Below are 175,033 nucleotides of genomic sequence, written 5' to 3'. Positions count from 1 at the left end.
CCGCAGAACCCTCAGGAATCATGATTATCCATCAGGATTCCTGAACGTGGTCGAGGCCAGCTTGGAGGCTGGGGAGACGCACCTAAGCGGCATGAAGATCAGTCTGGAAGATGCGGGTCTAGAGACGAAAGTTTAAAAGTTCGCCGAAATATTGAAGGTTTTCGCCGGAACTTGAGTATCCGATGCGCTCTCAGGGTATCTCGGGGCTCAGGTTCGCTGAACATGGCGGTCCGATGGCGAGGGAGGGCCGGCGCCCGAGCTGAATGTCTGGCACGGGCGCCCGCGGTTCGCTTCGGAATTATCGGGTGGCGGTCTCGGTGACTGACTGCTGAGCAGTCACCGCGTTGGGGAGCGCGGTGCGGCGGGTGCGGGCGGCGCGGAGGCCGTTGCCGATCACGATGACTTCGGCGACTTCGTGGACGAGGACGACGGCGGCGAGGCCGAGGGTGCCGGTGATCGCGAGCGGGAGCAGCACGATGATGATCAAGAGCGAGAGAACGATGTTCTGGTTGATGATCGTCCGTCCGCGTTTGGCGTGCTGCAGGGCTTGCGGGATGAGTCGCAGGTCGTGGCCGGTGAACGCGACGTCGGCGGACTCGATCGCGGCGTCGGAGCCGGTAGCGCCCATCGCGATCCCGACGGTCGCTCCGGCCAGGGCGGGGGCGTCGTTGATGCCGTCGCCGATCATCGCCGTCGGCCGTTCCGTCGCGAATGCCGCGACGAGGCGGGCTTTGTCCTCGGGGCGGAGCTCGGCGTGCACGTCGCTGATCCCGGCGTCGGCGGCGAGGGCGTGGGCGGTGCGGGTGTTGTCGCCGGTGAGCATCGACACCGCTACCCCTTGCCCGGCCAACGTTCGAATGACGTCGGGGACTTCGGGGCGGAGTTCGTCGCGCACCCCGATCGCGCCGATGAGCGTGTCGTCGCGGGTGACGAGGACGCAGGTCTGTCCCGCGGCCTCCATCGCCTCCACCTGAGTGGTGAGCGGGCCGGGGCTGATCCAGCGGGGGCTGCCGACCGTGACCCGGTGGTCGTTGATGGTGCCGGAGATGCCGTGCCCGGGCTCCTCGGTGACGTCGGTCGCAGCAGGGACGTAGGAGGCGGCGGCGGTGATCGCGGTCGCGAGCGGGTGCGTGGAGTGCTGCTCGATCGCCGCCGCGAGACTGAGCACCTCCGCTTCGCTTACCCCGTCAGTGGTGGCGATGGTGGTGATGGTGGGCTGGTTGCGGGTGAGGGTGCCGGTCTTGTCGACGGCGAGGTGGCGGATCGTGCCGAGGCGTTCGAACGCGGCCCCGCTTTTGATGATGACGCCGAACCGGCTCGCCGCGCCGATCGCGGACACCACCGTGACGGGCACTGCGATCGCCAGCGCGCACGGGCTGGCGGCGACCAAGACGACGAGGGCACGAGTGATCCACATCTCCGGGTCCCCGAGGAGGGAGCCGAGGACGCCGACGAGGATGGCGAGGATGATGACACCGGGCACCAGAGGTTTCGCGATGCGATCGGCGAGCCGGGCACGTGCGCCCTTCTCGGCCTGGGCTTGCTCGACGAGTTCCACGATCGTGGTCAGCGAGTTGTCCGTCCCGCCTGCCGTGGTACGCACGTCGAGGGAACCGGCGGTGTTGATCGCGCCGGCCGCGACGGGGTCGCCGGGGGCGACTTCGACGGGGATCGATTCCCCGGTGATCGCCGAAGTGTCCAGGCTCGACCTTCCCGCCTGGATGATGCCATCGGTCGCGACCCGCTCACCCGGTTTGACGACGAGGACCATCCCGGGCGTGAGGTCGGCCGCCGGGATCTCCACCGTGGTGCTGCCTTGCCGGATGGTCGCGGTGTCGGGGACGAGTTTCAGTAGGGCGCGCAGGCCGGAGCGGGCACGGTCCATCGCCTTGTCTTCGAGAGCTTCAGCGATGGAGTAGAGGAACGCGAGGGCCGCGGCTTCCTCGACGTAGCCGAGGATCACCGCGCCGATCGCGCTGATCGTCATCAGCAGCGCGATCCCGACCTTGCGGCGCACCACGAGACCGCGGACCGCACCCGGCACGAAGGTGGAGGCACCCAGCAGCAGACCCACCCAGAACACGACCAGCGCGGGCATGTCCTGCCCGGACCAGTCCAGGATCAGGCCGGTGAGGAACGCGGCACCGGAGACGATCGGGATCAGGATGCCCGAAGCCCGCCACCACGCACGCGCAGAATCCTCCATCTCCGCGCCCTCGGCGGTGGTGTTCGGGGCGTCGTGGGCGCAGCAGTCGTCGCTCACGACGCGTCCTCCCGGGTGTCGGCGGGGGTGTCGCAGCAGCCGGGCACCGAGCAGGCAGGGTCGATGCACGGCACGTGCTCGTCGACCGCGAGCGTCACGTCCACCAGCGCCGTCAGCGCGGCGGCGAGATGCGGGTCGGCGATCTCGTACCGGGTCTGCCGCCCCTCGGGTTCGGCGACCACGATCCCACACCCGCGCAGACACGCCAGATGGTTCGACACGTTCGTGCGCGTCAGATCGAGTTCCCGGGCGAGCTTCGCCGGATACCTCGGCCCATCCAACAACGCCAGCAGGATACGAGACCGGGTGGGATCGGCCATCGCCCGCCCGAGACGGTTCATCACGTCCACCCGAGAAACAAGAGTCAGCATGCACTGACCATACATCCGACAGTGACTATTCAGCAATGGGTGACCTATCATGGGTTGAGTGGTGAACCGAATTGGGATGGAGCGCGCGTGCGTATTGAAGTGCTGAGCATCGATGATTGTCCGAACTCCCGTATCGCCGCCGAGGAGACCGCAGCTGCGCTGGCGTCGCTGGGGCTCTCGGCGATCCCCGTGATCGAGCGTCGGGTGACGTCCCCCGCGGACGCGGCGAGGACCGCATTCGCCGGTTCGCCGACGGTGCTCATCGACGGCATCGACGTGATTCCGGGGACCACACCGACCGGCAGCCTCGCCTGCCGGATCTATCGCACCGCGGCTGGAACGGCCGGATACCCGAGCCAAGCGCAGATTATCGACGCGGTCCTCGCCCACTCAGACGCGCAGCAGTAGCCCCCCGTCCTCCCATCCATCCGCCGTATTCAAGGAGCCCTCCCGATGACTCTGCCCGCGCCTGTTTCCCCGACTGCGTCCTGGTGGTCACGCCTGAGCACATCGATGAAGGTGATGCTGATCTCGATCGTTGTGGTCGTCGCACTTGTCGCCGTCGCGATCGTCGTGGTGGTCGTGAATCGGCCGGAGCCGGTCGCGTTGCCCGCAGGTACCGGGGCGGCGCCGACGCTGTCGGAGGACGCGCACTATCTGGAGGAGGCAGGCGAGGATGCGCCGACGCTGGTGGAGTTCCTGGACTTCGAGTGCGAGGCGTGCGGGGCGTTCTACCCGTACATGGAAGACATCCGTGAGCAGTACGACGGGCAGATCAACTACGTCGTCCGGTACTTCCCCCTCCAGGGGCACTTCAACTCGATGAACGCGGCCCTCGCGGTCGAGGCCGCCGCCCAGCAGGGCGAGTTCGAGGGCATGTACCGGATGATGTTCGAGACGCAGACCGAGTGGGGCGAGGGGCAGACCTCGGAAGCGGAACGGTTCCGTGGTTACGCCGAAGATCTCGGTCTCGACATGACCGCCTACGACGAAGCCATCGCGGATCCGGCTACGCAGGAACGTATCGAGGAAGACTTCAACGCCGGGCTGGCGCTGGGTGTGTCGGGCACGCCGACCTTCTTCCTCGATGGCGAAGAGCTCGAACTCGCCGCGCCTGAGGATCTGCCCAACGCCTTGGACGCGGCCCTCGGCCAGTAGGATCGGTGGTCGGTGCCCTCAGCTTGGCGAGCGCACCGAAGGTCTGGCGAGAGGTCCTCGTCGCCAGTTCCGGCCGGTCGCGGTTACGGCGTTGCGGCGGTGAGCAGGCTGAACGTTCGTCAGCCACGGTGAAACCCCGGGGCGCGTCCAGAGGTCCCAGGCGCACCTGGGCGGCATGAGACGACACACCACCCCGCCCCTGTCTGAGTCTGTGCCGGTGCAGTTGCGCACCGTGATCCTCGACATCCATCCCGATGGGTCGATGAGCGTGACCATCGACGGTGCCCCGCACCTGCCACCTGAGGGCGCAGATCCGTGGTCGCGGGCGTCGTTCCCGCAGATCATCGACCACGCCAGCGACGACCGGGCGGTGCCGGTGCGGGTCGAGGTGCACGAGGCCGATGGCACCAGCTTCACCGAACTCCTGCCGGCCAGGCCGCCCCGCAGGCCCGTCGCCCCCGAGTCGGCGTCGAAGCGGAAGAAGGAGAAGCCGGCCCCTCCGGCGCTGGTCGAGGTCAGTGGCGACGGGTTCGTGCCCGGTGAGGACGTGGCCTGCTGCCTGATCGTCTCCCACACCGACGCCGCCCCGGATGGCACCACTCGCGCCCTGCTCGACCCGGCGCAGGTCACTGGTGCGGGTGAAGTGGTGCTCCTCGGGCGCATCTCCGGCACCGTCGTGACCCGGAGCCTGCGATGAGCGCCGCGCCGCAGGGACGGCAGACCGGCAGCTTCGGCGACGAGCTGACTAACGCGGCCATGGTCGCCCTGATCGGACTGTTCGGCCTCGCCCTCATCCTGCGCGCCGCCGGCAGCGTCGCCGCATTCCTCACCGGCACCGACCAGCCCGAGGCCGGTCCCGCCGCCGGGGTGGGAGTGCTGTTCCGGCCCGGCGACCCCGCCGCCGCGCTCGACGCGACGGGGCTCCACCCGTTCGCCTACTGGGCTGTCGCTGCGGTGATGCTCGCCGCGCTCGTCGCCGGGGGCTGCTGGGCGTGGATACGGCTGCGTCGGCATTCCCGCAAGGTCGCCACCGACCCGCACACCACCGCCGGAATCGCGACCCGCCATGAAGTGGCGAACACGGCCTCACCGTCGGCGCTGCTGAAGCGCGCCGGGAATCTGCGCCCCTCGGTAGAGAAGCCGGTGCCGGCGGACGTGGGGTACCGGATCGGCAGCAGTCGGGGCCGGGAGGTCTGGGCGTCGGTGGAGGACTCGATCCTGCTCATCGGCCCGCCTCGTTCCGGCAAGGGTCTGCACGTGGTGATCCCGGCGATCCTCGACGCCCCCGGCGCGGTCATCGCGACCAGTACCCGCCCCGACAACCTCACCGCCTGCCTGCGGGCGCGCAAACGCGTCGGCCCGGTCGCGGTGTTCGACCCGCAGCGCCTGGCCGAGGGGGTGCCGGCGGGGATGCGCTGGTCACCCATCCGTGGCTGTGCCGACCCTTTGACCGCGATGATCCGCGCCACCGGCCTGGCCTCGGCCACCGGATTGTCCGCGGGCGGGGTCGAGTCCGGCGGGTTCTGGGAAGGCAAAACAAGGACCGCGCTGCAAGCCCTGCTGCACGCCGCGGCCCTCGACCACCGTTCCCCGGAAGAGCTGTTCCGGTGGACGCTCGACCCTGCGGCGGCGGCGGAGGCGGTCGCGATCCTCACCAACAACCCGGGCGCGGCGACCGGGTGGGTGGACTCGCTGGAATCCATGATCGACGCCGACCCCCGCACCAGGGATTCGATCTGGCAGGGCGTCTCGCTCGCCCTCGGCCCCCTGGCCGATCCTCGGGTGCTCGATGCTGTCAGCCCCGGCCCCGGTGAGGACTTCGACCCCGAAACGTTCATCCGCGAGAAGGGCACTCTGTTCCTCCTCGCGACCGGTGCGGGTGCCGGGGCATCGGCGGCGCTGGTGGCGGCGCTGGTCGAAGACCTCGTGGAAACCGCCCGCCGGATCGCCGCACGCTCGCCGGGAGCCCGACTCGACCCGCCGGTGCTGCTCGCGCTCGATGAGATCGCCAACCTCGCGCCCCTGCCGTCGCTTCCGGTGCTGATGGCCGAAGGCGGCGGCACCGGCATCACCTGCCTGCCGGTCCTGCAATCCCTCGCCCAAGCCCGCGACAAGTGGTCGGAGAACCAGGCGAACGCGATCTGGGACGCCTCGATCGTGAAGATCATCCTCGGCGGCGCCTCCAACAGCAAAGACCTCCAAGACCTCTCCACTCTGATCGGCGAGCGGGATGAGTACACCGATGCGATCACGCTCGGCGACCACGGCACCAGGAGCAATCAACGCTCCGTGCGGCGGGTGGCGATCTTCCCGCCCGACCGGCTGCGGACCCTCCCGTTCGGCACTGCTGTCACCCTGCTGCGCGCCGCCCCGCCCATCGTCACCGACCTCCAGGCCTGGCCCGCCCGTGCCGACGCCGCCCAGTTGAAGGCGGACCGTGGCGAGATCGAGAACCTGCTGCACTGCCCCGCTGGTTCTCGGTAGCCCAGGGCGGCTGGGGTGCACCTGCCTGCCACAGCGGCCACCATCACAAAGGTGCTGCCTGAGCACAGGAGTCAGCCATGTCCATGCATACCCAGACCTCGGCCTCGGGGTTCATCGCCTCCGATCCGCAACTGAGCCAGACCGCCAAAGGTGACTCCCGGTTCTATGCCCGGTTCGGGCAGGAGCACTACCGTCGCGAGGCCGATGGGTCGTTCACGCAGTTGGAGACGACGTACCACAACATGGTGATGTTCGGCCGGTCGGCACAGCGCGCGCACGAGCGGTTCGCCAAGGGTGACAAGTTCATTGCTGAGGGCTACACCCGCACACCGGAGTACGAGCGCGACGGAGCAATGGTCGCCGGTGAAGAGGAGTTCATCGCCAAGCGGATCGGACACGACACCGCACGCACCCGCTACGAGGTCGACCGCACCCCGCGCCGCACCGCGGCCGAGCGTCCGGCCGCTGAGCGTCAAGCGCCCGGGTTAGAGCCGGCCGAACGTCAGCAGGCCCGTTCCGCGCCGGCGATGGGCATGTGAGGTAGGGGGCATCACCATGACTGATCAGACTCCCGCCGCACCCGGTCCCGACGAGGCCCAGCCCGATGACTTTCCCGATGACTTTCCCGACGACATCGACCTGGACGAAGACGACTACGACACCGAGAACGAGGATGAGCAGGATGTCGGCCCTCCGCATCCGGTGAACTGGTACCTGCTGCGCGCCGATGCGCTCGAAGAGGAGTGGTACGAACTCAACCGGTGGGTCGAGACGCTGCGCCGCACCTATGGGCTGCCCGCATCGGTGATCCCGCCGTTCTGGCACCGTCACGACGAACTGGTCTGGGAACTCTCCAGCCTGCATGTGCACTGGCTGTGCGCCTACCACCCCGAACAAGACGGGTCCGCCCCGTTCGGGTGGCACCGCGACTTCGCCGACGCCCGCCAGCGGCTGCGCGAATGGGTCGCCGCCTCCGGCACCCGTCTGGATCGCGACCGGCCCACCCGGCAGACCACCTGGCCCGGCGAAGACCCCGCCGACCCGGTCGAGGACGTGTTCGTCGCCGACCGCGACCGCGACTTCGTGGACTACGTCGCCGCACAGGTCGCCGAGCGCCGTGCCGCCGAGGACGCGTTCTTCGCCGGCGCCGACCCTGCCACCGGGGAGGTGCTCGGCTGATGGGCGCCTATGTGAAGAAGACCAACCGGCGCCGTTACGAGGACCGATCGTTCTCGGTGCGTCCCGTTCACCGCGATGCCCCGGACCTGCACAAGCTCTGCGAAGTGCTGATCCGCCTGACCATGCAGGAAACCGGACAGTCCCGCATCGCCCGGCGCGCCGCCGAACCGCCGGACACCTACCGCGCCGCCGCCGTGGCCGCACCCGGCGCCGACGGCCATCGCCCGGCCAGCGGCGAAACGGTAGAATGAGTCTGGCAAGCCTCGCGTGCAGCGTGGCGTGCTGTGGTCCCAAACCCCCACCCCGGATCGGGCGGGGCAAGCATTACGTGGTCGACCTGTCGGCCTAGTCCTAGAACCCCCGCAGCGGGGTTCCTCTCACGATCAGCACCCGCCGGACGGCCCCAATCCGTCTGTGCGCGAGGTCCGATCTATCGTGAGAGAAGGACCCCATGAACGCCACATCTCCGCGCACCGACCCGGTGCGCAGCCTCGTTGACCCACCCGCCGGCGGCGCCCTGGCCGTGTCCTACCTGCGCGTGTCCACCCGCGAACAGGCCGAACGCGGAGGAACCGACGAGGGGTTCTCCATCCCCGCGCAGCGGGAGGCGAACAATCGCAAGGCCGAACAGCTCGGAGCGGTCATCGTCGAGGAGTTCATCGACGCCGGAGCGTCCGCGAAGTCCGCCGACCGGCCCGACCTGATGCGGATGATCCAGTACGTAAAAGCCAACAAGGTCGCCTACTGCATCGTCCACAAGGTCGACCGGCTCGCCCGCAACCGCAGCGATGACGTCGCGATCCACCTGGCCCTCCAGCAGGCCGGGGTCATGCTCGTCTCGGCCACCGAGAACATCGATCAGACGCCCTCGGGGATGCTGCTGCACGGCATCATGTCCTCCATCGCGGAGTTCTACTCCCGCAACCTCGCCACCGAGGTCACCAAAGGCATGACCCAGAAAGCCATCGGCGGCGGCACCGTCGGCAAGGCCCCGATCGGGTACCTCAACATCCGCACCACCGACGAGCTCGGTCGCGAAGCGCGCACCGTCGAACTCGACCCTGAACGTGCCCCGATGATCCAGTGGGCGTTCAAGGCCTACGCCTCCGGCAACTGGACCGTCAGCCAGCTCCACGACGAGCTCACCTCCCGCGGGCTGACCAGCGTGCCCACCCCGAAACGGCCCGGCAAGCCGCTCGCGGTGTCCTCGGTGCACCGGATGCTGATCAACCCCTACTACAAGGGCGACGTGATCTACCGCGGCACCCGCTACGCCGGCAGCCACGAACCACTCGTACCGCCCGAGGTCTGGTACCAGGTGCAGTCGGTGCTGACCGCGCACAAGTCCGCCGCCGAAGCCACCCAGCTCCACGACCACTACCTGAAAGGCACCGTGTTCTGCGGTGCCTGCGGGTCACGGCTGATGGTCTCGAACGCGAAGAACCGTCACGGCAACGTCTACCCCTACTTCGTCTGCTCGGGCCGGCACTCCAAGCGCACCGACTGCACCCGCGGCGCGATCCTCATCGAGGACGTCGAGCACATGATCGAGCGGTACTACCAGCGCGTGCAGATCACGCCCGCGCACCGCGAAGCACTCGCCGGGATGCTGCACCACGAGTTCGACCGGCTCATGGCCGACGAGACCGACGAACTGGGCCAGCTCACCACCAACCGCGACCGGCTCCAAGGCGAGCAAGAACGACTCCTCCAAGCCCACTACGCCGACGCGATCCCGCTCTCCCTCCTCAAACGCGAACAGGACCGCATCCTCGGAGAGCTCGACCAGGTGACCCGCCGCATCGACGCCCACCACGGCGAGTACGCCGACGCCCGCGCCCACCTCGAAGACGCCCTCAACCTGCTGGCCAACTGCGCCGACATCTACGCCCGCTGCGACGACACCAACCGCCGCCTGTGCAACCAGGCCTTCTTCACCAAGGTCTACGTCGAGGAAGACGACGAGCTCCGAGTCGAGTACCAGCGCCCCTACGAGATGCTGCTCGACCCCGAGATCAACGGCAACGCCCTCAACTGGGCACAGGACAGCAAGAAGGCTCGAACCCTTGCCAACGATTCGTTGGGCAAGGGTTCGAGCCTTGTGCCTTGGGTGGATCTGGGGGGAATCGAACCCCCGACCTTCTCATTGCGAACGAGACGCGCTACCAACTGCGCCACAGACCCTGACAACCCGGTCAGTTTACCAGTGCGAGCGACTCACCGCGAATTCAGCCCCGAGCCGGGGTCAACCGGCCCTGCGACGGCTGCGCAGCACCGCGTCGAGATCGAGACTTCCCTCCGCGGTATCCCCCACCACGCCCATCTGCCGCAGACGCTCGCGGTCGGCCCCGCCCCGCGTCGCCGACGGAGCGCGCGGCGCGGCGCGGCGCGGCGCGGCGGGCGTCTCATCCGCGACCGGGGCGGGGGCGTCCGAGGCGGATGCCGCACCCGGACTCCCACCGTCCGCGGCGAGCAGCATGGACTGCGGCTGGTTCTGCCTGGCCGGTTCCGGGCGCCCGGCGCGGGCCTTGGCGAGGGCCCGCGCTCGCTCGATGCGCGCGGACGCGACCGCCTGTGCGGCGGCATGCGCCTCCGAGGAGCAATCCTCGCGCTCGGGGCCGGGATCGGGATCGGCGGCGGGCTCGGAGACGGCGGACGCCGGACCGGCCTCGACGACGCGCTCGGCCGGGATCTCGAGGATCCTCGCCCGGCCCGGCGCCATGAGCACCAGCGCGCCCGTCGCGGCGAGCAGAGCCGCTGCGGCGACCGCGAGCACGGCGGCCCCCTGGCCCGCGATCGCGAAGCCCGACCCCACGAGCACGCCTCCGAGCGCCACCGCCGCGACGAGCGCGGCGCACGCGCGCAGGCGGCGCACCACGGGCCGGTGCAGGCGGGCCGCACGGCGCATCGCGGCTTGCCGTCGCTTCATCTGCTGGGCGCGCATCTCGGCCCGCACTTGAGCGGCCCGGGCCTCGGCGAGCTCGGCCCGACGCTCCGCCTCCTGCTTGCGGCGAGCGCTGCGGAGCAGCTTCTCCTGCGCGAGCGCCTCCCGCGCGGTCGCCTCAACGCGCACCTCCGTCGGCACCTCGGCCGTCTCCGCGAGCACGCGCAGCGTGCGCTGCAGACGCAGCGCGTTCTGCTCCGCCGCTCTGAACTCGCGCCGCCGCGCCCAGGACGGCACCAGCACGGCGGCCCAGAGCAGCGCCGCCACGACGAAGATCACACCGCCACCCAATACGCCCGTCATGGCGTTCACCCTAGAGGCGGTCGCCCCGTTCCGGCGGGTGCCGCGCCGCACCGGGCGCTGAATGCAACGCATCGCGTTGCACGCCCACGTGCCGGGGACGCCCTGCGTTGCCGGTTCAGGCGCTCAGGGAAGAAGCCGGGACACGCCCCAACATGCCGTCGGGCGCCTCCTCGACGGTCACGGCGAAGCTGTCGTGGTCGCACCACCGGCCGTCGATGTGAATGTAGCGGGCGCGGCGACCCTCGAAGCGCAGCCCGAGCTTCTCCACCACTCGCAGCGATGCCCGGTTCTCCGGCCTGATGCAGATCTCCACGCGATGCAGGCGCAGCTCCTGGAAGCAGTAGTCGATCGCCAGGGCGACCGCGACGGGCGTGATTCCGCGGCCCGCGACGTGGGCGGAGATCCAGTAGCCGATCGACGCGGAGCGCAGCGCGCCCCAGGAGATGTCGGACACGGAGAGCTGCCCGACGGGTTCCCCGCCGTGCAGTATGACGAACGAGATGCCGACGCCGTCTCGCTGCTGCCTGCGCAGAGCGCGGATCAGAGGCCTGAGCGGCCCGGAGCCGGGCGCCGCTCCGTTCCCGCCCGGATGACTCGCCTCCCAGGGCTCGAGCCAGCTCCGGTTCTCGACGAGCAGGCGCCGCAGCGTCGCAGCGTCTCCGAGCCGGATCGGCCGGATCCCGGCCGCGCCCGATGATCTCGGTGCCGGATCCCGGATGGGATGGGGCAGCGGGCTCACCTAGGCCTCGCTGGGGCGCAGCCGCTCCGCGAAGTCGAGCACCCACTCGGTCAGCTCCGCTCCGAGCTCCTCGTGATCGACGCCGAGCAGCAGGTTGGCCTTGATCCACTCCGCGCGGTCGCCGGTGTCGTAGCGGCGACCCTTGAAAATGACCCCGTAGACGGGCCGATCCCCACGACCCGCGGCCAGCACGTTCAACGCGTCCGTGAGCTGGTACTCGCCGCCGCGGCCGGGCTCGAGCTCATCGATGATATCGAAGATCTCGGGTCGCAGCACGTAGCGTCCGATCACCGCGAGGTTCGAGGGCGCGTCTTTCGCGTCCGGCTTCTCGACGAGGGCCGTGATCCTCACGACGTCGTCCTCCTCCGTCGACTCGACCGCGGCGCAGCCGTAGAGGTGGATCTGCTCCGGCGGCACCTCCATCAGCGCGACCACGGTCGCCTGCCTGGCGTCGTGGACGTCCACCATGCGCGCGAGCAGCGGATCCCGGGCGTCGATCAGGTCGTCGCCGAGCAGCACCGCGAAGGAGTCGTCCCCCACATGCTGGCGCGCCCGCCCGACGGCGTGACCGAGGCCGAGCGGCTGCCCCTGGCGCAGGAAGTGCACCTCGGCCAGCTCGCTCGCCTCGTGGACCTTGCCCAGCTTGCCGTCGTCGCCCTTGCGCTGCAGCGTGTATTCCAGTTCCGGCACGTTGTCGAAATGGTTGATGAGGTTGTCCTTGTTGCGGCCCGTGATGATGAGCACGTCCCCGAGTCCGGCTCCCGCGGCCTCCTCCACGACGTACTGGATCGCGGGCTTGTCCACGATCGGCAGCATCTCCTTCGGCATCGCCTTGGTGGCGGGCAGGAATCGCGTTCCCAGACCGGCGGCGGGAATCACTGCCTTGGTGACGGTGCTGGTACCGGGGTGGTGCTTCGAACTCATAGGCCAAGCCTAAAGCACATTCCCGCCGACGCACGGATCTCCCCCGGTGCGACGCCGCCCCCGCCCGTTCTAGACTTCCGGTATGCCCGGCACGCAGGATCGGCGGAAGCGCCTCGTCCGCGCAGGCGTGCGCGCCGCGCGGTCCGAGATGACGGCGTCCGAGCGCTCGGCGGCGGGCACGGCGCTGACGGAGCGGCTGGCCGCGCTCGTCTCGCAGCGGGGCGCCCGGAGGATCGCCTGCTACCTCCCCCTTCCGACCGAGCCCGATACGCGCGGCTTCCTGCGCTGGGCCGGGGCGAAGGGGATCGAGGTGCTGCTGCCCTCCGCGCGCCCGGACGGCCTGCTCGACTGGATCGTGGACGGCGACGAGGGCACCGTCGCCGGCGCCTTCGGGATCCCGGAACCCGTCGGAGAGCATCTCAGCCCCCTGGCGGTCGGCGAGGTCGATCTCATGCTCATCCCGGCCTGCGCGGTCGACCTGCGCGGCGTGCGCCTCGGATGGGGGCGCGGCTACTTCGACAGGAGCCTGGCGTCGATGGCTCGCCGTCCGCCGGTCTTCGCGGTGGTCCACGAGAGCGAGCTCGTCGACGAGCTGCCGTTCGAGCCCCACGACGTGCCGGTGGACGGCGCGGTCACGCCGGCGCGAATCGTCGACTTCGCGGGGGCGGGGTTAGGATGATTCCTCGTGCCCACCTACGCCTATCGCTGCGCCGACTGCGCCCACGCCTTCGACATCTATCAGGAGTTCCAGGACGACGCCCTGACCGTCTGTCCGGAGTGCGGCGGGAGACTGCGCAAGGTGTTCGGATCGCTCGGCGTCACCTTCAAGGGCGCCGGTTTCTACCGCACCGATTCTCGCAGCGGCTCGTCCTCCGGAGGGGGTTCTGAGAAGACCTCGGGCTCCGACGGAGGCGGCTCGACACAGGCTTCCAAAACAAGTGAATAATCATACTCGGATTTCACGATCCGATCAATGACTGTTATCGTTCTGTGTCCGTATGTTGAAACAGAACGAATCACAGCTGTCGCACGACCGTGCCGGCATGGCAGAACTCCCCTGGCTCGGAGGGGCTGAGGCCCCCGCCGCGCCCCGTCCGGCGCCGCGTTCGTCCGGCTCGGAGAGCGGAACCCGACGACTCGCACGGCTCGGCGTCTCGAGCCTCGCCGCCCTCGCGCTGATCGGAGGGTTCGCCACGCCGGCGCCCGCGATCGCTTCGGAGCCCCGGTCCGCGAACAGCGCGCAGCAGGAGGCCTCCGGCGCGGATCAGGGAGCGTCCGATGCCGGATCCGAGGATCCGGCGGAGGGATCGGCGTCGCCCGACTCGACCGAGCCCGCGACCGACGCCGCGGAGCAGCAGGCCCTCGCCGAGAAGAAGAAGGCTCTCGAGAAGAGGAAAGCGCTCGCGAAGAAGAAGAAGGCGCTCGCGAAGAAGAAAGCGCTCGCCAAGAAGAAGGCCATCGCGAAGAAGAAAGCGCTCGCCAAGAAGAAGAAGGCGCTCGCGAAGAAGAAGGCCATCGCCAAGAAGAAGGCCATCGCCAAGAAGAAGCTCGCGAAGAAGAAGGCCAGGATCAAGGCCTCGAAGCGGAAGGCGCGCAAGGTCGTCCGTGCCGCGAAGGCGCAGATCGGCGTCTATCAGGACTGCACCGCGCTCGTCGAGCGCTCCCTGCGGGCGGCGGGGATCCGGCCCGGCGACCTGGGCACCCAGGTCGGCGAGTACACGAAGCTGGGCGCGCGGAAAGTCTGGGGCAACAAGTACCGCGCCGGCGACGTGCTGATCTGGCCGGGGCGGCACGTCGCGGTGTACGCCGGAGACGGCAAGGCGGTCCACGGCGGCTGGGCCGGCAGGACCGTCCTCAACAAGGCCGTGACCGGCGACGGGCGCCCGATCGCGGTCAGGTTCTTCAAGCGCAGCTAGTGCCCCCGAACGACCCCGTCCGCATCGCGACGCCGGCGAGCGCCTCGAGCACGCAGAGCGCGGCGAGCCGCACCGTTCTGCCGTCCGGGCTGTCGGCGCTCGCATCGATCTCGGCGAGGTCCAGGCCGCGGACGCGCGGATCCGCCGCCAGCAGCCGCGCGGCACGGCGCAGTTCGTGCGCCTGGATGCCGCCCGGGATCGAGGCCGGGCAGCCCGGCGCGACGGACCGGTCGCAGACGTCCACGTCGAGATCGACGTGGATCGGCCCGCCCCCTGCTCCGGCGACGGCGAGCGCCTCGGCCACCACCTCGGCCATCCTGCGCTCGTGCAGCTCGTCCCGGTGGACGACGGTGATACCCCAGTCCCGGGCGCGCTCGCGGTAGGCGCGGGAGTTCGCGAAGTCGGCGATCCCGATCTGGACGATGCGCCGGGGATCGAGACCGGCCTCGATCAGCCGCCGTACCGGGGAGCCGTTGCTCCGCCCGTCGCGCAGGTCGTGGTGCGCGTCGAGGGTGATCAGACCGGCGGAGGCGAGCCCCCCGTGCGCCTGCGCCACCCCCAACGCCGCCGGCACCGTGCAGGCGTTGTCTCCGCCGAGCGCGATCACGAGCCCGGCGCGCTCGGCGAGGGCCGCGATCGCCGCTGCCGCCGCTCGCTCTCCGTCGTCGCTGTCGGGATCGCGCAGGTCGCCCGCGTCCGCGACGGCGAGCGCCTCGTCCAGCACCGCATCCGTCTCGGCTCCGCGACCGCCCGGCGACGCCGGTTGCACGGCGTGGCCCGAATACCGTCTGAGCGCCGCTCGGATGGCCTGCGGAGTCTCGTGCGCGTTGGTGGGCGAGAGCGAGGTGCGGCTCGTCGGCACGCCGATCAGCGCCGCATCGAGCGGCCCCGCGTCCGCGGGAAGCGGCCAGGCGCCCGCGCGCGGCCAGAGCGGATCGTCTGTCAGCGCCGGCTCGGGCGCGCGCTCAGGCTCAGGCTCCTCAGCATGCACGTTCTTCACGAGCTCGCCCCTTCCTCTGCAATGGGTCAGTTATGGTCGTTCTGAACGCTGAGAACAGCATCTACTGACCCATTGTGGCGAGCAGACAGAGATCCACGAGCGCCCCGACCCCTCAATGGTCCGGGATACCGGACACTCCTGGCGGACCCGACGGTGACATCTCCCCCGCCCTGCGCTGAGATCGAGGCATGAGCACCGCTGACCGCACCGTCCTCCTCGGCGACGCGCCCCTGACCATCGCCGACGTCGTCGCCGTCGCGCGCGACGGCGCGCGCGTCGCACTCGGACCCGACGCGCTCGTGCGCCTCGCGCACAGCCGCCGCATGATCGAGGAGCTGGCGGGCGACGCCCGCCCCCACTACGGCGTCTCGACCGGGTTCGGCGCGCTCGCCAAGGTGCAGATCCCGTCGGAGAAGCGGCTGCAGCTGCAGCGCAGCCTGATCCGCTCGCACGCGGCGGGCTCGGGCCCCGAGGTGGAGCGGGAGGTCGTCCGCGCGCTCATGCTGCTGCGCCTGAACACCCTCGCGAGCGGTCGCACCGGCGTCCGTCCCGTGGTCGCCGAGACCTACGCCGCGGTGCTGAACGCGGGCATCACCCCCGTGGTGCACGAGTTCGGCTCCCTGGGCTGCTCGGGGGACCTCAGCCCCCTCGCGCACTGCGCGCTCGCACTGCTCGGCGAGGGCGGCGTCCGCGTCGCCTCGGATCCGCACGGGGCGCCGGTCGGCGCGGCGGATGCGCTGGCGGCGGCCGGCATCGAGCCGCTCGTGCTGGCCGAGAAGGAGGGGCTCGCGCTCATCAACGGCACCGACGGGATGCTCGGCATGCTCTGCCTGGCCCTGCACGACCTGTCGGCCCTTCTCACGGCCGCGGATCTCGCCGCCGCCGCGAGCGTGGAGGCGCTGACGGGCACCGACGCGGTCTTCGCGCCCGAGCTCCAAGCGCTGCGCCCGCACGAGGGGCAGTCCGCGTCCGCCGCGAACATCGCGCGGATCCTCGAGGATTCCGGTCTCATCACGCGCCCGCGGGAGGACGAGTTCACACGCGTGCAGGACGCGTACTCCCTGCGCTGCGCCCCGCAGGTGCACGGCGCCGCGCGCGACACGGCCGACCACGCGGAGCGCGTGGCGCGCATCGAACTGCGCTCGGCGATCGACAACCCGGTCGTGCTGCCCGACGGACGGGTCGAATCGAACGGCAACTTCCACGGCGCCCCGGTCGCCTACGTCCTCGACTTCCTCGCGATCGCGGTCGCCGACCTCGCCAGCATCTCGGAGCGCCGCGTCGACCGCTTCCTCGACGTCGCGCGCAACCACGGCCTGCCGCCGTTCCTCGCGGCCGACCCCGGTCTCGACTCCGGCCTGATGATCGCGCAGTACACGGCCGCGGGCATCGTCTCCGAGCTGAAGCGTCTCGCCGCGCCCGCCTCGGTCGATTCGATCCCCTCCTCGGCGATGCAGGAGGATCACGTCTCGATGGGCTGGCACGCCGGCCGGAAGCTGCGCCGCGCCCTCGACGGCCTCGGCAGGGTCATCGCGATCGAGCTGCTGGCCTCCACCCGTGCCCTCGACTTCCGCGCGGCGGCCGGGGCCGGCGACCCGGCGCCCGCCACCGCCGCCGTGCACCGGCTGTTCCGCACGCGGATCGCGCCGCCCGGCACCGACGCCTTCCTCTCCCCAGCGATCGAGGCGGCGCGCGAATTCGTCGTCTCGGGATCGGCGGTCGACGCCGCCGAGGCCGCCCTCGGCCGCCCGCTCGCCTGACCGAGACCGCGGGATCGGATCGCTCCGGGCCGCGATGGGCGCTGTGCGCGGCGATCCGCCGCAATCCCTGCACGGCGGCTTGCGGCGCGGAACACTAGGATTTCGAACCATGACCAGTCCGAAGGTGCCCGCGGCGGATCAGACCCTGCGCATCCTCAGTCTGCTGGCGGCCTCGCGCGGGCCGATGCCGGCGAACATGATCGCCGTGCAGCTCGGGCTGCCCCGCTCGACCGTCTACCACCTGCTCGCCGCGCTGCAGGAGCACGGCTTCGTGATGCACCTGCCCGAGGAGCGCCGCTACGGTCTCGGAATCGCCGCCGCCGAGCTGAGCTTCGCCTACGCACGCCAGGAGCCCCTCTCGAGGATCGGCCGGCCGCTGCTGGCCGCGCTGGTCGATCGGCTGCGCGTGAGCGCGCATCTCGCCGTGCCCCACGGCCGCGACGTGCTCTACGTGATCGAAGAGCGCGCACCCGGAGCGCCGAGCCTGGTAACCGAGGTGAACGTGCGCCTGCCCATGCAGCTGACCGCGAGCGGACGGGCGATCCTCGCCGCGCTCCCGCGGGCTCAGGCGCGGGCGCTGTTCCCCGACCGCGCGGCCTTCGTGCACCGCCACGATCGGGGAGCGGAGAGCGGGACGGCCGGAGCGGAGCCCGTCATCGACCGCTATTCGCGGCTGCGCTCGGTGCTCGACACCGTGACGACGCGAGGCTTCGCCGTCGAGCGGGGCTCGGTCACGCCCGGCTTCTCCTCGGTGGCCGTGCCGGTGCTCGACCACCGCTCCTGGCCGGTCGCCGCCGTCGCGGTGACGTTCGGCGACCGAGATGCGGACGACGAGGATCCGGCGAGCGACGGGGCGCCCGACGAACGGCTCCGAGCGCTCGCGGAGGCGGTGCGCGAAACGGCGGAGACGCTCTCCGCGCGGATCCACGGCAGACCCGCCGCCGTGTGAGCAGGCGCGCTATTCGGGGTGCCGCGCGATCCATTCGACCGCCTCGACGAGACGGTCGGCCTCCTCGAAGGTGTTGGTGAAGGCGAAGGACGGCCGCACCGTCGCCTCCAGACCGAGTCTGCGCAGGATCGGCTGCGCGCAGTGATGCCCGGCGCGCACGGCGATGCCGAACTCGTTCAGGCGCTGACCGACCCGGATCGTGTCATGGCCGTTCAGGACGAACGAGAGCACGCTGGCCTTGTGCTGCGCGGTCCCGACGAGACGCACCCCGGGCACGGCGGCCAGCCTCGGCGTCGCATGCTCCAGCAGCTCGTGCTCGTGCCCGGCGATGCGTTCGATCCCGATCGACTCCACGTAGCGCAGAGCCTCGCCCAGCCCCACCGCATCGGCGATGTTGCCGGTGCCCGCCTCGAACCTGTTCGGCGGGCCGTTGAAGATCGTCCGCTCCAGCGTGACGTCGGCGATCATGTTCCCGCCACCCTGCCACGGCGGCGTCTCCGCCAGCGCCTCCTCCGTGCCGTAGAGCACGCCGATCCCCGTCGGGCCGAAGATCTTGTGCCCCGAGAACACCAGGAAGTCCGCCCCCAGCTGCCGCACGTCGAGCGGCACGTGCGGGACCGACTGCGCAGCGTCGATCAGCACCCGGGCCCCGTGGCGGTGGCCCAGTTCGACGATCTCCCGCACCGGGTTCACCGTGCCGAGGGCGTTCGAGACGTGCGTGGCGGAGACGATCCGGGTGCGCGGTCCGAGCAGCGCCTCGAACGCCGCGAGATCGAGGGTGCCGGTGTCGTCGACGGGCGCCACCCTCAGCACGGCGCCCGTGCGCTTCGCGAGCTGCTGCCACGGCACGATGTTCGCGTGGTGCTCCAGGTGGGTGATGACGATCTCGTCGCCGGCACCGAGGTGAGCGCCGCCCCACGATTGCGCCACGAGGTTGATGGCCTCGGTGGTGCCGCGCAGGAAGACGATCTCCTCCGTCGACCCGGCTCCGATGAAACGGCGCACCGTCTCGCGCGCGTCCTCGTAGGCGCCCGTGGCGCGCGCGGCGAGCTCATGCGCGGCGCGGTGGATGTTCGAGTTCTCGTGCCGGTAGAAATGGGAGATGCGATCGATCACCTGGCGCGGCTTCTGGGTGGTCGCCGCGTTGTCGAGCCAGACGAGCCGGTGCCCGTTCACGCGCTCGCTCAGGATCGGGAAGTCGTCTCGGATCGACGCGACGTCGAACACCTCGCGCCGTTCTCCCGGTACCGGGGGCGCGACCGGCGGCGCGATGCCGGGTCCGGGCACATCGCCGAGCGCGAAGGGATCCGGCTCGGTCGGCTGCCAGCTCGGGTGCCCCGCACCGGCATCCAGCAGCAGCGCCGAGACGTCCGGCACGGGGAGCGCGCCGATGCCGAACGGTTCGCCGGGCCAGGCGGGCGGATCGAACGGCGCCGGACCGGTCCCGGAGACCGTCGCGGGATCTGGCCGCGGCACCGTGTCCGGCGGGCGCGGAACGGCCGCCGTGACGCCGCTGAGCTCGGCGTAGAGCCGGGTCGCGAGTGCGCTCAGGCGAGCGGCGTCGAGCGGAACCTCGGCGCCGGGGTCGAAGCCGCGCGCCCCGCCGGCGGTCTCCGGGCTACTGGTAGTCATGGTACTGATCGACCCGAACGCCCTGGAGCACGGCGAGCGCGTCGTCGGCGAGGACCGCGAGGGACGAGTACAGGGTGACGAGGTAGGACGCGATGGCCTGCTGGTTGATGCCGTTGAAGCGCACGGAGAGTCCGGGCGACTGCTCGCCCACCAGTCCGGGCTGGAAGAGCCCGACGACGCCCTGCCGCTTCTCGCCGGTGCGCACGAGGAGGATCGAGGTCTCGCCGTCCACGACCGGCACCTTGTCGGACGGGATGATCGGGATGCCGCGCCAGCTGATGAACTGCGAGCCGAACAGCGTCACGGTGACCGGCGGCACACCGCGCCGGGTCGCCTCGCGCCCGAACGCCGCGTAGGCGAGCGGGTGCAGGAGGAAGAAGCTGGGGGTCTTCCACACCTTCGTGATGAGGTTGTCGAGGTCGTCGGGGGTCGGTCCCTTGCCGAGCGGGGTGATGGTCTGGTTCGGCGTGGCCTGCGAGAGCAGTCCGTACTCCGGATGGCTGATCAGCTCCGCCTCCTGCCGTTCCTTGACCGACTCGATCGTGAGCCGCAGCTGCTGCGCGATCTGATCGTGGGGGCTCGAGTAGAGATCCGATACCCGGGTGTGCACCTCGAGGATGGTGGAGATCGCGCGCAGCGTGAGCTCGCGCGGGTTGGTCTCGTAGTCGACGAAGCTCTGGGGCACCGGCTCCTCGCCGGGCCTCCCCGACCGCGATGCTGACGCTCTCCGGGTTCAGGACCCGGTTCACCCGGTAGATGCCGGCCTCGACCGGAGCCCACTCGAGCAGGTGGAGCAGCCAGCGCGGGGTGATCGTCTCGAGCTGAGGCGGCGTCTTGGTCGCGTTGGAGAGCTGCCTCGCGGCGAGATCTCCCAGCGCCTGGGATTCGGTCTGGATCTTCGCCATGGTGGCTCCTTCGAGGGTCGGTTCTCGGCGTGGGGATCCCGGGCCGCTCCGTGCCGGGGCTCGCACCTCCACTGTGTCAGCGACGCGACCCGCCGACAAGCGCTGTTGCGCCAGATTGCGCGGGGTGTCGAAGTGTGTCGACGGCCCGCTCCGTCACGCCGCGACGAGCGCGCCGCCCGGGGGGCGGGAAGCCGTCCGCCGTGCCCGACTGGCGGTCACCAGGCCGAGCGTCGTGAGGGGCGCCGAGGACTCGGGGTCCGTGCCGAGCAGCACCGTGCCCGAGTAGTGGAGGCCGTGATCCGCGTCGACCGCCTCCCGGCGGGACCGGTCCTCGGCGTCCGCATACCGCTTCGCACCGGCGACCAGATAGCGGTACAGCTCGACCACGCGGGCGCTGTTCGCATCGCCGCTCTGACCCACCGGCCGGAAGCGCAGTGCCGACAGTTCGAAGGCGCCCGCCCGGGTGCTGCGCGCGACGACCCGGTACTCGGGATAGCCCAGGCTGCGCCCCGCGACGCTGTGCGCGATGGTGGCTCCGGCGCCCAGCCCCTTCACCACGTGGAAGCGACCGTCCCGCATGCGCCCCTGCCGGGCGGGGACGACCGCCGAGGAGGGGATCTCCCTCCAGGTCCCGCCGCCGTCCAGCGAGCACTGGAGCGCGAACGCGAGGGAGTCGTCGGGGCGCTCGGCGAGGTCGAAGGCGTAGGCGTCGATGGCGGGGTGCTCGGTGATCCGGACGTCGAGCAGCGCCGGCGACCCCGGCGACGGCATCGCGCGCCAGCTCCGCCCGGCGAGGGAGAGCGGGTCCGCGGTCAGGCTGCCGTTGCGGCCCCGTGCGGTGAGGCGGACCGGATTGGCCTCGGTCTCCTCGAGCAGTCGCCGGCCATCCGTGAAGTGCCAGATCGCGGCCTGCGTCGCGGCGATCGCCTCGTGCTCGGGGAGGTCGCCGCGGCCGATCTCATGACCCTTCGCCCGCAGCGCGGCGCTGAGCGTCGCGACGTCGACCGTGGGGTACGACCGCGTGAGGATCCAGATGATCTGCCGCTCGACGCCGCGGATGCCGGCGCTCGGCGCGCTGCTCCAGGCGCGCGGCCGGTAGTGCGCCGCGTGCGTGGGGCTGATGCCGTGCGGCTCGAGCGAGTACGCGTCGACGTCGGGGGTGAGCCGGATCAGGTCGACGAGCGCGCTCTCCCCGTCGGCGAACCTCGCCCGACCGACGGTCGGGGAGTAGGTGCCGCCGCGGAGTCTCGTGAGGCGCTCCGGCAGCGCATGGCCGTCGAGCCGGACGCTCGGCGCATGAGAGCGCCCCCGGGGGCGGTGCTTGGCGCGGGTCGTCGAGTGGGACGCCGGGGCACGGGCTGCGTCGTCGTTCGGGGTGCTCGCGGTCATTTCATCACGCTAGGTCGTCCGCCCCGCATGCGCGAGAAGATGGCGAAATGTGACTGCCAGACGCCCGCGCCGGAGCGTTCCGCCGCGCGAGTCCGCGGGCGCGGACCGCTCAGACCACGCGCGCGCCCGCCTTCCAGACGGCCGCCGTGAGCAGCATGCCCGGCCGATAGGCGAGATGGGTCGCGGAGGGCGCCTCGAGCATCTGCAGATCGGCTCGGGCGCCGGGCCTGACCGCCCCGAGTGCGGGCTGCTGCGCGCCCCGCGGATCCGTCCATCCGTCGCGGTCCGTCCCCAGGGCGACGGCACCGCCGAGCGTGGCCGCGCGCACCGCCTCGGCGACGGTGAGCCCCATCTGCAGCACCGCGGTGGCCACGCAGAAGCCCATCGAGCTCGTGTACGAGGTGCCGGGGTTGCAGTTCGATGCGATCGCCACCACCGCTCCGGCGTCGATCAGGCGTCGCGCGGGCGCGAGCGGCATGCGCGTGGAGAGGTCGCAGGCCGGCAGCACCGTGGCGACGGTGCCGCGGGCGCCGGAGCCGCGACCATGGGCGCTGTCGGCGACGGCACCCCGGGGGCCTGCATCCCAGGAGCGGGCGAGCGCCTCGACGTCGGCGTCGTCGAGGAAGCCGAGGTGGTCGACGCTCAGGGCGCCGTGCTCGACGGCGAGCCGCACGCCCGGTCCGTGGCCGAGCTGGTTGCCGTGCACGCGCGTCGCGAGGCCCCGCGCGGCGGCGGCCTCGAGCACGCGCCGCGAGGCCGCCTCGTCGAAGGCCCCGGTCTCGCAGAACACGTCGACCGCGCTCGCGTGCGGGGCGACGGCGTCGAGCATCGGGCCGGTGACGAGTTCGAGATAGGCGTCGGGATCCGTCCCCCCGGGCGTCACATGCGCACCGAGGAATGTGACGGCCTCGACGTGCCTCGCTGCGATCCGTGCCGAGCGCAGTTCGTCCGCGACGGTGAGCCCGTAGCCGGTCTTGGTCTCGATCGCGGTGGTGCCGCCGCGCACCGCCTCGGAGACGAGACGCGCCAGGTTGGCCTCGAGCTGCGCGTCGCTCGCCGCGCGCGTGGCCTCGACCGTCACGTTGATGCCGCCCGCAGCATACGCTTCTCCGGCCATGCGCGCCTCGAACTCGGCGGTCCGGTCTCCCCCGAACACCAGGTGGGTGTGCGAGTCCACCCAGCCGGGGAGGATCGCGCGCCCCGCGGCGTCGAACCGTTCGTCGGCCTCGGGCGCCGCCGAGCCCGAACCCACCCAGGCGATCCGGTCGCCCTCGATCACGACGGCGGCGTCGCGCAGCCGTCCGCCGTTCGCCTCGTCGTTCGTCGTGAGTTCGGCGATGCCGTCGATCAGCAGGCTCTTCATGTTCGTCTCCTCACGAATAGGCGGTCCCTGAGCTTGTCGAAGGGCGAGTCGAGTCCCACGACCGACCACCCGTCAACGGACCCCGCGCCCTTCGACAAGCTCAGGGTACGGGACGGGATCCGGGCACGGAACCGGCTCAGTCGCGGAGCACGGGCTCCATCGGCACCCGCACTCCGCGCTCCGCGGCGACGTCGGCGGCGCGCCGGTAGCCCGCGTCGACGTGCCGGATCACGCCCATGCCGGGGTCGTTCGTCAGCAGGCGCTGCAGCTTCTCGGCCGCGAGCGGGGTGCCGTCGGCGACCGAGACCTGCCCCGCGTGGATGGAGCGTCCGATACCGACGCCGCCGCCGTGATGCAGTGACACCCAGGTCGCCCCCGAGGATGCGGCGGTGAGCGCGTTCAGCAGCGGCCAGTCGGCGATGGCGTCCGAACCGTCGGCCATCGCCTCGGTCTCCCGGTAGGGGGAGGCGACCGAGCCGGAGTCGAGGTGGTCCCGCCCGATCACGAGCGGGGCCGAGATCCGGCCCGCGGCGACGAGCTCGTTGAAGCGCACCGCCGCCCGTGCCCGCTCGCCGTAGCCCAGCCAGCAGATGCGGGCGGGCAGGCCCTCGAACTCCACGCGGTCCTGCGCCGCGCGGATCCAGCGGCGCAGGTGCTCGTTCTCCGGGAACAGCTCGAGGATCGCCTCGTCGGTCACGCGGATGTCCTCGGGGTCGCCCGAGAGCGCCGCCCAGCGGAACGGGCCCAGCCCCTCGCAGAACAGCGGACGGATGTACGCCGGCACGAAGCCGGGGAACGCGAAGGCCCGATCGTAGCCGCCGAGCCGGGCCTCGTCGCGGATCGAGTTGCCGTAGTCGAAGACCTCGGCGCCGGCGTCCTGGAACTCCACCATCGCCCGCACCTGCGCGGCCATCGAGGCACGGGCGTCGCGCGTGAAGCCCTCGGGATCCGCGGCGGCGCGCTCCCGCCACTCCTCGACGGCGGTGCCGACCGGCAGATAGCTCAGCGGATCGTGCGCGGAGGTCTGGTCGGTCACGATGTCGACCGTGATCTCCCCCGCGCGGTGGCGGCGCAGGATCTCGGGGAACACCTCGGCGGCGTTGCCGACGAGTCCGACCGACCAGCCGCGCCGCTCGTCCTTCGCCCGCTGCACGGCGGCGAGCGCCCGGTCCAGATCCTCGGCCACCTCGTCGAGGTAGCGCTTGCCCACCCGCCGCCGGAGGCGGCTCTCGTCGACGTCGACGATCAGGCAGGCGCCGCCGTTCAGCGTGACCGCGAGCGGCTGCGCGCCCCCCATGCCGCCGCACCCGCCGGTCAGGGTGAGCGTTCCGGCCAGCGCCGCGGCATCCCCCGCCTCCGCGGCATCCCCGCCGCGCGCCGCGAGCTTCCGCCCGACCGCGGCGAAGGTCTCGAAGGTGCCCTGGAGGATGCCCTGGGTGCCGATGTAGATCCAGGATCCCGCGGTCATCTGCCCGTACATGATGAGGCCCTCCGCCTCGAGCCTGCGGAACTCGGGCCAGTTCGCCCAGTCGCCGACGAGGTTGGAGTTGGCGATCAGCACGCGCGGCGCCCACACGCTGGTGCGGAAGACGCCGACCGGTTTGCCCGACTGCACGAGCAGCGTCTCGTCCTCCTCGAGATCGCGCAGCGTCTCGACGATCGCGTCGTAGGCCGCCCAGTCCCGCGCCGCACGGCCGGTGCCGCCGTAGACGACGAGATCCTCGGGGTGCTCCGCGACCTCCGGATCGAGGTTGTTCATGAGCATGCGCAGCGGGGCCTCGGTCTGCCAGCTCTTCGCGGTGAGGTCGGTGCCGCGCGGGGCGCGGATACTCCGACCAGGCTCAGTGCGGGCGCTGCGTGCGCCGGGGAGTGCCATGGCGGGTCCTTTCGATGCGGGGTCGCGGATGCCTCCATCCCATCGCGCGCCCCGCGGTGCGGCAACGCCGCCGAGAGCGCCGCTGTCCGGGATCCCGGACTCCCCCGGTCGGCGATCCGGGGTTCCGCTCCCACTGGGACCGCGTTCGACGAGTGGGACCCTGTTCGACGGCGGAGACCGGACCCACTCGCCGAACCGCGTCCCGTCCGCCATGCGATCGGCCGCTTGGCGCTACGCTGAGCGGGTGAGTCCATCACCCCCCGTGCCGCATCGCCCGTCCGCGACCCTGAGCCGCCCCGAGGCGCTCCGCCTGCGCTGGGAGATCGGGATCGTGCTCGCCCTCTCCTACGGGGCCTCGGGCGTCTACGCCGTCGTCGCGATCGTCGACCGCGTCACCCGCGAGACCGCGCTCTCCGAGCAGACCGCGACCATCAACCGCTCGCTCAACGAACGCGCGGGCTTCGACCTGGTCTACCAGCTGCTCGGCATCGCCTTCGGGCTCGCCCCGGTGGCGCTGGTCGCCTATCTGCTCTGGCAGAGGAGCCGCCCGCACCTCGCGGGGCTCGGGCTGGGCGGTCGCCCGGGATCCGGAGGCGGGGGGTGGATCCGCGAGGCGGGCGGCGGTCTGCTGCTCGCCGCCGCGATCGGCATTCCGGGACTGGGCTTCTACGTGCTCGCCCGGGCGATCGGGATCAACACCACCGTCGTGCCGACCGCGCTGGACGCCGCCTGGTGGACGGTGCCCGTGCTGGTGCTGAGCGCGCTCCGCGCCGCACTCGGCGAGGAGCTGATCGTGGTCGCCTACCTCTTCGAGCGGCTGCGGCGGCTCGGCGTGGGCCCCGTCGCCACGATCGTCTCGAGCGCGCTGCTGCGCGGCAGCTACCACCTCTACCAGGGGTTCGGGGGCTTCATCGGCAACGTGGTGATGGGGCTCGTCTTCGGCTGGGCCTACCGCCGCTGGGGACGCTCGCTCCCGCTCATCGTCGCGCACTGGGTGCTCGACATCGTGAGTTTCGTCGGCTACCCGCTGGCCGTCGCCTGGTGGCCGGCGCTCTTCGCGCTCGCCGCCTGAACCGGCCCCTACTCGAAGGTCGGCACGGTCGCGGCGACGAGCCCCCACACCTCGTTGTAGAGTTCCGGCGCCTCGGCGCACGTCTCCGCGGGGCGATGCACCTCGATCTCTCCCTCTGCGTCCCTGGTGAGGCCGAAGCCCTCCCGCATCTCCGCGCAGGAATCGGGGAACTGCGGCAGCAGGGTGCCGCCGAGGAGGATGAGGGTCTCGTTGTCGGCGCCCTCGAAGCGGAACTGCGGCCATCCGAACTTCTCGGAGATCTGACCGTTCACGCCCCAGTCGGGGATCGGAAAGTTGCCGGTCTGGCCGACCTCGACCTCGGGGGCCTCGTCGGCGTCGTCGTCGGGTTCCGGCTCGGGTTCGGGCGTCGGATCCTCCGCCGGCGCCGTCGGGGTCACCGGCGGCGTGGTCGGAGCCGTCGTCGGGGCCGGGTCCGCCCCGTTCCCCCGGATCGCGAGAACGATGAGCACGGCGGCGACGAGCACCACCGCCGCGCCGACGCCGGTGACGATCCAGGGCATCAGGCGGGATCGTCTCCGCTCCTGCCCGGTCGCGGAGACGGGCTCGTAGTCGGTCGGCCGCGCGGGTTCGGCGGAGGGCCCGAAGCCGAGCGCCGCGGGCAGCTCCTGGGTCGACGGGGCGACGAACGGCGCCGCCTGCGCTGCGTCCGGCTGTCGGGGGAAGGGGGCCGTGGGCACGGCCGGCGCCTGTTCCGGCACCGGGGCCGCGGGCTGCGCGGTGCGCGGAGCCGACTGCCGTCGGGCCGCTCGGGCCGACGGCGGAGGGCCGGGAAGGATCAGCGGCGTGACCTCGGGCGATCCGGGATCGTGACCCGCGCCGATGACCTCCTCGAAGCTCGGCTGCGCGCCACCCTGATGCGCGGGCGGAGCGGCGACGGGCTGGCCGTACGGAGCCGGATTCGCACCGACCGCGGGCGCCGCCGGACCGGGTGCGGGATCCTGCGTCTCGTCCTCCTCGGGCTCGTCGCCCCCGATGGTCGCGGACTCGAGGAACTCGCGCAGCTCATCATCGTTCATCCTGACAGACTACATTCTCAGCGCTCGGAGGTCTCCTCGGCCGCCAGCTCACGCGCGAGCGCCGCGATGTGCGGCGCATCGGTGCCGCAGCAGCCGCCCAGCAGCCGCACGGACGGCAGCTGCCCGGTCAATGCGACCACGCGGCGGGCGAACTCGCCGGGAGGATCTCCCGGTCCGTCGTCGCCGCGCCGGGCCGCGTTCAATCGCAGGCCGATGATCCGGGCCAGGAGGTTCGCGGCTCGGCGGGCGTCCGAGCCCTCCGTCGCGGCGGTCCGCACCTCGACGGCGTGCGCGCAGTTGACCAGGAACCCGAGTGCGGCGCCGTCCGTCGCCTCATCGACGGCGGCGATGCCGTCGATGAGCTCCGTGCCGTCCGCCAGTCTGCCGTCCGCATCCACGGTGAAGGAGACCGCCGCGGGGAGGCCGTGCTCGACGGCGGCGCGGACGACCCCGATCCCCTCGGCGGCGTCCAGCGTCGTCACCGAGGTGATCCGGTCCGCCCCGGCCTCGGCGAGGGCCGAGATCTGCCGGCTGTGGTACGCCTGCCACGCGGCGGGGTCGGCCCGCTGCGCGGCGTCGAAGTCGTCGTAGCGCGGCCCGACGCAGCCATTGACGACGGAGTCGGAAACGATCCCGCGTTCGACGATCAGGTCCTGCAGCAGCCGAACCGCCTCCCGGTTGGCGCTCTCGACGCGACCGGGGGCGTAGCCGAGCCGGCGCACCCAGTCCGGGTTGGCTCGCCAGGTCGGCGTATCGAGGACGATCGGGCGCCTCTCGCGGGCCGCGATCTCCAGAAAGGGAAGGTAGTACTCGCGCAGGGCCAGCCGCCCCGGCGCGGTGTCGAGCAGCGCGAAGGCGGCGAACTCGGGCAGCTCCTGACCGAGCCGGTCGATGAGCGCCGTCTCGATGCCGCCGTCTGCCAGAGCGACGGGAGGCTGGACCTCAGGCCCCATCGCGCTCGGACCGGAACACGTGGACGAGGGCGTTCGCGTGCCCGTGGCCCATGCCGAGCTCCTTGAGATGGGCGACCTGCTCCATGTGCTTCTCTCCCGCGAGCGGTCGCAACTCGGCGATCCACTCGTCGATGGTCCGCCCGTACTTCGCCTCGATCGCGGGGAAATACGATCTCGGCCCCTTCACCGGCTCGGTCATGCCGCCTCCTCCGTCACCTGATCCTCGCGGTCGCCGTCGAGGTTCTCGAGGTCGTCTTGACCCCCGACTTCTTGCCGGTGACCTTGACTCGGATCCTCTTGTTCTTGTCCGCGGAGGTGAGACGGTACTTCGCCTTCGTCGCGCCCGCGATATTCTTGCCGTTCCGCAGCCATCGATAGCTGAACTTGGCGCCGCCGGGCTTCCAGGTCCCGCGCTTGGCCGTCAGGACCCTGCCCGTCTTCCTGACGCCCGAGATCTTCGGCCTGGACGTCTTCTTGAACTTCGCACGCGACCGCTCCCCCGGCACCCCTTTGGGGTACTTCCCGAACACCTGCGTGTAATACGGGACGCCGTCCTCGGAGTAGGCGAGCCCGACCCCGATATGCGTGAAATCCCCCAGCATGTTCTTGCGGTGACCCTCCGAGCCGTGCCAGGCGGAGACGACCGAGCGCGCGGAGGCATGACCGGCGGCGACGTTCTCGCCGTACTTCCGCCAGCCCTTGGGGATCTGCTTCGAGCCGTTCGGGTTGTGGTGCATCTTCTTCTTGCGGGCCTGCACCGCCGACCAGTTCTGCGCCACCGTCTGAACCTTCTTGCTGGCCTTCAGCGGTTTCAGCTTCGCGTCGGAGCGACGCTTGTTGGTGAGCTTCAGGATGTCGGCGCGCACCTGGGCGATATCCGCCTTCGAAGCGGATTTCCGGACGAGGGCGGCGGAGGCCGCACTGGCCGGAGCGGGGCCGTCGAACACCGCCGACGATCCACACGCCAGCACCAGCATCGTGGTGACGGCCAAGCCGAGCACTCGCTTCACCAGGTCTCCCCCTCCGCATCACCGAGCCCTGCACAAAGCCTCAACTTCAGCTACAGGTTACACGGTCGATGCGTACCAGGGAATAGTCAGAGATCACGCATTCTCGTAGGAGAATGCCCACATGACGCCGAAGCGGTCGAAGACCTGCCCGTAGAGATCGCCCCAGGGCGCGATCTCGAGCGGCATCCCCACGGTCCCTCCCCCGTCGAGCAGCCCCTGGAACAGCTCGCGCGCCTCGTCCGGGGTCTCGGCGGTGTAGAGCAGGGAGTACGCGGTGTCCCTGAGGGGGTACTCCTTGTCGTCAACGACATCGCTGCCGGCGATCTCGCCGGCGGGCAGTTTGAGCGTCGCGTGTGCCACGGCGTTCGGGTCCGGTTCGAAGGGCAGTCCCTCGAGCGGCATGTCCGAGTAGCGGACGATCTCGAGTTCCCCTCCGAGGACGGAATGCCAGTGCTCCAGCACCTCCGCGGTGTTGCCGGGGAACGCGAAGTAGGTGGCGAGTGTTGACGGCATGCGAGGCTCCTTCTGCGCTGAGGATTCGAGGCGTCGGCGGCGCTGCGACCACGACAGCTCCAGTATGACGCAGCGTCGTCGAGGGCGACAGCCCCGTTCGGGATCCCGGCCCCGGGTTCTCCTCAGTGCGCGAAGCCGGCGCCTCGCGCAGCCCGCGGCAGCGGCGCATCGAGCGAATCGAGGAAGGCGACCTCCTCCTCGATGACGCCGAGCAGCTGCCCCGCGAGGTCCCGGCTCAGTCCGGCGCGCACGACGATGCGCTGCACCACGAGATCGGTGATGCTCTCCGGCATCGGATACGCGGGAACGAGCCAGCCGCGCATGCGCAGTCGGTCGGCGAGGTCGTACAGCTCCCAGTTCCGCGTGTGCCCGGGCTTCAGCCTCCAGGCGAACACGGGGATGGTGTCTCCCCTGCTGATGAGCTCGAAGGGCCCCAGCCCTGCGATCGCCGAGGAGAGGAACTGCGCCACCTCGAGGGAGTTCCGCTGCACCAGGCCGTAGCCCTCGCGCCCCAGCCGCAGGAACTGGTAGTACTGCAGCAGGACCTGGGCCCCGGGCCGCGAGAAGTTCAGGGCCAGCGTCGGCATGTCGCCGCCGAGATAGCTGACGTGGAAGATCAGGCTCTCGGGGAGCGCCTCGCGGTCGCGCCAGACGACCCACCCCACGCCCGGATAGACGAGGCCGTACTTGTGGCCCGAGGTGCTGATGGAGTTCACCCGCGCCACGCCGAAATCCCACTCGAGCTCCGGCTGGCAGAACGGGGCCACCATGGCGCCGGAGGCGCCGTCGACATGGATCCTGATGTCGAGCCCGGTGCGCTGCTGGATCCCGTCCAGTTCCTCCGAGATCTGCTTCACCGGGTCGTACAGGCCGGTGTACGTCTGACCGAGGATCGCCACGACGCCGATGGTGTTCTCGTCGACGTACTGCTCGAGCCCGTGCCCGTCGAGCACCAGGCGATCGAGCGTCACCGGCACGTACCTCGGCTCGACATCCCAGTAGTTGCAGAACTTCTCCCAGACGACCTGCACGCCGGCGGACATCACCAGATTGGGCGTGCCGGTCGGCGCCCCCTCGGCCGAGCGCCTCTCCTGCCACAGCCGCTTGAGCGCGAGCCCGCCCAGCATGCACGCCTCGGACGACCCGATCGTGGAGGTGCCGATGGTGTTCCCCGGATCGGGGACGTGCCAGAGATCCGCGAGTATCCGCCAGCAGCGCTCCTCGATCTCGGCGGTAGCCGGATACTCGTCCTTGTCGATCATGTTCTTGTCGGCGGTCTCCGCGTAGAGGCGCTGCGCCTCGTCGTCCATCCACGTGGACACGAACGTCGCGAGGTTCAGCCGCGAGTTGCCGTCGAGCATCGCCTCGTCGTGGACGATCTGATACGCGGTGCTCGGCGACATCTGCCGCTCGGGCATCACGAACCTGGGGAGCTGACTGGCCTCGCCCGGCCGCACGAAGACCGGGTTGAGATCGATCTCGGCGGGCGGCTCGTTCTCCGCGCGCTGCGGGGAGGCTGGGGTCATGACGGTGCTCCTTGACTGGTGCGGGGACGGGCGGTGACGAGGATGCGCCCTGCCTAGCGAGCCTACGCGGCGGTCTCCGCGAGGACCACCCGCGGCGAGTCGGTCCCGTGCGACTCTTCCGGAGGCGTCGACCTCACGCGCGTGCGTGCAGGGCGCGGATCGCCGCCGCGGCGAACATGGCGGGCGTCGACCACTCGAGTTCGGCGGTCTCGGTGCGGATCCGCCGGACCACGGTCGCCTCGTAGAGACCGAGCTCCTCCGCCGACTTCGCGTCACGGCGAGAGCCGGGGACGAGCTCGAGCACGTCGATCTCCGCCGTCTCGAAGCTCAGCGGCCGCTCCCCGGCGCTCGCGCCTTCGAAGGTCAGGAGCTTCGGATCGATCCGCCACATGCCGGTGCGCCACTCACGGGTGGCGAAACCGGTCTGACGGCCCGAGAGCACCCGGACGCCGCAGGGGAAGACGCCCCTCCGCACCTCGCGCCTCCAGTCGCGGCGCTGCACGGTCCTGGTGATCGACCAGGTCGCCTGGCTGAAGAGGCACTCAAGCATGCAGATCTCGCAACGTCGCGCCCACCCGCGCGGCGTCTTCCTCCGCGAATCGATACCCGCTGACCTCGACCGCCCCGATCCCGTCGGGCGCGCCGTCGACCGGATAGCAGCGTCGCTCGATCGCGCCGCCGTTGCGGATCCGCGCCAGCTCGGCGTCGGCGTCGGCGTCGGCGTCGGGCAGACGATAGCCGAGCTCGCCTTCGAGGCGCCCGGTCGAGCGTTCCAGCGTCATGGGACCGGTGTCAGCGGGCCGGGAGTATCCCGGCCTCGTGCTCATGACGGGCGCCGGGCGACATCGGCCGGGCGAGAGGGATCTCCGCACGGAGAGTCGAAGGCTTCGGCGTGCGATGGAAGAGTGCCACGGCACAAGCCTACCCGCCCCGTCCGAGCAGGACCGTGCTCCCGGATTCGCCACCGGCCGGAGGCCGCCCCGCTCGCCACCGCCGGTGCTACACGTTGAAGCGCCACTCGCAGACGTCGCCGTCCTGCATCACGTAGTCCTTACCCTCCATGCGGGCCTTGCCCTTCGAGCGGGCCTCGGCGACCGACCCCGCCTCGACCAGATCGTCGAAGGAGATGATCTCGCCCTTGATGAAGCCCTTCTCGAAATCGGTGTGGATCACGCCGGCGGCCTGCGGCGCCGTCGCGCCGCGCGGAATCGTCCAGGCCCGCGCCTCCTTGGGCCCGGCCGTGAGATAGGTCTGCAGCCCGAGGGTCTCGAAGCCCACGCGCGCCAGCTGATCCAGGCCGCTCTCCTCCTGGCCGATCGAGGCCAGCAGCTCCGCGGCATCCTCGTCGTCGAGCTCCACGAGCTCGCTCTCGAGCTTCGCGTCGAGGAAGATCGCCTTGGCCGGCGCGACGAGCGCCGCCAGCTCGTCCAGGCGGGCAGGATCCTGCAGCACCCCCTCGTCCACGTTGAACACGTAGAGGAAGGGCTTCGCGGTCAGCAGCCCGAGCTCGCGGATCGGTTCGAGGTCGATCCCCGTCTGCGAGAGCGGCGTCCCCGCGTTCAGCGCGTCGACGGCGGCCCGTGCCGCATCGACCACGGCCGAGTCGATCTTCTTCGACTTCAGCTCCTTCTCATAGCGCACGAGCGCCTTCTCGAGCGTCTGCAGGTCGGCGAGGATGAGCTCGGTGTTGATCGTCTCCATGTCGCCCGCGGGGTTCACGGCCCCGTCGACGTGCACGACGTCGGGATCGCTGAAGCCGCGCACCACCTGCGCGATGGCATCGGCCTCGCGGATGTTGGCGAGGAACTGGTTGCCGAGCCCTTCGCCCTCGCTCGCGCCGCGCACGATGCCCGCGATGTCGACGAAGCTGACGGGGGCGGGCAGGATCCGCTCGCTGCCGAAGATCTGTGCCAGTCTCTCCAGGCGCGGGTCGGGCAGGTTCACCACGCCCACGTTCGGCTCGATGGTCGCGAACGGGTAGTTCGCCGCGAGCGCGTCGTTGCGGGTGAGCGCGTTGAAGAGGGTGGACTTGCCGACGTTGGGCAGACCTACGATTCCGATTGTTAGAGCCACGGGTGACGAGTCTACCGGGGTCGGTGTCCCTCCCGCGCGGTTGCGCCCGGGTCGCGGACGCGACGGGCCGCCCGCCGCGCGGCCGGGGGCGGGAGGCCGGCGCGATCGGTCTCTTCTTGCCCTTTGGGGGAGGCTGAAAGGGCGGTTCGGGTCCTTTCGCGGGGATCGGGGAGCGGAACGGAGGAGCGAGAGGGGGAGCGGGAGGGAACAGAGCGATGGTGTGGGAGGTCTGTGCCAGAGTAGAGGGATGCCCGTGGATTTCACCGCGATCGATTTCGAGACCGCCAACAGCAACGCCGCCTCGGCCTGCGCGGTGGGCCTGGTCCGGGTCCGCGACGGGCGCGCCGTCGCGCGCGCGAGCTGGCTGATCCGCCCGCCCGCCGAGCACGCCGAGTTCCTGCCCTTCAACATCAAGATCCACGGGATCACGCCGGAGATGGTGGAGGAGGCCGAGGACTGGGGCGGCCAGCTGGACGCCCTGCGCGACTTCATCGGCGACGACATCGCCGTCGCGCACAACGCCGGCTTCGACATGGGCGTGATCCGCGCCGCCTGCGCCGCCACGATCACGCCGACCCCGAAGCTGCGCTACCTGTGCAGCGTGCAGGTGTCGCGCAAGACCTACGACATCCCCTCGCACCGGCTGCCCCTCGCGGCCGAGGCCGCCGGCTTCGGCGCCTTCGCCCACCACGAGGCGCTCGCCGACGCCGAGGCCTGCGCCGCGATCGTCTCTGACGCCGCCCGCCGGCACGGGGCTGAGGATCTGCCCGCGCTCGCGAAGACGATCGGCCTCAGGATCCAGCAGCTGAAGGCGATCCCGCTCGAGCTGTAGGGCCCGTCGAGGCCCGGATCAGTACCAGCGGTTGGGGCGCTGGTCGGTGATGACCCTCCGGATGGTGCCCGAGTAGGAGCGCATCACGACGCTCTCGGTCCGCAGGAACGGACCGCGCCGCTGCACGCCGTCGAGGAAGTCGGCCGAGGTGATGCCGGTCGCGACGAAGTAGGTGTTGTCGCTCGCGACCAGGTCGTCCGCGTGGAGCACGCGATCGAGATCGTGCCCCGCGTCGAGGGCGCGCTCGCGCTCCTCGTCGTCCTTCGGCCAGAGCCGCCCCTGGATCACTCCGCCGAGCGCCTTCACCGCGCAGGCCGTGATGATGCCCTCCGGGGTGCCGCCGATCCCGACGCACAGGTCGATCCTCGAGTCCCACTGCGCGGCGTTGACGCCGCCGGCGACGTCGCCGTCCATGATGAGGCGGGTGCCCGCCCCCGCCTCGCGGATATCGGCGATCAGCTGCTCGTGGCGCGGCCGGTCGAGCACGGCGACGCGGATGTCGCTGACCTCGACGTCCTTCGCGCGGGCGAGCGCGCGGATGTTCTCGCCGATCGGCCGATCCATGTCGACGACGCCGACGCCCTCGGGACCGCAGACCAGCTTGTCCATGTAGAACACGGCGGAGGGATCGTACATGCTTCCGCGATCCGCGACCGCGATCACCGAGAGCGCGCCCATGCGCCCCTCCGCGGTCAGTCGCGTGCCGTCGATCGGGTCGACGGCCACGTCGCACTCGGCGCCCTCGCCGTTGCCCACCTCCTCGCCGTTGTAGAGCCACGGGGCGTCGTCCTTCTCGCCCTCGCCGATCACGACCGTGCCGCGCATGCTGACGGTGGAGAGGAAGCGGCGCATCGCGTCGACCGCGGCCCCGTCGGCGGCGTTCTTGTCGCCCCTCCCGACCCAGGGCGTCGCCCGGATCGCCGCCGCCTCGGTGGCGCGCACGAGCTCCATCGCGAGGTTCCGATCGGGCTGCCATTCGCCCAGCGTGGTCTGTTCGGTCATGCTGCGGTCTTTTCTGTCGTGCGGGGCTTCCCGCGCGCGGCGCGCGGCCCGTCACACCAGACTACCGCCCCGGGTCGCGGAACCTCAGCGCCCGCGGAGCCAATGCTCGTAGAATTGAAGCGCCCAGCCGACGCCCCCTCCCAAGGAGTTCCGATGCCTCTCGCCTCTCCCGAACAGTACGCCTCCATGCTCGACGCCGCCAAGTCCGGGGGTTTCGCCTTCCCCGCCATCAATGTCTCGAGCTCGCAGACGCTGAACGCGGCGCTGCAGGGGCTCGCCGAAGCCGGCAGCGACGGCATCGTCCAGGTGAGCTTCGGCGGCGCCGACTACTTCGCCGGTCAGGCGGTGAAGAATCGCGCCGGCGGGGCGATCGCCTTCGCCAAGTACGCCGAGGAGGTGGCGAAGGCCTACGACGTCACCGTCGCGCTGCACACCGATCATTGCCCGAAGGACCATCTCGAGACCTTCGTGCTGCCGTTGCTCGCCGCCAGCGAGGAGCGGGTCGCCTCCGGCGGGCGGCCCTACTTCCAGTCGCACATGTGGGACGGGTCGGCGATCCCGCTGGGGGAGAACCTCGAGATCGCCCGGGAGCTGCTCCCCCGGATGTCGCGGGCCGGGATCGTGCTCGAGGTCGAGATCGGCGTCGTCGGCGGCGAGGAGGACGGGATCACCCACGAGATCAACGACCAGCTCTACACGACGCTCGAGGATGCGGTGGCCACGGTCGAGGCCCTCGGACTGGGCGAGCAGGGCCGCTACCTCACCGCACTGACCTTCGGCAACGTCCACGGCGTCTACAAGCCGGGCGGGGTGACGCTGCGACCCGAACTGCTCGCGGAGATCCAGGAGGGGCTCGCCGCGAAATACGGCACCGGGGCGAAGCCGCTCGACCTGGTGTTCCACGGCGGCTCGGGATCCTCTGCCGAGGAGATCGCCGAGGCGGTGTCGAACGGCGTGATCAAGATGAACATCGACACGGACACCCAGTACGCCTTCACCCGCCCCGCTGCCGACTTCATCCTGAAGAACTACGACGGGGTGCTGAAGATCGACGGCGAGGTCGGCAACAAGAAGCAGTACGACCCGCGAGCGTGGGGCAAGGCCGCCGAGCGCGGCATGGCGGCCCGCGTGGTCGAGGCCGCCCAGCAGCTCGGCTCGGCGGGCCGATCGGTCAGCGCCTGATGCCGGACGAGAACGAGGAGCGACAGGCTCGCAGACCGGCACCGCAGTACGGCGAGTACGCTGCACCCGCGTCGGATCAGGGAACTCCCATTTCTGGGAGTTCCCCCGACGCGCCGAGCCCGTCCCGGGCTCGGGAGACGAACACCCCGGGAGGGGTGCCGCGGTACGGCGAGCTGGCGCCGACCGAGGACCAGGGAACCCCCGTCTCCGGGAGTTCGCCCGACGCGCCGGAGCCGTCGACGCAGCGACCAGCCGGCGCCCCCGGAGGCGCGCAGCCCGTCCCCGGAGTGCCGCACAACCTCGGCGCATCCGGCTCCCCGTCCGCGACCCGGAGCCCCGTCTCTCCCCCGTCCGACTCCCCGGCAACGCCGCCCGATCCGGCCCGACAGCCCTACGCGCCGGCCGAGGGCGCAGCTGCGCGGGTCTCCGGCGGGCGACGCGCCGACCGGATCATCACGATCCTCCTGCTGGTCTTCGCGACGTTCGGCGCGCTGTACTCGGCGTTCTCGCTGAACCAGCTGCCGAGCACGCTGACGCTGCTCGGCTCGGTGCTGGAGGTCGAGGGATTCACCGTGCCCTCCTCGGTGGGAACCCTCGGGACGGTGGGCGCCCTCGCGATCTTCGCGCTCTACGCGGTCACGCTCATCTCCTCGATCCAACGGCTGCGCGCGCGCAAGATCGCCTTCTGGGTGCCGCTCACGGCGGGGGTGATCGCGTTCGTCGTCACCTTCTCGCTCACCGCCGTCGCACTGAACCAGGCCCCGGAGCTGATCCAGGTGCTGACCGATCCCGATTCGACGGCGAAGCTGCTGGAGTACCTGAGTTCGCCGACCCCCTGACGGGACCGCGATGCGAGCCGGTCAGCCGGAGCCGCCGCCCGCCGCGCCGTCGGAGTTGCCTCCCAGCGAATCGGCGCTGCGTCGGACGAGCGTATCCCGTCCGGACCCGCGGATGGCGATGTGCAACCACTCCATGGTCGAGTCGAGCCGGCTCGCCTGCTCTGCGGCGTCCGAGAGTCCGCCGAGGAGCTCGGAGGGAACCTCGCGGTCGTACTTGTAGTAGATCCGGTGCTCGAGACTCGCCCAGAAGTCCATCGCGATCGTGCGCAGCTGCACCTCCACGATGGTCTGCACCGGTCCGCTGGAGAGGAACACCGGCACCTTCAGCAGCAGGTGCAGGCTCCGGTATCCGTTCGGCTTGGGCTTGGCGATGTAGTCCTTCACCTGGTGGACCGTGACGTCGCTGTGCGCGGTGAGCATCTCGAACACCCGGTAGACGTCCGAGACGAAGCCGCAGACCACGCGCACCCCGGCGATGTCGGTGATGGTCTCCTGCACCAGTTCGGTCTCGAGGGGGATCCCCCGGCGCCGCATCTTCTCGACGATGCTGTCCGGATCCTTGAGGCGGCTGGAGACGTGCTCGATCGGGTTGTACTCCCCGGTCTGGGTGAACTCCTCCTGCAGGATCTTGAGCTTGGTCATCACCTCGTCGATGGCGAACTTGTAGGGCATCAGGAAGCGCGCGAGCCCCTGCCGCACCTCGCGTCGCCCCTCGTTCTCGCTGAGGTCGATCTGGGACAGGTCGATCGGACCGGTGAGCGGCCGCACCGCGCTCGCTTCCGTCTCCCTGTGCGGTCGAACCCCGCCCGTCCCCGGCTCTCCCTGCGGCCGCGCCGCGCCGGCGGGGTCGACGCCTCCGGGCTGAGCGCCCGAGAGGGCCCGCCCATCGTCGGCGTCGAGCGATCGGGTCGTCGTTTCTGTCACGCCTCGACGTTACCCGATCGTGATGTGATTCGCTTGGGAATCGTCGTCCCGGGGCGGACGCGCCGCCCCGGGTGCGCGCTGCGCACGCCCGACGCCGCCGCTCAGCGCTTGGCCGTCGCGGTCTTCTTCTTCGCGGTCTTCTTGGGGGCTTCGAGCTTGAACGAGAAGCTGCCGTCCGTCACCACCGTGGGGGCGGTGAGGCTCCGGGATGTGGTCTTCGACCTTCCCCGGTTGCTCGCGGTGACGCGGGTGACGGCGATCTGGTCATTGCGCACGTTCGCGTCGAGCTCGGCGAGCAGCGTTGCGAAGGTGCCGCCGCTCGGCTCGTACGCGAAGACCTCGTAGAAATCATCGTCGTAGAAATCGGTCTCGCCGAGTGCATCCAGCATGATCGTCGAGGTTCGCTTTCCGTTCTTGGAGACGGCGACCTTGAACGGCACGTAGCTCGTCTGCTTCTGCGCATGAGGCGCCCTGGAGAGCACCGCGCGGAAGGCATAGCTCTTGCCTCGGACGACCTTCTTCGTGCTGCCCGCCTTGATGGCCTTCCACGAGCCCCCCTGCTTGACCTGCACGCCGGTGAGCCTCGCCGCACGGTACTCCGGCGAGAACTCGGTCGAGACGCGGACCCCGGTGATCGTGACCGTCTCGAAGGGGTTGGACTGGAGCGCCGCGACGTCTTCCGCGACATCCATTCCGAGCAACTCGGCGAACGATGTAAAGCTCGCGTATCGGTTCGCGTTGCTCAGCGTCTTCGCCGCGCCGTTCGCCCGCCGATAGTCGATGCTCCATTTGACGGTCGCCGAACCCACCGAGAAGTTGTCGAGCAGGCGCATCGCGTCCTGGCCCAGTTGCGCATAGGCGGCCGGGCCGATGAGCCACTTCTCCGAGACGTGGGTGACCGCCGTGCTGCGGTGCGTGCCGACGCGGCTCTGCGTCGTCACGCGAACGGTGTCGGCGTAGGCGCCGAGGGTGCCCCGGATGCCGGCCAGACGGTCCTGGGTGATCGTGCCCACGCGCTTGCCGATCTTGCCGACCTGCTTGTAGGAGGATCCGCCGTCCGGCACGATCATCGCCGCGGTGGCGCCGTGGAAGCTCGCCGTCAGCGTGCTGTCGTAGCTGTTCGGATGCCCGTAGGCGAACACCTGGTCGCCGCAGACGGCGGTGACGGTTCCCACCGTCGCCTGCCCGACGGCCCCGTAGGCGTACGACACCGCGATGTTGCCGCCAACGACGATCGGCAGATCGTCGCCGCTGTCCACGCCGCCGTCGATCGAGCGCGCGTCGGTCGCCACCCGCTGGAACCCGGCGAAGCGCTTCGAGAGCCGTGAGGACACCCGGTCGAGCTGCGTCGCGCTCGCGCCGAAGTTGATCTGGACGGGCTTGAGCCTCTTGGCCGTCTGACCCGGATCCCCGCCGACCGCACGCGCCACCGACTGCCGCTCGGCCCCGCTCAGCGGGAGGGCTCCGGGAAGCTCGCCGATCGACTTCATGTAGGCCGCGGGGGTGACCCCGGCGACATCATGGGTCTGACTGCTGAAGCCGTAGGCCACCGCGCCGAGCAGCGCGCCGTCCGCGTCGTAGACCGGGGACCCGGAGGCGCCCGCCCAGATGCCCGCCCGGTCGACCTCGGGGCCGCTCAGGCGCACGAGCAGGAGATCCAGCGGCCGGCCGTGCGCATCGAAGCCCAGCGCGCCGTCGATCTTGCCGATGTACTCTCCGCTCAGCGTCGTCGGCGTCGTGCCCTTGACCGTGGTGAGGGCGGTCACCGGCTCATCCTCCACGAGCTCGTCGACCGGCGAGATGGCGAGCTCCTGCCCGGGCACGTCGCAGAAGACATCGGCTGCGGCGGGTGCCGCGTGCGCGGCGGGCACCGCAGCGAGCACGGTCGCGATCAGCGCGGCCACCAGGCTCGCGCCCATGACTGCGGTGTGCGGCTTCACGGAGGGACGGGGCATGATGGGCTACCTTCTCGAGGGGGTTCGTCACGTGGAGAACCGACGAAGGCTCATCCTATCCTCATCGGATGACGCGCGGACGACGATACCGCGCCGGATCAGCGGATCCGTCCTCCGAGCGCCCGCGCGTCCTTCTTGCCGGAGGCGTCCTGCCGCAGCTCCTTCGGCAGCGAGAAGACCAGATCCTCCTCGGCGGTGACGGTGGCCCGCACATCGGCGTAGCCGGCGTCGGCGAGGTCGTCGAGGAGCTCCTGCACGAGCACCTCGGGCACGGAGGCGCCGCTGGTCACCCCGATCGTGCGCACGCCGTCGAGCCACTCCTGCTTCACCTCGCTGGAGAAGTCGACGCGATAGGCGGCCTTCGCCCCGTATTCGAGGGCGACCTCGACGAGCCGCACGGAGTTCGAGGAGTTGGAGGATCCCACCACCAGCACGAGATCCGCGTCCGGCGCGATCTTCTTGATCGCCACCTGGCGGTTCTGCGTCGCGTAGCAGATGTCGTCGCTCGGCGGATCCTGCAGCTTCGGGAAGCGCTCGCGCAGCCGCCGCACGGTCTCCATCGTCTCGTCGACCGAGAGCGTGGTCTGCGAGAGCCACACGAGCCGCTCGGGATCCTTCACCTCGAGATCGTCGACGTCGTCGGGCGAGTTGACAATCGTGATGTGCTCCGGAGCCTCGCCGCTGGTGCCCTCGACCTCCTCGTGGCCGGTGTGCCCGATGAGGAGGATCTCCATGTCCTGCTTGGCGAAGCGCACCGCCTCGCGGTGCACCTTGGTGACGAGCGGGCAGGTCGCGTCGATGGCGTGCAGGCCGCGATCCTCGGCCGCGCTGACGACGGCGGGAGAGACGCCGTGCGCCGAGAACACGACGTTGGCCCCGGGCGGCACCTCGTCGACCTCCTCGACGAAGATCGCGCCCATCTTCTCGAGCGTGCGGACCACATGCACGTTGTGCACGATCTGCTTGCGCACGTAGACCGGGGCTCCGTAGCGGTCGAGCGCCTTCTCGACGGCGACCACCGCGCGATCCACGCCGGCGCAGTAGCCGCGAGGGGCCGCGAGCAGCACCTGCTTGGCCCCGTCGACGGGCAGGTCCTTCAACCGCCCCGCCTCGCGCCGCACGCGCGGCATGGCCAGGCTCACCACCGGGGCGCCGATGGTGCGCTGATCCTGCACGGCTAGAGCCTGGGCACTCATGCGAGCGATTCTACCGTTCGTCGCCGAGAGAAGCCGGTGTGCGCGATCCCGCTTCAGGCTGAGACTGCGCCTCTGGCTGATCGATCGGCCTCCGAGGATCAGCCCGAAGGCCGATCTCAGCCCGAGCGCCGGCCTCCGCGCCGAGCCGACCGCGCGCCGGTAGGGTTGAGGCATGGCTGAGCGCACCGACCCCGCGACGCGGGACGCGCCATGGCCGGTCGGCGTGATGAGCGACAAGATCGCGGAGTGGGTCGACCGGCTGGGCCAGGTCTGGGTCGAGGGCGAGATCACCCAGTGGCAGCTGCGCGGCGGGCACGTCTACGGCAAGCTGAGGGATCTGGAGCGCGATGCCACGGTCAGCTTCACCGTGTGGCGATCCGTCGCGCAGCGGCTGAGCAGCGAGTTCGCCCAGGGAGACCGCGTCATCGCGCTCGTCAAACCCAACTTCTGGGTGAAGGGCGGCACCCTCACCGTGCAGGTGTTCGACCTCTCGCACGTCGGGCTCGGCGAGCTGCTGCAGCGCCTCGAGGAGCTGCGGCGACGGCTGGCCGGAGAGGGCCTGTTCGACGCCGGGCGGAAGCGCCGTCTGCCGTTCCTGCCCCAGCGCATCGGGCTGGTCACGGGCCGGGACAGCGACGCGGAGAAAGACGTGATCCGCAATGCGACGCTGCGCTGGCCGGGAGTGCGCTTCCGCGTGCACTACGCGGCGGTGCAGGGCGACCGCGCGGCGTCGGAGGTGACGGCGGGGATCGCCGCACTCGACGCGGACCCCGAGGTGGACGTGATCGTGATCGCGCGCGGGGGCGGGGACTTCCAGAACCTCCTGCCGTTCAGCGACGAGGCGCTGCTGCGCGCCGCCGCCGCGGCCGCGACCCCGATCGTGAGCGCGATCGGGCACGAGGCCGACCGACCGCTGCTCGACGAGGTCGCCGACCTGCGAGCCTCGACCCCGACGGACGCGGCGAAGCGCATCGTGCCCGACGTGGGAGAGGAACTGGCCGCCCTCGACGGCGCCCGCAGCCGGATGAGCGGACGGATCGGCCAGCTGCTCGCGCACGAGACGGAGCGCGTGGGGCAGCTCAGGGCCAGGCCGGCGATGTCGCGCCCCGAGCGCATCGTCGACGAGCGGGCCGAGGAGCTCGTGCGCTGGATCGCCCGCGGCACCGAGCTCGCCGAGCGCGCGGTGGCGGATCGCGAGCGGGAGCTCTCGCACGGCCGCGCCCGCCTCGGCGCGCTGTCGCCGCGCGCGACGCTCGAGCGCGGCTACGCGATCGCGCAGCTGCACGGCGCGGAGGCGGGGGCCGTGCTGCGCGATCCGGCTGACGCTCCGGCCGGTTCAGAGCTCCGCATCACCCTGGCAGGCGGGCGGATCGGAGCGGCCTCGACGGGCCCCGCCTGATCCCGCGAGGAACCCGGCGACCGCTGCGGAACCCGCGCGCGGCGCCCGCGGCCGTGGCATACTGCCTTTCATGGCCAGAGCACCGGGTTCCGCGAACGAGCCGTTCCGCAGCCGACAGGAGGGCGCCGGAGACGCGCCCTGGGTGCTCGACGAGATCGACGAGCAGCTGATCCTGCTGCTGGAGCGCGACGGGCGCATGAGCTATGCGGATCTGGCGGCCGAGGTGGGCCTGACCCCGGGGGGCGTGCGGGCGCGCGTGAAACGGCTGCAGGAGCGCGAGGTGGTCCGCGTGATCGGCGTGACGAGCCCGCACGCCGTGGGCCTGCGCAGCATCGCGAGCCTGCAGATCGAGGTCGAGGGCGACATCGACGCGGTGGCCGACCGCATCGCCGGTTTCGACGGGGTGCGCTACCTCGTGCTCGGCACGGGTCGTTTCAGCATCCTCGTCGAGGCATATGCGGAGGACTCGGCGGCGCTGTTCACGCTCATCAACCGGCACATCCGCGAGGTCCCGGGGGTGGCGCGCATCGAGACCTTCACCTACGAGTCGGTGCACACGCACCGCCCGGTGTTCCCGATCACGAACGCGCGCTGAGCCGGCGACCGGCCCCGGCCCGTCAGCCGACGATCATGCCGAGCGCCCGCGCCAGCGCCGCCGAGCGCTCGATCGTCTCGGTCTGCCACCCGGTGAGCGCCCGCGTCGGCGACTCCCCGACCGAGATGTTCACCGGATCCTCCACGCCGGTCTCGACGCCGCTCAGCGCCTCGAGCACCGCGAGCCCGCAGAAGGGCACGTGCACCGGGGAATAGCCGCCCTCGTGCGAGAACACGATCCGACCGCCGCAGGCCTCCTCGGCGATGGCGATCAGCCGCTCGGCGATCCCCTTGAACCCGCCGGAGGTGACGCTCATGCGGCCGAGCGGGTCGAAGGCCGAGGGATCGAAGCCGCTCGAGACCATGATGAGGTCGGGCCGGAAGGCGCGGATCGCGGGACCGGCGACCCGCTCCACCACCGACCAGTACGCGCCGTCGCCCGATCCAGCGGGCAGCGGGATGTTGATGTTGGTGCCGGCGCCGTCGTCCTCGCCCTGCTCCTCGACGAGCCCGCTGTCGACGGGGAAGAGGCGGTCCTGGTGCACGGACACGGTCAGCACCTCCGGATCCCGCCAGTAGATCTTCTGAGCGCCGTTGCCGTGGTGCACGTCGTAGTCGAACACGGCGACGCGACGCACCCGGCCCGAGGCCCGGAGCGCCTCTATCGCGACCGACACGTTGGAGAAGAGGCAGTAGCCGCGGCCCAGGTCGGGCTCGGCGTGGTGCCCCGGCGGGCGCACGAGCGCGTAGGCGTTGTCGACGCGGCCGTCGACCACGGCCTCGGCCGCCGCGAGGGTGCCGCCGGCCGCCAGCTTGGCGATCTCGTAGGATCCGCGCCCGAACGGGGAGAACCCGTCGCCCGCATCGCCTCCGGAGGCGTCGGACTGCCGCCGGATCCGTTCCACGTGCTCGGGCGTGTGCACACGGAGCAGGTCCGCCTCGCCCACCTCTCTGGCGGGGATCCTGATGAGGCTGTCGATGAGGCCCGACACCTCCACGAGGGCGGCCATGCGAGATTTCGACTCCGGGCTCTCGAAGTTCCGATACGGTTGCACGAATCCCCCGGACGGGAAGATGCCGGCGTGCGTCCCCGTGTCGTGCCAGGCGTAGCGCTCGTCCCACACATACCCTGTTCTGCGCGTCATTGCGGTGTTCCTCTCGCGATTTCTGTGGCGATACCAGCTCGGCTCGTGTCGATTCATGAGCGAATCACGCACGATTGGCGGTTTAGGTACAAGATAGCCCACTTCTATTTCTGAATCACAAATATTTTTCTTATTACACTGCCGAAACATAATTGAAATAAAAAAAGTGTTGACTATTAATGCACCCCTATGGTCGTATAGTTCACACTGCGCGGCAGTGAAGCCTGCACCCGGGGAATGCGCCCGAACAGATCACGTACACGCAGCGCGGTGTTCAACCGCATCCCGCTGACGAAGGAGTCCGACCAATGAAGCGCACAAGCCGAATCCTGAGTGCGGTGGCACTCGCCTCAGCCGCAGCCCTCTCCCTGAGCGCCTGCAGCTCCGACACCGGCGGCGGAGGGGACTCCGACGCGTCGAAGGGCGCCGTCGCGATGAGCTTCGCGGGCCTTGACATCCAGATCTGGAACGACATGCTGCCGTTCATGGAGGAGGTCGTGACCGAGGCGGGCTACGAGTTCGTCACCGACGATCCGAAGTGGGACGTGAACACCCAGGTCTCCGACTGGGAATCGTGGATCGTCCGCGGCGACATCAAGGCCATCATGGGCTACCCCGCCCAGTCCGACGCCATGGTGGCGGTGACGCAGCAGGCGAGCGACGCGGGGATCCCGGTGCTCGGCTACGGCAGCACCTGGGACGGCGTCACCGCGGCCGTGGTGCTGGACCACAAGGCCGACGGACTGAAGGCGGGCGAACGCGCCGCGGAGTGGATCGAGGAGCACTACGGCGACGAGCAGGTCGACGTGGGCTTCCTCGGCTACCCGGACACCGACCTCGGGCGGCTGCGCGGCGAGGGCATCAAGGAGGCCCTGGACGCCGCCGGTCTCGACCTCAACATCAACGAGCACAGCGTGCTCAATCTCGACGACGGCTACGCGGCCGTGCAGAACCAGCTCAACGCCTTCCCCGACACCAAGGTCTGGCTGGCGATCGCCAACGATCCCGCGCTCGGCGCCTACCAGGCCCTGATCGACTCCGGCGTCTCGCCCACCGACGAGGACCTGCTGCTGCTCAACCTCGATGCGACCGACGCGGAGCTCGAGATCATCGCCGAGGAGGGCTCGTTCTGGCGCTACGCCTTCATCCCGGTCACGCGCCAGATCGCTGAGGCGAACGCCGCGATGCTCGTCGACGCCGCGAACGGCGACCCGGTGGAGGACACCGTGATCCCGACGACCGAGGTGACCAGCGCCAACGCCGAGGACTTCCTGCTCGCCAACCAGTGAGCTCGCGGGCGTCGCGTCGCCCCGACGGGGATCCCGCCGGGGCGACGTCGCGCCCCTCGACACGACGACGGCGGGCCGACGCCCGCGACGGGGCTCGGAAGGAGCACGGGGACAGATGAACGATTCCGGCAAGCGCCTGGTGTTCGACGGGGTGACGGTCGACTTCGGTGCGACCCGCGCCCTCGACGGCATCGCCTTCGACGTGGCCCCCGGCGAGATCGTGGGCCTGCTCGGGCACAACGGCGCGGGCAAGAGCACGCTGTTCAACGTGACCACCGGGGTGATCGGCGCGACCGCCGGCGGGTTCTCCGTCGACGGGCACCGGATCGACGGCCGGCTCAGCCCGCGCGAGGCGGCGGCCCTCGGGATCGCGGTGATCCATCAGGAGCCGGCCCTCGCGCCGAACATGACGGTGCTCGACAACCTCTTCCTCGCTCGCGACGCCCCTCGCGGCGCGGCGCGTCTCGAGCGCGCCCGCGAGGCGCTGGCGACGGTCGGCGCGCAGTTGCCGCTCGACATGCCCGTCGAGGCGCTGGGGCTCGGCGAGCGGCAGCTCGTGGATCTCGCCCGGGGGCTCCTCTCCGGAGAGCTGAAGGTGCTCATGCTCGACGAGCCGACCGCGGCGCTGGGCAAGGCGGAGACCGAGGCGCTGCACGCGCTGATCCGGGACTTCGCGGCCCGCGGCGTATCGGTGCTCTACGTCTCGCACCGCCTGCCGGACATCCTCGAGGTGTGCACCCGGATCGTGGTGCTCCGCGGAGGACGCCTGGTCGTGGACGGAGCCGCCGCGGATTTCACCCCCGCGAAGCTCGCCGAGGCGCTGGTGCCGGATCTGCGGTCGCTGGATTTCAGCCACGTCGAGGCCGGCGCGCAGATCCTCGCCTTCGACACGCCGGGCGGCACCATCGCCGCCCGCGCGGGCGAGGTCGTCGGGCTGTTCGGCATGGCCGGCGGCGAGCAGTTCCAGATCGCCGCCCAGCTCGCCGGCGCCGCCGAGCATCCGCGCGAGTACGCGCTGCACGGCGACCGGGTGCGCTTCCGCTCGCCGGCGGCCGCGATCCGGAGGGGCGTGTTCTACGTGCCGCCGGATCGCGAGACCGAGGGGCTGGTGGCCTCGGAGACCGGGATCGACAACGTCATGCTGCCCTGGTATGCGCAGGGCGGCTCGCGCGGCTGGTGGGTCTCGGGAACCGCCGGAGCGGAGATCTACGATCGCGCGCGGACGGCCCTCGACATCCGCGGCCCGGCGGGCACCGCCGAGGTGTCGCAGTTCTCGGGCGGCAACCGGCAGAAGCACCTGCTCGCGCGCTGGTTGTACCCGGCCGAGCCGGAACTGCTGATCCTCTCGCAGCCGACCCAGGGCGTCGACGTCGGTGCGAAGCTCGACATCGTCGAGGCCGCCCGCGCCGCGGCGCACGCGGGCGCGGCCGTCCTGGTGGCCTCCAGCGAGTCCGACGAGATCGCGAGTCTGTGCGATCGCGCCTACACCGTGCTCGGCGACCGCCTGACGCCGCTGCCGCGGACCGAGACCTTCAACGAAGACCTGCTCGCCTCCCTGCTCGCGCTGGCCGGACCGTCCACCGCGCCGCCGAACGCCTGAGCCTCCCGAACCGGAAAGAACAGACATGAACGCCGAACGCCTCAAGATCTTCGTCGCGAAGAACGGGATCTTCCTCGCCCTGATCGTGCTCGTCGCGGTCTTCTCCATCCTGCGCCCCAACTTCTTCACCCTCGCGAACGGCCAGAGCATCCTGATGCAGGCGGCCGAACTCGGGATCATCGCGATCCCCGCCGCCTTCCTCATCATGTCGGGCACGATCGACCTCTCGGTCGGAGCCGTCGCCTCGGCGGCCGCGATCACGGGCGGCATGGCCATGAGCGCCACCGGCTCGACCTCGCTGGGCTTCCTCGTCGGGATCGCGACAGGAATCGCGGCCGGCGCGCTCAACGGATTCCTCGTGTCCTATCTCAGGCTCAACTCCTTCGTGGTGACCCTGGGCGCGCTCAGCGTCTGGGGAGGATTCGCGCTGCTGCTCTCGGAGGGCAGGACCATCCCGCGCTCGGAGCTGCCCGACGCCTTCCGCGCGATCGGAACGCTCAAGGTCGGACCCGTGCCGATCCAGATCGTGGCACTGATCGCGGTCATCCTGCTGGGATGGTACGTGCTGAACCGCACCAAGTTCGGCAAGGAGGTCCGCGCGATCGGAGGGAACGAGCGCGCCGCGAGACTGATGGGCATCGATGTGAAGCGGTCCCGGTTCCTGCTGTTCGTCGCATCGGGCGCGTTCGCGGCGTTCGCGGGCCTGCTCCTCTCCGCCAAGGTGCAATCGGCCAACCCGACGATCGGCTCGGGCCTCGAGCTCGAGGCCCTCACCGTCGTGCTGCTGGGCGGCGTCGCGTTCGAGGGCGGCGTCGGCCGCATCAGCGGCGTGGTCGCCGGCCTCCTGTTCTTCCGCGTGCTCCGAGCGGGACTGGTGTTCCTCCAGGCCTCCCCGTTCCTCCAGACCATACTCGTGGGCGCCACGCTCATCGTCGCCGTCGCGCTCGACAGCTCGATCCAGCGCATGATCCGCAGCTCCTGGGCCAAGCTCGGGCGCAAGGCGGTGACGACCGCCTCCCCCGCGGACGAGGGACCTCCGACGGCGCGCACCTGACCCGGAGCCGTACGCGCGCATCCGGGCCCCGCGACGCGACCCGAGTCGCTCAGAGGACGAGTAGTCCGAGGACAGCCGCGACGACCGAGAGCAGTCCGAGCACGAGCGGCGGGAGGAACGGCTCCTTCCGGCGCACGTGCACGACGACCGCGCCGATCATGAGGATCGCCTCGCCGATCGCCGCGATCGGCGCCAGTACCGGGGCGATCCCCGTGGCGAGCGGCAGGATCAGGCCGAGCGCTCCGAGGACCTCGAGCGCAGCGATGGTCTTGATGAAGCCCGCGGAGAAGTCGGCGGCCCACGGCATGCCGCCGTCGATCAGCGCGCTGCGCGGTTTGACGAGCTTGAGCCCGCCGGCGCCGAGGAAGGCGATGGCGAGGAGGACGGTGATGATCCAGAGGGCGATGAGCATGATGACGATCCTGACTTTCTCTCGTGGTGAAGCGGGGGCGGGGGCCGGGACCTCAGCAGTCCGAGGGCGCGGCGCGACCGCTCAGGTGCTCTCGCAGCGCCTGCGTCGCGACCCGCATCGCGTCCAGCTGTTCGGGCGTGAAGGCGTCGATGAAGACCTCCCGGACCACCCGGAGATGCGAGGCCGAGCTCTTGCGGAAGAGCCGGGCGCCGTCGTCGGTGAGCTGCACGGCGGCCCCGCGCGCGTCGCCGGCCACGCGTCGGCGCTCGATCAGACCGCGGCGCTCCATTCGGCCGAGCAGGTGCGAGAGCCGGCTGCGCTCCCAGCCGATGACCTTCGCGAGCTCCGACGAGCGCAGCCGGCGCTCGGGCGCTTCGCTGAGCGCGAGCAGCACTCCGTAGTCGCTGGGGGTGATCCCCGAGGTCGCCTGGAAGTCCGCCGCGAGAGCGTGCTTCACGGCGCCCGATGTCTCGATGTAATCGCGCCAGACGAGCAGTTCACCCCGGTCGGGTGAGCGGCGCCTGCCGGTTGATCCACTGCGTTTCGTCACGGGTCCCCCTCGGGAGACCAAGGTAGCGATCGATAGATGATATGTCAATCACCTGCGCGGCGGAGCGAGGCCGCCCCTCGCGGCGTCAGCGGCGGAGGCGCTGACGCCGCGAGGGGCGGCTCTAGCGGATCCGGAGCGTCACGGCCCGGGAGGAGCCGGAGCGGTACTGATCGTTCCCGGCGTAGCTCGCCGTCACCTTCCATCTGCCCTTCGCGAGGCCCTTCGGCAGCCGCACCGTCGCCTTGCCCGCCCTGAGCGACGCCGAAGCCGTGCGCGTGACCGTCACGCTGCGCTTCTTGCCCTTGACCTTCTTGGCGATCTTGCCGGTCGCCTTGAGCGTCACCCGACCGCTCGGCTGCGCGTACCCGCCCGCGGTCTTCACGGTCACGGTCGCACTCGACGGCCGCTTCTTGCCCGCCGAGTTGATCTTCACCGAGACACCCGGTTTGGCCTTCGCCTTGCGGGTCCAGTTCGCCGTGTAGGTGAGCGCACCGCGCGTGCCGCTCGGCACGGTGACCTTCACGGTCCGCTTCGACAGCCCGGTGCCCGTCCATCCGGCGAAGGTGTAGCCCGGGCGGGTCGGGTTCACCAGCGTGAACCCGTCGGATCTCACGGTGTAGCTCGTCGGGTTGCCCGTCGCCGTGCCGCCGCCGAGCCGGTAGACGATCGGGAATCCGACGGGGGTCCAGGTGGCGGCGTAGCTGCGCGCGCCCGTGGAGCCGGCGGCGATCTCGACCGACGCCGTCGGCTCGTCGAGCCCGGTGCCGGTCCATCCCGCGAAGGCGTAGCCCGTGCGGCGCGGCTTGCTCAGCGCGATGGCCTCGGACTCGATGGTGTAGCTCTTGGGATTGGCCGAGGTGAGATACCCGCCCCCGAGGTCGTACTCCAGCGGGTACTCGGTCAGCTTCCAGTGCGCCGTGTAGCTGCGATCGCCGCTGGATCCGGCCGGGATCGTCACGTCGGTGCTCGGCGACGACAGGCCCGTTCCCGTCCAGCCGACGAAGGTGTACCCCGAGCGCTTCGGGTTCGTCAGCGCGATGGCGTCGTCCTCGGCCGAGTAGGCCTCGGGGTTCGCCGCCCCCTCCACGGTCCCGCCCGCGAGGTCGTAGCCGATGCTGTGCGAGGCCACCCGTCGGATCACGCTGGTCTTCGACGCGGTGGCATGGCCCGCCGCGTCCGTGACGACCGCGTACCACTCCTGATCCACGTCGAGCTCGGGGGCGAACTCGACCTCGCCGCGCTCGTCGCCGACAAGCGGGACCGGATCCCCCAGCTTCTCGGGCTCACCCGAGGCGAACGTCACCCGCGAGGTGTCCAGCGTGCGGGTCTGCTCTCCGCCGAGGTCGAGCTCGATGACGTAGTTCTCGGAGTTCTCGCCGTGGTACCCCTCCTCGGCCGTGAGCGGGATCGGCTGGCTCCAGCGCCCCTCGGACGTGGTCTTCTGCAGCCAGGGGCTGTAGGTGTTCACGTGGATCAGGCCGTTCTCGGCATCGACGCTCAGGTTCTTCAGGTAGCCGTGGCCGCCCCAGGCCCGCGTCTGATAATCGGAGAGGATCCCGTAGGTGCGAACGCCGTGATCGTTGATCCGCGACGACACGAAGGTGCCCGACTGGTGCCCGCTCAGCACGAGCTTGACGTTCGGGTACGGATCGATGAGCTCGGTGTTGACCCGGGGGTTCGAGTACGGGTTCTGCACGTCGCGCGCCCACAGGTGGTGGTGGGTGGAGAGGATCACCGTGTGCTCCGGATGCGCCTCGATCACGCTCTTCGCCCACTTGATCCCGGGCGTATCGTCGTGCTCCGCCGACCAGAAGCCCACCTGCAGCCAGAGGATCTTCGCACCTGAGATCTCACCGGTGTAGTAGTAGTTGTCGATGTCGTTGCTGCCCCCGAACGTCCACGGCGATCCCTCGAGGCTGTTCTCGAATCGCTCCATCGGGAAGTACTTCGGCAGCAGCTGGCGCCCGTTGTAGCGCTCGTTGTAGTCGTGGTTCCCCCAGGAGATCGCGAAGGGGAGCTTCGCCTGCTCGAGGATCCGCGCGGAGGGCTCGGCGGATTTCCACTGCCACTCGTCCTCGTACTCCTCGCGGTTGACCCAGTCGCCGGCCTGGATGACCATCGCCGTCTTCTTCGCCTCGGCGTTGTCGCGGATGTACTCGAACTGCTCGGTCATCGTCCAGGGCGTGGCCTCGGTGTAGAGCTGCGTGTCGCCCACGTGGTTGAAGGACCAGTCGTAGTCGTCGGCGGAGGGCACCCGGTTGTCGAAGTCGACGCCCTGCGCCCACGGCTCCTCGGTGAGGCCGCGCCAGACCAGCACCGTGAGGGTGCGGTTCTCGTCGACGGCGCGGTCCGCCGCGCCGGCCCGCACGTCGAGGTTCACCGTTCCGCCTTCGGGGCTCGCGTCGGACTCCTTGAGCGCCCACTCGTTCGCGGCCGTGTCCCAGACCCAGGCCGACACGGTGCGCGTATCGGCGGTGCCCCGCCACGAGAAGTGCCACTCCCCCTGGGCGGCCTGCTCCTCCGTCAGGGCGATCCGGTAGATCTGATAGGGGTTCTCGTCCGCTCCGACCGTCTCGGGCGTGAGGTCCGAGGTGATGGTTCCGCTGGTCGGGGTGATCGCATCGGGCACGCGATCCTTCGTCGATCCCGCCCGAACCACCGCGTTCCCGGCGTCGAGCGCGACCGAGTCGTTCGCGTAGAACTGCGCGCGCACCCGTTCGGGAACGTCGGTCTGCGGCGTGACCTGCAGCTTGAGCGCCTGGTTCGCCGGCTTCTCGGCGCTCGTCAGCGGGACCGCCGGCGCCGTCGTGTCGGCGACCTGCAGCGTCAGCGTCTCCGGTTCGGAGACGAGGCCCTCGTCCGCCGTCGAGGTCGCGGTGAAGATCACCTCGACCTCCTCGCCGGTCTGCACCACGGGCACGTGCACGGCGAAGGTGCCCGAGTCGACCCGCTGCGAGAACACCGACTCGCCGTCGATCTTCGCTTCGAGCACCGAGCGCTTCGTCACCGCCCCGAACACCTCGACGTTGCCGGCCTCGACCGACGCGCCGTTCCCGGGCGCGCCGAGGGTGAGCAGCAGGCCGTCGTCCGCCTGCTTCTCGCGCTTGCCCGGGGTCACCGCGTCGCCGAAGTAGTTGTCGGCGCGGAAGGCGTCGAACTCCGGGATGAACTCGTTGCTCGCGATCCACACCTCGTCGACGACGCCCGAGAAGGGCGAGACGAGGCGGTTCGGATCCTCGGGATCCACCTCGCCGTCGCCGATGGTGAGCGGCACGCCGGGGAGGTTCGGGAAGATGCGCCCCTCGCCCATGGCGGAGTGCACCTCGACGCCGTCGAGGAACACCGCATAGGTCAGGCCGTCGAAGGTCATCGTCAGCAGGTGCGGCTCGCCGTCCTTCGCGAGGGGCGAGGTCGCACTGCCGTAGGGCGTCAGGGTGTCCACCAGGCCGTCGGCCTTGCGGATGCCGAGCCGCAGCGTCGGATCCTCGTCGCCGGGGGCCTTGCGCGCGACGAGCGAGGCCGTGCCGCTGCCGATGGCAGCGATGTCCTCGGGGGTCAGGCTGAGCACCGCGGAGAGCGTGAACTCACGGTTGTTCTTGCCGATGTTGCCGCCGTACTGCAGGCGCGAAGCCTCGAAGCGCACCGATCCTCCGCCCTCGAGGCCCGCCCCCGCGCCGGTGCTCGACACGAGTTCGGATCCGACGAGCGTGCCAGAGACCCGACCGGTCGAATCGACGAGAGCACCTCCCGGCTCGACGCTGTTCGCGAAGTGCTCGACCAGTTCGAACTGGTTGCTCCAGACGTCTCGGGGATCGTTCTCGGGCGCGCCCGAGCCCCCGAAATAGGCCCAGAGGAGTTGCGACGACCGCTTCTCGAGCTCTTCGAGCTTCGCCCACACGACCGACGTGCCGCCGGGCGCCCAGCTCTCGATCTCGAACGAGACCGGAACGCTGCGCGACGTGCTCAGCGAGAAGGTCTCCGCGGACACGTCGGGGGTGTCCTCGATGACGAGGCGCACGGGCACGTCGGTGAGGTCTCGGCGCTGGTCGTTGGTCACGGTGAGCGGCTGGCGCTCGCTCGCGCCGGGATCCGCCCAGGCGACCTTGGACCCGTCGGACGACGTCGTGCCGCGCAGTTCGCGCAGCGCGTCCTCGGCCTCCCGGAGTCGCTCGAGATTCGTCAGGTGCGCGCGCTGCACCTTGGTGAGCCGCTTCACGGCGGCGCGCGCAGCCGCGACGGCCGGTTCGTCGGAGAGGGCGACCCGTGAGGCCTCCGGGAGCTCGCCGATCTGACGCTGCACCGGCGTGATCTCCCGATCGATGCCGAAGCCCTCGGCGAAGGTGGCTTTGTCGTTGGCGCCCACCTCGTGCCGGTTGACGGTGAGCCGCCCGTCGCTCACCGCGACCTCGAGGAACGACTCGTGGGTGTTGCTGCTGAACCGCACGCCGCCGCCGAGCCGGTCGAAGAGATCGAGATAGTCCTCGTTGCCGAACGGAGCGTCGCCCTCGGCGATGCCCTGCAGCTGGCCGTAGTGCTTCGAGCCGGCGGTCCCCGGGGTGACGTAGACCGCGCCCTCCTGGTCGACCTTGTAGTCGACACGGATGCCCGAGACGACCTCGGTGATCACGTCGGAGTCCACGGTCTTCGCCTTCACCGGCGAATCGGGATCGGCTCGCAGCGCCTGGGTTCGCGTCCAGTAGTGGTCGTGGCCCTGCAGCACGAGGTCGATGTCGAGCTCGTCGATGAGCGGGACGAGGCGGTCGCGCATCGAGAGGATGTCGGGGTCCGCCGCGTGCGCGCCGGCGGTGTAGGGGCCCTTGTGCGTCGTGAGGATGATCCACTTCGCCCCGCGCTCGCGGGCCTGCTCGACGTCCCTCTCGATCCACGCCAGCTGCTCGTCGCTGATGGGCTCGTAGTCGAGGTCGCCCATGTCGTAGGCGTTGTGGCCGTCGCGCCCCTCGTTCGTGTTCAGCATCACGAAGTGCGCGTCGTTGTAGTCGTAGGAGTAGTAGACACCGGTCGAGGTGTCCTGGTCGCCGGCGGCGTCGAGCGTGAAGTGCTGGGTGAACTCGTCCTTGCCCGCATCGTGGTTGCCCGACACGGGCGCGACGGTGGTCGCGAGCAGGCTCTCCTGCGCGTAGCCGAAGAGCTCGATCCAGTCGTTCTCCTCCTCGCTCGTCTGCACGACGTCGCCGCCGTGGACGATGAACTCGGCGTCCGGCGCGGTCTTCAGCGCCTCGGAGATGGTGTTGGCCGACACCACGGCCTCGCTCGCACCGCCGCGCGCCTGGGTGTCGGTCACGTTGATGAAGGTGAAGTCGTCGCCCCCGTCGGCGGTCTCGAACGTGCCGGTCTCGCTCCACTTGCCGGTGAAGGCGTCGCCCACGCGATAGTGGTAGGTCAGCCCCGGGGTGAGACCGGTGGCGATCGCGCGATAGAACGCCTCGCCCTCGTTGCTGACCTCCGCCGTCGCGGTCACCGTCGCGGTCGCGTCCTCGGGGAAGCTCGGATCGGTGCTCACGATGGCGCCGGGCTCGACCATGTCGACGTTCTGGTACCAGGTGAACGCGCGACGGGTCTCGGGATCGCCGTGGAAGGTCGCGGTGATCCGGTTCGGCTTCTCCTCGGGGGCCACGTACTTGATCCGCGGGAGCTGAGCGACGGGATCCCACATCCAGGCGTCGACGAAGTCCCACCCCAGACCGGTGTACGTGGTCTTGTGGTGCTCGTCCAGGCCGTCGTCGTCGCCGACCACGACGTTGCCGGCCACCGCGACCGCCGAGCCGACGCGCTCGCCCACGACGGCCGCGCTCGCCGCCCCCCGGAGACTCGCGCTCCGGATCAGGTTGTTGCGGACCGCCGTCTCATCGGCCGCACGGCCGACCGCGCCCGCGGCGAGTCCGTCCACCTCGATCTCGACGTCGACGTCGTTGTCGCTGACGACGCCCCGCCCGCCGCTCTCCGCCACGAGCCCGGCGCCGCGCGCCGCACCCGGCGCGATGAGCGCCGCGTCGCGGAGCTGCGTCCGGGTGATGGTCGCCGGCTTGGCCGGCGTGCCCTCGGCGCGGATCGCGACGCCCGCCACGCTCCCGGTGCCCGCGACGGGGGCCAGCGAGACATCGGCGAGGGTGAGACCGCGCACCACTCCCCTGAGATCCCGGATGAACGCGAGGTCGTCGGAGGTCTCGCTCGGCGCGTACACGAGGTCGGAGACGACATGCCCGTTGCCGTCGATCACGCCGGAGAAGGCGTCGAAGCCGACGAACTCGGCGCCCGCGAGATCGATGTCCCCCGTCAACCGGTAGTTGGCGCCGCCGTAGGCGTCGGAGTTCGAGCTGATGGCCGCGCGCATCGCCTCGAGATCGGTGGGCGAGTCGATCTGGTACGGCGACGCCGCCGTGCCGGCACCGGGGATGCCCGCCCGCATGAAGGGGGCGATGCTCGCACGCGCGGGGACGGGATGCTGCATCGCCGGCTCCCAGCGCCACTTCCCCGAGCCCACGGCGAAGTCCCAGCCGATGCCCTCGTAGGTGGACTGCGTCTCCAGCTGCTCCCTGGTGGTCGGTGCGCCGTCGACGCCGTGGTTCCAGGTCAGCAGGGACGAGGAGACCAGCTCGAAGTCGCTGTCCCAGGCGAGGTCGTACGATCCCGTTCCGCGGGTGCGCACGGGCTGCTCGACGTGGCCCTCCGCGTTGAAGTTGCGGTTGTTGTTGGAGTTGGTGAGGTTGTCGGAGTGCCGGCAGTTCTGCCCCTGCGCGGTGATCCATCCGTAGTAGTAGGTGTTGTTCGAGGCGTTCTGGTAGAGCCACCCCGAATGCACCGCATTGCCCTTGACCGTGACCGTCGAGGTCGTGCACGTCGTCACGATGAACGCGGCCTGGCCGGCGGCGCCCTGCGCGCCCTGGGTGACGCGCGTGTTCAGCACGAGGTTGTTGAGGATCGAGGCCGTCCCGGTCGCCACGAACGCGACCGCGCCGACGTACTTGGTCGGCGCGTTCACGGTGACGCCGTTGAGGTAGTTGTTCCTCACCACCGTGGTGCCGGTCGCCCCGCGCACCAGGCCCGCCGCGTAGGAGTTGGTCGCCTCGCTGAGCGCGGTGAAGCTCGAGTCGATGAGGGAGTTGCCCTCGATCACCGCGTTGTTGGCCGTCTCGACCAGGATGGCGCCGTACAGGCGGCCCGGCGTCTCCAGTTCGGAGGTGTGGGTGACCTGCACCGAGCGGAGGGTGAGGTCCTTGACCGTCCCGCCGTTGACGCTCACGAAGAACCCGACGCGGGTGTCCGTCGCCGCCATCGCGAGATTGCTGACGGCGTGCCCGTTGCCGTCGAAGGTGCCCGAGAACGCGGCGAACGGGGTGAAGGTCCTGCCCCGGTAGTCGATGTCGGCGTCCAGGCGGTAGTGCAGCGAGCCGTAGGCGCCGGGCTCCGCGTTCACCGACTGCGCGGCGGCATCGAGATCCTCGGCCGAGTCGATCACGAGCGGATCGCCGGCGGAGCCGGTGCCGGGGAGCCCGGGGATGGTCGCCGCCGCCGCGGGACTCGCCGCCACCAGGATCGTGCCGAACAGGGCCGCCACGACGACCAGGGCGAGGCTGCGAGCACGTGTGAGCATCGGGATCACCTCTTCTTGACGCGAAGGGTGAGCGCCTTGGCCGCGCCCTTCTTGTAGACCGAGTTGCCGTGATAGGCGACGGTCAGCTTGTAGCTGCCCGTCCGGAGGCCGCGGGGAATCTTGACGGTGCCCCGACCCGCTGCGAGCTTGCCTCTGACGGTCTTGCTCACCCGGACCCACCTGGTCTTCTTGCCGACCTTCTTCTTCACCTTGCCCGTCACCTTGGCGCTCAGCGAGCCTGAGGCGGGAGTGTAGCCGGAGGCGGTGCGCACGGTGACGGAGACGGCCGAGTGGTTCCGCTGCGTCTTCGGCTTCTTGGCGTAGGAGACGGAGAGCGACGACACGGTCTTGGCCCGCTTCTTCCAGTTCGCGGCGAAGGCGAGGTCGCCCGTGGTGCCGGAGGGCACGGTCAGCGCGGTGCGCGTCACGCCGAGCCCCGACCAGCCGGCGAAGGTGTAGTCGAGGCGCGTGGGCTGCCGCAGGACGAACGGAGCCGACTCGACGGTGTAGCGGCTCGGGTTGCCCGCGGCGATCGTGCCGCCCCGCAGCTGGTAGCGGATCGAGTACTCGGTCGGGCTCCAGGTGGGCGCGTAGCTGCGATCTCCGATCGATCCGGCCGGGATGCCGACGGAGAGCGTCGGCTCGGTCAGATCGGTTCCGGTCCATCCCGTGAAGGTGTAGCCCGGGCGAACCGGGGCGGGCAGCGTGAAGGCCTCGGACTCGATCGAGTACGAGCCGCGGGGCTCCTCGGCGAAGTCCTCGTCGTCGGCCAGCTCGTAGATGAGGTCGTAGGACACGGGCGACCAGGTGGCGGTGAAGCTCCGCGCCCCGGTCGATCCGACCGGGACGGTCACCGTCCTCGTCGGCTCGGGGAGACCCGTGCCGGTCCATCCGGCGAAAGAGTATCCGGGGCGGCTCGGGTTCGTGAGCGCGAACGTCGAGGTCTCGACGGTGAAGGCGGGCGGGTTCGCGCCCTCGGCCGCGCCGCCCGCGAGATCGTAGTCGATCCCGTAGGCGACGGGCGTCCAGGTCGCCGCGTAGGCGCGGTTGCCGGTCGAGCCGGAGGCGACGGTCACCGCGTCGGAGGCGCCCGTGATCCCGGTGCCGGTCCACCCGGCGAAGGCGTATCCCGTGCGGGTCGGGTTCTTCAGCGAGAACGGCTCCGAGTCGACGGTATAGGAGCCCGGATTGCCGTCGGGCGCTGTCCCGCCGGCCAGATCGTAGGCGATCGTGAACTCGATCGCGGTCCAGGTCGCGGTGTAGGCGAGCGCCTCGCTCGGATACCGGGGCAGGGTCACCTCGGTCGCGGCGCCGGTGATCCCGGTGCCGGTCCACCCGGCGAAGACGTGGTGCTCGCGCGTGGGGGCGACCAGCCTGGTGGTGGCTCCGTAGCCGTGGGCGGCGGGGTTGGCGCCGCCGTCGACGCCTCCGGCGAGGTCGATGGAGACGGGCGCGCTCGGGAACACGGATGCCGCCGGCACGGGATGGGCCCGGGAGTCGTCCCAGGCCCAGGGCCCGGACTCCGCGTCGAAGCCCCAGGTGAGCGCCGCATAGGTCTCCTCGCTGCTCGCGGCGGGGAGCTCGGCGACCTGGGCGGCGGTGGGGATCCGGGCGCCCTTGGGCGTGATCGAGGTGGCGGCGCTCACGCGGTTGACCGTGGAGGCCGTGGATTCCAGCGACACCGGGATGATGTTCTCGACTGCGGCCGCGGTGTCGGAGCCGACCCCGCCCCGGATCACCGCGTTGCCCGACACGTCGACCCCGGTGCCGCCCTGCGCGTTGATCAGGCCGACGGTCGACCCGGCGCCCGCCGCGCGCGCGGAGACCGTCACGTCGACGAGGAGGTTGTTCACGACGGCGTTCCCCTGGTTGTTCAGGGGGTAGGCGCTGATGCCCGCGGCGTATTTCGCGCCGCGCACCGTGCTGTTCATGACGAGGTTGTCCGAGATCCTCGTGCCGTTGCTCGTGCTCGCGACGACGCCGGCGGCCTGGCCGTTGTTGGCGCCCGTCGCGAAGTCGAGCGTGACCGAACCGCCGAGGATCGTGTTCCGCTCGATCTTCGAGTTCGCCGCGCTGGCGGCGATGATCCCGGCGCGGCTGGTGCCCACCGTGTTGGTGATGTCGACGTCCGCGAGCGTCAGCCCCGTGACCTCGGCGCCCACGAGCTCGGCGAAGAAGCCCGCGCCGGGGTTGCCCTCGGCGACGATCTCGAGGTCGCTGACGGCGTGGCCGGCGCCGTCGAACACGCCGGAGAAGCGGGTGAATCCGGCGAAAGCGGCGCCGCCGTAGTCGAGATCCTCGGTCAGCCGGTAGCGCGCGGCCGCCGCGCCGCTCCCGGCGGCGTCGGCGTTGACGAACGCGGCCGCCGCGTCGAGGTCGGCGACCGAGTCGATGCGGTACGGCGACGCCGCGGTGCCTGCGCCCGCAAGGGGGGTCACGTTGATCGTCACCGTCACCGGGTTCGCCTCGTCGGCGCCGTCGGTCGCCGTGACCTTCGCCTCGTAGCTCCCGAGGACGGCGAAGTCGACGCCGCTCAGGTCGATGCCGAGCACCCCGCGGTCGGTGCTGGCGCCGATCGCGTCGAGCACCTCTGCCGGGGTGGGCGCGCTGCCCGCCCGGTACGAGACCGAGGTCTCGGCGACCGTGATGAACGGGAGCGCGGTGACGGTGATCTCGACGGGCACGGAGCTGGTGAAGCGCCCCTCGGTCACCAGCACAGCCGTCCGGTACACGCCCTCGGTATGGAAGTCGACGTCCGTCAGGTCGATCGTCGGGGTGCCGCGATCCGCCGATGCGCCCAGGGCGCTCAGGATCTGCGCCTCGCTCTGCACGTCGCCGAGGCCGATGGTCAGGCTCGTGAGCGCGGTGGTGATGCTCGGTGCGCTCTGCGGAACGGGGTGCCCGGCTTCGGCGTCCCAGCGCCAACCGTTCTCGAAATCCCAGCCCAGATCGGTATACGTCGACGCGGCGCCGAGCTCCTCGCGCGTCGCGTATTGCCCCAGGTCGCCCACCGTCCACTGGCCGGCGGTGTCGAGGGCGGACGAGCCCGACCAGAAGACGTCGAAGGGGTTCGGGTCGGGCGCCGAGGTGTGGCCGACCGGCGCGGCGGGATCGATGTTGTTGTCGGCATTGACCAGATTGCCCGAGGAGGTGCCACCGCTGCCGGATCGGACCCAGCCGTAGCTCGCGGGAGCGGACTGCGTGATCCTCCCGGAGATCACCACGTTCCCGGTCAGCGCTCCCGCGAACACCGTATGCCCGGCGATGAACGCCGCCCCTGCTCCCGAGCTGCCGTTCTGCGTGACCCGGGTGTCGACGATGAGAGTGTTCGACACGTCCGCCGCGGAGTTCTGCCAGCCGATCACGCCGCCGACCCGCTTGTCGCTGAACACCTCGACGTCCGAGATCAGATTGTCCGCGATCGTGTTGCCGGCTCCGACCGACTTGCCCACCAGGCCGCCGACCGCCGACGAGTTCTCGATGTTCGCCGGTGTCTTCACCTCCGCGGAGATCAACGCGGATCGCGTGATCGTCGCACCGGATATCCGCCCCGCGAACGCCCCCTGCTGGACGCGGGCGGACGTGCCCCCTGCGGTGACCGCGACGACGTTCCGCAGGGTCAGTCCGGTGATCGTCCCGGTGAGGATCTGCGCGAACCCGGTCTGGGTCGCGTTGGCATCCGACGAGTCCACCGCAGAGCCGGGCTTCAGGGTCAGGTTCTCGATCGCGTGGCCGTTCCCGTCGAACACCCCCGAGAATCTCGCGAAGGTGTCGAAGGTCGCGCCGCGGTAGTCGATGTCCGCGCCCAGGCGGTAATGGAGCGACCCGTACGCCTCGAAGCCGTCGTTGACGGCCGCCGCCGCCGCGTCGAGATGCTCCGCGGAGTCGATGACGAACGGATCCTCGCTCGAGCCGGTGCCGTCCAGGCCGTCGATGGTCGCCGCGTGGGCGACGGACGGAACGGTCGCGATGCCGGTCAGGGACAGCGCGGCCGCCGTGACGAGGACCGCCAGTCGGCGCGAGACGCGGGAGAGGGTTCGTGCGGGGCCGGAGTTCGGCGTGAGACTCAAGATGGCGCTTCTTTCCCGGTGTTCATGAGCGAGGGGCAAACGCCCACTAGCGTGACGATCGCAGATGGCCGCAATCTGTCCTGCGGGTGAACGGATCCCTCCTCCGGTGAACGGGATGTGAACGCCCGCCCGCCCGCGGGCGCCCTGCCGGCTCCCGCGCCAGCGGGTAGGATTGGGCGCATGGCAGAAACCGCTGCGATCGACACCGCGTCCCTCGGCTACGAGCAGGCGCGCGACGAGCTGATCGAGGTCGTGAACCGCTTGGAGCAGGGAGGCGCCACCCTCGAGGAGTCGCTGAAGCTCTGGGAGCGCGGCGAGGCCCTGGCGGCGCGCTGCGAGGAGTGGCTGCTCGGCGCGCGCAAACGGCTGGAGGCGGCCCGGGCCGGGACCGGGGCCGGGAGCGCGGACGGCACAGCCGAGCCCGCGGATCCGACGGCCGAGGGCGATCGCCCGGCATGACAGGCACGCAGAGACCGCCGGTCGTCGTCGCCGAGCTCGGCCGCCCGGAGACGCCCGCGGAGACCGCCGCGCGCAAGGCCGAGAACAGCCGTCTCTACCGGCAGCGCAAGACCGTCAACAACCTCGTCTTCTCGCTCATCGTCACCGTGGCGCTCTCGATCGTGATCGTGCTGGTCGTGCCGCGCGGTACGGACACCTGGAGCCGGCACGCCGTCGACGTCCCCGCGGCGGCATCCGCGGCGGCGGCGTCCGCCTCGCGCACGCTCGTCGCGCCCGAGGTGCCGGAGGGCTGGCTGGCCAAGCAGGCGGAGGTGCGCTCGGCTCCGAGCGGCGACATCCGCTACTGGTACATCGGCTACACCACGGCGAACGGCGCCTACGCCGCGGTGGTGCAGGCCTTCACCGAGACGGCGGCGCCGGTCGACGACACCTGGATCGCGCAGCAGCTCGAGGCCCAGACCCCGACCGGCGCGGAGCGGATCGGCGGTCTCGACTGGACCGTGTACGACCATCCGGAGCGCAACCCCGACGAGGCGAACATGATCTTCGGACTCGAGACCCGCGTCGGCGACGAGGCCGTGCTCGTCTACGGCACGGACGCCCCGGGCGAGCTCCGAGCGCTGGCCGCGGAAGTGTCCGACCGGCTGGACGCGTCCGCACCGGCCGGAGCGGACGAAGCAGAAGCAGAAGCAGAGGAGACCCCGTGAGCACAGGAACCCGCGTCACCCCGCAGCAGGCCTGGGACGCGTTCATCGCGGGCAACGAGCGGTTCGTCAGCGGCGACTCCCACCACCCCAACCAGGATGTCGGACGGCGCACGGAACTGGTCAACACCCAGACCCCCGACATCGCCCTCTTCGGATGCTCGGACTCGCGGCTCGCCGCGGAGATCATCTTCGACTGCGGCCTCGGGGATCTCTTCATCGCCCGGAACATGGGCCACGTGGTCGCCGAGTCGATCGTCGCGTCGATGGAGTACGCGGTGACCGCACTCGGCTCAGCGCTCATCGTCGTGCTCGCTCACGACTCCTGCGGCGCGGTCGCGGCGGCGATCGACCAGTCGGGCCGCGAGCCCTCACCCGTCACCGCCGCGGTGCAGAACACCCTGGCCCCGATCCAGCCCGCCGTGCAGCAGCTCTGGCACCGCCGGCACCACGACACGCCCTACGCCGACGCGGCCCTCATCGACGCGAACGCGGTGGGGAGGATCCACCTCGCCGCCACGGTGAACGAGCTGCTCCGAGGATCCCGCGCCATCAGCGACGCGGTCGATCGCGGGCGGCTCGGCGTCGTCGGCTGCCAGTACCGGCTCACCGAGGGTCGCGCGGTGCCGTACACGGCGGTCGGCCCGCTCGACATCGCGCTCACCGCGCTCGACTGAACCGCGACCGGATCCTGAACCACAACCCGGACCCCGAGCCTGTCGAAGGGGACGCAACGATCCCAGTCCCCTGCGACAGGCTCAGGGGGCGCCGCCATCACAGGAAGCAAGGAAGACAGTGACCGAAGAGATCGAATACCGCATCGAGCACGACACGATGGGCGAGGTGCGGGTGCCCAAGAACGCCCTCTACGCCGCGCAGACGCAGCGCGCCGTGGAGAACTTCCCCATCTCGGGCACCGGGCTCGAGCCCGCCCAGATCGTGGCCCTCGCGCGCATCAAGCGGGCCGCCGCGATCGCCAACAAGGAGCTGGGGATCCTCGAGGGCGGCATCGCCGATGCCATCGTCTCCGCCGCCGACGAGGTGATCGACGGCGCCCACCACGATCAGTTCCCCGTCGACACCTACCAGACCGGCTCCGGCACCTCGTCGAACATGAACACGAACGAGGTGCTCGCCACGCTCGCCTCGAAGCACCTCGGCGCGCCCGTGCATCCGAACGATCACGTCAACGCCTCGCAGTCGTCGAACGACGTGTTCCCCACCTCCGTGCACATCGCGGTGACGGGCGCGCTGCTCGAGCAGCTGATCCCGGCGCTCGGTCACCTGGCGGAGGCGTTCGAGGCGAAGGCCGAGCTGTGGAAGAGCGCGGTGAAGCCGGGACGCACCCACCTGATGGACGCGACGCCCGTCACCCTCGGTCAGGAGTTCGGCGGCTACGCCGCGCAGATCCGCTACGGCATCGAACGGATCGAGGCGGCCCTGCCGCGCGTCGCCGAGGTGCCCCAGGGCGGCACCGCGGTCGGCACCGGCATCAATACGCCGCTCGGCTTCCCCGAGAAGGTCATCGCCGAGATCGCGGCGTCGAGCGGGCTGCCCATCACCGAGGCGCGCAACCACTTCGAGGCGCAGGCCAATCGCGACGGGCTGGTCGAGGCCTCCGGCGCGCTGCGCACGATCGCGGTGTCGCTCACCAAGATCAACAACGACCTCCGGTGGATGGGCTCCGGCCCGAACACCGGGCTCGGCGAGCTGCACATCCCGGACCTGCAGCCCGGATCCTCGATCATGCCGGGCAAGGTCAACCCGGTCGTTCCCGAGGCCGTGCTGATGGTCGCCGCGCGCGTCATCGGCAACGACGCCACCATCGCCTGGGCCGGCGCCTCGGGCTCCTTCGAGCTCAACGTGCAGATCCCGGTGATCGGCACCGCACTGCTGGAGTCGATCCGCCTGCTCGCGAACGCCTCCCGCGTGCTCGCCGACAAGACGGTCGACGGCCTGCAGGCGAACCTCGAGCGCGCCGCCGCGCTCGCCGGCATGAGCCCCTCGACGGTCACCCCGCTCAACCGTCTGATCGGCTACGAGGCGGCCGCGAAGATCGCGAAGCACTCCGTGGCCAAGGGCATCACGGTGCGCGAGGCGGTCGTGGACCTCGGCTACGTGCAGCGCGGCGAGGTGAGCGAGGCCGACCTCGACCAGGCGCTCGACCTGCTCTCGATGACGCATCCCGGCGTGGCGAAGTAGGTGGCGCCGCCGACGACGCAGCCGCCGTCGGCCCCCGGAGGCGCCTCCGTCCCCGGTCCGAGCGACGCGCGCATGCCCCGCGGCGAGGTCGCCGCGGGGCTGCTCGCGCTCGTCCGCGTGTCGACCTGGCAGCTCGCGCGGCGCGCCGGCTGGGGGCGCCTCTTCGCCTGGGCCGATCGCCCCGCCCAGGCGCTCATCCCGACGCAGGGTCCGAGCGCGGCCTGGTGGCAGCAGCGCCGCCAGCTGATCCGCGACTTCCACTACCTCGCGCTCGGCGATTCGACCGCGCAGGGCATCGGGGCCTCCGCTCCCGGGCGCAGCTACGTCGGCCAGCTCGTCCACCGGATCGAGGCACGGCTCGGCGCCCCGATCCGCGTGACGAACCTCGCCGTCTCCGGCGCCACCTCGCAGCAGTGCGCGACGGAGCAGATCCCGCGCGCGGCGGGGGCGCTGCGAACCGCGCCGCAGCTCGTCACCGTCGCGATCGGCGCCAACGACATCGCGAACTGGGATCCGGTGCGCTTCCACCGCAGCCTCAGCAGCATCCTCGCCGCGCTTCCCGCGCACACGATCGTCGCCGAGCTGCCCTGCTTCCACCTGCCCTGGAACGATCGCAAGGTCCACGAGGCGAACCGGATCCTGCATCGCATCGCGGGCGCGCGGGGACTGAGCGTCGCCCCCCTCTACGCGGCGACGCGCGCGCGGAGCCTGCCCGGCATCCTCACGGAGTTCGCGGCGGACGCCTTCCACCCCAATGATCGCGGCTACGAGGTGTGGGCCGACGCCTTCTGGCCGTGGGTGTCACGGCGACTCGAGCCGCTGTCGGATTGATCCGTCCCGGCCGCCGAGCAGACCTGCCCGATCCGAGGGTCGCCGCGGGCCGTGTCGACGAACGGCCCGAGATCGTCGACACGGACGCGAGGGACGTCTGATCGTCACCGCCGCGTCATGCCCGGTGTTCAGATAGTCTCACCCCTATGCAGTCGCCGATCCTCGAATATCTGCGCCGGGTGCACGCCGACCTCGCCCGGCTGGAGGAGGGCGCGCCCTACTCCGCCGGTCGCACGGACGCCCTCGCCGCCCCCGACGACACGGACGCCGCCGGGGACTTCGGCATCGCCCTCGCCACCGTCGACGGCTACGTCTACGAGGTCGGGGCGACCGCGAAGGAGTTCTCGCTGCACTCCATCTCCAAGCCGCTGAGCTACGGGCTCGCCCTCACCGATCACGGCTTCGACGCGGTCGACGCCAAGGTCGACGTCGAGCCCTCGGGAGAGGCGTTCCACGAACTCTCCTTCGGCGGCGCCGGCGGCCGCCCGGCGAACGCCATGATCAACGCCGGGGCGCTCGCGGTGGCCTCCCTCCTCAAGGGCTCGGGCGGCCGCTCCGCGATCCGGCGCATCGAGGAGCACTACTCCCTCTTCGCCGGCCGGCCGCTCGGAAGCAACGGACGCGTGTTCCGCACCGAGCTCGCCAACAGCGACCGGAACCACGGCCTCGCCTATCTGCTGAGCTCGGCGGGCGTGATCGACGGCGACCCCACGCGAGCGCTGGAGACGTACCTCAGGCAGTGCGCGATCCAGGTGACCTGCCGCGACCTGGCGATGATGGCCGCGACCCTCGCCAACGGCGGCACCAATCCGGTGACCGGTGCCGAGGCGCTCGGACTCGACGCCGTGGAACGGGTGCTGTCGGTCATGATGACGTCCGGCATGTACGACGACGCGGGCGACTGGGTGGCGAGCGTCGGCATGCCGGCGAAATCCGGCGTGGGCGGCGGGATCATCGCCGTGCTCCCCGGCCAGGCCGGTCTCGCCGTCTACTCCCCGCCGCTCGACCGGCACGGGAACAGCGTGCGCGGGGTGGCCACCTGCCGGCGCATCTCGCGCGACATGGAGATGCACTTCGTGCGATCCGCCCGCGCGGGTCAGTCGGCGATCCGCTCCAGCGGAACGATCGACCGGGAGCCGTCGACCACCCGCCGGACCGAGGAGGCCGCCGCGGCGCTGGCCGAGCACGGCCACCGGGCCGCGGTCGTCCGCCTCACCGGCGACCTCTTCTTCGCCGGGACCGAATCGGTGGTCCGCGAGCTGAGCGGCCTGCCGCGCGAGGTCGAGTGGATCATCGTGGACGTGCGCGACGTCGACGAGATCAGCCGCCTCGCCACCATGATGCTGGCGGAGCTGCGGCGCGGCCTCGCCGAGCAGGGGCGCGCACTCGTGCTCGTCGACCCGGACGGCCGGCTCGACCCCGCCTTCGCCGACGGCGAGGTGCCCCGCTTCGCCACGAGGGACCGGGCCGTCGCCCACTGCGAGGATCTGCTCCTCGAACGGTACGGCGCGGCCGGGGCCCGACCGGACTCGGTGCCCGTGGTGGCGTCTCCCGCGCTGGCGCTGCTGGGCGACACCGACACGCGGCGCATCGCCGCGCTCATGGAGCGCCACTCCTTCGCGGACGGCGACGTGGTGCGCCGGGTCGGCCAGCGCTTCGGCGGCGTGTTCTTCATCCTCTCCGGCGCCGTCGGCATCACCGCGGTCGACGCCGACGGCACCCGGGTGCGGCTCAGCACGCTCACCGCGGGCATGACCTTCGGAGATCTGGCGCTCGGCGACGACGACCGCCAGGAGACCACCGCGAAGGCGGAGGGCCGGGTGGAGGTGATGGTGCTGCGAGCCGATGCGATCGAGGATCTCGAGCGGGACGATCCGGCACTGGCGGTGCAGCTCTGGCGCGCGCTCGCCCGCGACGCCTACTTCAGAATGGACCTCGACGCCCGTTCGGAGGCGGCCCGCATGCGACGCTGAGGCGGATCGCGAGCGGTCATCCTGCCGACGGTCGCGGGCGGATCGCGAGCGACCGGCCTGCGACGTCGAGCGCCCTCCGAGCGCCCCGCCGCCGCGCGCTCCGATGTGACGACCGGGCGGATTTCTCGTAGGCTGGACGGGTGCCTTGCGCCGAGACCACGCCCTGAAACCCGCCCCTCATGACGATTGGAGCACGCGATCGAGTTCATCGAGTTCCTCGTCAAACGCAGCGACGACATGCTCGAGATGGGTCTCGGGCATGCCGCGGTCGTCGGGATCTCGGTCGTACTCGCCTCCGTCATCGGCATCTCGCTCGGCTTCCTCACCTACCGGAGCGAGCGGGCCCGCGGCTTCGTCCTGGCGCTGACCGGCGCGATGCTGACCATCCCGTCGTTCGCCCTCTTCATCCTGCTGCTGGGCCCGCTCGGGCTGGGCGCGCAGCCGGTCATCGTCGCGCTGACGATGTACGGCCTGATGCCGATCGTGCGCAACACGGTGGCGGGGCTGAACAACGTCGATCCGGCGGTCATCGAGTCGGCCCGGGGCGTCGGCCTGAGCCGCTGGCAGCGGCTGCTCCGCATCGAGCTGCCGCTCGCCTGGCCGGTCATCATCACGGGCATCCGGGTGACCACGCTCACGCTGCTCGGCATCGCCGCGATCGGCGCCATCGTGAACGGGCCGGGCTACGGCGAGTTCATCTTCACCGGTCTGGCCCGGGTCGGCACGCCGGTCGCCGTCGACCTCGTGCTGGCGGGGACCCTGGGCGTCGTGATCCTCGCGATCCTCTTCGACGTCCTCTTCCACATCGTCCGCCGCCTGACCACTTCCAAGGGGATCCGATGACCGCAACCCAGGACCAGCCCGCCCCGGTCATGATCCGGCTGGAGGGCGTCACCAAGCGCTACCCCGGGCAGAGCCGTGATGCGGTGGAGCATCTCGACCTCGAGATCCGGCGGGGCGAGATCGTGGTGTTCGTGGGCCCGTCCGGCTGCGGCAAGACCACGACCATGAAGATGATCAACCGGATCATCGAGCCCACCTCGGGCCGGATCCTGCTCGACGGCGAGGACGTCACCCGGACGAACCCCGATCAGCTCCGGCGGCGCATCGGCTACGTGATCCAGCAGATCGGCCTCTTCCCGCATCTCACCATCGGCGAGAACATCGCGACGGTGCCCAAGCTGCTCGGCTGGAAGAGGGACCGCATCGCCGCGCGCGTCGACGAACTGCTGAGAGTCGTCGGCATGCCCCCCGAGGAGTACCGCGACCGCTACCCGAAGCAGCTCTCGGGCGGGCAGCAGCAGCGGATCGGGGTGGCCCGCGCCCTCGGCGCCGACCCGGACGTGCTGCTGATGGACGAGCCCTTCGGCGCGATCGACCCCATCACCCGGGACCGGCTGCAGAACCAGCTGCTGCGCCTGCAGGCCGAGCTGCACAAGACGATCGTCTTCGTCACCCACGACATCGACGAGGCGATCAAACTCGGCGACCGCATCGTGATCCTGCAGGAGGGATCTCGGATCGCCCAGTACGACACCCCGGAGCAGATCCTCACCGCGCCCGCGAACGACTTCGTGGTGGACTTCGTCGGCCGGGGGGCCTCGCTCAAGCGGCTGAACCTGACGCGCCTCTCCGAGATCCCGCTGCGGCAGTGGCCGACGATCCCGGTCGGGGAGACCCCCGCCCGGGCGCTCGAGCTCCTCCGCTCGGTCGAGGAGGGAGCGCTGCTCGTGCTCGACCCGGAGCGCCGCCCCCTGCGCTGGGTGATGGCCGACGATCTGCGCAGAGGCGGCGAGCGCGGACTCGCCGGCATCGGGGTCAGCGCCGCGGGCACGGTCGAGCCGCACGCCACCCTCGCCGATGCGCTGAACGAGCTCATCACGGCCCGGTACAGCGCCATCGCCGTCACCGACGGCGACGGGGTCTACCTGGGGGTCGCCGATTTCGATCAGATCCAGGAGGCGATCCACGATATGCGGGCCGCCGCGGTCAGCGAGTCGCGCGCCGGGCTGGTGAGCGGGGGATGAGCACCGTCGCGGCTCAGTCCGCCGCCGCCCCGGTGCGCGAGCCGCGCAGATCGTCCTGGGCCAGGTACCTCACCATGCCGCTGGTCCTCGCCGCGGTGTGCCTCGCGCTCTTCGTCGCCGTCTCGAATCAGACGCTCGACACCATCGAAGCGCGCGCCCTCGCGCCGGAACGGCTGAGCGGCGCCATCTGGCAGCACATCCAGCTGGCCGGCGTCTCCACCCTCTTCACGCTCGTCATCGCGGTGCCGCTCGGGATCCTGCTCAGCCGCCCGTTCTCGCGCGGCTTCCGGCCCTACCTGATCACCCTGCTGACCCTCGGGCAGGCGGTGCCCACGATCGCGATCCTCGTACTGCTCGCGGTCGCCTTCCTCTTCGTCGGCTTCGAAGCCGCGATCGTCGGCCTGGTCCTGTACGCGATCGTCCCCGTGCTGCTCAACACGATCGTCGGCCTCGAGCAGGTCGACGCCTCGGTGCTGGAGGCCGGCCGCGGCATGGGCATGTCCCGGCTCACCGTGCTCGGGCGGATCGAGCTGCCCCTCGCGGTGCCCGTGATCCTCGCCGGCATCCGCACCGCCCTCGTCATCAACGTCGGCACGGCGACCCTCGCCACGTACATCAACGCGGGCGGGCTCGGCGACATCATCGTGGCCGGGCTCTCCACGAACCGCGTCATCGTGCAGCTCGTCGGCGCGGTGCTCACCGCCGTGCTCGCGCTCGCCATCGACTACCTCGCCGGAATCGCCGAGGACCTGCTCCGCCCGCGCGGTCTCTAGCGCAGCGCCCCGCCATCCCCCTCAGCGGCGAGGACGCCGTCGGCCGGCACCCGCCCCGTCCAGATCCATCCGCCACCAGTAACACGAACAGGAGAACACGATGAAGACATCGCGCAAGACGACCGCCCTCGCCGCCGCGGGGGTCGGGCTCGCCCTCGCCCTCACCGCGTGCGGCGGAGGATCCGACGGGGACTCCACGAACGGCGCCGCGGGCGACGGGGAACTCGCCGGCACCACGATCACGGTGGGCTCCAAGGAGTTCACCGAGTCCCATGTGCTCGGACAGATCACCGCCCTCGCGCTCGAGAACGCGGGAGCGGAGATCGTGGATCAGACCGGCATCTCGGGCAGCGCCACCGTGCGCGAGGCGCTGGAGACCGGCGAGATCGATATCTACTGGGACTACACCGGCACGGCCTGGGTCAACTACCTCGGCAACACGACCGAGGATCTGCCCGAGGATCTGCACGCGGCGGTCGCCGAGGCGGACGCCGCCAACGGCATCGCCTGGCTGGAGCCCGCGAACTTCGAGAACGCCTACCGCATCGCGGTGAAGTCCGACTTCGCCGCGGAGCACGGTCTCGCGACGATGAGCGACGCGGCCGCCTACGGCGATGGCGCGGGGGCCGAGACCAGCCTCTGCGCCGCGAGCGAGTTCATCAACCGGGATGACGGCCTGCCCGGGCTCGAGGAGGCCTACGGCATCGACTTCTCCCCGCTCTCGGAGCTGGACCTGAACCTGATCTACACCCAGATCGGCGAGTCCTGCAACTTCGGCGAGGTGTTCTCGACCGATGCCCGGATCATCACGAACGATCTGACCGTGCTCGAGGACGATCAGAGCTTCTTCGTCGAGTACGCCGGGCTCGTCACGCTGCGCCAGGAGACGCTGGACGAGCACCCGATCATCGCCGAGATCCTCGCCCCGATCAGCACGGCCCTGACCAACGAGGTCGTCACCGCGCTGAACGGCCAGGTCGACAACGACGGCGAGGAGCCCCGCGACGTCGCCGAGGCGTGGCTGCAGGAGAACGGCTTCATCTCCTAGACGTGCATCGCCCCGTCGCCCCGAAGTGCCCCTTGCCCTCTTCCGAAGGGGCACTTCGGGGCGAATCGCTCTCACATCGGTTCCGGGGCGACCTCGTGCACCCTAAGCCTCGATGAAGCGGCCCACGTTCCGCGCGGCGTCGATGCCGGGCAGCGCGGCGGCGAATATGCGGTAGTAGGCGAGCTCCTCGCGCGTGCGCAGCGGCGGCGCGACGCGGGAGGATTCGCGCTGAAGATCCTCGGCCTCCACGAGCGCGCCGTAGTGCTCTCGCAGCACCGTGTTCATCCCGGTGCCCTGACCGAACTGCTCCTTGCGGCGCCAGAGCACGCCGTCCGGCAGCCAGCCGTCGAACGCGCGCCGAAGCAGCCACTTCGCCGGGCGGCCCTCCCGCAGCATCTTCCACTCCGGGGGAATGGCCATCGCCAGCTCGACGAAATCGAGATCGAGGAACGGCATGCGCGGCTCGACGCCGTGGGCCGCGGCCACGCGATCGACCCGCTGGAGACCGCCGATGTGCATGCCGGCGAGCGTCTCCACCAGTTCCCCGTGCAGCTCGTCGCCCGACTCGTGCAGGCCGAAATGCGTGTAGCCGGCGAACAGCTCGTCCGCTCCCTCCCCCGCCAGCACGACCTCGACGTGCTCGGCGGCGAGCTCGGCGACCAGGTGGTGCGGCACGGCGCTGTGCACCAGGGTCGGGTCGAACGACTCGAGCTCGGAGATCACGCGCGGCACCAGGGCGATCGCGTCCTCGGCCGTGTAGATCAGCTCGTGATGGTCCGTGCCGACGTGCTCCGCCACCTCCCGGGCGGCCAGCAGATCCCGGCTGCCCGCCATGCCGACCGCGAAGCTGGGCAGGCAGCTCCCCCGCTCACGCACGATCCGCGCCGCGATGGCGGTGACGATGCTGGAGTCCACACCGCCGGAGAGCAGCACTCCGGCCGGAGCCGCCACGTCGAGGCTCTGCGAGACCGCCCGGACGAGGGTCTCGCGCAGGGCGTCGAACACCCACTCGGGCGGATCCTCCCGGGGATCCCGGCTCGCCAGCAGCACGGGGCCGGAACCGGGCAGCGCCGGCCCCTCGACGAGCCCCGTCCCGGGGGTCCAGACGTGCCCCGGCGGGAACGGCTCGACGTCCGCCCGCCAGTCCTCGTCGAACGCCTTGAGCTCCGAGGCGAAGAGCACCGTCTCCCCGCGGCGCGCCCAGTACAGCGGGGCGATGCCGAGCACGTCGCGGGCGGCCGCGAAGCGCCCGTCGGAGCCCGCGATCACCAGCGCGAACGCGCCCCAGAGCTGTTCGAACGCTCCGGCCCCCTCGCGGACGAAGAGTCTCAGCGCCGCATCGAGGTCGGAGACGTCGCCGCGGGCGCCGCCGTCCGCCTCGAGGCCCAGCCGATCCCGGATGCGGCGATGATTGTAGATCTGGCCGTCGCCGGCCAGCCAGAGCTGTGCGTCGCCGTCGATCGTCCCGGTCATCGGCGACGCGTCGGGGGCGACGATCGCGAGCCGTTGCGTGCCGAGCCACCACCCGTCCCCTCGACGGACCTCCCCGCCGTCCGGTCCCCGGTGCCGCATGCGCTCCAGCATGCGCGCTCCCCGCTCGTCATCGAATGGTCCGTGTGCAGCGACGATCGCTGACATGTCCGATCAACCCCTTGCTCGTCGTGCGCCCGGCCGTTCCCGGTGCGCGCACTCAAGTGTCCCGCACCGGGAGTCGTTTTGCCGAGACCGGTGCGGGACACCGGCCTGGGAGCCGCCGGGATTCAGCCGGGGTCGGCGGCGAGCGATCCCCGCACGGTGCGGGCGAGCGCACGGGAGCTCGAGGGGTGGAAGAGGCCCGCCAGCACGTCGCGGTAGAGGCGGGCGAGCTCGCCGTCGGCGTCGTAGGCGGCGGCGCCGACCAGCCGCATCGCCGTATCGACCGTGCGGCGCGCCTCGTCGGTCACCCGGTTGCGGGCCGCGGCGAGCGCGAGGAACCAGTCCGCGCGCTCGCGCACGGCGTCGACGTCGCGTGCGAGCACGGCGAGGGCGTCGAGACTCGCCCGGTGGTCGAGCACCGCGTCGCTCAGGCGAGCGGCGACGTCGGGGTCGTCCAGCCGGATCCCCTCGCGGCCGTCGGGGGTCGGCGCGGAACGATTCGCGGCCTCGGTCGCGAGCTCCAGCGCGCGATCCGCGATCCCCGCGTAGACCGCCGCGGTCAGCAGCGAGAACGACGAGAAGATCGCCAGGATCAACGGATCGCTGCCGTCGTACGGAGCGATCCGCGCGGCCACGTCGTCCTCGGCGATCCGGACGCCGTCCAGTGCGGTGGTGAGGCTCTGGGTGGCGCGCATCCCGAGCGGGTTCCACGTGCCCGGGTGCGAGATGGCGCCCTCCGCGAGCACCCCGCCGTCGCGTCTGACGAAGCCGAAGACGAGGTGCGGATCCCCACCCCCGGAGCCGACGCCCGCCGCGCCCTCCGCACCTGCCGAAGGGCGCGGGGGATCCCAGCGGGCGTGCACGCCGAGGCGGGTCCACACCGGCGAGAGCGTCGTGAAGATCTTGGTGCCGCTGACGCGGTAGCCCGCCCCCTCCCCCAGGCGCTCGGCGGAGGATCCCGCGTCCATCAGGACGGCCTCGTTGCCGGCCTCCGAGATGCCGAAGGCGAACACCTCGCCCCGCACCGCGTCGCGCAGCACCCAGTCGAGGCGGTCATCGCCGCGGTCGTGGAGGAAGCGCGCCACCTGCACCCAGACGAGATGCATGTTGACGCCGAGCGCGGTGGCGGGGGCGTGCGCGGCGAGGCGTCGCTGCGCGGCGAGCAGCTGCTCGAGCGAGAGTCCCGCTCCCCCAAGGGAGACCGGGACGGGCGCGGCGAGATAGCCGCGCCCGCGCAGCTCCGCGAGATCCTCGTCGAAGAAGACGTTCTGCGCGTCGTACCGCGGCGCCCGCGCCCGGAACCCCCGCAGCATCGACTCGGGCAGCAGATCCTCGGGGGTGCGCGCGCTCATCTTCCCAAGCCTACGCGCGTTCTCGCCGCCCATCGGCCCGGATCCTCCGCCCGATGGACCCGAATCGCCCGTTCAGCAGCTCGGAACGGGCGATTCGGATCCACTCGCGTCCGCGACATCCCGCGCAGCGCGGAAGCGCCCGATCAGTCGAGCATGTCGGTGACGAGCGCGGCGATCTCGCTGCGCTCCGAGCGGGTCAGGGTGACGTGTCCGAACAGCCGGTTGCCCTTCAGCTTCTCGATCACGGCGGCGATGCCGTCGTGCCGCCCGACGCGCAGGTTGTCCCGCTGCGCCACGTCGTGCGTCAGCACCACCCGGGAGTTCTGCCCGATGCGGCTCAGCATCGTGAGCAGCACGTTGCGCTCCAGCGACTGCGCCTCGTCGACGATCACGAAGGCGTCGTGCAGCGAGCGCCCGCGGATGTGCGTGAGGGGCAGCACCTCGACGATGCCGCGCGCCTCGATCTCCTCGAGCACGTTGGGGGACACGATCGAGCCGAGGGTGTCGAACACCGCCTGCCCCCAGGGGTTCATCTTCTCGTTCTGGTCGCCCGGCAGGTAGCCGAGCTCCTGACCGCCGACCGCGTAGAGCGGGCGGAAGACCATCACCTTGCGATGCTGCTGCCGCTCCAGCACCGCCTCGAGCCCCGCGGCGAGGGCGAGCGCCGACTTGCCGGTTCCGGCCCGGCCGCCGAGCGACACGATCCCGACCGAGGGATCGAGCAGCAGGTCGATCGCGAGGCGCTGCTCGGCGCTGCGACCGTGCAGCCCGAACGCCTCGCGGTCGCCCCGCACGAGCCGCAGCGATTCGGGGCCGTCGATCCGGCCCAGCGCGGAGCCCCGCGGCGAGCCGAGGATCAGTCCCGTGCCGAGCGGGAGCGACGCGGCGGCCGCGACGCCGTCGAGACGTTCGTCCTCCCACAGGACCGCCATCTCGTCCTCGCCGAGATCGAGCTCGGCGACGCCCGAGTACGAGTCGTCGCTCGCGAGCTCCGCCCGGTACTCCTCCGCCCCGAGCCCGAGGGCTGCGGCCTTCACGCGCATCGGGAGATCCTTCGACACGACGGACACGTCGAGCCCCTCGGCGGCGAGGTTCTGCGCCACCGCGAGGATCCTGGTGTCGTTGTCGCCGAGCCGCATGCCGCTCGGCAGGATCTCGGCGCTGGAGTGATTGAGCTCGACGCGGAGCGTGCCGCCCTGCTCCCCCACCGGCACCGGGAAGTCGAGCCGCAGGTGCTGCTCGCGGAGGGAGTCGAGCAGGCGCAGCGCGCGGCGGGCGAAATAGCCGATCTCGGGATCGTGGCGCTTCTTCTCGAGCTCGGTGATGACGACGACGGGCAGCACCACGGCGTGCTCCGCGAAGCGGAAGATCGCACCGGGATCGCTCAGCAGCACGGAGGTGTCGAGCACATAGGTGCGCTCCTGCTGCGGCAGCGCATCGTGGCCGCCGGAGGACTCGCGCGCCGCGCGCTCCGTCTCGTCGATGATGCCGGTGGGAATGATGCCGGTGTCGGTCTGCGGTCGCTCGGCCACGGTGACTCCTCACTATCCGGGTGTTCCGGATCAGCGAAGCGGCCGTTTCCTGCGAGGGGCCTGGCCGCCTCGATCGAGCGCTTTGCCCGATGCCACACACGCTACGCCCAGAGCCGATCCGCTCGCAGTACGACACGCGATCGCGAGATGAACGTTTTGTTACGTCGTGAACCACCAGTTACCGCTCGGTAACGTCGCCGACCCGGAGCCGACGTGGATTCACCGCGGAACCGACGCGGACCCGGCCGTCGGGGGGTATCTTGCGTGTCGGGGCACCCCTTTTGGCGTGACACCAGCGTACCCCCCGAACCGCAGCGTACTTCCGCAGCGTACTTCGGCACGCAGAACCCACCGCCGCACAGCACCGCCGCACATGCCCCACGCGGCACAGCTCCCCATGCCCCTCACCGAACGCCTCATACGCCCGGGCACCCCCGACTCGTCCACAGAAACCGGGGTTCGGCCGTCGGCGCGTCGTGAAGCGCGAGACTTCTGTGTCATGGATGGAAAAGGGCGACTCGGCGAACTCCGATCCAAGCTGCAGCACCGGCACCAGCTCGCGGCGGTCGGCCGCGCCCCCGCCGAACTGCGCCGCGCCGTGAAACGTGGCGAGCTGCTGCGGATCCTGCGGGGGTGGTACGTTGCAGGATCGCAGTGGCACGCGCTCTCATTCGAGGATCAGCACCGGATCCGCGCGCTCGCGGTGCACGCCAATGCCATCGGCCGCCCGGTCTTCTCTCACCACACAGCCGCGACGCTGCAATCCCTCCCCCTGCTGCGCTTCGCGGGAGAGCGGGTGCACCTCATCGCGGCGAATACGCGCAGCACGCCCCGCCGCACCCGCAGCGACACGAAGGAAGAGGTGCTTCCGCCGACGCGCGTGTCGCGCCACCGGTCCCCGATCCTGAAGAGCGAGATCGCCGAGACGACCGGGCTGCGCCACACCGATCTCATTCGCACGGTCCTCGACGTCGCACGGAGCTCATCCTTCGACGCCGGCCTGGTGTGCGCAGACGCGGGAATGCGGACCCTCATCAACACGCGGAGGATCGGGATCGAGGAGGCTCGCCGGGTCATGCTGGCGCGTCTCGAGGAACTCCCCCGATCCGCAGGGAAGGATCGCGCGAGACGCGTCACCGCCTTCGCGAGCCCCCTGGTCGAATCCCCTCTCGAGACGCTCTGCAGGTTGCAGCTCGCCCGACTCGGCATCGCGGTCAGGGAGCAGGTGGAGGTCGTCGGCTCGAGAGGCACCAGCTACCGGGTTGATATCGAGTTGCTCGGACACCGCACCTTTCTCGAGGCGGACGGCCGCAACAAGTATCTCGATCCGAAGCTCCGTGACGGCCGCACAGCGGAGGAAGTCGTGCTCGCCGAGAAGAGACGCGAGGACGAGATTCGCGCCGTGACTCAGTTCCGCATGATCCGCTGCCGCTGGAACGACTCGACGACGAGTGGGGCAATGCTCGACTTCCTGCGGGGTGCCGGTATCGATCCGCCTCGCCCGGACGGATCGGCTCGGCCTGACCTCTACTGATCGCGGCTTCCGCGGTTCGCCCTCGGCTGACCGCCGACCCCTTCGATTCTGCCCATCCGACACCATCGAAAAGTACGAAGCGCGTCGCGGGGCACGCTATCGCGGTCACCCAAGATACGCCACGAGCAACAACGTACCCTCGGCGCAAGGGCGCGGCCATCGCATCCTAAGCATCGGGCGGTGGAGCCACCGCGTCGGCCGCACGAGCAAGGCGGTCGGTGGCCCGGACGAGCGCATCCACGATGCCGGGTTCGCTCGCGGCGTGCCCCGCATCGGGGACCATCCGGAACTCCGCCTCGGGCCAGGCCCGGTGCAGATCCCAGGCCGTGCGGGGCGGCGTGCAGGCGTCGTAGCGGCCCTGCACGATCACCCCGGGGATCCCCGTGAGCCGCGCGGTCGCGTCGCGGATCAGCTGCCCCTCCTCGAGCCAGCCGCCGTGGGTGAAGAAGTGGTTCTCGATCCTGGCGAAGGCGACGGCCGCGGGTCGATCGGCTCTGGCGGCCGCGATCGCGGCGGCGTCGGGGACGAGGCGGACGGTCGAGTTCTCCCACACCGTCCAGGCCACGCCGGCGGGCACGTGGACGGCCGGGTCCGGATCGAAGAGGCGGCGGTGGTAGGCGGCGACGAGATCGCCCCGCTCGGCCTCGGGGATCTGCGCCAGGTACTCCTCCCAGGCGTCGGGGAAGAGCTGCGACGCGCCCTCCTGGTAGAACCAGTCGATCTCGCTGCGGCGCAGGGTGAAGATGCCGCGCAGCACGAGCGAGCTCACCCGCTCCGGGTGGGCCTGCGCGTAGGCGAGGGCCAGGGTCGAACCCCAGGATCCGCCGAACACCTGCCACCGCTCGATGCCGAGGTGGGCCCTCAGCCGCTCGATGTCGGCGACGAGGTGCCAGGTCGTGTTGGCCGACAGATCCGCGTCGGGGGCGCCGGCGTGCGGGGTGCTGCGCCCGCAGCCGCGCTGGTCGAAGAGGATGGTCCGGTATCTCTCGGGATCGTGGTAGCGGCGGTGGTCGGGCGTGCAGCCCCCGCCCGGGCCGCCGTGGAGGAACACCGCGGGCGCGCCGTCGGGATCGCCGCAGGCCTCCCAGTAGAGCTCCTGCCCGTCGCCGACGTCCAGCCTGCCGTGCTCGTAGGGCTCCGTCGGCGGATACAGCGTGCGCGGCGAGTCGGTCATGCACTCACTGTAGTGCGCGGCGGCGCCGACCGCCCCGCGCCCGCCCCGCACGTCCGGCGGTGGGCGTTCACGGGCGGATCAGGACCTCGCGCGCTTGCGCAGCTCCTTCTCGTGCACCGGACGCGTGCCGTCCGCGATCTGCGACTCCACGTGCCGCTGCGCCTCCGCCTGGCGCTCGGCCTCGATGCCCGTGGCGATCTCGGCGCGCAGCAGCTCGGGCCCCAGATCGAAGGCCTCGACGAGGTCGAGCGCGTGCTCCCTGATCCGGCCGACGAGGCGATCGATGTAGGCGCTGACCGCCTCGACCCTCGCCCCGGAGAGCCGCCCGTGGACGAGATACCAGGCGGCGTGCTTCTCGAGCAGGCGCAGCCCGAAGAGATCGCGCAGCCACGTCATCACCGTCAGCGTGTCGCCGCTGAAGGCCGCGAGCTCGGCGGTGAAGGCCTCCCACTGCAGCAGCTCCCCGTGGGCGCGCGCCGCCTCGATGAGCTTGGCCTGCTGCGCGTTGAACGCCGCGGCCCCGGCCGCGGCCCGCTCCTCCTTGGGCAGATCCTTCGTCGCCTCGCGCAGCGCCAGCGCCACATCCGCGACCATGGCCTGCACCCGCTCCGTCAGGAGCGCGCGCTGGGCCTCCGGGTTGCGCACGCTGTCGACCGAGCGCGAGACCTGCCCCAGATCGGAGAGGCTCTGGCCGATCCGCCGCAGCCCGAAGCGGGTCACACGCTCGCTGAACTGCTCCGCGGCGGCCCTCGCGAGCGCCGCCCGATCGCCGCCTGAGAACTGGGCCGCGTAGTCGCCGAGCAGCCGCTTGCCGACGAGCTGCAGCAGCACGTTGTTGTCGCCCTCGAAGGTGACGTAGATGTCGAGGTCGGCGCGCCAGCCGGTGAGGCGGTTCTTCGCCATGAATCCGGCGCCGCCGCAGGCCTCGCGGGCCTCCTGCAGGGTGTCGAGCGCGGCCCAGGTCGAGAGCGGTTTGAGCGCCGCCGCGAGCGTCTCGAGATCCTCGCGGTTCTCGTCGGTGTCTCCCGCTCCCGAGAACACCTCGTCGAAGGTCTCGAGCAGGCGGTGGTCGGCGAACTGCATGGCATAGGTCTCGGCGAGGCGCGGCAGCAGCCGGCGCTGGTACTGGCCGTAGTCGAGCAGCACGGTGTCGCGCCCGTCGGGGCCGGGGAACTGCCGGCGCTCGCTGCCGTAGCAGATCGCGATGGCCAGCGCGCCCTTCATCGCGCCCACCGCCGCGCCGTCGAGCGACACCCGCCCCTGCACGAGCGTGCCGATCATGGTGAAGAACCGGCGCCCCGGGCTCTCGATGTGCGAGGAGTAGGCGCCGTCGGGCGCCACGTCGCCGTAGCGGTTGAGCAGGTTCTGGCGCGGGATGCGCACCCGCGTGAAGTGCAGGCGCCCGTTGTCGATGCCGTTCAGTCCGCCCTTGACCCCGTCGTCCTCGGCGCCGACGCCGGGCAGCAGCTCGCCCTCGGGGGTGCGGATCGGCACGAAGAACGCGTGCACGCCGTGGTTCACCCCGCGGGTGATGAGCTGCGCGAAGACGACCGCGGCCCGCCCGTGCAGCGCCGCATTGCCGAGGTAGTCCTTCCAGGCCCCGGCGAAGGGGGTGTGGATCTCGAACGCCTGCGCCTCGGGGTCGTAGGTGGCCGTGGTCCCGAGGGAGTCGACGTCGGAGCCGTGCCCGATCTCGGTCATCGCGAAGACGCCGGGGAGCTCGAGGCTGATGATGTCGGGCAGCCACCGCTCGTGGTGCTCGCGCGTGCCCAGGTGCAGGATCGCGGCGCCGAACAGCCCCCACTGCACGCCGCTCTTGATCTGCAGCGACGGATCGGCGTAGACGAGCTCCTGGAAGGCGGCGATGTTGCCGCCGTGATTGTCGCCGCCGCCGAGGCCCTTCGGGAAGGCGCGCTGGATCGCTCCCTCCTCGACGAGGCCGCCGAGCTGCTCCAGGACCCGGGCGCGGTGATCCTCCATCGACTGGCCGGGGATGCCCTGGAATCTCGGCTGGGCGGCGACCCGCCGCCCCTCGACTCGCTCGTCCTTCCACTTTCCGTAGAGGGCGTCCCGGACGGACGCGACATCGATCCGCGGTGCGGTGCTCATGGGTGCTCCTTCGCCAACGAGTACGGTTCATCGTCAAGCTACGACAGAGCCGGCGGGGCTGCAAGCGTCGCGTCGCCCCCCGCCAGCGGCGGACGATCCAGCGACGCGCCTCTTTGTGCGCGCTCCACAAGGGGCGCCCCGCACCGGCACGTCCGCACGTCCTGCCCCCGGTCGCGACCCGCGATGATCCGGCGGCCGTGGGGCGCTCGGCACCCGATTCGGCCCCACTGCCGCCGGATCAGTGGGACTCGGAGGCGGTCGGAGGGCGATCGGCACACGGTCGGCCCCGGGCCGCACGGGGTCGGCCGATCACAGCTCCAAGCCGTAGAGGTTGGGCTCGGGCACCAGGATCACGCCGAACTCCGCCTGCACCCGCTGCACGACGTAGCGGGCGAGCTGGGCCACGTCGTCGGCGCTCGCCGCGCCGCGGTTGGTGATCGCGAGGGTGTGCTTCGAGGAGATCGCCGCGCCGGAGCCGGGGATGCGGAACCCCTTCGGGATCCCGGCGCGCTCGATCAGCCAGGCCGCGGAGAGCTTCATCCGGCGCGGGGGCGCGGTATCCGGCAGGCGGAGCGGCACGCCCGCCGCGAGCTCCTCGAAGCTCGTGACGGCGGGCGCGGGATCGGCGCCCGCGACGGGGAAGCGCGGCGCGCTGCTGGGCAGCGTGCGGACGAACGACTCGGAGACGATCGGATTGGTGAAGAACGAGCCGGCGCTCCACGTGTCGTGGTCCTGCTCGTCGAGGACCATGCCCTTCGAGGCGCGCAGCCGCAGCACGGTGCGGCGCAGCTCGCGCAGCGCGACGCGCTCGCCGATCGTGATGCCCAGGGCGTCGGCGAGCTGGCCGTAGCGCACCGGCGCGGAGAGCGGGTTCGGATGCTCCGGATCCGACCGGAGCACGAGATCGATCGACAGCACCACGCCCGCGAGACCGGCCTTGAGACGCGAATGCCGGTATCCCAGGTCGAGCGCCTCGGCCGGGAGGCGCACCACCTCCCCGCTGGCCGCGTCCAGGAACTCGATCGAGTGCAGCACGTCGCTCAGCTCGGCCCCGTAGGCTCCGATGTTCTGCACCGGCGCGGCGCCGACCCGCCCCGGGATCCCCGCCAGCGACTCGATCCCGGACCAGCCGCGCTCCACGCACTCGGCGACGAGCGCGTCCCAGTCGTGGCCGGCCTGCACCCGGAGCCGGATCCTCGACGCCGGATCCGGATCGTCGCCCGGCCCGTCGACGCTCTCGTCGACCCGCTCGATCCCCTCGCTGCGCAGCAGCAGCACGGCTCCGGGGAAGCCCGCGTCGGAGACGACCGTGTTGGATCCGCCGCCCAGCAGCAGCCAGTCCTCGCCCTCGTCCCAGAGCACCCGGGCGAGCCGGACGATCTCCTGGCCGGTACGCGCCACCAGCACCCGTTCCGCCGGCCCGCCGACGCGCATCGTCGTCAGCTCGGCGAGCGTCGGGGCGGTGCCGGGGGCCTCGGCGCCGCCGGGCCGAGCGCCGCCGGACTCGGGCAGGATCACGCGAACGACACCGCCAGCTGCGCCTTTCCGAGCACCGTGGCGCCGTCGAAGACGACGGCGAGGTCGATGCGCGCGACGCGCAGCGCCTCGTCGAGCGCGCCGACGGTCGCCGTCACCCGGAGCAGAGCGCCGTTCCGGGCGTCGACGGGCACGGGTCGGGTGAAACGCGATTGGTGGTCGACCACGCGGCCGGCCGCGCCGAGCCAGTCCGTCACCGCCGAGGCCGCGACGCCCATCGTCAGCATGCCGTGGGCCAGCACCCCGGGGAGCCCCACCGACTGCGCGACGTCGTCGCGATAGTGGATGGGGTTGAAGTCGCCCGACGCGCCGGCATAGCGCACGAGCGCGTCACGGGTGAGGATCGTCTCCCGCTCGGCGACGACGTCGCCGACGGCGAGCTCCTCGAACCGCGGGCTCATGCCCCGGCCCCCGGTCGCTCGGCGTCCGGCCCGCCGGGCTCGGCGGCGCGCACCACGAGCGTCGAGATCGCCGTCACCACGTGCTCGCCCGCGGCGTCGACGATGTCGCTCGACGCCGTCACCATCGAGTTGCCCCCGAGCTGCTTCACCGACGCGATCGTCAGCGTCGCCGTGAGCTCGTCGCCCGCCACGATGGGGCGGGTGTAGGTGAAGCGCTGATCCCCGTGCACCACGCGGGAGAAGTCGACGGCGGCCTCCTCGTCCGCGAGGAGCTGCGCAAGCGTCGCCTCCTGAACGACCACCGGGAAGGTCGGCGGGGCGACCACATCCGCGTGCCCCGCTGCGCGCGCGGCCTCGGGGTCGTGGTGGACCGGCGCTTCGCTGAGCACCGCCCGGGCGAACTCGCGCACCTTCTCGCGCCCGACCAAATAGGGTTTCGCGGGCGGATAGACCTTGCCCTGCACGTCTGGATTGACCACGGTACCGAGTCTACCGAATGGGCTCGACCTGCCTACTTCCCGCCCAGGAGCCCGCCGAGCAGATCGCCGAGTCCCCCGCCGGAGGATCCCGAGCCGCCGCCGAGCAGGCCGCCCAGCACGCCGCCGAGGTCGCCGCCGGACGACTGCGCCGCGCCGCCGTTCGAACCGCCGCCCAGCAGGCCCCCGAGCAGATCGCCCAGCACGCCCCCGACGCCGGCCTCGCCGCCCGCCGAAGCGCTCCCCGAAGTGCTCGACGCCGCACCGCCGCCGACCCGGCCGGCGAGGAACTGGAGCACGAGGGGGGCGAGGATGGGCAGCAGCTTGGGGATGAGATCCGCGATCGCCGAGTTGCCCGACTGGGCCCCGAGCGCGTGGGCGACGCTGTCGCGCCGGTCTCCGAGCACGTGCGTCACGATCTTCGTGCCGTCCTCGGTGTCGATGCCCTTCAGCGTGGGCTTCGCCTCGCCCGCGCCGTGCTTCTCGAGCGCCTTCTCGAGCTTCTCGGCGCCCTCGGCCTCGCTCGCGTTGACCGCGAGGCCCCCGACCAGGCCCGGCAGCGTCTGGCGGACGGCCGCCTCGACCGTCGCCTCGTCGACGCCGAACCGTCCCGCGAGCTCGGCCACGGGGACCCGGCTCAGCAGATCGTCGAGCTGCGTGTTCTGGGACATGGGTGGCCTCCCGTGGAGTAGCGCGGAACCCGAGTGCCGGGGCACACCAACACTACCGCGGCGCGGGCGTCTCCGGCACTCCGGATGGCGCCCGATGACGGCGCGGGAAGCCGCCGCCCACCGGCTCGATGCGCACCACGGCGGCGCGACCCGACGCCCGACCCTGTGCGGAACGGCAACGGTTCGCCGAAAGGTTTGTCGAGGATGTCCAAAACTCCCCCGGTCCACTCCAATAAGCTGGAGACCATGTCGCGCATTCGTAAAGTGCTCATCGCCAACCGCGGTGAGATCGCCGTCCGCATCATCCGCGCCGCCAGGGACGGCGGCATCGCCTCGGTCGCGGTCTATGCGGATCAGGATCGCGATGCGCTGCACGCCCAGCTGGCCGACGAGGCCTACGCCCTGAACGGCAGCACCAGCGCCGAGACGTACCTGGTGATCGAGAAGATCCTCGGCGCGGCCCGCAGGTCCGGCGCCGACGCGGTGCACCCCGGCTACGGGTTCCTCGCCGAGAACGCGGACTTCGCCCGCGCGGTCCAGGACGCCGGCCTGGTGTGGATCGGACCCGATCCCGAGGCCATCGAGCGCCTCGGCGACAAGGTCAGCGCGCGGCACGTCGCCGAGAAGGTCGGGGCCCCGCTGGCCGCGGGCACGAGCGACCCGGTCCAGTCCGCCGACGAGGTGCTGGCCTTCGCGGACGAGCACGGGCTGCCCGTCGCCATCAAGGCGGCGTTCGGCGGCGGCGGGCGCGGGCTGAAGGTCGCCCGGGAACGGGACGAGATCCCCGAGCTGTTCGAATCGGCGACACGCGAGGCCGTGGCGGCCTTCGGCCGGGGCGAGTGCTTCGTGGAGAAGTACCTCGAGAAGCCGCGTCACGTGGAGACCCAGTGCCTGGCGGATCGTCACGGCAACGTGGTGGTCGTCTCGACCCGCGACTGCTCGCTGCAGCGCCGGCACCAGAAGCTCGTGGAGGAGGCGCCGGCGCCGTTCCTCAGCGAGGAGCAGAACCGCGCGCTCATCGAGTCGTCGAAGGCGATCCTGCGCGAGGTCGGCTACGTCGGAGCCGGCACCTGCGAGTTCCTGGTGGCCCGCGACGGCACCGTGTCGTTCCTCGAGGTGAACACCCGCCTGCAGGTCGAGCACCCGGTGTCCGAGGAGGTCACGGGCATCGACCTGGTGCGCGAGCAGTTCCGCATCGCGGAGGGCGGCGCGATCGACTACGGCGACCCGACGGCGCACGGCCACTCCTTCGAGTTCCGTCTCAACGGGGAGGATCCGGCGAACGGCTTCCTGCCCGCTCCCGGGCCGGTCAGCCTCTTCAAGCCCGCCTCGGGGCCCGGGGTCCGCGTGGACAGCGGGGTGACCTCCGGCGACGTGGTATCGGGCGCCTTCGACTCGATGCTCGGCAAGCTCATCGTGACCGGAGCCACCCGCGCCGAGGCGCTCGAACGCGCGCGACGGGCGCTCGACGAGTTCGAGGTGCAGGGCCTGCCCACGGTGCTGCCGTTCCACCGCAAGATCGTGCGGGATCCGGCGTTCACCGCCGAGGGCGGCGGGTTCGGCGTCTACACGCTGTGGATCGAGAACGAGTTCGACAACGATCTGGCGCCCTGGGAGGGGGAGGTCGGGGCGATCGCCCCGGAGCAGAAGCGGCAGACGGTGGTGGTCGAGGTGGCCGGGCGCCGCATCGAGGTCGCCATGCCCGCCTCGCTGATCCCGCTCTCGGATCAGGACGTGACGCGCGGTCCCGCGCCCCGCCGCGCCAAGAGCGCGTCGATCGCCGGGGCGTCCGGCGACGCGGTGTCGGCGCCGATGCAGGCGACCGTGGTCAAGGTCGCCGTCGAGGAAGGGCAGCGGGTCGAGGGCGGCGAACTGGTCGCGGTGCTGGAGGCGATGAAGATGGAGCAGTCGATCTACGCGCCCCACGACGGCGCCGTCACCGGGATCGACGCGCCGATCGGGCAGACCGTGCCCAGCGGTCACGTGCTCATGAGCGTCGTCGCCGACTAGGGCATGTCTCGTAGATCTTCGTCGTCGCGAGCAGAGCCCTGGCGGTGCGTATCGCGAGGCGGAGGAGGGAGGCGATGCCGGAAGCATCGTCGACTGACGACAACGCTGCAAGACGTGCCGCCAGGGCTCGCGCAGGAGACGCAGGATCTGCGAGACATGCCCTAGTCCTCCCTCCCCGACGCACGGGAGCACCGGAAGCGGAATAGGGCGAGACGGCAGACGGTTGCATCTCGCATGACCGATGTGCCGCTCTCGCTGCTCGACCTCGCGACCGTCGAGAGCGAGGGCCGCATCGGCGACGCGCTCGCACACTCGGTCGAACTGGCCCGCGCCGCGGAGGCCGGCGGATACCGGCGGGTCTGGTACGCCGAGCACCACAACATGCCGTCGATCGCCTCGAGCGCCACGGCGGTCCTGATCGCGCACGTCGCGGCGCGCACCGAGCGCATCCGTCTGGGAGCGGGCGGCATCATGCTGCCCAACCACTCGCCGCTCGTGATCGCGGAGCAGTTCGGCACCCTCGCCGAATTGCACCCCGGACGCATCGAGCTGGGCCTCGGCCGGGCGCCGGGCAGCGACGGCGCGACCTTCCGCGCACTGCGGCGCAGCCTCGCGGCGAGCGAGAACTTCCCGAACGACGTGATGGAGTTGCAGCGGCTGCTGGGCGACGAGCTGCCGCGCACCGCGGTCAACGCCTATCCCGGCCGCGGCACCCGGGTGCCGCTCGTCATCCTCGGCTCCAGCCTGTTCGGCGCGAGCCTCGCCGCGCAGCTCGGGCTGCCCTACGCCTTCGCCTCGCATTTCTCGCCGCAGGCGCTGACGGCCGCGGTCGCCCACTATCGCGCGAACTACGTGCCGAGCGCAGCGCATCCCGAACCCTACGTGTACGCGGGCGTCAACGTCGTGGCCGCCGAGAGCGACGCGCAGGCGGAGGACCTCTTCGCACGCACCGAGCTCGATCGGGTGCGCCGCTTCCTGTCGCGCGGACGGGATCGCGAGCTCACCGAGGAGGAGGCCGGCGCGCTCTTCGACGCACCCGCGGGACGAGAGATCCGCGGCATGCTGCGCCATACCGCGATCGGCGGCCCGGAGCGGGTGCGCGAGGAGCTCGCCGCCTTCGCGGCGCACGCCGACGCGGACGAGCTCGTGACCGTGCACCCGGCGCCGAGCCCGGCCGAGCGCCTGGCCTCCGTGCGCCTCGCCGCCCCGGCCTGACACCGGCGAGGCGCGCCGACCGGACGACGGCCGGGCCGGTCAGCCCCGTCCACTCACGACGACCGTGCCGGTCAGCCCCGCTCACTGACGACGACCGTGCCGGTCATCTCCGGGTGGATGGAGCAGTCGTAGGCCCACTCGCCCGGATCGTCGAACACGTGCACGTACTCCCCGCTCCGCATCAGCTCGCTGACGAAGCTGCCGTCTTCGGCGACGACGTCGTGATCGGCCTGCCCGCCGAACACCCAGCGCACCGCCTGACCCGCCTCGATCTCGACCGTGGAGGGCTCGAAGCGGTTGTCGATCACCTGGATGGTGACCACGGGATCGGCGCCCGTGTCCGACGGCACCGGATCCGGCTTCGCCGGCGCGCAGCCCGTCGCTCCCGCGAGCAGCGCCAGCGCCCCCAGCCCGGCCCAGGCGCGGAGCATCGCCCGCCGCTTCACAGCGCGCTCTGGTGCATCGCGCGGGCGGCGTCGGTGATCGCGCCCGTCAGGGAGGGGTAGACGGTGAACGCCGAGGCCACCTGATCGACGGTCAGCCGGTGCTCGACGGCGAGCGCGAGCGGGAAGATCAGCTCGCTCGCGCGATGGGCGACGATGACCCCGCCGATCACGGTGCGGGACGCCTCCCAGGCGAAGAGCTTCACGAAGCCCTCGGTGAGGCCGATCATCTTCGCCCTGGGGTTCGTGTTCAGCGGAATGGTGTGGGTGACCGCCTTCGCGACGTCGCTCGCCTCGGCCAGCGTGCGCGCGTTCCAGCCGACGGTCGCGATCTCGGGGTAGGTGAACACGTTGGCGGCGACGTTGCGCAGATCGATCGGGCGCACGAAGTCGCCGAGCGCGTGCATGATGGCGGTCCGCCCCTGCATCGAGGCCACCGAGGCGAGGGGGAAGAAGTCGGTGCAGTCCCCGGCGGCGTAGACCGACGGGAACGAGGTGCGGGCCACCTTGTTCACCTTGATGTGCCCGCTCTCGCTGAGCTCGATGCCCGCCTCCTCCAGGCCGAGACCCGCGGTGTTCGGGATCGAGCCGACCGCCATGAGGCAGTGGGAGCCCTCGACGGTGCCGCCGTCGGCGAGGGTCACCACGACGCCGTGCTCGGTGCGCTCGACGGCCTGGGCGCGCGACTTCGACATCACGTTCATGCCGATGCGCTTGAACTCGTCCTCGATCACGGTGGCGGCGTCCGGATCCTCGCCCGGCAGCACGCGCTCCCGGCTCGACACGAGGGTCACCTCGCTGCCCAGCGTGCGGTAGGCGTTCGCGAACTCGGCTCCGGTCACGCCGGAGCCCACGACGATCAGGTGCTCGGGCACGTCGCTCAGGTCGTAGACCTGCTTCCAGGTGAGGATGCGCTCGCCGTCGGGCTTCGCCGAGTCGAGCTCGCGCGGGCTCGCCCCCACCGCGATCACGACCGTGTCGGCCTCGATCCGATCGAAGTCGGTGCCGCCGGACTCGGACGTCGAGACGAGCACGGCATCCGGCCCGTCGAGCCGGCCCGAGCCGTGCACCATCCGCACGCCGGCCTCCTCGAGGTTGCGCCGCATGTCGACCGACTGCGCGCCGGCCATGGCGAGCAGCCGCGTGTTCACCGCCGCGAGGTTCACGGCGATCCTGGGCCGCACCGGCTTGCCGTCGGCGCCGGGCAGGAACGCCTGCACGCCGAGCTTGCCGGACTCGCGCACCGCCTGCGCCGCGCCCGCGGTGGCGATCAGGCTCTTCGAGGGCACCACGTCCGTCAGCACCGCCGAGCCGCCGATGCCGGCGCGCTCGACGATCGTCACATCGGCGCCGAGCTGGGCTCCCGCGAGGGCCGCCTCGTAGCCGCCCGGCCCGCCGCCCAGGACCACGATCCGATGCCTGCGCTCCTGAGTGCTGCCCATGGCTGCAAGTCTACGCGGTTCGCACGGGCGCCCGCGGCGTGCGCGCTTCGGGCTGAAGCTGCGCCTCCGGCGGAGATGTTCAGCCGAGAACGTCAGCCTGAACGGAGATCTCGGCCCTAACCGCTTCAGCAGCGAGCGGCGGGGCGGAATATGCGAGCGGGTAGGATCGTCGCAAACCGACTGTGCCCGCCCGCCGCTGGGCGCCACACCTGAAAGGATCGCGCCGATGAGCCTGTTCGATGAGGCGCTCGAAGCCGCGGGCGCGAGAAGCACCGGGGAGACGGCCGAGCCGATCGACGAAGCCCCCGCGGCGCCGACGCAGATCCCGCCGCTCCGTCGCGGGCCCGGGATGCCGTCGAGCACCTGGCGCCTGCGCAGCGACGCCTGGGAGTACCTGCGCTTCGCGGTGAAGCGCCTCGTGCACGGCAGCGAGGAGGACGGCGAGCTGAGCGCCGACCACGAGATCTGGCACGGCCTGCGCGCGCTCGAGACGATCGAGATGTACTGGGCCGGTTTCGGCCAGCGCTACGTCGCCGGCGTCGCCGATCTGCTGCGCCGGGGCGAGTTCGAGACGGCGCTGGACCGGATCGGGCGCGTCGTGGGGCGGCTCCGGACGAGCCAGCTCACCGACGAGCCCTCGGACGGCGCCGTCGAAGAGGGCGAACGGGGCGAGCTCGAGGAGGATCGGGATCCGCGGCCCCGCTTCGAGGTGCTGATCGTCGACGAGACGACGGCCGCGGACCGGGACGCCATACGCGCCGAGGCGCGCCGCCTCCGCAACCCCGCCGACGACTTCATCTACGACTACGTGATCGTGCCCTCCGCGGACGACGCGGTCGCGGCGGTGCTGACGAACCCGAACATCCTCGCCGTGGTCGTGCGCCCCGGCTTCATCGCCCGCACCAAGCAGCCGCTCAGCCGGGACCTGCTCGAGGCCATCGCCCTCGCCCACGGGGAGGCGGGGAGCCGGTCCTCGGCCGCGATCAGCGCCCTCCCCTCCGTCCGGCGCGTGCTCGCGCTGGCCGACACCCTCAACTCGGTCCGCCCCGAGATCGACCTCTATCTCATGGCGGGCGCGCACATCGAGGATCTGGCCGGTGCGCTGACCAAGCGGTTCCGCCGCGTCTTCCGCCGGGAGGATCACCTCGAGCTGCACCTCTCGCTGCTGCGCCGGATCTCCCACCTCTACGACACCCCGTTCTTCGGCGCGATCCAGGAGCACGCGCGCCGCCCGGTCGGGGTGTTCCACGCGCTGCCCGTCGCCCGCGGCGGCTCCGTGGTGGGCTCGAAGTGGATCGGCGACCTCGCCGAGTTCTACGGCCTCAACCTGCTGCTCGCGGAGACCAGCGCCACCTCCGGCGGCCTCGACTCGCTGCTCGCCCCGGTGCGCACGCTCAAGAAGGCGCAGGATCTGGCCGCCCGCGCCTTCGGCGCCAAGCACACGTTCTTCGTCACGAACGGCACCTCGACCGCGAACAAGATCGTGCACCAGGCCCTCGTCTCGCCGAACGACGTGGTGATGGTCGACCGCAACTGCCACAAGTCGCACCATCACGCCATCATGCTGACGGGCGCGCGCCCGGCCTACCTCGAGGCCTATCCGCTCAACGACTTCGCCTTCTACGGCGCCGTGCCGCTGAGCCGGATCAAGCAGCTGCTGCTGGACTACCGCGCCGCCGGCCGGCTCGACGAGGTGCGCATGATCACGCTCACCAACTGCACCTTCGACGGCATCGTCTACGACCCCGAACGGGTGATGGCGGAGTGCCTGGCGATCAAGCCGGATCTCGTGTTCCTGTGGGACGAGGCCTGGTTCGCGTTCGCCGCCTTCCACCCGGTCACCCGCCGACGCACCGCGATGGCCGCCGCGAAGCGGCTCGAGGAGCGCTTCAGGACCGCCGAGCACGAGGCCGCCTACGAGGAGCAGCGGCAGCGGCTCTTCGACGAGGACGGGACGCCGAAGGCCGATGAGGCGTGGCTGAGCGAGCGGCTCATCCCGTCGCCGCGCGCCCGGCTCCGCGTATACGCGACCCAGTCGACGCACAAGACGCTCACCTCGCTGCGCCAGGGCTCCATGATCCACGTCTACGACCAGGACTGGGTGCGGGAGGCCGAGGAGCCGTTCCAAGAGGCGTACATGACGCACACGACCACCTCGCCCAACTACCAGATCCTCAGCTCGCTCGATCTGGGCCGCCGTCAGGTGGAGCTCGAGGGCTACGAGCTCGTGCAGCGGCAGCTCGACCTCGCGACGAGCCTCTCGCAGGCGATCGCCCGGCATCCGCTGCTGCGCCGCACCTTCCGCGTGCTCACCGCGCACGACCTGATCCCCGCCGAGCTCCGCGAGGTCGGCCGGCCGATGCCGCTCCGAGACGGGCTCGCGACGATGTGGCGCGCCTGGACGCACGACGAGCTCGTGATCGATCCGAGCCGGATCACGATCGAGATCAGCCGCACCGGGGTCGACGGCGACACCTTCAAGCACGATCACCTGATGGATCGCTACGGCGTGCAGGTCAACAAGACGAGCCGCAACACGGTGCTGTTCATGACGAACATCGGCACCTCGCGGAGCGCGATCGCCTACCTCATCGAGGTGCTCGTGAAGCTCGCCGAGCGCTTCGAGGAGATCCAGGAGCAGCGCGACGCCGCCCTCCCGCAGCCGGTCGAGGTGCCGATGCCGCCCCTGCCCGACTTCAGCGCGTTCGCGCCGGAGTACGCGACCGACGCCGTGCTCCCCGACGGGGACCTCCGCGCCGCGTTCTTCCGAGCGCAGCGCCGCTCGGGGGTGGAGCACGTCTCCCCGACGGAGCTGCGGGAACGCGTGGACCGCGGGGAGCAGCCGGTCAGCGCGGGCTTCGTGACGCCCTACCCGCCCGGCTTCCCGGTCCTCGTGCCGGGGCAGGTGATCACTCGCGAGATCCTCGACTTCATGGCGGTGCTCGACACTCGCGAGATCCACGGCTACGACGCGGTGAAGGGCTACCGCGTCCTGCGGACCTGACCGCGAGTCCCCGGACCTCCGGTTCCGGACGCTGCCGCCCGCGGATCGGCCCGCCGAGGCCGCCGGCGCGGGAGCGGCGCACGGACGCCCCGCGTTCCTGACGATCCGCTGGGTATTCAGCCGATGATTATTAGGCCAGCCTAAAGTAGTACCGTGAGTGCCAGAAACCCGTTCCCCGACGACCCCCAGGAGTCCATGTCGCAGGAGCTCGTGTTCCTCGACCCCGAGCACCTCGACTGCGTGCTCGCCGGCGGCGACGCGGCCGACCTGCCCGGACTCCGCCTCTGGTGCGCCACCCTCCCTCCGGAGAGCTACGGCCGCATCTTCATCGAGGTGTTCTCCCCCATCCAGATCGAGCCGCTGAACCCCCCGCCGGGCATCGGGGTGACCTGGATCTGCCGGGAGCAGCTCCGCCCCAGCCCGCGACCGGGCATCGGCATCCCGCGCGGCCAGGCCCTCGCGGACGCGGTCGATGCGTGGCTCGACGAGTGGCTTCGGGCCGACCCGGCATCGGGCCGCCACTTCACCGTGTGGACGGGGGCGCGCACCAGTTCGATCATGCACAGCTTCTGGCGCCGCATCGAGTCGGAGCTCACCCGGATCTGGTCGGGCGAGCGCACGCCGCCGGCCGGGGCCTGAACGAGTCGGCACCGCGCGGGCCGTCGGCGGCTTCCGGCCATACCCGCGTCATGCCCGCGCAGAGCGGAGTTCGGAGGGGCAGGCCTTCGGGTCGTCCACGGATCACGGTGCGGTGCTCTCGCGAGTCATCCACAGACTTCCGCTCGCGCCCGCGAAGCGCCGGGATCGCGCAGTTTCCGCGGTCATCCCCTCCCCCGAACGAGAGCCACCCCGCCTCGTCGCCCCTCGCGCATGTCGCGGGCCGGGCGACGCCTACTCGAGGATCTTGCCCTCGGTCGAGATCTCCTCGATCAGCGCGGCGATCTCCTCCGGCACCGCGGGGATCGGCTGCGGCGCGACCCGCCCGGGACCGGACCAGACCATGTTCACCCGCAGGCTCTCGTCCTGCTCCGGGAAGTCGCTGCGGTTGTGCGCGCCGCGGGTCTCGGTGCGGGCCAGCGCCGACTCGAGGGTGGCCCGCGCGGCGATCAGCCCGGCCTTCAGGTTGAAGGCCCGGGTGAGGTCGAGATAGCTGGCGATGTCGGTGTGCACGCCGATGCGCTCCGCCCGCTCCTCGAGCGCGGCGAGCTTCTCGAGACCGAGCGTCAGGCCGGTCTCGCTGCGCACCACGCCCGCGTGGTCGGTGAGGATCTGGCGCAGCTCCTCGAAGAGGACGATCGCGTTCTCCGGGCCGTCCGCGCGGTCGAGGGCGGCGACCTCCTCCCGGGCCTCCTCGATCGCCGCACGGGAGCGCTCGGCGGGGGCGTACGCGCGCACGCGCGCGGCCCCGATCTCTCCGACGATCCGCCCGTAGACCAGCAGCTCGATCAGCGAGTTCCCGCCCAGCCGGTTCGCGCCGTGCAGTCCGGCCGAGGTCTCTCCGATGGCGTAGAGCCCGTCGACGCCGGTCGAGTGGTCCTCGGGCGAGACCCGCACGCCGCCCATGGTGTAGTGCGAGGTCGGGGCGATCTCGATCGGCTCCTGGGTGATGTCCTTGCCCTGCAGCTCCTGCACGATGTTGTAGATGCGCGGGAGGCGCTCGTGGATGATCTCGTCCGGCAGGTGCGAGACGTCGAGCCAGACGCCGCCCTTGTCGGTGCCGCGCCCCTCGGCGATCTCGGTGTACGAGGCGAGGGCGACCCGGTCGCGGGTCGACAGCTCCATCCGCTCCGGATCGTACTTCGCCATGTACCGCTCGCCGAGCGCGTTGCGGAGGATGCCGCCCTCTCCGCGAGCCGCCTCGGTGATGAGGGTGCCGGCCTCCTCGAGCGGCTCCAGGATGCCGCTCGGGTGGAACTGCACGAGCTCCGCGTCCTGGATCTCGGCCCCGGCGAGGTGGGCGAGCCGCAGCGCGTCGCCGGTGTTCTCGTCCTTGCGCGAGGAGGTGACCTTCCAGATCCGGTTGTGCCCGCCGGCGGCCAGCACCACCACGTCGGCGAACACCATGATCCGCTCGCCGGTGTCGACGTCGAAGCCGTAGACGCCGAAGGCGCGCCCGTCGCTCACCAGGATGCGGGTCACGTACACGGTGTCGCGGATCTCGATGCTCTGCTGCTGCGCCTGGTGCAGCAGGGCGCGATGGATCTCCAGGCCGGTGTAGTCGCCGAAGTACGAGGTGCGGCGCCACTTGTGGGCGCCGAAGAAGCGCTGGGAGATGCGGCCGTCCTCCTCGCGCGAGAAGCGGCAGCCGTAGTCGACGAGATCCTGGATGCCGCGCGCGGCGCCCCGCGCCACGACCTCCGCCGTGTGGGGGTGGCCGAGGAAGTAGCTCTCCTTGATGGTGTCGGCGGCGTGCTGCTGCCACGAATCCTCGGGATCCATCGTGCCGAGCGCCGCGTTGATGCCGCCCGCGGCGAGGATCGTGTGCGCGTCGTTCTTGCGGCGCTTGCCGAGCACGAGCACGTCGACGCCCTGCGCGTCGAACTCGATCGCCGCGCGCAGTCCGGCGCCGCCGGCGCCGATGACGACCGCCCCGGTGCTGAGCACGCGCTCGGGATAGGCGAACTCCTGCTTCAACCCCTCGTTGCCCAGCTTCTGGGTGTTCGGTGTGCTCTGCTGCGTCGGCATCTCGCCCCTCCTGAGGATCGCGGTCTCTGTGCGCTCGGGCTCGCGGGTCGGACCTGGTGTTCCGGGCCGCGCACCCGGGCCGCGTCCCAAGGTATTCGCCACCCGAGCATTACTCCAATGAATAGATCAAATGATCATGATGCGTGTAGGCTATCGAGCGATGAATCTCGAGCAGTTGCGCGGTTTCGCCGAGGTCGCGGCGGTCGGGCACTTCACCCGCGCCGCGGAACGGCTGCATCTTGCACAGCCGTCGCTCAGCCGGCAGATCCGCTCCCTCGAATCGGAGCTGGGCGTCGACCTCTTCCACCGGGCTCGCGGCAACGTCTCCCTCACCGCCGCCGGAGAGCGCCTGCTGCCGATCGCGCGTCGCATGCTCTCGGATGCCGAGACCGCCGCGGCCGAGATGGCGGAGCTCGCGGGGCTCACACGCGGTCGCATCCGGCTCGGCGCACCGCCGACGCTCTGCACCTCCCTGGTGGCGGAGGTGCTCGCGAAGTACCACGCCAGCTATCCGGGGATCGAGATCGAGGTGATGGAGCGCGGATCCCGGAGCCTCATCACCGCACTGCTCGAGGGCGTGCTGGATCTCGCGCTCATCGTCACCAGCGTCTCCTCCGGCGCGCGGGCCGTGCTGGAGCGCGAGCCGATCCTGAGCGAACGGCTCGTGGTGGTGTCGTCCGCGGAGCGGCCCGACCCGTTCGGCGGCGCCTCGTCGGTCACGCTTCGCGGGCTCGCCGAGGTGCCGCAGATGATGTTCCCCGAGAGCTACGATCTGCGCTCGGCGGTCGATGCGGCGTTCCGGGCCGAGGGGCTGACGCCGCTCGTGGCCGTGGAGGGCGCCGAGATGGACGCGGCACTCAGCTTCACGAAGCGGGGCATCGGCGTCGCCGTGGTGCCCGCCATGGTGGCCACCGAGCGCTCGCAGCTGCGGGCCACGCCCCTGCAGGATCTGACGCGCACGGTCAGCCTGGCGCGCCGCTCCGACATGGCGCCCACGCACGCGAGCGCGAGCCTGCAGGCCACCATCCGGGAGGTGGCCGACCTCCTCACGGCCCCCGGCGCCGCCCTCTCGCCGCTCGTCTCACGCGTGGGCTGACCCTCCGCCCGATCCGAGATCCGCCCCCGTTCGAGACCGGCTCCGCGCGAGCGCGGATCCGCTGAGCATCGCGCGCGGTGGCGGATCTGCGCTCGCCGGGCCGGGGCGAACTCAGTCGGCGGCGGAATGGACGATCCGGCCGTCGACGACGGTCAGCAGGATCGGCACCCCGGGCAGCTCGTCGGGCGTCGCGTCGACCGGGTCGGCGCCCCAGACCGTGAGGTCGCCCACGGCGCCCGGGGCCAGCACCCCGCGATCGTCGTGACCGCGCGCCTGCGCCGGCCAGAGCGTGTAGGCGAGCAGGGCCTCCTCGCCGGTGAGCCGCTGCTCGGGCTCGAAGACGTGGGCGTGCGGATCGCCGGGCGTGTGCCGGCCCCGCGCCCAGGCCATGCCCAGTCGCGGATCGACCTGCGCCACGGGCCAGTCCGAGCCCAGCACGAGCCTGACGCCCGCGTCGAGCACATCGCGCACCCGGTAGCCGGTGGCGGCGCGGTCCCCGAGCCGGGAGGCCCAGTTGTCGCTGAGATCCTCGGCCCGCCACTGCATGTGCAGCGGCTGCATGGAGGCCGTCACCCCGCTGCCGCGGAGCTGCTCCACGTCGGCGTCCGAGAGCACCTCGAGATGCTCGACGGAGTGGAAGGGCAGTCCGTCCCTCGGCGGCAGCCCGGCGTACACCTCGAGGACGCGGCTCACCGCGTAGTCGCCCACCGCGTGCGTCGCGATGAGCAGGCCCGCCTCGTGATAGGCCCGCACGACCTCGGCGTAGCGGCCCCAATCCGGCCAGAACGCGGCTCCCCCGTCGCCGCGGGCGTCGGGGCGGTGCAGCCAGGCGGTGCCGGTGTCGATGACGCCGTCGCTGAAGAGCTTGATCGCCCCGGTCTGCCAGAGGCGGCCCCGTCGGTCCCTCGTCTCGATGCGCCGCCGCACCGCCGCGTCGTCGTCGCCCACGGCGTGCCAGTGGTGCAGCGTGACGCGGTGATCGAGCTCTCCGCGCCGCTCCAGCTCGTCGAGCATCTCGACCGTGCGCTCGCGCCCGTCCATGATGGCGCCGCCGGTCAGCCCCGCCGCGGCGAGCCGGCGGAACATGTCTCGCAGGCCGTCGCGCTCCTCCTCGTGGGACGGAGCGGGCGCGGCGCCGAAGACCAGCTGGTAGGCGCTGGGTTCGCGCAGCTCGCCCGTCGGGAGTCCGTCCGCGTCGACGACGATCTCGCTGGCGTCGTCGAACGCCCGCGCGCCGCCGATGCCGGCCGCGGCGAGCGCGGGGCGGTTCGCGAGCCCCGTGTGCAGGTCGTAGCAGATGAGCGCGAGGGGCCGTTCGCCCACCGCGGCGTCGAAGAGGTCGCCGCGCAGGCCGCTGCGCTCGAACGGCTCGTACTCGAGGTTCCATCCGCGCAGCCAGGCGCCCTCCGGCAGACGGGCGTGCTCCGCGGCGAGCGCCGCCGCGATCTCCTCGATCGTCCCGAGCCCGCCGAGGTCGACGCCCGCCGTGACCTCGGCGGCCCAGTGCGGATGCGTGTGCGAGTCGAAGAGCCCCGGGGTCACGGTGGCGCCGCCGACGTCCCGCACCGGCACGGCTTCCGCCTCCGCCGCGGCGCGGATCTCCGCGTCGCTTCCGAGCGCCGCGATCCTCCCCCCGCGGATCAGGATCGCCGTGGCGTCCTCGAAGGCGGCGGCGCCCCGCAGCCTCGCCCCGGTGATCGCCAACCCGCCGCCGGCCGCCTCTGCGGCGAGCCCCGTCCCGCCGGTCATGAGCGTCCCGTGACGACGTCGGCGAGGTGGGCGATGGGCGAGGTGGTGGCCCTCCCCCGCAGCTCGGAGCGATCGGCGACGCCGTAGGCCGCGTAGAGCGCCTTCGTCGCGATCCAGCGCAGCGGCTCGGGCTCCCACTTGCGCACCCGGTGGTTCACCCAGGGCAGCGAGACGAGGTCGCTCCGCTCGCCGAGGATCAGGTCGGTGATGGTGCGCCCGGCCAGATTGGTGCTCGTCACCCCCGTGCCCACGTACCCGCCTCCCCAGGCGATGCCGGTCTCCCGGTCGAGGCCCACGGTGGCCGCCCAGTCGCGGGGCACGCCCAGCACCCCCGACCACACGTGGTCGATCGCCGCGCCCCGGGTCGCGGGGAAGAAGCGGTGCAGGATCTCGCTGAGGGTGTCGACCGTGACGAGCGGCGTCTCGCCGTCGAGATCGGTGCGGGATCCGTAGCGGTAGGGCACGCCGCGGCCTCCGATCGCGATGCGGTCGTCCGCGGTGCGCTGCGCGTACATGTAGACGTGGGCGAAGTCGCCGAGCGTCTCCCCATCGCTCCAGCGGAGCTCGTCCCACACCTCGGCGGCGAGCGGTTCGGTCGCGATGAGCGAGGAGTTCATGGGCAGCCAGAGCCGCCGGAGCCCGCTGAGCCCCGCGGTGAACCCCTCGGTCGCGCGCACGACGTATTCCGCGGAGACCGTGCCGCGGGCCGTGCGCGCCCGGTGCGGGGCGATCTCCTCGACACGGGTGCCCTCGTAGATCTCGACCCCCGATCGCTCCACCGCGTCTGCGAGCCCGGCCGCGAGCTTGGCGGGCTGGATCCGGGCGCAGTGCGGATGCCAGACGGCCGCCCGGGTGCCGGCGACGTTGATCTTCTCCGTGGCCTCGGCCGCTTCGAAGAGCTCGAGATCGGTGTGCCGCCACTGCTGCTCGGCGGCGGCGAAGTCGCGGATCCGCTGCTCCTGCGCCGGGGTGTAGGCGACGTTGAACTCGCCGCCCTTCTCGATGTCGGCGTCGATGCCCTCCGCCCGCGCCACGCGGATCACCTCGTCGACGGTGCGGTTCATCTCGGCTTGAAAGCGCTCCGCCGCATCCCGACCGTGCGTCTTGACGTACTGCTCGCGGCCTCCGGTGATGGCGTTGGTCAGCCATCCCCCGTTGCGGCCGGAGGCGCCGTAGCCCACGTGGCGCTGCTCGAGCACCACGACGCGGGCGTCGGGCCTGGCCCGCTTCAGGTAGTAGGCCGTCCACAGTCCCGTGTAGCCGGCGCCGACGATGGCGATATCGGCCTGAAGGTCGCCGGGCAGCTCGGGGCGCGGCTTCGCCGGGCCGATCTGCTCCCACCAGTGCGACACGTTGCCGTTGATCATCCCGAGTTCCTCCATCGAGCAGTTAGAGCAACGATATCGAATCCGGCGCGATCTGGCACGAACGCAACGGATTCCGTCATGGATTCTCGGCTATCTAGGAGATTCCGTCGCGAATCCCGGGTGAGTCAGCAAGCTCCCCGTCGACTCACATCCGCTTCATATGCGAACGCGCCAGAGTAGATCCCAGCAATGCCCCCGCACGCGACCGTAGGAGCCCGATATGCGCCGTCGTACGAAGATCACCATCGCCGTCTCGGCCGTCATCGTCGTCCTCGGCGCGATCGCCGCGATCGCCGGACCGGTGATCTACCGCGACTTCATCGCCGAACCGGCGGCCGAGGCGCCCACGCTCACGGCGGACGAATCGACCCTCGACCCGGGAACGGGCGCGGACGTCGACGCGGACGGCTTCAGCGGCTCATGGGTCGTCGCCGAGGGCTCCGAGGCCGGATACCGGGTCGACGAGGTGCTGAACGGCACCGATGTGACCGTCACCGGGCGCACCACCGAGGTGAGCGGCGACCTCGAGGTGGACGGGCTGACGCTCACCGAGGCCGTGCTGTCGGTCGACGTCGCCTCGATCTCGACCGACAGCGGATCGCGCGACGACTACTTCCGCGACCAGGCGCTGCGCACGGACACTCATCCGACGGCCTCGTTCGCGTTGACCGAGGCGGTGACCGCCGACGAGGCGCCGACCGCGGGGAGCACCTTCGAGTACGAGCTGACCGGGGATCTCACGCTCGCCGGCGAGACGCGCGCGGTCACCTTCACCGCCCAGGCCCGGACCGATGGCACGACCGCGGAGGTGGTGGGCCAGGTTCCGATCGTGTTCGCCGACTTCGGCGTCGCCGCGCCCGACCTCGGCTTCGTCTCGGTGGAGCCCGACGGGTACGTCGAGTTCGATCTCGTGCTCACCAGGGAGTGAACCGCGTACGCTGGTGTCATGTCTGTTTCCGAGTTGTCGGCGAGCACCCAGAACTATCTGAAGGCCGTCTGGACCCTGGCGGAATGGTCCGACGCCCCGGTCACCCCGACGCTCATCGCGGAACGGACGGAGCTGCGGCTCTCCTCGGTCTCGGACGCGGTGCGCAAGCTGACCGCGCAGGGGCTGCTCGAGCACTCGCCGTACGGAGCGGTGGAGCTGACCGAGGCCGGACGCGCCTACGCCGTGGCGATGGTGCGCCGGCATCGGCTCATCGAGTCCTTCCTGGTGAGCGTGCTGGGCTATAGCTGGGAGCAGGTGCACGACGAGGCGGAGCATCTCGAGCACGCCGTCTCCGACTTCATGGTCGACCGGATCGACGAGTACCTCGGCCACCCCGACCGGGATCCGCACGGCGATCCGATCCCGAAGGCCGACGGCACCGTCAGCCTGCCCGATGCGATCCAGCTCTCGGAGGTGCCGGCGGGTTCCACGGTGCTGGTCGAGCGGATCGCGGACGACGATCCCGCACTGCTCCAGTTCTTCAAGGATCGGGGCATCGCTCCGGGCTCGCGGCTCGCCGTCGAGGACGGCGCGCCGTTCTCGGATTCGGTGAACGTCAGGACCGACCCGGCGGCTCCCGAGATCGCGCTGGGCCGCAGCGCGACGCGCGCCCTCTACGTCTCGCGGGAAGACGCGGACGAGGGGCGACCGACCGCATAGGCACCCGCTCGCGCCGCGTCCTCGCCGCGGGCGTTCGGACCCGGCCGCTACAGGTCGGTCTCCGGGCCGTCGACCCCGGTCAGCTCGCCCGACTCGTCGAACTCGAAGGTCCAGTTCCAGGTCTCCGCGAGCGGCTTCCGAGACGCCGAGTCGCCGAAGTACCGCACCGTGAACGGGATATCGACCGAGACGCTGTGGGAGCCGTCGGCGCTGAACGTCCAGCTCTCGTTGATGCTCGGCGCGCCGTCGACCTCGGCCACCGTGTAGCGGGTCGCATCTCCGGCGCCGCTCCGCTGCGGGTGGAGCAGTTCCTCCGGCAGAGCCGTCCAGTCGGCGGGGTTCTCGATGTGCGGCGCGAGCTGGCGCTCGCGGGCCGCATCGGTCTCGCGGCTGTCGAACGTCACCCAGACCGCGGCCAGCCCCAGCCCCCGCTCGAGGAAGGCTTCCGGCGTGTCCAGGATGTCGAGGTACTCTCCCTCTTCGCTGCGCTCACGCCACACCTCCGGGCCGGTCTCCTCGACCGCGTGCACGTGCGCCTCGTCGTGGTCGTGCCCGTCGGAGCCGCTTCCCGCCTGGGCCCCCTGCTCGGTCCCGGACGCGACGACCGGCGATTCCTCGGGGTTCGTGGTGTTCGCCGTCGACCACCACAGCAGGGCTCCGGCGGTCGCCAGCACCGCGACGGCGACCGTCGCCCCGGCGATGATCCAGGTCTTCCTCGTCATCGGCGCGGCTTACCGATGTAGGTCTCGGGCTTCACGTCGCCCCAGTAGTTTCCGACGCTCTTCTTGATGAGGAAGTGGTTGTGCGGCGCCGAGGTGCAGCCGCTCATGCCCTCCGTCGCGATCTGCTGCCCCGCTTTGATCCTCGCACCCGCCTTGATGCCCAGTGCCTTGCTGGATCCCCGGGCGACGTGGTTCACGCTCGAATACCGCGTCTTGCCCTTGTACTTGTGCCGGATGATGACGGTCTGGTTCTCTCCCCGCCACCAGCCGGGGTTCACCACGCATACCCAGGGGACGCCGCCGCCGTCTCCGCCGACCTTCACCACGACCCCGGTGTAGGGCGAATAGATCGGCCCGCCCGCCGTCGAATTGATGTCGACGGAGTAGCCGTCGTGGTAGCCGTAGCCGTACTTCCGCGTGTCGGTCGGCCAGGCCCATCCGTTCTTGTTCCTCGGCCCGCGCAGTCCCTTGATCGACGCCGGCTCGCTCGTCACGGCCTTGTCGTAGAACCCGGTCCGCTTGCCCGTCACCTTGACGCGGATCAGCCGGCCGTTGTGGGCCTTCGTGAGCTTCAGCGACGACTTGGTCGCCTTCGGGATCCTCTTGCCCCCGCTGTACCACTGATAGGTGAACTTGGTGCCCGAGGTCCAGGAGCCGCGCTTCAGCTTGAGCGTGGCCCCGGCCCGCACGGTGCCGGTGATCCTGGGCTTCGTGCTGGCGAGGGTGCCCTTGATCGTGATCTTCGGGGTTCTCGCCGAGGTCTCCACACCGGGGGCGTACGCGGATTTCGACTGCGAGACGCGCACGCTGATGCGCTTGCCGAGATCGCTCGGCGTGAGCAGGTAGCTGGTCCCCGTCCGGCTGCTGACGATCTTCCCGTCGCGCAGCCAGTTGATCTTGAGCGCGGTGTTCAGGCTCGGCTTCGCCGTCGTGACCGTCAGCCGCTCGCCCACTTTCATCAGCCCGGAGATGCGCGGAGAGAGCTTGGGCAGGATGCCCTGGCTGACCAGCGGGGTGGGCGCGGAGGTGCCGACGATCTTGGCGCCCGACGACGACGTCTGCGTCACCTCGACCCTGAGTTCGCTGAGGAGGTCCGCGGATCTGATCGTGTACGCTTCTCGCATCGACGCCGCATCCTTGCGACGTTCGCCGTTGCGGAGCCAACGGAAGGTGGGCTCGTAGCCGGGCCTCGCCTCGAACTGCGCGGTGAGCACCTGCCCGACCCGGATCACTCCCGACACGACGGGCGCGCCCGAGGCGTCGGCGATCGTCGGCGCGAGCTGCGCCGTGTTCGCGGAGAGCACCACCCAGGGGCGCTCGGCTCCGTCCGCCGCGGCGCCGTCGAGCGACTCCGAGGGGACGTCCTCCTCACCGTCGCCGGCGCCGTCGCCGCCCTCGGAGACCTCGCCGTCCCCGGAGGTCTCGGGCTCCCCTGGCGTCGCGGCCGTCTCGGCCCCGTCTGCGGCCGCATCGCTCCCGTCGCCCGCATCGGTCACCCGCACCGCGATCTCGGGGTCCCCCGCCGGCACGGGCTCGTAGGTGTAGCTGCGGTCCGTGGCTCCGGCGATCTCCTCGCCGTCCCGCAGCCACTGGTACTCGAAGTCGGGCTCCCCGTCCACCGTGAGCTCGATCGTGCGGTCCGGCTGCGCGACGCCCAGGAGGGTGGGCTGCTCGCCCGGCGCGAATTCGCCTCCGCCCGAGAGCGCCTCGGAGCCGGCGCCCGGATCCTCGGATCCCTGCTCGGTGGCCTGCGAGGCTCCCCCGTGCAGCGGCACGGTGAGCGCGGACGCGAGCAGCGCGATCGCTGCGGCAGCGGTCAGTGAACGACGCCACGCGCCCTTCGGCGCGCGCAAGATCTTACCCCCGGTCTCATCCATAACTCTGTAGCTTAGCCTGAGAGTTATCTGGGTGTCGATCCCGTGTCGGCAAAAACTCCTTCCGGCAAGGAAATGATTACCCTCTGTTCACCCGGCCGCCGCCGAGAAACGGCGACACGCCGAGCACGATCGCGGCGGGTATCGGCCCGGCGCGGCCTACTTGCCCTGGTTCTTGAGCCGCGAGGCGGCGCGCGCCCGGGAGGTCGCGTCGAGCTCGACCTTGCGGATGCGCACGGCGTCCGGGGTCACCTCCACGCACTCGTCCTCGCGCGCGAACTCGAGGCACTCCTCCAGCGTCAGCTGGCGCGGCGGCGTCATCGACTCGAAGGAGTCGGCGGTCGCGGAGCGCATGTTCGTGAGCTTCTTCTCCTTGGTGACGTTCACGTCCATGTCCTCGTTGCGCGAGTTCTCGCCGATCACCATGCCCTCGTAGACCTCTTCGGTGGGCTGCACGAAGAACGTCATCCGCTCCTGCAGGTTGATGATCGCGAACGGGGTCGCCACGCCGGCGCGGTCGGCCACGATCGAGCCGTTGTTGCGGGTCACGATGGGGCCGGCCCACGCGTCGTAGCCGTGCGAGATCGCGTTGGCGATGCCCGTGCCACGGGTGATCGTCATGAACTCGCTGCGGAACCCGATGAGCCCGCGCGAGGGCACGATGAACTCCATGCGCACCCAGCCGGTGCCGTGATTCACCATGTTCTCCATGCGGCCCTTGCGCGCGGCGAGCAGCTGGGTGATCGCGCCGAGGTGCTCCTCCGGCGTGTCGATGGTGAGGTGCTCGTAGGGCTCGTGGGTCTTCCCGTCGACCTCCTTGGTCACCACCTGCGGTTTGCCGACGGTCAGCTCGAAGCCCTCCCGGCGCATGTTCTCGACGAGGATCGCGAGCGCCAGCTCACCCCGGCCCTGCACCTCCCAGGCGTCCGGCCTGCCGGTGTCGAGCACGCGCAGCGAGACGTTGCCGATCAGCTCGCGGTCGAGGCGGTCCTTGATCATCCGCGCCGTGAGCTTGTGCCCCTTCACCTTGCCGACGAGCGGCGAGGTGTTGGCGCCGATCGTCATCGAGATCGCCGGCTCGTCCACGGTGATGGTGGGCAGCGGGCGCACGTCCTCCGCATCGGCGATGGTCTCGCCGATGGTGATGTCCTCGATGCCGGCGATCGCGACGATGTCTCCGGGGCCCGCCTCCTCCGCGGGATAGCGCGTGAGCGCCTTGGTCAGCATCAGCTCGGTGATGCGCACGTTCTGCACGCTGCCGTCGTGCCGCACCCAGGCGACCGTCTGCCCCTTCTTGATCGTGCCGTGATGCACCCGGAGCAGGGCGATCCTGCCGAGGAACGGCGAGGAGTCGAGGTTCGTCACGTGGGCCTGCAGCGGGTGCTCGTCGTCGTGCTGCGGCGCGGGCACGCGCTCGATGATCGTCTCGAACAGCGGCTCGAGATCCGGGTTGTCGGGCAGCTCGCCGTCGCCGGGGCGGGCGTGGCTCGCGGCGCCGGCTCGGCCCGACAGGTAGACGGTCGGCACGTCGAGCACCGCGTCGACATCGATATCCGGGTGATCCTCCGAGAGGTCGCTGGCGAGCCCGAGCAGCAGATCCTGCGCCTCGCTCTCCACCTCCTCGATCCGCGCGTCGGGGCGGTCGGTCTTGTTCACAGCCAGGATCACCGGCAGGTGCGCCTCGAGCGCCTTGCGCAGCACGAAGCGGGTCTGCGGCAGCGGGCCCTCGGAGGCGTCGACCAGCAGCACGACGCCGTCGACCATCGAGAGCGCCCGCTCGACCTCGCCGCCGAAGTCGGCGTGTCCGGGCGTGTCGACGACGTTGATGACGATGGGACCGCCCGTCGCGTGCGCGCCCTCGTAGGTGATGGCCGTGTTCTTGGCCAGGATCGTGATGCCCTTCTCGCGTTCGAGATCGTTCGAGTCCATCACGCGGTCGTCGACGTCGGCGTGCGCGTCGAAGCTGTTGGTCTGACGCAGCATGGCGTCGACGAGGGTGGTCTTGCCGTGATCGACGTGGGCGACGATGGCGACGTTGCGGAGGTCTGCGCGGGTGGCGAGAGCCATAGGGTGGTTCCTAACGAGTGGAAAACAGGCAGCGTTCGATTCTACATGGCATGAAAAGGTCTGTCGGGCTACCCAGTCGAGCTACTAAACTTCCCCCTGGTCGGTAGGGAACCTGACCGCATTCATGCGGGGCTCGTGGGGCGCGTTCGTAAAGGAGCATCATGTCGTTCAGTCGTGTCGCAGAGATCGTCCGAAACTCAAGACTCGGAAGTATCGCAGTGGCCACCGCCCTGCTGCTCACGGCGAGTCTCGGGGTCGCCCCAGCCTACGCAGAAGAGCCTGCGGAGCAGACCGGAGCGCAAAATGCGCAGGCGCTCGCACCGGGGACGACCTTCACTCGCGTGCTCCAGCAAAGCGCCACTCTGAAGGGTCAGCTCTACTTCATCGCCGACGACGGGGCACGAGGGCTGGAACTCTGGCGCAGCAACGGCACCGCGGCCGGCACGGCGCTGGTGCAGGATCTGACGCCCGGGAGCGGCAGTTCCTTCTCCGCAAGCGAGACCGTGCAGATCGCCGCAACAGACGCCTGGCTCTACGTTCGGGCGAACGGGAAGCTCTACCGCACCAGCGGCACCTCGGGACTGACGCTCATCAACACCGGCGGGCATGCGCCGAGTTCGCTCGCCGCCGCCGGTTCAACGCTCTTCGTGCACCATTCCTCGGGTACCGTCGACACGCATCGCCTCTACCGCGTTGCCGATGCCTCCGCCCAGTACCAGCAGGTTCGAGCGATCAATCGGATCTCCGGTCTCACTACGGCCGGCTCGCACGCATACTTCTCCGCGAGCGAGACGGGCAACGACTTCGAACTCTGGCGCAGCGACGGCAGCGCCGCCGGTACCGTTCGCGTTGCCGACGCGATCCCGGGCACGGCTCAAGGAGTAGACCCGCACAGCATCACGGCGGTGGGCAACCGCGTCTACTTCACCGGTCGCACTGCGACGAGCCCGCTCAGTCAGCTCTGGACGAGCGACGGCACGGCCACGGGTACCCGCATGCTCACGAATTTCACCAATGCGCCACTCACGAGCGCCTTCATCAACAGCTCGTTCCAGGCGGTCGGCAACACCCTGTATTTCACCGCCACAACAGCGAAGCACGGGCATGAGCTCTACACTGCGGTCGGTACGAAGGTGTCGCTCGTGAAGGATCTCACCCCAGGCACGGCTTCCTCTCGGATCAGCCACCTCACCGCCTTCGGAAGCAGGCTCGCCTTCTACCTCGGGGATTCGGAGGGTCGGGGAAAGGCGAGTCAAGAGAAATCTCTCTGGGTGAGCAACGGCACGGCGAAGGGCACCGCGCGCTTCCATTCAGAATCACAAGGCTCGCTCCTCAACGGAGCCGTCGCCCAGGACCTGCCTATTGTCGTAGTCAACGGTCGGCTGCACTTCATGACCCGCGGCGACTACAGCAGTGGCATGTTTGTGCACGGCAAGGGCTACCGGCTCTGGCGTTCGCAGGGGACGGCGGCATCCACCTTTCAGGTCGCGGCACGCTCGTCGGTCCGAGCCCCGCTGTTCATCGGAGCCGCAGGCAGCCGGATCCTCTACATCGCCCCGAGCTCGACCGCGGCTGGTCTTAAGGGCACCGCCCAGTTCTACGACACGAGCACCAAGCCGGCGAGCATCAAGCGACTGAAGTCGCCGCGCATCGTCGGCACCGTGGCGGTGAGCAGCGCATTCAGCCGCTCCGTGAAGGCGCACCCCGGCAGGTGGAGTCGCGGGTCGGTGAGCTACCGTTGGTTGAAGAGCGGGAAAGAGAGCGGCACAGCCCGCTCGATCGCACTGTCACCCGCGGACGCCGGTAAGAAGCTCGTGCTCGAGGTGCGAGTGCGCAGCGTGGGTGCGCCGGATGTCGTGTTCCGCACGAAGGCGAAGCGCGTGCTGCGGACGTTCTCAACGCTCTCGAGTCCGTCGATCATCGGTACGGTGAAGGTCGGGCGCACGCTTACCGCGAGCAAGCCGAATCTCACCCCGCGACCGAGCAAGATCCGCTACCAGTGGTACGCGAACGGCAAGAAGATCAAGCGAGCCGACAAGCGCAGCTTCGTCGTCAAGGCCGCGCACCGCGGAAAGAAGATTTCGGTGCGAGCGACAGCGACAAAGAAGAACTATCTCGCCCACACCACGCGTTCGAAGACGAAGCGGGTGCGCTGACCCGGGCGAGGGGGTGCGCGGGCTGCCGGGCGCGGGGGTGCGCGGGGGATCTTGTCACATGAGCGGCTTCGGAGTGCGGTACGCTTGCCGACCGCACGACGAAGACGCTCCGGAGGGATGAGATCCCCCGCGCACCCCCGCGCCCGGCAACCCGCGCACCTTCACACCCCGCCCGGGCGCTTCGACAGGCTCAGCGACCGGGGCAGGCTCAACGACCGGGGGCAGGCGCTCAGCCCCAGTGGGGCGGGCGGTCCTGGCGCAGGCGGGCGTCGTTCTCCGCCTCCCCGCGCGGCTCCTCGGGCGGGTCGTGCGGCTCGGGATCCGACCCCGCGGGCGGGGGCAGCGTCGCGCGGCGCGGCCGACGCCGATCCTCTGCCCCGCTCCGAGTGCGCCCCGACTCCCCCGGATCATCCTCGATCCTCGCGCAATGGGTCATTTGCGGCCCTTATGCCCGGGGGAAAACGACCACGAGTGACCCATCGCGAGCATCGTCAGGTCAGAAGAGCGTGCCGGTCGGCTGCACCGCGGTGTCGACAGCGTCGGCGGCCGCAGCGTCGTCCGGATCGTCAGCCGAGTAGCCGAGGATGCCCGCGACCCGCAGGGCCACGCGCTCCGGATCCGCGAAGAGGTCGAAGCTGTGCACGCGATGGTAGTGCCAGCCGAGCCGGCGCAGCACCGAGGGCCGCAGGCGCAGCGCCTCGCGCAGGCTCTGCCCCGTGCCGCCGAGGTCGAGGTCGACCGCGATGGCGCGGGTGCCGAGCGACGCCGCCAGCGGGATGACCCCCCGGTAGTCGAGGGCGACCGTGAGACCCATGCGCTCGAGCCGGTCGGCGAGCTCGCCGAGCATCGGGTCACGCTCGGCCGGAAGCGAGTCCGGCTCTGGTGCCGGATGCTCGAGCGCCAGCAGCTCGGCCAGCTCGACCATGCCGTGCTTGATCCTCGCGGTATCGAGATCGGCCGGGCGGAAGCAGCTGACGATGGTCATGGCGCGGCGGGCGCGGGTCATCGCGGTCGCGATCAGCCGCTCCCCGCCGGGCCGCCCGAGCGTGCCGAAGTTCGAGAGCACACGCCCGTGCGGGGTGCGGCCGTAGCCGATGGAGAAGATCACCCGGTCCCGGCTCTGGGCCATCGCCTGCTCGAGCGTGAGCACCGCGAACGGCTCGGCGCGCTCGCCCAGCAGGAACTCCCGGTACTGGGGGAACTTCGAGAAGGCCTGCAGCACCGACTGGTAGGTGCGCACGGCGTGGCGCTCGCTGGCGGTGATGACCATGAGCGACTCGCGCGGGCGCTCGCTCGCGTGCTCGAGGACGAGCTGCACCACCCGCTCGACCTCGGCGTCGGTGCTCTCCACCGCGCCCGTGTGGGGGTCCGGCAGGCCCTGCCCGTTCGGGACGATCTCGAGCTTGATGCTCGAGTGGCCGAGGAAGGTGCCGGCCCACGGCAGCGACACGATCTCCCCGCCGTAGAAGCGGGTGTTCACCAGATGGGTGAGATCCTCGCCGCCGGCGCGATAGCTGCGGGTGAGCGCCAGCTCCGGCAGCACCTGCCCCAGCTGGGCGAACGCGGAACGGGCGTGGAGCACCTCGCGGTCGCTGTGGTGGGGCGGTTCGGCGCCGGGGGCGCGCACCGCGATCTCGAAGGGCGCGGGCGTCTGCGTCACGGCGTCGCCGAAGGCGACCACCTGCCGCGAGCGGCGGATGGCGCCCAGGTTCTCGGCGAGCGTCGTGGCTCCGGCGTCGAGGAGGATCGCGGTGTCGAAGCGCATGGCGTCCGGCAGCTGCGCCACCTCGTAGGGCGACATGACCCACACGGGGGCGAGCACGCCGAGCAGCGTCGGGGCGTCCTCCGCGAGACGCCGCAGCGAGACGCCGCCGCTCCGCAGGATGTCGCGCAGGGCGACGGCCTCCTGCCGCACGTCCGACACCGTCACGCGCCAGGCATCCGCGAGCTTCGCCGCGAGCTGGGATCCGCCGGCGCCGGCGTGCGCGTCGTCGACGAGACGGAAATCGGCTTCGAGGCGCTCCACGACGCCGGTGTTGGCGCTGAGCAGCGACTGATTGGTCTGCAGCATGCGTTCGAGCGCCGACTGCCACCACGCCTGCTCGAGTTCGGCGGCCACCGACTCCGCGGGCACGTGGCGCGCCGAGAGATCGTCCAGGAGCGGCTCGAGATGCGCGGCGCGCAGCCGCTCGACGATCGCCGTGCGCTCCTGGATGTTGTGCAGCACCTCGCTCTCCCGGGCGAGGTCGATGCTCCGCCTCGCGAGGGTCGCGAGCGGCAGCGAGCGGAGCTTCTGGGACTCGTGCTCGTGCCCGAGGATCCGGTCGAGCTCGTCCAGATCCTGGTAGGCGGCCTGGAACGCGGTAGCCACGTCGGCGATGCCGAGCGTCACCTGCGGGCGCGCCCCGGTCACCGTGGAGTAGCGCTGCCAGAGCAGCCGCTGCTGCTGGATCTGCACCAGCCGCGCGTACATGTCGCCCACGTGGACGCCGGGGCGCACGTACTCCCGGGCGAGCTTGCGCAGCCGCTTGCGGTTTCCGCTCGACATCTCCTCGCCGCCGCGCGGCGCGTGCGCCGCGATGACCTCGGTCAGGGAGCGGTCGTAGACCTCGGGCGTGAAGCGGTCGAGGGTCTCGCGGATGCCGAGCAGGAGCCGCAGGTAGACGCCCAGCTCGGCGATCGTCTCGTAGGGGCGCAGCGTGGTCTGCTCGATGGTCTCGTTGGCCATCGAGATCAGCCGCGGCAGCTGCGACTCGGCGAGGTCGACGGCGAGCGCGTAGGCGGATCGCGCGGCCTCGGTGGTGTTGAAGCTCACGCCGTACCAGGGCGAATCCTCGGGACCGTACTGGAACTGGCCGAGCCTGGCCGCCTCGGTGATGTCCTCGGCGATGCTGCTGCGATCGAGCGTCAACTGGCCGAGCGCCTGATCGTCGAGCCGCACGGCCGTGCGGGGCGGGTTCGGGAGCAGCGCCAGGCCGGTGAGCTCGCGCAGGGCCTGCAGCGGCGACACCCCGAAGCGGGGATCCTTCTCGTTCAGCGCGGTCCGGTAGTCGGTCAGCACGCCGCGGAGCCGCAGGAGCGCCTCGTCGACCTCGCGCATCGACTCGGCGGCCGCGGTCTCGTTGCGGCCGATGGCCTCCACGAGGTTGCGTCGCAGCAGGCGGGGGGTGACGGCCAGTCCGTTCAGGCCGACGCGGTTCAGCCGGTGGGCCACGCCGTCGAGGGTGGCGCGCCGCGGCGAGACGACGAGCACGCGCCGATCCGCTCGCGCGAGCGCGCCGATCGCGTTGACCGCAGTCTGGGTGCCGCCCGCTCCGGGCAGGGTGCGGACGACGATGGAGTGCCCGGCCTCGATCTGGGCGAGCACGTCGTCCTGCTCGGCATCGGCGTCGTACAGGCGATGGTCCGTCTCGGGCGAGCGCTCGTCGGGCGCGGGAGCCGTGACCGGGCGGTAGGCGCGGTCGAGCTGGGCGGCGGCCACCTCGCTGCCGCAGATCGCCGCGAGGATCGGGGAGTCCAGCGTGCGGGCGTCCGCCGCCATCCGCCGGGAGACGCCGGAGAACGAGGAGGCCACGAGCCGGGGCTCCACCACGAAGCCGGGCACGCCGACCACCATCTGCCGCAGGCGGTCGATCACCGGCTGGGGCTTGAACACCCCTTCGGACTGCGAGAGCTCGAGCAGCGAGGCGGCGTTGACGGCGATGCCGAACTGCTCGCGCAGCGTCGCCAGGAGCTCGGGGTTGACGCTGGGATGCTTCTTGAGCTTCAGCTCGAAATCCCGCCCGTACCGGCGGATCGCCAGGGGCCGCAGCAGCACGGGGGCGCAGAAGTCCTCGCCCTCGAAGGTCCACTTCGCGATGCCGACGCCGAGGTGCACGGTCTCGAGGCCGCGCACGGTGCGCATCTCGATGGCCTTGTCCGTGACGCGCGCCGCGGCCTGACGCGCTTGGCGCAGGGCGAGGTCGTCGCGGATGAGTGCCGAGAGCAGGATCTTCTGGCCCGTGATGAACTGCGGGAGCCCGGCCGGGTGCGCGTGCGAGAGATCGATGCGGTTCGCCGGATGGTCCTCGAAGTGGGTGAGCGGGCTGCGCCCGCCGATCGCGGCCAGCTCCGCGCGCCAGGTCTCGTGCTCGGCGGCGAAGGAGTCGACCGCGACCACGGCGCCGGTCGCCGCCTCGGGGGTTCCGGAGCCGTCGGGCCGGGGCTTCGGCGCCAGGGCCCCCTCGGTCGCGGGCGCGGCGGAATCGGCCGTCGAGGCCTCCGTTTCGCTCATAGCGCCCTGCTTCCGGCGTCGATCAACACTCCACACACCGCCACACTACGGAAGGACCGCGGAATATCGCGGAATCCGCGCGGTGTTTCGCTGCGGCGCTCAGCAGGATCCCAGCGGATCGCTCACCGGGATCTCACTTCGGCGGCTCGGCCTCCGCGGGGATGGGGGTGGCCACCTCGTGCGTGCCGCGGACCCTCGAGACCAGCGCCATCAGGTGGTAGACGGCGACCGCGGCGATCGTGCCGAGCGCGATGCCGTTGAACACGACGGTGCCGAGCTCGATCGTGAAGTCGGCGATGCCGACGATGAGGGCCACCGCGGCCGGGAACTGGTTGATGGGCTTCGAGAAGTCGACGCCGTTGTCGATCCAGATCTTCACGCCGATGAGGGCGATGAGCCCGTAGAGCGCCACCGTCACGCCGCCGAGCACGCCGGGCGGCACCGAGAAGATGATCGCGCCGACCTTCGGCGAGAAGCCGAGCAGGATCGCGATGACGCCGGCCACCCAGTAGGCGGCGGTGGAGTAGACGCGGGTGGCGGCCATGACGCCGATGTTCTCGCCGTAGGTCGTGGTGCCGGATCCTCCGCCGAAGCCGGCGAGCGTGGTCGCCAGACCGTCGGCGAGCAGGGCGCGCCCGGTGACCGGGTCGAGATCGCGCTTCACCATGAGCCCCACGCTCTTGATGTGCCCGACGTTCTCCGCCACGAGCACCAGCACGACGGGCAGGAACGCGGGCAGGATGCCCCAGAGGGAGGGATCGGCGAACGGGTTGCCGGGCAGGTGGAAGTCGGGCAGCCCGAACCAGGCGGCATCCGCGACCGCATCGAAGCCGACCAGGCCCAGGAGCGCGGCGACGACGTAGCCGACCACCATGCCGAGCACGATGGAGAGACGACCGATGAGCCCGCGGAACAGCACCGTGATGAGCAGGATCGCCGCGAGCGTGACCAGCGCCACCGCGGAGGAGAGCCCCTGGTCGACGCCCGGGTTGCTCGCCGGATCGCCGGTCCAGTTGTTGCGGACGGCGGGCGCGAGGTTGAAGCCGATGAGCGCGACGATCGCTCCCATCACGACGGGCGGCATGAGCGCGTTGATCCAGCCGGTGCCGAAACGGTGCACGATCAGGCCGACGATCGCCAGGAGCACGCCGATCGCGAGGATGCCGAACGATGCGCGGGCGAGATCCCCGCCGCCGGCGGTCGCGGCGAGCACCGGCGCGATGAACGCGAAGGAGGAGCCGAGATAGCTGGGCAGCCGATTGCCGGTGAGCACGAGGAAGAGCAGGGTGCCGAGACCGGAGAAGAACAGCGTGGCCGTGGGGCTGAAGCCCGTGATGAGCGGCACCAGGAAGGTCGCGCCGAACATCGCGACGACGTGCTGCGCGCCGAAGCCGATGGTCTTGGGCCAGCTGAGGCGCTCCTCGGGCAGGACGATCGCGTCCGGTCGGACGCTCCGGCCGTCGCCGTGCCGCTTCCAGCTCCAGGTCGTGGTCATGCGGTTCTCCTCTGAACTCCTCCGCGGCACTCGCGCGGGCGGCCCCCGGCGTGCACGCCGAATACGACTCTAGGGCATGTCCCGACAATCCTCGCCGTCGCGGGCCATGCCCCGGCGGCACGGCCGGGCGGGAGACGGCGGCTACTCCGCGGCGAGGTAGACCTTGCGGATGTGGTCCTCCACGGTCCAGCGCGTGCGGGTGCCCGCGGTGAGGCGCATCACATCGCCGGTCTTCACGTCGACGCTGCGGCCCTCGTCGAGCAGTTCGACCGTGGCCCCGCCGGAGATGACGACGAACAGTTCGTCGATCTCGGTGTCGACCACGGCGCCGTCGCGGAGCTCCCAGATGCCGACCTCGGCTCCGCCGATCGCGCCGAGGTCGATCGCCCCCTGCCGGGGGGAGCCGTGGTCGATCTCCGCGGCGGGCACGGGCTCCAGCGGCACGATCGCGCCGCGGCCGTGCACGACGCCGTTCTGTCCCCCGGGCAGCAGTTCGGTCATGAGTCGAACCCCGCCCGGCCGCTCGGAGCAACGCAGCGCGTTGCGCGGCCGCGGCGCGTGGCCCGGTGACGGGCCACGAGAACATCGCGGTCGACGGAGAGCATCATGAGTCGAACCCCAATCCCACGGCATCGAGCGTCTTCAGCAGCACGTTGCGCCTGCCGTTGTTGTGGTCGGCCTGGTCGAGCGACCAGCGGGTGAGGTTGATGCCGATCGAGGCCAGCGGCTCGGGCGGGAACGGCAGTGGGACGTCCCGCACCATCTCGAGCTCGGTGCGCTCCGTGGTGCGCCCCTCGAGACGGTCGACGATGACGTCGGCGGCGAAGTGGGTCGCCCCCACCCCGAGACCGGTGAACCCGGCCACGTACTGCACGCGTCCGCCGTGCGCCTGCCCCCAGAAGGCGCAGAATCTCGTCGAGGTGTCGATCACTCCCGCCCAGCGGTGCGTGAACTTCACGCCGGCCAGCTGCGGGAAGGTGGTGAAGAAGTGGCTCGCGAGCTTGCGGTGGCTCTCCGGTCGATCCTCGTATTCGCGCTTGATCCGTCCGCCCGGGAAATAGACGGCGTCGTAACCGCCCCAGAGGATCCGGTTGTCCTTGGTGAGCCGCGAGTAGTGGAACTGGTTGGCGCCGTCGGCCAGGCCCTCCCGCCCCGACCAGCCGATCGAGGCGAGCCGCTCGTCGCTCAGCGGTTCGGTCAGCAGCACGTAGTCGTAGACGGGCACGGTGTGGAAGGCGTACCGCTTCAGCAGCGAGGGGAACACGTTGGTGCACAGGGCGACCTTGTCGGCGCGCACGAGGATCCCCTCGGCGGTCTCGAGCTCGATCGCCTCGTCCGGCCGGCCGGCCAGGCGGGTGATCCTGGTCTCCTCGTGGAGTTCGACGCCGATCTCGGCCGCGTGCCGGGCCAGCTCGGCCGCGAGCTTCGCGGGATGCACATTGGCGTTCTCGCGCGGCGAGAACACCCCGCCGAGGAAGGTCGGCGAGTCGATCCGCGCCCGGACGGCATCGGCGTCGAGCACGACGTGATCCTCGTCGGCCGCGTCGATCCCCTCGAACTCGTCGAGCTGGTAGGGCTCGTTGGCGACCGACAGCTGCCCGGTGCGCTCGAAGTCGACGTCGAGCTCGTGCTCGGTCACGAAGCGCTCGATCGCGTCGAGGTTCTCGTGCCCGAGGCGCGCAAGCGCGTCGACCTCGTCGGGCCAGCGGGCCTCGGCGTTCGGTTCGCCGTGGGTGATGCTCGCCTCGCAGAAGCCGCCGTTGCGGCCCGACGCCGCCCAGCCCACGCGCTTGGCCTCGAGCAGCACGACCCGTCGCTCGGGGTGCTCGGTCTTGAGCTTGATCGCGGTCCAGAGCCCGGCGTAGCCGCCGCCCACCACCGCGTAGTCGGCGTTGAGGTCACCGCCCAGTCTCGGATAGCGGGCGGCGCGCTCCGCGACATCCTCGATCCAGAAGCAGGAGAGCCTCGTCTCGGCGAGCGACGCGTCGATGATCGCGTCCGCCGGTCGGTTCTTCTCAAAAACGGTGGGTTCCATGATCCCTATCACTCTCGGTTCGTCGTCGGCTGGGCTTCGGCGCCTATTTCGTCGGCGGCTTCGTGATGGCGCCGGTCGCGAGCCCGACGGCCAGCCCGGCCGGCAGCCAGAGCCAGAACTGCGTGAGCAGGCTGAGCCCCACCCCGACGACCGCGCCGATCGCGAGGCCCAGGAGCACCTGCTTCCTCCGCGCCTCGGGCGACGGCTCGGGGGTGCGACCCCCTCGGGTCTTCGCGTTCATGCCCCCAGCCTATCCCGGGAACCCGGCCGGGGCATGGGCGGATCCCAGGAGATCCCCGGGCACGAGCCCGCGGCCGAGCGGCCGCCGACCCGGGCAGCGGCGTTCCGGATGCGGACGTCCGGGGACTCCCGCGTCAGCGGACGGCCATCGTGCGCTGGATCTTCGAGGTGCCGCGCACCCGCGCCGCCCCGGCCGCGGCGAGCAGCGGCTCGATGCGGTCGAGGATCGCAGGATCCGCGCCGGGCATCACCTCGGCCTCCCACTCCCGCCAGGACTGTCGGCGCCCGCTGAGCTCGTTGGTCGCGCGGACCCGGTCATCGGCGAGCTCGACGAGCTCGGCGCCGGAGTCGCCCCCGACGCGCGCGACCGTCCGCTCGGTGTGCAGCAGCGCGATCCTGCGCAGTCGCTCGAACCCCTGCGCCCCGATGCGCTCGGCGATCTCGGCGCGCAGACCGGCAGGCGGCTGCTCGGAATACGGCCAGAGCAGTTCGCGCGCGCCGCCGTCGCCCTTCTCCTTGAGATGCCAGCCCTCGTCCTTTCCGCCGCGCCGCCGCCGCACGGCGACCCGCAGCCGGCCGAGCGACAGCTCCGGGGTGTCGAAGTATCCGGCCTCCAGCTCGTACCGCTCCTGCGCGCCGAGGACCATGCCGAGCGCTTCGAACGCCGCGGCGGAGGGCAGCTCCTCCGTCGACCCCACCTCGTACTTGCGCTCGATCTCGAAGGACTCGGTGGCGTCGCTGTGGCTCATCGCGTTCAGCATAGGGGTCGCACGGTCGAGGTGGCAACGACCGCGGGGCGCCGGGGCCTACACTGTCGCTCATGGACGAGGTCGAGGCTCGGGCCGGGCGCGCCTGCGCGGAGGCCCGGAGCCGGCTGCGCGATGCGGGCATCCCACCGGAGGCGCTGGCGGACTGGGTGCCGGAGGGCCGCCGTCTGCTCGTGCTGCGACGGCCGGCGGTGCTGCGCCCCCTCGGGGAGGTGTGGCGGCTGGGGGTGCTGCTGCTCGGCACCGAGCGCGGGCTGTACGCGGTCGGACGGATCACGCGGGCCGCGGAGCGCGGACGGGCGGGCTACCAGTCCGTCTCCCAGGAGGAGCGCCGCGAGATCGCGGGGGCCGCCCTGCGCGGCGGCTACGCTGCGGGCACCGCCGTCAACTTCGATGCGATGCCGCTCGATCTCGCCTCTCCGCCGCCGCCGGAAGCGGTCTCGCCGCTCGGCCGCTCGGGCGGCGAGCTCCGTGTGCGCTGGCGCGCCGGGGCTCCGCTCGAGAGCGCGCCGACCCTGGAGTCCTATCTCGCCGAGCGGGTGCAACTGCTGACCCGCCCGGTCTCTTAAGGGACTCTCATTTTTCTCCTACACGGCGCTCATCTTGAGTCATTAGCTTTGCAGATGCCCAGGAAATCGAAGGACCTGCAACCGAAGGAGCAGAACATGAAGACCCGCAGTATTCTCGCCGGAGCCGCAGCGGCGGCGCTCATCGCCACCGCGGTCCCCACCACGGCGTTCGCAGATGACAACGTGAACCGCACCGGCAACTACACGGTGCGCGCCGGCCAGACGATCGACGGCAATCTCACCGTGCGGAACGGCAACGTGGTCGTCTACGGCGAGGTCGACGGCAACGTCCGCCAGGTCGGCAAGGGCTCCGTCATCGTCAAGCGAGGCGGCGACGTCGACGGCAACATCACCGAGAGCGGCTCGGGCAGCGTGAAGATCTACGGCGACGTCGACGGCAACGCCACGGAGAACGGCAGCGGCAGCCTCGAGATCTGGGGCGACGTCGACGGCAACGCCACGGAGAAGGGGAAGGGATCCCTGATCATCCGCAAGGGCGCCGAGGTCGACGGCAACGTCCGCGAGGGCGGCTCCGGCCACCTGCGCGTGTACCGCGCCAAGGTCGACGGCAACGTCACCGAGCGGAGCAGCGGCAACCTCACCCTCTACCGCGGCGCCAAGATCGAGGGCAACGTGAGCGAGGGCGGCAAGGGCAAGATCATCCGCAAGCGCTGATCACCGCTCGGCCCGGGCGGACGGCTCGGGCCTCGGATCGGCGGCCTCGGCCGCTGCTCCGAGGCCCGGGCCGTTCCCGCGTCTCAGCAGTCTCGCCCGGGCGATCCGCACGCAGACGAACACGATGACGAACAGCGCGCCGTAGAACACGGCCATGCCGGCGGAGGTGGCGGCGTCGAGCGCGTAGGCGATCCAGAATCCCGCGACCGCGCCCGCGGCCGCGATTCCGGCGGTGAGCGCGATCATCACGGGAAGCCGCCTGCTGAGCAGATAGGCGGTCGCGCCCGGCACGACGACGAGCGCGATCACGAGGATCGCGCCCGCCGCATGGAACGCTGCGGTGACCGTCAGCGAGACGAGGAACATGAAGGCGGTGTTCAGCAGCCCGACGCGCAGCCCGGCCGTCGCGGCGAACCGGGCGTCGAACGTCGTGATCTTCAGCTTCGGATAGAACAGCGCGAGGAACGCGAGGTTCAGGACGAGCACGCCCAGCATGAGGTACAGGTAGGCGGGGCCCAGGGCGACCCCGTCGACCACGAGCTGCTCGAACGCGGCGAGATTGAGATCCCCGACCAGCACGGCGTGGGTGTCGAGGTGCACGTTCGCGAAGTTCAGGGTCACCAGGATCACGCCGACGCTGAACAGCGCCGGGAACACGAGGCCCTGCGGCGCATCCCCGGTGAGCAGGCCGGTGCGGGAGAGCCATTCGCTGCCCAGGACCACGAGCAGACCCGCGAGCGCCGCGCCGAGGATCAGCACCGGGGAGTCGAGATCGCGCGTGAAGAAGTAGCCGACGACGATCCCGGGCAGCACGGCGTGGCTGATCGCGTCGACCAGCATCGAGTTGCGGCGCAGCACGACGAAGGCGCCCGGGATCGCGCAGGCGAGCGCGGTGACGACCGCGAGGAGCGTGGTGCCGAGGACGAAGCTCATCGGGCGCCCTCCTCCCCGCCGTGCCCGCCGCCGCCTCCGATGAGCTCGCGCCTGAGCGCGGCCCGCGCCCGGCTCCGGGAGACGAGCCGCGTGATGATGCTGCGCCGCGGCGAGCACAGCAGCGAGACGAGGAAGATCGCGAAGAGCGTGAGGACGATCAGCGGTCCCGTGGGCACCCGTCCGAGCGCGATCGAGAGATAGGCTCCGATGCCGCTGCCGAGCGCGCCGAACGCCGCGGAGAGGAGCACCATGCCGGGGAGCGTCCGCACCCACTGGCGGGCCGCGGCGGGCGGGGTGACGACGAACGCGACCATCAGCACCAGCCCGACGGCCTTCACCCCGATCACCGTGGCGATCACGATGGTCGTGAACATGAGGGTGTCGATCGTGCGCGCCCGGAAGCCGAGGACCGTGGAGTGGTCCGGGTCGAAGGTGCGCAGCGCGAACTCCTTCCAGAACACGAGCATGATCAGGAGCGCGAGCGCCCCGACGACGATGCTGGTGGTGAGGTCGGCGACCGTGATGACCGAGGCGTTGCCGAAGAGGTAGTCCTGTATCCCTCCCTTGCCCGGGAAGGATCCGTTCGTGATGACGCGCATCAGCAGCATGCCGGCGCCGAAGAAGATCGTCAGGGAGACGGCCATGGCGGTGTCGATGCGGATCTTCGACGCACGCGCCACCCCGTTCGCGAAGAAGACCGCGAGCGTGCCGATCAGGACCGCGCCGATGATCAGACCGATCATGTTCCTTCCGTCCGTGCCGAGGACCACCGCGGCCGCGAGGAACGCGAGCAGGGTGCCGGGCAGGGCGGCGTGGGAGATGACGTCGCTGATGAGGGACTGCTTGCGCAGATAGGCGAAGCTGCCCAGCGCGCCGGCGACGAGCCCGATGACGGTCGTGCCGAAGAGCACCATGCGGTAGGTGTGGTTGTCGAGGAAGTCGATGGGGTTCATCGGGCGTCGGCGCTCAATCTCTGCTCCTGGGCATGGACCGGGCTCACGCGACGAACGGGAGGAAGTCGTCGTCCGCGGTGACCTCGTAGGCGGCGCGGATGCGGTCGGGGGTGAACGCCTCGTCCACGGGGCCGGAGGCCACGATGCGGCGGTTGAGCAGGGTGACGTGGTCGCAGTACTCCCGCACCGTCGCGAGGTCGTGGTGCACGAGGACCACCGTCCTGCCCTGCGCCCGGAGCTCGTGCAGCACGGTGACGATGGCCTGCTGGCTCCTCGCGTCGATCCCCTGGAAGGGCTCGTCCATGAAGTAGAGATCCGGCGCCTGCACGAGCGCGCGGGCGAGGAAGACGCGCTGCCGTTGCCCGCCCGAGAGTTCGCCGATCTGCCGCCGGGCGAGATCCGGGATCCCGGTCTGCTCGAGTGCGGCGAGGGCGCGAGCGCGCTCCGCTCGGCCGGGGCGGCGGATCCAGCCCAGGGAGCCGTAGGTCCCCATCGTGACGACGTCGAGCACCGTGGTCGGGAAATCCCAGTCGACGCTCGTCGACTGGGGCATGTACCCGACGCGCCGTCGCACGCTCGGGAGCGGCTGCCCGAAGAACTCGCTCGCGCCCGCGAGGGGCTTCACCAGCCCCAGCATCGCTTTGATCAGCGTCGACTTGCCGGCACCGTTCGGGCCGACGATGCCCATCACCACGCCCTCGGGGACCGCGAAGTCGACGCTGCGCAGGACGGGTTCGGAACGATACGCGACCGAGAGGTTCCGCGTGCGGCAGGCGTGCGGCGGCGGATCCGACGCACCCGGATCCGCCGCCGACACGAGGGGAGGAACCGTCATCGCGCGGCTCCGAGCGCTGCTGCGACGACTCGAGCGTTGTGCTCGAAGACGCCCAGGTAGGTGTCGACGCCGGGTTCGGCGCCGAGCGAGTCCGCGTAGAGCTCCTCATCGGAGATCTCGACCTGCCAGCCCAGGGAGCGGACGGCCTCCTTCAGGCTGGTGATGGCCTGCGGATTCGCCTGGTTGTCCTGGAAGATCACCGGCACCCGGTTGTCGGCGATCAACCCGGCGAGATCGGAGAGCTCCTCGGCGCTGAGCGCCGCCTCGGTGGAGACGAAGTCGGTCGCGTGGACGTCGAGGCCGAAGGTCGCGCCGAAGTAGTTGAACGCGTCGTGCCCGGTGATGAGGATCCGCGGCGCGGGTATGCTCTCGAGCACCGCCGTGGCGTCGGCGGCCGCTTCCGCGATGCCGTCCTGATAGGCGTCGGCGTTCTCGCGGTACTCCCCTTCGCCGGCCGGGTCGATCTCGGCGAGCTTGTCGGCGATCATGCCGACCGCGAGCGACCAGGCCTCGGGACTGTTCCAGATGTGCGGATCGTGCAGGGGGTTGCCCTGGTCGTCGGTCTCCGGCCAGTCGAGCAGGAGATCCTCGGGCAGCCGGTCCCCGACCGCGAGCTGCGCGTCTCCGAGGCTCTCGAGCTGGTCGATCATCTGCGCCTCGAGGTGGAGCCCGTTCCACAGCACGACGTCGGCGTCGAGCATCGCCTCGATGTCCTTCGTCGAGGGCTGATAGGTGTGCGGATCTCCGCCGGGACCCACCATCGTGGTGATCTCGGCCTCCGGGGCGAGGTTGGCCGCGGCATCCGCGAGGTAGCCGGTCGTCGCGTAGATCGCGAGAGGTGCGTCGCCGTTCCCCGCCGTCCCGCCGACCTCGCCCGTCTCCGCCGCGCAGCCCGCGAGGGAGCACGCGGCGAGCAGGGCGAGCCCGATCGCGACCGCGCGTCTGCCGATCCCCATGCGATTCTCCTGCCTTCCTCGCCTCGCCGCCGCTGCGGCGAGAGTTTCAACACATGAATATTATATGTTCGTCTAGACGTAGTTGCAAACCACTGACGATCGTACTCGCCATGCTGAGCGCGCGTGCGTCGCGACCCAGATTCTTCGACCGGCGCTTCGATAGAGTCGATCACCGTGACCCCCAAAGCGCTGTTTCGCTCCTTCGCCACGGCAGAGGCCGTCACCTGGGCCGGTCTGATCACGGCGCTCGTTCTCCGGGCCGCCGATGTGACCGATTCAGCGGTTCCTCTCGCCGGCGGCCTTCACGGGTTCGTGTTCCTGGCCTACTGCGTCGTCACCGTGTTCGTGTGGGTGAATCAGCGGTGGAGATGGCCCGTCGGAGCGATCGGGCTTCTTCTCGCGGTCATCCCGTTCGCGACGGTGCCATTCGAGATCGTCCTCGCGCGGAGGCGGCTGCTCGAGGGCCGTTGGCGTCTCAGGCCCGGTGGAGAGAATCCCGAAGGGTTCCCGGAAGCCGTGCAGGCGTGGGTGCTGCGTCGGCCGCGAACCGCGGTGCTGCTGCTGGTCGCGCTGGTCGCCGTCGTGTTCCTCGTGCTGCTGTGGCTCGGCCCGCCCGTCCAGAAGTCGTAGCGCGGTGCGGTCGCACCGGCATCCGCCCACCCGACCGACGTCACCGCGGGTAACATCCTGGCCCGCCGCAGGCTCGGCGCGTACGTTGGGGGCATCGCGGTGATCCGGGGAGGCCCGGCCACCGGCTGCAAACCGGTAGGGCAGCAGGTTCGATCCCTGCCACCGCGTCGATGATCGAGCGCCCTACGGGCGGCGGCCCCGCTGCGTGGTCTTGTAGGGCTCACCGTCCCGGTCGTAGGTGATCCACTCGCCGACCGGCTCGCCCGCCTCGAAATGTCCCGAGCGCTTCAGCGTGCCGTCGACCCGATACCATTCCCAGTAGCCCTCGGGTTCGCCGTCGAGGATCTTCCCCTTGGACCAGCGGGTGGCGCCGTTCGCATGGTACTTGATCGTGTAGCCGCCGATGATCTCGGTCTTCTTCTCGGGCATGGATCCACTCTTCGCGGAACTCGCTCGAGTGTCAAGAGCCTCCGCGCTCGACCCGGGGGGCGTGTGACGCACGAGCTGACGCATCGCCGATGGGAGTGCTCCTGATGCTGCGGATCAGATGCGCGGCACGGATCCTGTGTTTGTGCTGCGGATCCGCGAGCACCCACCACGCCGACACGCTCTTCGGCGGCGAGAAGACGAACTCGAACCCCGCCACCGACTGCGGCACCGGATTCTCAGTCTCTTCCTGACGGATCCGGTCTCCGAGTTGCTGGAACTCCTCACGGCTCAGATCACGGTTCACCGGATCCGCGGCCGCGGCCTGGATGCGTGCCCTGATGCGTTCCTCGAGCGGGGTGGGCGTGTTGAATCTCCGTCCGAGCGTCGCCCCGGTGATCGGATGCACCCCCTCACCGAACAGTGCGACCAGGTGCCCCTCTGCGACGTCGGCTCCCTCGGGGAGGCCGAGATCCGTGAGACCGGTCCCGACCCAGACACCTGGCGGGGTGCCTCCAGCCATGTAGTACGCCGCCTTGCCCTCGGCCCGATCGAGAGTGTGCTCGTCAGCGACCGTCTCCAGCAGGTAGCCCCAGGCGTTCCGGTTCGCGCCGATCAGCGCCACCGTCAGCACCGCGCGTCGTCCCCCGGCTCGGGACGATCTTGTGCGGCTGGCGTGCACGAGCCAATTTCTCCGGACACTACTCCATACGTGGAGCAGCTAACCCTCGACGTACTCTCGGACCCCGTAGCTCGGTGCCTTGCGCGCAGGCAACGCGCCCCGACGACCGCCCTGCTCGTGCTGATCTGGTCCGTACTTGTGGGCGCCAGTCCGGAGGCCTGGGCCCATGCGGGCCCGAGCTTGGCGGAGGCGGCGACGGCTGCCATACGGACCGCCTGGTACCTGCGGCACCGGAGCGTGCTGCGCGCGTCCGGCAGGCGGCACGCAGTATCGTCGCCGCCGGGTCGCCTCCGTCAGCTGGCGCAGCCGGATGGGCGAGGCCGCGCGACTGCCGGAGCCTCGCTTCGAACTGATGCTACACATGGCATCGCGTAGGCCGACGTGGCAGTAGTCGGAGCGGTAGGCGTCGAGCTCACGCGCGAGATCAAATACATCATTGAGGTCCTCTCATAACAGCCGCTCCTACTTCGGCGCCCCGAATCCGCGTCCTCGTGACCGCTCTTGTCCCTGGTCAGAGCATTATGGGTCTCGGGGTGCAGCCCAATGAATGCTTCGCACATGAAAGATCAGAAGGGGCCGCCGCCGGGTCTCGTCATTTAATCTATGGATCACACTCCCTCCAGCCATAAGTTGGATTCAGCACGTCCAAGGTCAAAGGTCGAAACCCGTGCAATCAGTTCGTTATCCTTTTAGCACGGTGGAATCGAGCCGACTGCTAACCGCGCCAATCCGGGTAAACATGCTTCGTTCAGGGAAGATGCCATACTTCACTCTGCCCGCGTGGATCCCCTTGGCGGTGTTGTTTCGGAACCAAGGTCCACCACTGTTTCCACCCTTGGTGATGTAGTCAAAAGTCACGGCAATACCGCAATAGGTTCTTTCACCGTCGTAGACGAAGCATCGATTGATAACTTGAACCCACGAGCAGTCCTTCTTCTTCGTGGCTCGCCCGTAATTGCATACCGGGTCGTCTACGGCCGGGTTGGATGTACCCACAACCGTTCGAATGTCATCTCCTGAGTCTGCCCGGAACCTTGCGCTTGTAGTGTGTCCACTGTTGGTGCGGTAGAACTTCAAGTCATACTGTCCGTTACTATCGGTCTCTCCGCGTGCAACGAAGGAAATGACTCCTGACAGCCCCCGGTAGTAAATAGTGTTAGGCCTACAGTGATTTGCCGTAACGATGCCCCTCACCCCGTTCCGCACTGCCGAGAATCCCGTAGTGCAATGCACGCCTCCATTTACAAGCTTCGTAAGTATTTGACCTCCCCACACATCAACTTCCGGCTGCACTCGCTCAATCGTGTAAGGATCTGACACGAAGCTAATTGTTGTGGGAAGCTCGTCCATGCTCAGAACGTCTAGATTTCTCCCAAGGGCTCGTTCCTCAAGCATCAAGCGTTCAGCACCATTGTCCTCGCTTGCATCCTTTGCGGCGTACGTGACGATGATGCTCTGTGCGTCATCTCCGATTATTGAGTTTGCCTCGACCGCCGTTCCTGCGGTTTTCACTACTGCTTCGACAGCTTTTCCGGACAGTGATTCGAGTTCTTCAAAGCTCAGCCGAGCTCCAAAGCGCACCTCGACGTCAAAGGGCAATTGCTGCAGTTTGGAAATGATCTCGTCGTTTGGGGATCCGGTGAGCGTCACCGTGGGCGGGGATTGCTTGTCCGGCCATGCTGAAGTGACGTATTTTTCTGGGAACTCATCCCAGATATAGTCGATCACGCTCGAGAAAGCCTCGTGTCGCTTGGCAATAGGGACATACTCCTCTGAAGAAAGACCTGCTTTTCCCGCAAGTGCAACTATGTCGGACCGGTCTGACTCTTCAAGTTCCTCTAGTTTAGGAATGTGGAGCTTCCCTATTCCCTTAACCGTCAACTTTGATAGCTTGGGAACGGTGTTTCCGATGGTGAAAGACGTGCCTTGCCAAGGCTTAGGTTCCTCACTGTAGGCTGGTCCTCCCGCATAAGGAAGTGTGATCATCGCCAGTACTGCGATAAAGCCTATAGAAGTCTTCTTTTTTCACGATGGATCTCTCCAGTCCTTTGTGCCTAGGCGATGACGAAACGGCCGGGCTGTTCGCACTGGGGTGGCACGGTTGCATCCCGCGGCAGCTTCTCTGAATAACTTCCTGTAAGCCGGATCTTGTCGCCGTCGCGGTAGCTAACGCCCTCGTAAACCAGAGAATCTCCACTCCAGCGCACAGCGTCTACTTCGAAGATCGGGAGCACCTTCTTTCCCGATTCATCCTTGAGATACACGCAGAGATCTTCGACAAGGAGAGTTCCGTTGTTTGCCATATCCGGTCTAGCAATCTGAGGCGGATGCGTCGCGAACTCTACTTGAGCAGACGCAGTAGGCTCATCCGTTTGCGCCTCTACGCTCGCACTGCACCCAGTGGCGCTGCCGAGAACAAAAAGGGCAAGGGCTCCGTACAACGTGGCGGGCTGAATCTTCATTTGCCTAGCTCCTAAGCACTAGCCCTAGCCTGATAATTACCAGTGAGCCAAATGATAACGCGAGTCCATGCGGAAGGCCAGGGACCACCGTGAATGAGACATGAACTTCAGACCACGTTGGTGTCACGGAACGCGGGACGCGGGAAACCCCGAATGCCAGTGGTGCAAGGAGAAACTCCAGCGAAATGGAATGGAGCTGGAGAACATAGTGGCGGCGGGAAGCCGGCGGAACTGAGAGACCGAAGTGCGACGCAGGGGCGGTGTCGGTTGGGATGGCTGAGTGCTGGAGTGGAGGCCGTGAAATTGGTAGCGGTCGAGCTCTCTCGTTCTTCCCCGCTGTGCGCCCGGCACTCGATCGTGAGGCATGACGACTCCCCCTCCCTCCTCTTCTCTGGCCCGGTGTCCGTTCTGCGCGTACGTGAACCTTCTCACCGAGGGTGATCCAGCGTCCCTGTGCCAGAACTGCGGGCTGGATCTCTCCCGTCTCACCGAGCACGGGGCCGACACGCCGCACCCCGTGCCGGCCGACGGTGCTGCGGCGGTGTCGGTGGGGCTCTGTCGGCGGGACTGGTGGCGACATTCGCGACGGTCAGCATGATGTCGTCTGCGATGCCGGAGAAGACGGAGGCGGCTGCACAGCAGGTGACGCTCGAGCTGTGGCAAGCCTCGATCCGCCTCGCGTCGAGCAACGGTTTGCCCCATGTTTGCCCTACGCCGACATCTTCATGACCTTGATGCGAAAGAAAACATGGGTCATAAATGGCATCTGACCAGGGATTCTTTGAGTCAACAGCTTGTGCCCTGGAGAGGAATCGAACCCGCCCGACCGCTCAAAGCAACGCATCGCGTTGCGCGGTCACGGCGCGTGGCTTGCTCGCAAGCCACGTTCAAGGTTCATCGAATCGCCTCGACAGGGCACGAGCGAAACGAGTATTCATGGTGCTGCGCACCATTCGACAGACTTCAACCGCCCCGGTCGAGCAAGCAAGCTTGCTTTCCGCTCGGCTCAACAGCTTGTGCCCTGGAGAGGAATCGAACCTCCGACACCTTCTTTAGGAGAGAAGTGCTCTATCCACTGAGCTACCAGGGCGGACACAAGGATTCTAGCGAACCGCGCATGAGAAAGGCGCCGCCGCAGGCGACGCCTTCACTCGGGACGAATCGGTTCAGCCGAAGCGGACGACCGCGGAGGGCTGGCCGTCGATGAACGCGCTGGCGATCACCGTCTGGTTTCCGCCGAAGCCTCCGTGAACGGCCTGGCCGTTGCCGATGTAGACGGCCACGTGACGACCGGCCCAGATCAGGATGTCTCCGGGTGCGTAGGATCCGCTGGTGACGACCGTCCCGCCGAGTGCGGTGTACTCGTGCACCTGGGTGCCGAGGTCGCCGGCGGGGATCCCGACGGCGCGCAGCGACTTCTCCACCAGCGCGGTGCAGTCCTGGAACACTCCCAGCTGGGCGCGCGCGGCATCGACGATGCCCTGCGCTCCCTTTCCGGCGGGGATGTCCTCGCCGGGCTCTGCAGTGCCGCTCTCGTCGGCGGCGGTGTCGCCGGCCTCGTCGGCCTCCTGAGCTGCGGCCTCGGCCTCGGCCTCGAGTTCCGCGGCCTCCTCAGCCTCCTGCTCGCGCTCGGCGATCACCTCGTCGACCTCGACGGGGGCGACGTCCGAGTGCAGCTCGAGCTCCTCGGCCTGGGTGGTGAGCAGCGTCTGCGGAACGCCCCGGGCGAAGCCATCGGGCAGTCCCTCCGTCTCGGGGGTCGCGTAGGCGGGGAGCGCGAACACGCCGACCATGCCGAAGCTCACCGCACCCGCTGCCGCCATGCGGGCGACGCGGCGGATCGCAGTCCTCTTCGACGAGCGCGCCGCGGGCCGAACGACCTCAGTTCCGGTGGTCCGAGCTGTGCCGGGATGCTGAATCACGAGTACCTCATGCCTTACGTCTTCGCCCCACCCGAGGTGAGACGGCCCTCCGAGCCAAAAACCGTGACCAGCCTAACCGAAGATCACGGAATTGTCACACCGGTCTCGACGCAATTCCGCGCATGCCCGGAGATCCGCATGATTCCGCGCTCGAAGGAGAATCGAATAGTTCGATATCGAGCAGAACTCTCAAGTCTGAATTGAGAGTTTCTCGCCGCGACGACGGTCCACAGCCCCCTACACCACGCCCTGGTCGAGCATCGCGCGGGCGACCGTGACGAACCCCGCGGCGTTGGCGCCGAGCACGTAGTCGCCCGGGCGGCCATAGCGCTCCGAGGCGTCGTAGCTCGCGGCGTGCACGTCGCGCATGATCCGCTGCAGCCGCTCCTCGCTCTGCGCGAAGTCCCAGCGATCCCGCGAGGCGTTCTGACTCATCTCGAGCGCGGAGGTGGCCACGCCGCCCGCGTTCGCGGCCTTGCCCGGCGCGAAGAGCACACCCGACTGCTGCAGCAGCGCCACCGCTTCCGGCGTGGTCGGCATGTTCGCCCCCTCGGCCACCGCGCGCACGCCCCCGTCGAGCAGCGAGCGCGCGCCCTCGAGGCCGAGCTCGTTCTGCGTCGCGCAGGGGAACGCGAGATCGCCCGGGACCTCCCACACCGCTCCGCCCGCGACGTACCTCGATCCGGGCCGGCGCTCGGCGTACTCGGAGATCCGCCCCCGCTCGACCTCCTTGATCTGTTTCAGGAGCTCGACGTCGATGCCCTGCTCGTCCACCACGTATCCCGACGAATCCGACGCGGTGATCGCACGGCCGCCCGACTGGCTCACCTTCTCGATCACGTAGATCGCCACGTTGCCCGAGCCCGAGACGATCGCGCGACGGCCCTCGAGCCCGTCGCCGGTGCGCGCGAGCATCTCCTGAGCGAAGAAGACCGCGCCGTAGCCCGTCGCCTGGGTCCGCACCTCAGCGCCGCCCCACCCGGTGCCCTTGCCGGTGAGCACACCGGATTCATGCCCGTTGGTGAGCCGGCGGTACTGACCGAACAGATAGCCGATCTCCCGGCCGCCCACGCCGATGTCGCCGGCGGGGACGTCGGTCTGCGAGCCGATATAGCGGTAGAGCTCGGTCATGTAGCTCTGGCAGAAGCGCATCACCTCGTGATCGCTCCTGCCGCGCGGATCGAAGTCGGCGCCGCCCTTGCCGCCTCCGATGCGCTGACCGGTCAACGCGTTCTTGAAGATCTGCTCGAAGCCGAGGAACTTCACCACCGAGAGGTTGACGCTGGGATGGAACCGCAGGCCGCCTTTGAACGGCCCGAGCGCCGAATTGAACTGCACGCGATAGCCCCGGTTCACGCGCACCCGGTTCTCGTCGTCGACCCACGGGACTCGGAACATCACCAGCCGCTCCGGCTCCACGAGGCGATCGAGCACGTCCCCCTCGATGAACTCCGGATGCTCGGCGAGCACCGGGGTGAGGGTGTCGAGCACCTCGTGCACCGCCTGGAGGAACTCCGTCTCATTGGGATTGCGCCGCTCGACGATCTCGGAGATGGCGCGCACGTGCGCTTCTGGGGTGACGGTCGACACTCTCGACTCCTCGGGTTATCGGCTCCGCCGACGTCGGCTCGTCGCCGAGCGGTCGTGCGGGCCGAGCTTACAGGTTGACAAAGATGTGCGAGGCCGTTTCGGCGGAGAGATCGATCGTCAGCGGATCCTCTCCCTCTCGCTCCACCTCAACCCGAATATAGTCGTCGAGCTCGGAGAACCGCGCCCGCGCCCCGGGGCGGATGCCCGCCTCGTCCAGCTGCTTCAACAGCTCCGGCTCGACCTGCACCGGCTCGGCGAGACGGCGGATGCGCGCGGTGACGGGCTCGAAGCTCTCCGCGAGCAGATTCCTGACGCTCACCACGCCGGCCTGGAACGCCGTGGTCGGGCCCGCTCCGAGCTCTTCGAGGCCCGGGATCGGATTGCCGTAGGGGGACTCGGTCGGGCGGCCCAGAATGTCGATCAGCTTGCGCTCGACCTGCTCGCTCATGACGTGCTCCCAGCGACAGGCCTCCTCGTGCACGTACTCCCACTCGAGCCCGATGACGTCCGCGAGGAGACGCTCGGCGAGCCGGTGCTTGCGCATCACCTGCACGGCCTTCGTGCGACCGGCCTCGGTCAGCTCGAGATGGCGGTCGTCGGTCACCACGACCAGGCCGTCGCGCTCCATCCTGCCCACGGTCTGCGACACCGTCGGGCCGGAATGGCTCAGGCGCTCCGAGATGCGCGCACGCAGGGGAACGATGCCCTCCTCCTCGAGTTCGAGGATCGTACGAAGGTACATCTCGGTTGTGTCAATGAGATCTGCCATTGCAACCTTCCCTGCCGATACCGGATATCAGTCTACAGCCTCGCGCCCCTTCGTCCCCTCTCGGCGGAGCCGGATGACGGAACACGACGACCCGACCCGCGCGCCGGACGGTCGGGAACGGGATGGGCGGGATGGGATCGAGCGGATGGAAGCGAATAGAATCGTGAGCATGGCCGACATCACCATCCCCGCTGACCTGCTGCCCGCCGACGGACGCTTCGGCTGCGGGCCGTCGAAGGTCCGAGACGAACAGCTCGACTTCCTCGCCTCCCTTCAGCCGGGGCGATCGGGCGGATCCGGCGCGCGCGGCGGGGTGCTCGGCACCTCGCACCGGCAGGCTCCCGTCAGGAACCTCGTCGGCAGCGTCCGCTCGGGCCTCTCCGCCCTGTTCGGCGCGCCCGACGGCTACGAGATCCTGCTCGCGGGCGGCGGCGCGACCTCGTTCTGGGACGCGGCCGTGCACGGGCTGATCGAGCGCCGCAGCCAGCATCTCGCCTTCGGAGAGTTCGGGGCGAAGTTCGGCAAGGCGGCCGCGCGGGCGCCCTGGCTCGAGGACCCGGACATCCGCGAGGCCGCGGCCGGATCCCGGAGCGAGGCCGAGGCCGCAACGGGCGTCGACGTCTACGCCTACCCCCACAACGAGACCTCCACCGGCGTGATGAGCGAGGTGAGGAGAGTGCGCGGCGACACCGGCGCGCTCACGGTCGTGGACGCGACGAGCGGGGCCGGGGGGCTCGACTTCGACCCGGCGGAGACCGACGTCTACTACTTCTCCCCGCAGAAGAACCTCGCGAGCGACGGCGGCCTGTGGTTCGCCCTCGTGTCGCCGGCCGCGATCGAGCGGATCGAGCGGATCGCCGCGTCGGGCCGCTACATCCCCGACACGCTGAGCCTCGCCGGGGCGGTCGAGAACTCCCGCAAGGATCAGACCCTGAACACGCCCGCGCTGGCGACCCTGGCGCTGATGGACGAGCAGGTGCGCTGGATCAACGAGAACGGCGGGCTGGCCTGGGCCTCGGCGCGCACAGCCGAGAGCGCGTCGGTGCTGTACGACTGGGCCGAACGCACCTCCGCCGCCACGCCGTTCGTCGCGGAGCGGAGCCACCGCTCGAACGTCGTGGTGACGATCGACTTCGACGACTCGGTCGACGCCTCGGCGGTGTCGGCGGCGCTGCGAGCCAACGGCGTGGTGGACACCGAGCCGTACCGCAAGCTCGGCCGCAACCAGCTGCGGGTCGCCACCTTCACCGCCATCGAGCCCGACGACGTCAGAGCGCTCACGAACTGCCTGGACTACGTGCTCGAGCGGGTCTGATGACCGGGGTCCGCCGGACCCCGGATCACTCCTCCTCGGACGACTCCCCGTCCTCCTCCAGGAGGTCGTCGTCATCGTCGTCGTTCAGGTCGTGCTCGTCGATATCGGCGAAGCCGTCCTCATCGACGTCGTCGTCGGCAGTGTCGTCGTCATCATCATCGTCGTCGTCGTCGATATCGACCCCGTCGATCTCGTCGTCGAAGTCGCTGAAGTCGTTCTCGAGCAGATCGTCCTCCGGATCGACCTCGTCCTCGTCGGCCAGCTCGGCCGCCGCCTCCTCGGCCGCGACGGCCTCCTCGGCCGCCTGCTTCGCCTGCGCCTCCCGGTACTGCGACAGTCGAACCGACCAGGGCACCCACTCCGGCGCGACGACGGCGCCCGCGCCCGGCAGCAGCTCCACCTCGAGCACGGTGATCGGCGCATCCTCGTCGACGCGCGCCACAGTCGCGGCCCAGCGCCAACCGGGGTACCCGGGCAGCCGGCACTCGAAGAACAGCGTCAGCACGCGGGCCTCGTTCACCTCGTGACCCTCGTCGCCGCCGATCGTCTCCGGGGCGGTCACCTCGGCCAGGGCGGCACGGGCCTGATCCCGCGCGCCCAGCAGCGCCGGATCCGGTTCCGGGATCGCCTCGCCGGCCTCGACCGCGGGCGCGTCAGACGTCGAAGTCATCGGCGACCCTGCGCAGCATCGTCGCGACCTGGCGCGACTGCGCCCGCTCCGGGAAGTGGCCCTGCTTCAGACGCTCGCCCAGGCCGTCGAGCAGCCCGACGAGATCCTCGACGATGACCGCCATCTCGTCGGCGGACTTCCGGTCCCGCTTGACGGCCCGGGGCGTCTCGATCACGCGGACCGAGAGCGCCTGGGGACCGCGCTTGCCCTCCGCCACGCCGTACTCGAGCCGGGTTCCCTGACGCACCTCGGCCCCCTGGGGCAGCACGGAGGCGTGCAGGAACACTTCCTGCCCGTCATCCCCGTGGATGAACCCGAAGCCCTTGTCTTCGTTGTAGAACCTGACCTTGCCGCTCGGCATTCCCTGCGCCCTCCTGTCGCCCGTTCCGCCAGTCTATCGCTTCGCCGCACGCGCAGATCCCAGGCCCGGCAGCAACGGTGTAAAATGGGCGGGATGCCATCCGACGCCCCCAAGTTCTCGACCTTCGAGCGAGTCCTGGCCTACGCCTCCATCTCGATCATCGCGCTCGCGGTGATCTCCTACCTCACCACGCTGATCGTGGGGCTCGCCGCGGGCAGGGAGGCCCTCGCCTCGGGGTTGTGGGCGATCGTGACCTGGATCGCCTTCTACGGCCTGCCGATCGGCTTCGTACTGCTCATCGTGCTGCTCATCATCAGCTTCAGCCGACGCGGGGGCCGCCGAAGCGAGCGCGAATAGCGGGCGGGCGGTTCGGTGAACGGAGCACTCGCCCTGGCGGCGTCGATCGCGGCGATGGATCGCGCCGAACTCGGCGAGCTGCTCGCCGCGCGCGACGTCCAGGCGCCGCAGGAGATACGGGATCCGCTCGCGCTGGCGATCGAGCTGCTCCGCGGCGACTCGGTGGCCGCAGCCGTGCGCACCACGGATCGGTCGGGTCTCGAGGCGCTGCTGCTCGTGCAGGAGGGTCCCCCCGGAGAGGCGTCCGGCCCCGCCGCGGCGGACCCCGCGGCGCTCTCCCGCGTCAGACGCCTGGGCCTGGTCGGCCTCGACACCGGCCGCGACGAGCCCGTCGCGCTTCCCGAGGTGTCGGAGATCCTGTCCGACTCGGATCTGAGCGCACTGCGCCGGGAGCGGGGCCGCGGAATCGACCGCGACGGCCACGAGCCCGAGGGGCGCCCGCAGGACGCCTCGTGGTTCGGCGCCGCGCTGACCGCGGTGGGGCAGGCGTCCGGGCTGCTGCGCGCCCTCTCCTCCCGTTCGGCGAGGCTCAGCCGCCGGGGCGCCCTGACGGTGAGCGCCGGCCGCGACCTCGCCCAGAGCATCCACGACGAAGCCGCTCCGGTCGGCCTCCTGGTGGATCTGCTCCGCGCGCTCGGACTGGTCGCCCCGTTCCCCGGCTACCAGTCCGCGGACTATCTCGGCACCACCGCAGCTGCGGCCGGCTGGCTGGATCTGCCGCATCCGGAACGCTGGTCGGCCCTCGCCGCAGCGCTCCTCGACGAGCTTCCTCCCGAGCTCTCCCGCACGCTCGGTCTTCTGGCCGCCGAGCGACGTCCGGCGGGTCACGGCTCCGCCGAGCCGCCACTCGGTCTCGGAGGCATCGATCTCGGTGCGGTCGTCCGCGACCTGCTGCCCGAGGAGTTCCCGCTGCTCCCGGAGGCCTCGCTCCGACGGGCCGAGGCGTGGGCGGACGCGGCGGAACTGCTCGGCATCGCCGTCGGCGGGGTGCTCGCTCCCCCGGCGACGCCCCTGCTCGCCGGAGACGTCGAGGGGGCGCTGAGGATCGCCTCGCGCGACTTCCCGGATCCGGCGACGGGGCTCTATCTGCAGCCGGACCTCAGCATCATCGTGCCGGGGCCGCTCGCGCCCGCGGACGAGCGCTGGCTCCACACGATCGCCGACACCGAGCAGCTCGGGGTGGCCATGACGCTGCGCTTGAGCGCGCCCTCGCTCACCAGATCGCTGCGCGCGGGCGAGCGGGTCGACGCGCTGCGCGCCAGGCTCGAGCGGCTGTCGCTCACCGGGATCCCGCAGCCGCTGGACTATCTGCTCGGCGACCTCGCTCGGAAGCAGCTCGCGGGCACCCTGCAGGCCGCGCAGGATCACCGCTTCGGGCATCCGCCCGCGGCGGATCCCATCGTCCGCATCGCAGCGACCGCGGAGGCGGTGGATGCCGGCGCCGCGGCGGAGAGCGCCGACGACGGCACGCACGGCCGCGCTCCCAGTCCGGAGATCGACGCGCTGATCGAGCGCCTGCTCGCCGCCGCCGAGGGGACCGGCGACCTCTCTCGACGGCTCGAGCTGGCGATCCGGGATCGCAGCCCGGTCCGCGTGACGGCGTCGGCCGGGCCGGACGAGCGGACCTTCCTCCTGCTGCCCGTCGCGCTCACCGGCAGCCGCCTGCGCGCGACGGACCAGCAGGCAGGCGTGCAGCGCACCCTGCCCCTCAGCGCGATCGTGGCGGTCGAGGCCGCGTAGCGTTCGCGAGGTCTCGACTCGCGTAGACTGGAGAGCTATGACTCTCGGGCCTCTCATCGTGCAGAGCGATCACACCGTGCTGCTCGAGGTAGCGCATCCGGATGCGGAGGATGCGCGCCACGAGCTCGCCGTCTTCGCGGAGCTCGAGCGCGCGCCGGAGCACATCCACACCTACCGGATCACGCGGCTCGGGCTGTGGAACGCCCGCGCGGCGGGGCACACGGCGGACGAGATCGTGGCGACGCTGGACCGGCACGCCAAGTTCCCCGTCCCGACGCAGGTGTCCGGCGAGATCGCGGAGACGATGCGCCGGTACGGCCGTCTCACCATCGAGCGCGCGGACCCGGATCCTCGGAGCGACGCATCGCATCGCGCGCCTGACGCCTCGAGCCAGCCCGCGGGCTCGGAGGCACCGCCCACCGGTCCGAGCCGCCTCGTGCTCCGCTCCGAGGATCCGGCGATCCTCCGAGAGGTGTCCGCCGCCAAGAAGGTCGCCCCGCTGCTCGGCGGCCGGCTCGACGAGCAGCGCATCGAGGTGCTGCCGTGGGCGCGCGGGCAGCTCAAGCAGGAGCTGGTGGCGCGCGGCTGGCCCGCCGAGGACCTCGCGGGCTACACGCCGGGCGAGCCCTACGACATCGAACTCGACGAGAGCGGCTGGCAGCTGCGGGACTACCAGCGCCGCGCCGTCGACGCGTTCGAGACCGGCGGCTCCGGCGTGGTGGTGCTCCCGTGCGGCGCGGGCAAGACGCTCGTGGGCGCCGGCGCGATGGCCGCGGTGGGGGCGAAGACGCTGATCCTCGTGACGAACACGGTCTCCGCGCGGCAGTGGAGGAACGAGCTCCTGCGGCGCACCACGCTGAGCGAGGACGAGATCGGCGAGTACTCCGGGCAGAGCAAGGAGATCCGGCCGGTCACGATCGCCACCTACCAGATCCTGACCAGCCGGCGGAAGGGCGAGTACGCGCACCTCTCGCTGCTCAGCGCACAGGACTGGGGCCTCATCGTCTACGACGAGGTGCACCTGCTGCCGGCGCCGGTGTTCAAGCTCACGGCGGATCTGCAGGCCAGGCGCAGGATCGGCCTGACCGCCACCCTCGTGCGCGAGGACGGCCGGGAGGGCGACGTGTTCAGCCTGATCGGGCCCAAGCGCTACGACGCGCCCTGGAAGGACATCGAGGCGCAGGGCTTCATCGCCCCCGCGGCCTGCTTCGAGGTGCGGGTGGATCTGCCGGAGAGCGAGCGCTACGAGTACTCGATCGCCTCGGACCAGGATCGCTACCGCCTCGCCTCCAGCGCCTCCACCAAGCAGACCCTCGCCCGGCGCATCGTCGAGCGGCATCCCGGCGAGAGCGTGCTCGTGATCGGCCAGTACATCGACCAGCTCGAGTCCATGGCGGAGGCGCTGAACGCACCGCTCATCACCGGCCAGACCCCGGTCGACGAGCGCGAGCGCCTCTTCCAGGCCTTCCGCGACGGCGAGGAGCCCCTGCTGGTCGTGTCGAAGGTGGCGAACTTCTCCGTGGATCTCCCGGACGCCTCGGTGGCGATCCAGATCTCCGGCTCCTTCGGCTCCAGGCAGGAGGAGGCGCAGCGCCTCGGCCGGCTCCTGCGGCCGAAGGCGGGCGGAGCCTCCGCCTCCTTCTACACCCTCGTGACCCGCGACACCGTGGATCAGGACTTCGCGCAGAACCGGCAGCGGTTCCTGGCCGAGCAGGGCTACAGCTACACGATCCTCGACGCCGACCAGCTCTGACCAGTCATCAGGCTTCCAGCCAACTCATAGCAAACGGTCAGATACTGGTTGCATGAACACGCAGCCCAAGGGTCCCCGTATTCTCATCGTCGACGACGAGCCGAGCATCCGCGAACTGCTCAGCACCAGCCTGCGCTTCGCCGGATTCGGCGTGCGCGCCGTGTCCAACGGCGCTCAGACCATCTCCGCCGTCCTCGAGGAGGAGCCGGATCTCATCATCCTCGACGTCATGCTGCCCGACATGAACGGCTTCAGCGTGACCAAGCGCCTGCGCTCGGCCGGCTACACGGCCCCGATCCTCTTCCTCACCGCGAAGGACGACGTCGAGGACAAGGTGCAGGGCCTCACCGTCGGCGGCGACGACTACGTCACGAAGCCGTTCAGCCTCGACGAGATCATCGCCAGGATCAAGGCGATCCTCCGCCGCACCACGCAGGAGAACGAGGACGCCGTGATCGCGGTGGGCCCCATCGTGCTCGACCAGGACACGCACGAGGTGACCGTCTCCGACGCGCAGGTCGAGCTGAGCCCGACCGAGTTCAAGCTGCTCCGCTACCTCATGCAGAACGCGAACCGCGTGCTCTCGAAGTCCCAGATCCTCGACCACGTGTGGGAGTACGACTTCAACGGCGACGCGGGCATCGTCGAGTCCTACATCTCATATCTGCGCCGCAAGCTCGATCCGCTGACCGAGGAGTCGCTGATCCAGACCAAGCGCGGTTTCGGCTACATGCTCAAGACAGACGCGAAGTAGCCCATGGCTGACCCGGCCGACGTGAGCGACCAGACCGAGGCGCCCGCGCCGAAGCAGAAGCTCGCGGATCGCTGGGCCGATGTCTCGCTGCGCACCAAGATCACCGGGGTGACGGTGTTCATCCTCTCGCTCGGGCTGATCGTCGCGGGCGTCGGCACGCAGGCGTTCCTGAGGCCGCAGCTGATCGGGGTGCAGGACGCCGAGTTGCGGCAGCTCTTCTCCAATCCGGCCGATGCGCTGGGGCCGGAGGCGGACACGAACGGCCTGACCGCCGCCGACGTGCAGAACGCGCCGAAGCGCTACTACGTGGCGGTGCTCGATCTGACGGGGGCGGTGCTGCACGACAACGATCGCGGCGATCAGAACGCGGCTCCGCTGCCCGAGGTGCCCGAGCTCACGCCGGAATGGGCGCGGCACAACTCCAACGCCCCCTTCGCGCTCACCGCCTCGGACGGCGTGGAGTGGCGGGCGGTGGCGATCCCCGTGGTGTCCGGAGCGGGCGGCGCGCCCGGGGGCATCCTCCTCATCGCGTCGTCGACGGCCGAGACCAACAGCCTGATGGCGCGCTTCACCCTGGTCTTCGCCGGCTTCAGCCTCGCGGTGCTGCTGCTCGGCGCGGCGCTGACCCGGATCCTCGTCACGAACACCTTCGTCCCGTTGGCCGAGGTGGAGCGCACCGCGCTCGAGATCTCCCGCGGCGACTTCTCGAAGCGCATCATGATCTCGGGGCCGAACACCGAGGTCGGGCACCTCGGCGAATCGCTCAACGTGATGCTCGACCACATCGACGCCTCCTTCGACGAACGCGTGCGCGCGCTCGAGCAGATGCGCCGCTTCATCGGCGATGCCGGGCACGAGCTGCGCACCCCGCTCGTCTCCGTGCGAGGGTATGCGGAGCTCTACCGGATGGGCGCGCTGCAGGACGACGAGCAGGTGTCGCTGGCGATGGGCCGCATCGAGAAGGAGGCGATCCGCATGACCTCGCTGGTCGAGGATCTGCTGTCGCTCGCGCGCCTCGACGAGCGCCGGCCGCTCGAGCGCACGCCTCTGCCGCTGAACCAGCTCGCGGCGGATGCCGCGCTCGACACGGTCGCGCAGGATCCCGACCGCGAGGTGCGGGTGGCCGAGGATCCGGCCTCCCCCGTCGTCGTCGGCGACGAGCACAAGGTGCGCCAGGTGATGACCAACCTCATCGGCAACGCGCTCCGCTACAGCCCGGCGGGCACGCCGCTGGAGATCGTCGTCTCGTCGGACGCGGCCGAGGGCCTCGCCCGCTTCGAGATCATCGACCACGGCGAGGGGATCCCGGAGCAGTTCCGGTCGAAGATCTTCGACCGCTTCTGGCGGGCCGACAACTCGCGCAACCGCGAGACCGGCGGCTCCGGGCTGGGGCTCTCGATCGTGCAGTCGATCGTGCGCGCCCACGACGGCAGGGTGAGCGCGCACGAGACCCCCGGCGGGGGCGCCACCTTCCGCGTCGAATTGCCGCTCGCGCCGGCCGAGTATCTCGCCGCGGACTGAGTGCAGCTCCGCGGACTGAATGCAGCTCCGCACGACCGATGCTTCGGAGTGCCTCACGAAAGGGATGCTGCCTTACGAAAGGGACGGCGTTTCCCACGCGAGCAACGTCCCTCTCGTAAGGCAGCATCCCTCTCGTGAGAAGCGTGACGGACACGAGGAGCGTGACACACGCGAAAGCGGGGCCGCACCCGAAGGTGCGACCCCGCTCCAAGGTTCGGACCCGTAGGCCCGGAGACCGAGCGCCCGGCAAGGCCGGGCGGGCAGGACTCAGAAGTCCATGCCACCGGTCGGATCGGCCGGGGCCGGAGCGGCGGGCTCGGGCTTGTCGGCGACGACGGCCTCGGTGGTGAGGAACAGGCCCGCGATGGAGCCGGCGTTCTGCAGCGCCGAACGGGTCACCTTGGCGGGATCCAGGATGCCCTGGGCAGCCAGGTCGCCGTACTCGCCGGTCGCGGCGTTGAGGCCGTGACCGAGGGGCAGGCCGGCCACGCGATCGGCGACCACGCCCGGCTCGAGGCCGGCGTTGAGCGCGATCTGGCGCAGCGGGGCCTCGATGGCGGCCTCGACGATCTTGGCGCCGACGGCCTCGTCGCCCGACAGCTCGAGCTTCGCGAAGACGTCCTTGCCGGCCTGGATGAGCGCGACGCCGCCGCCCGGCAGCACGCCCTCCTCGACGGCCGCCTTGGCGTTGCGGACCGCGTCCTCGATGCGGTGCTTGCGCTCCTTGAGCTCGACCTCGGTGGCCGCGCCCGCCTTGATGACGGCCACGCCGCCCGCGAGCTTCGCGAGGCGCTCCTGCAGCTTCTCGCGATCGTAGTCGCTGTCGGTGTTGTCGATCTCGCGGCGGATCTGGGTCACGCGGCCCTGGATCTGCTCCTCCTCGCCACCGCCCTGGACGATGGTGGTCTCGTCCTTGGTGATGATCACCTTGCGCGCGGTGCCGAGCAGGTCGAGGGTGGCGTTCTCGAGCTTGAGGCCGACCTCCTCGCTGATGACGGTGCCGCCGGTGAGGATCGCGATGTCCTGCAGCATGGCCTTGCGGCGGTCGCCGAAGCCGGGAGCCTTGACGGCGGCCGACTTGAAGATGCCGCGGATCTTGTTGAGCACCAGCGTCGCGAGCGCCTCGCCCTCGACGTCCTCAGCGATGATGAGCAGCTGCTTGCCCGACTGGATCACCGGGTCGACGACCGGGAGCAGATCCTTGATGTTCGAGACCTTGCTGTTGACGAGGAGGATGTAGGGATCCTCGAAGACCGCCTCCTGGCGGTCCGTGTCGGTGACGAAGTAGGCCGACAGGTAGCCCTTGTCGAAGCGCATGCCCTCGGTCAGCTCGAGCTCGGTGCCGAAGGTGTTCGACTCCTCGACGGTGACGACGCCCTCCTTGCCGACCTTGTCGATCGCCTCGGCGATCAGCTGGCCGATCTGCTCGTCGGCGGCGGAGATCGAAGCGGTGGCGGCGATCTCGTCGGTGGTCTCGATCTCCTTGGCGTTGGCGAGCAGCTGCTCGGACACCGCGGCCACGGCCTTCTCGATGCCCTTCTTGATCGCGATCGGGTCGGTGCCCGCCGCGACGTTGCGCAGGCCCTCGCGCACGAGCGCCTGGGCGAGCACGGTCGCGGTGGTGGTGCCGTCGCCCGCGACGTCGTCGGTCTTCTTCGCGACCTCCTTGACGAGCTCCGCGCCGATCTTCTCGAAGGGATCCTCGAGCTCGATCTCCTTGGCGATCGAGACGCCGTCGTTGGTGATCGTGGGGGCGCCCCACTTCTTCTCGAGCACGACGTTGCGGCCGCGCGGACCCAGGGTCACCTTCACGGCATCGGCAAGGGTGTTCAGACCCCGCTCAAGGCCGCGGCGTGCTTCCTCGTCAAACGCAATGATCTTTGCCATGTGTTCGCCCTCCTGGACGTGTTCCGGTGGCGCCGGGGAGCGGCGCCAGAGCATGAGTTCTTAGCACTCAGGTGTACCGACTGCTAAATCAATCTTGGCACTCACGCCCGGGGAGTGCAAGCAGAGCGCCGCGGGTCTGTGCTCGCGTTCAGCGAACGCCCGGCTCACCCCTGGGCATCCGCGGGCGCGGCCTCGCCCTCGTCGACCTCGTCCCTGCCCGGCCCCGCGTAGTCCGCCCCGAGGAGCACCACCAGCCGCACGCCGTACTCGTCGTAGTCGCTGCTCCTGACGGGCGACATCCCGCCGAGCTCGGCCGAGAGCCCGAGCGCGGCGGCCTCGTCCTCGGCGGCGGAGTAGAACACCGCGGAGATCTCGACGTCGTCGCTCGCCGCGATGCCCGCGAACGCGATCTCGCCCCACTCGTTGTCGGTGATCTGCCGCCCCACGGCGTTCTCCAGATCCGACACCTTCGTGCCGTTCAGGATGGCGACCGAGGCCTCGGGATCGAGCTCCGGCTCGGTCCGCTGAACGCCGGACCCGCTGCCGTTCCCGCCCTCGAGCATCCCCGTGGCGCCGGAGCCGAAGCTGTGCAGCGCGAAGATGCCGGCGCCGCCGAGCAGGACCACCCCGAGCACGACCGCCACCGCGTACCACCAGAAGCGGCGCCGCCTGGCGACCAGCCGGTGTGCTCCAGCGCGGCCGCTCCGCGGGACGCGATCGAAGCGATCCTCCGTCGCCTCGGCGCGAGCACGCGCGGTCGCGTCGTCACCGTGTTTCCGAGCCAAGCCCCGCTCCTCCCGCACCTCCGGCGTCGATCGCCCCACACACGCGAAGAGCCGCATGCTGATCCATAAGAATACACTCGGTGCTCCGCGAGTCCTGTGGTTGCCCTGAGCGAGTCCTCCTCGGCGCTGCGCGCTTCGGCCGGCCGCGAGTCGCGGCCGGCTCCCGACGGCGCGACGCGTCGCGTCGCTCAGAGCGAGTCGGGAGCATACACCGCACGTGCGAGGCCGTCGATCACGTCGGGGATGCGGGTGCCTCCCGCGAACAGCAGCGAGTCGTCGACGTCGACGATCCGGCGGTGCTCCCCGGCGGCGGTCAGGGCGATGCTCGGCTGCGCCTGGAGCAGCCCGTCGACCCCTCCGGCGCTCTCGAGCCCCTTGGTCATCACCAGGATGACGTCGGGATCCATCGCGATCAGCGCCTCCTCGGTCATCGGCTTCTCGCCCTCCCAGCCGATCTCCTCCGCCACGTCGATCGCGCCGATCGAGCGGATGAGGCTGTCCACCCCGCTGCCCTCGCCGAACAGGTAGAAGATGCCGGCCGTTCCCCTGACGTACAGGAACGCGACGCGGGGCAGCTTCGACCGGTCCTCGGGGAGCAGCCCCGCGATCTCGGCCTCCTTGTCGGCGATGGCGCCCTTGAGCGTCTCGATCACCCCCGGTGCGGCGTCGGGGATGCCGAGCGCGTCGGCGACCTGCTGCGCGGCGACGTAGCTGCTCTCGGGGTCGACCGCCCGATCGACCGTCACCACGGGGATGCCCGCGTCCCGCAGCTGCAGCACCACATCCGTGGGGCCGACGCTGCCGTCGGTGATGATGAGGGAGGGGTCGAGCGCGAGCACGCCCTCCGCGTCGATCGAGTGCCCGTCCCGTGTGACGACCGGGATGTCCTCGGCACCCGGGAAGTTCGTCGAGACGTCGCGCCCGACGATGCTCTCCGCGAGCCCGAAGGTGTGGACCAGTTCGCCGACGGATCCGCTGAGGGACAGCGGCACCACGCGCGACACGTCGGTGACGGTGATCTCCGTGTCGCCGGAACCGTCCTTCGACACGACCGTCGCCGGGAGCTCCGCCGCGGGCGGATCCTCGAGCGGAGGGATGCTCGGCCCGCCGATCACCGCCGTGGTCGGGCCCTCGTAGGCCGTCGGATCCGCGAGGGGCGTGAGCTCGGCGAGCGGCGGCAGATCGAGGGTCTCGACGGAGCCGGGCGCGTCGCCGTGGCCGCCCGCGGTGCAGGCGGCCAGGCCTGCCCCCAGCAGCGCCGCCAGTGCCAGCGCGAGAGTGCTTCGTCTCCAAGTGCTCATCCCGCCAAGCCTAACCCAACCAAGATAAGATGATCTGCGGGTCCGCACGGGCCCGGTGCGCGCCCCGGAGGCATCCCCGGCTGCGCGCGCTTCCGAACGCTGCCAGAGGCGCCATGACCCCTTCCACCCCCGCCGCCGCGGCGCAGCGCACGGCACTGCGCCAAGCCGCCCTGCAGACCGCGCTCATCGCCGCGCTCGCGCTGGCGCTCGTCGTCTCCGTGATCGTCTCGGCCGGCACCGGGCAGCTGGGCGTGGCACCGCAGGAGGTGCTCGGATCCCTGCTCCACCGCATCGGGATCGACTGGCTGCCCCTGCCGAGCCACCCGACGGGGGACGCCACGCTCTGGGCGATCCGCTTCCCCCGCGTCGCCATGGCCGTCCTGGTGGGAGCCGGCCTCGCCGTGGCCGGACTGCTCATGCAGGCGATCTTCGGCAACCCCCTCGCCGAGCCCGGCGTGATCGGCATCTCATCGGGCGCCGCGGTCGGCGCCGGCCTCGCGATCGTGTTCGGCCTGACCGTGTTCGGCGAGTGGACCACGGCCGTGCTCGCCTTCGCCGCGGGCCTCGGCGCGACGCTGCTCGTCTACGCGATGAGCCGCGCGGACGGGCGCACCGAGGTGGTCACCCTGGTCCTCACCGGCATCGCCGTCAACGCGATCGCCGGAGCCGCCATCGCCTTCCTGACCTTCATCGGCGACACCCAGTCCCGGGAGCAGATCGTGTTCTGGCAGCTGGGCAGCCTGGCGGGCAGCCGATGGACCCAGGTGGCGATCGTCGCACCGGTCGTCGCCGTCGGCCTCATCGCCGCCTATCTGTCCGCGCGCAAGCTCGACCTGCTCTCGCTGGGCGAGCGCAACGCGAGGCACCTCGGCGTCGACGTCGAGGCGCTCCGGATCGGCATGATCTTCATCGTCGCCCTGCTCACCGGCGCCGCCGTCGCGTTCGCGGGCATCATCGCCTTCGTCGGCCTCGTGATCCCGCACCTGATGCGGATGATCCTCGGCCCCGCGCATCTGCCCCTCGTCACCGCGTCGGCGCTGGGCGGCGCCCTCCTGCTCACGCTCGCGGACCTGGCCGCGCGCACGATCGTCCCGAACGCCGACATGCCGATCGGCATGCTCACGGCGCTGGTGGGCGGGCCGTTCTTCTTCTGGCTGCTGCGCCGCACCCGGAAGCGCGCCGGAGGGTGGGGGTGACCGTGGCGCGGCACGCAGCATTGCCGAGCCGCGCTGCGGCGGGAGAGATCGTGTGCGCGGCCGAGGACGTCGGGCTGGATCGCGGGGGCCGCGCCCTGCTCGACGCCGTGTCGCTCGAGCTGCGCGCGGGCGAGGTGCTCGCGCTGCTCGGGCCGAACGGCGCGGGCAAGTCGACGCTCCTCAGCCTCTTCTCCGGCGATACTCCCCCGGATCGCGGCACCGTGACCTTCGCGGGGCGCGAGATCTCGGAGTGGTCGCTGGCCGACCTCTCGCGCAGGCGGGGGGTGCTCCTGCAGGACAACCAGCTGCTCTTCCCGTTCACGGTGCACCAGGTCGTCGAGATGGGACGCGCGCCGTGGCGCCGCACTCCGCTCGAGGACGAGGACAACGAGGCGATCTCCGCCTCCCTCGACGCGGCCGACATCGCCCGGCTCGGCAGCCGGCGCGTGCCGTCGCTCTCGGGCGGCGAGCGGGCGCGCGTCGCGTTCGCGCGCGTGATCGCCGGCCGCACCGGTGTGCTCATGCTCGACGAGCCCACCGCGGCTCTCGACCTGGGTCACCAGGAGGCCGTGCTCTCCCTGGCCCGCGAGCGGGCCAGGGCCGGCGACGCCGTGCTCGTGGTGCTGCACGACCTCAACCTCGCCGGAGCGTACGCCGACCGCATCGCCCTGCTGCGGGCCGGGCGGCTCGTGGCGTGCGACGCTCCGGAGCGGGTGCTGACGGCCGAGCTCATCGGCGAGGTCTACGGCACCGAGGTGGAGGTGATCCCGCACCCGCGGACGGGCGCGCGCATCGTCCTGCCGGTGCGGGGCTGAGGTGCCCGGCGCACGCGGCCGGAGCATCGGGCTCGGGGCGCGGCGGTCGGCCGCGACCGTGCGCGCTCAGCGCTCGCGGATCGGTTTCTCCTGGCTCTTCTCCGCGCCGCGCTTCCCGCGGCCGCCGATCAGCAGCCCGAGCGTGAGGCCGATCACGAGCAGGGCGGCGCCGCCCACGATGATCGGCAGCCACGGCACCTGCGCGGCCGCCGGCTCGACGGCGGTCGGATCCTCCGCGGCGGGATCCGAGGGGGACTCCGTCGTCGGCTCGGCTGTCGTAGCCGCGTCGCCGCAGCCGTCGAAGCTCAGCTCGAGCGTGAGGGGGTCCAGCGACTCCCCCGCGTCGTAGAAGCCGGCGAAGGCCTTCGCCCCGCTGTTGGTCAGTGCGACCGGCAGCGCTTGCAGCTCGAGGGCGCCGTTCTGCGGCGCCGAAGATCCCGAGACCTCCACTTCGCCGACCCATTCCTGCTCGGCGTCGACCGCGAGCTCGCCCGCGACATCGGTGCTGCGCGCGTCGAGCAGCAGCGCGGCGGCCCCCTCGCCCTCGAACTCGATCGTCGGGTTCGCCAGGGTGAGGTCGAGCACGCCGTCGTGCCCGGTGAAGTGCACCGATCCGGTGAACGAGACCGTTCCGATACCGGTCTCGGGATCGAGCTCTCCGCTGGGATCGCTCCACAGGAAGTTCGGCGTCTCGTAGTCGGCGCCGTCGTCCGTCTCCCAGGAGCCGTTCGCGATGCTGCCCGAGATGTAGGACCGGAAGCTCTCCTTGATCCCCCAGGTGAGCGTGCCGCCGGAGACGACGCAGGCGGCGCCGTTCTCGGCGGGCAGCGTCGAGGAGCCGCCCGGGAGCGCGGCCGCGGCGGCGGACGGGACGAGCAGCGCGGCCGCGGTCGCGAGGGCGCCGAGGCTCACCGCGGCGCGGCGGCGGATGGGGAACGTCACAACGGGCCTCCTTGCGGACCGGGTCGGCGGGTGTCGGGTCGCACTCAGGACTGCTCTCGCCGCTGCCGGACGACGAGGAGGCTGGTGCAGGCCGCGATGAGGACGAGCGCCCCCGCCGCGGTCCACCACTCCCAGAGCGCCGGGCCGCTTGCGAGCTGCAGGGTCGGGCCGGCGGTGCGGAGCTGATCGGAGTCGATCGCGATGCTCGGCTCGGCGCTCACGGCCGCTGCTCTCCGCTCTCCCTCGGGCTCCAGGATCTCGATGACGGCGCCGGCGTTGACGCTGCCCTGCAGGGTGATCGTGTGGGTGCCGATGGCGTCCTCCGGGAGCGTGCCGGTCCAGCGGACGACGCCGTTCTCGTCGGCGCTGGCCTCGTCGTCGAGGAGGACCGGCTGCGAGTAGAGCACGACGAGCACGCCCTCGTCGTTCGGCTCGAAGCCGGCGGCCTCGATCTCGATGCGCCCGCCGGCCCGCAGCTTGTCGGCGGCGGTGAGCACGGTGACCCCGGTGAACGACGGCGGCGAGGGCGCCGGGATCCGCTTGAGCATCGCGGCCTTGCCGACCGCGGTTCTGCCGTAGCTGACGGCGCTCTCCGCGCCGACGGTGAAGGTGAGGGGGTCGACGCCCACCGTTCCGCCGCCGCCGGATCCGCCACCGCTGATGCTGCCGCGCACCGGTACGTCGCTCCACGTGACAGCGCCGCCCGGCCCGGTGGTCTTGGAGGCCGCCGCGAGGTCGAGCGTGAAGGTGCGGCCGCCCGCGGTGATGGTCCCCGAGCTCGCGCTGTCGACCGCGATCACCGGGTTGGCGAAGCTCTCGCTCATCAGGCCGCGGTGTCCGGAGAAGGTCACCACGCCCGAGTAGCGCACCGTGCCGGTCTCGGTCCGGAAATTCCAGTTGCCCCCCGTCGCCTGAGGAAAAACGAAGGCGCCGCCGCTGCGGCCGACGCCGCTGGTCTCGACGGATCCCTTCGCGATGCTTCCCGTGGCGTAGGCGGCGAACTCCGAGGAGACCCCCCAGATCAGCGAGCCTGCGGCGCGCCCGGAGCCGGAGCCCTCGGTCGCGACCGGCCGCTCGGCCTTCGATTTCGAGGGGGACTTCGGCTTCTTGACGGGGGGCACCTCGACGGGCTTCGCGCTGGCAGAGTCGGCGCCGATCGTGAAGGCGAGCCGGTCGAGCTCGTAGTCCTGCCCCACATACCCCTGGAAGTAGGTCTCCGCGCCCTCCTGGGTGAGGCGCACCACCGCGCCCGTGTAGCGGATCGAACCGTCCGCGTTGACCTTTCGGTCGGCGCCCTGCGCCCTCAGGTCGATCGTGGCGATGGTCATGGTCCTGGTTCCGTACGGCACCCGCAGCTCCGCCGACGACGCGCTCTTCACGTTCACGGTGGGGTTCGCGAGGTCGAGATCGAGCGCCCCGGAGTGCCCCCAGAAGTTCACCTTCCCCGCGTAGGAGACGGACCCCGTCCGGCTGGCGGAATCCCAGGTGTTCTTGGTCTGCGGGAACCGGTATCCCGCGCCGGTCTCGGTCGCGGGCTTCGTGACGGTGATCTTCCCGTTCGCGATGGGACCTTTCACGTAGGCGCGGAACGACTCGCGGACCCCCCAGTCGAAGCTGCCGACGGTGGTCGGGCTCCCGGGCTCGGCGGGTGGCGCCGTGGCGAAGGCCACGGGCGCGAACTGATCGAACTGCCCCGATCCCTCGCCCTGGAAGGCGTCGGAGAGGCGCACGAACACGCCGCATCGCGCTTCGCTGCTCTCGGAGAGGCAGTCCCGGGAGCCGAACGAGGTCGGCGGGGTCAGCGAGACCTCGAAGCTCCACACGCCGTCCGCGACGGTGCCGGTCGCGGGCCGGTCGTCGACCGGGGCGTGGCTCAGCGTCTGCTGCACCGTGCTGTCGCACTGGTCGGCCGCGGGGCGCTCGTCGCCGGGATCCGCGCACCACAGCAGCAGCACGGAGGTGTCGCCCTCCACGCCGCCCGCAGTGGAGCGCTCGGGGAACGCGCCCGTAACGGTGAGGGAGGCGCCCGGCTCGACGCCGGTCGTCGGACTCACCGAGATGCCGAACGTCGCGGCGGTCTCCGCCCGAGCGAGCGCCGTGCCCGGCGCGCCCGCGTCCTGCCGCGGGGCGCCCGACTCCGGCGGAGCAGCGGGAGCCGCCGCCTCGTCCGCGCTCGGATCGGCCGGGCTCTCGGCTTCTTCCACGTCCACGGATCCGGCCCGCTGACCGGATGCGGCCTCGTCGGCCCCCCGCTGCGGCTCCGACGCGCCGCTTCCGGTGGTCGCAGACTCGAGCGGCGCCTCGGCGACGCCCGTCGCGTCTGCGGAGTCCGCCTCTTCGGCGTGCGCGAGCGGCCCAGAGAGCAGCACTCCGCTCAGGACCAGCGACGCCGAGAGCAGCGTCGCGAGGATCCTCCGCGGTCTCCTGCGTACGCCCATCACGGGTCACTCTCCCCGAACTCTCCCGGGCCGCACTTCCGGCCCATCGTCAGGCCATGGTGAGGTCGGCCTTACTCTTGATTCATCACCAGTTTTTCTGAGATTCCGCGCCGATGCAAGTCATCACAGCGCTTGCGCAGGCGCGGAGCGCGCGAGACGGGCGGAGGGCCTTCCGGCCGACCGCCCGCCTCGGTGCTCGCGGAATCACCCGCTCGTCGTCACTACCTGACGACTCGCAGCGTGCGCGTTGCGCTGGTCTTCGCGACGGTGTTCGCGGTCGAGACGAGCTTGACCTTGATCTTGTGCGTGCCCCGCTTCAGCTTCGGCAGCTTCACCGTGGCCTTGCCCGCGCTGCTGAGCTTCTGCGTCTTGATCCGCTTCTTCCCGTCGAACACCTGCACGGTGTACTTCGCGGCCTTCGCCTTCAACGAGCCGGGGATGGTCGCGGTGACGCGGACGCGCGCGTTCTGCTTCGTCTTCACCTTCGACTTCACCAGCTTCGCGGAGACCTTCGGCGTGGCCTTCGTCACGCGCAGCGTCGCGGAGCCCGAGGAGTTCGCGAAGCGCGCGGCGTTGCTGGTGTAGGCGACCGTCGCCTTGTGCGACCCGGCCCGCACCGCCGCGTTCAGGCGGATGGTGGCCTTGCCGTTCGACAGGTTCGCCTGGTAGCTCTGCCCCGCCACCCGCAGGCGCACAGCACCGGTCGGCTGTTCGGCCGAGCCGGTCGCGGCGACCGTCACCGTCGCGCTGTTCGCCGCGTTGTACTTGGCGGACGACTTCGAGAGCTTCACCGCGGTCGTGGTGGCGGCCGCGACGGGCTCGGCGAAGACGGCATCCCACTGCGCCTCGGAGACGTCGAGCGTGCGCACGCCGTACAAGGTGTTGGCGCTCGGCAGGGCATGCGCCTTCCAGCTCACGACCTCGTACTGCTTGGTGCGGTCCAGCTTCGCCTTCGCGACGACCAGCGTGGAGGTCGCGGCCCGATCCGTGAAGCGGTTCGGCGTGATGTAGTCGACCTGCAGGCCGTGGTTGGTGAGCGAGAGCTCGTCGACCGTACCCGCCTCGATCACGGAGACGTAGGCTCCGGTGTCGGAGATGACGTCAGCGAGATCCGCCTTGACGCTGAGCCCGTCGCTCGTGGCGTCGACCACCGACGCGGTCAGCTGGGGAGAGGTGGTGTCGAGCTCGAACGAGAACGGACTCGGCTTGCGGTCATCGGCTCCGGTGTTGGTGACCGTGGTGGCGTAGGTCCAGGCCGCAACGGCCGGATCCGCGCTGGAGTCACCGGCGAGGAACGCCAGGAAGTCCTCGTGCCACAGACCCGCCAGCCCGGTCCAACTGGCCGACCCCTCGGCCAGCACCGGGGCGACCTCGTTGCCCTGGAGCTGGACGACGTCGACCCGCGCCGGTCCCCGCGTCGGCGCCTGGGCCGGGTCGAAGACCGAGGGGGGAACCGAGGTGCCGTAGGCCACGGAGGCCGAGACCACGCCGTTGCCGTTCGCGTCGAGTTCGACCTCGAGGTCTTCGAAGGTCAGCCAGCCGCCGCCGGTTGTGGCGTGGTTGACGCTCTTCCCCTCGAACGAGAGCTTCGCGTTCCCGTCGGGCGTCAGCGTTCCGGAGCCCGCTGCCCACGTGCTGATACGACTGGTCGCATCGAACGCGGCAGGCGCCGTGTAGTTCGCCGGCGACGGGTTCGGGCGGCCCGGGTTGGCCGAATTCAGATAGGTCGAGAGACCCCAGCTCGCCGAGCCGTCGGTGGCGGTCCGGATCGTGGACGGCTCATCGGCCAGCGCCGCGGTCGGCGCGATCGCCGCGCCGCTCACGGCGAGCAGGGCGGCGGTGATGGTCGCGAGCCACGCCGAAGACGTCCTCCGCGCACTCTTCTGTGCAGTCATATACGAGAGCACTCCTTGTTCGTTGTTTCCAGGGGAACTGCGGGGCGGTCCCGGCAGATCGGTTTTCATCCGAGGTAGTTTAGGCCAGACTCACCTCATTTACTTCCTATCATTCTCGTGAACTTCAGCTGATCGCGCAAGTCTCCGCGGCCCTCGCGCCCTCCGCCGAGGCGCCCCGCACAGCGCTCGAACACACCCCGCGCACCGCTGAATTACACTGAAGGGCACGCGAAAGGACACGACACCATGACCGATCCCACGGACCCGAGCACTCCCGGAGCCCTGCGGGCCGTGCGAGCCCGGCGATCCCACTCCAGGGTCACCGAGGACGCCCCCGAGCGCTCCGAGCTCGAAGGCCTCGTGTCGGCGCTCGCGAGCGTGGCGGATCACAGCGGGCTGCGCCCGTGGCGCATCATCGAGTGGCGCGGCGACGAGCGGCGACGGCTCGGCCGGGCGCTCGCCAAGGCCGGCGGCATGAGCCGGGAGAAGGGCATCGCCAAGGCCACCCGGGCGCCGCTGGTGCTGGCGATCGTCGTGAGCCCGCGCCCGAGCAAGAAGGTGCCGGTGTGGGAGCAGGAGGCCGTCGCCTCCGGGGCGGCGCACCTCCTGAGCCTGCTGCTGGACGAAGCGGGATGGGGCGTGATCTGGCGCACCGGCTCACCGGCGCGCTCGAAGGCGGCGCGGCGGGCCCACCGGCTCGACAAGCACGAGTATCTGCTCGGCTGGCTGTACGTCGGAGGGATCCCGGAGCGCAGCCGCAAGCCGAAGCCCCGCAAGCCCCTCGACCTCGCCCGGCATCTTTCCACCCCCTGACCCGCCGCTCTCTGAAGATCCTCGCGCGCGCCCATCCCGACTCGCGCCCATCCCGACTCGCGCATCCTCCCCCGCTCCTCTCTCGGCCTTGTCCTCGCGCGCGCCCCTTCCCTTCCCTCTCGTCGCGCACCTTTCCCCTTCTCGCGCGCGCCCTCTCCTTCCCTCTCCCTTGCCCTTCCCTCTCCCCTGAACGTCCCCTCTCGCGCGCCCCTTCCCTTCCCTCTCGCCCCTCCCCCTCTCCTTCGCCCTTCCCTCTCGCCCCTCCGCGCCCGTTCCCCTCCCCCCCCCCCCGGGCGCCCGCGCTCTCCCCGCCCGTGGACCCGAAGTGCCCTTTCGTCTGCCGGGAAAGGGCACTTCGGGTCCACTCGACGGAGCCGGAGAGAGGAGAGCGAGGAGAGCGAGTGGAAGCGGCAGGCGCGTTGATGACAGGCGTCGCGAGCAGCTCTCCGGTGCAGGGGGCGGACACGCCTCTGGTTCAGGGGGCGGGCAGCAGCTCGGGGCGCAGGGGCGCATCCGGCGTTCGGACCCCCAGCGCCTCCGCCACGCGTCGCACCGTCTCAAGGGGGCGGAGGAACAGATCCTCGGCGTGAACACGGAGGACCCGGTAGCCGCGCTCCCGCACTCGATCCAGCCGCCGCACGTCCTTCAGGTACTGGGCGCGGGAGCTTCGATGCTGTTCGCCGTCGTACTCGACGACGAGCTTCGCCTCCCGGCACGCCAGATCGAAGCGGCCGATCCTCCCCTCCCCGTCGAACAGCTCGACCTGCAAGTCGAAGCGCTCGGCCAGGCCGTGTGCCTCGAGCAGGAGCCTCAAGAGGGTCTCCATCCGGGATTCCGAACCCGTGCGCGCGAACTGCAGCGCCCTCCTGAGCCGCCTCGATCCCGGCAGCCCGCCCGCGGCGGCACGCGGCGGCTCGACCGGAAGAAGCGGGGTCCTCGCCCCGGAACCCAGCATGAGATGATCGAGCGCAACGACGAGTTCCACGACGTTCAGCGAGGCCGCGGCCTGGCGCAGCGCGAGTTCCGCGGGAACGACGGGAAGCCCCGCAGGAGAGCCCCGCGGCTCGAAATCCCTGCGTGACACATGGCCGCGTACCCCGGCCGCGCGCCGCGCACGCGCAGGCCAGGGTGCCGTCACATGAACCGGCTGCGGAGCCGCATCCCCTCCTGCGGAACGCTCGACCAGGGGGCGAAGCGGGCAACCGAGCAGGATCAGGGCCGTCTCATGGCTGAACGCCTCGCCACGCCGAAGGAGCACCGCGAACGACTCCGCGGATCGCCGCACCGCATCGGCATAGGAGGCGTAGGACGAGTGCGGGCCCTGCTCGACACGAGCCACGGGGCGGCGCACTCCCCGGAAGGGCCGGTCGAAGCGTTCGTGTCGCAGCGCCTTCACGCCCAAGCCGGCCTGCAAGCCCTCCGCATAGCGGAACGGCATTCCGCGCAGTGCGTGCGGGACGGGTTCGCGGGGTCTGGGCATGCTTCAAGCATGGTCCTCCCCCACCCGCGCCTCGCGCTCGAAACAGAATCTGCGGATAAGTCGGACGCACGGATCACTAGCGCTGAGCTGTGAGGGGCGAGTGCCGGGCAGTTCCGCCGCTTTCGAGCCGCGATCGGACGCAAACTGCCCTTTGAGAGGACGGGAAAGGGCAACATGCGACCACACGCGGTGGGGTTCCGGGCACGGAGAGGAAGGAGAAGGAGGAGAAGAACGGGGAGCGGGAAGAGAGGAGAGAGGAGAGAGGAGAGAGGAGAGAGGAGAGGGGAGAGAGGAGAGAGGAGAGAGGAGAGAGGATTAGGGAGGGAAGAAGGGGAGAAGGGGAGAGGGAAGAAGAAAGTAAAGGATGGGGAGGGGAAAGTTAAAAAAGAAGAAAGGAGAGAGAAAAGGAACGGAAGAGCAGAAGGAAAGGAGAGGAGGGGAGGGGAGGAGGGGAGGAAGAAGGAGAAGAGGGTAAGGAGGGAGAGGGGAAGGGAAGGAGAAAGGAATGAGAAGAAAGGAGTGAGAAGAAAGGAGTGAGGAGTGAGGAGTGAGGAGAAAGCGCGGGAGCGCGGGAGCGCGGGAGCGCGGGAGCGCCCGGTCGCGGCAAGGCGGACAAGACGCACGAGAGACGAACAAACGCAGGAGGCGGACAAGACGCACGAGACGCACGAGACGGGCAAGATACACGAGGCGAGCAAACGCACGAGACGAGCGGCATGCACGAGACGGGAAGGTGCGCAAGGGGTGGGAGCGCGACCCCGAACGCGGTATCGTTGGTGAGATGAGCGACGGCTACGAGTTCCGACTCGGCGACAACGAGTGGCGCGAGCGACTGAGCCCCGAGGAGTATGCGATCCTCCGCGAGGCCGCGACCGAGCGCCCCGGCACCGGCGAGCTCCTCGACGAGTGGGGCGACGGCCTCTACCGCTGCCGGGCTTGCGGCAACGAGCTCTTCCGCAGCGGCACCAAGTTCGAATCCCACTGCGGCTGGCCGAGCTTCTACGAGAGCGTGCGCCCCGACGCCGTGGAGCTGCTCGAGGACACGACCCTCGGCATGCAGCGCACGGAGGTGCGCTGCGCGCGCTGCGGATCGCACCTGGGCCACGTGTTCCCGGACGGTTTCGGCACCCCGACCGGCGACCGCTACTGCATGAACTCGCTCGCGCTCTCCTTCGACGAGGATCCGCCCGAGAAGTAGCGGAACACGCGCCCGGGATCCCGGTCGGAGCCGTTACCCCCTCCGCCGCGACGGGAGCGCCGCGATCGTCACCGCCAGCAGCGCGATGGCGGCCCCCGCCAGCAGCCACGGAGTGAGTCCGTCCGCCAGGGGCAGTGCGGCCTCGAACGCGACGGCGGCGAGGAGTTGCCCGGCGACATTCGACATGCTGAGCAGCAGCACCCCGGCGGCGCGCACCAGCATCGCCGCGATGCCGATGAAGATCACGCCGGTCGCGCCGCCGATGTAGAGCAGCGGATCGCTCGGCCAGGTCTCGGGCCAGCCGCCCACGGCGACCGACACGGACGCAGCGACGACCAGGATCGCCGTGCCGACGACGAAGTTGACGAAGGTGGAGGTGACCGCGCTCTGCGCCGCGGCGCGCACCAGCCCGTTGACCGCCGACTGCCAGGCGACCAGCGCGCCGGAGATCAGAGGCAGCAGCATGAGCCACAGCTGAGACCCATGGCCCTCGTCGCCTCCGCCGAAGTCGCTCAGCACCGACAGCGCCACCGCGACGATGGCGAGCACCGTGCCGATGACGCGCTGCGGCGTGGGATCGACCCTCCCGCCCGGGCCGAGCCCGAGACGGTCCATGACCAGTCCGCCGAACACCTGCCCGGCGACGATGCCCACCGTGAACAGCGCGAGGCCGATGACCGACGCGACCAGCCCCTGGCCGAGCACGAAGAAGGCGCCGCACGCGCCGCCGGTCAGCGCCCACCAGGGCAGGCGGCGCGAGCCCAGCTCGGCACGCAGCCTGCGGAACCCGTCCTTGGCGTCGCGGGAGAGGATCACGATGAGCACGAGGATCGCCAGTCCCGAGGAGAAGGAGACCGCGGCCGTGAGATAGCCGTCGCCGAGTTCCTGGCTCAGCCCGCCGTTCACACGGGACTGCACGGCGACGAGCATCCCCGCGAAACCGCTGCCCAGCAGGGCGGCCCACACGGGGGGCGCATATTTCGGGGTCACCAGACAACCTTAGACGACGCGACGCGGCGCGGCGCGGGGACAGCGACCGCGTCGGACGGGCCGCAGCCGATGATCGTGGGAGAATCGAACCGTGGGAGAGTTCGGTTTCTCGTTCGTGGGCACGGCGTTCCTGCTCGCGGCGCTCGTGCCGAATCTGCTGTGGGCGCGCTTCGGGGTCGCGAGCGACTACGATCCCTCCGGCGAGAACCGTGTCCTGCGCGTCATCGAGCGCACCGGCCAAGTGCTGCTCACGGCATCGCTCGTGCTCTTCTCCGACACCGGACTGCGCGCCTGGACGCCCTGGTCGTGGTGGCTCGTGGCGGCGATCGCCGCGATGCTGCTCTACGAGGCGGCATGGATCCGGTACTTCGCCGGACCGCGACGCAACGCCGACTTCTACCGTCCGCTTCTCGGCATCCCGGTCCCGCTGGCTCTGCTGCCGATGCTCGGATGCCTGCTGCTGGGCGTCTACGGTCTGCTGCTGCCGCTCATCGTCTCGGCGATCGTCGCCGGGATCGGCCACGTCGGGATCCATCTCCAGCACGCTCTCCGCGCGCGGTGAGCCGGTGGAGCCGCCTATCGGACTCGAACCGATCACCTGCGCTTTACAAGGGCGCTGCTCTACCAGATGAGCTAAGGCGGCGAGGGACGACCGGCCCTCGTGCGCCGGTCGCCCGTCGAGACTAGTCGGTTTCGGCCGCAGTGTCCTCCTCGGTCTCCGCCGGCGTCTCCTCGGAGCTGCCGCCGTTGCCCTCGATATCGTCCCGGACCTTCAGGATGTACTGCTCGAGGTCGCCGTCGCGAGTGGCATCCCACTGCTTCCCGTTCACCGTCACGGTGGGGGTGCTGACGAGGCGCTGCGGCTCGCCCTCGGGCTGCAGCTCGGTCGAGCTCCGCGGCATCAGCATCCGCTCGCCCTCGGCGAGGCTCAGCACGCCGTTCTCGCTGACCTGCTTGTAGTTCGCCGAGATGAATCCGCCGAAGCGCTGATCCTTCACGCACTGGCGCAGCTCGTCCGTCGCCGTCGCCCCCGCGACCTCGGCCTGCTCGATGAGCTGCTCGTCGGTCAGCCCCGTGCTGCTCTCGGTCGGCTGCACCTCGGCGCTCAGCAGCTGATTGTGCAGCGTGAACGCGTAGTCCGGCTGCTGCTCGACCACGCAGCTCACCAGGTTCGCCGCTCGCGTCGAGTATTTCGACGCCGCATCGAGGAAGTTGATCGGGTAGACCGTGAGCGTGATGTCGCCGCTGCCGATGTAGTTCTGGAACACCTCGCCGTACTGCTGCTCGAACGCGCCGCACGCCGGGCACATGTAGTCCACGTAGATCGTCACGTCGATCGGCAGCTGCGACCAGTCCACGTCGCGCGGCTGGCGCTCCTCGCCCTCGGCGAGCGCCGGGGTCGGCTCGACCTTCAGGTCCGTGCCGAACGTCACACCGCCCGAGACCATGTTCTCCGGCCCGGGACCGGCCGGCTTGAGGGTCTGCATGAGCACCAGACCGACGACGGCGAGGATGGCCAGAACGCCGAGCACCACACCGCCCTGCAGCAGCACCCGATTGCGCTTCTCCCGCTTCTTCTCGGCCTCGCGGGCCACCCGCGCCTGCTCGCGCGCCTGGTCGCGGCGCTGCTGCTTCGTCAGTTTCTCTTCTGCCATTCCTGTCTCCTCATTCGGCAAACGATGGGCGCGCTCGGTCGATGCCGGCGGCACGCCGGGTCACCGCCTGCGCTGCGGTCACTTCTTCTTCGCTCGCCGCTGAGCGCGGTTCTGCGGGGCCTGCTCCTCGGCCTCGCCGTCGTCCTCGACCTGCTGGCCGAAGGCCCCGCGGCGCGGCGCGGCGCCGGGGCGCCCGCCCTTCACCGCCGCTGCGGCCTTCCGCGCGGGGGACTTCCCGCGCCCCTGGCCGGGTCCGCGCACGTCCTCGCCTCCCGACTCGTCGGGGGCGGTGTAGCTCAGCTTCGACTGGTCGAGGGGTGCTTCCTCCCCGAGCCCGCCGCCTTCGAGGTGCACGTGATCCTGCGGCCCGTCGGACGGCCGGACCTGGACTTCGAGGTTGTAGAGCATCCCGAGGGATTCCTCCTTGATCTGCCCCATCGTGGACTGGAACAGCGTGAAGCCCTCGCGCTGGTACTCGATGAGCGGATCGCGCTGCGCCATCGCGCGCAGCCCGATGCCCTCCTTGAGATAGTCCATCTCGTAGAGGTGGTCGCGCCAGCGGCGGTCGATGGCGGCGAGCACCACGCGGCGCTCGAGCTCGCGCATCGCCTCGCTTCCGAGGGTCTCCTCGCGCTTCGCGTACGCCACCTCGGCGTCGGACAGGATCTCGCGCCGCAGGAAGTCGCGGTTCACGGCCTTGGCGCCGGTCTCGGCCACCACCTCGTCGACGGTGATGTCGATCGGGTAGATCTGCTTCAGATCGTTCCACAGCGCGTCGAGATCCCACTCGTCGCCGCCGCCGTGCGAATCGAGGATCGCGTCGATCACCTGCACGCGGAAGGCGTCGATCCGGGATTCGATGTCTTCGCCGTCGAGGATCTGCGCGCGGTCGGCATAGATCGCCTTGCGCTGACGATCGAGCACGTCGTCGTACTTCAGCACGTTCTTGCGGATCTCGCTGTTGCGCTGCTCGACCTGGCTCTGGGCGCTCTGGATCGCGCGGGTGACGACCTTCGACTCGATCGCCATGTCGTCGGGGAAGCTGCTGCGATTCATGAGCGCCGCGGCGGCGCCGGCGTTGAAGAGCCGCATGAGGTCGTCCGTGAGCGAGAGGTAGAAGCGGCTCTCGCCGGGATCGCCCTGACGCCCGGAACGACCGCGCAACTGGTTGTCGATGCGGCGGGACTCGTGACGCTCCGTGCCGAGCACGTAGAGACCGCCGGCCGCGATGACCTTCTCGGCCTCCTCGTCGACGGCCTCCTTGACGGAGGCGAACACCTCGTCCCAGGCGGCCTCGTAGGCGTCGGGATCCTCCTCCGTGGAGAGGCCCCGCGCCGTCATCTCCTGCACGGCGAGGAACTCCGTGTTGCCGCCGAGCATGATGTCGGTGCCGCGACCGGCCATGTTGGTCGCGACCGTGACGGCGCCGAGACGTCCGGCCTGCGCGATGATCGCGGCCTCTCGCGCGTGGTTCTTCGCGTTCAGCACCTCGTGCCGCACCCCGGCCTTCGCGAGCAGCCGGGAGAGGTACTCGCTCTTCTCGACGCTCGTGGTGCCGACCAGCACCGGCTGGCCCGACTCGTGGCGCCCGGCGATGTCCTCGACCACCTGCGCGAACTTCGCCTCCTCGTTCTTGTAGACGAGATCCGGCTGATCCTTGCGGACCATCGGCTTGTTGGTGGGGATGGGGACCACGCCGAGCTTGTAGGTCGACATGAACTCGCCGGCCTCGGTCTCGGCCGTGCCGGTCATGCCGCTGAGCTTCTGGTAGAGGCGGAAGTAGTTCTGCAGGGTCACCGTGGCGAGCATCTGGTTCTCGGCCTTGACCTGCACCCCCTCCTTGGCCTCGATGGCCTGGTGGATGCCCTCGTTGTAGCGCCGGCCGGCGAGGATGCGGCCGGTGTGCTCGTCGACGATCAGCACCTCGCCGTTCAGCACGACGTAGTCCTTGTCGCGCGTGAAGAGCGCCCTGGCCTTGATCGAGTTGTTCAGGAACGAGATCAGCGGCGTGTTGACCGATTCGTAGAGGTTCGTGATGCCGAGGTAGTCCTCGACCTTCTCGATGCCCGGCTCGAGCACGCCGACCGTGCGCTTCTTCTCGTCGACCTCGTAGTCGACGCCCGGCTCGAGCTTCTTCGCGATGCGGGCGAACTCGGCGAACCAGCGGTTGGCCTCCCCGGAGGACGGTCCGGAGATGATGAGCGGCGTGCGGGCCTCGTCGATGAGGATCGAGTCGACCTCGTCGATGATGGCGAAGAAGTGCTCGCGCTGCACGCGCTCCGCCGCGGTGCCGGCCATGTTGTCGCGCAGGTAGTCGAAGCCGAACTCGTTGTTCGTGCCGTAGGTGATGTCGGCGGCGTACTCCCGGCGGCGCTCCGAGGGATCCTGCCCGGCCAGGATGCAGCCGGTGGTCATCCCGAGCGCGCGGAAGACGCGCCCCATCAGCTCGCTCTGGTAGCCGGCGAGGTAGTCGTTGACGGTGACGATGTGCACGCCCTTGCCCGCGAGAGCGTTGAGGTAGGCCGGCATCGTCGCGACGAGGGTCTTGCCCTCACCGGTCTTCATCTCGGAGATGTTGCCGAGGTGCAGATTCGCACCGCCCATCACCTGCACGTCGAAGGGGCGCAGACCGATGGTCCGCTTGGCCGCCTCGCGCACCGCGGCGAACGCCTCGGGCAGCAGATCGTCGAGGGTCTCGCCGTTCTCGAGGCGCCGGCGGAACTCGGCGGTCTCGTCGCGCAGCTCCTCGTCGCTCAGCCCCTCGAACGAGGGTTCGAGGTCGCCGACCGTCTTGGCCAGTCGGTGGAGCTTCTTCAGGGTGCGACCTTCGCCTACGCGAAGGACTCGTTCGAGGACTGTCGCCACGTCGTCTCTCCTGTGCGGTGGGGCGGCTTGCGCGCATCGTGCACGCCTCACCGCCGTTGCCAACTTGTGACAACGCTTCAGCTTAGCAAGGCACCACCGAGTCTGCTGTGGGAATGCTGCAGGATCGGCGCCGCCCGGGCAGACTCACACGTCGTTCCCACCGCGGGGGCGACCTCGCGGCGCGGGACGGTAGTGTGCTGAGGGTGCAAGATGACCCCCAGCAGGGCCGGGCGCTCGTGATCCTGCCCACCTACGACGAGCGGAAGACGCTGGCAGAGGTCGTCGAGCGGTTGCGGCGGAGCGCGCCGGGCGCGGATGTGCTGATCGTCGACGACGCCAGCCCTGACGGGACCGGCGAGGTCGCAGAGGAGCTCGCCGCGGCCGATCCTCGCGTCTCCGTTCTGCACCGGCCGGCGAAGCTCGGCCTGGGCACCGCCTACCTCGCCGGCTTCGAGCGGGCGATCGCCGGCGACTACCGCTGGGCGGTCGAGATGGACGCGGACGGGTCGCATCTGCCCGAGGAACTGCCGCGGCTGCTCGCCGCCGCCCGCGCGGGAGCCGGACTGGTGCTCGGAGCGCGCTGGGTGCCGGGCGGGCGGATCGTCGGCTGGCCGTGGCACCGCCGTGCGATCTCGCGCGCCGGCACCGGGGTGGCGCGGCTGGCCCTGCGGTCGGGGCTGCGGGACATCACGAGCGGCTTCCGAGTGCTCGACACGCGATGGATCGCGCGACTCGACCTCGAGCAGATCGTCGCGGAGGGGTACGGGTTCCAGATCGAGACGGCGTGGGCGCTGGAGCGCCGCGGCGCCCGGATCGCGGAGGTTCCGATCACCTTCGTCGAGCGCCGCGCCGGACGTTCCAAGATGAGCGTCGGCATCGTGGTCGAGGCGCTCCGCCTCGTGCTGCTCTGGGGGTGGCGCCTCCGCTTCGCCCCGGGGCGCCTGCCCGATGCCTGAGCGACGACCCGGGCGAGGCCACGGGCGGGTCGCCGGGCCCGCTCACCGGCTCTTCTTCGCCGCCGCCTTGGCCGCCCGCTTGGTCTCTCGCACGAGGGCGAGGGTCTCGGGCGACACGATGTCCGCGACACTGCGGTGAGCGCCCTCCTCGCCGTAGGGCGCCGAGGCCTCGCGCCACCCCTCGCCGGCGAATCCGCGCTGCTTGCCGAGCAGCGCCAGGAAGATCCTCGCCTTCTGCTCGCCGAAGCCGGGCAGCGCCTTCAGTCGTTTCAGGACCTCCGGTCCGCTCGGCTCGTCGCGGGTCCACAGCGCCGCGGCGTCGCCGCCCCAGTCGTCGACCAGCGCTCGCGCGAGCGTCTGCACGCGGCCCGCCATCGAACCGGGGAAGCGGTGCACCGCCGGGCTCTGCGTGAAGAGTTCGGCGAAGGCCTCGGGATCCGCATCCGCGATCCCCTGCGCGTCGAAGGCGCCGAGGCGCTGCTTGATCTTGAGCGGCCCCTGGAAGGCGACCTCCATCGCGACCTGCTGATCGAGCAGCATGCCGACCAGCAGTGCCAGCGGATCCTCCGAGAGGAGCGCATCGGCTTCGGGGACGTCGGTGAGGTGCAGTGCCATGCCCTCAGTCTGCCAGCCCGGGCCGAGCACCACCACCCGCGGCGCCCGGCCCGCGATGCCCGCTCCGCGGTGCGCACCCGCTGGGTCACCCGGCGGGTCACCCGCAGTGCGCACCCGGCGGGTCACCCGCACTGCGCACCCGGCGGGTCACCCGGCGGCGCTCACTGCTCGTTGAGCGAGATCACCCCGTAGTTCCAGCCGCGCCGGCGGTAGACCACGCTGGGCCGCGCCGACTCGGTCTCCACGAAGAGGAAGAAGTCGTGCCCCACGAGCTCCATCTGATCCACCGCCTCCTCAACCGTCAGGCGCTCGGCCGGGAACTCCTTCGCGCGGATGACGACGGGGCTGTACTGCTCGTCGGTCTGCTCCGCGTCCGACGCCGGCGCGCCGCCGTTGGCCACGGCCTCGATGGTCTCGAGCGGCGCGGGAGTCAGATCCACGCTGCCGAAATCGTCGGCCACGGCCTCGGCGAGCGAGGTGCGGTCACCGCGCCGACGATCCTTGCGCCGATCCTTCAGCCGCCTGATGCGCTCGAGCACCCGCCCGTAGGCGATGTCGAACGCCGTGTACTTGTCCGAGCCCTCGGATTCGGCACGGATCACCGGGCCGGGACCGACGACGGTGATCTCGACGCGGTCACCGTGCTGAGGGCTGCGGTCCGTCAGGCGGGAGACCTTCACCTCGAACGACTGCGCCTTCGGAAGCAGCCCAGCCACCTTCTCCGTCTTCGAGTCCACGTAGTTCTCGAAGCGATCCGTCACATCTACTCCGCGACCGCGAATGCTGACGTCCATGGTGACCTCCCTGAGGTTTCAGCGGGTGACTTCGATGCCGACCTTCACGCCTTGCCCGAACTTTACCGTTTCAGCGCGGTCGCCTCCACCCGGACCGCCTGTGTTTCCGATCGGCGCGCCGACGACCGCGGAGCTTCCGCCTCGATCCCCGGCCAGCACCGCGCCGCACAGCGCCGCGATCCCCACGAGGCGCCCGCCCGCGGCCTCGAGCGCTCGCCCGCAGGCGGCGGCACTCGCCCCGGTCGTGATGATGTCGTCCACCAGCACCACATCCCTGCCGCGCAGCGACGGACGTGCGCCCCGTCGCACACCGACCAGTTCGGCATTGACCCGTCGGGCATCGGCGCCGAGACCCGCCTGCGCGACCCTCCCCGGGAGCGTGCGGAGCGCGCGCGGCATCAGCTCGGGCGCCGGGCGCTCGAGGCCGGCGAGCGCGGCTCGCACGACGAGCTCGACGTGGCGGTACCCGAGCTCGCGCACGCGGGCCGGGCGGGAGGGCACCGCCACCAGGAGCACGGGCCCGATCTCCTCGATCAGCGGGCGGAGCCTGGCACCGAGCAGGCGCGCGAACCCCGAGCGGCCACCGTACTTGTACTCGCGCAGGACGGCACCCAGCACACCCCCGTAGCCGCCGGCGACGCGCACGGGTACGGGCACCGGCGCGGCAGCCCGCATCTCGTGGCGGAGGACCGGGCGATCCGGGGCGAGGAGATCCGCGCGGCAGGCATCGCACAGATCCCGATCCGGCGCTCCGCAGGAGACGCATCGGGTCGGCCAGAGCAGAGCGAGCAGGTCGAGGCCGAACTGCCGCCCGAGTTCGCGGAGGCCCGTCGGCTGAGTCTTGAGATCGGTCATGCGCCCATCCTGTCGCAGCGTTTGCACGATGGATCCCCGACCCGGGAATCTGTGAATAACTCGTGGTCGATCACCAGATCGCGCGGAGTGTGAGGGGCGAATGAGCGGCGGACGCGACCCCGGGGACCTCGAGATCGAGGGCCCGGGCGACCGGCCCCGCGAATCTACGGCTTTGGCCTCGAAGTGCCCTTTCACGGGAACGGAAAGGGCACTTCGGGTCCACGCGCAGATGAGGCGGGGAGGGGAAAGGAGAAGCAGGGGCAGAGAAGCGGGAAGGGAACGGAAGGGAACGGAAGGAAAGGAAAGGAAAGGAAAGGAAAGGAAAGGAAAGGAAAGGAAAGGAAAGGAAAGGAAAGGAAAGGAAGGGGTCCCGGGATCCTCAGCCGACCCGCGCGATCAGCTCGACGCCCTCGCTCTGTCGCTGCCAGCCCGCGCCCTGAGGGGCGAACATCCACCCGTCCGCGTCGAGCACGCGCATCAGCGCCCGCCCGCCCCCTCCGCTCACCGAGACGGCGCCGGGCACGGCGCCCGCGTCGGTCGCGAACTGGCCGAGCGGGGCCAGCGTGATCTTGCCGCTCTCGCCGATCCGGGTGAGCGACACCAGGCGGAACTCGTCGACCCAGTCGAGGTCGGTCGGCGATCCCTCCACCCACGCCACGGGCACGAGCGCCTCGACGAGGTCGACCGGATTCCCCTCGGCATCCCGCACGATCCCCACCGTCTGCACGGCGCTCCGCTCGTCCCCGTCCTCGATGAGCAGCGCCAGACGGTGCCCGCCGGGCGACACCGTCGCGGCGGCGACGCGCCCGCTCACGCGCGGCAGGGTGAGGAACGAGGCGGTCCCGCCCGGCTTCGACACCAGGATCCTCCCGGGGTCCGAGTCGGCGTAGCTCCAGACGTAGCCCGAGGGGTCGAGGCTCGGCTTCAGCGCCCGCGCCCGCAGGTCGATCTCCACGAACGAGCTCTCCGACAGCCAGCCGACCGCGCGCGAGCGACCTGTGCCGCTGACGACCGCGGCGGTGCGGCGTTCGTCGTCGAGCGTCACGGCGGTCGGATCGAGGTCGGCGATCTTCTCGCCGATGTCGGGCAGCGGCACGACCTCGTCCGAGTCGAGCGTGCCGAACACCCCGTCCCGCAGCACCGTGGTGAGCATGCTCTCCGAGCCGCGGGCCTCGGTCTCGGTCGCGACGGCGGCCTCGTCCACGACGGTTCCGTTCACGGAGAGCTCGAAGCGCGTCAGCCCGGGCACGGAGGAGAGGCTGGCCGAGAGCTGTCTCACGAGGAGCTCCATCGTCGCCGCGTCCGCGCCCAGCAGCTCCGGCGTGAGGTCGATCTGAGCCACACCGGCGCTGATGGGCACCGACGTGGAGACGAGGGCGGTGCCGCTCGGGAAGGCGGTCCGGAGGAACTCGGTGTCCGGTTCGACCGGTCCCTCCAGCAGCTCGCCGACGATCTGGGTGCTGAGCGTGGCCCGGTTGAGGAACCAGCGCGTCTCGGGGACGAGCCGGTCGTCGGCGCTGAGGAAGTAGAGCTGACGCGGCGTCCAGAGGGTCGAGAAGCTGTTGCGGTCGAGGATGATGCCGTTCGGCGCGGACGCGATGCGCCACTCGCCGCCGATCTGCTCGAACTCGAACGGCAGGGTGATGGCGGCGCCCGAGCTGACCGGCGTCAGCGCGCCGTCGGCGTCGACGGTCGCGATGCTGGTGAGCGACAGCTCGCCGTTGTCCTCGCCGACCGGGCGATAGGTCTGGGTGCCCTCGTCCACGAACACCCCGGAGGTCGGATCCCACGTCGGGGCGTAGCCGGGGGTGAGGAACTCGCGGGCGATCGCGTAGTCGTCGCTGCTCGACATCGCCGCCCGCACGAATCCGCGCACGATCTCGTCCTGGCCGGCGCCCTGCATCGGCCCGCCCGGCTTGAACTGCACGGGCTGCTCGGCCTGGTCGAGGTTGGCGAGCCCCTCCTGCACCGGTCCCGAGCCCGGGATCGACTGGCAGGCGGCGAGTCCCAGCGCGATCAGTGCCGCGGCGGCGGCCCGCAGCCCGCGGCGGATCTTCGACGTGCTCATCTCTTCCTCTCCCCCGACCAGCGCGACGCGGTCCGCCTCAGCCATCCGGCGGCGGTCCCGGCCGCACCGCCCTCGGGATCGACATCGCCGGGGACGAGCGGGATCGGCGAGACGAACGATTCTCCGCCGCCCCAGGGCAGCGTGAGCCTGAAGTGCGAGCCCTCCCCGATCTTCGACCACACCTCGATGAGGCCGCCGTGCACGGCCGCGTCCTCGCGGGCGATCGCGAGGCCCAGGCCGGTGCCGCCGAGCGTGCGCTTGCGCGAGGGATCCCCGCGCCAGAATCGATCGAACGCGTGAGCGATCCCGGCAGCGTCCATGCCCACCCCCCAGTCCCGCACGCCGATCGCGACCGCCCCGGCGTTGGAGTCGACGGTCACCTCGATCGGCCGGCCCTCGCCGTGCTCGATCGCGTTACCGACCAGGTTCGACACGATGCGGCGGATGCGGCGCGGATCGACGTCGACCGAGGAGTACCCGCCGAGCACCCGCACCTCGATGTCGCTCTCGGAGAGCGGCCGCAGCCCGGCCACCACCTCCTCCGTGAGCGACACCAGATTGGTCGGCTCCGTCTCGATGGTGACGCGTCCGGCGTCGTAGCGCGAGATCTCGAGCAGATCCCCCAGCAGCGACTCGAAGCGGTCGATCTGCGTGCCGAGGACCTCGACCGCGCGCAGTCCCGCGGCGTCGTCGCTTTTCGCCTGACTCCGGATCACCTCGCTCGCGAGGCGGATCGTGGTGAGCGGGGTGCGCAGTTCGTGGGAGACGTCGGAGACGAAGCGCTTCTGCATCTCGGAGAGATGGTCGAGCTCGTCGATGCGCGCCTGCAGCGTGTCGGCCATGTCGTTGAAGTTCTCGGAGAGCTCGTCGAAGTGCTCGTCGTTCTGCAGCGGCATGCGCGCGTCGCTCTCGCCCGCGGCGAGCCGTCGGCTGGCATCCGCGGCGGCGCGGATGGGACGGAAGACGATCCTCGAGATGGTCCACACGAGCACGCCGATCAGCAGCATGAGGAAGAGCGCCGTGATCCCGAGCGTGCGCGACATGAAGCCGAGCGTCTGCTCCGTCTCCGCGAGGCTGTAGCCGATGAAGAGATCGTAGATCCCCGCTCCCGCGGGCAGGGTGAGGGTCGAGGCCACCAGGATGCCGGGGCTCTGGCTGCCGTCGTCGGCGACGAGCGTCACCGCCTGCCAGTGCTGGGGCGCCTCGCCCCGGACCACCGCGGCGGAGAGCTCCGGGCTGACGGTCTCGGCCAGCGACGGCGAGGTCGTGAAGTCCTCCAGCGCGTCGGGCGCGGGATCCTGCCCCGCCTGCCGCCGCACGTAGATCAGCTGGCTCGACGAGGTGTCCTGGAGCACCCGCTGCACCGACGCCGAGAGCGCCAGCATCGCGGCCCGGTCGGTGGCGTCGGAGGCGTCGATCTGCCCCTGCGCGGCGAGCGTGGCGCGCGCCGAGTCCTGCAGCACCTGATCCCGGCGCGACGAGTACAGGTCGTCTCCGACGCTGGTGAGCACGAACGCCCCCGAGACGAGGATCATGAACCCGGTCACGAGACCGGTCACGGCCATCGTCCGCAGCCGGAGCGAGCGCCGCCATCGCGCCCGGACGGGGCCGAGCAGCGGATCGGTCAACCGGAACCAGCGGAGCCGCAGACGGCGCAGCGCCAGGCTCAGCGCCGAGCGTCCTCCCCTATCGGCCACGACGGGGCGGCTATTCCGCTTCGCTCGCGGAGGTGCTCCCCGCCCGGTAACCGACCCCGCGCACCGTCGTGACGATCGCGGGGTGGTCCGGATCGCGCTCGATCTTGGCGCGCAGCCGCTGGACGTGCACGTTCACGAGCCGGGTGTCGGCCTTGTACTGGTATCCCCACACCTTCTCCAGCAGCACCTCGCGGGTGAAGACCTGCTGCGGCTTGCGGGCGAGGATCACGAGCAGCTCGAACTCGAGCGGGGTGAGCGAGATCGCCTGATCGTCGCGTCGCACCTCGTGCGCCGAGACGTCGATCTCGAGGTCCCCCACCCGCAGCGTCTCACCGGCCTCCTGCTGCGGCTCGCGCAGCCGGGCCCGAACCCGCGCGATGAGCTCGGCCGGGTTGAACGGCTTCATGACGTAGTCGTCGGCGCCCGCCTCCAGACCGCGCACCACGTCGACGGTGTCGGTGCGCGCGGTGAGCATGATGATGGGCGTGCCGGACTCGCTCCTGATCCGGGCGCACACCTCGATGCCGTCGAGGCCGGGGAGCATGAGATCGAGGAGCACCAGGTCGGGACGGATCTCGCGGAACTTCTCGACGGCCTCGAGGCCGTCCGCGGAGTGCTCGGCCAGGAAGCCCTCGCTCTGCAGCACCATACCGAGCATCTCGGCCAACGCCCTGTCGTCGTCCACGACCAGTATCCGTGCGCTCATGCTCCCATTATGACCCCGTTCCCCGGTCTCCGCCCGTTACTTGTTCGTTACTTGCTCGTTACCCGCGGCGGATTCCGTCGTCCGCCGGGGCGGGCGGGGCGGTGGAACGGGCGGGGGTCGCCCGGCGAGTGGACCCGAAGTGCCCTTTCGCGGGGTGTCAAAGGGCACTTCGGGTCCAATCGACGGGGCGAAAGGGGCGGGCGGGGCGGATGGGGGCGGGGGCGAGGCGGGATGGGGGCGGCGGTCGGGGCTGGGTGGAGGCGGGGCGGGATGAGGAGCGGGACGAGGCGGGATTGGGGGCGAGGCGCGGGGAGGGTGAGGAGCAGGACGGGCGTGAAACCGGGCGAAACACGCGGTTCAGGGTGGCGACACCGCGAGCGGAAGAACATATCCTGTCCTCAGACAGCCGTTCGATACGCGCGGTGAGACGAAAGGATCCGCTCATGTCCGAAACCCAGCAGACCCCCACCACCGGTGCGCGCCTCATCGCCGAGGCGGTCGGCACCTTCATCCTCGTCTTCGGCGGGGTCGGCACCGCGGTCTTCGCCGCGGGCTTCCCCGGCGATCCGGGCAGCCCGGTGAACGTCGGCTTCCTGGGCGTGGCGCTCGCGTTCGGCCTGACTGTGGTGGTCGGCGCGTACGCCTTCGGACCGATCTCGGGCGGACACTTCAACCCCGCGGTGACGCTCGGCCTCGCCGCGGCCGGGCGGTTCGCCTGGAAGGACACCGCGGGCTACATCATCGCGCAGATCGTGGGCGGCGCCCTCGGCGCGGCGCTCATCTTCGGCATCGCGGTCGGCCAGCCGGGCGGCTACGTGGGCACGCTCGGCGCCAACGGCTACGACGAGGCCTCCCCCGGCGGCTACAACCTGCTCTCGGTGGCGCTCATCGAGGTGGCGCTCACCGCGGTGTTCCTGTTCGTCATCATCGGCGTGACCTCCAAGCGCGCCGCAGCGGGCTTCGCCCCGCTGGCCATCGGCCTCACGCTGGCGCTGATCCACCTCATCTCCATCCCGGTGTCGAACACCTCGGTCAACCCGGCCCGTTCGATCGCGAGCGCGATCTTCGGCGGCGGCGAGGCGCTCGTCCAGCTGTGGGCGTTCCTGGTCTTCCCCATCGTCGGCGCACTACTCGCGGGCTGGCTGTTCAAGCCGCTGTTCGATCGCACGCGCGCGCTGGAGGTGTAGGGCAGAGCCCGACGGGCCCTGCCGCGCTGCCGTTTCCGGGTGCCGGCCCGGCCTCGGAAACGGCAGCGCCCGGCAATACGACCCGCTCAGTAGTGGTCGAAGTAGCCCGGCAGCAGATCCCAGGGTTCGCGGCCGAGGTATTCGCAGACGGCGCGATAGACGCAGTGCCCGACGAAGAGGCGTCGATGCTCGGCGTCGTCGACGTGCAGGCCCCTCGCCCGCTGGATCGGCATGCGGAAGAGCAGGATGCTCCGACTGGCCCGGTCGATGGCGTAGAACAACGGTTGTCCGCTCTCGCCGATCGCGAGCGGCACCGAGGAGAAACCGATGCGCACGCCGTGCAATTCTTCGGGGAGATGCTGCTGCAGCAGGGTCAGCGCACCTCGCGCGTCGAACTCGAAGCCGGTGATCCGATTCTCCGGGTTCGGCAGGCTCGGCCCCGAGAGGGACGAGCGGATCGGACGGCGCCCGTGGCGCCTCGCCGCCACGCCCTGCCGATCCCGTCGTGCCGCTCGCTTCGCCATGACGCTCAGCCTACCTCCTGTGCCCCGCCGCACCGTCGGGTGCCGCTGATCCGTTGGGCGCCGTCGTCCTGCCGTGCGTCGTCGCTCCGTGGCGACTTCGAGGCCGCGCCTCCGCTTCGCGCGCACATTCGCCCCTCACAATTCTGCACCGCAACGGAGCTTCTCCGATTTCTCCACAGTTCTGCGCTTGGGACCCCGTCGACGGCCGAGCGCTGCTGAAGTAGAGGGGTAGGCAATCCGTCACCCGCCTGGAAGAATGGAGGTCATGTACATGAGCCCCGAGATGATCGCGATCGTGGTGTCGGGGGCCACGCTCTTCGTCACGCTTCTCGGAGTCGTCATCGCCGGTTTCGCCCTGCTGCGCGCACCGATCAACGAGTTGCGCGGCGAGATGAGCGGGCTGCGCGGCGAGATGAGCGGGTTGCGCGGTGAGATGCTCGGACTGCATGGCGAGATGAGCGGCGAAGTCGGAGGGCTGCGCGCAGAGCTGAAGAGCGAGATGGGTGGACTGCGCGCAGAGCTGAAGAATGAGATGGGCGAGCTGCGCGCGGAGCTCAAGGGCGAGATGGGCGAGCTGCGAACAGAGCTCAAGGGCGAGATGGGCGAACTGCGAACAGAGCTCAAGGGCGAGATGGGCGAACTGCGAACAGAGCTCAAGGGCGAGATGGGCGAACTGCGAACAGAACTCAAAGGCGAAATGGGAGAGCTGCGCCACGAGCTGAAGGAGGTGCGCGGCGAGGTGAACGAGCTTGCGGTCTCGGTCGCACGTCTCGAGGGTCCACACTACCGACTGCTCACCGATCGCTCCTCCTGACCCTGCCGCGGGCACGGAGCAGCCCGGCATTCAGCGCGGATACACGGTCAGCGCGGTGGTCCGCTCGGCTGCGGCGAGCACCGGGTAGGCGGCGAGATCCGAGCGGGAGGCGACGCGTACCGTGGCGAAGACGGGGACCGTGCTGCTCAGCCGCGCATCCGCCGGGGCGCGCACCACCATGGCGCCTCCCGCGGGCACGACGTAGTCGCTCGGGTCGGTCTTCGCCCCCGAGACCCTCACCTCGGCCTCGCTCGACCCGGGGTTGGCGATCACCAGGCTCCCGCCGTCGACGACCGCGACGGCGTGCTCGGTCTCCTCCGGCAGTTCGGGCGCGGGCGCGTACCAGGCGTAGTCATGCTCGCCGCCGGCATCGGCCGACGCGAGCACACCGCCGACGATGGGCGCATCGGCCTCGATCACGATGGCGTGCGCCTCCTCGGGCCAGTGACGCACGATCAGCTCCGCGACCGCCGCGCCGTCGAACTCGAGGGTTCCGAGGTCCTCGGAGCCGCCGGTGCCGAGGAGCGCGCGCACGCGAGCGGTCTTCGCCTCGCCGGAGGCTGAGAGCGCGCGCACGACCACCGGGAACGCATCGAGCTCACCGGCGTCGCCGGGCCCGTGCTCGTGCTCGCTGAGATTCACGATGCCCGGCACCACGAGGGTGTTCTGCGCCTCGGCCTGGCGGGTGACCGTATCGACCGCGAACGAGCTGAGCCCGTCGACCTGGCCGACCCCGAGCGACGCCGTCACCGCCGCACCGGTGCTCACGACGCGCACGGCGAGTCGTTCCCGGCCGGGCGCGTAGCCGTTCAGCGAGACGACGCGCTCGCCGCGGGCGGGCACCAGCACGCCACTGGTCTGCGCCGCATCGAGCTCCCCCTCTTCGTCATAGACGGTGAGCTCCACGGTGGCCGGGACATCGTAGGGGTTGCCGAGGTTCAGCGTGGTCGACACCCCCACGCTCGTGGCCCCGCCCACGAGCCACTGCTCGTTGAGGGGCTCGGCGCAGGCCAGGGCGGTGAGCCCGCGGAGATTGTCGCTCGACACGTCCTGCCGCTGCGCCGCGGCGAAGGTCTCGTCCGCCGCGGCGCGGAACACCTGCGGCGCGCTGCCGCCCGGTTCCTCGCGCTCGAGCTCGAACTGCTCGTCTGCCGACCCGGCCTGCACCACGGCGGCGGTCCCGACCGGGAGCGCCGTGCCGGAGCGCTCCGGGTCCGCGCCGAGCTCCGCGAAAGATCCCGCGCAGACGCGTATCTGCTCGGCGTTCTGGCGGGTGTCGACCTGGATCGCGACGGGGTCGCGTTCGACGGCCGGAAGCTCGACCGCGCCCAGGAACAGCGCCATCGCGGCAGCGGCCGCGATGATCAGCACACCCGTCGCCGCGCGCAGCCCACCGACGAGCACCCGGTTCGCTCCCCCGCTCATCGCGGACCCCCCTCACGCGGCGCACCGCTTCCGTCCGACACGTCTCCCGAGGCGTCGTCCGCTGCGTCGAGCGGCTCCGCCTCGTCTCGGGTCCCCTGCTCGTCCCTGGCCGCGGACTCGTCGGCGGGCGCGGCGGGCTCCGCGGCCGCCACCACCGGCACCTCCGCGGTGTCCGGCACCGGATCGCCGTGCCCGTCCGGGTCGAGCGGATCATCGCCCTCCCGGACCTGCGCAGGTTCACCGGACTCGGCACGATCATCGAACCCGGCAGCATCATGGGGGTCGGAAGAATCCGCAGGATCATCGAGCGCCGCAGAATCCGCGGAATCGTCGAGCGCCGCGGGCCCGGCGACCCCGGCAGCACCGTCGACCCCGGCAGCGGTGCCGGCAAGGACCGTGCCGGCGCCACCAGCGGGCCCGTCGGCACCAGCGGGCCCGGCGCCACCAGCGGGCTCGTCGGCATCAGCGGATTCGCCGGTGGACTCCGCATGACTCACCGCAGCGGACTCCGCACGACCCAGCGCACCGCCCTCCGCGTCCGGCGCCGCGCCCGGATCCGCGCCCGCGACGCCCGACTCGGTCTCCTCGAGCACGGGCGTCCTGCTGCCGCGGCGCCGGCGCTCGGGCCGCTCGACCACCTCCCCGGTGGGCAGGGCGAGCAGGAGCATCCCGAACAGCACCGCGAGCTGCACCCACCAGACGGTGTAGCCGCTGAAGGTGGTGCCCTCGACGGGAGCGGAGGCGTTCCCTTCGGCAGCCGGATCCACGGGCTCGGAGGCGACCCCGTCTGCCTCCGAGCCGGCGGGCTCGGAGGCGTCCCCCTCGTCGGCGGCTTCGTCGGGGGCGCCCTCCGCGTCCACGCGCCAGAGCAGCCCGTGCTCGGTCTGGCCGGCGCCCGAGAGCGCCGCGTTCTGGTCGAACACGGCCTGGAGCTCCGCGCGCTCCGCGTCGGATCCGCCTCCGCCCAGCAGCACGAAGCCGATGCCGTGCCCGGCGAGCTCGTCCGCCGCGACGGAGGATGCGCCGGTGCTCGCGAGAGCCGCGACCAGTTCGGCGACCCACGCGTCCTGCGCGGTGGCCTCGGCGGTGCGGTCGGCGGTGCGCACCTGGTCGAGGCGCCATCCGCTTCCGGTGACCAGGCGGGCGCGGACCGCGCTGTCGCTCTCGGCCGTGAGGACGAGGGTGCGGAGCGCCGGGTCGGAGGCGCCGGCCGCCTGCACGATGGCGGGCATCTGGGCGTCGCCCGGCACGAGGCCGGTCTGTCCGGAGAGCAGGCGCGCGCCGAGCGGCGCCACCGCGACGAGCGCCAGGGTGAGCGCGACGGCGACGAGCGGCGTCGCGGCGCGCGCCAGCACGGTGCAGCCGACGGCGGCGAGCCCGAGCACCCCGATCCAGTAGAGGGCGAGCCCGGAGCCGGTCCACAGGGCCACCGTCTCCGGTCCTTCGCTGAGCAGCCTCAGTTGCGCGGATCCGAGGGCCGTGGCGAGCCCCAGCCCGCCGAGGAGCGCGTTCAGCACGGTGACGAGCACCCGGCCGGTGAGGAGGCCGAGCGCCGCGAGCAGCACGATCGGCAGCAGCAGCACGCCCACGAGCAGCGTCGCGGGGGCGCCGCCGAGGCCGAGGCCGTCGAAGATGCCCGCCCAGCCCTCGAGCCCGAACTCGGGGAAGCCGAGGAGCAGCTGCCACACGCTGCCGGGCCGGAACACGGGAGTGATGCCCGGGTCGAGCAGCAGGTCGAGGGGCGAGCCGCCGATGGCCTGGACGATCTTCGGCGCGAAGAGGATCAGCGGCGCGATGGCGGTGGTGAGGACGCGCGCGATGCCGTGCAGGGAGCTGACGAGGCCCGCGAGCAGCAGGACGAGTGCGGCCGGGATGAGCACGGGCGCGCTGGCGAGGGCGACCGCGGCGAGGAGCGAGGCGGTGCCGGCCCAGCTCCACGATTCGCGGCAGCGGGAGGCCGCGAGCAGCAGCCACGGCAGCGTCACCGCGAGCACGAGCGTGGTCACGCGCCCCGCGCCGAGCGAGCCGAGGAGCACGGGGCTGACGGCCCAGCCCAGGCCGACGAGGGCGCGCCCGGCCTTGCTCTCGGTGAGCTGCGCCCCCCAGATCCAGCCGCCGAGCGCGGAGAGCGGGATCGCGGCGATGAAGAGCAGCACGATCGCGTGCGAGGGGTTCCAGAAGGTGAGCGTGCCAAGCACGGCCAGCACCCAGGTGAAGGGGTCGGCGGGCACGCCGCCCTGGGCGCGGGTGTGCTGCCAGAGTTCGCCGAGGGGGCTCAGGGGGGCGAGTCCGCCGCCGCTGAGGCTGGTCTGCGCGAAGGCCCACCAGCAGAGGATCGCTGCGAGCACCGCTGCGGCGACGAGCACGGCGAGCCCGCCTGAGGAGATGAAGTGGAGTTCGTGGAACCGCCGCCCCTGGGCGGCGAGGATCGCCTCGCGGTCGATCATGCGGGCGGTGCGCACCGATTTCGGGTCGACGCGCAGCGGCCGCACGGCGGACCAGCCGGCCCGGTTGACGGCTTTTATCCTGCGGCGCGAGGCGATGATCCTGGCCGGGGTGAAGAACACGCCCAGCGCGGCGGCGAACTCGCCCACCATGCGGCCGGGATGCTCGCGGATCAGCGCCCAGAGCACGCGGGCGACGCCGAGCAGCGGCAGTCCGAGCCACATGGGGAGCGCGAGGATGGCGGGCGCGTAGGCGATGCGTCGGCGCAGGTCGGCGGCGCGCCCCTGGCGGTGGGCGGTGCGCATGACCGCGCGGGAGCGGTCGATGCGCGGCCCGGCGATGCCGCTCTGGGCGAAGCGGATCCGGGATCCGGGGGCCACGACCACGCGGTATCCGGCGAGACGGGCGCGCACGGAGAGATCCAGTCCGTCGTCGAAGACGGGCAGCGCGGGGTCGAACCCGCCGAGCTCGTCCCAGACGTCGCGACGCACGAGCATGCCGACCGGGCCGACGCCGAGGACGTCCTGCAGGTGGTCGTACTGCTGCTGGTCGAGCTCCTGGCGGCGGAGCAGCCACCGCTCGCCGCTGCGGGTCAGGCTCTGGCCGAGCTCGATGATGTGCTCGGGCCGGTCCCAGTCGACGAGCTTGGGGCCCGCGACCGCGACCGAGGGCGCGCGCTGCACGGTGGCGAGGATCCGCTGCAGGGCCTCGGGCTCGGGGGCGGCGTCCTCGCTGAGCAGCCAGAGCCATTCGTGCTCGGGGGCGACGTCGCCGCGGCCGCTTTCGCCGCCGTCGGCCTCGACGCGGTCGCCGTCGTGCTCGGCCTCGAGGCCCGGGATCGCCGCGACGCCGAGGCGGACCGCTGCGCCGAAGGGGAGGGCGCCGTTGGTGGTGACGACGCGCTGCGCCCCGCCCCGCACCAGCTGCTGGGCGGTCGGGTCGCTCCCTCCGGTGACGACGGCGATGATGCGGTCGGCCGGTCGGGTCTGCCGGCTCAGCGCCTCGATCGTCTGTTCCAGCCAGTCGCCGCCCTCGCGGGCGACGACGACGGCGGTGACTATGGTGCTGCGCATAACGTGGCCAGCCTAGATCGCGCGCCCGTCGCAGCGGGGAGCCTCGCCGGGCGGGAACTGGGAAACCTCCCTGAGCGCGGATCGCCGACGCCCGGCGCGGCCCGGGTCCGGCCGCGGAGGCGTGCCCGGGTGCGGAGTCCGGTCAGATCGCTTCGCGGCGCAGCTTGCGGCGCTCGCGCTCGGAGAGCCCGCCCCAGATGCCGAAGCGCTCGTCGTTGGCGAGGGCGTATTCGAGGCACTCGCTGCGCACCTCGCAGCCCTCGCAGACGCGCTTGGCCTCGCGCGTGCTGCCGCCCTTCTCGGGGAAGAACGCCTCGGGGTCGGTCTGCGCGCAGAGCGCGTCGGCCTGCCAGGCGAGCGCTTCGCTCTCGTCGGGACGGACCCCGGGCACGCCGAGGAAGACGGGGTCGACATACCAGTTGCCGGGAACCTGCGGTTCAGGGAGTTGCTGCGTCATGGGAGATGCACTCCTCCTGGTCTCTCGGCGATCTGAGCTGCGGTGACGACGCTCCTGCGTCTGCACACAATTACACCGTTGTGATTCGCACAAGTCAAGCTGAAGATTCTAAAGCCTCAAGAGCGGCTTGAGGTTTCACGACACGCCGGGGGCGTTCAGGCTCCCTCGTACGGGGCTCCGACCGTGGCGAGGAAGGCCTCGCCGCGACCGCTCAGCTCGATCACCTCGCCCGCGGAGACGTAGAGCGACTGCCCGCGCCCGACGCTGGCCACCTCGTCGAGCTCGGCCGCGGGACGCTCCACGCGGACGCGGCCGGCGGTGACGATCAGCACCAGCGGATGCGCGGCGTCGACCTCGACGAGGGCGGCGGCGTCCGCCGGGCCCGCGGCGTCCGATGCGGGCTCCGGGAAGCCGCCCTCGGCCTCCCCCGGCTCGCAGAGGCGCGCGCGTAACAAGCGGAAATCCGCGACCCCGGGCTCCCAGGCGAGCAGGCCGGGGGCCGCCCGGCGGGCGGGCATCCGCGGCTCGGCGAGCTCGTCGGGGTCGAGGATCCGCAGCAGTTCGGCGACGTCCACGTGCTTCTCGGTGAGGCCGGCGCGCAGCACGTTGTCGGACGCGGCCATCACCTCGACCGCGACGCCTGCGAGGTAGGCGTGCAGCTGCCGCGCCTCGAGATAGATCGCCTCCCCCGGCCGGAGGTGCACGAGGTGCAGCAGCAGCGACACGAGCGCGCCGGGATCGTCGGGGTGCGTCGCGCGGAGCTCGCGCAGGCAGGCGAGACGGCGCTCCGGAACGCCGTCGGCCGCGGCGGCCGCAGCGTGCTCGCCGGCGGCGCTGCCGAGGGCGCGGACCGCGGCGAGCGCCTCGGCTCCCCCGCCGAGCGCCCAGGCGAGGAAGCTCCGGCGCGCCTCGGGTTCGTCCTCGGGGCGGGCGGCGGAGCAGCGGTCCGCGGCACGGCGCAGCGCGTCACGATCCGGCCCCGCCACCGCGCCGCCGAGCGCGAGCAGCTCGGCCCGCGCCTCGGCGAGGGGGCGGAAGCCGCTCAGCGCCGACACCTCGCTCAGCGCGACCAGCAGTTCGGGCTTGTGGTTGGGGTCGCCGTAGTTGCGCTCGCGCGCGCCGCGCGGGATCCCGGCCGCCTCCTCCGCCGCGAAGCCGGCCCGCGCCTGCGCGAGATCCGGGTGCACCTGCAGCGAGAGCGGCGCCCCGATGGCCAGCACTTTGAGCAGGAAGGGCAGCTGCCCGCCGTCCACCCCGTATCTCTCGGGATCGCTCTCGATCAGTTCGATCAGCGTGAGGCCCGCCGCCGCGGCCTTGGCGACGGTCGCCGGCCCGCCGGGGTGGGCGCCGAGCCAGAGCTCGGCCTGCGGCTCCCCGGTCGGTCGCGTGCCGAGCAGCTCGGGCAGCGCCTCGCGGGATCCCCAGGCGTAGGCCCGCGGCGTGTTCTCGATGAAGATGAGCAAAAGCGTGTCTCCTGATGGTCACCCGCTACCATACCGACTATGGCCGAGAGCAGAACCCGACTGGCCGTCAGCGCGTGGGCGACGATCGTGTTCGCCCTCGTC

The 175,033-nt window shown here is 70.6% G+C and carries 145 protein-coding genes, 4 tRNA genes and 2 pseudogenes (1 of these 151 only partly in view); 61 read left to right on the top strand and 90 right to left on the bottom strand.

Annotated features, from left to right (window positions below):
- Positions 1-298: 298 nt before the first annotated feature.
- Positions 299-2,206: a heavy metal translocating P-type ATPase gene (locus J4H92_RS02200; RefSeq protein WP_208095484.1), complete on the bottom strand. Its 1,908-nt coding sequence runs from the start codon at positions 2,204-2,206 to the stop codon at positions 299-301.
- 53 nt (positions 2,207-2,259) lie between these two features.
- Positions 2,260-2,634, bottom strand: coding sequence for a Cd(II)/Pb(II)-sensing metalloregulatory transcriptional regulator CmtR (gene cmtR, locus J4H92_RS02195; RefSeq protein ID WP_208095439.1), 375 nt, complete (start codon positions 2,632-2,634; stop codon positions 2,260-2,262).
- Between the two features lie 87 nt (positions 2,635-2,721).
- Here cmtR and J4H92_RS02190 point away from each other — a divergent pair, with 87 nt between their 5' ends.
- From J4H92_RS02190 to J4H92_RS02155, 8 genes and pseudogenes are all read left to right on the top strand, one after another.
- Positions 2,722-3,042, top strand: a complete 321-nt coding sequence (locus J4H92_RS02190) for a thioredoxin family protein (RefSeq protein WP_208095437.1) — start codon at positions 2,722-2,724, stop codon at positions 3,040-3,042.
- Between the two features lie 45 nt (positions 3,043-3,087).
- The gene (locus tag J4H92_RS02185; RefSeq protein WP_208095436.1) at positions 3,088-3,792 is read left to right on the top strand and encodes a DsbA family protein; all 705 of its coding nucleotides are present in this window, start codon (positions 3,088-3,090) and stop codon (positions 3,790-3,792) included.
- A 217-nt stretch (positions 3,793-4,009) separates the two neighbouring features.
- The gene (locus J4H92_RS02180; protein ID WP_341782971.1) at positions 4,010-4,489 is read left to right on the top strand and encodes a hypothetical protein; all 480 of its coding nucleotides are present in this window, start codon (positions 4,010-4,012) and stop codon (positions 4,487-4,489) included.
- On the top strand, positions 4,486-6,276 hold the full coding sequence (locus J4H92_RS02175) for a type IV secretory system conjugative DNA transfer family protein (RefSeq protein ID WP_208095433.1): 1,791 nt from the start codon (positions 4,486-4,488) through the stop codon (positions 6,274-6,276). Before J4H92_RS02180 ends, J4H92_RS02175 begins: the two co-directional genes overlap by 4 nt.
- Before the next feature lie 77 nt (positions 6,277-6,353).
- A complete protein-coding gene (locus J4H92_RS02170) occupies positions 6,354-6,815 on the top strand; it encodes a single-stranded DNA-binding protein (protein ID WP_208095431.1) in 462 nt (153 codons plus the stop codon).
- Between the two features lie 16 nt (positions 6,816-6,831).
- Positions 6,832-7,455, top strand: a complete 624-nt coding sequence (locus J4H92_RS02165) for a hypothetical protein (RefSeq protein WP_208095429.1) — start codon at positions 6,832-6,834, stop codon at positions 7,453-7,455.
- Positions 7,455-7,706: a hypothetical protein gene (locus J4H92_RS02160; protein ID WP_208095427.1), complete on the top strand. Its 252-nt coding sequence runs from the start codon at positions 7,455-7,457 to the stop codon at positions 7,704-7,706. The genes J4H92_RS02165 and J4H92_RS02160 overlap by 1 nt, the downstream gene beginning before the upstream one ends.
- Before the next feature lie 200 nt (positions 7,707-7,906).
- Positions 7,907-8,956 (top strand): annotated as a pseudogene (locus tag J4H92_RS02155) (recombinase family protein); the annotation flags it as partial.
- Here the strand turns inward: J4H92_RS02155 and J4H92_RS15230 are convergent.
- The 5 genes from J4H92_RS15230 to J4H92_RS02135 all read right to left on the bottom strand — a co-directional run bounded on the left by J4H92_RS15230 (position 8,870) and on the right by J4H92_RS02135 (position 12,365).
- Positions 8,870-9,298: a hypothetical protein gene (locus tag J4H92_RS15230; protein WP_243751881.1), complete on the bottom strand. Its 429-nt coding sequence runs from the start codon at positions 9,296-9,298 to the stop codon at positions 8,870-8,872. The pseudogene J4H92_RS02155 and the gene J4H92_RS15230 overlap by 87 nt on opposite strands.
- A 268-nt stretch (positions 9,299-9,566) precedes the next feature.
- Positions 9,567-9,639: transfer RNA gene (locus J4H92_RS02150), tRNA-Ala, on the bottom strand.
- A 61-nt stretch (positions 9,640-9,700) separates the two neighbouring features.
- Positions 9,701-10,702: a hypothetical protein gene (locus J4H92_RS02145; RefSeq protein WP_208095425.1), complete on the bottom strand. Its 1,002-nt coding sequence runs from the start codon at positions 10,700-10,702 to the stop codon at positions 9,701-9,703.
- A gap of 115 nt (positions 10,703-10,817) precedes the next feature.
- Positions 10,818-11,441 (bottom strand): GNAT family N-acetyltransferase, encoded by a 624-nt coding sequence (locus J4H92_RS02140; protein ID WP_424960856.1) that lies wholly within the window; start codon positions 11,439-11,441, stop codon positions 10,818-10,820.
- A complete protein-coding gene (locus J4H92_RS02135; protein WP_208095423.1) occupies positions 11,442-12,365 on the bottom strand; it encodes a UTP--glucose-1-phosphate uridylyltransferase in 924 nt (307 codons plus the stop codon).
- A gap of 82 nt (positions 12,366-12,447) precedes the next feature.
- On the opposite strand from J4H92_RS02135, the gene J4H92_RS02130 reads away from it, so the two are divergent.
- The 3 genes from J4H92_RS02130 (at position 12,448) to J4H92_RS02120 (ending at position 14,281) form a co-directional block, all read left to right on the top strand.
- A complete protein-coding gene (locus J4H92_RS02130; protein WP_208095421.1) occupies positions 12,448-13,044 on the top strand; it encodes a 5-formyltetrahydrofolate cyclo-ligase in 597 nt (198 codons plus the stop codon).
- 6 nt (positions 13,045-13,050) lie between these two features.
- Positions 13,051-13,311, top strand: coding sequence for an FmdB family zinc ribbon protein (locus J4H92_RS02125; protein WP_208095419.1), 261 nt, complete (start codon positions 13,051-13,053; stop codon positions 13,309-13,311).
- 97 nt (positions 13,312-13,408) lie between these two features.
- Positions 13,409-14,281: an NlpC/P60 family protein gene (locus tag J4H92_RS02120; RefSeq protein ID WP_208095417.1), complete on the top strand. Its 873-nt coding sequence runs from the start codon at positions 13,409-13,411 to the stop codon at positions 14,279-14,281.
- Here the strand turns inward: J4H92_RS02120 and J4H92_RS02115 are convergent.
- Entirely contained in the window at positions 14,268-15,281 is a 1,014-nt protein-coding gene (locus tag J4H92_RS02115) for an arginase family protein (protein ID WP_424960855.1), read from the bottom strand. The genes J4H92_RS02120 and J4H92_RS02115 overlap by 14 nt on opposite strands.
- Positions 15,282-15,469: 188 nt before the next feature.
- Here J4H92_RS02115 and hutH point away from each other — a divergent pair, with 188 nt between their 5' ends.
- Together hutH and J4H92_RS02105 are read left to right on the top strand one after the other, a co-directional pair.
- On the top strand, positions 15,470-17,041 hold the full coding sequence (gene hutH, locus J4H92_RS02110) for a histidine ammonia-lyase (protein WP_208095415.1): 1,572 nt from the start codon (positions 15,470-15,472) through the stop codon (positions 17,039-17,041).
- Between the two features lie 109 nt (positions 17,042-17,150).
- Complete coding sequence (locus J4H92_RS02105) at positions 17,151-17,990, top strand: IclR family transcriptional regulator (protein ID WP_208095413.1); 840 nt, start codon at positions 17,151-17,153, stop codon at positions 17,988-17,990.
- 9 nt (positions 17,991-17,999) lie between these two features.
- Here the strand turns inward: J4H92_RS02105 and J4H92_RS02100 are convergent, their stop codons facing one another.
- From J4H92_RS02100 to J4H92_RS02080, 5 genes and pseudogenes are all read right to left on the bottom strand, one after another.
- Complete coding sequence (locus J4H92_RS02100; protein WP_208095411.1) at positions 18,000-19,622, bottom strand: family 2A encapsulin nanocompartment cargo protein cysteine desulfurase; 1,623 nt, start codon at positions 19,620-19,622, stop codon at positions 18,000-18,002.
- Positions 19,609-20,322: pseudogene (locus J4H92_RS02095) on the bottom strand (family 2A encapsulin nanocompartment shell protein); the annotation flags it as partial. The gene J4H92_RS02100 and the pseudogene J4H92_RS02095, both read right to left, overlap by 14 nt.
- Before the next feature lie 358 nt (positions 20,323-20,680).
- Complete coding sequence (locus tag J4H92_RS02090; RefSeq protein ID WP_208095409.1) at positions 20,681-21,916, bottom strand: thioester domain-containing protein; 1,236 nt, start codon at positions 21,914-21,916, stop codon at positions 20,681-20,683.
- A 109-nt stretch (positions 21,917-22,025) separates the two neighbouring features.
- Positions 22,026-23,279: an amidohydrolase family protein gene (locus tag J4H92_RS02085; protein ID WP_208095407.1), complete on the bottom strand. Its 1,254-nt coding sequence runs from the start codon at positions 23,277-23,279 to the stop codon at positions 22,026-22,028.
- A 136-nt stretch (positions 23,280-23,415) separates the two neighbouring features.
- The gene (locus J4H92_RS02080; RefSeq protein ID WP_208095405.1) at positions 23,416-25,155 is read right to left on the bottom strand and encodes a urocanate hydratase; all 1,740 of its coding nucleotides are present in this window, start codon (positions 25,153-25,155) and stop codon (positions 23,416-23,418) included.
- 244 nt (positions 25,156-25,399) lie between these two features.
- On the opposite strand from J4H92_RS02080, the gene J4H92_RS02075 reads away from it, so the two are divergent.
- The gene (locus J4H92_RS02075) at positions 25,400-26,227 is read left to right on the top strand and encodes a CPBP family intramembrane glutamic endopeptidase (protein ID WP_341782970.1); all 828 of its coding nucleotides are present in this window, start codon (positions 25,400-25,402) and stop codon (positions 26,225-26,227) included.
- 8 nt (positions 26,228-26,235) lie between these two features.
- Here J4H92_RS02075 and J4H92_RS02070 read toward each other — a convergent pair whose 3' ends face one another.
- The 9 genes from J4H92_RS02070 to ychF all read right to left on the bottom strand — a co-directional run bounded on the left by J4H92_RS02070 (position 26,236) and on the right by ychF (position 33,339).
- Positions 26,236-27,264 (bottom strand): hypothetical protein, encoded by a 1,029-nt coding sequence (locus tag J4H92_RS02070; protein ID WP_208095402.1) that lies wholly within the window; start codon positions 27,262-27,264, stop codon positions 26,236-26,238.
- A 17-nt stretch (positions 27,265-27,281) separates the two neighbouring features.
- Positions 27,282-28,217 carry a homocysteine S-methyltransferase family protein gene (locus J4H92_RS02065; RefSeq protein WP_208095400.1) on the bottom strand — a complete coding sequence of 312 codons (936 nt, stop codon included), beginning with the start codon at positions 28,215-28,217 and terminating at the stop codon, positions 27,282-27,284.
- Positions 28,207-28,416 carry a DUF4287 domain-containing protein gene (locus tag J4H92_RS02060; RefSeq protein ID WP_208095398.1) on the bottom strand — a complete coding sequence of 70 codons (210 nt, stop codon included), beginning with the start codon at positions 28,414-28,416 and terminating at the stop codon, positions 28,207-28,209. The genes J4H92_RS02065 and J4H92_RS02060 overlap by 11 nt, the downstream gene beginning before the upstream one ends.
- A 13-nt stretch (positions 28,417-28,429) precedes the next feature.
- On the bottom strand, positions 28,430-29,227 hold the full coding sequence (locus J4H92_RS02055; RefSeq protein ID WP_208095396.1) for a CAP domain-containing protein: 798 nt from the start codon (positions 29,225-29,227) through the stop codon (positions 28,430-28,432).
- Positions 29,228-29,320: 93 nt separating this feature from the next.
- Positions 29,321-29,740: a VOC family protein gene (locus J4H92_RS02050; RefSeq protein ID WP_208095394.1), complete on the bottom strand. Its 420-nt coding sequence runs from the start codon at positions 29,738-29,740 to the stop codon at positions 29,321-29,323.
- Positions 29,741-29,862: 122 nt separating this feature from the next.
- Positions 29,863-31,266, bottom strand: a complete 1,404-nt coding sequence (gene gad, locus J4H92_RS02045) for a glutamate decarboxylase (protein WP_208095392.1) — start codon at positions 31,264-31,266, stop codon at positions 29,863-29,865.
- A 133-nt stretch (positions 31,267-31,399) separates the two neighbouring features.
- Positions 31,400-31,816: a hypothetical protein gene (locus J4H92_RS02040; RefSeq protein WP_208095391.1), complete on the bottom strand. Its 417-nt coding sequence runs from the start codon at positions 31,814-31,816 to the stop codon at positions 31,400-31,402.
- A complete protein-coding gene (locus J4H92_RS02035; protein ID WP_208095389.1) occupies positions 31,809-32,048 on the bottom strand; it encodes a hypothetical protein in 240 nt (79 codons plus the stop codon). The genes J4H92_RS02040 and J4H92_RS02035 overlap by 8 nt, the downstream gene beginning before the upstream one ends.
- 217 nt (positions 32,049-32,265) lie before the next feature.
- Positions 32,266-33,339, bottom strand: a complete 1,074-nt coding sequence (ychF, locus tag J4H92_RS02030) for a redox-regulated ATPase YchF (protein ID WP_208095387.1) — start codon at positions 33,337-33,339, stop codon at positions 32,266-32,268.
- Between the two features lie 247 nt (positions 33,340-33,586).
- Here ychF and J4H92_RS02025 point away from each other — a divergent pair, with 247 nt between their 5' ends.
- Entirely contained in the window at positions 33,587-34,171 is a 585-nt protein-coding gene (locus J4H92_RS02025; RefSeq protein ID WP_208095385.1) for an exonuclease domain-containing protein, read from the top strand.
- Between the two features lie 18 nt (positions 34,172-34,189).
- Here the strand turns inward: J4H92_RS02025 and glpX are convergent, their stop codons facing one another.
- Positions 34,190-35,173 carry a class II fructose-bisphosphatase gene (gene glpX / locus J4H92_RS02020; protein WP_208095383.1) on the bottom strand — a complete coding sequence of 328 codons (984 nt, stop codon included), beginning with the start codon at positions 35,171-35,173 and terminating at the stop codon, positions 34,190-34,192.
- A 153-nt stretch (positions 35,174-35,326) separates the two neighbouring features.
- On the opposite strand from glpX, the gene fbaA reads away from it, so the two are divergent.
- Together fbaA and J4H92_RS02010 are read left to right on the top strand one after the other, a co-directional pair.
- Positions 35,327-36,355 (top strand): class II fructose-bisphosphate aldolase, encoded by a 1,029-nt coding sequence (fbaA, locus tag J4H92_RS02015; RefSeq protein ID WP_208095381.1) that lies wholly within the window; start codon positions 35,327-35,329, stop codon positions 36,353-36,355.
- A 155-nt stretch (positions 36,356-36,510) separates the two neighbouring features.
- Positions 36,511-37,194, top strand: coding sequence for a DUF6264 family protein (locus J4H92_RS02010; protein WP_208095379.1), 684 nt, complete (start codon positions 36,511-36,513; stop codon positions 37,192-37,194).
- A gap of 21 nt (positions 37,195-37,215) precedes the next feature.
- Here the strand turns inward: J4H92_RS02010 and J4H92_RS02005 are convergent, their stop codons facing one another.
- The 3 genes from J4H92_RS02005 to J4H92_RS01995 all read right to left on the bottom strand — a co-directional run bounded on the left by J4H92_RS02005 (position 37,216) and on the right by J4H92_RS01995 (position 41,269).
- Complete coding sequence (locus J4H92_RS02005) at positions 37,216-38,118, bottom strand: GTP pyrophosphokinase (RefSeq protein ID WP_341782969.1); 903 nt, start codon at positions 38,116-38,118, stop codon at positions 37,216-37,218.
- A 101-nt stretch (positions 38,119-38,219) separates the two neighbouring features.
- Positions 38,220-40,073 carry a hypothetical protein gene (locus J4H92_RS02000; protein WP_243751879.1) on the bottom strand — a complete coding sequence of 618 codons (1,854 nt, stop codon included), beginning with the start codon at positions 40,071-40,073 and terminating at the stop codon, positions 38,220-38,222.
- Positions 40,074-40,171: 98 nt separating this feature from the next.
- Positions 40,172-41,269: a 4-hydroxy-3-methylbut-2-enyl diphosphate reductase gene (locus J4H92_RS01995; protein ID WP_424960854.1), complete on the bottom strand. Its 1,098-nt coding sequence runs from the start codon at positions 41,267-41,269 to the stop codon at positions 40,172-40,174.
- 172 nt (positions 41,270-41,441) lie between these two features.
- Between J4H92_RS01995 and xseA the strand changes: the two genes are divergently transcribed.
- Positions 41,442-42,668, top strand: coding sequence for an exodeoxyribonuclease VII large subunit (gene xseA, locus J4H92_RS01990; RefSeq protein ID WP_208095377.1), 1,227 nt, complete (start codon positions 41,442-41,444; stop codon positions 42,666-42,668).
- A gap of 70 nt (positions 42,669-42,738) precedes the next feature.
- Positions 42,739-43,263 carry an Lrp/AsnC family transcriptional regulator gene (locus J4H92_RS01985; RefSeq protein WP_208095375.1) on the top strand — a complete coding sequence of 175 codons (525 nt, stop codon included), beginning with the start codon at positions 42,739-42,741 and terminating at the stop codon, positions 43,261-43,263.
- 22 nt (positions 43,264-43,285) lie between these two features.
- On the opposite strand, the gene J4H92_RS01980 is transcribed toward J4H92_RS01985, so the two are convergent.
- Complete coding sequence (locus J4H92_RS01980) at positions 43,286-44,407, bottom strand: class II histone deacetylase (RefSeq protein ID WP_208095373.1); 1,122 nt, start codon at positions 44,405-44,407, stop codon at positions 43,286-43,288.
- Between the two features lie 338 nt (positions 44,408-44,745).
- Here J4H92_RS01980 and J4H92_RS01975 point away from each other — a divergent pair, with 338 nt between their 5' ends.
- From J4H92_RS01975 to J4H92_RS01965, 3 genes are all read left to right on the top strand, one after another.
- Positions 44,746-45,696 (top strand): sugar ABC transporter substrate-binding protein, encoded by a 951-nt coding sequence (locus tag J4H92_RS01975; protein ID WP_341782968.1) that lies wholly within the window; start codon positions 44,746-44,748, stop codon positions 45,694-45,696.
- 115 nt (positions 45,697-45,811) lie between these two features.
- Complete coding sequence (locus J4H92_RS01970; protein WP_208095369.1) at positions 45,812-47,296, top strand: ATP-binding cassette domain-containing protein; 1,485 nt, start codon at positions 45,812-45,814, stop codon at positions 47,294-47,296.
- 25 nt (positions 47,297-47,321) lie between these two features.
- On the top strand, positions 47,322-48,350 hold the full coding sequence (locus J4H92_RS01965; RefSeq protein ID WP_208095368.1) for an ABC transporter permease: 1,029 nt from the start codon (positions 47,322-47,324) through the stop codon (positions 48,348-48,350).
- Positions 48,351-48,399: 49 nt separating this feature from the next.
- On the opposite strand, the gene J4H92_RS01960 is transcribed toward J4H92_RS01965, so the two are convergent.
- The 4 genes from J4H92_RS01960 to J4H92_RS01945 all read right to left on the bottom strand — a co-directional run bounded on the left by J4H92_RS01960 (position 48,400) and on the right by J4H92_RS01945 (position 60,994).
- The gene (locus J4H92_RS01960) at positions 48,400-48,762 is read right to left on the bottom strand and encodes a DoxX family protein (protein WP_208095366.1); all 363 of its coding nucleotides are present in this window, start codon (positions 48,760-48,762) and stop codon (positions 48,400-48,402) included.
- 52 nt (positions 48,763-48,814) lie between these two features.
- Positions 48,815-49,312, bottom strand: coding sequence for a MarR family transcriptional regulator (locus tag J4H92_RS01955; protein ID WP_208095363.1), 498 nt, complete (start codon positions 49,310-49,312; stop codon positions 48,815-48,817).
- Between the two features lie 121 nt (positions 49,313-49,433).
- Positions 49,434-56,924, bottom strand: a complete 7,491-nt coding sequence (locus J4H92_RS01950; RefSeq protein WP_208095361.1) for a metallophosphoesterase — start codon at positions 56,922-56,924, stop codon at positions 49,434-49,436.
- A 5-nt stretch (positions 56,925-56,929) separates the two neighbouring features.
- The gene (locus tag J4H92_RS01945) at positions 56,930-60,994 is read right to left on the bottom strand and encodes an InlB B-repeat-containing protein (RefSeq protein ID WP_208095359.1); all 4,065 of its coding nucleotides are present in this window, start codon (positions 60,992-60,994) and stop codon (positions 56,930-56,932) included.
- Between the two features lie 180 nt (positions 60,995-61,174).
- On the opposite strand from J4H92_RS01945, the gene J4H92_RS01940 reads away from it, so the two are divergent.
- From J4H92_RS01940 to J4H92_RS01895, 10 genes are all read left to right on the top strand, one after another.
- Positions 61,175-61,453 (top strand): exodeoxyribonuclease VII small subunit, encoded by a 279-nt coding sequence (locus J4H92_RS01940; RefSeq protein ID WP_208095358.1) that lies wholly within the window; start codon positions 61,175-61,177, stop codon positions 61,451-61,453.
- Positions 61,450-62,160, top strand: coding sequence for a DUF4245 family protein (locus J4H92_RS01935; RefSeq protein ID WP_208095356.1), 711 nt, complete (start codon positions 61,450-61,452; stop codon positions 62,158-62,160). Before J4H92_RS01940 ends, J4H92_RS01935 begins: the two co-directional genes overlap by 4 nt.
- Positions 62,157-62,834: a carbonic anhydrase gene (locus tag J4H92_RS01930; protein ID WP_208095354.1), complete on the top strand. Its 678-nt coding sequence runs from the start codon at positions 62,157-62,159 to the stop codon at positions 62,832-62,834. The genes J4H92_RS01935 and J4H92_RS01930 overlap by 4 nt, the downstream gene beginning before the upstream one ends.
- Positions 62,835-62,952: 118 nt before the next feature.
- Positions 62,953-64,359, top strand: a complete 1,407-nt coding sequence (locus J4H92_RS01925; protein WP_208095352.1) for an aspartate ammonia-lyase — start codon at positions 62,953-62,955, stop codon at positions 64,357-64,359.
- A gap of 72 nt (positions 64,360-64,431) precedes the next feature.
- On the top strand, positions 64,432-65,190 hold the full coding sequence (locus J4H92_RS01920) for an SGNH/GDSL hydrolase family protein (protein WP_208095350.1): 759 nt from the start codon (positions 64,432-64,434) through the stop codon (positions 65,188-65,190).
- A 146-nt stretch (positions 65,191-65,336) separates the two neighbouring features.
- Entirely contained in the window at positions 65,337-67,163 is a 1,827-nt protein-coding gene (gene glsA / locus J4H92_RS01915) for a glutaminase A (protein WP_208095348.1), read from the top strand.
- A 186-nt stretch (positions 67,164-67,349) separates the two neighbouring features.
- The gene (locus J4H92_RS01910; protein WP_243751878.1) at positions 67,350-68,006 is read left to right on the top strand and encodes an ABC transporter permease; all 657 of its coding nucleotides are present in this window, start codon (positions 67,350-67,352) and stop codon (positions 68,004-68,006) included.
- A complete protein-coding gene (locus J4H92_RS01905; protein ID WP_208095346.1) occupies positions 68,003-69,190 on the top strand; it encodes an ABC transporter ATP-binding protein in 1,188 nt (395 codons plus the stop codon). The genes J4H92_RS01910 and J4H92_RS01905 overlap by 4 nt, the downstream gene beginning before the upstream one ends.
- Positions 69,187-69,963: an ABC transporter permease gene (locus J4H92_RS01900; RefSeq protein WP_208095345.1), complete on the top strand. Its 777-nt coding sequence runs from the start codon at positions 69,187-69,189 to the stop codon at positions 69,961-69,963. The genes J4H92_RS01905 and J4H92_RS01900 overlap by 4 nt, the downstream gene beginning before the upstream one ends.
- 100 nt (positions 69,964-70,063) lie before the next feature.
- Positions 70,064-71,011 carry a glycine betaine ABC transporter substrate-binding protein gene (locus J4H92_RS01895; RefSeq protein ID WP_208095342.1) on the top strand — a complete coding sequence of 316 codons (948 nt, stop codon included), beginning with the start codon at positions 70,064-70,066 and terminating at the stop codon, positions 71,009-71,011.
- Between the two features lie 102 nt (positions 71,012-71,113).
- Here J4H92_RS01895 and J4H92_RS01890 read toward each other — a convergent pair whose 3' ends face one another.
- The 3 genes from J4H92_RS01890 to J4H92_RS01880 all read right to left on the bottom strand — a co-directional run bounded on the left by J4H92_RS01890 (position 71,114) and on the right by J4H92_RS01880 (position 75,485).
- Complete coding sequence (locus J4H92_RS01890) at positions 71,114-72,595, bottom strand: asparagine synthase-related protein (protein ID WP_243751877.1); 1,482 nt, start codon at positions 72,593-72,595, stop codon at positions 71,114-71,116.
- 176 nt (positions 72,596-72,771) lie between these two features.
- Positions 72,772-73,998, bottom strand: coding sequence for an acyl-CoA dehydrogenase family protein (locus J4H92_RS01885; protein WP_208095338.1), 1,227 nt, complete (start codon positions 73,996-73,998; stop codon positions 72,772-72,774).
- A gap of 143 nt (positions 73,999-74,141) precedes the next feature.
- Positions 74,142-75,485, bottom strand: a complete 1,344-nt coding sequence (locus J4H92_RS01880; RefSeq protein ID WP_208095470.1) for an RNA 5'-3' helicase PhoH2 — start codon at positions 75,483-75,485, stop codon at positions 74,142-74,144.
- 544 nt (positions 75,486-76,029) lie between these two features.
- Here J4H92_RS01880 and J4H92_RS01875 point away from each other — a divergent pair.
- Complete coding sequence (locus tag J4H92_RS01875) at positions 76,030-77,064, top strand: hypothetical protein (RefSeq protein WP_208095336.1); 1,035 nt, start codon at positions 76,030-76,032, stop codon at positions 77,062-77,064.
- 166 nt (positions 77,065-77,230) lie between these two features.
- Here the strand turns inward: J4H92_RS01875 and pip are convergent, their stop codons facing one another.
- From pip to J4H92_RS01845, 6 genes are all read right to left on the bottom strand, one after another.
- A complete protein-coding gene (gene pip / locus J4H92_RS01870; protein ID WP_208095335.1) occupies positions 77,231-78,238 on the bottom strand; it encodes a prolyl aminopeptidase in 1,008 nt (335 codons plus the stop codon).
- A 78-nt stretch (positions 78,239-78,316) separates the two neighbouring features.
- Entirely contained in the window at positions 78,317-80,347 is a 2,031-nt protein-coding gene (locus J4H92_RS01865; RefSeq protein ID WP_208095333.1) for an acyl-CoA dehydrogenase family protein, read from the bottom strand.
- A gap of 309 nt (positions 80,348-80,656) precedes the next feature.
- Positions 80,657-81,781 (bottom strand): UDP-N-acetylmuramate dehydrogenase, encoded by a 1,125-nt coding sequence (locus tag J4H92_RS01860; RefSeq protein ID WP_208095469.1) that lies wholly within the window; start codon positions 81,779-81,781, stop codon positions 80,657-80,659.
- 80 nt (positions 81,782-81,861) lie between these two features.
- Positions 81,862-82,284 (bottom strand): MaoC/PaaZ C-terminal domain-containing protein, encoded by a 423-nt coding sequence (locus J4H92_RS01855; protein WP_208095331.1) that lies wholly within the window; start codon positions 82,282-82,284, stop codon positions 81,862-81,864.
- Positions 82,281-82,763, bottom strand: coding sequence for an FAS1-like dehydratase domain-containing protein (locus J4H92_RS01850; protein ID WP_208095330.1), 483 nt, complete (start codon positions 82,761-82,763; stop codon positions 82,281-82,283). The genes J4H92_RS01855 and J4H92_RS01850 overlap by 4 nt, the downstream gene beginning before the upstream one ends.
- A gap of 32 nt (positions 82,764-82,795) precedes the next feature.
- Complete coding sequence (locus tag J4H92_RS01845) at positions 82,796-83,431, bottom strand: DUF937 domain-containing protein (RefSeq protein ID WP_208095328.1); 636 nt, start codon at positions 83,429-83,431, stop codon at positions 82,796-82,798.
- 246 nt (positions 83,432-83,677) lie between these two features.
- Between J4H92_RS01845 and J4H92_RS01840 the strand changes: the two genes are divergently transcribed.
- Positions 83,678-85,441 (top strand): acetyl/propionyl/methylcrotonyl-CoA carboxylase subunit alpha, encoded by a 1,764-nt coding sequence (locus J4H92_RS01840; RefSeq protein ID WP_208095326.1) that lies wholly within the window; start codon positions 83,678-83,680, stop codon positions 85,439-85,441.
- 234 nt (positions 85,442-85,675) lie between these two features.
- Positions 85,676-86,656 carry an LLM class flavin-dependent oxidoreductase gene (locus tag J4H92_RS01835; RefSeq protein ID WP_208095324.1) on the top strand — a complete coding sequence of 327 codons (981 nt, stop codon included), beginning with the start codon at positions 85,676-85,678 and terminating at the stop codon, positions 86,654-86,656.
- 71 nt (positions 86,657-86,727) lie between these two features.
- Here the strand turns inward: J4H92_RS01835 and J4H92_RS01830 are convergent, their stop codons facing one another.
- Both J4H92_RS01830 and J4H92_RS01825 read right to left on the bottom strand, forming a co-directional pair.
- The gene (locus J4H92_RS01830) at positions 86,728-87,087 is read right to left on the bottom strand and encodes a cupredoxin domain-containing protein (RefSeq protein ID WP_208095322.1); all 360 of its coding nucleotides are present in this window, start codon (positions 87,085-87,087) and stop codon (positions 86,728-86,730) included.
- Positions 87,088-87,098: 11 nt separating this feature from the next.
- Positions 87,099-88,541 carry an NAD(P)H-quinone dehydrogenase gene (locus J4H92_RS01825; RefSeq protein ID WP_208095321.1) on the bottom strand — a complete coding sequence of 481 codons (1,443 nt, stop codon included), beginning with the start codon at positions 88,539-88,541 and terminating at the stop codon, positions 87,099-87,101.
- 349 nt (positions 88,542-88,890) lie between these two features.
- Here J4H92_RS01825 and J4H92_RS01820 point away from each other — a divergent pair, with 349 nt between their 5' ends.
- Together J4H92_RS01820 and J4H92_RS01815 are read left to right on the top strand one after the other, a co-directional pair.
- Entirely contained in the window at positions 88,891-91,545 is a 2,655-nt protein-coding gene (locus J4H92_RS01820) for an aminotransferase class I/II-fold pyridoxal phosphate-dependent enzyme (protein WP_243751907.1), read from the top strand.
- Positions 91,546-91,698: 153 nt separating this feature from the next.
- Positions 91,699-92,184 carry an SIP domain-containing protein gene (locus J4H92_RS01815; RefSeq protein ID WP_341782967.1) on the top strand — a complete coding sequence of 162 codons (486 nt, stop codon included), beginning with the start codon at positions 91,699-91,701 and terminating at the stop codon, positions 92,182-92,184.
- Positions 92,185-92,436: 252 nt separating this feature from the next.
- Here J4H92_RS01815 and J4H92_RS01810 read toward each other — a convergent pair whose 3' ends face one another.
- Positions 92,437-94,230: an L-aspartate oxidase gene (locus J4H92_RS01810; RefSeq protein WP_208095318.1), complete on the bottom strand. Its 1,794-nt coding sequence runs from the start codon at positions 94,228-94,230 to the stop codon at positions 92,437-92,439.
- A 160-nt stretch (positions 94,231-94,390) separates the two neighbouring features.
- Between J4H92_RS01810 and J4H92_RS01805 the strand changes: the two genes are divergently transcribed.
- Entirely contained in the window at positions 94,391-95,326 is a 936-nt protein-coding gene (locus J4H92_RS01805) for a LysR substrate-binding domain-containing protein (protein ID WP_208095317.1), read from the top strand.
- Between the two features lie 111 nt (positions 95,327-95,437).
- Here J4H92_RS01805 and J4H92_RS01800 read toward each other — a convergent pair whose 3' ends face one another.
- Both J4H92_RS01800 and J4H92_RS01795 read right to left on the bottom strand, forming a co-directional pair.
- On the bottom strand, positions 95,438-97,075 hold the full coding sequence (locus J4H92_RS01800) for an amidohydrolase (RefSeq protein ID WP_208095316.1): 1,638 nt from the start codon (positions 97,073-97,075) through the stop codon (positions 95,438-95,440).
- Positions 97,072-98,442, bottom strand: a complete 1,371-nt coding sequence (locus J4H92_RS01795) for an NAD(P)/FAD-dependent oxidoreductase (RefSeq protein ID WP_208095315.1) — start codon at positions 98,440-98,442, stop codon at positions 97,072-97,074. The genes J4H92_RS01800 and J4H92_RS01795 overlap by 4 nt, the downstream gene beginning before the upstream one ends.
- 220 nt (positions 98,443-98,662) lie before the next feature.
- On the opposite strand from J4H92_RS01795, the gene J4H92_RS01790 reads away from it, so the two are divergent.
- Both J4H92_RS01790 and J4H92_RS01785 read left to right on the top strand, forming a co-directional pair.
- Positions 98,663-99,370, top strand: coding sequence for a YceI family protein (locus J4H92_RS01790; RefSeq protein ID WP_208095314.1), 708 nt, complete (start codon positions 98,663-98,665; stop codon positions 99,368-99,370).
- Positions 99,371-99,388: 18 nt separating this feature from the next.
- Positions 99,389-100,090: a metal-dependent transcriptional regulator gene (locus J4H92_RS01785; RefSeq protein ID WP_208095313.1), complete on the top strand. Its 702-nt coding sequence runs from the start codon at positions 99,389-99,391 to the stop codon at positions 100,088-100,090.
- Positions 100,091-100,137: 47 nt separating this feature from the next.
- Here J4H92_RS01785 and J4H92_RS01780 read toward each other — a convergent pair whose 3' ends face one another.
- The 3 genes from J4H92_RS01780 to typA all read right to left on the bottom strand — a co-directional run bounded on the left by J4H92_RS01780 (position 100,138) and on the right by typA (position 104,753).
- Positions 100,138-100,812 carry a hypothetical protein gene (locus tag J4H92_RS01780; RefSeq protein ID WP_208095312.1) on the bottom strand — a complete coding sequence of 225 codons (675 nt, stop codon included), beginning with the start codon at positions 100,810-100,812 and terminating at the stop codon, positions 100,138-100,140.
- Entirely contained in the window at positions 100,809-102,689 is a 1,881-nt protein-coding gene (locus J4H92_RS01775) for a M23 family metallopeptidase (RefSeq protein WP_208095311.1), read from the bottom strand. Before J4H92_RS01775 ends, J4H92_RS01780 begins: the two co-directional genes overlap by 4 nt.
- 156 nt (positions 102,690-102,845) lie before the next feature.
- Positions 102,846-104,753: a translational GTPase TypA gene (gene typA, locus J4H92_RS01770; protein ID WP_208095310.1), complete on the bottom strand. Its 1,908-nt coding sequence runs from the start codon at positions 104,751-104,753 to the stop codon at positions 102,846-102,848.
- Positions 104,754-104,971: 218 nt separating this feature from the next.
- Between typA and J4H92_RS01765 the strand changes: the two genes are divergently transcribed.
- Complete coding sequence (locus tag J4H92_RS01765; RefSeq protein ID WP_208095309.1) at positions 104,972-106,909, top strand: hypothetical protein; 1,938 nt, start codon at positions 104,972-104,974, stop codon at positions 106,907-106,909.
- Positions 106,910-107,405: 496 nt separating this feature from the next.
- Here J4H92_RS01765 and J4H92_RS01760 read toward each other — a convergent pair whose 3' ends face one another.
- The 6 genes from J4H92_RS01760 to J4H92_RS01735 all read right to left on the bottom strand — a co-directional run bounded on the left by J4H92_RS01760 (position 107,406) and on the right by J4H92_RS01735 (position 115,701).
- Positions 107,406-111,182, bottom strand: coding sequence for an AAA family ATPase (locus J4H92_RS01760; RefSeq protein WP_243751875.1), 3,777 nt, complete (start codon positions 111,180-111,182; stop codon positions 107,406-107,408).
- 133 nt (positions 111,183-111,315) lie between these two features.
- On the bottom strand, positions 111,316-112,677 hold the full coding sequence (locus J4H92_RS01755; RefSeq protein WP_208095308.1) for a uracil-xanthine permease family protein: 1,362 nt from the start codon (positions 112,675-112,677) through the stop codon (positions 111,316-111,318).
- A 141-nt stretch (positions 112,678-112,818) separates the two neighbouring features.
- Positions 112,819-113,178, bottom strand: a complete 360-nt coding sequence (locus J4H92_RS01750) for a cupin domain-containing protein (protein ID WP_208095307.1) — start codon at positions 113,176-113,178, stop codon at positions 112,819-112,821.
- 103 nt (positions 113,179-113,281) lie between these two features.
- Positions 113,282-114,712 carry an NAD(P)/FAD-dependent oxidoreductase gene (locus tag J4H92_RS01745; RefSeq protein ID WP_208095306.1) on the bottom strand — a complete coding sequence of 477 codons (1,431 nt, stop codon included), beginning with the start codon at positions 114,710-114,712 and terminating at the stop codon, positions 113,282-113,284.
- Between the two features lie 43 nt (positions 114,713-114,755).
- A complete protein-coding gene (locus J4H92_RS01740) occupies positions 114,756-114,953 on the bottom strand; it encodes an HPP family protein (protein WP_208095305.1) in 198 nt (65 codons plus the stop codon).
- A 133-nt stretch (positions 114,954-115,086) separates the two neighbouring features.
- Positions 115,087-115,701 (bottom strand): CYTH domain-containing protein, encoded by a 615-nt coding sequence (locus J4H92_RS01735; protein WP_208095304.1) that lies wholly within the window; start codon positions 115,699-115,701, stop codon positions 115,087-115,089.
- Positions 115,702-115,772: 71 nt separating this feature from the next.
- Here J4H92_RS01735 and J4H92_RS01730 point away from each other — a divergent pair, with 71 nt between their 5' ends.
- Together J4H92_RS01730 and J4H92_RS01725 are read left to right on the top strand one after the other, a co-directional pair.
- Positions 115,773-116,288 (top strand): hypothetical protein, encoded by a 516-nt coding sequence (locus J4H92_RS01730; RefSeq protein ID WP_208095303.1) that lies wholly within the window; start codon positions 115,773-115,775, stop codon positions 116,286-116,288.
- 96 nt (positions 116,289-116,384) lie between these two features.
- The gene (locus J4H92_RS01725) at positions 116,385-116,963 is read left to right on the top strand and encodes a bactofilin family protein (RefSeq protein ID WP_208095302.1); all 579 of its coding nucleotides are present in this window, start codon (positions 116,385-116,387) and stop codon (positions 116,961-116,963) included.
- Here J4H92_RS01725 and J4H92_RS01720 read toward each other — a convergent pair whose 3' ends face one another.
- From J4H92_RS01720 to J4H92_RS01705, 4 genes are read right to left on the bottom strand one after another with little or no spacing between them, the layout of a single operon-like run.
- On the bottom strand, positions 116,964-117,896 hold the full coding sequence (locus J4H92_RS01720; protein ID WP_208095301.1) for a metal ABC transporter permease: 933 nt from the start codon (positions 117,894-117,896) through the stop codon (positions 116,964-116,966).
- Entirely contained in the window at positions 117,893-118,849 is a 957-nt protein-coding gene (locus tag J4H92_RS01715; protein ID WP_208095300.1) for a metal ABC transporter permease, read from the bottom strand. Before J4H92_RS01715 ends, J4H92_RS01720 begins: the two co-directional genes overlap by 4 nt.
- A gap of 43 nt (positions 118,850-118,892) precedes the next feature.
- Positions 118,893-119,684: a metal ABC transporter ATP-binding protein gene (locus J4H92_RS01710; protein WP_208095299.1), complete on the bottom strand. Its 792-nt coding sequence runs from the start codon at positions 119,682-119,684 to the stop codon at positions 118,893-118,895.
- Positions 119,681-120,640: a metal ABC transporter substrate-binding protein gene (locus tag J4H92_RS01705; protein ID WP_208095298.1), complete on the bottom strand. Its 960-nt coding sequence runs from the start codon at positions 120,638-120,640 to the stop codon at positions 119,681-119,683. The genes J4H92_RS01710 and J4H92_RS01705 overlap by 4 nt, the downstream gene beginning before the upstream one ends.
- A 174-nt stretch (positions 120,641-120,814) precedes the next feature.
- On the opposite strand from J4H92_RS01705, the gene J4H92_RS01700 reads away from it, so the two are divergent.
- Entirely contained in the window at positions 120,815-121,270 is a 456-nt protein-coding gene (locus J4H92_RS01700) for a DUF3817 domain-containing protein (RefSeq protein ID WP_208095297.1), read from the top strand.
- A 95-nt stretch (positions 121,271-121,365) separates the two neighbouring features.
- Positions 121,366-121,438, top strand: a tRNA-Cys gene (locus J4H92_RS01695).
- Positions 121,439-121,453: 15 nt separating this feature from the next.
- Here the strand turns inward: J4H92_RS01695 and J4H92_RS01690 are convergent.
- The 8 genes from J4H92_RS01690 to J4H92_RS01655 form a co-directional block, all read right to left on the bottom strand.
- The gene (locus J4H92_RS01690; protein ID WP_208095296.1) at positions 121,454-121,699 is read right to left on the bottom strand and encodes a toxin-antitoxin system YwqK family antitoxin; all 246 of its coding nucleotides are present in this window, start codon (positions 121,697-121,699) and stop codon (positions 121,454-121,456) included.
- A 31-nt stretch (positions 121,700-121,730) separates the two neighbouring features.
- Complete coding sequence (locus J4H92_RS01685) at positions 121,731-122,378, bottom strand: relaxase domain-containing protein (protein WP_208095295.1); 648 nt, start codon at positions 122,376-122,378, stop codon at positions 121,731-121,733.
- Positions 122,379-123,059: 681 nt separating this feature from the next.
- Positions 123,060-124,364 (bottom strand): S1 family peptidase, encoded by a 1,305-nt coding sequence (locus J4H92_RS01680; RefSeq protein ID WP_208095294.1) that lies wholly within the window; start codon positions 124,362-124,364, stop codon positions 123,060-123,062.
- A 68-nt stretch (positions 124,365-124,432) separates the two neighbouring features.
- Entirely contained in the window at positions 124,433-124,840 is a 408-nt protein-coding gene (locus J4H92_RS01675; RefSeq protein WP_208095293.1) for a hypothetical protein, read from the bottom strand.
- 1,017 nt (positions 124,841-125,857) lie between these two features.
- Positions 125,858-125,930: transfer RNA gene (locus tag J4H92_RS01670), tRNA-Arg, on the bottom strand.
- A gap of 76 nt (positions 125,931-126,006) precedes the next feature.
- Positions 126,007-126,663, bottom strand: coding sequence for an NlpC/P60 family protein (locus J4H92_RS01665; protein ID WP_208095292.1), 657 nt, complete (start codon positions 126,661-126,663; stop codon positions 126,007-126,009).
- A 336-nt stretch (positions 126,664-126,999) separates the two neighbouring features.
- A complete protein-coding gene (gene gdhA / locus J4H92_RS01660) occupies positions 127,000-128,352 on the bottom strand; it encodes an NADP-specific glutamate dehydrogenase (RefSeq protein WP_208095291.1) in 1,353 nt (450 codons plus the stop codon).
- Between the two features lie 67 nt (positions 128,353-128,419).
- A complete protein-coding gene (locus tag J4H92_RS01655; RefSeq protein ID WP_208095290.1) occupies positions 128,420-129,121 on the bottom strand; it encodes an iron-dependent transcriptional repressor DtxR in 702 nt (233 codons plus the stop codon).
- Between the two features lie 169 nt (positions 129,122-129,290).
- On the opposite strand from J4H92_RS01655, the gene serC reads away from it, so the two are divergent.
- On the top strand, positions 129,291-130,436 hold the full coding sequence (gene serC, locus J4H92_RS01650) for a phosphoserine transaminase (RefSeq protein ID WP_208095289.1): 1,146 nt from the start codon (positions 129,291-129,293) through the stop codon (positions 130,434-130,436).
- A 25-nt stretch (positions 130,437-130,461) separates the two neighbouring features.
- Here serC and J4H92_RS01645 read toward each other — a convergent pair whose 3' ends face one another.
- Positions 130,462-131,106 carry a DUF3027 domain-containing protein gene (locus J4H92_RS01645; RefSeq protein WP_208095288.1) on the bottom strand — a complete coding sequence of 215 codons (645 nt, stop codon included), beginning with the start codon at positions 131,104-131,106 and terminating at the stop codon, positions 130,462-130,464.
- Positions 131,090-131,467 (bottom strand): cold-shock protein, encoded by a 378-nt coding sequence (locus tag J4H92_RS01640; protein WP_208095287.1) that lies wholly within the window; start codon positions 131,465-131,467, stop codon positions 131,090-131,092. Before J4H92_RS01640 ends, J4H92_RS01645 begins: the two co-directional genes overlap by 17 nt.
- Before the next feature lie 93 nt (positions 131,468-131,560).
- Between J4H92_RS01640 and J4H92_RS01635 the strand changes: the two genes are divergently transcribed.
- From J4H92_RS01635 to J4H92_RS01615, 5 genes are read left to right on the top strand one after another with little or no spacing between them, the layout of a single operon-like run.
- A complete protein-coding gene (locus J4H92_RS01635; protein ID WP_208095286.1) occupies positions 131,561-131,824 on the top strand; it encodes a hypothetical protein in 264 nt (87 codons plus the stop codon).
- Positions 131,825-131,839: 15 nt separating this feature from the next.
- Entirely contained in the window at positions 131,840-133,564 is a 1,725-nt protein-coding gene (locus tag J4H92_RS01630) for a helicase-associated domain-containing protein (protein ID WP_208095285.1), read from the top strand.
- 37 nt (positions 133,565-133,601) lie between these two features.
- A complete protein-coding gene (locus J4H92_RS01625) occupies positions 133,602-135,317 on the top strand; it encodes a DNA repair helicase XPB (protein WP_208095284.1) in 1,716 nt (571 codons plus the stop codon).
- A gap of 52 nt (positions 135,318-135,369) precedes the next feature.
- Entirely contained in the window at positions 135,370-136,071 is a 702-nt protein-coding gene (locus J4H92_RS01620; protein WP_208095283.1) for a response regulator transcription factor, read from the top strand.
- A gap of 3 nt (positions 136,072-136,074) precedes the next feature.
- Positions 136,075-137,592 (top strand): sensor histidine kinase, encoded by a 1,518-nt coding sequence (locus J4H92_RS01615; protein ID WP_208095282.1) that lies wholly within the window; start codon positions 136,075-136,077, stop codon positions 137,590-137,592.
- Positions 137,593-137,859: 267 nt separating this feature from the next.
- On the opposite strand, the gene groL is transcribed toward J4H92_RS01615, so the two are convergent.
- The 3 genes from groL to J4H92_RS01600 all read right to left on the bottom strand — a co-directional run bounded on the left by groL (position 137,860) and on the right by J4H92_RS01600 (position 141,565).
- Entirely contained in the window at positions 137,860-139,479 is a 1,620-nt protein-coding gene (gene groL, locus J4H92_RS01610; protein WP_208095281.1) for a chaperonin GroEL, read from the bottom strand.
- 164 nt (positions 139,480-139,643) lie between these two features.
- Entirely contained in the window at positions 139,644-140,264 is a 621-nt protein-coding gene (locus J4H92_RS01605; protein ID WP_208095280.1) for a LytR C-terminal domain-containing protein, read from the bottom strand.
- A gap of 188 nt (positions 140,265-140,452) precedes the next feature.
- Complete coding sequence (locus J4H92_RS01600) at positions 140,453-141,565, bottom strand: heme/hemin ABC transporter substrate-binding protein (RefSeq protein WP_208095279.1); 1,113 nt, start codon at positions 141,563-141,565, stop codon at positions 140,453-140,455.
- Between the two features lie 113 nt (positions 141,566-141,678).
- Between J4H92_RS01600 and J4H92_RS01595 the strand changes: the two genes are divergently transcribed.
- Complete coding sequence (locus tag J4H92_RS01595) at positions 141,679-142,761, top strand: FecCD family ABC transporter permease (RefSeq protein WP_208095278.1); 1,083 nt, start codon at positions 141,679-141,681, stop codon at positions 142,759-142,761.
- Between the two features lie 2 nt (positions 142,762-142,763).
- Complete coding sequence (locus J4H92_RS01590; protein WP_341782966.1) at positions 142,764-143,576, top strand: heme ABC transporter ATP-binding protein; 813 nt, start codon at positions 142,764-142,766, stop codon at positions 143,574-143,576.
- 66 nt (positions 143,577-143,642) lie between these two features.
- Here J4H92_RS01590 and J4H92_RS01585 read toward each other — a convergent pair whose 3' ends face one another.
- The 3 genes from J4H92_RS01585 to J4H92_RS01575 all read right to left on the bottom strand — a co-directional run bounded on the left by J4H92_RS01585 (position 143,643) and on the right by J4H92_RS01575 (position 148,851).
- Positions 143,643-144,518 carry an HtaA domain-containing protein gene (locus J4H92_RS01585; RefSeq protein WP_208095276.1) on the bottom strand — a complete coding sequence of 292 codons (876 nt, stop codon included), beginning with the start codon at positions 144,516-144,518 and terminating at the stop codon, positions 143,643-143,645.
- A 44-nt stretch (positions 144,519-144,562) separates the two neighbouring features.
- Positions 144,563-146,956, bottom strand: a complete 2,394-nt coding sequence (locus J4H92_RS01580; RefSeq protein WP_208095275.1) for an HtaA domain-containing protein — start codon at positions 146,954-146,956, stop codon at positions 144,563-144,565.
- Between the two features lie 221 nt (positions 146,957-147,177).
- Positions 147,178-148,851 (bottom strand): Ig-like domain repeat protein, encoded by a 1,674-nt coding sequence (locus J4H92_RS01575; protein WP_208095274.1) that lies wholly within the window; start codon positions 148,849-148,851, stop codon positions 147,178-147,180.
- A gap of 246 nt (positions 148,852-149,097) precedes the next feature.
- On the opposite strand from J4H92_RS01575, the gene J4H92_RS01570 reads away from it, so the two are divergent.
- Positions 149,098-149,664, top strand: a complete 567-nt coding sequence (locus J4H92_RS01570) for a nitroreductase family protein (protein WP_208095273.1) — start codon at positions 149,098-149,100, stop codon at positions 149,662-149,664.
- 475 nt (positions 149,665-150,139) lie between these two features.
- Here the strand turns inward: J4H92_RS01570 and J4H92_RS01565 are convergent, their stop codons facing one another.
- On the bottom strand, positions 150,140-151,144 hold the full coding sequence (locus J4H92_RS01565) for an endonuclease domain-containing protein (protein WP_208095272.1): 1,005 nt from the start codon (positions 151,142-151,144) through the stop codon (positions 150,140-150,142).
- A 174-nt stretch (positions 151,145-151,318) separates the two neighbouring features.
- Here J4H92_RS01565 and J4H92_RS01560 point away from each other — a divergent pair, with 174 nt between their 5' ends.
- The gene (locus J4H92_RS01560) at positions 151,319-151,681 is read left to right on the top strand and encodes a hypothetical protein (protein WP_208095271.1); all 363 of its coding nucleotides are present in this window, start codon (positions 151,319-151,321) and stop codon (positions 151,679-151,681) included.
- 244 nt (positions 151,682-151,925) lie between these two features.
- Entirely contained in the window at positions 151,926-152,342 is a 417-nt protein-coding gene (gene msrB, locus J4H92_RS01555) for a peptide-methionine (R)-S-oxide reductase MsrB (RefSeq protein WP_208095270.1), read from the top strand.
- A gap of 33 nt (positions 152,343-152,375) precedes the next feature.
- Here the strand turns inward: msrB and J4H92_RS01550 are convergent, their stop codons facing one another.
- Complete coding sequence (locus tag J4H92_RS01550; RefSeq protein ID WP_341782965.1) at positions 152,376-153,332, bottom strand: DMT family transporter; 957 nt, start codon at positions 153,330-153,332, stop codon at positions 152,376-152,378.
- A 91-nt stretch (positions 153,333-153,423) separates the two neighbouring features.
- Between J4H92_RS01550 and J4H92_RS01545 the strand changes: the two genes are divergently transcribed.
- A complete protein-coding gene (locus J4H92_RS01545; protein ID WP_208095269.1) occupies positions 153,424-153,894 on the top strand; it encodes a hypothetical protein in 471 nt (156 codons plus the stop codon).
- A 5-nt stretch (positions 153,895-153,899) separates the two neighbouring features.
- On the opposite strand, the gene J4H92_RS01540 is transcribed toward J4H92_RS01545, so the two are convergent.
- From J4H92_RS01540 to secA, 3 genes are all read right to left on the bottom strand, one after another.
- Positions 153,900-153,975 (bottom strand) — tRNA-Thr (locus J4H92_RS01540).
- Positions 153,976-154,015: 40 nt separating this feature from the next.
- Positions 154,016-154,987, bottom strand: coding sequence for a DsbA family protein (locus J4H92_RS01535; RefSeq protein WP_208095268.1), 972 nt, complete (start codon positions 154,985-154,987; stop codon positions 154,016-154,018).
- Between the two features lie 78 nt (positions 154,988-155,065).
- A complete protein-coding gene (secA, locus tag J4H92_RS01530; protein WP_208095267.1) occupies positions 155,066-157,852 on the bottom strand; it encodes a preprotein translocase subunit SecA in 2,787 nt (928 codons plus the stop codon).
- A gap of 203 nt (positions 157,853-158,055) precedes the next feature.
- Between secA and J4H92_RS01525 the strand changes: the two genes are divergently transcribed.
- Positions 158,056-158,808, top strand: a complete 753-nt coding sequence (locus tag J4H92_RS01525) for a polyprenol monophosphomannose synthase (RefSeq protein ID WP_341782964.1) — start codon at positions 158,056-158,058, stop codon at positions 158,806-158,808.
- Between the two features lie 42 nt (positions 158,809-158,850).
- Here J4H92_RS01525 and J4H92_RS01520 read toward each other — a convergent pair whose 3' ends face one another.
- The 6 genes from J4H92_RS01520 to mtrA form a co-directional block, all read right to left on the bottom strand.
- Positions 158,851-159,423: an HhH-GPD-type base excision DNA repair protein gene (locus J4H92_RS01520; RefSeq protein ID WP_208095265.1), complete on the bottom strand. Its 573-nt coding sequence runs from the start codon at positions 159,421-159,423 to the stop codon at positions 158,851-158,853.
- 161 nt (positions 159,424-159,584) lie between these two features.
- Positions 159,585-160,217 carry a ribosome hibernation-promoting factor, HPF/YfiA family gene (hpf, locus tag J4H92_RS01515; protein ID WP_208095264.1) on the bottom strand — a complete coding sequence of 211 codons (633 nt, stop codon included), beginning with the start codon at positions 160,215-160,217 and terminating at the stop codon, positions 159,585-159,587.
- 18 nt (positions 160,218-160,235) lie between these two features.
- Positions 160,236-161,072, bottom strand: a complete 837-nt coding sequence (locus J4H92_RS01510) for a ComF family protein (RefSeq protein WP_208095263.1) — start codon at positions 161,070-161,072, stop codon at positions 160,236-160,238.
- 379 nt (positions 161,073-161,451) lie between these two features.
- Positions 161,452-163,140 (bottom strand): LpqB family beta-propeller domain-containing protein, encoded by a 1,689-nt coding sequence (locus J4H92_RS01505; RefSeq protein ID WP_208095262.1) that lies wholly within the window; start codon positions 163,138-163,140, stop codon positions 161,452-161,454.
- Positions 163,137-164,837 carry an MtrAB system histidine kinase MtrB gene (gene mtrB, locus J4H92_RS01500; protein WP_208095261.1) on the bottom strand — a complete coding sequence of 567 codons (1,701 nt, stop codon included), beginning with the start codon at positions 164,835-164,837 and terminating at the stop codon, positions 163,137-163,139. The genes J4H92_RS01505 and mtrB overlap by 4 nt, the downstream gene beginning before the upstream one ends.
- Before the next feature lie 10 nt (positions 164,838-164,847).
- Positions 164,848-165,543, bottom strand: a complete 696-nt coding sequence (mtrA, locus tag J4H92_RS01495) for an MtrAB system response regulator MtrA (RefSeq protein ID WP_208095260.1) — start codon at positions 165,541-165,543, stop codon at positions 164,848-164,850.
- 443 nt (positions 165,544-165,986) lie between these two features.
- Between mtrA and aqpZ the strand changes: the two genes are divergently transcribed.
- Entirely contained in the window at positions 165,987-166,730 is a 744-nt protein-coding gene (aqpZ, locus tag J4H92_RS01490; RefSeq protein ID WP_208095259.1) for an aquaporin Z, read from the top strand.
- Between the two features lie 86 nt (positions 166,731-166,816).
- Here the strand turns inward: aqpZ and J4H92_RS01485 are convergent, their stop codons facing one another.
- Complete coding sequence (locus J4H92_RS01485) at positions 166,817-167,254, bottom strand: hypothetical protein (RefSeq protein WP_243751874.1); 438 nt, start codon at positions 167,252-167,254, stop codon at positions 166,817-166,819.
- 265 nt (positions 167,255-167,519) lie between these two features.
- Here J4H92_RS01485 and J4H92_RS01480 point away from each other — a divergent pair, with 265 nt between their 5' ends.
- Complete coding sequence (locus J4H92_RS01480) at positions 167,520-168,068, top strand: DUF1640 domain-containing protein (protein WP_208095258.1); 549 nt, start codon at positions 167,520-167,522, stop codon at positions 168,066-168,068.
- Positions 168,069-168,098: 30 nt separating this feature from the next.
- Here the strand turns inward: J4H92_RS01480 and J4H92_RS01475 are convergent, their stop codons facing one another.
- The 4 genes from J4H92_RS01475 to manA all read right to left on the bottom strand — a co-directional run bounded on the left by J4H92_RS01475 (position 168,099) and on the right by manA (position 174,931).
- Positions 168,099-169,493: a DUF5719 family protein gene (locus J4H92_RS01475; RefSeq protein WP_208095257.1), complete on the bottom strand. Its 1,395-nt coding sequence runs from the start codon at positions 169,491-169,493 to the stop codon at positions 168,099-168,101.
- Complete coding sequence (locus J4H92_RS01470) at positions 169,490-173,011, bottom strand: glycosyltransferase family 2 protein (protein WP_208095256.1); 3,522 nt, start codon at positions 173,009-173,011, stop codon at positions 169,490-169,492. Before J4H92_RS01470 ends, J4H92_RS01475 begins: the two co-directional genes overlap by 4 nt.
- Before the next feature lie 142 nt (positions 173,012-173,153).
- Positions 173,154-173,468, bottom strand: a complete 315-nt coding sequence (locus J4H92_RS01465) for a WhiB family transcriptional regulator (RefSeq protein WP_208095255.1) — start codon at positions 173,466-173,468, stop codon at positions 173,154-173,156.
- Between the two features lie 155 nt (positions 173,469-173,623).
- The gene (manA, locus tag J4H92_RS01460) at positions 173,624-174,931 is read right to left on the bottom strand and encodes a mannose-6-phosphate isomerase, class I (RefSeq protein WP_208095254.1); all 1,308 of its coding nucleotides are present in this window, start codon (positions 174,929-174,931) and stop codon (positions 173,624-173,626) included.
- Between the two features lie 39 nt (positions 174,932-174,970).
- Between manA and J4H92_RS01455 the strand changes: the two genes are divergently transcribed.
- Positions 174,971-175,033, top strand: partial view of an O-antigen ligase family protein gene (locus tag J4H92_RS01455; protein WP_208095253.1) — the 5' portion only. Its footprint extends 1,200 nt past the window's final position; the window shows 63 of its 1,263 coding nt (coding positions 1-63); it begins with the start codon at positions 174,971-174,973; the stop codon falls past the right edge of the window.

The organism is Leucobacter weissii, from assembly GCF_017565745.1.
GTDB classification, from domain to species: Bacteria; Actinomycetota; Actinomycetes; order Actinomycetales; family Microbacteriaceae; genus Leucobacter; species Leucobacter weissii.
The sequence above is the reverse complement of the archived record's forward strand: the minus strand, read 5'-3'. Positions and strand labels throughout refer to the sequence as shown.

Excerpts from the sequence above, each read along its gene's own strand:
- J4H92_RS01855 (WP_208095331.1), bottom strand. The coding sequence starts at position 82,284 with ATGAGCCCGCGGTTCGAGGAGCTCGCCGTCGGCGACGTCGTCGCCGAG.
- J4H92_RS01895 (WP_208095342.1), top strand. The coding sequence starts at position 70,064 with ATGAAGACATCGCGCAAGACGACCGCCCTCGCCGCCGCGGGGGTCGGG.
- J4H92_RS01510 (WP_208095263.1), bottom strand. The coding sequence starts at position 161,072 with ATGACCGATCTCAAGACTCAGCCGACGGGCCTCCGCGAACTCGGGCGG.
- J4H92_RS01720 (WP_208095301.1), bottom strand. The coding sequence starts at position 117,896 with ATGAGCTTCGTCCTCGGCACCACGCTCCTCGCGGTCGTCACCGCGCTC.
- J4H92_RS01980 (WP_208095373.1), bottom strand. The coding sequence starts at position 44,407 with ATGACGCGCAGAACAGGGTATGTGTGGGACGAGCGCTACGCCTGGCAC.
- J4H92_RS02170 (WP_208095431.1), top strand. The coding sequence starts at position 6,354 with ATGTCCATGCATACCCAGACCTCGGCCTCGGGGTTCATCGCCTCCGAT.
- J4H92_RS01600 (WP_208095279.1), bottom strand. The coding sequence starts at position 141,565 with ATGAGCACTTGGAGACGAAGCACTCTCGCGCTGGCACTGGCGGCGCTG.
- J4H92_RS01865 (WP_208095333.1), bottom strand. The coding sequence starts at position 80,347 with ATGAGCACCGCACCGCGGATCGATGTCGCGTCCGTCCGGGACGCCCTC.
- J4H92_RS01690 (WP_208095296.1), bottom strand. The coding sequence starts at position 121,699 with ATGCCCGAGAAGAAGACCGAGATCATCGGCGGCTACACGATCAAGTAC.
- J4H92_RS01985 (WP_208095375.1), top strand. The coding sequence starts at position 42,739 with ATGGCCAGAGCACCGGGTTCCGCGAACGAGCCGTTCCGCAGCCGACAG.
- J4H92_RS01860 (WP_208095469.1), bottom strand. The coding sequence starts at position 81,781 with ATGCGCGTCGGCGGGCCGGCGGAACGGGTGCTGGTGGCGCGTACCGGC.
- J4H92_RS02085 (WP_208095407.1), bottom strand. The coding sequence starts at position 23,279 with ATGAAGAGCCTGCTGATCGACGGCATCGCCGAACTCACGACGAACGAC.
- J4H92_RS01960 (WP_208095366.1), bottom strand. The coding sequence starts at position 48,762 with ATGCTCATCGCCCTCTGGATCATCACCGTCCTCCTCGCCATCGCCTTC.
- J4H92_RS01735 (WP_208095304.1), bottom strand. The coding sequence starts at position 115,701 with ATGAGCCACAGCGACGCCACCGAGTCCTTCGAGATCGAGCGCAAGTAC.
- mtrA (WP_208095260.1), bottom strand. The coding sequence starts at position 165,543 with ATGAGCGCACGGATACTGGTCGTGGACGACGACAGGGCGTTGGCCGAG.
- J4H92_RS02165 (WP_208095429.1), top strand. The coding sequence starts at position 6,832 with ATGACTGATCAGACTCCCGCCGCACCCGGTCCCGACGAGGCCCAGCCC.
- J4H92_RS01705 (WP_208095298.1), bottom strand. The coding sequence starts at position 120,640 with ATGGGGATCGGCAGACGCGCGGTCGCGATCGGGCTCGCCCTGCTCGCC.
- serC (WP_208095289.1), top strand. The coding sequence starts at position 129,291 with ATGGCCGACATCACCATCCCCGCTGACCTGCTGCCCGCCGACGGACGC.
- J4H92_RS01950 (WP_208095361.1), bottom strand. The coding sequence starts at position 56,924 with ATGCTCACACGTGCTCGCAGCCTCGCCCTGGTCGTCGTGGCGGCCCTG.
- J4H92_RS01655 (WP_208095290.1), bottom strand. The coding sequence starts at position 129,121 with ATGGCAGATCTCATTGACACAACCGAGATGTACCTTCGTACGATCCTC.
- J4H92_RS01625 (WP_208095284.1), top strand. The coding sequence starts at position 133,602 with ATGACTCTCGGGCCTCTCATCGTGCAGAGCGATCACACCGTGCTGCTC.
- J4H92_RS01645 (WP_208095288.1), bottom strand. The coding sequence starts at position 131,106 with ATGACTTCGACGTCTGACGCGCCCGCGGTCGAGGCCGGCGAGGCGATC.
- J4H92_RS01595 (WP_208095278.1), top strand. The coding sequence starts at position 141,679 with ATGACCCCTTCCACCCCCGCCGCCGCGGCGCAGCGCACGGCACTGCGC.
- J4H92_RS01830 (WP_208095322.1), bottom strand. The coding sequence starts at position 87,087 with ATGCTCCGCGCCTGGGCCGGGCTGGGGGCGCTGGCGCTGCTCGCGGGA.
- J4H92_RS01745 (WP_208095306.1), bottom strand. The coding sequence starts at position 114,712 with ATGGAACCCACCGTTTTTGAGAAGAACCGACCGGCGGACGCGATCATC.
- J4H92_RS01675 (WP_208095293.1), bottom strand. The coding sequence starts at position 124,840 with ATGAAGATTCAGCCCGCCACGTTGTACGGAGCCCTTGCCCTTTTTGTT.
- pip (WP_208095335.1), bottom strand. The coding sequence starts at position 78,238 with ATGACCGACTCGCCGCGCACGCTGTATCCGCCGACGGAGCCCTACGAG.
- J4H92_RS01935 (WP_208095356.1), top strand. The coding sequence starts at position 61,450 with ATGACAGGCACGCAGAGACCGCCGGTCGTCGTCGCCGAGCTCGGCCGC.
- J4H92_RS01535 (WP_208095268.1), bottom strand. The coding sequence starts at position 154,987 with ATGGCAGAAGAGAAACTGACGAAGCAGCAGCGCCGCGACCAGGCGCGC.
- xseA (WP_208095377.1), top strand. The coding sequence starts at position 41,442 with ATGGCTGAGCGCACCGACCCCGCGACGCGGGACGCGCCATGGCCGGTC.
- J4H92_RS01575 (WP_208095274.1), bottom strand. The coding sequence starts at position 148,851 with ATGACTGCACAGAAGAGTGCGCGGAGGACGTCTTCGGCGTGGCTCGCG.
- J4H92_RS01820 (WP_243751907.1), top strand. The coding sequence starts at position 88,891 with ATGCCGTCGAGCACCTGGCGCCTGCGCAGCGACGCCTGGGAGTACCTG.
- J4H92_RS01995 (WP_424960854.1), bottom strand. The coding sequence starts at position 41,269 with ATGAGTGCCCAGGCTCTAGCCGTGCAGGATCAGCGCACCATCGGCGCC.
- J4H92_RS01825 (WP_208095321.1), bottom strand. The coding sequence starts at position 88,541 with ATGGGCAGCACTCAGGAGCGCAGGCATCGGATCGTGGTCCTGGGCGGC.
- J4H92_RS01740 (WP_208095305.1), bottom strand. The coding sequence starts at position 114,953 with ATGAACGCGAAGACCCGAGGGGGTCGCACCCCCGAGCCGTCGCCCGAG.
- J4H92_RS01795 (WP_208095315.1), bottom strand. The coding sequence starts at position 98,442 with ATGATCAACGGCAACGTGTCGCACTGGTGGGAGCAGATCGGCCCGGCG.
- J4H92_RS01520 (WP_208095265.1), bottom strand. The coding sequence starts at position 159,423 with ATGGCACTGCACCTCACCGACGTCCCCGAAGCCGATGCGCTCCTCTCG.
- J4H92_RS01805 (WP_208095317.1), top strand. The coding sequence starts at position 94,391 with ATGAATCTCGAGCAGTTGCGCGGTTTCGCCGAGGTCGCGGCGGTCGGG.
- J4H92_RS01465 (WP_208095255.1), bottom strand. The coding sequence starts at position 173,468 with ATGACGCAGCAACTCCCTGAACCGCAGGTTCCCGGCAACTGGTATGTC.
- J4H92_RS01940 (WP_208095358.1), top strand. The coding sequence starts at position 61,175 with ATGGCAGAAACCGCTGCGATCGACACCGCGTCCCTCGGCTACGAGCAG.
- J4H92_RS02130 (WP_208095421.1), top strand. The coding sequence starts at position 12,448 with ATGCCCGGCACGCAGGATCGGCGGAAGCGCCTCGTCCGCGCAGGCGTG.
- J4H92_RS01680 (WP_208095294.1), bottom strand. The coding sequence starts at position 124,364 with ATGATCACACTTCCTTATGCGGGAGGACCAGCCTACAGTGAGGAACCT.
- J4H92_RS01775 (WP_208095311.1), bottom strand. The coding sequence starts at position 102,689 with ATGGATGAGACCGGGGGTAAGATCTTGCGCGCGCCGAAGGGCGCGTGG.
- J4H92_RS01845 (WP_208095328.1), bottom strand. The coding sequence starts at position 83,431 with ATGTCCCAGAACACGCAGCTCGACGATCTGCTGAGCCGGGTCCCCGTG.
- J4H92_RS02120 (WP_208095417.1), top strand. The coding sequence starts at position 13,409 with ATGGCAGAACTCCCCTGGCTCGGAGGGGCTGAGGCCCCCGCCGCGCCC.
- J4H92_RS02100 (WP_208095411.1), bottom strand. The coding sequence starts at position 19,622 with ATGACTACCAGTAGCCCGGAGACCGCCGGCGGGGCGCGCGGCTTCGAC.
- J4H92_RS01505 (WP_208095262.1), bottom strand. The coding sequence starts at position 163,140 with ATGAGCACGTCGAAGATCCGCCGCGGGCTGCGGGCCGCCGCCGCGGCA.
- msrB (WP_208095270.1), top strand. The coding sequence starts at position 151,926 with ATGAGCGACGGCTACGAGTTCCGACTCGGCGACAACGAGTGGCGCGAG.
- J4H92_RS01570 (WP_208095273.1), top strand. The coding sequence starts at position 149,098 with ATGACCGATCCCACGGACCCGAGCACTCCCGGAGCCCTGCGGGCCGTG.
- J4H92_RS02145 (WP_208095425.1), bottom strand. The coding sequence starts at position 10,702 with ATGACGGGCGTATTGGGTGGCGGTGTGATCTTCGTCGTGGCGGCGCTG.
- J4H92_RS01890 (WP_243751877.1), bottom strand. The coding sequence starts at position 72,595 with ATGCTGGAGCGCATGCGGCACCGGGGACCGGACGGCGGGGAGGTCCGT.
- J4H92_RS02135 (WP_208095423.1), bottom strand. The coding sequence starts at position 12,365 with ATGAGTTCGAAGCACCACCCCGGTACCAGCACCGTCACCAAGGCAGTG.
- gad (WP_208095392.1), bottom strand. The coding sequence starts at position 31,266 with ATGACCCCAGCCTCCCCGCAGCGCGCGGAGAACGAGCCGCCCGCCGAG.
- J4H92_RS01835 (WP_208095324.1), top strand. The coding sequence starts at position 85,676 with ATGACCGATGTGCCGCTCTCGCTGCTCGACCTCGCGACCGTCGAGAGC.
- J4H92_RS01730 (WP_208095303.1), top strand. The coding sequence starts at position 115,773 with ATGGACGAGGTCGAGGCTCGGGCCGGGCGCGCCTGCGCGGAGGCCCGG.
- J4H92_RS01875 (WP_208095336.1), top strand. The coding sequence starts at position 76,030 with ATGGATGGAAAAGGGCGACTCGGCGAACTCCGATCCAAGCTGCAGCAC.
- groL (WP_208095281.1), bottom strand. The coding sequence starts at position 139,479 with ATGGCAAAGATCATTGCGTTTGACGAGGAAGCACGCCGCGGCCTTGAG.
- J4H92_RS01560 (WP_208095271.1), top strand. The coding sequence starts at position 151,319 with ATGCGACCACACGCGGTGGGGTTCCGGGCACGGAGAGGAAGGAGAAGG.
- J4H92_RS02040 (WP_208095391.1), bottom strand. The coding sequence starts at position 31,816 with ATGCTTGAGTGCCTCTTCAGCCAGGCGACCTGGTCGATCACCAGGACC.
- J4H92_RS02080 (WP_208095405.1), bottom strand. The coding sequence starts at position 25,155 with ATGGCACTCCCCGGCGCACGCAGCGCCCGCACTGAGCCTGGTCGGAGT.
- J4H92_RS01475 (WP_208095257.1), bottom strand. The coding sequence starts at position 169,493 with ATGAGCGGGGGAGCGAACCGGGTGCTCGTCGGTGGGCTGCGCGCGGCG.
- aqpZ (WP_208095259.1), top strand. The coding sequence starts at position 165,987 with ATGTCCGAAACCCAGCAGACCCCCACCACCGGTGCGCGCCTCATCGCC.
- J4H92_RS02025 (WP_208095385.1), top strand. The coding sequence starts at position 33,587 with ATGCCCGTGGATTTCACCGCGATCGATTTCGAGACCGCCAACAGCAAC.
- J4H92_RS02000 (WP_243751879.1), bottom strand. The coding sequence starts at position 40,073 with ATGCCCCGTCCCTCCGTGAAGCCGCACACCGCAGTCATGGGCGCGAGC.
- J4H92_RS01640 (WP_208095287.1), bottom strand. The coding sequence starts at position 131,467 with ATGCCGAGCGGCAAGGTCAGGTTCTACAACGAAGACAAGGGCTTCGGG.
- J4H92_RS01750 (WP_208095307.1), bottom strand. The coding sequence starts at position 113,178 with ATGACCGAACTGCTGCCCGGGGGACAGAACGGCGTCGTGCACGGCCGC.
- J4H92_RS02185 (WP_208095436.1), top strand. The coding sequence starts at position 3,088 with ATGACTCTGCCCGCGCCTGTTTCCCCGACTGCGTCCTGGTGGTCACGC.
- J4H92_RS01920 (WP_208095350.1), top strand. The coding sequence starts at position 64,432 with ATGCCCCGCGGCGAGGTCGCCGCGGGGCTGCTCGCGCTCGTCCGCGTG.
- J4H92_RS02105 (WP_208095413.1), top strand. The coding sequence starts at position 17,151 with ATGACCAGTCCGAAGGTGCCCGCGGCGGATCAGACCCTGCGCATCCTC.
- J4H92_RS01905 (WP_208095346.1), top strand. The coding sequence starts at position 68,003 with ATGACCGCAACCCAGGACCAGCCCGCCCCGGTCATGATCCGGCTGGAG.
- J4H92_RS02200 (WP_208095484.1), bottom strand. The coding sequence starts at position 2,206 with ATGGAGGATTCTGCGCGTGCGTGGTGGCGGGCTTCGGGCATCCTGATC.
- J4H92_RS02065 (WP_208095400.1), bottom strand. The coding sequence starts at position 28,217 with ATGGGGCCTGAGGTCCAGCCTCCCGTCGCTCTGGCAGACGGCGGCATC.
- J4H92_RS01725 (WP_208095302.1), top strand. The coding sequence starts at position 116,385 with ATGAAGACCCGCAGTATTCTCGCCGGAGCCGCAGCGGCGGCGCTCATC.
- J4H92_RS02060 (WP_208095398.1), bottom strand. The coding sequence starts at position 28,416 with ATGACCGAGCCGGTGAAGGGGCCGAGATCGTATTTCCCCGCGATCGAG.
- glpX (WP_208095383.1), bottom strand. The coding sequence starts at position 35,173 with ATGACCGAACAGACCACGCTGGGCGAATGGCAGCCCGATCGGAACCTC.
- J4H92_RS01620 (WP_208095283.1), top strand. The coding sequence starts at position 135,370 with ATGAACACGCAGCCCAAGGGTCCCCGTATTCTCATCGTCGACGACGAG.
- J4H92_RS02175 (WP_208095433.1), top strand. The coding sequence starts at position 4,486 with ATGAGCGCCGCGCCGCAGGGACGGCAGACCGGCAGCTTCGGCGACGAG.
- J4H92_RS01965 (WP_208095368.1), top strand. The coding sequence starts at position 47,322 with ATGAACGCCGAACGCCTCAAGATCTTCGTCGCGAAGAACGGGATCTTC.
- J4H92_RS01810 (WP_208095318.1), bottom strand. The coding sequence starts at position 94,230 with ATGCCGACGCAGCAGAGCACACCGAACACCCAGAAGCTGGGCAACGAG.
- J4H92_RS01665 (WP_208095292.1), bottom strand. The coding sequence starts at position 126,663 with ATGGCGGCAGCGGGTGCGGTGAGCTTCGGCATGGTCGGCGTGTTCGCG.
- J4H92_RS01715 (WP_208095300.1), bottom strand. The coding sequence starts at position 118,849 with ATGAACCCCATCGACTTCCTCGACAACCACACCTACCGCATGGTGCTC.
- J4H92_RS01790 (WP_208095314.1), top strand. The coding sequence starts at position 98,663 with ATGCGCCGTCGTACGAAGATCACCATCGCCGTCTCGGCCGTCATCGTC.
- J4H92_RS01710 (WP_208095299.1), bottom strand. The coding sequence starts at position 119,684 with ATGACGGTTCCTCCCCTCGTGTCGGCGGCGGATCCGGGTGCGTCGGAT.
- J4H92_RS02160 (WP_208095427.1), top strand. The coding sequence starts at position 7,455 with ATGGGCGCCTATGTGAAGAAGACCAACCGGCGCCGTTACGAGGACCGA.
- J4H92_RS01785 (WP_208095313.1), top strand. The coding sequence starts at position 99,389 with ATGTCTGTTTCCGAGTTGTCGGCGAGCACCCAGAACTATCTGAAGGCC.
- J4H92_RS01900 (WP_208095345.1), top strand. The coding sequence starts at position 69,187 with ATGAGCACCGTCGCGGCTCAGTCCGCCGCCGCCCCGGTGCGCGAGCCG.
- J4H92_RS01970 (WP_208095369.1), top strand. The coding sequence starts at position 45,812 with ATGAACGATTCCGGCAAGCGCCTGGTGTTCGACGGGGTGACGGTCGAC.
- J4H92_RS01760 (WP_243751875.1), bottom strand. The coding sequence starts at position 111,182 with ATGAGCGAAACGGAGGCCTCGACGGCCGATTCCGCCGCGCCCGCGACC.
- J4H92_RS01470 (WP_208095256.1), bottom strand. The coding sequence starts at position 173,011 with ATGCGCAGCACCATAGTCACCGCCGTCGTCGTCGCCCGCGAGGGCGGC.
- hutH (WP_208095415.1), top strand. The coding sequence starts at position 15,470 with ATGAGCACCGCTGACCGCACCGTCCTCCTCGGCGACGCGCCCCTGACC.
- J4H92_RS01615 (WP_208095282.1), top strand. The coding sequence starts at position 136,075 with ATGGCTGACCCGGCCGACGTGAGCGACCAGACCGAGGCGCCCGCGCCG.
- J4H92_RS01635 (WP_208095286.1), top strand. The coding sequence starts at position 131,561 with ATGCCATCCGACGCCCCCAAGTTCTCGACCTTCGAGCGAGTCCTGGCC.
- J4H92_RS01480 (WP_208095258.1), top strand. The coding sequence starts at position 167,520 with ATGTACATGAGCCCCGAGATGATCGCGATCGTGGTGTCGGGGGCCACG.
- J4H92_RS02090 (WP_208095409.1), bottom strand. The coding sequence starts at position 21,916 with ATGACCGCGAGCACCCCGAACGACGACGCAGCCCGTGCCCCGGCGTCC.
- J4H92_RS01840 (WP_208095326.1), top strand. The coding sequence starts at position 83,678 with ATGTCGCGCATTCGTAAAGTGCTCATCGCCAACCGCGGTGAGATCGCC.
- fbaA (WP_208095381.1), top strand. The coding sequence starts at position 35,327 with ATGCCTCTCGCCTCTCCCGAACAGTACGCCTCCATGCTCGACGCCGCC.
- J4H92_RS01755 (WP_208095308.1), bottom strand. The coding sequence starts at position 112,677 with ATGACCACGACCTGGAGCTGGAAGCGGCACGGCGACGGCCGGAGCGTC.
- hpf (WP_208095264.1), bottom strand. The coding sequence starts at position 160,217 with ATGGACGTCAGCATTCGCGGTCGCGGAGTAGATGTGACGGATCGCTTC.
- J4H92_RS01580 (WP_208095275.1), bottom strand. The coding sequence starts at position 146,956 with ATGGGCGTACGCAGGAGACCGCGGAGGATCCTCGCGACGCTGCTCTCG.
- J4H92_RS01485 (WP_243751874.1), bottom strand. The coding sequence starts at position 167,254 with ATGGCGAAGCGAGCGGCACGACGGGATCGGCAGGGCGTGGCGGCGAGG.
- J4H92_RS02035 (WP_208095389.1), bottom strand. The coding sequence starts at position 32,048 with ATGACGCTGGAACGCTCGACCGGGCGCCTCGAAGGCGAGCTCGGCTAT.
- J4H92_RS02070 (WP_208095402.1), bottom strand. The coding sequence starts at position 27,264 with ATGAACGATGATGAGCTGCGCGAGTTCCTCGAGTCCGCGACCATCGGG.
- glsA (WP_208095348.1), top strand. The coding sequence starts at position 65,337 with ATGCAGTCGCCGATCCTCGAATATCTGCGCCGGGTGCACGCCGACCTC.
- J4H92_RS02050 (WP_208095394.1), bottom strand. The coding sequence starts at position 29,740 with ATGCCGTCAACACTCGCCACCTACTTCGCGTTCCCCGGCAACACCGCG.
- typA (WP_208095310.1), bottom strand. The coding sequence starts at position 104,753 with ATGGCTCTCGCCACCCGCGCAGACCTCCGCAACGTCGCCATCGTCGCC.
- cmtR (WP_208095439.1), bottom strand. The coding sequence starts at position 2,634 with ATGCTGACTCTTGTTTCTCGGGTGGACGTGATGAACCGTCTCGGGCGG.
- J4H92_RS01800 (WP_208095316.1), bottom strand. The coding sequence starts at position 97,075 with ATGACCGGCGGGACGGGGCTCGCCGCAGAGGCGGCCGGCGGCGGGTTG.
- J4H92_RS01565 (WP_208095272.1), bottom strand. The coding sequence starts at position 151,144 with ATGCCCAGACCCCGCGAACCCGTCCCGCACGCACTGCGCGGAATGCCG.
- J4H92_RS01885 (WP_208095338.1), bottom strand. The coding sequence starts at position 73,998 with ATGAGCGCGCGCACCCCCGAGGATCTGCTGCCCGAGTCGATGCTGCGG.
- J4H92_RS01780 (WP_208095312.1), bottom strand. The coding sequence starts at position 100,812 with ATGACGAGGAAGACCTGGATCATCGCCGGGGCGACGGTCGCCGTCGCG.